182 protein-coding genes, 2 tRNA genes and 4 pseudogenes (1 of these 188 running past the window's edge) are annotated in these 179,278 nt (G+C 59.9%); 82 read left to right on the top strand and 106 right to left on the bottom strand.

Annotation, left to right across the window (positions count from 1 at the left end; genetic code table 11):
* Positions 1–16 precede the first annotated feature (16 nt).
* Positions 17–439: a hypothetical protein gene (locus tag AC193Q_RS27535; RefSeq protein ID WP_483879035.1), complete on the top strand. Its 423-nt coding sequence runs from the start codon at positions 17–19 to the stop codon at positions 437–439.
* A 260-nt stretch (positions 440–699) separates the two neighbouring features.
* Here AC193Q_RS27535 and AC193Q_RS27530 read toward each other — a convergent pair whose 3' ends face one another.
* Both AC193Q_RS27530 and cysK read right to left on the bottom strand, forming a co-directional pair.
* Positions 700–1,638, bottom strand: coding sequence for an aspartyl/asparaginyl beta-hydroxylase domain-containing protein (locus tag AC193Q_RS27530; RefSeq protein WP_047292347.1), 939 nt, complete (start codon positions 1,636–1,638; stop codon positions 700–702).
* Positions 1,639–1,822: 184 nt separating this feature from the next.
* Positions 1,823–2,797 carry a cysteine synthase A gene (cysK, locus tag AC193Q_RS27525; RefSeq protein WP_095667235.1) on the bottom strand — a complete coding sequence of 325 codons (975 nt, stop codon included), beginning with the start codon at positions 2,795–2,797 and terminating at the stop codon, positions 1,823–1,825.
* A 127-nt stretch (positions 2,798–2,924) separates the two neighbouring features.
* Between cysK and AC193Q_RS27520 the strand changes: the two genes are divergently transcribed.
* Positions 2,925–4,001 (top strand): DUF748 domain-containing protein, encoded by a 1,077-nt coding sequence (locus tag AC193Q_RS27520; protein WP_121184226.1) that lies wholly within the window; start codon positions 2,925–2,927, stop codon positions 3,999–4,001.
* Here AC193Q_RS27520 and AC193Q_RS27515 read toward each other — a convergent pair.
* Entirely contained in the window at positions 3,998–4,495 is a 498-nt protein-coding gene (locus AC193Q_RS27515; RefSeq protein WP_041070304.1) for a helix-turn-helix domain-containing protein, read from the bottom strand. The two genes, AC193Q_RS27520 and AC193Q_RS27515, sit on opposite strands and share 4 nt — an antisense overlap.
* Positions 4,483–4,711: pseudogene (locus AC193Q_RS27510) on the bottom strand (DUF4160 domain-containing protein). Before AC193Q_RS27510 ends, AC193Q_RS27515 begins: the two are co-directional and overlap by 13 nt.
* Before the next feature lie 202 nt (positions 4,712–4,913).
* On the opposite strand from AC193Q_RS27510, the gene AC193Q_RS27505 reads away from it, so the two are divergent.
* Positions 4,914–5,759, top strand: a complete 846-nt coding sequence (locus AC193Q_RS27505; protein ID WP_025110627.1) for an AAA family ATPase — start codon at positions 4,914–4,916, stop codon at positions 5,757–5,759.
* 12 nt (positions 5,760–5,771) lie between these two features.
* Complete coding sequence (locus AC193Q_RS27500) at positions 5,772–6,950, top strand: vWA domain-containing protein (RefSeq protein WP_047292337.1); 1,179 nt, start codon at positions 5,772–5,774, stop codon at positions 6,948–6,950.
* A gap of 87 nt (positions 6,951–7,037) precedes the next feature.
* Here AC193Q_RS27500 and AC193Q_RS27495 read toward each other — a convergent pair whose 3' ends face one another.
* From AC193Q_RS27495 to AC193Q_RS27480, 4 genes are all read right to left on the bottom strand, one after another.
* Positions 7,038–7,955 (bottom strand): 5-oxoprolinase subunit C family protein, encoded by a 918-nt coding sequence (locus tag AC193Q_RS27495; protein WP_121184224.1) that lies wholly within the window; start codon positions 7,953–7,955, stop codon positions 7,038–7,040.
* Positions 7,952–8,656: a 5-oxoprolinase subunit B family protein gene (locus tag AC193Q_RS27490; protein WP_121184222.1), complete on the bottom strand. Its 705-nt coding sequence runs from the start codon at positions 8,654–8,656 to the stop codon at positions 7,952–7,954. Before AC193Q_RS27490 ends, AC193Q_RS27495 begins: the two co-directional genes overlap by 4 nt.
* The gene (locus AC193Q_RS27485) at positions 8,653–9,405 is read right to left on the bottom strand and encodes a 5-oxoprolinase subunit PxpA (protein WP_121184220.1); all 753 of its coding nucleotides are present in this window, start codon (positions 9,403–9,405) and stop codon (positions 8,653–8,655) included. The genes AC193Q_RS27490 and AC193Q_RS27485 overlap by 4 nt, the downstream gene beginning before the upstream one ends.
* 63 nt (positions 9,406–9,468) lie before the next feature.
* Positions 9,469–10,755 carry an MFS transporter gene (locus AC193Q_RS27480; RefSeq protein WP_041070314.1) on the bottom strand — a complete coding sequence of 429 codons (1,287 nt, stop codon included), beginning with the start codon at positions 10,753–10,755 and terminating at the stop codon, positions 9,469–9,471.
* A gap of 157 nt (positions 10,756–10,912) precedes the next feature.
* Between AC193Q_RS27480 and AC193Q_RS27475 the strand changes: the two are divergent.
* Positions 10,913–11,828: pseudogene (locus AC193Q_RS27475) on the top strand (LysR family transcriptional regulator).
* A gap of 146 nt (positions 11,829–11,974) precedes the next feature.
* On the opposite strand, the gene AC193Q_RS27470 reads toward AC193Q_RS27475, so the two are convergent.
* From AC193Q_RS27470 to ltrA, 4 genes are all read right to left on the bottom strand, one after another.
* A complete protein-coding gene (locus tag AC193Q_RS27470) occupies positions 11,975–12,517 on the bottom strand; it encodes a DUF2937 family protein (RefSeq protein ID WP_007969600.1) in 543 nt (180 codons plus the stop codon).
* Positions 12,518–12,531: 14 nt separating this feature from the next.
* Positions 12,532–13,308: a class II glutamine amidotransferase gene (locus AC193Q_RS27465; protein ID WP_007969599.1), complete on the bottom strand. Its 777-nt coding sequence runs from the start codon at positions 13,306–13,308 to the stop codon at positions 12,532–12,534.
* A gap of 16 nt (positions 13,309–13,324) precedes the next feature.
* Positions 13,325–13,822 carry an MFS transporter gene (locus AC193Q_RS27460; protein ID WP_121184216.1) on the bottom strand — a complete coding sequence of 166 codons (498 nt, stop codon included), beginning with the start codon at positions 13,820–13,822 and terminating at the stop codon, positions 13,325–13,327.
* Between the two features lie 95 nt (positions 13,823–13,917).
* On the bottom strand, positions 13,918–15,615 hold the full coding sequence (gene ltrA / locus AC193Q_RS27455) for a group II intron reverse transcriptase/maturase (protein WP_483879034.1): 1,698 nt from the start codon (positions 15,613–15,615) through the stop codon (positions 13,918–13,920).
* 1,286 nt (positions 15,616–16,901) lie between these two features.
* Between ltrA and AC193Q_RS27450 the strand changes: the two genes are divergently transcribed.
* Together AC193Q_RS27450 and AC193Q_RS27445 are read left to right on the top strand one after the other, a co-directional pair.
* A complete protein-coding gene (locus AC193Q_RS27450) occupies positions 16,902–18,956 on the top strand; it encodes a S9 family peptidase (protein WP_047292321.1) in 2,055 nt (684 codons plus the stop codon).
* Between the two features lie 275 nt (positions 18,957–19,231).
* Complete coding sequence (locus tag AC193Q_RS27445; RefSeq protein WP_041070525.1) at positions 19,232–19,705, top strand: cyclic nucleotide-binding domain-containing protein; 474 nt, start codon at positions 19,232–19,234, stop codon at positions 19,703–19,705.
* Here AC193Q_RS27445 and AC193Q_RS27440 read toward each other — a convergent pair.
* On the bottom strand, positions 19,702–19,986 hold the full coding sequence (locus AC193Q_RS27440; protein ID WP_047292319.1) for a hypothetical protein: 285 nt from the start codon (positions 19,984–19,986) through the stop codon (positions 19,702–19,704). The genes AC193Q_RS27445 and AC193Q_RS27440 overlap by 4 nt on opposite strands.
* A gap of 81 nt (positions 19,987–20,067) precedes the next feature.
* Between AC193Q_RS27440 and AC193Q_RS27435 the strand changes: the two genes are divergently transcribed.
* The 4 genes from AC193Q_RS27435 (at position 20,068) to AC193Q_RS27420 (ending at position 22,310) form a co-directional block, all read left to right on the top strand.
* Positions 20,068–20,754 (top strand): spermidine synthase, encoded by a 687-nt coding sequence (locus AC193Q_RS27435; RefSeq protein WP_047292317.1) that lies wholly within the window; start codon positions 20,068–20,070, stop codon positions 20,752–20,754.
* Positions 20,755–20,802: 48 nt separating this feature from the next.
* Positions 20,803–21,174 carry a YajD family HNH nuclease gene (locus AC193Q_RS27430; RefSeq protein ID WP_003222612.1) on the top strand — a complete coding sequence of 124 codons (372 nt, stop codon included), beginning with the start codon at positions 20,803–20,805 and terminating at the stop codon, positions 21,172–21,174.
* Between the two features lie 205 nt (positions 21,175–21,379).
* Positions 21,380–21,850 (top strand): RNA methyltransferase, encoded by a 471-nt coding sequence (locus AC193Q_RS27425; protein ID WP_007911337.1) that lies wholly within the window; start codon positions 21,380–21,382, stop codon positions 21,848–21,850.
* An 82-nt stretch (positions 21,851–21,932) separates the two neighbouring features.
* Complete coding sequence (locus AC193Q_RS27420) at positions 21,933–22,310, top strand: YgaP family membrane protein (RefSeq protein ID WP_041070334.1); 378 nt, start codon at positions 21,933–21,935, stop codon at positions 22,308–22,310.
* A gap of 87 nt (positions 22,311–22,397) precedes the next feature.
* Here AC193Q_RS27420 and AC193Q_RS27415 read toward each other — a convergent pair whose 3' ends face one another.
* Both AC193Q_RS27415 and AC193Q_RS27410 read right to left on the bottom strand, forming a co-directional pair.
* Positions 22,398–23,627, bottom strand: coding sequence for a hypothetical protein (locus tag AC193Q_RS27415; protein WP_121184210.1), 1,230 nt, complete (start codon positions 23,625–23,627; stop codon positions 22,398–22,400).
* A gap of 36 nt (positions 23,628–23,663) precedes the next feature.
* On the bottom strand, positions 23,664–24,113 hold the full coding sequence (locus AC193Q_RS27410; protein ID WP_047292311.1) for a YcgN family cysteine cluster protein: 450 nt from the start codon (positions 24,111–24,113) through the stop codon (positions 23,664–23,666).
* 165 nt (positions 24,114–24,278) lie between these two features.
* Here AC193Q_RS27410 and AC193Q_RS27405 point away from each other — a divergent pair, with 165 nt between their 5' ends.
* Positions 24,279–24,872: a nitroreductase family protein gene (locus AC193Q_RS27405; protein WP_095667239.1), complete on the top strand. Its 594-nt coding sequence runs from the start codon at positions 24,279–24,281 to the stop codon at positions 24,870–24,872.
* An 81-nt stretch (positions 24,873–24,953) separates the two neighbouring features.
* On the opposite strand, the gene AC193Q_RS27400 is transcribed toward AC193Q_RS27405, so the two are convergent.
* From AC193Q_RS27400 to rnd, 3 genes are all read right to left on the bottom strand, one after another.
* Positions 24,954–25,886, bottom strand: a complete 933-nt coding sequence (locus AC193Q_RS27400) for a D-2-hydroxyacid dehydrogenase (RefSeq protein ID WP_041070342.1) — start codon at positions 25,884–25,886, stop codon at positions 24,954–24,956.
* Positions 25,887–26,004: 118 nt separating this feature from the next.
* Positions 26,005–26,298, bottom strand: coding sequence for a YcgL domain-containing protein (locus AC193Q_RS27395; protein WP_003222599.1), 294 nt, complete (start codon positions 26,296–26,298; stop codon positions 26,005–26,007).
* Positions 26,295–27,428 carry a ribonuclease D gene (gene rnd, locus AC193Q_RS27390; RefSeq protein ID WP_047292306.1) on the bottom strand — a complete coding sequence of 378 codons (1,134 nt, stop codon included), beginning with the start codon at positions 27,426–27,428 and terminating at the stop codon, positions 26,295–26,297. Before rnd ends, AC193Q_RS27395 begins: the two co-directional genes overlap by 4 nt.
* 338 nt (positions 27,429–27,766) lie before the next feature.
* Between rnd and AC193Q_RS27385 the strand changes: the two genes are divergently transcribed.
* Together AC193Q_RS27385 and AC193Q_RS27380 are read left to right on the top strand one after the other, a co-directional pair.
* Positions 27,767–28,948 (top strand): cyanate transporter, encoded by a 1,182-nt coding sequence (locus AC193Q_RS27385; protein WP_483879033.1) that lies wholly within the window; start codon positions 27,767–27,769, stop codon positions 28,946–28,948.
* A 200-nt stretch (positions 28,949–29,148) separates the two neighbouring features.
* Positions 29,149–30,084, top strand: a complete 936-nt coding sequence (locus AC193Q_RS27380; protein ID WP_483879032.1) for a LysR family transcriptional regulator — start codon at positions 29,149–29,151, stop codon at positions 30,082–30,084.
* A gap of 3 nt (positions 30,085–30,087) precedes the next feature.
* Here the strand turns inward: AC193Q_RS27380 and AC193Q_RS27375 are convergent, their stop codons facing one another.
* From AC193Q_RS27375 to AC193Q_RS27350, 6 genes are all read right to left on the bottom strand, one after another.
* Positions 30,088–30,453: a 5-carboxymethyl-2-hydroxymuconate Delta-isomerase gene (locus AC193Q_RS27375; protein WP_041070350.1), complete on the bottom strand. Its 366-nt coding sequence runs from the start codon at positions 30,451–30,453 to the stop codon at positions 30,088–30,090.
* Positions 30,454–30,623: 170 nt separating this feature from the next.
* On the bottom strand, positions 30,624–31,544 hold the full coding sequence (locus AC193Q_RS27370) for a LysR substrate-binding domain-containing protein (protein ID WP_041070352.1): 921 nt from the start codon (positions 31,542–31,544) through the stop codon (positions 30,624–30,626).
* 88 nt (positions 31,545–31,632) lie between these two features.
* Positions 31,633–33,717 carry a DUF6311 domain-containing protein gene (locus tag AC193Q_RS27365; RefSeq protein WP_483879031.1) on the bottom strand — a complete coding sequence of 695 codons (2,085 nt, stop codon included), beginning with the start codon at positions 33,715–33,717 and terminating at the stop codon, positions 31,633–31,635.
* A complete protein-coding gene (locus AC193Q_RS27360; protein WP_095667243.1) occupies positions 33,714–34,100 on the bottom strand; it encodes a GtrA family protein in 387 nt (128 codons plus the stop codon). Before AC193Q_RS27360 ends, AC193Q_RS27365 begins: the two co-directional genes overlap by 4 nt.
* The gene (locus AC193Q_RS27355; protein ID WP_047292295.1) at positions 34,097–34,807 is read right to left on the bottom strand and encodes a class I SAM-dependent methyltransferase; all 711 of its coding nucleotides are present in this window, start codon (positions 34,805–34,807) and stop codon (positions 34,097–34,099) included. Before AC193Q_RS27355 ends, AC193Q_RS27360 begins: the two co-directional genes overlap by 4 nt.
* Positions 34,808–34,810: 3 nt before the next feature.
* Positions 34,811–35,776, bottom strand: coding sequence for a glycosyltransferase family 2 protein (locus AC193Q_RS27350; protein ID WP_483879030.1), 966 nt, complete (start codon positions 35,774–35,776; stop codon positions 34,811–34,813).
* 276 nt (positions 35,777–36,052) lie between these two features.
* Between AC193Q_RS27350 and AC193Q_RS27345 the strand changes: the two genes are divergently transcribed.
* From AC193Q_RS27345 to AC193Q_RS27335, 3 genes are all read left to right on the top strand, one after another.
* Positions 36,053–36,244 carry a YegP family protein gene (locus AC193Q_RS27345; protein ID WP_041070360.1) on the top strand — a complete coding sequence of 64 codons (192 nt, stop codon included), beginning with the start codon at positions 36,053–36,055 and terminating at the stop codon, positions 36,242–36,244.
* Between the two features lie 153 nt (positions 36,245–36,397).
* Positions 36,398–36,604: a hypothetical protein gene (locus AC193Q_RS27340; protein WP_027614505.1), complete on the top strand. Its 207-nt coding sequence runs from the start codon at positions 36,398–36,400 to the stop codon at positions 36,602–36,604.
* Between the two features lie 198 nt (positions 36,605–36,802).
* A complete protein-coding gene (locus AC193Q_RS27335) occupies positions 36,803–38,269 on the top strand; it encodes a tyrosine-type recombinase/integrase (protein ID WP_483879029.1) in 1,467 nt (488 codons plus the stop codon).
* A 132-nt stretch (positions 38,270–38,401) separates the two neighbouring features.
* On the opposite strand, the gene AC193Q_RS27330 is transcribed toward AC193Q_RS27335, so the two are convergent.
* The 6 genes from AC193Q_RS27330 to AC193Q_RS27305 form a co-directional block, all read right to left on the bottom strand.
* Complete coding sequence (locus AC193Q_RS27330) at positions 38,402–39,106, bottom strand: hypothetical protein (RefSeq protein WP_459796411.1); 705 nt, start codon at positions 39,104–39,106, stop codon at positions 38,402–38,404.
* A gap of 1,284 nt (positions 39,107–40,390) precedes the next feature.
* Positions 40,391–40,933, bottom strand: a complete 543-nt coding sequence (locus AC193Q_RS27325) for a recombinase family protein (RefSeq protein ID WP_483879028.1) — start codon at positions 40,931–40,933, stop codon at positions 40,391–40,393.
* Between the two features lie 217 nt (positions 40,934–41,150).
* On the bottom strand, positions 41,151–41,945 hold the full coding sequence (locus tag AC193Q_RS27320; protein ID WP_483879027.1) for a short-chain dehydrogenase: 795 nt from the start codon (positions 41,943–41,945) through the stop codon (positions 41,151–41,153).
* Positions 41,946–42,259: 314 nt separating this feature from the next.
* Positions 42,260–42,475: a hypothetical protein gene (locus AC193Q_RS27315; RefSeq protein ID WP_483879026.1), complete on the bottom strand. Its 216-nt coding sequence runs from the start codon at positions 42,473–42,475 to the stop codon at positions 42,260–42,262.
* A 60-nt stretch (positions 42,476–42,535) separates the two neighbouring features.
* Positions 42,536–43,378, bottom strand: a complete 843-nt coding sequence (locus tag AC193Q_RS27310) for a DUF4393 domain-containing protein (RefSeq protein ID WP_483879025.1) — start codon at positions 43,376–43,378, stop codon at positions 42,536–42,538.
* Positions 43,379–43,433: 55 nt separating this feature from the next.
* The gene (locus AC193Q_RS27305) at positions 43,434–43,655 is read right to left on the bottom strand and encodes a helix-turn-helix domain-containing protein (RefSeq protein WP_483879024.1); all 222 of its coding nucleotides are present in this window, start codon (positions 43,653–43,655) and stop codon (positions 43,434–43,436) included.
* 115 nt (positions 43,656–43,770) lie between these two features.
* Here AC193Q_RS27305 and AC193Q_RS27300 point away from each other — a divergent pair, with 115 nt between their 5' ends.
* Entirely contained in the window at positions 43,771–44,079 is a 309-nt protein-coding gene (locus AC193Q_RS27300; protein ID WP_483879023.1) for a hypothetical protein, read from the top strand.
* Between the two features lie 480 nt (positions 44,080–44,559).
* On the opposite strand, the gene AC193Q_RS27295 is transcribed toward AC193Q_RS27300, so the two are convergent.
* From AC193Q_RS27295 to dapA, 7 genes and pseudogenes are all read right to left on the bottom strand, one after another.
* Positions 44,560–45,441, bottom strand: a complete 882-nt coding sequence (locus AC193Q_RS27295; protein ID WP_483879022.1) for a hypothetical protein — start codon at positions 45,439–45,441, stop codon at positions 44,560–44,562.
* 484 nt (positions 45,442–45,925) lie between these two features.
* Positions 45,926–46,315 (bottom strand): annotated as a pseudogene (locus AC193Q_RS27290) (tyrosine-type recombinase/integrase); the annotation flags it as partial.
* Between the two features lie 235 nt (positions 46,316–46,550).
* Positions 46,551–46,640: transfer RNA gene (locus AC193Q_RS27285), tRNA-Ser, on the bottom strand.
* A gap of 84 nt (positions 46,641–46,724) precedes the next feature.
* Positions 46,725–47,438, bottom strand: coding sequence for a phosphoribosylaminoimidazolesuccinocarboxamide synthase (gene purC, locus AC193Q_RS27280; protein ID WP_007963288.1), 714 nt, complete (start codon positions 47,436–47,438; stop codon positions 46,725–46,727).
* Positions 47,439–47,466: 28 nt separating this feature from the next.
* Positions 47,467–48,228 (bottom strand): MBL fold metallo-hydrolase, encoded by a 762-nt coding sequence (locus AC193Q_RS27275; RefSeq protein ID WP_102354439.1) that lies wholly within the window; start codon positions 48,226–48,228, stop codon positions 47,467–47,469.
* 4 nt (positions 48,229–48,232) lie between these two features.
* On the bottom strand, positions 48,233–49,348 hold the full coding sequence (gene bamC, locus AC193Q_RS27270; protein WP_041070366.1) for an outer membrane protein assembly factor BamC: 1,116 nt from the start codon (positions 49,346–49,348) through the stop codon (positions 48,233–48,235).
* Positions 49,349–49,365: 17 nt separating this feature from the next.
* The gene (gene dapA, locus AC193Q_RS27265) at positions 49,366–50,244 is read right to left on the bottom strand and encodes a 4-hydroxy-tetrahydrodipicolinate synthase (RefSeq protein ID WP_047292292.1); all 879 of its coding nucleotides are present in this window, start codon (positions 50,242–50,244) and stop codon (positions 49,366–49,368) included.
* A gap of 325 nt (positions 50,245–50,569) precedes the next feature.
* Between dapA and AC193Q_RS27260 the strand changes: the two genes are divergently transcribed.
* Together AC193Q_RS27260 and AC193Q_RS27255 are read left to right on the top strand one after the other, a co-directional pair.
* Positions 50,570–51,130, top strand: coding sequence for a glycine cleavage system transcriptional repressor (locus AC193Q_RS27260; RefSeq protein WP_047292291.1), 561 nt, complete (start codon positions 50,570–50,572; stop codon positions 51,128–51,130).
* Positions 51,131–51,140: 10 nt separating this feature from the next.
* Positions 51,141–51,614 carry a peroxiredoxin gene (locus tag AC193Q_RS27255; protein WP_047292290.1) on the top strand — a complete coding sequence of 158 codons (474 nt, stop codon included), beginning with the start codon at positions 51,141–51,143 and terminating at the stop codon, positions 51,612–51,614.
* Between the two features lie 86 nt (positions 51,615–51,700).
* Here the strand turns inward: AC193Q_RS27255 and AC193Q_RS27250 are convergent, their stop codons facing one another.
* Both AC193Q_RS27250 and AC193Q_RS27245 read right to left on the bottom strand, forming a co-directional pair.
* Positions 51,701–52,771 carry an AI-2E family transporter gene (locus AC193Q_RS27250; RefSeq protein ID WP_027614463.1) on the bottom strand — a complete coding sequence of 357 codons (1,071 nt, stop codon included), beginning with the start codon at positions 52,769–52,771 and terminating at the stop codon, positions 51,701–51,703.
* Positions 52,772–52,804: 33 nt separating this feature from the next.
* Positions 52,805–53,044 (bottom strand): sulfurtransferase TusA family protein, encoded by a 240-nt coding sequence (locus tag AC193Q_RS27245; protein ID WP_047292289.1) that lies wholly within the window; start codon positions 53,042–53,044, stop codon positions 52,805–52,807.
* Positions 53,045–53,142: 98 nt separating this feature from the next.
* Between AC193Q_RS27245 and AC193Q_RS27240 the strand changes: the two genes are divergently transcribed.
* Complete coding sequence (locus AC193Q_RS27240; protein ID WP_121184194.1) at positions 53,143–54,576, top strand: M48 family metalloprotease; 1,434 nt, start codon at positions 53,143–53,145, stop codon at positions 54,574–54,576.
* Between the two features lie 80 nt (positions 54,577–54,656).
* Here AC193Q_RS27240 and AC193Q_RS27235 read toward each other — a convergent pair whose 3' ends face one another.
* The 4 genes from AC193Q_RS27235 to rpoE form a co-directional block, all read right to left on the bottom strand.
* Positions 54,657–56,087 carry a DegQ family serine endoprotease gene (locus AC193Q_RS27235; protein ID WP_047292288.1) on the bottom strand — a complete coding sequence of 477 codons (1,431 nt, stop codon included), beginning with the start codon at positions 56,085–56,087 and terminating at the stop codon, positions 54,657–54,659.
* Positions 56,088–56,297: 210 nt separating this feature from the next.
* Positions 56,298–57,260 carry a MucB/RseB C-terminal domain-containing protein gene (locus AC193Q_RS27230; protein WP_047292287.1) on the bottom strand — a complete coding sequence of 321 codons (963 nt, stop codon included), beginning with the start codon at positions 57,258–57,260 and terminating at the stop codon, positions 56,298–56,300.
* 8 nt (positions 57,261–57,268) lie between these two features.
* The gene (locus AC193Q_RS27225; protein WP_041070379.1) at positions 57,269–57,856 is read right to left on the bottom strand and encodes a sigma-E factor negative regulatory protein; all 588 of its coding nucleotides are present in this window, start codon (positions 57,854–57,856) and stop codon (positions 57,269–57,271) included.
* Between the two features lie 30 nt (positions 57,857–57,886).
* Positions 57,887–58,468, bottom strand: coding sequence for an RNA polymerase sigma factor RpoE/AlgU (gene rpoE, locus AC193Q_RS27220; RefSeq protein ID WP_003172477.1), 582 nt, complete (start codon positions 58,466–58,468; stop codon positions 57,887–57,889).
* A 558-nt stretch (positions 58,469–59,026) separates the two neighbouring features.
* Here rpoE and nadB point away from each other — a divergent pair.
* Positions 59,027–60,643 (top strand): L-aspartate oxidase, encoded by a 1,617-nt coding sequence (gene nadB / locus AC193Q_RS27215; protein ID WP_086792017.1) that lies wholly within the window; start codon positions 59,027–59,029, stop codon positions 60,641–60,643.
* Here nadB and AC193Q_RS27210 read toward each other — a convergent pair.
* Positions 60,612–61,064 (bottom strand): protein YgfX, encoded by a 453-nt coding sequence (locus AC193Q_RS27210; protein WP_047292284.1) that lies wholly within the window; start codon positions 61,062–61,064, stop codon positions 60,612–60,614. The two genes, nadB and AC193Q_RS27210, sit on opposite strands and share 32 nt — an antisense overlap.
* Complete coding sequence (locus AC193Q_RS27205) at positions 61,048–61,302, bottom strand: FAD assembly factor SdhE (protein ID WP_007963266.1); 255 nt, start codon at positions 61,300–61,302, stop codon at positions 61,048–61,050. The genes AC193Q_RS27210 and AC193Q_RS27205 overlap by 17 nt, the downstream gene beginning before the upstream one ends.
* 149 nt (positions 61,303–61,451) lie before the next feature.
* Between AC193Q_RS27205 and ygfZ the strand changes: the two genes are divergently transcribed.
* A complete protein-coding gene (gene ygfZ / locus AC193Q_RS27200; protein ID WP_121184190.1) occupies positions 61,452–62,393 on the top strand; it encodes a CAF17-like 4Fe-4S cluster assembly/insertion protein YgfZ in 942 nt (313 codons plus the stop codon).
* A 35-nt stretch (positions 62,394–62,428) separates the two neighbouring features.
* Positions 62,429–63,250 (top strand): HDOD domain-containing protein, encoded by an 822-nt coding sequence (locus AC193Q_RS27195; protein ID WP_086792023.1) that lies wholly within the window; start codon positions 62,429–62,431, stop codon positions 63,248–63,250.
* A gap of 152 nt (positions 63,251–63,402) precedes the next feature.
* On the opposite strand, the gene AC193Q_RS27190 is transcribed toward AC193Q_RS27195, so the two are convergent.
* Entirely contained in the window at positions 63,403–64,788 is a 1,386-nt protein-coding gene (locus AC193Q_RS27190) for a sensor histidine kinase (protein WP_086792025.1), read from the bottom strand.
* The gene (locus tag AC193Q_RS27185; protein WP_041070394.1) at positions 64,781–65,452 is read right to left on the bottom strand and encodes a response regulator; all 672 of its coding nucleotides are present in this window, start codon (positions 65,450–65,452) and stop codon (positions 64,781–64,783) included. The genes AC193Q_RS27190 and AC193Q_RS27185 overlap by 8 nt, the downstream gene beginning before the upstream one ends.
* 237 nt (positions 65,453–65,689) lie before the next feature.
* On the opposite strand from AC193Q_RS27185, the gene AC193Q_RS27180 reads away from it, so the two are divergent.
* The 5 genes from AC193Q_RS27180 to AC193Q_RS27160 all read left to right on the top strand — a co-directional run bounded on the left by AC193Q_RS27180 (position 65,690) and on the right by AC193Q_RS27160 (position 71,114).
* Positions 65,690–66,982: an OprD family porin gene (locus AC193Q_RS27180; RefSeq protein ID WP_121184187.1), complete on the top strand. Its 1,293-nt coding sequence runs from the start codon at positions 65,690–65,692 to the stop codon at positions 66,980–66,982.
* 94 nt (positions 66,983–67,076) lie between these two features.
* Complete coding sequence (locus tag AC193Q_RS27175; protein WP_041070529.1) at positions 67,077–68,054, top strand: Bug family tripartite tricarboxylate transporter substrate binding protein; 978 nt, start codon at positions 67,077–67,079, stop codon at positions 68,052–68,054.
* Positions 68,055–68,112: 58 nt separating this feature from the next.
* Entirely contained in the window at positions 68,113–68,571 is a 459-nt protein-coding gene (locus tag AC193Q_RS27170) for a tripartite tricarboxylate transporter TctB family protein (RefSeq protein ID WP_041070398.1), read from the top strand.
* A 1-nt stretch (position 68,572) separates the two neighbouring features.
* Complete coding sequence (locus tag AC193Q_RS27165; RefSeq protein ID WP_047292269.1) at positions 68,573–70,087, top strand: tripartite tricarboxylate transporter permease; 1,515 nt, start codon at positions 68,573–68,575, stop codon at positions 70,085–70,087.
* A complete protein-coding gene (locus tag AC193Q_RS27160) occupies positions 70,080–71,114 on the top strand; it encodes an AbrB family transcriptional regulator (RefSeq protein WP_121184185.1) in 1,035 nt (344 codons plus the stop codon). The genes AC193Q_RS27165 and AC193Q_RS27160 overlap by 8 nt, the downstream gene beginning before the upstream one ends.
* Before the next feature lie 126 nt (positions 71,115–71,240).
* Here AC193Q_RS27160 and ung read toward each other — a convergent pair whose 3' ends face one another.
* Entirely contained in the window at positions 71,241–71,933 is a 693-nt protein-coding gene (gene ung, locus AC193Q_RS27155; RefSeq protein ID WP_086792240.1) for a uracil-DNA glycosylase, read from the bottom strand.
* A 132-nt stretch (positions 71,934–72,065) separates the two neighbouring features.
* Here ung and AC193Q_RS27150 point away from each other — a divergent pair, with 132 nt between their 5' ends.
* The gene (locus tag AC193Q_RS27150; protein ID WP_121184183.1) at positions 72,066–73,178 is read left to right on the top strand and encodes an enoyl-CoA hydratase/isomerase family protein; all 1,113 of its coding nucleotides are present in this window, start codon (positions 72,066–72,068) and stop codon (positions 73,176–73,178) included.
* 66 nt (positions 73,179–73,244) lie between these two features.
* Here the strand turns inward: AC193Q_RS27150 and AC193Q_RS27145 are convergent, their stop codons facing one another.
* Together AC193Q_RS27145 and AC193Q_RS27140 are read right to left on the bottom strand one after the other, a co-directional pair.
* Positions 73,245–73,643: a hypothetical protein gene (locus AC193Q_RS27145; RefSeq protein ID WP_007963255.1), complete on the bottom strand. Its 399-nt coding sequence runs from the start codon at positions 73,641–73,643 to the stop codon at positions 73,245–73,247.
* A gap of 179 nt (positions 73,644–73,822) precedes the next feature.
* A complete protein-coding gene (locus AC193Q_RS27140) occupies positions 73,823–74,086 on the bottom strand; it encodes a hypothetical protein (protein WP_121184182.1) in 264 nt (87 codons plus the stop codon).
* A 263-nt stretch (positions 74,087–74,349) separates the two neighbouring features.
* Here AC193Q_RS27140 and AC193Q_RS27135 point away from each other — a divergent pair, with 263 nt between their 5' ends.
* From AC193Q_RS27135 to AC193Q_RS27105, 7 genes are all read left to right on the top strand, one after another.
* The gene (locus tag AC193Q_RS27135; RefSeq protein ID WP_047292254.1) at positions 74,350–74,580 is read left to right on the top strand and encodes a cysteine-rich CWC family protein; all 231 of its coding nucleotides are present in this window, start codon (positions 74,350–74,352) and stop codon (positions 74,578–74,580) included.
* Positions 74,581–74,613: 33 nt separating this feature from the next.
* Complete coding sequence (locus AC193Q_RS27130; RefSeq protein ID WP_483879021.1) at positions 74,614–75,306, top strand: pseudouridine synthase; 693 nt, start codon at positions 74,614–74,616, stop codon at positions 75,304–75,306.
* A 316-nt stretch (positions 75,307–75,622) separates the two neighbouring features.
* Entirely contained in the window at positions 75,623–76,507 is an 885-nt protein-coding gene (locus tag AC193Q_RS27125) for an alpha/beta fold hydrolase (RefSeq protein WP_047292252.1), read from the top strand.
* A gap of 159 nt (positions 76,508–76,666) precedes the next feature.
* Positions 76,667–76,740: transfer RNA gene (locus tag AC193Q_RS27120), tRNA-Gly, on the top strand.
* 267 nt (positions 76,741–77,007) lie between these two features.
* Complete coding sequence (locus AC193Q_RS27115) at positions 77,008–77,187, top strand: type II toxin-antitoxin system HicA family toxin (protein ID WP_007963251.1); 180 nt, start codon at positions 77,008–77,010, stop codon at positions 77,185–77,187.
* Positions 77,188–77,223: 36 nt separating this feature from the next.
* On the top strand, positions 77,224–77,631 hold the full coding sequence (locus AC193Q_RS27110) for a type II toxin-antitoxin system HicB family antitoxin (protein WP_047292246.1): 408 nt from the start codon (positions 77,224–77,226) through the stop codon (positions 77,629–77,631).
* Positions 77,632–77,778: 147 nt separating this feature from the next.
* Positions 77,779–78,507: a class I SAM-dependent methyltransferase gene (locus tag AC193Q_RS27105; protein WP_121184178.1), complete on the top strand. Its 729-nt coding sequence runs from the start codon at positions 77,779–77,781 to the stop codon at positions 78,505–78,507.
* A 123-nt stretch (positions 78,508–78,630) separates the two neighbouring features.
* Here AC193Q_RS27105 and tam read toward each other — a convergent pair whose 3' ends face one another.
* Positions 78,631–79,401, bottom strand: a complete 771-nt coding sequence (gene tam, locus AC193Q_RS27100) for a trans-aconitate 2-methyltransferase (RefSeq protein ID WP_047292235.1) — start codon at positions 79,399–79,401, stop codon at positions 78,631–78,633.
* A 187-nt stretch (positions 79,402–79,588) separates the two neighbouring features.
* Between tam and AC193Q_RS27095 the strand changes: the two genes are divergently transcribed.
* Positions 79,589–79,999 (top strand): low affinity iron permease family protein, encoded by a 411-nt coding sequence (locus AC193Q_RS27095; protein ID WP_027614440.1) that lies wholly within the window; start codon positions 79,589–79,591, stop codon positions 79,997–79,999.
* A gap of 100 nt (positions 80,000–80,099) precedes the next feature.
* Here AC193Q_RS27095 and AC193Q_RS27090 read toward each other — a convergent pair whose 3' ends face one another.
* The 8 genes from AC193Q_RS27090 to AC193Q_RS27055 form a co-directional block, all read right to left on the bottom strand.
* Positions 80,100–80,603 (bottom strand): DUF4142 domain-containing protein, encoded by a 504-nt coding sequence (locus AC193Q_RS27090; RefSeq protein ID WP_047292232.1) that lies wholly within the window; start codon positions 80,601–80,603, stop codon positions 80,100–80,102.
* Between the two features lie 75 nt (positions 80,604–80,678).
* Positions 80,679–80,837 carry a KGG domain-containing protein gene (locus AC193Q_RS27085; protein ID WP_080963245.1) on the bottom strand — a complete coding sequence of 53 codons (159 nt, stop codon included), beginning with the start codon at positions 80,835–80,837 and terminating at the stop codon, positions 80,679–80,681.
* A 118-nt stretch (positions 80,838–80,955) separates the two neighbouring features.
* Positions 80,956–82,305, bottom strand: a complete 1,350-nt coding sequence (locus AC193Q_RS27080; protein WP_483879020.1) for a sensor domain-containing protein — start codon at positions 82,303–82,305, stop codon at positions 80,956–80,958.
* Positions 82,306–82,382: 77 nt separating this feature from the next.
* On the bottom strand, positions 82,383–83,021 hold the full coding sequence (locus tag AC193Q_RS27075) for a LysE family translocator (protein WP_047292229.1): 639 nt from the start codon (positions 83,019–83,021) through the stop codon (positions 82,383–82,385).
* A 60-nt stretch (positions 83,022–83,081) separates the two neighbouring features.
* Positions 83,082–83,498 carry a fosfomycin resistance glutathione transferase gene (gene fos, locus AC193Q_RS27070; protein ID WP_047292227.1) on the bottom strand — a complete coding sequence of 139 codons (417 nt, stop codon included), beginning with the start codon at positions 83,496–83,498 and terminating at the stop codon, positions 83,082–83,084.
* A gap of 5 nt (positions 83,499–83,503) precedes the next feature.
* Positions 83,504–84,220 carry a PA3715 family protein gene (locus AC193Q_RS27065; protein ID WP_121184174.1) on the bottom strand — a complete coding sequence of 239 codons (717 nt, stop codon included), beginning with the start codon at positions 84,218–84,220 and terminating at the stop codon, positions 83,504–83,506.
* A 37-nt stretch (positions 84,221–84,257) separates the two neighbouring features.
* Positions 84,258–84,992 (bottom strand): PA3715 family protein, encoded by a 735-nt coding sequence (locus tag AC193Q_RS27060; RefSeq protein WP_095667310.1) that lies wholly within the window; start codon positions 84,990–84,992, stop codon positions 84,258–84,260.
* 22 nt (positions 84,993–85,014) lie between these two features.
* Positions 85,015–85,926, bottom strand: coding sequence for a LysR family transcriptional regulator (locus tag AC193Q_RS27055; protein ID WP_483879019.1), 912 nt, complete (start codon positions 85,924–85,926; stop codon positions 85,015–85,017).
* Between the two features lie 77 nt (positions 85,927–86,003).
* Here AC193Q_RS27055 and AC193Q_RS27050 point away from each other — a divergent pair, with 77 nt between their 5' ends.
* Positions 86,004–86,492, top strand: a complete 489-nt coding sequence (locus tag AC193Q_RS27050) for a DMT family transporter (RefSeq protein WP_483879018.1) — start codon at positions 86,004–86,006, stop codon at positions 86,490–86,492.
* Between the two features lie 164 nt (positions 86,493–86,656).
* Here the strand turns inward: AC193Q_RS27050 and yiaY are convergent, their stop codons facing one another.
* On the bottom strand, positions 86,657–87,805 hold the full coding sequence (gene yiaY, locus AC193Q_RS27045; protein WP_483879017.1) for an L-threonine dehydrogenase: 1,149 nt from the start codon (positions 87,803–87,805) through the stop codon (positions 86,657–86,659).
* Between the two features lie 153 nt (positions 87,806–87,958).
* On the opposite strand from yiaY, the gene AC193Q_RS27040 reads away from it, so the two are divergent.
* Positions 87,959–88,978, top strand: a complete 1,020-nt coding sequence (locus AC193Q_RS27040; RefSeq protein WP_047292218.1) for a DUF4917 family protein — start codon at positions 87,959–87,961, stop codon at positions 88,976–88,978.
* Between the two features lie 97 nt (positions 88,979–89,075).
* Here AC193Q_RS27040 and AC193Q_RS27035 read toward each other — a convergent pair whose 3' ends face one another.
* Entirely contained in the window at positions 89,076–89,618 is a 543-nt protein-coding gene (locus AC193Q_RS27035) for a helix-turn-helix domain-containing protein (RefSeq protein ID WP_003222480.1), read from the bottom strand.
* Between the two features lie 106 nt (positions 89,619–89,724).
* On the opposite strand from AC193Q_RS27035, the gene AC193Q_RS27030 reads away from it, so the two are divergent.
* Both AC193Q_RS27030 and AC193Q_RS27025 read left to right on the top strand, forming a co-directional pair.
* Positions 89,725–90,507, top strand: coding sequence for an aldolase (locus AC193Q_RS27030; RefSeq protein WP_095667313.1), 783 nt, complete (start codon positions 89,725–89,727; stop codon positions 90,505–90,507).
* Between the two features lie 22 nt (positions 90,508–90,529).
* Positions 90,530–91,414, top strand: coding sequence for a dihydrodipicolinate synthase family protein (locus AC193Q_RS27025; RefSeq protein WP_483879651.1), 885 nt, complete (start codon positions 90,530–90,532; stop codon positions 91,412–91,414).
* A gap of 133 nt (positions 91,415–91,547) precedes the next feature.
* On the opposite strand, the gene AC193Q_RS27020 is transcribed toward AC193Q_RS27025, so the two are convergent.
* The 3 genes from AC193Q_RS27020 to AC193Q_RS27010 form a co-directional block, all read right to left on the bottom strand.
* Positions 91,548–91,892 carry a YegP family protein gene (locus tag AC193Q_RS27020; RefSeq protein ID WP_182403015.1) on the bottom strand — a complete coding sequence of 115 codons (345 nt, stop codon included), beginning with the start codon at positions 91,890–91,892 and terminating at the stop codon, positions 91,548–91,550.
* 186 nt (positions 91,893–92,078) lie between these two features.
* On the bottom strand, positions 92,079–92,390 hold the full coding sequence (locus AC193Q_RS27015) for a ribbon-helix-helix domain-containing protein (protein WP_047292209.1): 312 nt from the start codon (positions 92,388–92,390) through the stop codon (positions 92,079–92,081).
* Positions 92,391–92,403: 13 nt separating this feature from the next.
* On the bottom strand, positions 92,404–92,985 hold the full coding sequence (locus AC193Q_RS27010) for a DJ-1/PfpI family protein (RefSeq protein ID WP_182403013.1): 582 nt from the start codon (positions 92,983–92,985) through the stop codon (positions 92,404–92,406).
* A gap of 294 nt (positions 92,986–93,279) precedes the next feature.
* Here AC193Q_RS27010 and AC193Q_RS27005 point away from each other — a divergent pair, with 294 nt between their 5' ends.
* Positions 93,280–94,185 (top strand): DMT family transporter, encoded by a 906-nt coding sequence (locus AC193Q_RS27005; RefSeq protein WP_239778877.1) that lies wholly within the window; start codon positions 93,280–93,282, stop codon positions 94,183–94,185.
* A 59-nt stretch (positions 94,186–94,244) separates the two neighbouring features.
* On the opposite strand, the gene AC193Q_RS27000 is transcribed toward AC193Q_RS27005, so the two are convergent.
* From AC193Q_RS27000 to AC193Q_RS26985, 4 genes are all read right to left on the bottom strand, one after another.
* Positions 94,245–95,459 (bottom strand): class I SAM-dependent methyltransferase, encoded by a 1,215-nt coding sequence (locus AC193Q_RS27000; protein ID WP_483879015.1) that lies wholly within the window; start codon positions 95,457–95,459, stop codon positions 94,245–94,247.
* A 269-nt stretch (positions 95,460–95,728) separates the two neighbouring features.
* Positions 95,729–96,346, bottom strand: a complete 618-nt coding sequence (locus AC193Q_RS26995; RefSeq protein WP_095667319.1) for a TPM domain-containing protein — start codon at positions 96,344–96,346, stop codon at positions 95,729–95,731.
* Between the two features lie 33 nt (positions 96,347–96,379).
* A complete protein-coding gene (locus tag AC193Q_RS26990) occupies positions 96,380–97,129 on the bottom strand; it encodes a TPM domain-containing protein (RefSeq protein WP_047292197.1) in 750 nt (249 codons plus the stop codon).
* 13 nt (positions 97,130–97,142) lie between these two features.
* The gene (locus tag AC193Q_RS26985; protein ID WP_095667320.1) at positions 97,143–97,751 is read right to left on the bottom strand and encodes a LemA family protein; all 609 of its coding nucleotides are present in this window, start codon (positions 97,749–97,751) and stop codon (positions 97,143–97,145) included.
* Between the two features lie 258 nt (positions 97,752–98,009).
* Here AC193Q_RS26985 and bglX point away from each other — a divergent pair, with 258 nt between their 5' ends.
* Entirely contained in the window at positions 98,010–100,301 is a 2,292-nt protein-coding gene (gene bglX / locus AC193Q_RS26980) for a beta-glucosidase BglX (protein WP_476285334.1), read from the top strand.
* A 132-nt stretch (positions 100,302–100,433) separates the two neighbouring features.
* Here the strand turns inward: bglX and AC193Q_RS26975 are convergent, their stop codons facing one another.
* The 5 genes from AC193Q_RS26975 to AC193Q_RS26955 all read right to left on the bottom strand — a co-directional run bounded on the left by AC193Q_RS26975 (position 100,434) and on the right by AC193Q_RS26955 (position 104,786).
* Positions 100,434–101,591, bottom strand: coding sequence for a phospholipase D-like domain-containing protein (locus AC193Q_RS26975; protein WP_476285332.1), 1,158 nt, complete (start codon positions 101,589–101,591; stop codon positions 100,434–100,436).
* A gap of 1 nt (position 101,592) precedes the next feature.
* Entirely contained in the window at positions 101,593–102,183 is a 591-nt protein-coding gene (locus AC193Q_RS26970; protein ID WP_047292191.1) for a YceI family protein, read from the bottom strand.
* A 190-nt stretch (positions 102,184–102,373) separates the two neighbouring features.
* Entirely contained in the window at positions 102,374–102,691 is a 318-nt protein-coding gene (locus tag AC193Q_RS26965; protein WP_047292189.1) for a hypothetical protein, read from the bottom strand.
* Positions 102,688–103,767, bottom strand: coding sequence for a serine hydrolase domain-containing protein (locus AC193Q_RS26960; RefSeq protein WP_121184152.1), 1,080 nt, complete (start codon positions 103,765–103,767; stop codon positions 102,688–102,690). Before AC193Q_RS26960 ends, AC193Q_RS26965 begins: the two co-directional genes overlap by 4 nt.
* A gap of 137 nt (positions 103,768–103,904) precedes the next feature.
* Positions 103,905–104,786: an acyl-CoA dehydrogenase middle domain-containing protein gene (locus AC193Q_RS26955; RefSeq protein WP_095667324.1), complete on the bottom strand. Its 882-nt coding sequence runs from the start codon at positions 104,784–104,786 to the stop codon at positions 103,905–103,907.
* A gap of 153 nt (positions 104,787–104,939) precedes the next feature.
* On the opposite strand from AC193Q_RS26955, the gene olsB reads away from it, so the two are divergent.
* Together olsB and AC193Q_RS26945 are read left to right on the top strand one after the other, a co-directional pair.
* On the top strand, positions 104,940–105,695 hold the full coding sequence (olsB, locus tag AC193Q_RS26950) for an L-ornithine N(alpha)-acyltransferase (protein ID WP_121184150.1): 756 nt from the start codon (positions 104,940–104,942) through the stop codon (positions 105,693–105,695).
* A complete protein-coding gene (locus AC193Q_RS26945) occupies positions 105,695–106,486 on the top strand; it encodes a lysophospholipid acyltransferase family protein (RefSeq protein WP_121184148.1) in 792 nt (263 codons plus the stop codon). Before olsB ends, AC193Q_RS26945 begins: the two co-directional genes overlap by 1 nt.
* Before the next feature lie 125 nt (positions 106,487–106,611).
* Here the strand turns inward: AC193Q_RS26945 and AC193Q_RS26940 are convergent, their stop codons facing one another.
* Positions 106,612–107,190 carry an ACP phosphodiesterase gene (locus tag AC193Q_RS26940; RefSeq protein WP_121184146.1) on the bottom strand — a complete coding sequence of 193 codons (579 nt, stop codon included), beginning with the start codon at positions 107,188–107,190 and terminating at the stop codon, positions 106,612–106,614.
* A 169-nt stretch (positions 107,191–107,359) separates the two neighbouring features.
* On the opposite strand from AC193Q_RS26940, the gene AC193Q_RS26935 reads away from it, so the two are divergent.
* The 3 genes from AC193Q_RS26935 to AC193Q_RS26925 are packed head-to-tail and all read left to right on the top strand — an operon-like array spanning position 107,360 to position 109,932.
* A complete protein-coding gene (locus AC193Q_RS26935; RefSeq protein ID WP_003222436.1) occupies positions 107,360–107,680 on the top strand; it encodes an ArsR/SmtB family transcription factor in 321 nt (106 codons plus the stop codon).
* Between the two features lie 5 nt (positions 107,681–107,685).
* Complete coding sequence (locus AC193Q_RS26930; protein ID WP_047292176.1) at positions 107,686–108,852, top strand: MFS transporter; 1,167 nt, start codon at positions 107,686–107,688, stop codon at positions 108,850–108,852.
* Positions 108,853–108,882: 30 nt separating this feature from the next.
* A complete protein-coding gene (locus AC193Q_RS26925) occupies positions 108,883–109,932 on the top strand; it encodes an alkene reductase (protein ID WP_047292174.1) in 1,050 nt (349 codons plus the stop codon).
* 217 nt (positions 109,933–110,149) lie between these two features.
* Here the strand turns inward: AC193Q_RS26925 and emhR are convergent, their stop codons facing one another.
* Complete coding sequence (emhR, locus tag AC193Q_RS26920; RefSeq protein ID WP_008080104.1) at positions 110,150–110,782, bottom strand: efflux system transcriptional repressor EmhR; 633 nt, start codon at positions 110,780–110,782, stop codon at positions 110,150–110,152.
* A 267-nt stretch (positions 110,783–111,049) separates the two neighbouring features.
* Here emhR and emhA point away from each other — a divergent pair, with 267 nt between their 5' ends.
* The 7 genes from emhA (at position 111,050) to AC193Q_RS26885 (ending at position 121,115) form a co-directional block, all read left to right on the top strand.
* The gene (gene emhA / locus AC193Q_RS26915; RefSeq protein ID WP_041070493.1) at positions 111,050–112,204 is read left to right on the top strand and encodes an efflux RND transporter periplasmic adaptor subunit EmhA; all 1,155 of its coding nucleotides are present in this window, start codon (positions 111,050–111,052) and stop codon (positions 112,202–112,204) included.
* Positions 112,205–112,207: 3 nt separating this feature from the next.
* Entirely contained in the window at positions 112,208–115,357 is a 3,150-nt protein-coding gene (emhB, locus tag AC193Q_RS26910) for an efflux RND transporter permease subunit EmhB (protein WP_047292171.1), read from the top strand.
* The gene (gene emhC / locus AC193Q_RS26905) at positions 115,354–116,814 is read left to right on the top strand and encodes an efflux RND transporter outer membrane subunit EmhC (RefSeq protein ID WP_121184144.1); all 1,461 of its coding nucleotides are present in this window, start codon (positions 115,354–115,356) and stop codon (positions 116,812–116,814) included. Before emhB ends, emhC begins: the two co-directional genes overlap by 4 nt.
* A gap of 440 nt (positions 116,815–117,254) precedes the next feature.
* The gene (locus tag AC193Q_RS26900) at positions 117,255–118,514 is read left to right on the top strand and encodes an OprD family porin (RefSeq protein ID WP_121184142.1); all 1,260 of its coding nucleotides are present in this window, start codon (positions 117,255–117,257) and stop codon (positions 118,512–118,514) included.
* Between the two features lie 187 nt (positions 118,515–118,701).
* Positions 118,702–119,892, top strand: a complete 1,191-nt coding sequence (locus AC193Q_RS26895) for an NAD(P)/FAD-dependent oxidoreductase (protein ID WP_483879014.1) — start codon at positions 118,702–118,704, stop codon at positions 119,890–119,892.
* A gap of 26 nt (positions 119,893–119,918) precedes the next feature.
* Complete coding sequence (locus AC193Q_RS26890; RefSeq protein WP_095667329.1) at positions 119,919–120,275, top strand: DUF1641 domain-containing protein; 357 nt, start codon at positions 119,919–119,921, stop codon at positions 120,273–120,275.
* A gap of 21 nt (positions 120,276–120,296) precedes the next feature.
* Positions 120,297–121,115 carry a methyltransferase domain-containing protein gene (locus AC193Q_RS26885; RefSeq protein ID WP_121184138.1) on the top strand — a complete coding sequence of 273 codons (819 nt, stop codon included), beginning with the start codon at positions 120,297–120,299 and terminating at the stop codon, positions 121,113–121,115.
* A 92-nt stretch (positions 121,116–121,207) separates the two neighbouring features.
* On the opposite strand, the gene pcaC is transcribed toward AC193Q_RS26885, so the two are convergent.
* From pcaC to pcaR, 11 genes are all read right to left on the bottom strand, one after another.
* Positions 121,208–121,600, bottom strand: coding sequence for a 4-carboxymuconolactone decarboxylase (gene pcaC, locus AC193Q_RS26880; RefSeq protein ID WP_007917093.1), 393 nt, complete (start codon positions 121,598–121,600; stop codon positions 121,208–121,210).
* A gap of 10 nt (positions 121,601–121,610) precedes the next feature.
* Entirely contained in the window at positions 121,611–122,402 is a 792-nt protein-coding gene (gene pcaD / locus AC193Q_RS26875) for a 3-oxoadipate enol-lactonase (RefSeq protein ID WP_121184136.1), read from the bottom strand.
* 12 nt (positions 122,403–122,414) lie between these two features.
* Entirely contained in the window at positions 122,415–123,779 is a 1,365-nt protein-coding gene (locus tag AC193Q_RS26870; protein ID WP_121184134.1) for a 3-carboxy-cis,cis-muconate cycloisomerase, read from the bottom strand.
* Between the two features lie 46 nt (positions 123,780–123,825).
* A complete protein-coding gene (locus AC193Q_RS26865) occupies positions 123,826–125,121 on the bottom strand; it encodes an MFS family transporter (RefSeq protein WP_041070509.1) in 1,296 nt (431 codons plus the stop codon).
* Between the two features lie 271 nt (positions 125,122–125,392).
* The gene (gene pcaG / locus AC193Q_RS26860) at positions 125,393–125,959 is read right to left on the bottom strand and encodes a protocatechuate 3,4-dioxygenase subunit alpha (protein ID WP_047292153.1); all 567 of its coding nucleotides are present in this window, start codon (positions 125,957–125,959) and stop codon (positions 125,393–125,395) included.
* A 1-nt stretch (position 125,960) separates the two neighbouring features.
* Positions 125,961–126,665: a protocatechuate 3,4-dioxygenase subunit beta gene (gene pcaH / locus AC193Q_RS26855; protein WP_007963162.1), complete on the bottom strand. Its 705-nt coding sequence runs from the start codon at positions 126,663–126,665 to the stop codon at positions 125,961–125,963.
* A 37-nt stretch (positions 126,666–126,702) separates the two neighbouring features.
* The gene (gene pcaF / locus AC193Q_RS26850) at positions 126,703–127,908 is read right to left on the bottom strand and encodes a 3-oxoadipyl-CoA thiolase (RefSeq protein WP_183082836.1); all 1,206 of its coding nucleotides are present in this window, start codon (positions 127,906–127,908) and stop codon (positions 126,703–126,705) included.
* Positions 127,905–128,684: a CoA-transferase subunit beta gene (locus AC193Q_RS26845; RefSeq protein WP_007963157.1), complete on the bottom strand. Its 780-nt coding sequence runs from the start codon at positions 128,682–128,684 to the stop codon at positions 127,905–127,907. The genes pcaF and AC193Q_RS26845 overlap by 4 nt, the downstream gene beginning before the upstream one ends.
* Positions 128,684–129,541, bottom strand: coding sequence for a CoA transferase subunit A (locus tag AC193Q_RS26840; RefSeq protein WP_041070518.1), 858 nt, complete (start codon positions 129,539–129,541; stop codon positions 128,684–128,686). The genes AC193Q_RS26845 and AC193Q_RS26840 overlap by 1 nt, the downstream gene beginning before the upstream one ends.
* A gap of 262 nt (positions 129,542–129,803) precedes the next feature.
* On the bottom strand, positions 129,804–131,150 hold the full coding sequence (gene pcaK / locus AC193Q_RS26835; RefSeq protein ID WP_047292142.1) for a 4-hydroxybenzoate transporter PcaK: 1,347 nt from the start codon (positions 131,148–131,150) through the stop codon (positions 129,804–129,806).
* 294 nt (positions 131,151–131,444) lie between these two features.
* Positions 131,445–132,287, bottom strand: coding sequence for a pca regulon transcriptional regulator PcaR (gene pcaR / locus AC193Q_RS26830; RefSeq protein WP_041070522.1), 843 nt, complete (start codon positions 132,285–132,287; stop codon positions 131,445–131,447).
* 650 nt (positions 132,288–132,937) lie between these two features.
* Between pcaR and AC193Q_RS26825 the strand changes: the two genes are divergently transcribed.
* Positions 132,938–133,138 (top strand): hypothetical protein, encoded by a 201-nt coding sequence (locus AC193Q_RS26825; RefSeq protein ID WP_003222398.1) that lies wholly within the window; start codon positions 132,938–132,940, stop codon positions 133,136–133,138.
* Positions 133,139–133,513: 375 nt separating this feature from the next.
* On the top strand, positions 133,514–134,989 hold the full coding sequence (locus AC193Q_RS26820; RefSeq protein ID WP_007963152.1) for an inorganic phosphate transporter: 1,476 nt from the start codon (positions 133,514–133,516) through the stop codon (positions 134,987–134,989).
* A gap of 1,005 nt (positions 134,990–135,994) precedes the next feature.
* Here the strand turns inward: AC193Q_RS26820 and ccoM are convergent.
* The 3 genes from ccoM to AC193Q_RS26805 all read right to left on the bottom strand — a co-directional run bounded on the left by ccoM (position 135,995) and on the right by AC193Q_RS26805 (position 136,872).
* The gene (gene ccoM, locus AC193Q_RS26815) at positions 135,995–136,108 is read right to left on the bottom strand and encodes a cytochrome c oxidase subunit CcoM (protein WP_041070550.1); all 114 of its coding nucleotides are present in this window, start codon (positions 136,106–136,108) and stop codon (positions 135,995–135,997) included.
* Positions 136,109–136,256: 148 nt separating this feature from the next.
* Complete coding sequence (locus AC193Q_RS26810; protein ID WP_131669914.1) at positions 136,257–136,511, bottom strand: hypothetical protein; 255 nt, start codon at positions 136,509–136,511, stop codon at positions 136,257–136,259.
* 19 nt (positions 136,512–136,530) lie between these two features.
* On the bottom strand, positions 136,531–136,872 hold the full coding sequence (locus AC193Q_RS26805; protein ID WP_003222394.1) for a hypothetical protein: 342 nt from the start codon (positions 136,870–136,872) through the stop codon (positions 136,531–136,533).
* Between the two features lie 252 nt (positions 136,873–137,124).
* Between AC193Q_RS26805 and rapA the strand changes: the two genes are divergently transcribed.
* Positions 137,125–139,971 carry an RNA polymerase-associated protein RapA gene (gene rapA / locus AC193Q_RS26800; RefSeq protein ID WP_121184129.1) on the top strand — a complete coding sequence of 949 codons (2,847 nt, stop codon included), beginning with the start codon at positions 137,125–137,127 and terminating at the stop codon, positions 139,969–139,971.
* A 186-nt stretch (positions 139,972–140,157) separates the two neighbouring features.
* Here rapA and AC193Q_RS26795 read toward each other — a convergent pair whose 3' ends face one another.
* The gene (locus AC193Q_RS26795) at positions 140,158–141,507 is read right to left on the bottom strand and encodes a spinster family MFS transporter (RefSeq protein WP_121184127.1); all 1,350 of its coding nucleotides are present in this window, start codon (positions 141,505–141,507) and stop codon (positions 140,158–140,160) included.
* A 301-nt stretch (positions 141,508–141,808) separates the two neighbouring features.
* On the opposite strand from AC193Q_RS26795, the gene AC193Q_RS26790 reads away from it, so the two are divergent.
* Together AC193Q_RS26790 and AC193Q_RS26785 are read left to right on the top strand one after the other, a co-directional pair.
* Positions 141,809–142,177, top strand: coding sequence for a YkgJ family cysteine cluster protein (locus AC193Q_RS26790; RefSeq protein ID WP_041070557.1), 369 nt, complete (start codon positions 141,809–141,811; stop codon positions 142,175–142,177).
* Between the two features lie 147 nt (positions 142,178–142,324).
* Positions 142,325–144,607 (top strand): bifunctional diguanylate cyclase/phosphodiesterase, encoded by a 2,283-nt coding sequence (locus tag AC193Q_RS26785; RefSeq protein WP_121184125.1) that lies wholly within the window; start codon positions 142,325–142,327, stop codon positions 144,605–144,607.
* On the opposite strand, the gene AC193Q_RS26780 is transcribed toward AC193Q_RS26785, so the two are convergent.
* Positions 144,498–145,394 carry an NAD(P)-binding domain-containing protein gene (locus AC193Q_RS26780; RefSeq protein WP_183082835.1) on the bottom strand — a complete coding sequence of 299 codons (897 nt, stop codon included), beginning with the start codon at positions 145,392–145,394 and terminating at the stop codon, positions 144,498–144,500. The two genes, AC193Q_RS26785 and AC193Q_RS26780, sit on opposite strands and share 110 nt — an antisense overlap.
* A 197-nt stretch (positions 145,395–145,591) precedes the next feature.
* Between AC193Q_RS26780 and AC193Q_RS26775 the strand changes: the two genes are divergently transcribed.
* Positions 145,592–147,790 (top strand): hypothetical protein, encoded by a 2,199-nt coding sequence (locus AC193Q_RS26775; RefSeq protein WP_041070561.1) that lies wholly within the window; start codon positions 145,592–145,594, stop codon positions 147,788–147,790.
* Positions 147,791–148,105: 315 nt separating this feature from the next.
* Here AC193Q_RS26775 and AC193Q_RS26770 read toward each other — a convergent pair whose 3' ends face one another.
* Positions 148,106–148,411 carry a DUF2288 domain-containing protein gene (locus tag AC193Q_RS26770; protein WP_121184123.1) on the bottom strand — a complete coding sequence of 102 codons (306 nt, stop codon included), beginning with the start codon at positions 148,409–148,411 and terminating at the stop codon, positions 148,106–148,108.
* A gap of 353 nt (positions 148,412–148,764) precedes the next feature.
* Between AC193Q_RS26770 and AC193Q_RS26765 the strand changes: the two genes are divergently transcribed.
* The 9 genes from AC193Q_RS26765 (at position 148,765) to AC193Q_RS26725 (ending at position 156,489) form a co-directional block, all read left to right on the top strand.
* Complete coding sequence (locus AC193Q_RS26765; RefSeq protein WP_047292128.1) at positions 148,765–149,892, top strand: branched-chain amino acid ABC transporter substrate-binding protein; 1,128 nt, start codon at positions 148,765–148,767, stop codon at positions 149,890–149,892.
* A 230-nt stretch (positions 149,893–150,122) separates the two neighbouring features.
* Positions 150,123–151,046 carry a high-affinity branched-chain amino acid ABC transporter permease LivH gene (livH, locus tag AC193Q_RS26760; RefSeq protein WP_027614381.1) on the top strand — a complete coding sequence of 308 codons (924 nt, stop codon included), beginning with the start codon at positions 150,123–150,125 and terminating at the stop codon, positions 151,044–151,046.
* Entirely contained in the window at positions 151,043–152,299 is a 1,257-nt protein-coding gene (locus tag AC193Q_RS26755) for a high-affinity branched-chain amino acid ABC transporter permease LivM (RefSeq protein ID WP_047292126.1), read from the top strand. The genes livH and AC193Q_RS26755 overlap by 4 nt, the downstream gene beginning before the upstream one ends.
* Positions 152,296–153,063: a high-affinity branched-chain amino acid ABC transporter ATP-binding protein LivG gene (livG, locus tag AC193Q_RS26750; RefSeq protein WP_047292124.1), complete on the top strand. Its 768-nt coding sequence runs from the start codon at positions 152,296–152,298 to the stop codon at positions 153,061–153,063. Before AC193Q_RS26755 ends, livG begins: the two co-directional genes overlap by 4 nt.
* Complete coding sequence (locus AC193Q_RS26745) at positions 153,064–153,765, top strand: ABC transporter ATP-binding protein (protein ID WP_003222380.1); 702 nt, start codon at positions 153,064–153,066, stop codon at positions 153,763–153,765.
* Between the two features lie 274 nt (positions 153,766–154,039).
* The gene (locus AC193Q_RS26740; RefSeq protein ID WP_121184121.1) at positions 154,040–154,348 is read left to right on the top strand and encodes a BufA1 family periplasmic bufferin-type metallophore; all 309 of its coding nucleotides are present in this window, start codon (positions 154,040–154,042) and stop codon (positions 154,346–154,348) included.
* A 25-nt stretch (positions 154,349–154,373) separates the two neighbouring features.
* A complete protein-coding gene (bufB, locus tag AC193Q_RS26735) occupies positions 154,374–155,261 on the top strand; it encodes an MNIO family bufferin maturase (protein WP_483879013.1) in 888 nt (295 codons plus the stop codon).
* Positions 155,258–156,016: an HvfC/BufC N-terminal domain-containing protein gene (locus AC193Q_RS26730; protein WP_483879012.1), complete on the top strand. Its 759-nt coding sequence runs from the start codon at positions 155,258–155,260 to the stop codon at positions 156,014–156,016. The genes bufB and AC193Q_RS26730 overlap by 4 nt, the downstream gene beginning before the upstream one ends.
* Positions 156,013–156,489 carry a DoxX family protein gene (locus AC193Q_RS26725; protein WP_121184115.1) on the top strand — a complete coding sequence of 159 codons (477 nt, stop codon included), beginning with the start codon at positions 156,013–156,015 and terminating at the stop codon, positions 156,487–156,489. The genes AC193Q_RS26730 and AC193Q_RS26725 overlap by 4 nt, the downstream gene beginning before the upstream one ends.
* A 116-nt stretch (positions 156,490–156,605) precedes the next feature.
* On the opposite strand, the gene AC193Q_RS26720 is transcribed toward AC193Q_RS26725, so the two are convergent.
* A complete protein-coding gene (locus AC193Q_RS26720) occupies positions 156,606–157,520 on the bottom strand; it encodes a LysR family transcriptional regulator (protein ID WP_121184113.1) in 915 nt (304 codons plus the stop codon).
* A 104-nt stretch (positions 157,521–157,624) separates the two neighbouring features.
* On the opposite strand from AC193Q_RS26720, the gene AC193Q_RS26715 reads away from it, so the two are divergent.
* The gene (locus AC193Q_RS26715) at positions 157,625–158,224 is read left to right on the top strand and encodes a short chain dehydrogenase (RefSeq protein WP_121184111.1); all 600 of its coding nucleotides are present in this window, start codon (positions 157,625–157,627) and stop codon (positions 158,222–158,224) included.
* Between the two features lie 21 nt (positions 158,225–158,245).
* Here AC193Q_RS26715 and AC193Q_RS26710 read toward each other — a convergent pair whose 3' ends face one another.
* Positions 158,246–159,352: an acyltransferase family protein gene (locus tag AC193Q_RS26710; RefSeq protein ID WP_121184109.1), complete on the bottom strand. Its 1,107-nt coding sequence runs from the start codon at positions 159,350–159,352 to the stop codon at positions 158,246–158,248.
* Positions 159,353–159,496: 144 nt separating this feature from the next.
* Here AC193Q_RS26710 and AC193Q_RS26705 point away from each other — a divergent pair, with 144 nt between their 5' ends.
* Both AC193Q_RS26705 and AC193Q_RS26700 read left to right on the top strand, forming a co-directional pair.
* Positions 159,497–160,150 (top strand): COG3650 family protein, encoded by a 654-nt coding sequence (locus AC193Q_RS26705; RefSeq protein ID WP_121184107.1) that lies wholly within the window; start codon positions 159,497–159,499, stop codon positions 160,148–160,150.
* 97 nt (positions 160,151–160,247) lie between these two features.
* A complete protein-coding gene (locus AC193Q_RS26700) occupies positions 160,248–161,861 on the top strand; it encodes an NAD(P)/FAD-dependent oxidoreductase (RefSeq protein ID WP_041070589.1) in 1,614 nt (537 codons plus the stop codon).
* A gap of 133 nt (positions 161,862–161,994) precedes the next feature.
* Here the strand turns inward: AC193Q_RS26700 and AC193Q_RS26695 are convergent, their stop codons facing one another.
* A complete protein-coding gene (locus tag AC193Q_RS26695) occupies positions 161,995–163,089 on the bottom strand; it encodes a PLP-dependent cysteine synthase family protein (protein WP_047292103.1) in 1,095 nt (364 codons plus the stop codon).
* Between the two features lie 336 nt (positions 163,090–163,425).
* On the opposite strand from AC193Q_RS26695, the pseudogene AC193Q_RS26690 reads away from it, so the two are divergent.
* Together AC193Q_RS26690 and AC193Q_RS26685 are read left to right on the top strand one after the other, a co-directional pair.
* Positions 163,426–164,228, top strand: a pseudogene (locus AC193Q_RS26690) (colicin E3/pyocin S6 family cytotoxin).
* Positions 164,158–164,481: a pyocin S6 family toxin immunity protein gene (locus tag AC193Q_RS26685; RefSeq protein WP_476285276.1), complete on the top strand. Its 324-nt coding sequence runs from the start codon at positions 164,158–164,160 to the stop codon at positions 164,479–164,481. Before AC193Q_RS26690 ends, AC193Q_RS26685 begins: the two are co-directional and overlap by 71 nt.
* Positions 164,482–164,560: 79 nt before the next feature.
* On the opposite strand, the gene AC193Q_RS26680 is transcribed toward AC193Q_RS26685, so the two are convergent.
* Positions 164,561–165,025: an outer membrane lipoprotein gene (locus AC193Q_RS26680; RefSeq protein ID WP_007969461.1), complete on the bottom strand. Its 465-nt coding sequence runs from the start codon at positions 165,023–165,025 to the stop codon at positions 164,561–164,563.
* Positions 165,026–165,192: 167 nt separating this feature from the next.
* On the opposite strand from AC193Q_RS26680, the gene AC193Q_RS26675 reads away from it, so the two are divergent.
* Positions 165,193–165,429, top strand: a complete 237-nt coding sequence (locus tag AC193Q_RS26675; protein ID WP_047292092.1) for a hypothetical protein — start codon at positions 165,193–165,195, stop codon at positions 165,427–165,429.
* Positions 165,430–165,434: 5 nt separating this feature from the next.
* Here AC193Q_RS26675 and pdxH read toward each other — a convergent pair whose 3' ends face one another.
* The 5 genes from pdxH to dinG all read right to left on the bottom strand — a co-directional run bounded on the left by pdxH (position 165,435) and on the right by dinG (position 173,251).
* On the bottom strand, positions 165,435–166,082 hold the full coding sequence (gene pdxH, locus AC193Q_RS26670; RefSeq protein WP_041070601.1) for a pyridoxamine 5'-phosphate oxidase: 648 nt from the start codon (positions 166,080–166,082) through the stop codon (positions 165,435–165,437).
* Between the two features lie 24 nt (positions 166,083–166,106).
* Complete coding sequence (locus AC193Q_RS26665; RefSeq protein WP_121184103.1) at positions 166,107–167,225, bottom strand: OmpA family protein; 1,119 nt, start codon at positions 167,223–167,225, stop codon at positions 166,107–166,109.
* Positions 167,226–167,338: 113 nt separating this feature from the next.
* Positions 167,339–168,484: a serine hydrolase domain-containing protein gene (locus tag AC193Q_RS26660; RefSeq protein ID WP_121184101.1), complete on the bottom strand. Its 1,146-nt coding sequence runs from the start codon at positions 168,482–168,484 to the stop codon at positions 167,339–167,341.
* A 190-nt stretch (positions 168,485–168,674) separates the two neighbouring features.
* On the bottom strand, positions 168,675–171,014 hold the full coding sequence (locus AC193Q_RS26655; RefSeq protein WP_121184099.1) for a beta-galactosidase: 2,340 nt from the start codon (positions 171,012–171,014) through the stop codon (positions 168,675–168,677).
* Positions 171,015–171,106: 92 nt separating this feature from the next.
* The gene (gene dinG, locus AC193Q_RS26650; RefSeq protein ID WP_047292082.1) at positions 171,107–173,251 is read right to left on the bottom strand and encodes an ATP-dependent DNA helicase DinG; all 2,145 of its coding nucleotides are present in this window, start codon (positions 173,249–173,251) and stop codon (positions 171,107–171,109) included.
* 98 nt (positions 173,252–173,349) lie between these two features.
* On the opposite strand from dinG, the gene AC193Q_RS26645 reads away from it, so the two are divergent.
* Complete coding sequence (locus AC193Q_RS26645) at positions 173,350–173,814, top strand: CopD family protein (RefSeq protein ID WP_041070611.1); 465 nt, start codon at positions 173,350–173,352, stop codon at positions 173,812–173,814.
* A gap of 69 nt (positions 173,815–173,883) precedes the next feature.
* On the opposite strand, the gene AC193Q_RS26640 is transcribed toward AC193Q_RS26645, so the two are convergent.
* The 4 genes from AC193Q_RS26640 to AC193Q_RS26625 all read right to left on the bottom strand — a co-directional run bounded on the left by AC193Q_RS26640 (position 173,884) and on the right by AC193Q_RS26625 (position 176,581).
* Positions 173,884–174,642: a hypothetical protein gene (locus AC193Q_RS26640; RefSeq protein WP_047292080.1), complete on the bottom strand. Its 759-nt coding sequence runs from the start codon at positions 174,640–174,642 to the stop codon at positions 173,884–173,886.
* On the bottom strand, positions 174,635–174,910 hold the full coding sequence (locus AC193Q_RS26635) for a DUF1145 domain-containing protein (protein WP_121184097.1): 276 nt from the start codon (positions 174,908–174,910) through the stop codon (positions 174,635–174,637). Before AC193Q_RS26635 ends, AC193Q_RS26640 begins: the two co-directional genes overlap by 8 nt.
* 162 nt (positions 174,911–175,072) lie before the next feature.
* Positions 175,073–175,795, bottom strand: coding sequence for a PA1041 family peptidoglycan-binding anchor lipoprotein (locus tag AC193Q_RS26630; RefSeq protein ID WP_041070617.1), 723 nt, complete (start codon positions 175,793–175,795; stop codon positions 175,073–175,075).
* A 90-nt stretch (positions 175,796–175,885) separates the two neighbouring features.
* Positions 175,886–176,581, bottom strand: coding sequence for a PA1041 family peptidoglycan-binding anchor lipoprotein (locus tag AC193Q_RS26625; RefSeq protein ID WP_041070618.1), 696 nt, complete (start codon positions 176,579–176,581; stop codon positions 175,886–175,888).
* A 197-nt stretch (positions 176,582–176,778) separates the two neighbouring features.
* Here AC193Q_RS26625 and AC193Q_RS26620 point away from each other — a divergent pair, with 197 nt between their 5' ends.
* From AC193Q_RS26620 to AC193Q_RS26605, 4 genes are all read left to right on the top strand, one after another.
* Positions 176,779–177,276 carry a DUF6231 family protein gene (locus AC193Q_RS26620; RefSeq protein WP_041070621.1) on the top strand — a complete coding sequence of 166 codons (498 nt, stop codon included), beginning with the start codon at positions 176,779–176,781 and terminating at the stop codon, positions 177,274–177,276.
* Between the two features lie 4 nt (positions 177,277–177,280).
* Positions 177,281–177,757, top strand: coding sequence for a YchJ family protein (locus AC193Q_RS26615; protein WP_041070623.1), 477 nt, complete (start codon positions 177,281–177,283; stop codon positions 177,755–177,757).
* Between the two features lie 111 nt (positions 177,758–177,868).
* A complete protein-coding gene (locus AC193Q_RS26610; protein WP_041070625.1) occupies positions 177,869–178,363 on the top strand; it encodes an LEA/WHy family protein in 495 nt (164 codons plus the stop codon).
* The gene (locus AC193Q_RS26605; protein ID WP_003198420.1) at positions 178,360–178,563 is read left to right on the top strand and encodes an SEC-C metal-binding domain-containing protein; all 204 of its coding nucleotides are present in this window, start codon (positions 178,360–178,362) and stop codon (positions 178,561–178,563) included. The genes AC193Q_RS26610 and AC193Q_RS26605 overlap by 4 nt, the downstream gene beginning before the upstream one ends.
* Before the next feature lie 192 nt (positions 178,564–178,755).
* On the opposite strand, the gene AC193Q_RS26600 is transcribed toward AC193Q_RS26605, so the two are convergent.
* Positions 178,756–179,278: the 3' portion of a cysteine hydrolase family protein gene (locus tag AC193Q_RS26600; protein ID WP_483879650.1), read on the bottom strand. The gene runs 35 nt beyond the window's last position; only the last 523 of its 558 coding nucleotides appear in the window; the start codon falls outside the window, past its right edge — the gene reads right to left on this strand; its stop codon occupies positions 178,756–178,758.

Here is a 179,278-nt window from a genome sequence, read left to right as displayed (position 1 = left end):
TCCGACTGCCATCGATTTGTCGAAAGTACGTTTCGAACCTATCAACCAACAAGCACTTCAGGCATCAACTCTCTGGAGAGACCAGCACTTTTGCTGGAATGAGGTCATTGAGTGGAAAGGTCGAGAGCCTTTATCTCTGGACATCGCTATCTGGTTTGAAGAGGAACTGTGCGGGCTGTGTTTCGCAAATCCAAATGCCAGCAAAAACAGAATACGAATTGTGCGTCTGGAGGGACGCCCCTACGAATCCCATCCGTTAAAAAGACGTATCGGGGCACTGGCGATGATTGTGATTGAACAATACGCCCAACTCATAGGCAGCAAGGTTCTCGAGATCCAAGAACCTTTGAAGGGCGCGATTTCACACTATCAAGAGCTTGGCTTCGGCTTCGACGCTGGTGGCCGCCTTGTCAAAACCCTGGAGAACCTAGTATCGTGAAAACTGTTCAATTATCGATCAACACAGGAGGAGAAATGAGCAAATCAACAAAGAAGCCGTCCTCCAGAAACGAGATACCCCCTCTCGGCAAAAAATCCGATGAGATAACGCTCACTGCGAGTCAGAGGCGTCTGCTGCAGTTACTGATAAAGGGTACTGAAAGCGAAGAGCCGAATGTACTCGCCGCTGGCCGACTTTAGATTTATCAGCAGACAAAAAACCGCTCACCAGGAGCGGTTTTTTTATTTCAACATCCAGCCTCAACCAAACAGCCAATACCCCAGCAACGTCAGCACCAACACCGCCAGAACCGGACGCAGGATGCGGTAAGCCTTGGGGTTGCGGCGTTTCCACTGTTTGACCACGCCACTGAACTTGTCGCTGAAGCTCTTGCTCCAGGCATAAGCCTGGTTAATGCCGCCGACACGTTCGTCATCAAGGTTCTGCGGGGCGGTGGCGCGTCCCAGCCAGGCGCTGATGGCGCGGTTGATGCGGGTCATCAGACGGTTGCTCAATGGGCGTTCGACGTCGCAGAACAGGATGACGCGAGTCTGCTCGGTTTCGTTTTTGACCCAGTGCACGTAAGTCTCGTCGAACATCACGTCTTCCCCGTCGCGCCAGGCGTACACCTGACCGTCGACGAAGATCCGGCAATCGTCGGAGTTCGGCGTCGACAGGCCCAGGTGATAACGCAGCGAGCCGGCAAACGGGTCACGGTGCGGGTTCAGGTGACTGCCACCCGGCAACAGCGCGAACATCGCACCTTTGACGTTAGGGATCGCACTGACCAACGCCACGGTTTTCGGGCACAGGGTTTCGGCCGACGGCAGCGGTTTGTCGTACCACTTGAGGTAGAAACGCTTCCAGCCCTTCTTGAAGAACGAGCCGAAACCAGCGTCGTTGTTCTTCTCCGCGGCGCGGATATAGCCCTCGTCGAACAGGTGCATGGCTTCGTCGCGAATGGTTTCCCAGTTATCGCGCAACACATCCAGTTCCGGAAACTTGCTGCGATCCAGATACGGTTTGGACGGAACGCCGGAGAACAGGTACATCAGCGCATTGTACGGAGCGAACAGCGCCGAGTGGTTGACGAACTGACGCAGGACCGGCAGACGCGCCTTGCCGCGCAAATGCACATAGAGGATGCTGCCCACAAACAGCAGCAACACCAACACCTTGGCGGCTAACGAAAAGGTCATCAACGACTCCTTGAATAAAGACAACGCTGCGCAATGCCTTTTACCCGGCATGGCAGCCGGCCATGATAAACACTACCGGCCTCGGGAAAAACCCGCTGAACCCAAGATTCAGTGTTAAGAATTGCGCAACAAAGCATTTATTAGCATAACGATCCTGAACCCCGGCTGATCTGAGTCAATTCGACTATTGCTGATTCTCCTGCTCGGTGAACAGATCGCTGAACAACATGCTCGACAGATACCGCTCACCGGAGTCCGGCAAAATCACCACGATGGTCTTGCCCTGCATTTCCGGCTTCTCGGCCAGACGCACGGCCACGGCCATGGCCGCGCCGCAGGAAATACCGCACAGGATGCCTTCTTCCTGCATCAGACGCAGCGCCATGGCTTTGGATTCGTCGTCGGTGACCTGTTCCACCCGGTCGACCATCGACAAATCGAGGTTCTTTGGTACGAAACCGGCACCAATCCCCTGAATCTTGTGTGGGCTCGGCTTGATCTCTTCCCCCGCCAGGGCCTGGCTGATCACCGGCGAAGAGACGGGTTCTACGGCGACCGACAGAATCGGTTTGCCCTGGGTATTCTTGATATACCGGGAAACGCCGGTGATGGTTCCGCCGGTCCCGACACCTGCGACCAGTACATCGACAGCACCGTCAGTGTCGTTCCAGATTTCCGGACCGGTGGTTTTTTCGTGAATCGCCGGGTTGGCCGGATTATCGAACTGCGACGGCATGAAGAATGTGCCAGTGTCGCTGGCAACAATTTCGGCAGCCTTCTCGATTGCGCCTTTCATGCCTTTGGCCGGCTCGGTCAGGACCAGTTCTGCGCCGAGGGCCTTGAGCACCTTGCGCCGCTCGATGCTCATCGAGGCCGGCATGGTCAGCATCAATTTGTAACCACGGGCGGCGGCAACGAAGGCCAGACCGATGCCGGTATTGCCCGACGTCGGTTCGACGATGGTCATGCCCGGCTTGAGTTTGCCGCTGCTCTCGGCGTCCCAGATCATGTTCGCGCCGATTCGGCATTTGACCGAATAACCGGGGTTGCGTCCCTCGATCTTGGCCAGAATGGTCACGCCACGCGGCGCGATGCGGTTGATCTGCACCAGCGGCGTATTGCCGATGGAATGGGCGTTGTCAGCGAAAATACGGCTCATGGCTGGGTCCTTATGCAGCGTTGAATTCAGCCTTCCAAGGTATGCCTGTTGCCTGACGCAGTCCAGTCGGGTCGAACGTCTGCGACGCGCAACAGTCAATCGCTTACATCGTTCGGGAACTACCGCCATGAAGCGTCGCTACAGCTGGCCCATCGGAATTTTCGCCATCATCGTCGTGCTGCTGATCGCCCTGCACATCGCCCTGCCCTACGTGGTACGCGATTACTTGAACGGCAAGCTCGCCGACATGGGCGATTACAGTGGTCAGATCACCGATGTCGATCTGGCCCTTTGGCGCGGCGCTTATAAGATCAACGGCCTGAAAATCGTCAAGGTCGACGGCAAAGTACCGGTGCCGTTCGTCAACGCGCCGGTGATTGATCTGGCGGTCAGTTGGCACTCGCTGTGGTACGACCATGCCGTGGTGGCGCAGGTGCAGTTCTTCAATCCCGAGATCAACTTCGTCGATGGCGGGGCCGACAAGAAGAACTCGCAGACCGGTAAAGGCACCGACTGGCGCGCGCAGCTGGGCAAGTTGCTGCCAATCACCCTCGACGAAGTACAGATTCACGACGGCAAGATCAGTTTTCGTAATTTCAACTCCAGACCGCCGGTCAACATGAACGCCAGCAACGTTGAAGCGAGCATCTACAACCTGACCAACGTGGTCGACAAACAGGGCAAACGCGACGCCCGTTTCGAAGGCAAGGCCAAGCTGCTCGGCCATGCACCGCTGGAGACCAGCGCCACCTTCGATCCGCTGAGCAACTTCGAAGACTTCCAGTTCCGCCTGCGCGCCCGCGACATCGAACTCAAAAGCATGAACGACTTTGCCTCGGCCTACGGCAAGTTCGATTTCAACGCCGGCCATGGCGACGTCGTCATCGAAGCCCAGGCGAAAAAAGCCCAGGTCAGCGGCTACATCAAACCCTTGCTGCGCGACGTCGAAGTGTTCAACTGGCAGCAGGATGTGGAAAACAAGGACAAGAGCATCTTCCGCTCCGTCTGGGAGGCCATCGTCGGCGGCACGGAAACCGTGCTGAAGAACCAGGCCAAAAACCAGTTCGCCACCAAGGTCGAACTCAGTGGCAACGTGCATCAGCAAAACATCAGCGCGTTCGAAGCGTTCTTGCAGATTTTGCGTAATGGCTTCATTCAGGCTTTCAATGCGCGGTATGAGCGGCCGAAGCCGGATGCGGGCTAATTCTTACGATTAACGACATATCGACCAGACTCTTCAGCCGCCAGCGTGGACTTTTGCTGCAATGAGTCCCAACCAAGACAAGCCAAGGCTAATGACCTTGGCACCGCCTCCCGGCCATTACTGTATCGGCTGATGCTGCGGGCACTGACACCCAGCGCCTCGGCTGCCTGATTCAGTGAGAGTCCGGTACGTGCACGCCAATCGATGAAAATCCGAGTGTTTTCATCGACAGTGTTTTGGGCCAGTGCATCCATATAAAGCGTGTCTGCGCCAATCTGTATATCGGGCTCAAGCCATTCGACCGTCCAGCCATTGTCGTCAAGGGTCGCAGCCGCAAACACTTCGGGATCAAGCAATGGTTGCAGACCTGGATAAGCGTGGATATCTCGGCTCAGGTCAAGGGTCAGATCCTGACCATCAATAAAGGTCAGTTTCAATCGAAAACCTGACAGTGCCTGCACAGCCGTCAGACGAGGCCTTTTCATGGGTAACATCGTTTCCAGTCCTCCAGCAGTTGCACTTGATGAGCCGCAACCCAAGCCAGCGCTTCCTTGATAATCAGCGGCGGTGCCTTGCCCGTCATGACTTCGACGGTTTCAAGGCTCAGCATCACGTCCACACCGCCACCGATCAAGTGGACATGGGGTGGCGGGTGATCCTTCACGTAACTGAATGCGGTATTTGTCGCGAAATCGGTATTTAGTCGTCATGCCCGACAGGCTATCGCCAAATCGGCGATACCTGAATACTGGCCTCTGGCCGAAACCGAGTCAACATGTGACGCCCCATTCAGAGACTGAATAAGCCGTCTGCGTTCACAGTCGACCGGGCTGCGCGTTATAGTCGGGGCATCCGATTTTTTCGCCCCCGCCCTGCCCGTGCAGGTCGGCGTTACCGTTCGAGGATTAGCAGATGAAGTTCGAAGGCACCCAGGCCTACGTCGCCACCGATGACCTGAAGCTGGCGGTCAACGCCGCCATCACCCTGGAGCGGCCGCTGCTGGTCAAGGGCGAACCGGGCACCGGCAAGACCATGCTCGCCGAGCAACTGGCCGAATCGTTCGGCGCCAAGCTGATCACCTGGCACATCAAGTCCACCACCAAGGCCCATCAGGGCCTGTACGAGTACGATGCGGTCAGCCGTCTGCGCGACTCGCAACTGGGCAACGAAAAAGTCCACGACGTGCGCAACTACCTGAAGAAGGGCAAGTTGTGGGAGGCGTTCGAGTCCGAAGAGCGGGTGATCCTGCTGATCGACGAAATCGACAAGGCTGACATCGAGTTCCCCAACGACCTGCTGCAAGAACTCGACAAGATGGAGTTCTACGTTTACGAGATCGACGAGACCATCAAGGCAAAAAAACGCCCGATCATCATCATTACCTCCAACAACGAGAAAGAGCTGCCGGACGCCTTCCTGCGCCGCTGCTTCTTCCACTACATCGCCTTCCCCGATCGCACGACCCTGCAGAAAATTGTCGACGTGCACTACCCGGACATCAAGAAGGACCTGGTCAGCGAGGCGCTGGACGTGTTCTTCGACGTGCGCAAGGTGCCGGGCCTGAAGAAGAAGCCGTCGACCTCGGAACTGGTCGATTGGCTGAAGCTGCTGATGGCTGACAACATCGGCGAAGCGGTGCTGCGCGAGCGCGATCCGACCAAAGCCATTCCGCCACTGGCCGGTGCTCTGGTGAAGAACGAGCAGGACGTGCAGTTGCTTGAGCGCCTGGCGTTCATGAGCCGTCGCGGTTCTCGCTAAGAGGCTGATGCCATGTTGCTCAACCTGTTCAACGAAATGCGTGCCGCCAAGGTGCCAGTGTCGGTGCGCGAGCTGCTCGACCTGATCAACGCGCTGAAACAGCGCGTGACCTTCGCCGACATGGACGAGTTCTATTACTTGTCACGGGCGATTCTGGTCAAGGACGAACGGCATTTCGACAAGTTCGACCGTGCGTTCGGCGCCTACTTCAATGGCCTGGAAAAACTCGACGATCACCTGCAGGCATTGATTCCCGAAGACTGGCTGCGCAAGGAATTCGAGCGCTCGCTGACCGATGAGGAACGCGCGCAGATCCAGTCCCTCGGCGGCCTGGACAAGCTGATCGAAGAGTTCAAGAAACGTCTGGAAGAACAGAAGGAACGCCACGCCGGCGGCAACAAATGGATCGGCACCGGCGGCACCAGCCCGTTTGGCTCCGGCGGCTTCAACCCGGAAGGCATTCGGGTCGGCGATGCCGGCAAGCGCCAGGGCAAAGCGGTGAAAGTCTGGGATCAGCGCGAGTACAAGAACCTCGACGATTCGGTGGAACTGGGCACCCGCAACATCAAGGTCGCTTTGCGTCGCCTGCGTAAATTCGCCCGTCAGGGGGCAGCGGAAGAACTCGACATCGACGGCACCATCGACCACACCGCCAAGGATGCCGGCCTGCTGAACATCCAGATGCGCCCGGAGCGGCGCAACACGGTGAAGCTGTTGCTGCTGTTCGACATCGGCGGCTCGATGGACGCCCACGTGAAGATCTGCGAGGAGTTGTTCTCGGCGTGCAAGACCGAGTTCAAGCATCTGGAGTACTTCTACTTCCACAACTTCATTTATGAATCGGTGTGGAAGAACAACATGCGCCGCACTTCCGAGCGCTTCTCGACGCAGGACTTGCTGCACAAGTACGGCGCCGACTACAAAGTGATCTTCATCGGCGACGCCGCCATGGCGCCCTACGAAATCACCCAGGCCGGCGGCAGTGTCGAGCACTGGAACGAAGAGCCGGGTTACGTGTGGATGCAGCGCTTCATGGAAAAGTACAAGAAGCTCATCTGGATCAATCCGTATCCGAAGGACACTTGGGGCTATACCTCGTCGACCAATATCGTGCGCGATTTGATCGAGGACCAGATGTATCCGTTGACGTTGCGCGGGTTGGAAGAAGGGATGCGCTTCCTGTCCAAATAAAAGCAAAAGATCGCAGCCTGCGGCAGCTCCTACAGGGAAGTTCGCGTTTCCATGTAGGAGCTGCCGCAGGCTGGGATCTTTTGATCTTCAACCAAAGCGCTGCAAATACTCGACATGCTCCCGGTGCGCCACTTCCTGCACCACCGGCCTTAACCGCACCTGCGCCCCAGGCAGACACTGCGCCAGTCGCGCCAGCGCCAACGGCGTCAACGCTCCCAACCGTGGGTAGCCACCAATCGTCTGCCGATCATTGAGCAAGACAATCGGCTGCCCGTCCGGCGGCACCTGCACCGCGCCCAGCGGAATGCCCTCGGAAATCATCGGCCGCCCCTGGTACTGCAACGCCTTGCCCAACAGTCGAATGCCCATGCGGTCGGCACGACTGTCCAGTGCCCATGGACTGTTGAACACATCAAACAGACTTTGCCCGCTGAACTGGCCGATCTGTGCGCCGAGCACCAGATCCAGCGGCGCATTGAGGCGCAAATCAGGTCGATGCGCCAGCGGCACTTCACGCACCTGCAGAACCTCCCCGCGATAACTCAATGTCGCGCCCTTGGTCAGCGGCAACCCCATGCCATCCAGTCCACCCAGCTCTTCGCGCACCACCGTGGCGCTGCTGCCCAGCACCTGCGGCGCGTCGAAACCACCGGGCGCGGCCAGATAAGCCCGGGCGCCGACCAGCGGTTGGGTGAACCTCAATGTCTGGCCTTGGCCCAGCTTGAAACTGCGCCACGGCGCCAGCGCCTGACCATCGATCTGCGCACCGAGATCAGCGCCGGCCAGCGCCAGCAAGCAATCGTCCTGCGCCACTACGGCAAATCCGCCAAGGGTGATTTCGATTGCAGGCAGATCCAGCCGGTTACCCAGCAGCCAGTTGGCCCAGTTCATCGAACACCAATCTGCTGCGCCGCCCTGCGTCACGCCCAAATGGCGCACGCCAAAACGCCCGGCGTCCTGCAACAAACTCAGCGGCGTGCTGGCTTCAATCGTCAGTCGGCTCATGCCAGCGCCTCCAGCGGTGTGTCGTCGCCGCCCAGGTTGATGAACTCGGCGTGGCTCACTGCTTCGAAACGCACGGTGTCGCCGGGTTGCATCAGGCTGTAGCCGTCGCGATGACGGTCGAACAGTTTCGCCGGGGTACGGCCGATCAGGTTCCAGCCGCCGGGGGACACCACCGGATAAGCCGCGGTCTGCCGTTCGGCGATGCCGACACTGCCGGCCGCGACTTTTTTGCGCGGGGTATCCAGGCGTGGCGCCGCGAGGATTTCTTCCACCAGCCCCATGAAGGCGAATCCCGGTGCAAAGCCGAGGGCGAACACCTGATATTCGCGAGCGCTGTGCCGACGAATCACCTCCTCCACCGCCAACCCGCTGCGCTGCGCCAACAGGCCCAGTTCGGGGCCGACACTCAGGTCGTACCAGACCGGCAACACATGGCACTGGCCGCTGGTTCGTGTATTTGGCGACAGGTCGATCAACGCTTCAGCGATCAATTCACGGGCCTGACTCGGGCTCAGCGCGGTCAGGTCGTAATGCACCATCAACGTGGTGTAGGACGGCACCAAGTCGATCAACTGCGCGCCAAACACCGCCCGCAATCGCTCACTGGCGGCGAGCATCCACGGCATGTTGGCTTCGGCGATTTCATCGAACAGGCGCAGCATCAGGCAATCCACCGCCACCACTTCAATCCTTGGATTCATGGCGCACTCTGCTGATTCAGAGCCTCGCGAATGCGCCGCACGGCGGCCACCGAACTGGCGTTGTCGCCATGCACGCACAAGGTGTTGGCCTGCAGATGCAGCGCACTGCCGTCGCTGGCCACGAGGTCGCCGCCACGGGCGATGGTCAGGGCCTGTTCGATGATTTTTTCTGGCTCGTGATGCACCGCGCCCGCCAGTTGCCGCGACACCAGTCGACCTGCACTGTCGTAGGCACGGTCGGCGAAGGCTTCGAACCACAGGGTCACGCCGTATTCATCACCGAGCTGCTGCGCCGCCGCATTGTCGCGGGTGGCCATCAGCATCAGCGGCAACGAGCGATCGTAAGCGGCGACGGCCTGAATCACCGCCCGCAACTGTGCCGGGTTGGCCATCATGTCGTTGTACATCGCGCCGTGGGGTTTGACGTAGCTGACTCGCCCGCCCTGCGCGCGGCAAATGCCGTCGAGCGCGCCGATCTGGTAATGCAGGATGTCTTGCAGCTCTTGCGCGGAATAGGCCATGGAACGCCGGCCGAAACCGACCAGATCCTGATAGGCCGGGTGTGCGCCGATCTGCACGCCGTGGCTCAGGGCCAGACTGACGGTCTTGCGCATGATGCCAGGGTCGCCGGCGTGGAAGCCGCAGGCCACGTTGGCGCAGTCGATGAAGGGCATGACTTCGGCGTCCAGACCCATGGTCCAGCTGCCGAAACTCTCGCCGATGTCACAGTTCAATAGCAGGCGGCTCACGGTGAACACTCCTGTAGCTTCTGGTCTTTTTATCTGTAGGACACTTGCAAGGCAGGTTATCAGTTACTGCGCATCCAGTTGCTTGCCACGGGTTTCCGGCAGGCTCAAGGCGGCCAGAATCACCACGCCGTAGGACACCGCCGCAAACGCACCGATCCCCACGCTCAGCGGTACCTTCTGACTGAGCAGGCCAATCAGCAGCGGGAACAGAGCCGCCAGCGCCCGGCCGATGTTGTAGCAGAAGCCTTGCCCCGAGCCACGAATCCGCGTCGGAAACAACTCGGTGAGAAACGCGCCCATGCCGCTGAAAATCCCCGAGGCGAAGAAGCCCAGGGGAAAGCCCAACCACAGCATCACGCCATTGCTGACCGGCATCTGCGTGTACAGCAAGACGATGGTGAACGAACCGACCGCAAACAGGATGAAGTTCTTTTTGCGCCCGAGCAGATCAGTCAGATAAGCGCTGATCACATAGCCGACGTAGGAACCGACAATCACCATCGCCAGATAGCCGCCAGTGCCGAGCACACTCAGGCCGCGTTCGTTCTTGAGAAAAGTCGGCAGCCACGAGGTGATCGCGTAGTAACCGCCGAGCGCACCGGTAGTCAGCAAGGAGGCACGGAACGTGGTGAACAGCATGCCCGGGGCGAAGATCTCATAGAACTTCGCCGGATTTTCCGGGGTTTGCGCCGCCTTGGCTTCGCGGTAGATCTCCGGGTCTTTCACCAGCCGACGGACAAAAATCACGAAAATCGCCGGAACGATGCCGAGGATGAACAGCGCCCGCCAGGCCTCTTCCGGCGGCAACACCGAGAACAGCAGCGCATACAGAATCGCCGTCAGCCCCCAGCCCAAGGCCCAACCGCTCTGCACCATGCCCACCGCTTTGCCGCGATCCTTGGCGCGAATCACTTCACCGATCAGCACCGCGCCGGCGGTCCATTCGCCGCCAAAACCGAAGCCCATCAGGGTGCGGGCGATCAGCAACTGTTCGTAGTTCTGCGCGAAACCGCAGAGAAAGGTGAAGAAGGCGAACCACAGCACCGTCAGTTGCAAGGTGCGCACGCGGCCGATGCGGTCGGAAAGAATCCCCGCCACCCAGCCGCCAATGGCCGAGGCGATCAGCGTGCTGGTGTGAATCAGCCCGGCCTGCCCGGTGGTGATGCCCCACATGGCAATCAGGGTCGGCACCACGAAGCTGAGCATCTGCGTGTCCATGCCATCCAGGCCATAGCCGATCTTGCAGCTCCAGAAGGTGCGACGCTCTTGCTGATTGATGTTGCGATACCAGTCGAACGGTCCGGGGCGGGCCGTGCTCTTGGGGAGGTCGAGGGTGTCGGGCGCACGCATGGCAAGTCTCCGCAGGCTTTTATTGGTCTTGTTCGAAGTTCCGACGACGCCTATCGTGGGAACCGGATGCGCCGATTTTTCGTCGCCCGGCCCTGCTGCGTCCAACGAATAAAAACCCGCCTTAGGCATAAGAAAAATTTGTCACCGAGCCGTTGCCATGAACCTGAAGTTTCTCGAGACCTTTGTCTGGGTCGCCCGGCTGAAGAGTTTTCGCCTGACCGCCGACAAGCTGTTCACCACCCAGGCGTCGATTTCCAGCCGCATCGCGGTGCTCGAAGGCGAGCTGGGGGTAAAGCTGTTTCTGCGCGATTCACGCGGCGTCAGCCTGACGCCCGAAGGCCTGAAAGTGCTGGATTATGCCGAGCAGATGCTCGATACGATGTCGGCGCTCAAGCAATCAATCGAGACCCGCTCGAGCAAGGTCGGCCGGGTGCGCATCGGCGTGATGGACACGGTGATCCACACTTGGCTCAGCCCGTTGGTGGCGCAGATGACCGAACGGTACCCGAGGGTGGAAATCGAGCTGGTGGCCGATACCTCGCTGAATCTCTGCGATCAGCTGCAAAAAGGCTTTCTCGACATCGTTCTGCAAACCGATCTGGTGCGCCACGAAAGCGTGCGCAGCCTCGAGCTGGCCAGCCATCCGCTGGGCTGGATCGTCGCCAGCAACTCGATCTACAACCGCGAGTACGCCGACCTTGGTGAGCTGGCGCGGGAACGGATCATCACTTATTCGAAAAACTCCCGACCGCACCAGGACCTTGCTGGCGTTGATGCAGACCAACGGCGTGCTCGCGCCACGCCTGAACTGCGTGAACTCAGTGTCGGCGATTACCCGGTTGTTAGGTGATGGATTCGGCATTGGCGTATTGCCGCCGGTGCTGGTGGCCGAGGAACTGGCGCGGGGTGAACTGACTTTGCTCGACATCGACCAGCGCCCGCCGAATCTGCAGGTGGTGGTGTCGTGGCGGGTGGGCGTGGAGTGGGTCGAGGAGATGGTGACGTTGTGTCAGCAGGTGCTGGCGGGGTATGCGCGCAAGGTGGGTGAAAAGTACATCACCCTCACTCAGTAATCACACCTGTGGTGAGGGGATTTATCCCCGATGGACTGCGCAGCAGTCCTGAAACCTGAGCAATCAGGTTTATCTGACACACTGTTGAGGGCCGCTTCGCGCCCCATCGGGGATAAATCCCCTCGCCACAGAGAGCTTTGCAAGCTTTAGAGGCCGCGCACGTCGCGGTCTTCAATCGGGCGGCTCTGGCGCAAACGCCGGCCACCCAGCACCACCCAATCAATCAGACGAATCAGGCACTCGATGCCGAACGACAGCAGCAACGCGCCGCTCATGCCCCAGATCATCGCTTCCGGGGTCAGCAGGATCTGGTAGCTGTAGCCGTTCCAGGTTTCCTTGCGAATGTCCGGATCGGCGGCCAGCACCACTTGCAGGAAGCGGATGTACCACGGGCCCTGCATCGCCTGAAACTGTTTATCCAGCGCCGTCTGGCGGTTGAGCAAGGTGCTCAGGCTGTCGGCATCGCTGCGAAATACCGGGTCGTCACTGGCGCGGTAGTGCGCGACCAGCGCCTGCAAGTCGCCCTTGAAGAACTGCTCGGCGGTACCCTGAAAACCGCGCAGACCGGTCTGCGCTTCGATCAGATGGGCTTCGACGCGTTTGGCGTAATCGTTGATGAACCCCGGCACCTGGACACCGATCAATAGGCCCGCCGCAAACAACACCAGCCGTAGATAACTGAGCAACATCGAGGAGAGATCCTTTATTCGGTCGTGCCCTGGCTGACGCATTCGCCGCGTCGCCACAGGCTCCATTGGCCCGGTTGGTAACGGGTCCAGGTTTCGTTTTCGGTCAAAGGCTCGGTAGCGATCACCGTGACCACGTCGTTAGGCGTGGTTTCCGCCTGGAAATCGACGATCACATCGACATCCTTGAGCCGCGCCGGGCCGAACGGTGCGCGCCGGGTGATCTGTGCCAGTTTGGTCGAGCAATAGCAGAACAGCCAGTCGCCGTCGCTGAGCAGGCAGTTGAACACGCCTTTGCTGCGGTACTCGGCACACGCGGCGACCAGATCCGGCAGCAGCACTTCTATATCGACCGGTTCCGGGAAGGCTGCACGCACGCGGTTAAGCAAATCGCAGAACGCCGCTTCGCTGTCCGTGTCGCCCACCGGGCGGTAGAAACTCTTGATCGGGGTGAAATCGGCGAGCTGGCCGTTGTGCGCGAAACACCAGTTACGGCCCCACAGTTCGCGGACGAACGGGTGGGTGTTGGACAGGCAGACCTTGCCGACGTTGGCCTGACGAATGTGGCCGATGACCACTTCGCTCTTGATCGGATAGCGCTGCACCAGATTGGCGACTTCCGACTCGCTGCTGGCGGCCGGGTCCTGAAACAGGCGCAGACCGCGACCTTCATAGAAGGCGATGCCCCAGCCGTCGCGGTGCGGGCCAGTACGCCCGCCGCGCTGCATCAGGCCGGTGAAGCTGAACACGATATCGGTCGGCACGTTGGCACTCATGCCCAGTAGTTCACACATGTGCTGACTCTCGTGGTTACAGACGCGGCTCGACGCGCATGCGCTGCGGGTTGTTCGGCAATGGCGGGCGACCGTAACGGTCATCACCGGCACCGCCAAACGGCTGATCGTCGTCGCGATCATCGGCACGCGCCGCTGCCTTGGCCGCTTCGGCCTGCTCGCGACGGGCGCGCGAGGCGCGTTCGATCGGGAAGCGGATCAGCACGAAAATCAGGTAGATGCCGAACGCAATCATGCCGTACATGAACAGGTCGGAAACCGCCCGCCACGCGTTGTTGCCGACCTTGAAGGCCAGATCCAGCGCAGTGATGGCGATCGACGGTGCGACCTTGGCTTTCACCGGATCAATGATGGTCGGGCTGAACAGCAACACTGCCATCAGCACCCGCAGCGGCTCGCGCAGCCAGCGCCACATCCAGCGGGTCAGGCGCATCCCTACCAACAGGCAGCCCACAGCGGCGAAGGCGTAGAGGCCCCAGGCGATCAGATAGTCGTTCTCGGTCATGGTGTCCATGGCAAGGCAGGCAAGTCGGGTAGAGACAGACCATTACTGGTCTGCCTCCCCCTAAGAACCGTACGTGCGCCTTTCAACGCATACGGCTCAAGTCTTTAGAAAGCCCCGGTTGGAGCCGGCTTGTTTACTGTCAATCCACGGCTGTGTAGCTGCTGATGACAAACTGGATGCAATAGTACTCGGTTATCCAAGGTGTCTCCACCGCCTTGCGAGCGGTGGATTACGTGATGGTCGTGCCACCCGCTTTCCTTGGTAATCGGTTGCTTGCACAGCGGACATAGACCTTTTTGGCTTTGAAAGAGACTTACGATCTGTTTCCGATACTTCAGCTTTTTAAGCATACGCACCATTCGTAATTTCTCTCCCATTTCCTCCATGGAGGGATCGAAGGGATTGTATTCCCCGCTCACCTTCCTATGCCGCTCGATCGCAGTGCTCGCTATTGAGTACAGGGGAGCTATTGCTTTCGTCCCGTCCGTCCTCATCGCCATGGTGGCGAACACCCAACTTCTGCCTTCATGGGGTTGGAAATAATCTCTCCTGACCCATTCCAACGATTTATTAGGATGTCGCCTTTTCGCCCAACGCCAGAGAGCATGGAAAACAGAGTTATCCATTCTGCTAAACGCCTTCTTGGCAACTACTGGCTGGTGGTACATCGCCCAGCCACGCAGTATCGGATTCAGCCGTTGGATCAGATCCTCTTGCTTTGCCGTTTTGTTGGTACTGATGACGTCCTTCACCTTGCGATAGAACGCTTTCACGTTTTTCTTGCTTGGCTTGATCAGGAGCTTTCCCTCGTACTTGCGGAAATTCCATCCCAGAAAGTCAAAACCTTTGTCTATGTGAACCACACGGGTTTTCTCGAGTGACAGCTGTAATCCTCGCAAAGCGAGGAATTTCTCCACCCAAGGTCTGATTTCGCTCTCCAGCATCTCTTTCGAGTTTCCGGTAATCACAAAGTCATCCGCATAGCGCACCACATTGATTTTCAGCTTCTTGGCCTTTGTCACGCCCAGATGTTGCTTGAGCTGTGACTCCAATCCATCCAGCACCATATTTGCCAAGGTTGGCGAGATGATCCCGCCTTGTGGCGTACCGGCATCCGTTGCCTGAAGCTGACCTTTATGAATCACTCCAGCCTTTAGCCATTTCCGGAGGATCGTTTTGTCCGTAGGGACATTGACGATCAGCCAGTCATGGTTGATGTGGTCAAAGCAACCTTTGATGTCCGCCTCCAGTACCCATTCGGCCGAAACCTTCTTGGATAAGCAGATGAACAGCTGTCCCATTGCGTCTGCGGTAGAGCGCTCGATCCTGAAGCCGTAGCTGTTCGGATCTCCGGTGGTTTCTGCAATGGGCGCCAGAGCTAGAAGGTATAGAGCCTGCATGGCCCTGTCAGTCATGGTCGGAATGCCCAGTGGGCGCTCCTTTCCGTTTGACTTCGGAATGAACACACGCCTTAAAGGCCGTGGTTTGTATCCGTGGCGCTTCAACCCGTTTGCCGCTTTCCATTTGGCATCGGGTGTATCCCAGAGCACGCGGTCGACTCCCGCCGTGCGCTTGCCCTGGTTTTCAGTGACTCGCCGAACGGCCAAATATCTGGCCGAACTAGAGCGGGTCAGCATTCGTTGCAGGGAATTAACCCTGCGCCAATTGCCTTCCCGACAAGCCTTCGCAATCCGTAACTGCATCGCCCGGACATTCCGCTGAACACGCCACCAATCGATGTCATGCCATTGCTGCGGAGCGCCGGAAGGCGCAGACACGGCCGTAGGGCTGTGTACTTTCATGCTGCCTTCCTCTCAAATTGCCTGAGCTGAAGACGTACGCATTCCCTGACGGGAATGGACGTCCCGTCAGGGCTGGATAAATGGGAAACCTAAACTGCAGGTTTCTGAGATTATTGAGACAGGCTCAGTCAGAGTTCATGCGACGAAAGACCACGCAGAAGTCTGCCCGGTTTCCCGTGGGGTGATGTTCCAACCCCTATTCGATCCATTACAGATCGACTTTCGCTTTCTCTGCGATCCCATACCCGCACAGCCAACAGATCCCCTTGCGGTTCACCTGCCCGAAGGCAGCCATACGGGCTTACCACGTTCCCTGCCTGTCACACGATTGGGTTAGGGCCTGCCTTTTCGCCGGTGATTCTGATGACGACGTATCTCCAGCCTCTACAGAGATATCCGATCACTTTGCCTTTTGGCTCAAGCCTGACAGCTGTTTTGGCTTGTTTATAATTACGACGTTTATCAGCAGTTCACATATGTTGCCCATGCCAACCAGCCTGGCGCCTCAACCCGGTTCAGCTCCGAGCATCTCTACATCCCCTCACGGTGGCTGCAGACCTTTTCAGGGGCTACGTTGTTGGAAAAGCTTCACACCTCATCGTTGCCAATGACGCATGTCTTCCTAGGCTATCGTTGGTCGTACAACGAGTCCGCTGCCAACTTGCAAGCAAGCTGGATGGACAATGACAGACAGAGCTTTCGCTCGAGTCTTCAGAGGGATAAGCAGGAACTGACAGAGTCAGCATGCTCAGAAAAGTGTTTCCTCCTGTTTCGAAGCAGGAGAAAACCCTTGCGGGGATTCTATCCCGCAGGGGTGAGGTTCTGTGAGAACCGAAGATTGAAGATGCATTCTAGAAAGAAAAGATCCTTTCCCAGTCGATTGTGTCGAATGCTGATCGACTGTGGGCATGCCCCGCCGCAACGGTAAGTCCTTGAAGGCAGTGGACTTCTTTGATGGATTTTTATTCCGGAGATTGGGTACTCCAGCCTTGGCTGTAATCGAACAGCCCTTCAAGATGACCATCCACCTCGAAGTCTTGAAGACACGCTACGCGTGTCGCACAGAGGCGCTTATAGTAACGACTTTTCGCCCGTCAGGCTTGTCCCAATGCCAGACGGCCAACAGCAAACCCTGTGGGAGCGAGCTTGCTCGCGAAAGCGTCGGGTCAGTGAAACAAATGTCATCTGACAGGACGCCTTCGCGAGCAAGCTCGCTCCCACAGGAGAGTGCGATGGTTTCAAGAGCTGCGAAAACCATTATTACGAATACTGTCCGAGAGCCTTCCATGCCCGAATCCGCCCACGTCATCCGCGCCCCGATCGCCCACAAGGCTGCCGGTGCCGACCCGTATGCCTGGCTGCAGGAACGCGACACCGACGCGGTGCTCGACTACCTCAAGGCTGAAAACGCCTATCAGGAAGCACAGACCGCCGATCAGGCCGCCCTGCGCGAAAGCCTGTTCGAAGAGATCAAGGGCCGGATCCTCGAAACCGACCTGTCCCTGCCCTCGCCGTGGGGGCCGTATCTGTATTACACGCGCACCACGGCGGGTGACGAATACGCCCGGCATTACCGCTGCCCGCGTCCGGCCGACGACAGCCTGACCCTCGACGAGAGCCGCGAGCAGCTGCTGCTCGACCCCAACGAGCTGGCCAACGGCGGCTTCTTCTCGCTCGGCGCGTTCAGCATCAGCCCGGATCACCAGCGTCTGGCCTACAGCATCGACGCCTCGGGCGACGAGATCTACACGCTGTTCGTCAAGGAACTGGCCAGCGACAAGGTCAGCGAGCTGGAATTCCAGGACTGCGATGGCAGCATGACCTGGGCTAACGACAGCCTGACCTTGTTCTTCGGCGTGCTCGACGACACCCATCGCCCGCACAAGCTGTTTCGCTATCGCCTCGACGGCACCGCTGCCGAAGAGGTGTTCCATGAGCCGGACGGACGTTTCTTCCTGCATTGCTACCGCTCCAGTTCCGAGCAGCAATTGCTGCTGACCCTGGGCAGCAAGACCACCAGCGAAGTCTGGGCCCTGGACGCGCATCAGCCGCACCTGCCCTTCACCTGCCTGGCGCCCCGGGTCGAGGATCACGAATACGATGTCGACCACGGCGCGCTGGATGGCGCGTGGACCTGGTTCATCCGCACCAACCGTGACGGCATCAACTTCGCCCTGTATCAGGCACCGGACACCGGTGTCGTGCCGAGCGAGGCCGACTGGCAGAACCTGATTCCGCACAGCGACACGGTGATGCTCGACGGCGTAACGCTGAACACGGCGGCCATGACCCTGAGCCTGCGCGAAGGCGGTCTGCCAATCATCGAAGTTCACCCACAGGGCCAGACGCCGTATCGCGTGCAATTGCCGGACGCGGCCTACAGCCTCTATGTGCAGAACAGCCTGGAGTTCGAGAGCGACCGCATCCGTCTGCGTTACGAGGCGTTGAACCGTCCGGCGCAGGTGCGGCAGTTGCTGCTGGACAGCGGCGAGCAAACCGTCCTGAAAGAAACTCCGGTGCTCGGTCCGTTCGACGCCGACGCCTACGTCAGCCAACGCCTGTGGGCCACCGCGCCGGACGGCACGCAGGTGCCGATCAGCCTGGTGATGAAACGCGAGATGGTCGGCAAACCGGTGCCGCTGTACCTGTACGGTTATGGCGCCTACGGCTCCAGCCTCGACCCGTGGTTCTCCCACGCGCGCCTGAGCCTGCTGGACCGCGGCATGGCGTTCGCCATCGCCCACGTGCGTGGCGGCGGTGAGCTGGGCGAAGCGTGGTATCGCGCTGGCAAACAGGAGCACAAGCACAACACCTTCAGCGACTTCATTGCCTGCGCCGAATTTCTGATCCTCAACGGCATCACCACCGCCGAAAAACTGGCGATCAGCGGTGGCAGCGCTGGCGGCTTGTTGATTGGCGCAGTGCTGAACCAGCGTCCGGACCTGTTCGGCGTGGCGATTGCCGAAGTGCCGTTCGTCGACGTCCTCAACACCATGCTCGACCCCGATTTGCCGCTAACCGTCACCGAATATGACGAGTGGGGCAACCCCGCAGAGCCGGACGTCTACGAGCGGATCAAAGCGTACGCGCCGTACGAAAACGTCACCGCGCAGGCTTACCCGGCAATGCTGGTGATCGCCGGCTACAACGACAGCCGCGTGCAGTACTGGGAAGCCGCCAAGTGGGTGGCGAAACTGCGCGCGACCAAGACCGACGACAACCTGCTGCTGCTCAAGACCGAACTCGGCGCCGGGCATGGCGGAATGAGCGGGCGTTATCAGGGATTACGTGACGTAGCACTCGAATATGCATTTGTGTTCAAGGTTTTGGGCCTGGCCTGAGGAACTCCATCGGTCACTTGGGTCTTAACTCCAGACCCAAGAGGCCGATACACCACAGATCCCTGTAGGAACGAGCCTGTGTGGTGAGGGGATTTATCCCCGATGGGTGGCAAAGCCGCCCCAGATCTGCAATGCGATTCTTTCAGGCCGATCGCATTGGCGGATTTGCGACTGCTGCGCAGCCGATCGGGGATAAATCCCCTCACCACAGGCTCACTCCTACAAGGGTCCGTGTAGTGCCTGAAAACCGTGAAAACAATAAAGACCGCAACGACATGTCAGAACCGACCTTACTGAACAACGAAATCCGCGACTGGCTGATGGACTGTGGCCTGTTCGATCAATTGCAACTGGCGGACTTCGCCGCGGCCTCGGGCTACTTCAGCATCAGCACCGTGGCTGAAGGTGAAGCGATTTTCCGTGAGGGCGATGCCGGCAGCTTCATGTGCATCCTCCACACCGGTCAGGTCGCGGTGCAGAAGACTGGCCCTGACGGCCAGGTCATCACCATGGCCACCCTGCGCAGCGGTCGGGCGTTCGGGGAAATGGCCGTGCTCGATGGTGAGCGCCGTTCGGCGACCTGCGTCGCGGCGAGCAACTGCCAACTGCTCAACCTGGGCAAGGACTCACTGGAAAAGATGCTCAACGACGCGCCGAAGATCGCCGCCAAGATCATTCGCGCCCTCGCCGTGTCCCTTTCCAAACGCCTGCGCATGGCCGACGGCCAACTGGCGGCGCAACAGGTTTAACCGCCGGGGGATTTGGCCTTGGTGCTGCTCGGCTCGATGCCCGGCACCGGTTGATCCTTGCTCGGCGGGCTGGGCATTTCGATTGGCACCAGTGGCGGGCTGCCACTGCCGGCGCCGGCCTTCGGTGCGCTGATCGGGGTGATTTGCGGATACGGCGTTGGCGTGGCGGTACCCGGTGATCCGGGTTGCGGCGTCGGGCTGACCGGAATGGTCTGCTGCGCCTGCACTGCAGTAATCGCGAGCGCGGCCAGGGCAATGGCCGTTAGAATGATGCGCTTCATCAAGGGCTCCGTTTGGCCTCTAGTCTGCGTTCAGGCTACTCCCAACGGGCCTGCTTGCCTTCCCCCCTTGTAGAGATTTCCATGAAACGTTTCGTTCTGCTCGACACCACGCCGATCCCTGACAGCGGCGGCGCCCTGTGCCTGTTCGAGTATGGCGAGGATTTCGTCATCAAGATCCAGGGCGGCGACGGCGGGCAATTGATGAACACGCGCATGCACGGTTCGGAAGATGCGCTGGCCGAGATTCCTTGCCGCAAGGTGGCCGGACGGCCGAATTCACGGGTGCTGATTGGCGGTCTGGGCATGGGCTTCACCCTCGCCTCGGCGCTCAAGCATCTGGGCAAGAGCGCCGAAGTGGTGGTCGCCGAACTGGTGCCAGGGGTGGTCGAGTGGAACCGTGGGCCGCTTGGTGAAAAGTCCGGGCGACCGTTGCTCGATTCGCGCACGGTGATCCGCCAGGACGACGTGGCCAAGGTCCTGCAAAGCGAGCCGAACGGCTTCGACGCGATCATGCTCGACGTCGACAACGGTCCCGAAGGCCTGACCCAGAAGGCCAACAGCTGGCTGTATTCCGCCGCCGGTCTGAACGCCTGCGCCAAGGCCCTGCGGCCCAAAGGCGTGCTGGCGGTGTGGTCGGCCAGCGCTGACCGGCAGTTTTCCGACAAATTGAAGAAGGCCGGTTTCAAGGCCGAAGAAGTCCAGGTCTTCGCCCACGGCAACAAAGGCACCCGCCACACGATCTGGATTGCCGAGAAGCTCAAGGGCTGAGCTAAACTCTGCACATAACCGTCATCAGTCTTTTACAAAGGTGAACCCATGAGTTCGTCCACCCCGACCAACACGTCGAAGCTCGATCGCATCCTGGCCGACAACCAGCGCGACAAGGAAATGGGCTACCGCGACAAAGCCCTGAAGATGTACCCGCACGTCTGCGGCCGCTGCGCCCGTGAGTTTTCCGGCAAGCGCCTGAGCGAACTGACCGTGCACCACCGCGATCACAACCACGACAACAACCCGCAGGACGGCTCGAACTGGGAACTGTTGTGCCTGTATTGCCATGACAATGAGCACTCGCGCTACACCGACCAGCAGTATTTCGGCGACGGCTCGCTGAGCACGCCGAAAATCGCCAAGGCGACGCATAACCCGTTTGCCGCCCTCGCCGGCCTGATGAAAAAAGAAGACTGATCTTCATTGCCATTACTGGCCCCATCGCTGGCAAGCCAGCTCCCACAATGATTTTGGTCGCTCACAAATTTTGTGAACACCCGAGATACCTGTGGGAGCTGGCTTGCCAGCGATGAGGCCAGACCAGACACCACAGATCTCGAATCTGCCCGCCCTCCCCCAATCCCCGTATAATCGCCCTCTTTTTCCCGAAGGCACCCCGCTCGTGGCAGACAAACGTTACAGCTGCATTGGTTTGTACAACCCCAAGTCACCGGAGAACGTCGGTTCGGTGATGCGCGCCGCAGGCTGTTACGGCGTGGCGTCGGTGTTCTACACCGGCAAGCGTTATGAACGCGCCGCCGACTTCGTCACCGACACCAAGCGTGTGCACTACGACATCCCGCTGATCGGCATCGACGACCTGAAAAAGATCCTCCCGCTCAACTGCGTCCCGGTCGCCGTGGAACTGGTCGAGGGCGCCCGCCCGCTGCCGGAATACACCCATCCGGATCGCGCGCTATACATCTTTGGCCCGGAAGACGGCTCACTGGATAAAGAGATCCGCGACTGGTGCGAAGACGTCGTGTACATCCCGACCACCGGCTGCATGAATCTGGCAGCGACGGTCAACGTGGTGCTCTACGACCGCATGGCCAAAGGCCTGAATACCCGCTCCGGGCCGAAATTCCGCTGAAACGTCGCACATCCGATGGAACGAGCCGGGCGCTGTGGCAGTCAGCTTATCTATCTATTGCACATTGCCTGGGAGACAGATCATGACCGAACTCAAACGTGTCCAACGTATCGATTCCACCCCGTTCCAGAGCCCGACCGAGCAGAACGTCCAAGGCTGGGAGCGCATCGGCTCGCTGGCCGGTGGCGTGATCATGGTCGGCAAGGGCCTGCGCCGTGGCGGCGTGTTCGGTCTGATTCAAGTGGCGATTGGCGGTGTGGCGATGGCCCGTGGCATCACCGGGCACAGCTCGGTGAAGAGCCTGCTGGAGAAAAGCCGTCAGGACATGAACAACGTGCGGGCCAAAATCGAGCGCGCGGGTGAAGAGCTGAGCCAGCTCAAGGCCAATGCCGAGGCGGCGACCAGCACCGCGACGGTGACTGGCAATGATTCGGTGAAATCGCCGAAGGCCGGGGTTTAAAAGCAAAAGATCGCAGCCTGCGGCAGCTCCTACATGTGGAATGCGTTTCCCCTGCAGGAGCTGCCACAGGCTGCGATCTTTTGATCTTTACTGGAGTAACACGGTATCGAGGACTTTGGAAGACTCGCCCAGAACACTCTCGGCCAGTTGCACAAACTCCTTGGTACTCACCGCCCCCAGATGCATCGCCCCGCGCAACACATCATCCAGCGAGCGCTTGTTGCGCGTCTTCAGACGAATTTCGCGATCCAGTTCCTGCAACACCATCACCGCTTTTGCAAGCTGCGCCGGGCTGATCTGTTCGCCGCGTAACGTCGTCACCTTCTGACTGTCTCTGGTCAATTTCGCCTGCAGCGCCTGATAACGCTCATCGCTCATGCCACCGGCACGGCGCACCAGTTCGATCGCGTAATACTCGGCAAAGCCTTCACTGATCCAGTCGCTGCGATGTTCATCGTTGATGCGCCCGAACACCTGCGCCAGTTCACGCACCAGCGCACTGCTGCCGCTCTCGCTGACCAGCGGCAAGCGCGTATTCAGATAGATCGATTCATGCGCGCCGAGACTGCCGCGCCACATCGGGTCGTTGGCGCCGACAATCAGCAGTTTTTTCGGATGCCGGGGATAGACCGCTTGCACCTGCGGCCAGACAAACGTCAGCAAGGTCAGCACATCCATGCGGCGCATGCCCTGCCCTTGCGGCGAAGCCACGCTGACTTCGGTTTCGCCCAGGCGCGTGCGGCGGCTGCCGAGGTGACCGGCGAGCATCCAGCCCGTCGGACGGTCGAACAGGCGTGATGGGTTGTCGATGCGAAATGTGTTTTTGCCGATGCGCGGCCAGGCGGTTTCAACGCTTTGCCAGCCATTGGGCAGTTCGAATTGCAGACGTGACACCAGCTCGATGCCATCCTGCTGATCGAGCCGGGCCGGCGGCACCAGATCATCACCGCGCAGTAGCGCCCAGGTCGGGGTCATGCGCGTGTCGAAGCTGCCGCTCTTGCGGCCGTGGCTGATGCTGACGCGGTAAGTCAGGCTGGGCTTGTCGCCGCTCGGACGCCAGAGGCCCCGAGCATGCTTGCCCGGAGACAATTGCCACTGACCATCAGCCTTGAAGTCGCTGTAGTGGCTGCCATCGCCGAGGTCAAAATCGAGGCTGCGTACCGCTTCGCCCTTGGCCACGGTCAGGCGCACTTCGGCCTGATCGCTTTGCGGCAGCAGGCGCACGTGGTAATCCAGATCGACTTTCTTTGCCGCCCACACCGGTGCGCTTAGCGCCAGCAGGGCGATCAGCGATGCCCGCAGCAATCCCCCAGCCATACACACTCCTTGTTCAATCCTGGAAACCCTGGGTACTTATCCGGCGCGGAAAATCAGATGATCTTCCCAGTCATCCTCCGGCACGCTGCCTTCGGCGAGCATGCGTCCGGACTGGGAAATCCGTTCGTGGTGCACAGCGTCACGATCGCCACACACCAAGTGGTGCCACAGCGGCAGATCCTTGCCTTCGCTGACCAGCCGATAACCGCAGGTCGGCGGCAGCCATTTGAAAGCTTCGGCCTGGCCCGGAGTGAGCTGAATGCAGTCCGGGACAAACTTGATGCGGTTCGGGTAGTCGCTGCACTGGCAGGTTTTCAGGTCCAGCAGTTTGCAGGCGATGCGCGTGTAATAGACGCTGTTGTCTTCTTCATCTTCGAGTTTCTGCAGGCAGCACAGACCGCAACCGTCGCACAGCGATTCCCATTCCTCGTGATCCAGTTGATCGAGGGTTTTGCGTTTCCAGAACGGTTCGACTTTGGCGGCCATGGCTCAAGCATCAACATCAGGTGGTGAAAAGGCCGCCAGTCTAGTGCCCAAGGCCTTGCGGGCCAAGCGCTGGCGACTGTCGGTAAATCGCGCTTGTCAGCCGAATCGCCGCCCAGTAGGGTTTTGCCACGAATTCATGACGCAAACACAGCAAGGAATCTTTTGATGAGTGCCAACCCTCGCGTTGCCGATTACGCCATTCACCCGCAGTTCACCGAGCGCTGGTCGCCCCGCGCCTTCACCGGCGAAGCGATCCCGGAAGAAACCCTGCTGAGTTTTTTCGAAGCCGCACGCTGGGCGCCTTCGGCGTACAACTCGCAGCCGTGGCGTTTTCTGTATGCGCGTCGTGATACGCCGAACTGGGAGCGCTTCCTGGGGCTGCTGAATGAATTCAACCGCAGCTGGGCGCAACACGCGTCGGCGCTGGTGATCGTGATTTCGAAAACCACCTTCACCGCCCCCGGTGCCAGCGAAGAGACCCCGGCGCTGTGGCACACCTTCGACACCGGTTCGGCCTGGGGCCACCTGGCGCTGCAAGCGAGCATCAGCGGCTGGCACACCCACGGCATGGCCGGTTTCGATCAGGAGCTGACCCGCAAGGAGCTGAATATTCCGCAAGGTTATGCGCTGCACGCGGCGGTCGCTGTCGGCAAGCTGGGTGACAAGGCGACCTTGGCCGAGTACCTGCAGGCCCGTGAAGAGCCGAGCCCGCGTCGCCCGCTGAGCGAGCTGGCTGCAGAAGGCAACTTCACCCTTTAAACGCAAAAGATCGCAGCCTTCGGCAGCTCCTACAGGGATCAATGTAGGAGCTGCCGAAGGCTGCGATCTTTTGATTACACCTCAGTAACCGCGGTTGAAATCCACTTCCCCGCGCAACGCTTCTCCCGCCTGATACGCCTTCAGGTTCTCGACGAACAACTGCACCATCAACGCCGGCGACGTCGGCGCCGAGCTGTGTCCAGTCAGCAGCAGGCCCCAGGCAGTCCAGAACGGATGGCGCTGCGGCAACGGCTCCTGACGGCAAACGTCGATCACCGCACCGGCCAGATGCCCTTCCTTCAAGGCTTCGACCAGATCGGCATCCACCACCGCCACGCCGCGTCCGACGTTGATGAACAACCCGGTCGGCTTGAACTGCTTGAACAGCGCCGCATCGTAGATATCGTGGGTGTGCGCGGTGTTCGGCAGCAGGTTGACCACGTAATCGACCGCGCCCACCAGCCGTGGCAGATCGGCCATCGAACCGACTTCGATGAACGGCGCCTGCTCACGCGCACTGCTGGCAATGCCGTACAACTCGACGCCAAACGGCAGCAGGAACTGCGCCACGCTCTGACCGATATCGCCGGTCCCGACGATCAGCACCTTGCGCCCGACCAGACTCTGGCCGGTGCGGTTATCCCACTTGCGCTCGACCTGGCTCACGAGGCGCGCGAGCACTTCCCGTTCGTGACCGAGCATGTAGGTCAGTACGTACTCGGCCATGACCTGACCGAAGATTCCCACTGCGCGGGTCAGGCGGTAATCGCGGCGCAGACCATCAGCGAGCAGCGGCGTGATGCCGGCCCAGGTCGATTGCAGCCATTGCGGCTGGTGGCCCTGACGCAGCAGGGTCGCCAACAGGTCCGGCTGCCCCAGCCACACCGGGCAATCGGCAGCCTGACGCGCCAGTTCGGCAGAGTCGCCACTGGTCAGGACTTCAAGTTCGGGGGCCATCTGGCGCAGCAGCCGGGCGTACACCGCGTGGTCGTGTTCAGCAATCAGAACGCGCATCTTCAAACCTTTCGCAAACCGTGCAGGCAACCGCCGAAAGAGCGGTGCTCCTTCGTGGCGGTCGTCGCCGTAAAATCAGTTCCAGGGTGGCAAGAGGCCCAGAACAGGGCCTCGCAGATCAGACCGGGTCGTTGCGTCGCAGCAACTCTTCGGGCAGGTGTTCGATGTACTCGTCCTCGGCCGGTGGCATCTGCAGGTGATAGCCCTGCTTGTCGAGGTTTTCCAGAACCACGGTGATGTCCTCGCGCGCCAGTGTGCGCTCGGGGGTCAGTACCAGGTCAAAGGAATGCTTCGCCTTGCCGAAGGCCGCCATCAGCGCCTCGGGCACGCGCTCAAGCGCATCGCTCTTGAGCACATAAAGATACATCCCGGGTTTCTTCGAACTTTGGTAAATGGAGCAAATACGTTTCAAGGCTGTTCTCCGGCGGTGGCCAGGCTGTCGAGCAGCTTCTGGCCCATGAGTTCGCGGCGCCAGCCACGCAGCGACTCAGGCAATTGATAAGGGCCCTCGGGGAAGCCGCTTTTGACCAGCGCTTCGAGGGTTTTCTTGCGCAGCATCAGTTCCGGCGCGATGCCCAGACGCTCGGCTTCGACCTGGCCGAGGGCGCGCAGTTGCTTGATCAGCGCAGCGGCTTCGACCGGCAATGGCTCCGGCACCGCCGGCGGCCATTGATCAGGCCCCACACTGCCAGAGCGCTTGATCAGATCAAGCAGAAACTGGCCGTCCTGACGCACGGTACGCGGGTGCATGTCTTCGATCTTGCCCAGAGCGGCGAGGTTGTCCGGTTGCGTGCGGGCCAGCGGCCACAGCGAGTGTTCACGGACGATGCGGTTGCGCGGCAGATCACGGGCGCGGGCTTCTTTTTCACGCCAGGCGCACAACTCACGCAGCACCGCCAGTTGCGCACGAGACAGTTTCCACGCCAGCTTGGCTTCGCGATAGACCTCGTACGGGTCGGTTTCACGGCGCAGGTTAGCCACCAGTTCGGCGCCGTCCTCCAGCACCCAGGCGAATTTGTCGTCAGACAGTTTCGGCCGCAGCTGTACGAAAACTTCCGCCAGATGCACTGCATCTTCGGCGGCGTAGCTGATCTGCGTGTCGGACAGCGGACGCTGCAACCAGTCGGAACGGGTCTCGCCCTTCGGCAGCTCGATACCGAGTACCTCCTGCACCAGCCGCGAATAGCCCATCGAGAACCCGAGGTTCAGATAGGCCGCGGCCAATTGAGTGTCGAACAGCGGCGCCGGCAAGCTGCCAGTCAGACGCAACAGCACTTCGAGGTCTTCGCTGCAGGCGTGCAAGACTTTGAGCACCGCCGGGTTTTCCAGCAGAGCCGCCAGCGGTTGCCAGGCGTCGATGGTCAGCGGATCAATCAGGCAGGCGCGTTTGCCGTCACCGACCTGCAGCAAACCGGCAATCGGGTAGAAGGTGTCGACCCGCATGAATTCGGTGTCGAGGGCAACGAACGGCAGTTGCTGCCACTCGGCGCAAAGCTGCGCGAGGCTTTCGTTGTCGCGAATCCAGTGAATATCGATGGCCACACGGCTCTCCCTTGAAGAATGGCGCGCAGTATATATCGCCGCCGGCGTTTTACGCGCCTGCGCAGGACCAGAGCTGTAACGAAATATCCCGCCAGAGATAAAGAATAGTCTGACAGCGAGATCAACAAGATGAATCCGAACCTCACCCTGTAAGAGCTGCCGCCGGCTGCGATCTTTTGATTTTGTTTTTCAAGATCAAGATCAAAAGATCGCAGCCTGCGGCAGCTCCTACACGGGGAGAGTGATATTTAGTTTTTAAATAGTACCGAGGAAATCTGATTTGCCGGTAAGTGCGCCGCACCGCCTAATCAGCAGCCTCCGCAATCCAGAGTCTGCCGATGGAAAACCTCCACACCACCACCCGCCCCGCTGTCTGGCTGATGTTCGGGATCATCCTCGTCGCGCTGAATCTGCGCCCGTCCATGGCCGCCGTCGGTCCCTTGCTGTCGGCCATACGCGGCGACATTGCACTGAGTTTCAGCCTGGCTTCGCTGCTGACCATGCTGCCGGTGATGGCGATGGGACTGGCGATGTTTTTTGGTATTGGCATCAGTCGACGTTTGGGCGAGCAACGCGCGGTGATCCTGTCGCTGCTGATTATCGGACTGGCGACGCTGTCGCGGCTGTGGCTCGATTCGGCGCCGCCGTTGATTGGCAGCGCGGTGCTGGCGGGGATTGGCATTGCCTTGATTCAAGCCTTGATGCCGGTGCTGATCAAGTCACGCTTCCCCGACCATGTGGCGCTGTGCATGGGCCTGTATGTTACGTCGATCATGGGCGGCGCCGCCCTGGCCGCCTCGTTGTCGCCGCTGGTGCTGGTGCAGTCCGGCAGCTGGCGTACCGGGCTGGCGATCTGGGCGGCACTTTCTTTGCTCGCGTTGCTGGTCTGGTGGACGCAGTCGCCCTCGTCATCCATCCAGAACACAGCTGCAGGAAAAGAATCCTTCGCGCGTAATACCCGTGCCTGGCTGCTTGCCATCTTTTTCGGCCTCGGTACGGCGTCCTACACCTGCGTACTCGCCTGGCTGGCGCCGTACTACGTGGAACAAGGCTGGAGCGAACAGGATGCCGGGCTACTACTGGGTTTTCTGACCGCCATGGAGGTGATTTCCGGGCTGCTGACGCCGGCCATTGCCAACCGCAGCCGTGATCGCCGTACAGTCCTCGCAGCGTTGCTGCTGTTGATCATCGGCGGGTTCTGCGGACTGATCCTCAGCCCGCAACACCCCAGCCTGCTGTGGCCGTGCCTGTTGGGGCTGGGCATTGGCGGCTTGTTTCCGATGAGCCTGATCGTCTCGCTCGATCACCTCGACAACCCGCAGCGCGCCGGCGGCCTGACCGCATTCGTGCAAGGTATCGGCTACTTGATCGCCGGGCTTTCGCCGCTGCTGGCCGGAATGATCCGCGACCGGCTCGGCAGCTTCGAATGGGCCTGGTGGTCGCTGACTGCGGTAATGGTGGTGATGTTGCTGATCGTGCTGCGTTTCGACCCTCGGCAATACGCCCGACACATCCGCTGAAGCCAGATACCATCGCCGGGGTAGAGGCTTCTTGCCATCTTTTTGCGGTTTATCTGGCGACGTCGTGTTGCTAAAACTTTCTGTCCCACAACTGACATTGAATCGTCCTACAAGGCTTTGTCCTGGCACCATCGTTCCGTTACGATCATGCGCACACGTTTGCGCGGATTCAGCGCAAGGAGCACAGCGAGACGGAACGGATGCTGAACAGTAACTTGCTTCGAAAGCTCGACATGCAGGACCTCATGGTGTTTATCGCCGTGTATGAGCAAAGCAGCGTCACGGATGTCTCGGAGACGCTGTGCGTCAGCCAGTCCACTGTCAGCTACTGCCTGAAAAAATTGCGCACCAGTTTCGAAGACGATCTGTTCATCAACACCCGCACAGGCATGCGCCCCACCTACAAAGCCGGCACCATGTACGGCCATGTGCAGAAAATTCTCGAAAGCATCAACCTGTGCCACGCCGGTGCCCCGGCCTTCGACCCGACCCACCAAGCGAAAACCTTCAACATCTGCGCGCCGGAATACTTCGAGCAACTGGTGTTGCCGCGCCTGTTGAAGCGTTTCGACTTCGACGATTTGCCGGTGGTGGTCAACATGCACAAATTCGAGACCGACGTACCCGCCGACGAACTGCGCGAAGGCAGCCTCGATCTGGTCATCTGTTTCGGCCCCAACTTCCACCGCAGCCACACCGACCTCAAGTCGCGAATGCTGCTGGAAGACGATCTGGTCTGCGTCTTCGACAAACGCGCCACGCCGCCGGAACCGCGCCTGAGCCTGCAGGCCTTCACCGAGCGGCGTCATGTGTTCCCGACTCCTTGGACGTCCACCACCAACATGGTTGATGGCTGGCTGGCGCGCCAGGCGCAGAAACGGCAGATCGTTGCGCGCTCAAACAGCTACAGCGCGGCGCTGAAAATGATCACCGGCACCGACTTCATCCTCACCCTGCCCCGGCGCATCCAGCGTCTGCTGACCAACGACGCGGTGTTCAATCACTGCGAAGCGCCGAACGGCCTGCCAGGGTTCACCCTCGACATGCAGTGGAGCCAGAACGCCGATCAGGACAGCGCCAACGTCTGGCTGCGCGAGCAGGTCATCAAGGTCTGCAATGAGCTGGAAGCGGCCTGAGTCCTACACGCCGATGGCGGTCTTGGTGTAGGAATCGCGGTCGATATCGAGCAACTCCACACAGAGCTGCACTTCAACCCCGGCCGGCCACTCGCACAGATCCTGCAACACCGCCAACAGACTTTCCGAGAGCTGCTTCTTGATTTGCGGCGAACGACCGCTGAGCAGCGCCAGCTTCACGTGGACAAAGGCGCGTTCGCCCATGCCGGTGCCCACCTTGAAAGTCTCGACCTTCACCGCCCGGCTTTTGATATCGAACTCCGCCGCGAACTGACCGGAACCCACCAGCGTGTTGTTGAGCCGGATCAACGCCACATCCGCGTTCAATTGCGGCAGGTTGGCGGTGTATTCCATGTGCAGATGTGGCATGGGGTGCTCCAGTCAGTCGGCAGAAAGGTCGTACATATACCACAGCATTGCCCTGCTCCCGTGCGGGTTTTTGCCTGCTCGCGATGAGGACATCTCAGTCAAATCAATATTGTCTGATACTGCGCTTTCGCGAGCAGGCTCGCTCCCACAAGGGAGATTTGTGGTGGAATTCAGGGCGCGGTCAGTGGCCGTTCGCTCATGAATGCCTCAAGCCGCGAACGCAGCCAGCGTTCGGCCGGATCGCTGTCGACATGGCTGAGCCAGACCATCGACAGATCCAGCATCGGGGTCTTGAACGGGAACGGTTCTTTGAACAATCGACCAGAAGCCGCCATGGCTTCGGCGGTGTAGTCCGGCAGGCTGGCGATCAGGTCGGTACCGGCGAGCAACGCCGGCAGCGCACTGTATTGCGGCACCGACAACACCACATGCCGGGTGCGACCGATTTCCGCCAGCCACTCATCGGCATAGCCGCTGATGTTGGCCGTGTGCGACACCAGTACGTGTGGGCGTGAACAGTATTCGTCGAGGGTCAGCGGCGAATCCGAGGCGTCGGCACGCAGGATGCTCGGCTGGATATGCCGCAGCAGCTTGCGTTTGGCATTGGCCGGCAAGCCACGGGTCTGGCTGATGCCGACGGTAATGTCGCCGGCCGCCAGCAGATCGGGAATGCGCCAGTAGTCGACGTGTTGCACCACGAACACCACGCTCGGTGCCTCCTGGCGCAATGCCCGCAACAGCGGCGGCAACAGGCCGAACTCGACATCATCGGACAGGCCGATCCGGAACGTCATGTTGCTCACCGCGGGGTCGAAGTCGTGGGTCAGGCTCAGCGCCACCGACAGCGAGTCGAGCGCCGGCGACAGATACCTGAACAACTCTTCGGCGCGGGCGGTCGGTTCCATGCGATGGCCGACGCGGATGAACAGCGGGTCATTGAACATCGCGCGCAAGCGATTGAGGGCCGAGCTGATGGTCGGCTGGCCGAGAAACAGCTTCTCTGCCGCCCGGGTGACGTTGCGTTCGAGCATCAAGGTCTCGAACACCACCATCAGGTTGATGTCGGCCTTGCGTAATTCATTTCGATTCATCCATTGCCCCCGATCCCCAGACTGCTGGCAGTGTATGAAGTCCTTGGGATCGGCGTCTATCAGACGATTGGCGGTTTGTTCGACAATTTCACTGCACCGTCAGGGTTTGCAATCCCAGCCCCATGACTCGCGCATCGTCATTGAAACCGAGTTTTTTCGGGCTGACCGCATCTGGCAGATGCAGCTGGACATTCAGATACTCCTCGGCGACCTGCGCCGCGCTGAGCGGAATTTCCAGCCGATTGCCCTGCACCTGGGTCAGACGCGTCGACAGCGCCTCGACGCCATTGATGCTGACGATCACCCGCTGACTGAGGTTCGGCGGCATGGCAAACGCCAGCGCCTCAATCACCAGCGCATGCGACCCGGGGGCCACGCGCAGCAGCAGTTGCGCATCCTGTCCGTCACTCCAGGTGCCCCAGGCTTCCGGTGTGGACCAGCCTTTGACCAGTTGCCGAGTGCTGCGGTTGAACGTCTGCACCAGCCCCGGCTGGCTCAAGGGTATCGCCGACAGCGCACGCCCCTGATCGACCATCGCCAGACAGTCATTACAGTGTTTCCAGCCCGGGGCCAGCACGACAAAGTCGTCGACGCGGGTTAACAGATCGGTTTCGCTGTGGATGCTCTTGACCGCCAACTCCAGCGCGTCGTCATCGAGGATGTACAGCGAATCGCTGTCGTACTGGCCGCTGGCGAGTTGGCTTTGCGTCGTGAGCAACAGCTTGTCCAGCGCCTTGGGGCTCGTACGCCCTAGGTAAGCCGCGTCGGTTTCCAGCCCATGGGTGGCGGCGAAATCGGCAATCGCCTGCCATTGGTCCGGTTGATTTTTCGGCATCACGGCACGGATGCTCTTGTAGTGCGCCGCCGCACTGGCCCAGAACGGATCATGCATCGGGCTGGCCCAGGCCGACGCTTCGGGCAGCATTTTCGCTGCTCTCAAACCTGCCCAGGCAATCCGGGTGTCAGTGACTTGCACCATTAACGCCAGCGCCAGCAGCCCCATGGCGACTCGCGTTCGATAGCCGCGCACCACCAGATAAGTCAGCAATATCACGATGGCGTAAAACACCGGCCAGAACATCCGACCCGAGGCACGAAAAATACTCGCTGCACGCAGCACGAATTCTGGCAGCGGATAGCTGAACGTCTGCAGGCCGAATCCGATCTGGTTCGACAGCGCGAACAGCGTTAATCCGATCAACGCCAACAACAAGAACGGGCGACTGCACAACAAAGCCTTCAACGAGATACCACTTTTGTACCAGCCGATAGCGGCCAGCGGCAGCAGCAACAGGACACCCAGCCCCAGGTAGTTGAAACCTTCGTAATCGCCTGCGCCCTTGGGGATGCCCGGCAAGACAAATGACCAACCGTCTGGATCCACCAGCGACAACAAGTTCATTCGATAAAAGCCGAAACCGCCGCCCGCCGCGCCATCGGTAATACTGAAATAACCCGCCTGCCAGCAGCACACGCTCACCAGCGCGAACAAGCCGCCCAGCTCGATAAAGACCTGACGGCGCGTCAGCTTGCCAGCCCACAACTTGCCAAACAGATCCGCGACCCAGATCAGCGCCACCATGCCCAACAGGTAAGCGTGAACCAATGCCGTCACGGCGAGCAATGCTGCCCACGCCAAACGTCGGCGCTCGAGTGCCGGGTGGAGTGCCAGATACAACGCCGCGAGAATCAGGAAGTGCCCGACCAGCGAAAGATGTCCACCGGTACGCAGAAACATCGGCGGCGAAAACACCAGGAGCCCTGTGCCGAGCAGGCGCAACACGGGGTTGTCGGTGATCAGTCCGAGCAGCTTCCAGGCAAACCAGGCCTGCAGAACGAAACACAGCAACAACCACATGCCGAAGTACTGGAATGTTTCCGGCAGCCACGCATCGAACGGCTTGAACAGCAACGCCAGCAGCGGATTGGAATCGGAAAAAATGATCGCACTGCCCAACTCCATTCCATAGGACGGATTCAGCCCGAGCGGAAAGGACCATGGAGAATGGCGGAAGAACACCCAGCCCAGGTAATGCGTCGCCGGGTCGCCGTCCTTGAGCCAGGCAATGTTTTGCGGATCAAGGGCACGCGGGCCGATTACCAGAAAAAACGCCAGCGCTCCCAGCAGGAGCGGCAACAGCGCCAAGGCCGGATGCTTGTTCAAGCCTTTCATCGATACGTCCAGAAATTGTGCAGCACAAAGGTGAACGCCGGAATGATCAGCGCCACGGCACCGATGCCCAGCAAATAGTGCAGTCCAGCCAATTGCGCTGCCCACGCAACGAACATCGCCAGCAAGAACCCGCCGAAGGACACCAGCATGAACCGCACCAATGTTCTGCCATGCAGCCGCGCGGAGAAACTCCAGGTGGTGTTGATCACGTAGGACACCACCGTCGCCACAGCGAATGCCACACCGTTGGCCAACGGCGGTTGCGGGGCCACGAAGTTGATGAACAGCACCGCCACCAGCGCATGCAGCGCGGTGACGAACAGCCCGGTCACGGCAAAGCGCAAACCGCGCTGGATCAACGCCGATCGGTCGGCTGAAGTCACGGTTTGCACGCCAGCACAAACACGCTCAGACCAGCCAGACGGTTCATCCGCATCAGCGGCAGTTCAAGGCGGCAGAGGGTCTTGAGCACGCCGTTGACCAACGGATGATGACGCTTGAGTTGAGACTGCGGCGCGGCGGCCTGCGGGCCTTGGGGCAGCAAACGCAAGACCGCCGCGATCGGAAACACCGCGCCGAAATAGTAGGCACCGCGCTGCACAGTCAAGCCGGCGTCACGGGCCAGGGCTTCAAACTGCGCCAGGGTGTAGCGGCGTTTGTGTTCGAGAAAATCATCATGCCCGCTCCAGAGGAACTGGAACGCCGGCACCGTCATCAGAAAACGGCTGCCGGACGGCACTTTATCGACGTAAGCCTTGAGCAGGCCGAGGTCGTCGTCGACATGCTCCAGCACGTCCATCAGCAGCACCAGGTCCGCGTCGACGGCTTCGATATCGCGACGATAATGCACCGGTTTGCCGGCAGTGCTTGCATCAGAATCGGCGGGGTAGCTGATATCGACGCACCACGCCTCCTGCGCCGAGGTTTGGGTCAACAGATGATGCGAAAAAAAACCCGATCCGGCGCCCACGTCGAGAATCCGCGTGATCGGTGCCTCACCGAGCAGACGACGCGTTGCCGCCGCTTTGGAGCAGTAATACCAATGCTCGCCGATGCTGTCGCCGAGGATGTCGGTTTCCTTGAGATCCATGTATCAGTCCTTGGGGTCATAGACGCGACGCACCAGAAAAACCGGCCGGCGTTTGGATTCGATGTAAGTGCGCCCCAGGTACTCGCCGAGTACGCCGATGCCGATCAACTGCAGGCCACCGAGGAACGTCACGGCTACCATCAACGAGGCATAACCGGGCATGTCGATGCCGTGGATCAGTGTGCGCAGCACAATAAAAATGGCGAAGGCAAACGATACCAGCGACACGGCCGCGCCAATGTAAGTCCAGATTCGCAGCGGTTCGGTACTGAAACTGGTGATGCCCTCCAGGGCAAAATTCCACAGCCGCCAGCCGTTGAACTTGCTCTGCCCGGCCACGCGTTCGGGCCGCTCGTAATCCACATGGGTGGTGCGAAACCCCACCCAGGCAAACAGGCCCTTCATGAAGCGCCGGGACTCGGGCAAGGTCAGCAAGGCGTCGACCACGCAACGGTCCATCAGACGGAAATCACCGACGTTTTCCGGCAGCGGTTGCTCGGCAATCTTGTTGTGCAGGCGATAGAACCAGTGGGCGGAAGTCTGCTTGGCCCAGGTGTCGCTGCGGCGACTGATGCGATGGCCGAGCACGACTTCATAGCCTTCGCGCCAGCGCTCGATCATTTGCAGAATGACTTCGGGCGGGTCCTGCAGGTCGGCATCGATGGGGACAATGATCTGCCCGGTGGCGATCTGCAGGCCAGCGGACAAGGCGGCCTCCTTGCCGAAATTGCGGCTCAGGTCGACGATGCGCAAACGCGCGTCGTGCTGCTGACGTTCCAGCAGCCCCTCAAGCGTGGCATCGGTACTGCCGTCATTGACGAACAACAGTTCCAGAGCAATCGAGGTCTGGTGCCGGAAGACTTCATCAATGCGCCGAATGAACGCGTCGAGACTGTCCTCCTCGTTAAAAACCGGGACAACCAGCGATAACGTGACCCGTGTGGCCTGTGCTGTTCCATGCTCAGTCAAGGGAATGCTCTTTTTATAGTGTTTGTCGGTCGTCGAAACATTTTCAACGCCATGAGCCGTCCCGTATTAAGCAGTAGCGCCGTTAGCCTTGCAAGGCGCAATTGGCGACATTCCGGCCAATCCAGACGCCATTGCGCACGCTCTAGTCCGCACTCCTCAGAAACATCTGCCAACGATTGGAAACAAATGCCCGATAGCGAAAAAAACTCGCTCCGCTAGGCTTGCGTCGATGCGACACACAGGTTGTCGCAAACACCATCGCAAGGAGCGAACTGAATGTATTTCGAGATCTACAGGCAATCCCGAGGCACCCCGAGCACCGGCAAAGGCCAATGGCGCTGGCGGCTGCGGGCGGGAAACCACGAGACGGTTGCCAGTGGCGAGTCCTACGTGAACAAGGCTGACTGTTTACACGTGATCGAGTTGATCAAGGGTGTGCAGAGCGATACGCCGGTGAAGGAGATCTGACTCCGCGATTGGCAGAGCGCCACGTCCTACAGCCTCTTCCTTTTTTGCCTGAAGCGCTGGCGAAGCACTTCCGCGCCCCTACGCTCTCCAGCGTGGGGGGCGATCCAGCCCTGTTCCGCCATTTGACGTTCAACTCAAAAAAGGAGCCGCACCATGGCTAGAGACAAAGCGAAAGACGACAAGCACTTCAATTGCACCCAAACACACGAAGCCGACTACGTCGCCAGCCTCTATCCGCACGCCAAGGACGAAGTGAAGACCTTCCTGGCCTCGGCTTGCAAGGACAACACCCTGCGTAACTCGACACACAAGGAAGTGTATGACTTGATCAAGCAGAAGCTGGGGCATCCGCAGCCGTGAGGAGCTGAGGCGGGGTCTCTAAAACCTGCAGAAACAAAAAAGCCCCGTAGCTCTTCAGCTACGGGGCTTTTTCTGTGTAATGGCGGAGAGATAGGGACTCACCATTCGCAACCACGAGCCCCAACAAACGCCGTATTCACTGGCTTTCCCGGCGATTTTACGTAGACTCCTTACGTAGAATTAGTGGAGCAAGTCACGATGCCTAAGGCCAACAATCTCGAACTTCAGGGTGGCACCTACCACGTCAGAATGGATATCCCCAAGGACGTGCGAGAGGCTTTCGGTGGTCGTCGTATTCTGTCGCTGTCGCTGAAAACTGGCTCGCGAGAAGAGGCAATGTTCCGTCGCCTGCCCATCCTGCACGCTTGGAAGAGCCAGATAAAAGCCATACGCGAAGGCAGACTGCTTGGCGATGGCTGGCAAGAGAATGTGTCTCAGATTGTGGAGGATCTGGATACGCTAACACTCGGCCAGAAGCGAGCACTTGTGGGTGAGCCTGCTCCCCCTCTCCCCTACATTGATCCCGCTCTTCAAGCCAAACTGATGAATAGCCCCCGCTTTATGGCAGCAGTGAAAATGCTTGTGGGTGATCGGCTTCAGAGAGGCCTTGAGGGCCGTATAGAAATTCAGGATGAACTGAACGCAGGCATGAAGGAGCTGCTGAAAAAACGTCTTAGCAATGAATACAGACTCACCACTGAGCAGGGCCAAGAACTGGAAACACTGGTGAAAGATCCGGCTGCTCTCAAAGCTCGCTCCCCGATTACGAAAGCTCGACTTGCCTCATTCCGCACCTACAGGCTTGAGCATCACGTCGCACTCAAGACGGTGAATCAGCAGGAGTCGAAGCTGTTGAGTCTGTCGGAGCATCTGCAAACGATTGGCACCAAGCTCGACTTTGATTCGGTGAGTGCTTGGCTACAGGGCATGAAACTCAGTTCGAAGACCAAGCAACAGTACCTGCTCGCTGGTAGTCAGTTTTGGCAGTGGGCAATGACGCATGAGCCACAGTGGCGACAGACCTTCAAAGGGCATGTGAACCCATTCGAAAAACATTCCCTACCCTCCCTTAAGGGCAAGGCCAAGCTTGACGCGAAACGGAAGGCTTTCACCGTTGAGGAAGTCGGCACCCTGTACAAAGCAGCTAAGGAACAGAATCTCGGCGCGCTACCAGACTTGATCTTGCTGGGTGGGTATACCGGCGCTCGCATTGAGGAACTGTGCCAGCTTCGCAAGGAACATCTGATTACCGTAGACGGGGTGACGATGTTCGATATCGTGGATTCGAAAACCGTTGCAGGTATTCGACAAGTGCCAGTTCATCCCAAACTGATAACGCTGGTGGATCGACTCAGCGAATCATCTACGGATGGCTATCTGGTGCCTACCGGCAGCAATAACAAATACGGGACTCGGTCGGATGCGCTGAGCAAGGCGTTTGGTAGGCTGAAAACAACCTTGGGCTTTGATCGCACCCGCGTATTCCATTCGATCAGGGCGACGGTTATCACATCACTGGTGAGGGCAGACGTACCTGACAGGCTGATCAAGGAGCTAGTAGGTCACGAAACTGGAACGGTGACGTTCGATGTGTATTCGAATGGATCATCACCGAAACAGAAGTTCGACGCCGTCGCGAAGCTGCCCACCATCCCAACTTTTTAAACGTCAGCGTGCGCTGACAACGTGGGGGGGGGGGCAAAATCAAGGAATGGCTCCCCCCCTTATACAGCTACGCTATTGCAGCAAGGCCGGTAGCGAAAACACGTCAGGCCGTGCTCACATGTTCGCCGGGCATCAATCTAACTTTGGCGGCTCGGACTCATGGCCAAGCATGGGATTCTCGGCACCAGACTCTAACTGCTCGGCCCTTGCTTGTGATTTCCAAGCTAAGCCCGTCAATTCCTTGATCGCCTCTACAATCGGCTTTGCACCTTCGCCGAGCTTGCCCAATGCCACGCCAGCATCTCCCATCAAGGAGTAGAACACCGCTAGGTCGGACATTTTCTTGTGCAACTCCGCCTGCATCTTCTCTAGGCGTTTAAGGAGTCGTTGCTTGTGCCCCTGATCGAGTTCGGTGTTAGCTGACACCATCTCCCGCAGCTGATTTATCAACTGTTGAATACGTTTTAAATCACCATCAGTAAACTCGTAACCAAACCCGTTTGCCAGCGTAATGGAGAATCGACTTTTCATGCTTTCCAGCCTCTGGGCAGACGACTGGCCAACCATCTCACCCTGAACGTCGCTCAGGAAGGTTCGGAGCTTGTTGCAGATTTGGCCCATGTTCCCATCAAGGCTGGGCGCCATTACCAGATGAGAAATCAAATCTTGTTCTTCAAGACTCAGAATCAATGCAGCGGACTCCAACATCAATCCATGCAGCTCTTGCGTCCAGTCAGCAGTGTTCTCGACTTCTTCCAGTACATAGTGACAAACAGCCGCGACACCATCCAAAGGGTTATCGCGAACGGCTTGAATTAGATGATCAGGAATACTCATACACAATCCATGTCAGCAGAATAGGAGGCATCACTCTGCCACATCGCCCTAAGAAGGAGGTAGGACGTGTCGGCACATTATGGTTTCTTGGCCAAATGCTTGACGTGATGGCCCGCAAACCGAAAAGTAGTGAGCATTTCCGCCCACTGAAACGAGCACTGATCGCGTCCTCTATATAGAAGGATTTTTGTGAAAGGGTTCGCTTGCGCAAAAAAGACGTATGCCCAGAAATAAGTGACGAAGGCTCAACGCCAGCGGATTGACTGCTTTCTCACTTTCGTTACACAGGGTTATCCACAGGCAGTACGTTGCAACACCCGCCTAAAACGCACTATCTTGTGGTCGCCTCCCTACGAAACCCTACATGTTGGGGTTTAAGCCTCCTCGGACTCTCATCTCGTGAGAAAGCTCTTTTATCGGAGGGAAGGAGTTCGCCTCGAAATACCCTTTTGAGGGCCTCTTCAGGGCCTCTCAAGGGGCTATAGGAGCGTTTTTGACGTCAAAGGCGAATGACAAGGCGGTCAGGCACAGAAAATTGCTCTAAATGCACTAGAGGGGCTTGCAGGCTTTTTTTGAAATCGATTATGATGCAGCCAGACGCACAAAACCGCCCAACGGGGCGGTTCTGTTGAAAGATGTCTGCGAGTAGCCGCGTTTCAGTCCGCAAAAACGATACGTGACCACTCGCATCCCCTTTGACATGCGTTTGCACGGCTAAAGAGAAGGTCGCTATTTAATCTAATTGACGCCACTGCGTCAATTAGTGATTGATCAGTGGTCGCCTCTGGATACGTGCGCTGTACCTAACACCTCACGTAAATTAGAGGCTAATGCCATGCAAAATCCAAACAGCTACACCCGCAGTGTAACGCGTGAAAAGACCGTGCACGTCCGTCAATACCAACGCTTCCGCAATGGGGCGTGGGAAGATGTGTGCCAACACCTTCGTAGCCTACCTCGGTAAGCTCTAGCGACAAGCCACCAAGCTTGCGCTGATTTGGTGGTTCTCCCCGCAATATCTCCCAAACCTGGCCCCGCCAAAATTCACTGAGCACTCTCGCTCAGCTTCTGCGTTTCCGTCTGAAAAATAAGATTGGCTCGGTCTTGCCTGCGCTGTTAAACGACCTGCGACAGGGGCTTATCCAAACACTGGAAAAGTAGAAATAATCTAACGCCCTGTATCGCCCTCAGACGCTGTCGGAGGTGAGCAATATCAGAGACTATCCACGACTGGAGAATCAACGAAGCCCACTCAAGGCGGGCTGATAGGCTGTCTCAGCAAGGTTAGTTCTTCATGGCACGTTGCACGGTGCTCAGACTAACACCAAGAGCCTTTGCTACCTTACGGAACGATGCGCCCTCTTCTGCCATTGCCTTGCGAATGGCCTCGTCATCCACCGTCTTCACACGCCCTTTATAGACGCCTGCTGCCTTGGCCTTCTGGATGCCTTCTGCCTGACGTTCACGGATCAATGCACGCTCAAACTGCGCGACGCTGCCCAACAGGCCCAGCATGAGTTCCTGCATAGGGCTGGCTTCGCCAGTGAAGTGAAGACCTTCCTTGTGGAACTGCACCGCCACCCCCTTGGCAATCATTCCTTTCACCAGAGACAGCAAGTCTTCTAATGAGCGAGCCAGGCGGTCGATACTGTGGACGTGGAGAACATCACCCTTGCGGATGTGACGAAGCATTGCCTGTAGCTCAGGGCGGTCTGTTGTCGCTCCTGAAACCCTGTCGGTGAACACTTCATCTAGTGCAACCCCGTCCAACTGACGATCTGTATTCTGGTCAGCCGATGAAACCCGTACATAGCCAATGTTCGCCATATTCCCGCCCTCTGTATTCATTTGGCTCTAGAGGCTGGCATTATGAGTGTATTCGAAATTCGAAATAAACCCTATTGAATACAGATTCTGTATTCACCGATAGATGGTCACTAGGGTGTACCTATAGGAGTACGCCCTAATCGCAGCAGCGTAACGCCCCCAATGGATAGGGATTAAGTACGCTCGTTTAGGTTAGAAGCGTCTTTTTGGCGTCGAACTATTTTGATTTCATCTGATCAAATTTGCTCAAGAACTTACTTACGTCCTGAGTTTTCTTTTGCTTCTCAGACTCTAATATTTTCTGATCAAGAATGAGTTCAATGCTAATTTTCAGCAATGGGAAAAACTCTAGACAGTCAGCCTCTGAAAGTTCATGGACTCCACTGCTCATCACGCCGTAAATCTTGTGATGATCAACCAGAAAGCTTGGTAGATGATCTTTTAATAGCTTCACTCGGTCTTGCATTCGGCCGTTGCTGTAAGCGACCTCATCCCACCCGGGCTCTTTCGAAGCAATTACCTGTGCATCCTTTATCAATGACTCAAAGATACGCCTCAGATAAACTAAGGAGCCGGCACCTATTCCGTGAGCTGCAAGACCAATTGCTTTAGTGAATCCTTTAAATTCTTCAGCCCCTAAAACCTTAGAATATTTTTTGACATCGAACAAGTTAGACTCCGCAGTAGACGGGTACTGCCCAATCTTCTGTATGCCAGAGTGCTGGTTTGTCCTAAAGGTGTAAATGCTCACATGACTTTTATTTCTTGAGCAATTAGAATATATATTAAAAAAACGAGCTCCATACCAGTTTTCATCATGAATCCAAGGGGCTTTGATGCTGCTTTCGCAATTGGAAACTGTATGTGACTTGCACTGGGGGCAGTACGCATCCAAATGCCCGGCGTACAGCAGCAGAGCAGACACATTCTCAATATCATCCTTACTTACTTGAAACTCTTTGTACAAAGGAACCTTGAGACAAAACTCCTCGGGCGAGGGAAAACCAGCCATTTCGCTACTCCATGCACAATTAAACTAAAAATCACAATTGGCTTTCATTTTACTACATTAAAGTCATGTGAGCACAAGTGATATTTACTTAAAAAGACAACAGCCCCCCCCTTATCAAACAGCTTCAATAAATCGTGAGGTTTGGCTTTCTCGATAACGAATGCCTACTGGGACAGCCTTTCAGCTGACAGACGCCGCTCGGGGACACTCATCCTTCGCAGAGAGCGTCTTGTTCGCGATCTCCCTCAGGATGCACACCTTAGCAGTGATGATGATCGAGATGGCCGCTGCCGGAGCCTACTGCAGTGATCAGGCTATTGTCGGAGCTTGAAAATACCAGCGGTGATTGCTGATGCATTCACATCGAGAGTCTGCAAAGCGGTGACGGCGTTCTCATGGATTTCACTGGAACCATTGGCCCTAACCCAAAGGGCCACTTCTTCAATCGCTGCTGCAAGTGCGTGCTGGTTGTGCAGCAGGAGGGTTAGTACGTCTGCGGTTGCTACATGGGCTTCTGTATTGTCTGGCATGGCTCGCTCCTTGAAGGTGTGAGAGAGCCAAGCTCCCCCACGATGATACTATTTACTTGGTCAATTTCCGTCCATGCTTGCACCTAATACGCATACATCTCCGAACTGCCGACCTAGATTGGTTAGATGGACGGCGCGCCGCTCCAAAGAAAAAAACTTGCCCCATTCTTTTTCAATCAGCGTTTTGTATGCAGCTATCTTAGAGCTACTCTCCAGCTCCGAATAAATCGTCGCATCCGTATAAGCCCAATCCTCTCGTATTTCGATCAAGCCGAGCCGACATAGGTTGTCTATATAAGACGGTGTAAAATCAGGGAGATCAATGCAGGCATTTTCGCCAAGCAATGACACGTTTACTGCGATGTCCCAAGATCCATCACTTTTCTCTGTATCCGAAGCCTTCACCGTGACGATAGGAAATGCTTCATCGGGATCGAGAAATGATCGTATTAGTTTGGCTTCGTCTGATGTCAATTGCTTGATAAATTCAACAAAGGCTGGATGAGCGCCGCTGGCAACTTTTTGATTCATTGCCGTAGCTAAGAGATTTGCATACATATCAGCTAATGATGCTTCATGGCCCGAATACCGCAGAGCTTCAATAGCTGGGCCAGCGACGTTTGGCTTGGGCGTTATGATGTCTTCAGCAGGAATATCTTTGAGGCGGTCTGCAACCTTGGTATCGATGAACGTCTGAAACTGTTCGTAACCCCAAACCAGGCCGCTAACTGGTGCGAGAGCCAGGTTCACAGCCTTACAAACTGTTTCCAGTGTCTTTCCAATCTGCTTCGCGGCCGGCTGAAGCATGTCATCGTAAATGGGGATAGCCTTCACTAATCCCGTAGCGGCCTCTATGGCGCCCTTAACAGAGTTGCTGCCTTCACCACCCTTTTCCTCGCTCATGCACCGTTCCTTGAATATCGTCGAATGATTAAAGATGTGTGATATTTCGGTGGGATCAAAGCCCTTGTAATAGCTCCGATAGCGACATCCCCAACCCCTCAGCAAGCACCTTGGCCGCGTCTAGGCTGGGGTTAGCGGTGCCCGTCTCAATTCGTGACATGTACGTTCGAACGAACCCGCACCGATCAGCAAAAGCTTCCTGACTGAAGCCCTGACTGGTACGTAGTTCTCGAATTCGTTGGCCGAAGCCCTTTCTTAGATTCTGATTTGGCTGCATGCCCGAATGATGGTCGGAGGTGCACCAATCGTGAACACACCAACTGATGACACACCAATTGATACATTGGTATCCTCACCACTCGCCCACCTTGTACTTGACAGGGATGCCCCCCATGAACGAAAAACTGTTTGTACTGACTACCCAGAAGAAGAAAACGAATCACATTCTGCACGTGATCATGACAGTGCTGACCGGAGGTCTTTGGCTGATCGTGTGGCTCGTTGTTGCTTCGAGCAATCAAGGCCACAACAAGAAACTCGACAAACAAATCAATCAGATCATGCACTACAAGGCACAAGGTCTGAACGACACCGATACTTACAAGCAGATCAAGAGTGACCAATTAAACTCTGATGTGCTTCAAGGTCGGGTTATGTTCGTGATTCTGGTGGTGGTATTTCTGTACTTCTACCTTCGGTAGTTTTTGCATACGTACAGCGGAGCTTCGAGCATGATACTTTTCCAGCTCCGCTGAAGTGTATTCGCACCAAAGTCTTTGCACCGAAAACGTCAGTTTTCAACTGTACTCAGCTCCGGCGTGACCGCCGACAATTCCCTCGGATGTACTTCAGTAACAAATAAAGATCACACAAATCCAGCTCTTTTCTTGTGATTTTGATCTTGCTCTTCTCTGTTGGTGCAGAAATGAATACGAACGTATTCGTTAGTATCCCGTCAGCGGATGCTGACAACTCACCTTCGGTGCAGCAGAGCAAGAGCGTTGATGTGAGTTGATACTATATTTATTTATTGGTGTGTTGATCCAGAATCGGGACGATACGACATTTGTTATGGAACTGGTTATCCCACTCAGACGTTACCGTCTGGGGAGTATCGTGGGGGGCATCACCCGCCCACCCACTGTGTATATATGGTGGGCGTGAGTGGGTGATTCTTCCTATCAGTATCCTGCTGCTGAAATGGCGAGCTCAACTTCTGGATAATGATCAGGGTGCAACCAGCCTTGTCCTTCGCAGTAATCCAAAAATGCATCACTTCCTTTTGGCTCGGGATGATGGAGCTTGATCACTGAAAGGCTCACGCCGGGAACATCCGGAGTGCCTGCGAGTTGGTTAACCTGGTCCAACGCGCGCTCCTGTAGTCGTCCAACAGGCTCCTTAGAAAACCCTTTGACTGCCAGCTTGAGGATGTGCTGACGTGCTGCAAATCTTTGCTTTCTCCTGGCCATTGCAAGATCAACGCCTTCTTCGACATGCTGTATTCCTGACACCCTCATGAACTCATCTACAGCCTCTTGAATGGCATCTTGCAGATTCGAAGCGCATTGCGTGATTACCGTATTCGACTCGACTGGATTGTCTGCATTGATCCAGTCCATAACAAAAATGGCAGACTGTCCTTCTGCTTCTGCACGGTCACGAATCCGCTCCCTCACTCGTTTGAGTTGGTCGGCGGTGCATCGCCCTTTGTACTTACTTTTCTCAGCATCCCATTCACTACCGTAGCATTCGTGCATCACGGCTCGAAACTGGTAGTCCTTGATTCCGCTGCCACGGATCGCTATTGGATAGCACCGAGCGACTGCAAGCTCGAAGGGGGATGTTGGTAGCTTTTTGTCTACAGGCACGCCCTTGATGGCTTGGCGAACGTAATGCTCGGTTTCGCCTGTTGCTTCAATAATCTTCCGGCGGGACATTCCGGTTCTATGGAGTGCGATAACTTTTTCTTTGCGAGGATCAAGGACAGTCGGCGCCTTGGAGGAGGCGTCATCATTTGCAGCATGGGCGGCGAGGGTCAAATTTAGAACGAATGGGTGCTGCATTGTGGGGTTCTCCTGTTCAGTTCAATGTCATAGGCATTCCTCTCGGGTATTGCCGGTTGTTTTGGTTAAATACCGCCCACAAAAAAGCCCCATCTAAAACGCTGTAATAACAGTGTTCGCGTGAGGCTCTTCGAGGTGTCGGTCTGTCCATCGAGACAGTTGATGCACTCTACAGGATTTCGAAAAAATGTCCATCTTTTTTGATGATGGGCATTGACATATAGAAAATTGTAAGTTTGGAGATTTACACTGTCCTTCAATGTAACGCAGTCAACCGGGTTAGTAACTGAAACCATTTTCCGGTGTGACATATGGCCTTTGCTTGATTGGAACTCCCATTTGGCCCCGTAAACACGGGGTGAAGCTGATGGGGGTGATTAAAGTGTGACGAAAGTGGGGCGCGTTTCTTTGGGGTTTTCGAGGGTTTTGACGAGGTTTTCGAGGCAGCCAATACCGCGTGCATCATGGCTGCCCGTTCGCTCGATTAGTCGATCAGGTGCAACACATCTTTGACATTCAGATGGGAGTACCTGGCTACAGATCGAGTGTCCCTGTGGCCCGAGACGATCATGATCTGTGCGTTGTTGAATCCCTTTTTCGCCACGTTGGTGATTCGGGTGTGCCTGAGTTGGTGCAGCCTGACGCTGCTATCAAGTCCAGCCTTCACACGCGCGAGTCGCACGGCCTGCGACACGGCATGTGGGGTTACGGTGAAAATCATGCCATTTGGGTGGCGTCCCAAGGTGGCCATCAACTGGGCAAGTTCAAGAATCTCAACGGCTCGGCGGGTTAGGGGAACTGATCGTGTTCCGTTCTTTCCATCGATCACGTCGGCAATACGGTCTTTGAGGTGCAGGCAGTCTTTCGTCAGTTTGCACGCAAAGGATATGGCAGAGGCGATCCGATTTAGCGCTCTAGCGAGATAGAGCCTCACAACCTTACAGACGCGCTGAAGGCGATCAGGCTACACAGGCACAACAAGAAGTGAAAACGCGCCACAGGAGCGCTCAGAAGGGCTTTTAACAGCAGGTATTTTACGTAGAAACGTTACGTAGAATCCTAAAATGCAAAAAGCCCCGAGACTTTAATCTACGGGGCTTTTCAAATAATGGCGGAGAGATAGGGATTCGAACCCTAGGTACCGGTGAAGGTACAACGGATTTCGAATCCGTCCCATTCGGCCACTCTGGCATCTCTCCAACGGCGCGCATCATAACAACACTTCTGCCGAAAGCAAACCCTCTTTCGAAAATTTTCTCCGTGCTATCAGATGCTTGCGTCGATTAAAGCGGTACACCCAGACGATTGGCGACTTCTTCGTAAGCTTCGATGACGTCACCGAGGCCCTGGCGGAAGCGGTCTTTGTCCATCTTCTTCTTGGTGTCCTTGTCCCACAGACGGCAGCCGTCCGGGCTGAACTCGTCGCCCAGGACGATAGAACCGTCGCTGAACACGCCGAACTCAAGCTTGAAGTCCACCAGCAAGAGGCCTGCGTCGTCGAACAGTTTGCTCAGGACTTCGTTGACCTTCAGCGACAGTTCTTTCATGCGCGCCAGTTGCTCGGCGGTGCCCCAGCCGAATGCCACGACGTGGGATTCGTTGATGAACGGGTCGCCCTTGGCGTCGTCCTTCAGGAACAGTTCGAAGGTGTACGGGTTGAGCTTCATGCCCTCTTCGACGCCCAGACGTTTTACCAGGCTGCCGGCAGCGTAGTTACGCACGACGCACTCGACCGGGATCATGTCCAGCTTCTTCACCAGGCACTCGTTGTCGCCCAGCAGCTTGTCGAATTGGGTCGGGATGCCGGCCGCTTCGAGTTTTTGCATGATGAAGGCGTTGAACTTGTTGTTCACCATGCCTTTGCGGTCGAGCTGCTCGATGCGCTTGCCGTCGAACGCCGAGGTGTCGTTGCGAAACAGCAGGATCAAGCGGTCAGCGTCATCGGTCTTGTAAACCGATTTGGCTTTGCCGCGGTAGAGTTCTTCACGTTTTTCCATGATGGGCTCCGCTTGCTAAGTAGATGGGCTAGGCGATATGGCGCCAGTCGAGCCCTGAATCTTGATCGGCCAGTTGCAGCCAGTCCGGGTCGCACCCGAGGGTGTCGACAAAACATTGCCGGGCCAGCTGCGGCAGGTTGTTCTTGCTGCTCAGGTGGGCGAGAACCAGATGCTGCAAGCCCTGCCACCCCAACTCGGCCACCAGGAATGCCGCCTGATGGTTGTTCAAATGTCCCAGCTCGCCGCCCACCCGCTGCTTGAGAAAGTACGGGTAATGACCACGTGCCAGCATGTCGCGGCAATGGTTGGACTCGATCATCAATGCATCGAGATCCCGATAACCGTCCAGCACCCGCTCGCAGTAGGAACCCAGGTCGGTCAGCAGGCCGAAGCGCCGCTGCTCGTTGTCACTGAATACATACTGAGTCGGCTCTTGCGCATCATGGGCCACGGCAATGACCCCGATGTTCAGTGCGCCGATCTGCAACTGCTCGCCGCCGGCGAGAAAGCCTGCGGGTTCGATCGGTTTGCGCATCCCGCGCAATGTGCCGCGACTGAGGTAAACCGGCAGATTGTAGCGCCGAGACAGCAAACCCACGCCATGCACGTGGTCGGCATGTTCGTGGGTTACGAGTATCGCGCTCAGTTGCGCCGGATTCACACCCAGGCGCAACAGGCGTTTTTCGGTTTCCCGCAGGGAAAAACCACAATCCACCAGCACATACGTATCAGCGCTGGCGATCAGCGTGCCGTTCCCTTGGCTACCGCTGCCGAGAACGGCAAAGCGCATGTGATCAGCCCAGGTTGTCCTGAATCACACTCAACACTTTGCGGGCCACATCGGCCGGCGCAACGGTGTTGATGTTCTTCTCGACGGTTACCTGAACGTTTTCACCGACCTTGCTCAGGCGCACCTGATAACGCTCGGCGCGGGCTTCAACTTCTTCCTTGGTCGGCGCACTGCCGAACAGGCTGCTGAAGAAACCAGGCTTCTCGTCCTTCTTCTCGGCTTTTTCGGCCAGGTTGATGTAATACAGACCCAGGCTGCGGTTGATGTCCTCAACTCGCCATTGACCTTGCTCCAACGCACGACCGACGCTCGACCAGGCACGATCCAGATCCGGACCGACGTTCAACACCGGGTTGCCGCTGCCGTCTTCGCTGAGGCTGACACGGCTTGGGGTATCGAAATCACGCGAAGCCAGCATCGACACCGAACCACCCTTCTCGGATGTCCGGCTCATGCTCGCCAGCATGTCGTCGACCAGCGCTGCGTCCAGGCCAGTGTTGACCGAACGGTTGGTGAAATCGACGTCAGCGGTGCTGCCGGCAGGACGCTCGGCGCTGACCACGTAGATTTCACTGGTGTTGCGCTGCACGCCTGGCTCGATGCGCACCCGCACACGGGTTTCGCTGTCGGCGCCGACACCCGCTGCGCTCAGGCGCTTGGCCATGGCGGCGGACAGCTCGTCGGAATGCTGCCAGGTGGTGGTGAATTCACCGGTTTGCGGACGCTGTTCATCCAGACGGAAACCGTTGTCCTGGAAGAACTGCACCGCCACTGGCCAGACTTCGGCCGGTGGGTGCTGGGCCACGACCCAACGCGAGTCACCGCTCTTCTGCAGCGAGTAGTCGGTTGCATCGGCAATCGCCGTCAGCGGTTGTGGACGCGGTACCACGTATTCGCCCTTGGCAGTGTCATCGGCCACGTTGCGCGGGATCGGCAACAGTGGATCCAGACGCTTGGAGGTGCTGACATTCGGTGGCAATTGCATCGGTGCAGTCTGTTGCGCTTCCAGGTAATCGCTACCACGGTCACGGAAATAACCTTCCGGGCCCCAGACCCATCCGCAGCCACTGGTGCTGGAGATAATCAAGGCAAGTGCGGAAAGTCCGGCCATTCGCTTCATGCGTTGTACTTCCTCAATTAAACCAGGACGCTGCACTGGCGCAGGGCCGTGCGAAGCGTTTCATGACAAGGAGCGCTCAGCCAGGTCAGCGGCAGGCGGATGCCTTCGTGCATCAGGCCCATTTCAACCAAAGCCCACTTCACCGGAATCGGGTTGGCTTCGATGAACAGGTCCTTGTGCAGCGGCATCAGTTTTTCATTGATTGCCCGTGCGGTATCGGCGTCGCCTTTCAACGCGGCCTCGCACAGGTCAGCCATTTCGCGCGGGGCGACGTTGGCTGTTACGGAGATATTGCCTTTGCCACCCAGCAGGATCAGCTCGACCGCGGTCGGATCATCGCCGGACAGCACGATGAAGTCCTTGCTCACGCCGTCGATGATGGCTTTGGCGCGTTTCAGGTCACCGGTGGCTTCCTTGATGCCGATGATGTTCGGCACGGTGGACAGGCGAATCACCGTCTCGGCCTGCATGTCGCAGGAGGTGCGGCCGGGAACGTTGTAGAGAATCTGTGGAATGTCGACGGCTTCGGCAATGTGCTTGAAGTGCTGGTACAGGCCTTCCTGGGTCGGCTTGTTGTAGTACGGCACGACCAGCAGGCAGGCGTCGGCGCCGGCTTCCTTGGCATTGCGGGTCAGCTCGACGGCTTCGCGGGTCGAGTTGGCGCCGGTACCGGCGATCACCGGAATGCGCCCGGCTACCTGTTTGACCACGGCTTTGATGACGGCGATGTGTTCTTCTACATCAAGGGTCGCCGACTCGCCGGTAGTACCGACCGCGACGATGGCATGGGTGCCGTTCTTGAGATGGAAGTCCACGAGTTTGCTGAGGCTGTCCCAGTCAAGACGCCCTTGTGCATCCATGGGAGTGACCAGTGCCACCATACTGCCCGCAATCATGAAACCGCTCCTGCCGGAAAAAGAGAGCGGTAATGGTACTGGCGCCAAGATGCTTGCACAAGCGAAGTACTGCGCCGCCATTCCCCTTGGCGTCGGTTTTCGCTACCCTTCAGACTTTGATCGGTACAGATCAGCTTGTACGCCGGGTTCCAGCCTCCCCTTTCGGCCTCCCAGGCCCCGTTCCAGGGTCGCAGTTGCACGTTCCGCCTTTATTGGAGCGAATTGCGAGCCAGGGTCCGGGGCATTCTGAACGGGCACGCGCAGACGCATCCCGACGGCCAACGCCCATCGACCTACCGACCGCTCATCGCTTTAGGAATGCTGCATGTCCACCCCCACAGTTCGCGAACAATTCCTTGTCATCAGTGCCCTTGGCGCCAACCCCATGGAGCTGACTAACGTCCTGTGCCGCGCCAGCCATGAAAATCGCTGCGCCGTCGTCACGTCCCGCCTGACCCGCCACGGCGAGTGCAGTGCCCTGGTGCTGGAAGTTTCCGGTAGCTGGGACGCGCTGGCCCGCCTTGAAGGCAGCCTGCCGACCCTGGCCAAGCGCCACGCCTTCACCGTCAACGTGGTACGCAGTGCGGCGCTGGAAAATCGCCCGCAAGCACTGCCTTATGTAGCTTATGTCAGCTCTGCGTATCGCCCGGACATCATCAACGAGCTGTGCCAGTTCTTCATGGATCACAACGTCGAGCTGGAAAACCTGACCTGCGACACCTATCAGGCGCCGCAGACCGGCGGCACCATGCTCAACGCCACGTTCACCGTAACGCTGCCGGCCGGCACCCAGATCAGTTGGCTGCGCGACCAGTTCCTGGACTTCGCCGACGCAATGAACCTGGACGCGCTGATCGAACCTTGGCGCCCCCAAAACCCAATGTAAGGAAGCTTTCATGGCCGTTGTCATCGACCAACCCGTTGCGGATTTCGAAGCACCTGCCACCAGCGGGCAGACCATCAGCCTGTCTGCCTTGAAGGGCAAGCAAGTGGTGATCTACTTCTATCCGAAGGACAGCACCCCGGGCTGCACCACCGAAGGCCAGGGCTTTCGTGACCAGTACGCGGCGTTTCAGGCTGCCAACACGGAGATCTTCGGTATTTCCCGCGACAGCCTGAAGTCCCACGAGAACTTCAAGTGCAAGCAGGAATTTCCGTTCGAGCTGATCAGCGACAAGGACGAAGCGGTCTGCCAGCTGTTCGACGTGATCAAGTTGAAGAAGCTGTACGGCAAGGAATACCTGGGCGTCGATCGCAGCACGTTTCTGATCGACAAAAACGGTGTGCTACGTCAGGAATGGCGCGGCGTGAAAGTGCCGGGGCATGTGGATGCGGTGCTGGCTGCGGCTCAGGCGCTGAATAAAGCCTGAAGATCAAAAGATCGCAGCCTGCGGCAGCTCCTACATTGGAATGTGTTTCCCTGTAGGAGCTGCCGCAGGCTGCGATCTTTTGGCTTTTATAGTAACGGAGCCACCACAGGCTCCTTGCGCGGCCATGCATCCAGCACGGCCTTGAACAGCGTCGCCAGCGGAATCGCAAAGAACACGCCCCAGAAGCCCCACAACCCGCCAAACAACAGCACCGCGCAGATGATGGCCACGGGGTGCAGGTTGACCGCCTCGGAAAACAGCAAAGGCACCAGCACGTTGCCATCCAGCGTCTGAATGATTCCGTAGACCGCCATCAGATAAATGAACTGATCGCTCCAGCCCCATTGGAATAGCGCGATCAGCAGCACCGGTACGGTCACCACCACCGCACCGACGTACGGCACGACCACCGACACCCCGACCAGCAACGCCAGCAGCGCCGCATAGTTAAGGCCGAGGGCGACGAAGGCGATGTAGGTCACGCCGCCGCAGATCACGATTTCGATAACCTTGCCACGAATGTAGTTGGCAATCTGCCGGTTCATCTCCTGCGCGACCCGGGTGATCAGCGCCCGCTCGCGAGGCAGATAGCCGCGCACCCACTCGCCGATCATGGCCCGATCCTTGAGAAAGAAAAACACCAGGATCGGCACCAGCACCAGATAGATCATGATATTGACCAGCAGCGGCAGGCTCGACAGCGAAAAGGTCAGCGCCCACTGCCCGAATTTGCCGATTTCACCACGCGCGGCTTCGATGGCCTGCAGCACCTGCTCATCGGAGACCAGGTGCGGATAGCGCTCGGGCAGCAACAGCAGCAGCGACTGCCATTTGGCGAGCATGCCCGGCAGTTCGTTGAACAACGTGATCAACTGATGCCAGAGCAGCGGCAACACCACCACGATAAACACCAGCAACACGCCCATGAACAGCGCAAACACCAGGCCCACCGCCGCCGCACCGGGCACGCGCATACGCTCAAGAGCAAGCACCAGCCCCTGCATCAGGTACGCCAGCACCATCCCCGCCAGTACCGGCGCGAGCATGCCACCGAGCGTGAGCACTGCGGTGAAGGCGAGAAACAGCAGCACTGCCAGTACCACCGCTTCTTCGTCGGAAAAGTAGCGCTGAATCCAGTCGCGTAACACTTTGAACATCAATAATCCCTAGGTCTTTTACGCGGGGGGGGGTCAGGCTTTTTTCAACCAGTAACGATAAACGCCTGCTTCGTCTTCTTCGCGCAGCAGCGTATGACCGGCCAAACGGGCAAAGGTGCGGAAGTCGCGCTGCGAGCCCGCGTCCGTGGCGATTACCTTGAGTATGGCGCCGCTGGGCAGCTTGTTGAGCTCCATTTTGGCCTTGAGCAACGGCAACGGGCAATTCAGGCCACTGGCGTCCAGTTCACAATCATGGGCTACAGCGTCAGTCATTGCGTCACTCCGGTTCAGATGGTCGAGCGGCCTAGAATATCTGGTCGCGGGCCCGGTGTCCGGCTACAGTAAGGTCTTTGTCTTCTAAGGCTTTGTGCATGACATTTCTGCGCCCTACCCTGTTGACGCTCGCTTGCCTGCTCGCCTCACCGGGCTTTGCCGACGATCTGCCGTCACTTGGCGACGCCAGTTCTGCCATTGTCTCACCGCAACAGGAATACCAGCTGGGCCGCGCCTGGCTGGCGATGTTGCGCAGTCAGGTTGCACAACTCAACGATCCGCAACTCAAGGACTACGTCGAGTCCAGCGTCTACAAGCTGGTGGAAACCAGCCAGGTAACTGACCGCCGCCTGGAATTCATCCTGATCAACAGCCCGCAACTCAACGCCTTCGCGGCGCCAGGTGGCGTGGTCGGGGTCAACGGCGGGCTGTTCCTCAATGCGCAGACCGAAGGCGAATATGCCTCGGTACTGGCTCACGAACTGGCTCACTTGTCGCAACGTCACTTTGCTCGCGGCGTCGAAGCTTCGCAACGGATGCAGGTACCGATGATGGCGGCGCTGCTGGCTGGCATCGTGATTGCCGCTGCCGGTGGTGGTGATGCCGGGATCGCGACCATTGCCGGCAGTCAAGCAGCAGCCATTCAATCGCAACGTACCTTCTCGCGCCAGAACGAACAGGAAGCCGACCGTATTGGCATCCTCAACCTGGAAAAGGCCGGATACGACCCGCGCTCGATGCCGACCATGTTCGAACGCCTGATGCGCCAGTACCGCTTCGACGCCAAGCCGCCGGAATTTCTGCTGACTCACCCGGTAACCGAGTCGCGTATCGCTGACACCCGTAACCGCGCAGAACAAGCGCCAGCCGGCGGCATTGAAGACAGCATGCGCTATCAGTTGATCCGCGCCCGCGTTCAGCTGATCTACGAAGAAACACCGGGACTGGGGGCCAAGCGCTTCCGCGCACAACTGGACGAGAACCCGAAGAACGACGTGGCGCGCTATGGCCTGGCAATCGCCCAGGTCAAGGGTGGTCAGCTCAATGAAGCGCGGGAGAACCTCAAGCAATTGCTGGCCAAGTCGCCCAACGAGATCATCTACAACCTCGCGCAGATCGACCTGGACATCACCAACAACCGCCTGCCGGACGCGCAAACCCGGGTTGACCGGATGCTCACGCAATACCCGGGCAATTACCCGCTGAATCAGGTTCGTGTCGATCTGTTGCTGAAACAGAATCGCACCGCCGACGCGGAAAAAGCCCTCGACAGCTTGCTCAAATCTCGTCCGAACGATCCGGACGTGTGGTATCAGGTCGCTGAAACTCGTGGCCTGTCCGGCAATATCATCGGCCTGCATCAGGCTCGCGCCGAATACTTTGCGCTGGTGGGGGACTATCGTCAGGCGATCCAGCAGCTCGATTTTGCCAAACGCAAGGCGGGCAGCAACTTCCCGCTGTCCTCGCGAATCGATGCGCGCCAGCGTGAACTGATGGAGCAGGAACGCATGATCAAGGACATGATGGGCTAAGTGTTCATCAGCGACATAAAAGTTTCAGGCATAAAAAAACCGCCTCTTTCGAGGCGGTTTCTTATTTCACTGCAACCTGATTATTCAGCCAGTTTGAAGGTGATGAAACTCGCGCGACCTTCGCGCAGAACGCGCATCGACACTGAACGGTTCTTCGGCAGCGCCTTGGCGATCTCGCCGAACTCTTTGGTAGAGCCAATGGCCTGGTTGTTCAGGTGCGTGATCACGTCACCCGGCTGCAGACCGATCAGCGCCGCAGGACCATCCTGAACCTCCTTGATCACCACACCGCCCTTGAGGTCGTAGGTTTTCTTCTGCTCAGCGGTCAGTTCCGCCACCGAAACGCCGAGGCGATTGCTGCTGCTTTCCGCACCAGACTTCGGCAGTGCTGCCAGCTCTTTGTCCTCATCAGGAATCGCGCCGACAGTCAGCTCGACATTCTTGCGCTTGCCGTCACGAATCACTTCGAGGTTGGCCTTGGCGCCTGCCTTAAGTGCACCAACCAGATGTGGCAGGTCAGCGGACATGACGATCGGCTGACCGTTCATGCTCAGGATCACGTCACCCACTTGCAAGCCACCCTTGGCTGCCGGACCGTCATCCTGAATCTGCGCAACCAGCGCTCCGGCCGGCTTATCAAGACCGAACGATTCAGCCAGATCCTTGTTTACTTCCTGAATAACCACGCCCAGCCAGCCGCGGCTGACCTTGCCACCGCTTTTCAGCTGATTGGAAACGTCCATCGCCACGTCGATCGGGATGGCGAACGACACGCCCATGAAGCCACCGGAACGGGTGTAGATCTGCGAGTTGATCCCTACCACTTCACCGTTCAGGTTGAACAGCGGGCCACCGGAGTTACCCGGGTTGATCGGCACGTCGGTCTGGATGAATGGCACGTAGTTTTCGTTCGGCAGGCTACGGCCAACGGCGCTGACAATGCCTTGGGTCACGGTGTGGTCAAAGCCGAACGGCGACCCGATCGCCACCACCCACTGACCGGCTTTCAGGTCCTGAGACTTGCCGAGTTTGAGCACCGGCAGATCCTTGCCATCGATTTTCAGCAGGGCCACGTCGGAGCGCGGATCGGTGCCGATCAGCTTGGCTTTCATTTCACTGCGATCTGCCAGACGCACGAGGATTTCGTCGGCATCGGCAATCACATGGTTGTTGGTCAGGATGTAGCCATCCGAAGAAATGATGAAGCCCGAACCAAGCGATTGTGCTTCACGCTGACGGTCGCCGCGCGGCGAACGCTGCTGAGGCGGCATGCCACGCTCGAAGAACTCGCGCAACATCGGCGGCAAGCCTTCCAGGTCAGGCATCTGCTGGTTCACCTTGCGATCCGGCAGTTTCTGCGTGGTACTGATGTTCACCACCGCAGGCGAGGCCTGTTCAACCAGTTGGGTGAAGTCAGGCAAGTCGGCCGCCTGGACAGCGGGGACAGCCTGACCCAGCACCAGCACGGTGGCGAAAATGGAGAGATAAGACTTCAAGCTAAGTATCGACATACAGCTCCCGTTACGACGAGCAGGGTTAAGCGATATGGAGCAAGGAACACCGGGAACCGCGGGCCGGTATTTTTGTTCCGGGAACAACAGACAAGGCCAGAGCCGTGAGGCTCTGACCTATAAAAAACTTTCGGGTGATTTGCAAATGAAAATGCTGAGCAAACATTTCATCTACGTCTCGACGAAGAGGTGGAAATGACTGAAATCAGCTCACTGCTTGCTGGTTGCAGCGCCATCATTGCGCATCGACAAAGCAATGCGTTCAGCTGTGCCAATTGGAATTTCTCCGACCACCGTGACCATCATCTCACCCTCGGGCGTGGTGAGGCGGCGAGAAACGGCAACAGTCGGCCCCAACTGCGTGCGGGTGTCAGTCACTGTCGCACCGTTGAGTGGCTCCAGGAACACCGAGAAACGCGCCAGACCGTCGTCATACATCAGGCTGTTGACCTGAGTCTTGGTTTCCGGATCTTTGTGCGAAGTACTGCTGGTCAGCACGAACCCCGGAGGGAGCCAGTCCGAATGCCAGACCTGAGCCGTCTTCACCGCAGACGCTTTGTCACTGTCCAAGGTGATGGCCTTGCAATCGGTGCCCGCCTGCAAATCTTTATCCGACGGGACATCAGCGGTATCAAGGCTGGTGAACTGGAAACGCTCGAGCAACTGCCCCTTGTCATTGAGCAGCAGTGACTTAAGCGGCAGAGCGGTCTGTTTGTCCAGATGAAGTTCGAAACCATAGCGATGCTGGTCTCGCGGCGTCAGCGATACGATAACCGCATCCCGCCCGGCCACACGCGACTTGCCGATGACAGCAAGGTCATACCAGTTTTTCAGCTTTTGGGGATCAAACGCACGAGCGGTCGAGTTGGAAGAGTCTCCCAACCCCGCAATCAGAGTGCCACTGACACATTGAGTATGCCCATCAATGCGCACCACTTCCTGTGCCGAACCGTCCAGCTGAACCAGGCGCTCGCGAACCTGACCGTTCTGGACACGATGCCAGATGTTATGGGTAGAAAAACTACCGTTACGCTCGTAAACGAAGGTGCCTTGAAAGCTTTGCTGCTGTTCGGCCTGGCCCAGACGGTTCAACCAGTCCTGGGCCTCATCAGCGTGGGCTGGAACAACGAACCAGCCACTGAGCAGAAGCGAAAGTAAAGGTATGGCGCGCATGATCCTCCTTAACGGTTTTCCATGCTTGCTGCACGCGCATAAGGCAAGGCGCTTTCAGTACCTTTCAGTGCAGCCTGCTGGGCATGCTGGCGCAGATAACCTGGCAGACGCTGATCATGCCAGCCTGGCTGACCTTGCAGAACGCCATTGGCCATCGGACCGGTGGTTTCCGAGCTTTCCTTATAGCCTGCCAGCACTGCCGGGCCTTTGGCTTGCGGTGCTACCAGCGAAGGCTGATTGGACTGCTGAGCCAACTCGACACCCGCGATTTCGTCCTGGTTGTACAGACGAACACCCGCCAGTACGGCAACGGTCACCGAAGCGGCAACGGCCAGACGACCGAGGTTACGCCATGGACCACGGGATACTTTGGCTGGAGCCGTTTCGTCTTCCAGCGCAGCAGAGACTGCCGCAGCGATGTCCAGACGCGGAAGCAGCAGGTCCTTGTGCATGGCTGCCCGGGCGATCTGGTAACGAGCCCAGGTCTCACGGGTTTCAACATCGTCCAGTGCATTGATCACTCGACGCAATTCCAATTCGTCCGCTTCGTTATCCATCACTGCGGACAGCGATTCCTGCAGGGCTTCACGACTCATGGCGTTCCTCTCTTGGCTGTCGCCGCTGTCTCAGTTTTCCTGCAACAACGGCTGCAGGGCTTTATCGATGGCCTCCCGAGCGCGGAAAATCCGGGAGCGCACGGTACCCACCGGACACTGCATGACGCTCGCAATGTCCTCGTAACTCAGACCATCGAATTCACGTAAAGTTAACGCCGTACGCAAATCCTCTGGCAGTTGCTGAATGGTTCGATGGACGGTGCCTTCGATCTCATCCCGCAGCAAAGCGCGTTCCGGTGATTCGAGATCCTTGAGGCCATGATCGCCATCGTAGAACTCTGCGTCTTCAGAACTTACATCACTATCTGGCGGCCGGCGGCCGCGTGAAACCAGATAGTTTTTTGCCGTGTTGATGGCAATGCGGTAAAGCCACGTATAGAACGCGCTGTCTCCGCGAAAGTTTCCTAATGCTCGGTACGCCTTGATAAAGGCTTCCTGAGCCACATCCTGGGCTTCATGGGTGTCGTGCACAAAACGCACGATCAACCCGAGAATTTTGTGCTGATATTTCAGCACCAGCAGATCGAAAGCTCGCTTGTCGCCACGCTGAACGCGCTCGACCAGCTGCTGATCCTCTTCCTGGGTTAGCATGAACACTCCTCGATAAGCATGGAGGAGGCTTGCATAACTAAACGACCAGACTTGCAAACATAGACTCGGGCTTTTCGCAAAAGTTCTCCCCCTCCAGGCAAGTTTCCTGCGGGCTCTGATTTGGCACGCACGAAAAACGCAGCGCGGGATAAACCGGCTGCGCGAATAATCTTGTCATCGGTTCGCCGGCAAAAACCCAATCGCAGGTTCTGCATTGAAGCCGACACTGTCCCGTGTTTCTGGCAACTGTCTATTGATCTTGGGCCTCTGGCAAAAGTTCCAATTATTTATAGCCATGCTGGAGCGACATTGAGCGACCGTGCGCTGAAAAAGCCTGTTTCATCCTCGATACAGTTGCCTTTTTCCAAAACGATGAAAAAAAACCTCCGACGAAACGTCAGGCTTTTGTCGTCACAGTAGTTTCACAATGCCATACAAGCCCGGCTATTGTGCCGCTCCACCCCTCTATATACTAGTGGGCTGTGTGGCTGTCTTGACTCGCCGATCCAGCTGTCTTGCGCCAACCCCGATCCGGGTCGCTTTGAGCGGAATCCTGAAATGAGCCAACAGTTTCAACACGATGTTCTGGTGATTGGCAGCGGCGCTGCCGGTTTGAGTCTCGCGCTGACCCTGCCGGGTCATTTGCGCATTGCCGTATTGAGCAAGGGTGATCTGGCCAACGGTTCGACCTATTGGGCCCAGGGCGGCGTCGCTGCCGTGCTGGACGATACCGACACTGTCGAATCCCACGTCGATGACACCCTGAACGCCGGCGGCGGTCTGTGCCATGAAGACGCGGTGCGTTTCACTGTCGAGCACAGTCGGGAAGCCATCCAGTGGTTGATCGACCAAGGCGTGCCGTTCACCCGCGACGAACAGTCCGGCACCGAAGACGGCGGCTTCGAATTCCACCTGACCCGCGAGGGCGGTCACAGTCATCGGCGCATCATCCACGCCGCCGACGCAACCGGCGCAGCGATTTTCACCACCCTGCTCGCCCAAGCCAGAGAGCGCAGCAATATAGAGCTGCTGGAACAACGGGTCGCCGTTGATCTGATCACCGAACGGCGTCTGGGCCTGGACGGCGAGCGCTGCCTCGGTGCCTACGTGCTGAATCGCGCGACCGGCGAAGTCGACACCTACGGCGCACGTTTCGTGATCCTCGCGTCCGGCGGCGCGGCCAAGGTCTACCTCTATACCAGCAACCCCGATGGCGCCTGCGGTGATGGCATCGCCATGGCCTGGCGTTCGGGCTGCCGGGTGGCCAACCTGGAATTCAACCAGTTCCACCCCACTTGCCTGTATCACCCACAAGCCAAGAGTTTCCTGATCACTGAAGCCTTGCGCGGCGAAGGTGCGCACCTGAAGCTGCCCAATGGCGAACGGTTCATGCCGCGTTTCGACAAACGTGCCGAACTGGCACCACGCGATATCGTTGCCCGGGCCATCGACCATGAAATGAAGCGCCTGGGCGTCGACTGCGTCTATCTCGATATCAGCCACAAGCCGGAAGCCTTCATCAAAAGCCACTTCCCGACCGTTTATGAGCGCTGCCTGGGTTTTGGCATCGACATCACCAGGCAACCGATCCCGGTCGTACCGGCGGCGCACTACACCTGTGGTGGGGTGATGGTCGATCAACACGGTCGCACCGACGTGCCGGGGCTGTACGCCATCGGCGAAACCAGCTTCACCGGTTTGCACGGGGCCAACCGCATGGCCAGCAACTCGCTGCTCGAATGCTTTGTCTATGCGCGTTCGGCGGCGGCGGACATTCTTGCGCAACTGGATGCCGTCACCGCGCCAAACGCCCTGCCCGAGTGGGACGCCAGCCAGGTAACCGATTCCGACGAAGACGTGATCATCGCCCACAACTGGGATGAGCTGCGCCGCTTCATGTGGGACTACGTGGGGATCGTGCGCACCAACAAGCGCCTGCAACGGGCGCAGCACCGCGTGCGCCTGCTGCTGGACGAGATCGACGAGTTCTACAGCAACTATAAGGTCAGCCGCGACCTGATCGAGTTGCGTAATCTGGCGCAAGTCGCCGAGCTGATGATCTGCTCAGCCATGGAGCGCAAGGAAAGTCGCGGCCTGCATTACACGCTCGACTATCCGAACCTGCTGCCCGAGGCGCTCGACACTATTCTGGTGCCGCCCACCTACGCCGGCTGAATTTGAGCCGAACTCGCAGGCGTCGGTGCACATCCGCTGCCTGCGAGTCTCGCGGTACGCAGATCGAGCGCACTCGCCGCTCCCCACGCAGACGAAAGCGCAACACCACGATCAACGGCAACGCCAGGCTGTCCGGGCGCAACTGCACCGCTTGCCAGCCCCCCGCCTGATTCCACAACTGCCAGCCATCGGCGTCGCGGCGCAATCGGCAAAAGGCCTGCGGATGCTTCAGCAGTATCTGCCGTGGCAACACCCATGCGGCGTGCAGCACACAGGCGAAAGCTCCGAGCAGACTGGCCCAGAGTGGAATCGACAGGAGAAACAACACACCCACAGCGAACGCCTGGGCCAACAGATACGCCGCCAGCAACTGCCGTGAGGCATGCCAGCGGCATTCGAACGTGTTACTTGGGCTGAACACGGTCCAGGATCATCCGGACCATGCGCTGCAGTTCCGGATCTTCGGATTCGCTGCGCTCCATGAACCAGCCGAACATGTCCTGGTCTTCACAGGTCAGCAGTCGGACATACAAGTCGCGATCGACCTGGTTGAGGTGCGGATAGACCTCCTGCACGAACGGCACCAGCAGCACGTCAAGTTCCAGCATGCCGCGGCGGCTGTGCCAGAAGAGGCGATTGAGTTCAACTTGTTCGACCATGGAGCCCTCCTCAAATAGGCGCGCAGTATACAGCCCCGGCGCAGGTCGCACAGTCGGCTTTGGTCGGGCACCACCGATCCTTTATCAACTACCCATTTCAACAACGCGCCCTTATGATGTGCCCCAGACTTTTTTACCTGCGATGAACCATGGCCGATTCTGCTTTTTTCTGCACCCTGTCTCATGAAGGCGTACTCGCGGTTCGCGGCGCGGATGCCGGCAAATTCCTGCAAGGCCAGTTGACCTGCAACATTAATTACCTCAGCGACAGCCAGGCCAGCCTTGGCGCACGCTGCACGCAAAAAGGCCGGATGCAGTCGAGCTTCCGCATTCTGCTCGAAGGTGACGGTGTGCTGCTGGCGATGGCCAGCGAACTGCTGGAGCCGCAACTGGCAGATCTGAAAAAGTACGCCGTATTCTCCAAGTCCAAGTTGACCGACGAAAGCGCCGCCTGGGTGCGTTTCGGCCTGGAGCACGGCGACCCCGCATTGGCCAGCCTGGGGCTGGAACTGCCGCGCGAGACCGATGCCGTGGTGCGCAACGCAGGCCTGATCGCGATTCGCGTCTCGGCGGATCGCGCCGAGCTCTGGACACCGGCCGATCAAGCCAATGCCATCAAGGCCAAACTCGTCGCCGCCCTGCCGGAAGGCGAGTTGAACCAATGGCTGCTGGGGCAGATTCGCGCCGGTATCGGTCAGGTCATGCCGTCCACCCGCGAGCTGTTCATCCCGCAGATGCTCAACCTGCAGGCCGTCGGCGGCGTGAGTTTCAAGAAAGGTTGCTACACCGGACAGGAAATCGTCGCGCGCATGCAGTACCTGGGCAAGCTCAAGCGTCGCCTCTATCGCGTGCGACTGGACGCGAGCGAACTGCCTGAGCCGGGTACCCCGCTGTTCGCCCCAAGCCACAGCAGCGCCATCGGCGAAGTGGTGATTGCCGCCCGCGCCGCAGAAAAGATTGAACTGCTGGCGGTGTTGCAGGCCGAAGCTGCCGAAGCGGGTGATCTGCACCTGGGTGCCCTCGAAGGCCCAGCGCTGCATTTGCTCGACCTGCCCTACGAACTGGATCGCGACCGCGAAATCCAGCGCTGATCGCAGCTTTTGTTGCAACACCCTAGAGAATCTACATGAGCGAGCTGGCGGATAAGGTCCAACAGGATTTGGTTGAGGCCATCGATAACGATGACCTGGTTCTGCCAACGTTACCGGAAGTGGCCCTGCAAATTCGCAAGGCCGCCGAAGATCCGGAGATCAGCGTCAGCGATCTGAGCAAAGTCATTGGCCGCGACACGGCACTGTCGGCGCGCCTGATCAAAGTGGTCAACAGCCCGTTGCTGCGTGCGACCCAGGAAGTCACCGACCTGCACACCGCGATCACTCGGCTGGGGGTGAACTACAGCAGCAACCTGGCGATCGGGCTGGTGATGGAACAGATCTTCCACGCCCGCTCCGACGTGGTCGAACAGAAGATGCGCGAAGTCTGGCGCAAGAGCCTGGAAATCGCCGGCGTCAGCTACGCCCTGTGCCGCCGCCACACCCAACTCAAACCTGATCAGGCAGCGCTGGGCGGACTGGTGCATCAGATCGGCGTGCTGCCGATCCTGACTTACGCCGAAGATCACTACGAACTGCTGTCGGATCCGGTCAGCCTCAATCATGTGATCGACCACATTCACCCGCTGCTGGGCGACAAGCTGTTGCGGGTCTGGGAATTTCCCGAGCAATTGGTGGAGCTGCCTGGGCTGTATCTGGATTTCAAGCGCGACTCGGCACAGATCGATTACGTCGATCTGGTGCAGGTGGCGAGCCTGTATTGCCACAAGGACAGTGATCATCCGATTTCACGGATTGACCCACTCAGTGTGCCGGCATTCAGAAAGCTTGGGATCGATCCGGAGAACAAGCAATTGTGTGCAGATCTGGAAGAGTCGCGGACGATGTTTTACTGACCTGTGGCGAGGGAGCTTGCTCCCGCTGGGCTGCGAAGCAGCCCCAAAACCAGGCGGCCTCCCTTCATCAGGCAAACCTTGCACTCAGGGATCACGACTGCTGCGCAGCCGAGCGGGAGCAAGCGCCCTCGCCACAAAAGCCATCTCGGCTGCTATCCGGCAATAAAACTCACCCGAACCTTCAAACCGGCCTGCTCGCCATCATGCAAGGTGATCTGCGCCAGATGCGCCCGGCAGATCTCTCCGACAATCGCCAGCCCCAACCCTGAACCCGCCACCTGTTGATTGCGCCGGTAGAAGCGTTCAAACACCCGATCACGCTCCTCCAGCGGAATCCCCGGCCCGTCATCTTCAACCTCAAGCACCGCCGGTGCCGCGACCCGCAGAATCACGTTGCCGCCCGGTGGCGTATGCGCCAGGGCGTTGTCCACCAGATTGCTCAACAGTTCATTGAGCAACGTCGGCTCGCCGCGCAGCCATACCGGTTCATCCGCCTCCAGCGCCAGTGCGACGCCGCGCGCGTGGGCCAGAGGCGCCATGGCCATGCCCAGTTCGCGGGCCAACTGACTCAGATCCAATAATTGCGCGCCGCCCTCGGCAATCGCCCGGGCACCGTTTTCCACCCGTGCCAGCGACAGCAGTTGATTGGCCAGATGGGTCAGGCGGTCAGTGCTTTGCGCCGATGACTCCAGGGTCGTGCGCCAGGTTTCCGGCTCGCTGGAACGCAGCCCCAACTCCAGCCGCGCCTTCAATGCTGCCAGTGGCGTGCGTAGTTCGTGAGCGGCATCGGCAATGAACTGCGCCTGCCGCTCGAACTGCCCACGCAGGCGCTCGGTGAAGTGATTGAGCGCGCGCACCAGCGGCCACAATTCATGTTGCACCTCCACCAGCGGCAGCGGCCGCAAATCATCGGGCTGGCGCTCCTCCACCGCCGTGCGCAGACGTTCCAGCGGGCGCAGCGCAGCACTCACCGCGAACCACACCAGCAACAATGCACCGATCGCGAGCATGCCCAGACGCAACAGCGTATCGGCCGCCAGACTGCGCGCCATGGCGACGCGCGCCTCATCGGTTTCGGCGACGCGGATTTCCGCCATGCCGTTCATGTTCGGTTCGGTGACCGCTTTAAGCAGGCTGACCACGCGCACGTTCTGCCCGCGATAGGTCGCGTTGTAGAAGCGCGCGAGCGCCGGGTAATCGTCGGTTCTTGGCGTACCGGGTGGCGGCCCGGGCAGGTTTTCGTAGCCGGAAATCAGCTTCTGGTGGATGTCGTTGACCTGGTAATAGATCCGCCCGGCACTGTCGTAGGCGAAAGTATCGAGGGCCACGTAGGGCACATCGGCGCTGAGCGTACCGTCGCGTTGCGAGAGGCCGGCGGCGATGGTTCGCGCCGAGGCCAGCAGGGTTCGGTCGTAAGCCGTGTCGGCAGCTTCGCGTCCGTTCCAGTACGCGCTCAAACCACTGGCGAGCATCAATACCACCAGCAACAACGCGAGGTTCCACAGCAACCGCCAGCGCAGGCTGCTGGGCTTATGCATCGCGGCTTTCCAGCAGGTAACCGAGGCCACGGAAAGTCACGATCGCCACAGGCTGGCCGTCGAGTTTCTTGCGCAAGCGATGCACGTAGATTTCGATGGCGTCGGGGCTGGCTTCTTCGTCGAGCCCGAACACCTGCGCGGCGAGTTGCTCCTTGCTCATCACCCGTCCCGGGCGGGCGATCAATGCTTCGAGCACAGCCTGTTCGCGAGAGGTCAGGGTCAGCAATTCTTCGCCGAGGCTGAAACGTCGGGTGTCGAGATCGTAGGCCAGCACGCCGCAACGCTGCTGGCGTTCGCCACCGAGCACACTGCGTCGCAGCAGGGCTTTGACCCGCGCTTCGAGTTCGCTCAGTTCGAACGGTTTGGCGAGGTAATCGTCAGCGCCGAGATTCAAGCCGTGTACGCGGTCCTTCACATCGCTGCGCGCCGTCAGCATCAGCACCGGCAGGTTCTTGCCGCGTGCGCGCAGGCGCGCCAGCACCTCGAACCCGTCCATGCGCGGCAGGCCGACATCGAGGATCGCCATCGCGTATTCCTCGCTGCCCAGCGCCAGGTCGGCGGCCACGCCATCGTGCAGCACGTCCACGGTCAGACCGGTGCTCTTGAGCGCCTGGGCGACGCTTTCGGCCAGCTGCAAATGGTCTTCGACGAGCAGAACACGCATGGATCCTTACCTCATTCAGGGATGGCCGACGCCATTCTTTGCCGCGGAGTTTACAGCCGCAACCGCCACTGTGAAGCCCGAAAACCGCGAAATCCAGCTGAAAGGTTAGCGAAAGGTTAGGCCGTTAGAGTCCGGTCACGGACAGTTTCGACTGCCGTCGCTGCTGCCACACAGCGCTACGAAAAACGCCACGAAGCGTTTTCGACCAATAAGAACAATAAACGGAGTACACCGCGCATGCCGTCCTTGCAGACCAAGGCTTTCACGCCCGCTCGCCCTTTGCGTTTCAGCCACACCGCCCTCGCCAGTGCCGCCGCCCTCGCCGGTTTTTCACCGCTGAGCTACGCCGACTTCATCAAAGACAGTTCCGCCACCTTCGAAACCCGCAACATGTACTTCAACCGTGACTTTCGCGACGGCACCAGCGCCCAGCAAAGCAAGCGGGATGAATGGGCCCAGGGTTTCATGCTCAACCTGCAATCGGGTTACACCGACGGCACCGTGGGGTTCGGTGTCGATGCGCTGGGCATGTTGGGGGTCAAACTTGATTCGAGCCCGGATCGCACCGGCACCGGCCTGTTGCCGACCCACGATGACGGGCGCGCCGCTGACGAATACTCCAAAGTCGGCCTGACCGGCAAAGTGAAAATCTCCGCCACCGAACTGAAAATCGGCAGCCTGATGCCTGAATTGCCGATCCTCAAACCGAACGACGGGCGCATCCTGCCGCAGACCTTTGAAGGCGGTTTACTGACCTCCAAAGAGATCAAGAACCTGACCTTCACCGGCGGGCGTCTGGAGAAAGCCAAGGATCGCGACAGCACCGATTTCGAGGACATTGCCCTCAACAACAAGAACAGCCGTTTCGCTGGCACCGTGGCCGGCAAGCATTTCGATTTTGCGGGCGTGGACTACAAGTTCACCGACAAGATCACCGGCAGCTACCATTTCGCCCAACTTGACGAAGTCTACAACCAGCATTTCTTCGGGCTGGTCGCCTCGCGGCCGATGGGCCCGGGCACATTCGCCACCGACCTGCGTTTTGCGGTCAGTGACGATCAGGGCGCGGCCCGTGGTGGCGAGATCGACAACCGCTCGCTCAATGGCCTGGTCAGCTATGCCCTGAGCGGCCACAAGTTCACCGCCGGTTATCAGCACATGTCCGGCGACAGCGCCTTCCCGTATGTCGATGGCAGCGACCCGTATCTGGTCAACTTCGTGCAGATCAACGACTTCGCCGGCGCCGAAGAACGCTCGTGGCAGGCGCGTTACGACTTCGACTTTGCGCGCCTCGGCATCCCCGGCCTGTCGTTCATGAGCCGTTACCTGAGCGGTGACAACATCAAGCTCAAGAATGGCGATGAAGGCAAAGAGTGGGAGCGCAACACCGAGATCAAATATGTAGTACAAAGCGGCGCCTTGAAGGACGTTGCCGTCCGCCTGCGTAATGCCACCTACCGTTCCAACTACTCCGCTCGCGATGCCGATGAAGTGCGTCTGCTGGTGAGCTATAGCGTTGCCCTTTGGTAATTGATTGAAATGCTGCGGGTTGGAAGATCAAAAGATCGCAGCCTGCGGCAGCTCCTGCAAAAAGCCCTACAACAAGAAGACCGTGGAGAAACCAATGAACTTATCACTGCGTAAAGTTGCTCTGGCCGCTGGCGTCATGCTGTTCGCCGGCCAACTGATGGCCGAACCGAAGCGCCCGGAATGCATCGCCCCGGCCTCCCCCGGCGGCGGTTTCGACCTGACCTGCAAACTGGCGCAAAGCGCGCTGGTCAATGAAAAACTGCTGACCAAACCGATGCGTGTGACCTACATGCCCGGCGGTGTCGGCGCGGTGGCGTACAACGCGGTCGTCGCTCAGCGTCCGGCCGATGCGGGCACGCTGGTGGCGTGGTCCAGCGGTTCGCTGCTGAACCTGGCGCAAGGCAAGTTCGGCCGTTTCGATGAAACCAATGTGCGCTGGCTCGCGGCCGTCGGCACCAGCTACGGCGCCATCGCGGTGAAAAGCGACTCTCCCTACAAGACCCTCGACGATCTCGTCAAAGCCTTGAAGAAAGATCCGAGCTCGGTGGTCATCGGCTCCGGCGGCACCGTCGGCAGCCAGGACTGGATGCAAACCGCCCTGATCGCCAAGGCTGCCGGGATCAACCCGCGTGACCTGCGTTACGTCGCCCTCGAAGGTGGCGGCGAAATTGCTACCGCGCTGCTTGGCGGGCACATCCAGGTCGGCAGCACCGACATCTCTGACTCCATGCCGCACATCCAGAGCGGTGACATGCGCCTGTTGGCAGTATTTGCCGACAAACGCCTCGACGAGCCGGAAATGAAAGACATCCCGACCGCCCGCGAGCAGGGTTACGACATCGTCTGGCCAGTGGTTCGCGGTTTCTACCTCGGGCCAAAAGTCAGCGACGAAGACTACGCCTGGTGGAAAGACGCCTTCGACAAACTGCTGGCCTCGGACGATTTCGCCAAGCTGCGCGATCAGCGTGAACTGTTCCCGTTCGCCATGACCGGCCCGGAGCTGGACACCTACGTGAAGAAGCAGGTGGCGGACTACAAGGTGCTGGCCAAAGAGTTCGGCCTGATTCAGTGATCGTCTCTGTCTAGCGGCTGTGGCCTCGCGCATCGAGGCCTCGGCACAGGAGTTTCCCATGCTCTTACAACGCATTTTCGCCTCGGTGCTATTGCTGGCCTGCGTCGGCCTGGCGCTGATGGCGTGGCCGTATCAAGCGGCTTTTTCTTATGAACCGGTCGGCCCGCGTGCCTTTCCCCTGCTGATGCTCGGCCTGATGGGCCTGGCGCTACTGTACATGGTGTTCCGCCCGGCCCCCATCAAACACAGCGCGGACGAACCGCCGCTGGATCGCGAAACCCTGATCAAGATCGGCATCTGCGTCGTCCTGCTGTTGGTGTTCGCCGGCACATTTGAATCGCTGGGTTTCATCATCGCCAGCGTCATCACCGGCATCCCGATGGCACGCCTGTACGGCGGTCGCTGGTTGCCGAGCGTGGCGATCATCAGCCTGATGGCCATCGGTCTTTACCTGCTGTTCGACCGTTTGATGGACGTTCCGCTGCCCCTTGGCCTGCTCAGCGTTCTGGAGAACTGATATGGATACTCTTGGCTATTTGGGTCAGGGTTTTGGCGTTGCGCTGAGCCCCTACAACCTGGTGACCGCGCTGTGCGGCACACTGATCGGCACTGTTGTCGGCCTGTTGCCGGGCCTGGGTCCGATCAACGGTGTGGCACTGCTGATCCCGATCGCATTCGCCCTTGGCCTGCCGCCGGAGTCGGCGCTGATTCTGTTGGCGGCGGTGTATCTGGGCTGCGAATACGGCGGGCGGATCAGCTCGATCCTGCTGAACATTCCAGGCGAAGCCTCCACCGTGATGACCACCCTCGACGGTTACCCGATGGCCCGCAAAGGTCTGGCCGGTGTGGCGCTGTCGCTGTCGGCATGGAGTTCGTTCATCGGTGCATTCATTGCCACCTGCGGCATGGTGCTGTTCGCCCCGCTGTTGGCGAAATGGGCGATTGCTTTCGGCCCGGCGGAATACTTCGTACTGATGGTGTTCGCGATTGTCTGTCTTGGCGGCATGGCCGGTGATCGTCCGCTGAAGACGTTTATCGCGGCGCTGATCGGCCTGTTCCTGTCGACCGTGGGCATCGACGCCAACAGCGGTGTGTACCGTTTCACTGGCGACAACATTCACCTGACCGACGGCATTCAGTTCGTGGTGCTGGTGCTGGGCCTGTTTTCCATCAGCGAAATTCTCCTGCTGCTGGAAAAAACCCACCACGGCCAGGAAGCGGTGAAAGCCACCGGCCGGATGATGTTCAACTTCAAGGAAGCGGCTTCTGTATTCGTGGTCAACGTCCGCTGCGGCGTGCTGGGTTTCATCATGGGCGTGTTGCCCGGTGCCGGCGCGACCCTCGCCAGTGCCGTGGCCTACATGACCGAGAAACGCATCGCCGGCGCCAGCGGCAAGTTCGGTGAGGGTGATGCCCGTGGCCTCGCCGCGCCGGAAACCGCCATTGGCGGTGCCGCCTGCGGTGCACTGGTGCCGATGCTGACCCTCGGCGTTCCCGGTTCGGGCACCACGGCGGTGATGATCGGCGCCCTGTCGCTGTACAACATCACTCCGGGGCCGCTGCTGTTCCAACAGCAACCGGACATCGTCTGGGGCCTGATCGCTTCGTTGTTCATCGCCAACGTCATGCTGGTGATCCTCAACATCCCGATGATCCGCATCTTCACCCGCATCCTCGCCGTGCCGAACTGGGCGTTGGTGCCCGTCATCGCCATCATTACCGGGATTGGCGTGTATGCGGTGCATGCCACCACGTTCGACCTGTTCCTGATGATCGGTATCGGCATCTTCGGCTACATCCTGCGCAAGCTGGACTTCCCGCTGTCGCCGCTGTTGCTGGGCTTCATCCTTGGCGAACTGATGGAGCAGAACCTGCGTCGCGCCCTGTCGATCTCCAACGGTGCGCTGGAAATCCTCTGGTCGAGCCCGATCACGCTCGGCGTCTGGGTACTGACTGGGATCATGCTGCTGATGCCGATCATCCGCATCTGGCGCAAACGTGCGGCAGCGCAACGCACCATCGCCGATGTCTGATCGTTCGTCCCTCAGAAGCTGGTGGGCTACCCCGCTGGTCGGTCTGCTTGGCGGTTTTATCGCCAGCCAGATCGGCTGGCCGCTACCGTGGATGATCGGCTCGTTGCTGGCGATCATCCTGGTGCGCTGCCTGACCCCGTGGCAACTTACGGAAATCCCCGGCGGGCGCAAATGCGGGCAATGGATTGTCGGCATCGGCATCGGCCTGCACTTCACCCCGCTGGTGTTGGAGCAGGTGCTCAGTCACTTCGGTCTGATTTTCTTCGGTGCGCTGGTCACCAGTCTCTCGGCGGTGGTCGGCGTGTGGCTGATGCGCCGCACCGGCGAAGATCGCGCCACGGCGTTTTTCTCGAGCATGCCCGGCGGCTCCGGGGAGATGGTCAATCTCGGCGCGCGCAACGGTGCGCTGCTCAGCCATGTCGCGGCCGGGCAGAGTCTGCGGGTGCTGGCGGTGGTGTTGTGTGTACCGGCGGCGTTCAAATATCTGCTGGGCGACGGCACGCCGATTTCCCACGCCGGCAGCGTCGATTGGCGCTGGCTGGCGATTCTGTTTCCCACAGGCGCCCTGCTCGCCTGGCTCTGGCAGCGTTTGCGTCAACCCAATCCGTGGCTGTTCGGCCCGTTGCTGGTCAGTGCCACGGTGAGCATTACCTGGGATTTGCACATTGGCCTGCCGGACGGAGGCAGCCAGATCGGCCAGTGGCTGATCGGCAGCGGGCTGGGCTGTCACTTCAATCGACAGTTCTTCCGGCGCGCGCCGTCATTCATGGGGCGTACGTTGATCGGCACGGCGTTGACCATGTTGATCGCCACCCTGGCGGCACTGGGCTTGAGTGCACTGACCCATCTGGATCTGCGTTCGCTGACGTTGGGCATGATGCCCGGCGGCATTGCCGAAATGAGTCTGACGGCGGAAACCCTGCAACTGTCGGTGCCGCTGGTGACGGCGATGCAAGTGATGCGGCTGTTGTTTGTGCTGTTTCTGGCGGAGCCGTTGTTCAAGTATTGGAACCGTAATCCCGAGTGATACCGAGTCGACTTCATCGCTGGCGAGCCAGCTCCCACAGGATTGTGGTTGCCACAAATCGTGTGTACACCCCTGAAACCTTGTGGGAGCTGGCTTGCCAGCGATAGGGCCAGCCCGGTCAACCGATCAAACCGGCGGCAACCGCCACTCGATCGGCGCTTCACCATTCTGCTCAAGAAACTTGTTGGTCCGGCTGAAATGCCCGCAGCCCAGGAAGCCACGATATGCCGACAACGGCGACGGGTGCACCGAGGTCAGCACCAGGTGCTTGGTCGCATCAATCAGCTTCTGTTTGCTCTGCGCATGCGCGCCCCACAGCATGAACACCAGATGCGGCTGACGTTCGCTGACCACCTCAATGATCCGGTCGGTGAAGAACTGCCAGCCTTTATCCTTGTGCGCGTTGGCATTGGCGCGCTCGACGGTCATGGTGGTGTTGAGCATCAACACGCCCTGATCGGCCCAGCTCTGCAGGTAACCGTGATTGGGGATGTCGATGTTCAGGTCGCGTTTCAACTCCTTGTAGATGTTGACCAGCGATGGCGGCGCCGGCACGCCCGGTTGCACCGAGAAGCACAAGCCATGGGCCTGGCCCGGGCCGTGGTACGGGTCCTGGCCGAGGATCACCACTTTGACCTTATCCAGCGGCGTCGAATTCAGCGCGTTGAAAATCAGCGGCCCCGGCGGATAGATCTCCTTGCCGGCCGCCCGCTCCTGCTGCAGAAAATTGCGCAACTCTGCCATGTAAGGCTGGTCGAATTCAGCACGCAGTGCCTCCTTCCAGCTCGGTTCGAGTTTGATACGGTCGTCAGCAGTCATGGTCATACCCGGCAAAAACAATGGGGCGAACCCTAGGAAAGCCGACCACGCTTGTCAATTGATCTGACAGAGATCCGGCACTTTCCCGCACAGCGATCATACTGATCGTTCAAATTCCCGATCGAGGTCACGATGAATCTGCACTTCGAAGAACTCACCGGCACTGACGGCGCCCGCCTCGGTATCGCCAGCCTGGATGCTGAAAAGTCGCTCAACGCGCTGTCCTTGCCGATGATCAACGCCCTGAGCGACAAGCTGAACGCCTGGGCCAAGGATCCACAAATCGTCTGCGTGCTGCTGCGCGGTAACGGCGCCAAGGCATTCTGCGCCGGCGGCGAAGTGCGCAGCCTGGTGGAAGCCTGCCGCGCCCATCCCGGCGAAGTCCCGCCACTGGCCGCGCAGTTTTTCGCCGCCGAATATCGCCTGGACTACAGCCTGCATACCTACCCCAAACCGCTGATCTGCTGGGGCCACGGTTACGTGCTCGGCGGCGGCATGGGCCTGTTGCAAGGTGCCAGCACGCGGATCGTCACGCCGAGCAGTCGCCTGGCGATGCCGGAGATCACCATCGGATTGTATCCGGACGTCGGGGCCAGTTGGTTTCTCTCCCGGTTGCCGGGCAAGCTCGGCTTGTTCCTCGGTTTGACCGGTGCGCACATGAACGGGCGTGATGCGATCGATCTGGATCTGGCCGACCGCTTTCTGCTTGAAGAGCAGCAACCGCAACTGATCGAAGGCCTGCTGCAACTCAACTGGCAGGAACAGACCGACATGCAACTCAACAGTCTGCTCAAGGCCCTGCAACAGGAAGCCGTCGAGCAGATGCCCGAAGCGCAGTGGTTGCCGCGCCGCGAGCAGATCGACGAACTGCTCGACGTCAGCAACGTCATCTGCGCCTGGAAAGCCATCAGCCTGCAACGCGACAGCAACGACCCGCTGATCGCCCGCGCCGCGAAAACCCTGAGCGAAGGCTCGCCGCTGACCGCACATCTGGTCTGGGAACAGATCCTCCGCGCCCGCTACCTGTCACTGGCTGAAGTCTTTCAGATGGAATACACCCTGAGCCTCAATTGCTGCCGGCATCCGGAGTTCAGCGAAGGGGTGCGGGCGCGATTGATCGACAAGGATCAGAAGCCGCACTGGCATTGGCCGGATATCAACAATGTGCCGGAGGCGGTGGTCGAGGCGCATTTTCACAAGGTGTGGGAAGGTCGGCATCCGTTGGCGGATTTGACGGTTTACTGACGGCCCGGCAAATCGCAGGCAGAAAAAAAGCGGCGCTCAATGCGCCGCTTTTTTGTTTGCGGATGATTACCAGCGACCGCCTCGCCCGCCGTGGTCACCGCGGTTACCGTGATGATCACGGCCACCACGGTCCCGATCCCAACCCCCACCGCGGTGACCGTCCCAGCGCCCGCGATCATTGTCGTGCCAGCGACGACTTTCGTAGTAGCGCGGCGCTGGTTGGTAGTAGCGCGGCGCCGAGTAGTAACGTGGCGCTGGCTGGTAGTAACGCGGGGCCGCCTGGTAGTAGCGAGGGGCCGAGTAGTAGGTGCTGCCACCGCTGTAATAGGTGCCGCCAGTGTTGTAGTACGCCGGAGCGGGTGACGTGTAGACCTCCGAGCTGTAGTAACTGTCTGCGTAGGAGTAAGGAGCGCAACCGGCAACGGAAAACATCATCGCAGCAAGTAGAAGAATTCGTCGATACATGGCGGCCTCCTGGACCGCGGGTAGCCGCACCAGCGACGCTGGCAGGCATCAGTCGTTTATTCGGTGACTGACGCAATATCTGACAGCGTTTTCCGAATCTGGTGCGCTTTCGTAACAAGTTGAAACATGTGATTGATGAAATCCTGTTCATTTGGAAAACGCTTTCATTCAGCCACCGATCAGTGGTGCCCACCGTGATAGCCGCCGCCGTGGTAACCGCGTCCATAACCGCCGCGATAGCCGTAGCCGCCGTAGTAATAATGAGCACCGCCGTAGTAACGCGGTCCGTAATATCCGCCGTAGTAATACGGCGAATAATAGCCGGGGTAGTAGTAAGTGGCGGGATAAGTGTCGTAAGGCCCGGCGTAGTAATAACAACCGGACAGACCCAGGCCGAGCACCGCTCCCAGCAGCACCCGGCGCAACAGTTTTGAAGTACTCATGACGGCCTCCTGAAAGACCAGCGGCCGCAGCAAGACAGCGCAGCCGACACAGTTTTGACTGTCAGTTCCGGGGCAAGTGCCGGGCGTGGAAAGGCTTCAGATCAGCGGCGTCAGTCACACTGAAAATCCTCTGTGGTAGCAGGCTTGCACCCACAGCTGGCCTTCGAGCTTGCACAGGCTACCGTCCCGGGCCGATCATGCGATGTAACGGGCCAAGCAAACCGGCCGTAACCGCACCTGCGTGGAAATGCCTCATCCGACTTATGCCTGATTCCGACACCAAACCCGACCTCTGCCCGGCCTGCGGCGCGCGCAACGACTGCACCCTGGCCGACCCGCGCACCGCCGACCGCGCCTGCTGGTGCTACGGCGTATCCATCGATCCGGCAGTCCTTGAAGCGCTGCCGCCGGAGCTGCGTGACAAGTCCTGCCTGTGCCCGCGTTGCGCCCAGGTCGAGGCGCAACTGCAAGCGGCCAAGCCGTCGATCCCGTAAGATGCGTGCCCCGCTACCTGCCGATTTCTGACCATGCGCGTCGACCGTTTCCTCAGTAACCTGCCCCGCTATAACCGTCAGCAGGTTCGCCTGTTGCTGGTGGAAAAGCGCGTGCGCATTGACGGAAAAGTCGTCAGCGATCCCCACAGCGAAGTCCTGGAATTCAGCCGCGTCGAAGTCGACAACGAAGTGCTGCAAAGCGGTAAACCGGCGCGCTACTTCATGCTGCACAAACCGCCTGGCTGCGTCAGTGCGACCCGCGATCCGCAGCACCCGACCGTGCTCGATCTGATCCATGAACCGGACAAGGACGACCTGCATATCGCCGGGCGTCTGGACTTCAACACCACCGGGCTGATGCTGATCACCAACGATGGCAGCTGGTCACGGCGTCTGACCCAGCCACAGACCAAACTGCCAAAGGTCTATTACGTCGAGACCGAACAGGAAATCGGCCCGGGATATGCGATCAAGTTCGCCGAGGGGGTCTATTTCGCCTTCGAAGACTTGACCACCCAACCGGCGCAGCTGGAAGTGCTCGGCCCACGAGCTGCGCGGCTGAGCATCGTCGAAGGTCGCTACCATCAGGTGAAGCGCATGTTCGGTCACTTCAACAACAAAGTGCTGCGCCTGCACCGCGAATCCATGGGCCCGCTGGCGCTGGATCACGCGCTAAAACCGGGCGAATACCGCGCTTTGCGCACCGAAGAGATTCATTTGTTCTAAGCCGGCGACCGCTCAGCAGAAGTTGTCGAACAATTTACCAACGGCACTTGCGCGATCCCCATCCCACTGCTTGAATCAGGACGTCGGCCAAATTGTGACCGATGAGTCACAACATACATCCAAGAAACTTTTTGCCGGTCGTCAGCCCTCCGGGTTGCGCCTCAGCCGGCAGACTGCCCGCCAATAACAACACCCGTCGACCGCAGTCATGGATCGACATGGGCCAAGCAAATTCCAGGCGTATGCCTACCTGTCACAAAGCTCGTGCAATCTCTATTTGCGCGCATACCCGCTTGCTTGCCAGGAGTCTTATGACATGAGGCCAGAAATCGCTGTGCTGGATATACAGGGTCAGTATCGGGTTTACACGGAGTTCTATCGCGCAGACGCCGCAGAAAAGACCATCATCCTGGTCAACGGCTCGATGGCCACGACTGCGTCGTTTGCTCAAACCGTGAAAAATCTGCACCCGCAATTCAACGTGGTTTGCTATGACCAGCCCTACGCGGGCAGGTCGAAAATCCACAACCGTCACGAGAAACATCTGACCAAGGAAGTCGAAGGGGAGATCCTGCTGGAGCTGATCGATCATTTCGGTGCCGAACACGTGCTGTCGTTTTCCTGGGGCGGCGCCGCGACCATGGTCGCCCTCGCCCATCAGCCTCGGCGCATCGAAAAAGCCGTGATCAGCTCGTTCTCGCCAGTGATCAACGCACACATGCTTGATTACCTGGAGCGCGGTGTCGACTACCTCGGCCAGCGCGATGGTGATCGGGTCGGGCACCTGGTCAACAACACGATTGGCAAACACCTGCCGTCACTGTTCAAGCGCTTCAACTATCGCCACGTCAGCAGCCTGGCCGAGCACGAATACGGGCAGATGCACTTTCACATCAACGACGTGTTGCACAGTGATCGTCAGTGCTATCTGAACGCAGCGAAGAAAATCAACGTGCCGGTGCTGTTCCTCAACGGCGAATGGGATGAATACACCGCCGCCGAAGACGCCCGACTGTTCGGCAACCACGTGGCGCACAGCACCTTCACCACGCTGCAGGCTACTGGGCACTTCCTCGACATGGAGCACAAGGCTGCGTGCCGCGATAGCCAGAACGCCCTGCTTGGTTTCCTGAAACCGTCACAGCAAACGAGCCGAACGCGTTATGCGTTCGTTCAGGATCACCATGCACTGGCCATTTGAAAAAGTGTCGTCGCGAGCGGGTCTGTGGGGCTGAAAAACCAGTATCGATGGCCCTGCAGATTCGCCCGCGAATGACCGTTTTCAATGCTGTAACGCGCTGCGAGGAAAAGAAAACCTTCAAATTCGCGCCCGACTCTGGTACAAAGTCAGCCGCTCTGAGCGGGTATAGTTTAGTGGCAAAACGAAAGCTTCCCAAGCTTTAGTTGAGGGTTCGATTCCCTCTACCCGCTCCACTCAATCGGGTCTCACGTCGTGGTTATGACGCGGGATGCAGGAACAGAAAAAACCGGCCTACAGGGCCGGTTTTTTTTGTGTCCGGGATTTGTCCGCATTGCCCCGTAAAGGCCTGCAACACACCCATCATTCCAACGCGAAGCCCCAGCCTAGACTGGACCTTGCCAGCGAGCCAATTAAAAGACGATGACCGCTTGGTGGTTATAGTGTTGATCAAAAAAAATCAGTAGTTATAGTACCCACCAAGCACACCACAAGGAGGTGTTGTGAATAGCCGCTTTTTAATCGGTCAACTCGTCGCAGACGGTTGGTATCTGGTGCGGGTCAAGGGCAGTCATCATCACTTCAAACATCCCATCAAACCTGGTCTGGTGACGGTGCCGCATCCAAAGAAGGATCTGCTTAAAAAAACGGCCATCAGCATTTTGAAACAGGCGCTGCTTTGACTCACGCCACCGACAGCGTCCAGGAGGTCCACGAACATGCTTTACCCGATCGCAATTTCAATAGGTGATGAAGAACATGCCTGGGGAGTGGAAGTGCCGGATATTCCCGGCTGTTTTTCTGCCGGGGATGATCTGGATGATGCCGTCGCGATGGCTCGCGAAGCCATTGAGGGTCATTTCGAAATTCTGGCAGAGGACGGTGCGCCGATCCCGCCAGCCAGCAAGCTTGGCGTGCACGTAGCGAATCCGCAGTACGCCGGTTGTGCCTGGGCTGTGGTTGATATCGACGTTACCAAATACCTGGGCAAGGCGCAGAAACTCAACATCACACTGCCCGGCTATCTGCTCAACCGCATTGATGAATATGTGCTTCATCACCCGGAAGAAAAAAGTCGTTCGGGGTTTCTGGCCTCGGCAGCGTTGAAGGTCTTGCAGCAAGGTTGAATACAAATCCGGCCCTCCGCTAGCATTTCCCCATCACCCACCACCCTCCCCTGCGCGGCCATCGACGAATACGCGTTTTGACTTTCGAGGGACTCCATGGCGCGGCCCCTGTGCCGCTGATGACCGAACTCAAAAGAGTATTTCCCCATGACGCAAAATATTTACGACGATCCTGATTTTTTCCAGGGTTATAGCCAGATGAACCGCTCCATCGGCGGTCTCGATGCCGCGCCGGAATGGCCGGCGCTCAAAGCGTTGCTGCCATCGATGCACGACTTGAATGTGGTCGACCTCGGCTGCGGCTATGGCTGGTTCAGCCGCTGGGCCAGTGAGCACGGCGCCGCTCAGGTGCTGGGGCTGGATGTCTCGGAAAAGATGCTCGAGCGCGCGCGAGAGACCACTGCGGCGGCGAACATCCGCTATGAGCGCGCCGACCTTGAGCATCTCGACCTGCCGGTCTGCCGTTTCGATCTGGCCTACAGTTCGCTGGCACTGCACTACATCAAGGATCTGCCAGGGCTGTTCGCTCATCTGTACGCGGCGCTGAAACCGGGTTCGCATTTTGTGTTCTCCATCGAGCATCCGATCTTCATGGCGCCGCGCAATCCAGGCTGGCTGGTCGACAGCGATGGCCACAAGCGCTGGCCGCTGGACAGCTATCAGATGGAAGGCGAGCGGGTGACCCACTGGCTGGCCGAAGGGGTAATCAAGCAGCACCGCACGATGGGCACGCTGTTGAATGCGTTGATCGCGGCGGGCTTTGCCATTCGCCATGTCAACGAATGGGGACCAAGCGATGCAGAGGTGGCGGCGCAACCGGCGCTGGCGGAAGAACGGGAGCGGCCGATGATGATGTTGGTGGCGGTGCAGCGCTGATCTGAACAAACAATATGTGGCGAGGGGATTTATCCCCGATGGGTGCGCAGCACCCGCTTAAAGGGCCTGCTGCGCAGTCCATCGGGGATAAATCCCCTCACTACAGGCGGCTGAAGGCTGGCTTCAGCGAGTCGCGACGATAAACAACCGCGGAAACGGCAACAGTACCGAGCCATCCGGCAACGCCGGATAAGCCTTGGCCACCGCCGCCAGATACTGCTGCAGGTATTGCGCCCGCTCCTCTTCAGTCAGCGGGTTCAAGAACGGAATCAAACCACTGCCCTTGAACCACTCCACCACACCCGCCGCGCCGTCTGCGAGTTGATGGTGATAGGTGGTGCGCCACACATCTACCCGCGAACAGTGCGGACGCAACATCGAGAAGTAATCGCTGGCACTCGCCATGTCGGTGCGCTGCCCGGCGGCGCCAGCCAGTTTGGTGGCCCATGGGCCATTGGCGGCGACTTCGCGCATCAGTCGATGGGAAGGCTCGTTGAGGTTGTCCGGCATCTGGATCGCCAGACTGCCTCCGTCCGACAGCTTACCCGCCAACGCCGGCAGCAACGTCGCGTGATCCGGCACCCATTGCAGCACGGCATTGGCGAAGATCACATCGAACGGCCCTTGATCCGCCCAGCTATCGATTTCCGCGATTTCGAACTGCACGTCAGGCAAGCGCTTGCGCGCCGCGTCAATCATGTCCGGCGAGCTGTCCAGTCCCCGGACCTGCGCCTGCGCAAAACGCTGCACCAGCAGCTCGGTGGAGTTACCCGGGCCGCAACCGATGTCGACCACCGATCGCGCCTGAACCGTGGGAATCGCCGCCAGCAGATCTCGGGCCGGGCGGGTGCGTTCATCTTCAAAAGCGACGTATTGTCTGGCGGACCAACTCATTGCGTTCTCCTGTCGGGACATTCCAGCGGTTCGTCACCATACAGGCAGCGCTGCGGGCAGTTCCAGGGAGGCCTATTGCCAAGAGTGTCTGGTTGCTCGCAATGATTGGCAGGTTTCAATTGTAAGTAGAATTTTCATCGCATCCCGGGTGTCTGAATTTCATGCTCTCACAATAAGGAACATCGCAATGAAATTCGCCAAAATCTCCCAGACCCTGGCCCTTTGGGCCGGCAGCCCGAAAACGTTCATGGGCGCGTTGATCCTGATTTTTCTGTGGGGGTTGAGCGGGCCGATTTTTGATTTCAATGACACCTGGCAACTGATCATCAACACCTCGACCACGATCATCACCTTTCTGATGGTGTTCCTGATCCAGAACACGCAGAACCGTGATACCGACATCCTGCATCTGAAGCTTGATGAGTTATTGCGGGTGAACAAGGAGGCGCAGAACGCGATGCTCGGGCTGGAGTCGCTGGATCTCAAACAACTCGAGGCGTTGCGCAAGCATTACCGCAGCCTGGGGGAAAGCGAGGTGTTCGATCTTGAGGGTCTGGGGGAGAAGAGCAAGCCGAAGCAGGATTTGAATGACTGCTAAATACAGTTAAAAAAGCAAAAGATCGCAGCCTGCGGCAGCTCCCGCACCGTTCTATGCAGGAGCTGCCGCAGGCTGCGATCTTTTTGCTTTACAGGCGGTATCAGCGGCTGGCTTGCAGCGCCCGGGCCATTTGCAGATGGCTTTGCAGTTTTGGCAGTGTCTCGTCGGCAAAAGCCTTGATTTCCGGCACATCGGTCGACTGCGCTTCCTGCTGGATCTGCTGGATGGCCTCTTCGGTCGCTTTCACCTGACTGGCGGCGTAGGCCTGGTCAAAGGTTTCACCGTCCTTGACCTGCGGGATCATGCTCTTGGCCTTGTCGGCGATTTCTTCACGGGGTGCGACCGGCAAATCGAGTTTCTTGGCGATCTTCGCCAGATGCTGGTTGGCCGTGGTGCGGTCATTGATCACCACGATGGTGTAATCCTTGACCTCTTTGGATTCGGATTTCTGGTGCGCCAGGCGGCTGGCTTCAATGTCGGCCATGCCTTTGGCAGATGCATCGTTGATGAAGTCGGCAGGCGACTGGGCGAATGCCGTGCCAGCGAACAAACCCAACAGGGTGGCAACACTTAAATGACGTATCTGCGTGGCCATCCGGCTCATGGTCGCGCCCTCCTATCTTTGCAAATTCAAGCGGGGGCTTGCGCCCCCGCCTCTCAATCAAAACAACCTCGCCGACTACTTCGACTTCTGAGCTGGCTTGCGGCCCATTTCGGCTTTCGCAGGCTCTTTGTCGACTGTCGTGGTGGTGGTTTTCCCACCTTTGCGACCGGCTTCAGAGGCCTTCGTTCGATCGTTGGCGAAGTTTCCCGAGTTGGAGTTTCTTGAGTTAGGCATGATTCTCTTCCTCTTGGTGTTGATCGTTGGCGAGCAGGTGCCCGCCTAGATTGAGAATTGCCGGGCTGCCAAAGGTTTAGAAAAGTTGCCTGCGCCGCGACGAACGGCGCGCACCGGTTCAGATATCAACCAGCCGATGATTGAGGCGTTTGGCGGCGTACATCGCCTGGTCGGCATGCCGGAACAGTTGCTGCTCCTCGCTGCCATGTTCAGGATAACGGGCCACGCCGATGCTTGGCTCGATATGCAGGTTGTGACCGTCCAGACGCATGGGTTGCACGAGCACCTGGCGGATTTTCTCGGCCACGCTGTCGGCGTCTTCAGCGGCGTGGATACTGTGCAGCAGCACCACGAATTCGTCGCCACCAATGCGCGCCACGGTATCGGTATCGCGCACGCAGCCCTTGAGCCGACTCGCCACGGTTTGCAACAGCATGTCGCCGACCGCGTGGCCAAAGGTGTCGTTAACCTGTTTGAAGCGATCCAGATCGACGTACAGCAACGCCATGTTTCCCGACGCATCCCGGGCGCCGGCCAGTGCAGCCTTGAGACGGTCTTTGAGTAATCCGCGATTGGGCAACTGGGTCAATTGATCGTACTGCGCCATGCGCTTGAGCCGTGCGTACAGTTGCTGACGCTCAATGGCGGTGGCGACCTGGGCGCAGACGTATTGCAGCAGTTCCTTGTCCTGTTCGGTGTAACGTTCGCCGCCCGGCAGGCTTTTGACGATCAACGCACCGATGGTGCCGTTTTTCGAATTCAGCGGCACACCAAGCCAGCACGGTGAATCCTGCCCCGCCACCAGCGCCGCGAAATCGGATGAGGCGTCGGGGTTGTCGGGCGTCAGCAGAATCGGCTGACCGCTGCGGATGACTTGGGCACACAAACGCCCGGTGACGGTGCCCGGTTGCTCGGGCTGCGATTCGAGGTCATCAACGTGATAGGGAAAATTCAGCTGCGCACCGTGCTCGTCGTACAGCGCCACGGAAAAATTCAGCGCCGGCAGCCATTCACCGATGATCAAGTGAATGCGTTTGAACAGCGCCAGCAAGTCTTCGGCGACATGCGCCGCTTCGGAAATGGCATACAGCGCAGCCTGACGCGATTCCGCCTGCTTGCGCTCGGTGATGTCGCGGGCCACGGCGATGCGCAGCTGATCGACCTCCGACCAGCGCGCCGACCACAGTATGTTCGCGATGCGCCCGTCCTTGCGCACGTAACGGTTTTCAAAGTTATGTTTCGGTTCACCGCCCATGATGTCACTGGCCGCTGCCAACGTGCGCTGGCGATCCGCCGGATGCACCAGTTCGATCATCGGCCGGCCGATCAACTCGTCAGGCGTATAACCGAAAATGCGCTCGCAGGCGGCACTGACAAAAACGAAACGGCCCTGCCTGTCCACCGCACAAACGGCATCCAGCAACAGGTCCATATAACTCGCCAACGGCGCGGAGTTTCGGCTTTCCATGGTTCAGCGTGGGTGTCCGGACAATGCAGCACTGTTCAACCATCCTTGCCCTTGATCAAGCATCCCTGCACACAATTTCAAGCCTTGTTCGGCAGCAATCCCGGTAGTGCGTGCATCAGTGCGTTTATGGCAAAACCGATAAACATCACGCCACATAAACGCGTGATCATCAGCTCGTGGCGCTGATACAGCGTGCGTACGCGGCGGGCGCCAACCACGCCGATCAGAATAGCGTAGGCCAGCAAACCGCCAAGGAAGCTCAGGGCGATCAGCGCCGGCAGCATCGACCAGTTGAGCAGTTCGGCACGACTCGACAGCAACGCGGTAAACGTCGCCACCGCCACCGGGTAGGCCTTGGGATTGGTCAAACCAAACAGGATTCCGTGCCAGAACGGCTGACGCGCAGCGCCCTGCGGCTGATCATCGCTGCGCCGCTGGGCGCGCACTGCGCGCCAGCCAAGCCAGAACAGGTACAAGCCGCTGAGTACGCCGAGCACGTCAAAGGCCGTGCTGCCGATTTCCCGGGCGCCGACGATGGCGATCAGCGCGGTACTGCACCAGACCACATCACCAAGCAAATGCCCGCAAAGAAACCCCGCCCCGGCCCGACGCCCGTGTGCCGCGCCGATGCCGAACACCGCAAGAACGCCCGGCCCGGGTGTGATGCCGTAAATGAAACCAGAAGCCAGAACGGCCATTAGCAGCGATGGAGTCATGAAAAACCTGCTGTCGCCAGTGCAAATGATGGCCAGTCTATATCAGCCTGCGACGCCTGATCATGACTCGTCGTAAAAACGCATCCCCGAGTACGGTTTCAAGCGACAGGCTGCCAGTCGCGAGGCCAGATCGCCGACGTGCGCTTCGAGCTTGTGGCCATCAGGATCAAGGAAGTAGAACGAAGCACCTTCGCTGCGGTTGTCACGCCACTCCCGCACGTTCGCCGCTTTTAGCGTTTGCACGAACAACGCAAAATTCGCCTCAGCCAGGCTGAACGCGTAATGCGTGTAGTCGACGGACGGCTCGCCGCGGCGCTGCGCATCCAGCGACAGGCACAGCCACAGCCCGGGCAGCGACAGATAGGCCCCGGCGTCCCACGTGGCTTCTACACGCAGATTCAGCACGTCACGGTAGAACGCCAGACTGCGTGGCAAGTCGCTGACGGCAAGGGTCAGGTGATTGAGGCTGGTGAGCATCGGGATCAGTAACCTCTGAGGTCTTCGGGGACGGCGTACTGCTGGCCATCGTACGTCAGGGTGACCTGCTTTTTCTTCAACTCGGTGGTTTTCGATACGCACTGATTGCCAGATTGGGTGTTTTTCATTTTGCTGCCACTGGTGGTGACGATCAGATCGGCAAAACCATGGTGCATCGCAGGCCCGATCTCGACGGTGCGGCGGATTTTTCGGTTATAGCCCTCACACTTGCTGGTGAATTCACCGTGGTGCTTGTACACCACCAGCCCTTCGAGCACCGGACGCAGTTCGTCGCCCTCGCGCACATACAGCGCCAGATCGGTTTTTTCGTAGGGGATGGCGTGGGAACTGTGCGCGAATTTCGCCCGCAGCCCAAAAGCCCGGACGTCCGGGGTCAACCGGTAGCGCGCCGTATCGATGCGTACATCCTCCAGACGCACGGCATCGGAGTTGTACGCGCCCGGTTTATGGTAAGTGGCAATGGGTTTGGCGTTGCTCGCATTGAGGAGCGCCAGCTCCAGATCGAACGCCCCGGCATCGTCGCCACCGGAGTCGGCGAGGTAGGTGGATTTGACCGAAATCGCCTGACTCGGAAATGCCGGCCAGACGTTGCAACGCGACATGGATTTGCCGTCGAAACTCTGGGTAGTGCAGGCGGCGTGGGCCTGGGTGGTGATGGCCAGCAAACCGAGGGCGAGCAGGAGTCTGGTGGGGTTGAGCATGGTTCTTCCTTGATAGCTGTTGTGTATGGCTGGCGGGTTACAGGCCTTGGAAACCGTTTGGCAAAACGTAGGATTTTCCGTCGTAGTGCAATGTTGTCAAAACGGGTTGGTTGTCAGTGGTTTCAGTTTTACATGCGTCTCCCGTCCCCACACTTGTTGTGTCTTTCTCCAAGGTTTTGACAATCAGATCTGCAAAGCCGTGAGAGCTCGTTTTAGCGATTTCTACTGTTCTTGAAATCTCATATCGCTCGCCTTCGCAGTCACCATCCCACTCGCCGCCATACCGATAAACCACTAATTTATCCAATACCGGGCGCAATTTTTCGCCCTCTTTCACGTAGAGCGAAAGCAGGTTTTCCTCCATCGGATTGATCCGGGATCCGTTAGTGGATAACGCACGTACGCCAAAGGCACGAAGATCGGTAGTCAGTGTGTAGCGAGCCGTATCGAGCGTTATTTCTCGCAAACTGACGCCATCCAATACGAATGCAGCCGCTTTGTAGTACGTCGCAATGGGCTTCGATTGAGCAGTGTCCAGAACGGACAAGTCGAAATCGTAGGTACTCAGCGCCTCAGGGTCATCAGATGGGGATCCGCGCTTAAACTGTGCAGTGGCGTTGATGGTTAATCCTGGATATGCAGGCCACTCCTTGCAGACAGAAAGATCCAGATCTCCTGCCATCGGTGTTGGCACGCAATCAGCCAACACCTGCCCCGCCATCAACCACCCACTCAGGGCCACCCAGCCGATCCATCCAGACTTCACTGTCACCTCCCACTCCTTGATAACGTGTTCAGCCGCGCACTATCCCCTCCTCAATCCGGCGATTCAACCAGTTCAACGCCTGATCCCCACCCCGGCGCTTATGCCACGCCAGCACAAAGGTGAACGGTGCAATCTCGAACGGTGGTGGCAGCACAATCAATTGCTGTTGATCAATGTCGCGCACGCTGCGCGACGACACGGTGAGAATCAGATCCGTACCTTTGATCAACTGTGGCGCGACGTTCCAGTGCGGCAGGCTGATGGCGACGCGGCGGCGTTCGCGCAATGCGGTCAGGGCCCGTTCGATTTCCGGGGTGCCGCTGCCGCGCATTTCCAGCAACACGTGCGGGCGCGACAGATAGGTCGGCAAATCCAGTACGCCGTCGGCCGGCAAGCTGCGGCGATCCAGCAGGCAGACGTAGCGTTCTTCGAACAGCACGCTACTGCGCAATTCGTTGGGCATTTCCGGGAACACCCCGGCGGCCAAATCGATGTCGCCGTTGAGCACACCGTCGAGCATGCCTTCGCGGCTGGCGTGGCTGATCTGCAGATCGATGTCCGGTGCCTCGCGGCGCAAGGTGCGGATCAGTCCAGGCAGGATGATGGCCGCGCCGTAGTCGGACATCGCCACGCGAAAGGTCCGCCGCGCAGAGCCCGGAACGAACGTGTTCGGCGCCAGCAGCGATTGCACTTGGGCCAACGCTTCGGCGAGCGGCGCGACCAGTTCCAGCGCCCGCGCCGTGGGCACCAGCGTCGAACCGGCGCGCACCAGCAGCGGATCGCCGAGCACGTCGCGCAGACGCGCCAGCGCATGGCTGACCGCCGGTTGACTCAGGTGTAGCCGCTCGGCGGCGCGGGTGACGTGTTGCTCGCTGAGCAAGGCATCGAGAATCACCAGCAGGTTGAGATCGATACGGCGCAGATCATTCATCTTGTACATGTTCTGGATGACAAAACGGAATTTAAATCTGCGCGACGAATACTCTAGAGTCCAGCAAAACCTGTTGGAGTGTGATCATGAGTGCGTTGCAGTGGGCCGGCCTGTTGCTGCTGGCCGCGTTAGCCGGGGCGGTGGTGCCGTTTCAAAGTGCGATCAACAGCAATCTGGCGCGGAACCTCGGCCATCCGCTGTGGGCAACCCTGGCCTCGTTGCTGGTCAGTGTGTTGGTGTTGTTGCCGGTGATTCTGGCGTTGCGCCTGCCGCTGCCGTCGCCGGGGTTTATCAGCAAGGCACCGTTGTGGATGTGGGCTGGCGGTGCGTTCGGTGTGTGTTTCGTGGCGCTGGCAGTGATGTTGCTGCCGAAACTCGGCGCGTCGGGGTTTGTGGCGCTGGCGTTGGCCGGGCAAGTGATTGCGTCGATGCTGCTCGATCACTTCGGGTTGTTCGGGCTGGTGGAAAAACAGCTGACGGTGTCGCGGGTGTTGGGCGCGTTGTTGCTGATTGGCGGGGTGGTGTTGATTCAGTTTGGTGGGGTATTTGAGCGCAATGGGTTGCCTGTTGGCTGACGTTCTGAATCATGGTTCCCCAGTGCCTGGAATTCAGTTTTCGCGAGCAGGCTCGCTCCCACAGAGATCGCATTTCTTCAACTCAAAGGCGTTCAAAAATGTGGGAGCGAGCCTGCTCGCGAAGGGACCGGAGAGCTCGGCTAAAAATATCAGAACGACGCCTATCAAAACGCGTTGCGGAAAATCTCCTCGATCTGCCGTTGGTCCGCCGCCCGTGGGTTGGTCAGGCCGCAGGCATCTTTCAGCGCGTTGGTGGCGAGCACCGGAATGTCGGTGCACTTGGCGCCCAGATCCCGCAGACCACCAGGAATTTCGACGTCTCTGGCCAGGCAACGGATCGCATCAATCGCGGCTTTTGCACCCTCCTCCGCACTGAAACCACGAATGTCCGCGCCCATGGCGTGGGCGACGTCGGTCAGGCGCTCGGCACAGACCAGCGCGTTGAAGGTCTGCACATGCGGCAGCAGCACGGCGTTGCACACGCCGTGAGGCAGATCGTAGAAACCGCCCAACTGGTGCGCCATCGCATGCACATAACCGAGGGACGCATTGTTGAACGCCATGCCCGCGAGGAACTGCGCGTAAGCCATGTTCTCCCGCGCCGCGAGGTCGCTGCCGTCCCGCACGGCCAGGCGCAGGTTGTTGCTGATCAGGGTCATGGCCTTCAGCGCGCAGGCATCGGTGATCGGGTTGGCCGCCGTCGAAACGTAAGCTTCGATGGCGTGGGTCAGCGCGTCCATGCCGGTGGCGGCAGTCAGGCTTTTCGGCATGGCGACCATCAGCGCCGGGTCGTTGACCGACAGCAGCGGCGTGACGTTGCGATCGACAATGGCCATTTTCACGTGACGCGATTCGTCGGTGATGATGCAGAAACGGGTCATCTCGCTGGCGGTGCCGGCGGTGGTGTTGATGGCGATCAGCGGCAACTGCGGCTTGCTCGATTGATCAACGCCTTCGTAGTCGCGGATCTGCCCGCCGTTGGTCGCACACAGGGCGATGCCCTTGGCGCAGTCATGGGGCGAGCCGCCGCCCAGCGACACCACGAAATCGCAGCGGCTGTCCTTGAGCAGCGCCAGCCCGGATTCTACGTTGGCGATGCTCGGGTTCGGTCTGGCGCCATCGAAGATCACCGAGTCGATGTCCTGCATCGCCAGCTTCTCGGCGACCATGGTCGCCACGCCAGCCTTGGCCAGCCCCGCGTCGGTGACGATCAGCGCCTTGCGAAACCCATAGTTGCGGATCGCAACCATGGCCTCGTCGAGGCATCCATTGCCCATGATGTTTACGGCCGGAATGAAAAAGGTGCTGCTCATGCGCGTCTCCTGACTGGGGCCGAATCGACTGCTCCGATCCGGCGGATGTGCACAGGATCGACTGATCGGTCACGGCCGATGTTGATCTGGCTCAACGCCCGCTCGTGATAAAGTCGCCGTCCATCCGCCCTTTGTTTTGAGACTGCCCACGCAATGACCGATTTTCTGGATGTCGACGCCACCCTCGAAGACTGGAGCGCCCTGCGTGCCACCACTGACTTCAGCGGTCTGCTGGTGGGCAACGGCGCCAGCCGCGCGGTGTGGGACGACTTTGGCTACGACTCGCTGTTCGAAAACGCGCGCACGGTGGAAGAGAAACCGCTGAGCCCGTCGGAGCTGAGCGTGTTCGATGCGATGCAGACGCGCAGCTTCGAGCAGGTGCTCGGTGCACTGAAAACCACCAGTCGGGTCAACAAGGCGCTGGCCGTCAGCTCGGCGGCACCGCGCAATCGCTATTACGCGATCAAGGAAGCACTGATCAATACCGTGCACGCCGTACACATTCCGTGGCGGCTGGTGCAGGCCTCGACCCTGGCCACGCTCAACCAAGAGCTGGCGCGTTATCACACGGTGTTCACCACCAATTACGATCTGCTCAACTACTGGGCGATCCAGCACCGCAGCGAGGTCATCGACGACCTGTTCAACGGCCCCGACGCCAGTTTTGATCTGAGCGACAGCACCAGCGCCAAACCGCGTCTGCTGTACCTGCACGGCGGTCTGCACCTGGTGCGCAATCAGGACGGCACCGCGCGCAAACTGACCTCGACCGAGGGCACCCTGCTCGGCAGTTTTGCGATCAACAACACGATCAAGACGCTGGACGACGTGCCGCTGTTCGTCACCGAAGGGCCGAGCGCGGACAAGCTCAAGACCATCCGCAGTTCGGATTATCTGTCGTTCTGTTATGAACAGTTATTGGGGCACGCGGATAACCTGTGCATCTTCGGTCATGCCTTGGGCGAGCAGGATGCGCACATCGTGCGGGCGCTGCGCCTGGCGAAACCGGCGAGCGTGGCGATCTCGATCTATCCGCGCAGTGCGGCGTTCATTCAGCATCAGAAGCGCCATTACGCGAAGGTGTTCGAAGGGACCAGCGTTGCGTTGCGGTTCTTTGATGCGAAGACGCATGCGTTGGGCAATCCGAAGCTTTCAGTGCCGGTCGAGGTTTGATGTAACCGGACTGACGCCTTCGCGAGCAAGCTCGCTCCCACATTGGAACGCGAACTACTGTGGGAGCGAGCTTGCTCGCGAAGCTTTTGGGGGCACCTCATTCTTCGCTGCTGTGCACCACCACCAGCAACTGCGCCTGCACCTCGCCCACCGACCTGATCCGGTGCGGCTTCTGCGCGTTGAAATGCAGCGCATCGCCGCGTTCCAGCAGCACCCGCTCGTTCATGAAATCCACTTCCACCTGCCCTTCGTGGACGAACAGAAACTCCTCGCCCAAATGCTCCTTGAAGGTCTTGTCGGTGAATTCGCTCGGCGGGTAGATGATGAATGGCAGCAGGTTGCGTTCGCTCACCTGATGCGCCAGCACCGCGTACCCCGGGCTCTGATCGTTGGCCGCCAGTGACTGGCGTTCGTGGCTGCGCACCAGGCTGTAGCTGTCGAGGCTGACGTTGTCTTCGGAGAACAGTTCCTCGACCTTAACGTTCAGCGCCTTCGCCAATTTCAGCGCGGCCGCAATCGACGGAGTGTTCAACCCGCGTTCGACTTTCGACAGATAACTCTTGGTCATGCCGGATTTTTCGGCCAGTGCCTCAAGCGTTACCCCAAGTTTTTTTCTCAACAATTTCAAACGGATAGACATGCGCAGCGGTTATTCCATCAAGGAAGCGACGATTCATGCTTGCTTATGACACTTTGTGTCATATAGGCTCTTTCGTGTCATTTGCAATCACCCAAAGGACACAGACATGGCCAAGACATTAGCACTACCCAAAGAGCAACTGGTCAAGCAAGCGCTGACCCAAATGCAAAAAAGCCTGGCGGATAATACGTGGACTGACCGGCAAAAGCTGGCGCTGACCTGCCGGATCCTGTTCGAGAGCGGTCACGACTCCGGTCTGGCCGGACAAATCACCGCTCGCGGCCCACAACCGGGAACCTATTACACTCAGCAACTGGGCTTGGGTTTCGATGAAATCACCGCGAGCAATCTGCTGCTGGTCAACGAAGACCTGGAAGTGCTCGAAGGTCACGGCATGGCCAACCCGGCCAACCGTTTCCACAGCTGGGTCTACCGCGCCCGGCCGGACGTGAACTGCATCATCCACACCCACCCGACGCACATTGCCGCGTTGTCGATGCTCGAAGTGCCGTTGGAAATCTCCCACATGGACCTGTGCCCGCTGTACGACGACTGCGCGTTTCTCGAAGGCTGGCCGGGGGTGCCGGTGGGTAACGAAGAAGGCGAACTGATCGCCGGTGCGCTGGGCGACAAGCGCGCCATTCTGCTATCGCACCACGGCCAGCTGTCGACCGGCAGCACGATCGAAGAGGCCTGTGTCATCGCCCAACTGATCGAGCGCGCCGCCAAACTGCAGCTGCTGGCAATGGCCGCCGGTACGATCAAGCCGATCATTCCGGCGCTGGGGCGCGAAGCCCACGACTGGGTGTCGAAACCCAAGCGCCACGCCGCCGCTTTCAATTACTACGCTCGGCAGAACCTGCGCCAACACGCCGATTGCCTGAACTGATTTCAGCTTTTCCCGGAGACTCATCATGTCCAATATTCACGGCATCATCGGCTACACCATCACCCCGTTCAGCGCCAACGGCGAAGGCCTCGATCTGCCGGCCCTCGGCCAATCCATCGATCGCCTGATCGACAGCGGCGTCCACGCCATCGCCCCGCTGGGCAGCACCGGCGAAGGCGCCTATCTGAGCGACGCCGAATGGGATCAAGTCGCCGAGTTCAGCATCCAGCACGTCGCCAAACGGGTGCCAACCATCGTCAGCGTGTCCGACCTGACCACCGCCAAAGCCGTGCGCCGCGCACGCTTTGCCGAAGCCCACGGCGCTGACGTGGTGATGGTGCTGCCGGCCTCCTATTGGAAACTCAGCGAAGCGGAAATCCTTGCCCACTACCGCGCCATCGGCGACAGCATCGGCGTGCCGATCATGCTCTACAACAACCCGGCCACCAGCGGCACCGACATGTCGGTCGAGCTGATTCTGCGCATCGTCAATGGCGTGGAAAACGTGACCATGGTCAAGGAGAGCACTGGCGACATTCAGCGCATGCACAAGCTGCAATTGCTCAGTGAAGGCCAGGTGCCGTTCTACAACGGCTGCAACCCATTGGCGCTGGAGGCGTTTGCCGCCGGGGCCAAAGGCTGGTGCACCGCCGCGCCGAACCTGATCCCGCAGCTGAACCTGGATCTGTATGCGGCTGCGCTGGCCGGTGATCTGGAGCGCGCACGCGAGCTGTTCTATCGCCAGTTGCCGCTGCTGGATTTCATCCTCAAGGGCGGTTTGCCGGCGACGATCAAGGCTGGATTGCGCGAGACGGGGCTGGAGGTCGGTGATCCGCGGTTGCCGGTGTTTCCGTTGAGCGAAGCTGGGCAAGCTCAGCTAAAAGCAATCCTCAAGACCCTGCGTTGATCTCACACACAATTACCTGTGGGAGCTGGCTTGCCAGCGATAGCGGTGTATCAGTCAACATCAATGCTGAATATAGGCCCTCATCGCGGGCAAGCCCGCTCCCACAGGAGCTGTGTGAAATTTGAGAGGGAATTCAGAGTACCGGCAAGGTCTTGTCCTTGATCACTTTGCTCGGCCCGTTGGCCTTGACGCTGGCGATGCCTTTGGCACACGCGGCGTCGTTGGAGTAGGACTCGCTGCTGCCGATGATCTGGTGGTTGGCAGCCTTGAGGTTGAAGTAAGGATGACCATCCTTGGTGGTCTTTTTCTCGTAGCGTTCATCCAGCGGGCTGTTGGCCTGCACCGCTGCAATGCCATTTTCAGCAGCGCTGCGGGTGGTGTAGAGCTCGCTGGTGAGAATGGTTTCAGCGTTAGCGGCCTTCAACACAAACCTGAACTGGCCGTTGCTGCTTTTGCTCACTTCGTACCATCCGGACATGCTCGATTCTCCTTGGCGGTTGAGGGGTTTCGCGCTTCAGAGTAAAGACCAGCCCAACACTTCTGTCGCCTGTACCGGCCCCATCGCGGGCAAGCCCGCTCCCACCGAGTTCGTCAGCGATCACAAAATTTGTGAGCACCAGAGAAACCCGTGGGAGCGGGCTTGCCCGCGATGGGGTCAACTCGGTCAGGACTGTTTCACCACTGCTCGCACCACCGACAACTGCGGCTCCGTCCCTCGCCGCTGACTCAGATAGCGCGTACAACTCACCCGCAGAAACGAAGCAAAGTTCACCACCTCGCCGCGATAATCCATCACCTCTTCATACAGCTTGGCGATCAACTGGTTGGTGGTCATGCCATCGACTTCGGCGATTTCGCTGAGGATGTCCCAGAACTGATTTTCCAGGCGCAGCGTTGTCACCACGCCGCAGATGCGCAGTGAGCGCGAGCGGGATTCATAGAGAATCGGGTCGGCCTTGACGTAGAGCTCGCACATCGGCGAATCCTCGTTACAGGGTGATTTGGGTGCCGAGCAGGCCAAGGAAACCGGCCAGCCAGTTCGGATGCGCCGGCCAGGCCGGTGCCGTGGCCAGATTGCCTTGAACGTGGCCGTCGGTCACCGGGATATCGATGAACGTGCCGCCAGCCAGTCGCACTTCCGGGGCGCAGGCCGGATAAGCGCTGCATTCGCGACCTTCGAGAACCCCAGCCGCTGCCAGCAATTGCGCGCCGTGGCAGACCGCGGCAATCGGCTTGCCGGCCTTGTCGAAGGCGCGCACCAGTTCCAGGACTTTATCGTTCAGGCGCAGGTATTCCGGCGCACGGCCACCGGGGATCAGCAGCGCGTCGTAATCGGCCTCGGCGACCTTCGCGAAGTCGAAGTTGAGGGCGAACAGGTGCCCGGGTTTCTCGCTGTAGGTCTGATCGCCTTCGAAGTCATGGATCGCGGTGCGCACGGTCTTGCCGGCGGCCTTGTCCGGGCACACGGCGTGCACGGTGTGGCCGACCATCTGCAGGGCCTGGAACGGCACCATCACTTCGTAGTCTTCGACGTAATCGCCGACCAGCAACAGGATTTTTTTCGCGGCCATGGGGAGGACTCCTCTGGGAATGGGCTTGCAGGAGTCTTCAAGGTAGACCTTATCCGTTCGGGCGGGTAACAACCGGCTACTACCGAGTTGACTTCATCGCTGGCAAGCCAGCTCCCACAGGTTCTGAGGCGATCACCGATTTGGCGCTCAACACCATCACTGTGGGAGCTGGCTTGCCAGCGATGGCAATCTCGAACTGTACGGATAAGTCTTTGCCTAGCTGTAACAGCCAGAAGTCCACGGTTTATGGCTTGATGAAGGTCGTTCTCTGCCACCTTCGATTTCGGTGTTCCTATGTCCTCGCGCGAAAACACCGGCATGGCCCTCGGCCTGCTCGGGGTTGTGATTTTCAGCCTGACCCTGCCCTTCACCCGGATCGTGGTGCAGGAACTGCATCCGCTGCTCAATGGCTTGGGCCGGGCACTGTTCGCGGCGATTCCGGCGGCGGCGCTGTTGCTCTGGCGACGCGAGAAGTGGCCGAGCTGGCAGCAGGTCAAAGGCCTGAGCCTGGTGATCGCCGGGGTGATTCTCGGCTTCCCGGTGCTGTCGGCGTGGGCCATGCAAACCTTGCCGGCGTCCCACGGTGCGCTGGTCAACGGTTTGCAACCGCTGTGTGTGGCGCTGTATGCGGCGTGGCTGTCCCATGAACGCCCGTCGAAAGCCTTCTGGGCCTGCGCCGCGCTGGGCAGTGCGCTGGTGCTCGGTTACGCGTTGTACACCGGGGCCGGCAGCATTCAGGCCGGCGACTTGTTGATGCTCGGCGCGATTGCCGTGGGTGGCCTGGGCTATGCCGAGGGTGGCCGGTTGGCCAAGGAAATGGGCGGCTGGCAGGTTATCTGCTGGGCGCTGGTGCTGTCGACGCCGCTGCTGATCGGCCCGGTGTTGTACCTGGCGCTGCAGCATCATGGCGCGGTGTCAGCCAAGACCTGGTGGGCGTTCGGCTACGTGGCGCTGTTCTCGCAGTTTCTCGGCTTCTTCGCCTGGTACGCCGGGTTGGCGATGGGCGGGATTGCGCGGGTCAGTCAGATCCAGTTGCTGCAGATTTTCTTCACCATCGCGTTTTCGGCGTTGTTCTTTGGGGAACATGTGGAACCGATTACCTGGCTGTTTGCCTGCGGGGTCATCGCGACGGTGATGCTCGGGCGCAAGACCGCCATCAAACCCCATGTGGGAGCGAGCTTGCTCGCGAAGGGGCCCTAACAGTCGACATCATCGTTGACTGTCAGTCCGCTTTCGCGAGCGAGCTCGCTCCCACAGGATCAGAGGAAGCCGTCGGCGCGCAGCAGGGTTTCCAGACAGTGCTCGCTGATGTTGTAGAAGTCCTTGAGTTCCTGAATCTTCACCAGCAGCTGGGCCGGGTCCACCGGCTCGGCGCGCTTCACCGCGAGAATCATCTTGTTCTTGTTGGTATGTTCCAGTGAGATGAACTCGAACACTTTGGTCTCGTAACCACAGGCTTCGAGGAACAGCGCACGCAGGCTGTCAGTGACCATTTCCGCCTGTTGGCCCAGGTGCAGGCCGTATTGCAGCATCGGCTTGAGCAGTGCCGGGCTCTGGATCTGCAGGCGGATCTGTTTGTGGCAGCATGGCGAACACATGATGATCGACGCGCCGGAGCGGATACCGGTGTGGATCGCGTAGTCGGTGGCGATGTCGCACGCATGCAAGGCAATCATCACGTCCAGTTCGCTCGGCGCCACGCTGCGCACGTCACCGCACTTGAACACCAGGCCCGGGTGTTCCAGTTTCGCTGCGGCGGCGTTGCACAGGTTGACCATCTCCTCGCGCAGCTCGACGCCGGTGACTTCACCCTCGGCCTTCAGCGTGTTGCGCAGGTAATCGTGAATCGCGAACGTCAGGTAGCCCTTGCCCGAACCGAAATCCGCGACCCGCACCGGTTTGTCCAGCGCCAGCGGTGACGAGGTCAGCGCGTGGCTGAAGACTTCGATGAACTTGTTGATCTGCTTCCACTTGCGCGACATCGCCGGGATCAGCTCATGCTGCGCGTTGGTCACGCCCAGGTCCTTGAGGAACGGTCGGCTCAAGTCCAGAAAACGGTTTTTCTCGCGGTTGTGCTCGGCGGACGGCGCTTCTCGCAATTGTTGAGGTTTGCTCTTGAACAGCGAAGGCTTGCCCTTTTTGCTGTATTCGAGCTGCGCTTCGTCGGTCACAGTCAGCAAATGCGCATTCTTGAACGCCGCCGGCAACAGCTCGGCAATCACCGCCACGCCTTCGCTCAGCGGCAGGTTCTTGGTGATGTCGCGGGTCTTGTAGCGATAAACGAAGGACAGGTTGGGCTGCGCCTTGACCGTCACCGCTTTGATGATGATCCGCTGCAGCTCCGCCTCTTCGCCCACGTATTTGGCCAGCACCAGTTTGATGAAGCCGTTCTGTTCGAGGCTGGTTTGCAGCAGCTCGATGAACTGGGCGTGATGGTCGGGCGCGGGCTTGAGGGAGGGAGCGGTAACGGACATGGAAAAGCGGCCTCGGACGGGCGAAATCGGGAATGGCGGGTATTTTAGGGTGGACGGTGCTTGGGGACACGTTCTTATTTACCCAACGGCACCAGAACCTATTGCATTGGGTCTTTTGTGGCGAGGGAGCTTGCTCCCGCTCGGCTGCGCAGCAGTCGTTAAAACAGGCGATTACTTACTCCAGACAAACCGCGTTTACCGGGTTCAGGGCCGCTTCGCGCCCCAGCGGGAGCAAGCTCCCTCGCCACAGGGGAGGACTGCGCCCAGTTTCAGCCCAACACAATCAACCGATTGGGCAATTCATTCCTCACCTGCGTCACCGGCACATGCACCTTGAGCAATTCACCGCAGGCCTCGATGCAGGTGATGAACCCCTCAAGCGTGCGCCCCTGCCGCACCTGCTCGGTGAACGCGGCAACAATCGCGTCCCAGCTCTTGTTGTCCAGCCGCCGGGAAATCCCTTCGTCCACCAGAATCTCCACGTAACGTTCGGCCTCACAGACAAAGATCAGCATCCCCGTGCTGCCGACGGTGTGGTGCAGGTTCTGTTCGAGAAACTGTCGCCGCGCCAGATTCGACGCGCGCCAGTGCCGCACACGGCGCGGGATCAGGTGGGTGGTGACTTTCGGCAGACGAAACAGCAGGCACAGGACGATAAACAGCCCCCATTGCACCAGCAACAGGCTGCGCATGGTCAGCCAGCCAGTCAGGTAATGAACGATGCCCGGCACCAGCAGCGCCAGCAGGCTGGCCCACAGCAGCGGGATGTATGCGTAGTCATCGGCGCGCGCCGCCAGCACCGTTACCAGTTCGGCGTCGGTGTCGCGCTCGACCCGGGCGATCGCCTCGGCGACTTTGCGTTGTTCGTGTTCGGTCAGTAATGCCATGTCGAAAAGTGCCTGATCATTATTGTTGTGTGTTCACCAGCCGCCGGACGATCCGCCGCCGCCAAAACTGCCCCCGCCGCCGCTGAAGCCCCCGCCGCCACCGCCGCCGCCAAATCCACCCCCACCGAAACCGCCGCCACCGGAGCCGCCACGGCCGGCGGGAAGGATACCGAGCATCTGGCAGACAAACACCGTCAGGATGAACAACACCACCAGAAAAACGAACAACAACGGATGCCGCGAGACGAAATCGTTTTGCGGATCACCGCTCGACTCGTACACCGTCGACGGCTCGTCCAGCGGATTGCCGCCGAGCACCACCAGCATCGCCGCGACGCCGTCGCTGATGCCCTTGCTGAAATTGCCGGCCTTGAACGCGGGAGTGATCACTTGATGAATGATCACCGAACTCTGTGCATCGGTCAGTCGATCTTCCAGCCCGTAACCGACTTCGATGCGCAGCTTGCGCTCGTCCCGGGCGACGATCAGCAGCGCGCCGTTGTTCTTGTCCTTCTGGCCGATGCCCCAGTGCCGGCCCAATTGCACGCCGTAATCCTCGATGGTGGTGCCCTGCAGATCAGGCACCGTGACCACCACCAGTTGCTCGCCGGTCGCCTGTTCATGCGCCTGCAACTGCTGGCTCAACTGGGCGCGCACCGCGGGCTCGAGCATCTGCGCCTCGTCCACCACTCGCCCGCTCAGCGCCGGGAACGTCAACTCGGCCCGGGCGCTGACGGCGAACAGCCACAGCATCAGCACCAGGCCTATCTTCAACACACGCATGAATAACCTCGGGTCAGAACTTCACTTCCGGGGCCTTTTCCGCGCCGGGGGTGGTGGCTTCGAAGGTTTCGCGAATCGGCAGATCGCTGTACATCACGCTGTGCCAGAGGCGCCCGGGAAACGTGCGGATCTCGGTGTTGTACTTCTGCACCGCCAGAATGAAATCGCGCCGCGCCACGGCAATCCGGTTTTCCGTACCTTCGAGCTGCGACTGCAAGGCGAGGAAGTTCTGGTTGGCTTTCAGGTCCGGATAACGCTCGGACACAACCATCAGCCGACTCAGGGCACCGCTCAACTGATCCTGGGCCTCCTGGAACTGCTTGAGTTTTTCCGGATTGTCGAGGGTGCTGGCATCGACCTGGATCGACGTCGCCTTGGCCCGCGCCTCGACCACGGCAGTCAGGGTCGCTTCTTCATGCTTGGCGTAGCCACGGACGGTTTCCACCAGATTGGGGATCAGGTCGGCACGGCGCTGATACTGGTTCTGGACCTGGCCCCAGGCGGCTTTCGCCTGTTCGTCGAGGGTCGGGATATTGTTGATGCCGCACGCGGTCAACAAGGTGGCAAGCACCAGCAACGTGGCGACCTGCAGACGCGAGCGGTAGGTTGGACTGACATTCATCAAAGTGATGCTCCCTGGCGTATTTCATAAAAAACCGACCGTGAAACCTTCTGCATCGGCGGTTGGGGCATAATCGGCCGCGCCACTGGATTGCAACGGGCCGATGGGCTAAAAAGAGGCCCTGCGCAAACGCTGCCGACGGTCGGCGGGCGTTTTTGGCTCGGTCATTTTGAGCCTGCACCCGAACAACAATAGTCGCTCCCTAACTTTTGGCTGGCCGGCATTGCATTGCCGTTTGGGCCCTCGAGAAAAATATTCATGAAGAAGCTGTGTTTGCTGGGCCTGTTCGTCAGCCTGGCCAGTCATCAAGTATTGGCCGCCACGACCCCGGTACCCCTGGAAAACAAGGACGCGTTCATCAGCAACCTGATGAAGCAAATGACCCTCGATGAAAAGATCGGCCAGTTGCGCCTGATCAGCATCGGCCCGGAAATGCCTCGCGAACTGATCCGCAAAGAGATCGCCGCCGGCAATATCGGCGGTACGTTCAACTCGATCACCCGCCCGGAAAACCGTCCGATGCAGGACGCGGCAATGCGCAGCCGCCTGAAGATTCCGATGTTTTTTGCGTACGACGTGATCCACGGTCATCGTACGATTTTCCCGATTCCGCTGGCCCTGGCCTCGAGCTGGGACATGGGCGCCATCGGCCAGTCCGGGCGTATTGCCGCCAAAGAGGCTGCAGCCGACAGCCTCGACATCACCTTCGCACCGATGGTCGACATCTCCCGCGATCCGCGCTGGGGTCGCAGCTCCGAGGGTTTCGGTGAAGACACCTATCTGACTTCGCGCATCGCCAAAGTGATGGTCAAGGCCTATCAGGGCGATACCCCGAGCGCCGCCGACAGCATCATGGCCAGCGTCAAACACTTCGCCCTGTATGGCGCGGTCGAGGGCGGTCGTGACTACAACACCGTGGACATGAGCCCGGTGAAGATGTACCAGGACTACCTGCCGCCGTACCGCGCCGCGATTGATGCCGGCGCCGGTGGCGTGATGGTCGCGCTGAACTCGATCAACGGCATCCCGGCCACCGCCAACACCTGGCTGATGAACGACTTGCTGCGCAAGGACTGGGGCTTCAAGGGCTTGGCCGTCAGCGACCACGGCGCGATCTTCGAACTGATCAAGCACGGCGTGGCCGCCGACGGTCGTGAAGCGGCGAAGCTGGCGATCAAGGCCGGCATCGACATGAGCATGAACGACACCCTGTACGGCAAAGAGCTGCCGGGGCTGCTCAAGTCCGGCGAGATCGAACAGAAAGACATCGACAACGCGGTGCGCGAAGTGCTCGCCGCCAAGTACGACATGGGCCTGTTCAAGGACCCGTACCTGCGTATCGGCAGGGCCGAGGATGATCCGGCCGACACCTACGCCGAAAGCCGTCTGCACCGCGCCGAAGCCCGTGACGTGGCGCGACGCAGCCTGGTGCTGTTGAAGAACCAGAACGACACCCTGCCGCTGAAGAAAGACGCGAAAGTCATGCTGGTCGGTCCATTGGCCAAGGCGCCGATCGACATGATGGGCAGTTGGGCTGCCGCCGGTCGTCCGGCGCAATCGGTGACCCTGTTCGACGGCATGAGCAATGTCATCGGCGACAAGGCCAACCTGATCTACGCCCGTGGCGCCAACATCACCAGCGACAAGAAGGTCCTCGACTACCTGAACTTCCTCAACTTCGACGCCCCGGAAGTGGTCGATGACCCGCGCCCGGCCAATGTGCTGATCGACGAAGCGGTGAAAGCAGCCAAGGACGCAGACGTGATCGTCGCCGCCGTTGGCGAATCCCGTGGCATGTCCCACGAGTCCTCCAGCCGCACCGACCTGAACATCCCGGAAAACCAGCGCGAGTTGATCCGTGCCCTGAAAGCCACCGGCAAACCGCTGGTACTGGTGCTGATGAACGGCCGTCCGCTGACCATTCTCGAAGAGAACCAGTCGGCTGATGCGATTCTGGAAACCTGGTTCAGCGGCACCGAGGGCGGCAACGCCATCGCCGACGTGCTGTTTGGCGACTACAACCCGTCGGGCAAACTGCCGGTGACCTTCCCGCGCTCCGTGGGCCAGATCCCGACCTACTACAACCACCTGAGCATTGGCCGGCCGTTCACGCCGGGCAAACCGGGCAACTACACTTCGCAGTATTTCGATGACACCACGGGCCCGCTGTTCCCGTTCGGTTACGGCTTGAGCTACACCCAATTCGCCCTGAGCGACATGGCGCTGTCGTCAACCACGCTGAACGCCACCGGCAAGCTCGACGCCAGTGTCACCCTGAAAAACACCGGCAAACGTGACGGCGAAACCGTGGTGCAGCTGTACATTCAGGACGTCACCGGCTCGATGATTCGCCCGGTGAAAGAACTGAAGAACTTCCAGAAAGTCATGCTCAAGGCCGGCGAACAGAAAGTCGTGCACTTCACCATCACCGAGGATGACCTGAAGTTCTACAACGCCCAGCTCAAGTACGCGGCAGAGCCTGGCAAGTTCAACGTGCAGATCGGCCTGGATTCGCAGGATGTGACGCAGCAGAGCTTTGAGTTGCTGTAATCCCTGAAACCCTATGCAAAAACCTGTGGGAGCTGGCTTGCCAGCGATGAGGCCAGCACATTCAACATCTCAGTTGACTGTCAGGCCGCCATCGCTGGCAAGCCAGCTCCCACAGTGTTACGGGTGTGACTGCTAGCCGCGGCGATCGAGAATATTGACCACCAGCCGATCCACCCAGCCCCAGATCCGCTGCTTCACCCGCCGCCACAGCGGCCGGCGCTGCCACTCCTCCAGACTGACCTGCTGACTCAGGCCGAAATCCTTCTCGAAACTCTGCACCACCGCTGCCGTCAACGACGGATCCAGTGCCTCCAGATTCGCCTCCAGATTGAAGCGCAGATTCCAGTGATCGAAGTTGCACGATCCGATGCTCACCCACTCGTCCACCAGGACCATTTTCAGGTGCAGGAAACACGGCTGATACTCGAAGATCTGCACTCCGGCCTTGAGCAGGCGCGGGTAGTAGCGATGCCCGGCGTAACGTACCGACGGGTGATCGGTGCGCGGCCCGGTCAGCAGTAATCGGACGTCGACACCCCGGGCAGCGGCCTTGCGCAGCGAGCGGCGGATTTTCCAGGTCGGCAGGAAGTAAGGCGTGGCCATCCAAATGCGTTTCTGTCCGCTGTTCAAGGCGCGGAACAGCGACTGCAGAATGTCGCGATGCTGGCGGGCATCGGCGTAGGCCACGCGGCCCATGCCCTCGCCCATGTCCGGAACCTTGGGCAAGCGTGGCAGGCCGACATGCGCCGAAGGTTTCCAGGCCCGGCGATGGCGGTTGGCGATCCATTGGCGGTCGAACAGCACTTGCCAGTCGAGCACCAGCGGACCGCTGATTTCCACCATCACTTCATGCCATTCGCTGCTGTCCTGCCCCGGCGTCCAGAACTCATCGGTGACACCCGTGCCGCCGACCACCGCCAGACGCTGATCGACCAGCAACAGTTTGCGATGATCGCGATAAAAGTTGCCCACCCAACGCCGCCAGCTCAGTCGATTGTAAAAACGCAGTTCGACCCCGGCCTTAAACAGGCGCTGACGCAGGTGCAGGGTAAACGCGAGACTGCCGTAGTCATCGAACAGGCAGCGCACCCGCACCCCGCGCTCGGCGGCCTGCACCAGCGCCTGCACCACGGCTTCGGCGCAGGCGCCCGCCTCCACCAGATACAACTCGAGTTCGACCTGTTCTTCGGCGCGGGCAATTTCCACCAGCATGCGCGGGAAGAATTGCGGGCCGTCAATCAACAGTTCGAAGCGGTTGCCGTCCCGCCACGGGAACACCGCGCCGCGCATGTCAGCGCGCCGTGAAAATCAGCACCGCACCCACCGGCACCGACGGACTGATGGCCGACAGGCCAGCGAGGTTACGCAGGGTTTCCAGGCCCGGCACCAGATCGAAATCCTCGGCGTTGATCACCAGCGGTTCCAGGGTCACCACTTGAAAACGCCGGTCATCGAGACGGGTGGCCAGCAACTGCGCCGGGTATTCATGTTGCTTGCCGTGCAGGTTGACGGTCAGCGGCAGACGCAATTCCAGCTGCGCACCAGGGGCCAGATCGTTGATCGGGCGCAGGTCGATCCGGGTGCTGATGGTCGCTTCGGGGAATTGCTCGATCTGGAACAGCTCCTTGCGCATGCGCTCGTCGCGCAGCGGGATGCCGCTGTTGACCGAATCCAGCTCGACTTCGACTTCGGCGCGACCATCCGGATCGACCTTGCCGTGCAGCACCAGAAAGCGCTGTACTTCGGAAATGTGGGCGTTTTTCGTGCTGACGAACGACAGCCGCGACGACTCGCCATCCAGATACCAATTGGCCTGCGCCGGCAGCGCGGCGGCGGCCAGCAGCAGACTGGCGAAGGCTTTATAGAGGGAGCGGTTGAACATTGAATACTCGTGGGGGCGATAAACCTGCACGAACCTTAACCGCCCACGCCGTTATTGCAAACTGATCGGCGCAAATCTATCGATTGGTGAAACCTGCTGTGGGAGCTGGCTTGCCAGCGATAGCGTCGGGACAGGCTATCTCTCTGTTGACTGACACACCGTCATCGCTGGCAAGCCAGCTCCCACAGGGTTATCTATTGAATTGAGGATTGAGGCGGCAACCTTGCCGTTCACCCAGCCACTGCGCGCGATTGCTGCGGCCCATGCCACTGACGGTGACGGTTTTGCTCGCGCTGTCATCGGTAAAACCGCTGGTCGGCAGCCACTGTTTCACATAACCCCGGCAATATTCAGCCTCGTTGTTCATCACGTAGCGACACGAACAATATTCCTTGGCCGTGTACGCACTGATGATGTCGGGGAACGCCCACAGATTGTCGCGCTCGAGCCAGATCCAGCCGAGCAGCACGATCAGCGCCAGCAGCAACACCCGCTTCAACAGCTTCATGGCTGCACCGCCTTGAGCACGCGCTTGAGCAGTTCGTTGTGGCGGTAGCTGCCGTCGCGATCATCGGCGTAACGCACGATCAGCAGTTTCTCGCTGGGGATTACATACAGTGCCTGCCCCCAATGACCGAGGGCGGCGAAGGTGTCGGGCGGCGCGGCGGGCCATGGCGCGGCGGCGCCATCCGCCGGGCGATTGAGCCACCACTGGCCGCCGGGCACCGCTTCGTCCTGATGCGCCTTGAAGCCGGCAAATGGCTCACGGTTGAAGGCGATCCAGTCCTTGGGCAGTAATTGCCGGTCGCGCCAACGTCCGTCGCGCAGCATCAACAGGCCAACCCGCGCCAGATCACGGGCGGTGAGATACGCGTAAGAGGACGCGACAAACGTGCCGCCGGCATCGGTTTCCCACACGGCATGGCGGATGCCCAACGGCTCGTACAGCGCCGTCCACGGATAGTCGGGATAACGCTCGGGGCCGACCATGTTCTTCAGCGCCGCCGCCAGCAGATTGCTGTCACCACTGGAATAACGGAACGCCTGCCCCGGCGGCGCATAAGCGTCGTGATCGGCAGTGAACGCGGGCATGTCGCGCTGCCCACGGGTGTAGAGCATCGCCACCACCGAGGATTTCAGCGGGGCGTATTCGTAATCCTCCTGCCAGTCCAGACCGGAAGCCCAGTGCAGCAGGTCCGCCATGGTGATCGCCGGGTGTTTTTCCAACGCCGGATAAAATTTTGAAACGGGATCATCCAGTTTGAACAAGCCTTCGCCATACGCCACGCCAAGCACCGTGGCCATCAGACTCTTGCTGATCGACCAGGTCAGGTGTGGCGTTTCGGCACGGGTCGGACCGGCATAGCGTTCGTAGATAACCTGACCGTCGCGAATGACCAGCAAGGCGTCGGTGCGGATGCCCTGGCGGGTGTCGTCGTCGCGGGGCGGGAAGGCGTAGGTGTCTAATGCCTCGACTGCTGCGCCGCTGATTTTTGCGCCCGTCGGCCATTGTTCATCCGGCCATTGCTCGGCCTGGACCGTGAAGCTGATCAGCAGCAGGAACAGGGACAGGCCTTTGATCATGGAAAAATCTCAACGGACGGGTGCAAAGATCATGGCCCAGAAAAATGACAATCTCCCGATCACTGCAGGAGCTGCCACAGGCTGCGATCTTTTGATTGTGTTTTTAAAGATCAAAAGATCGCAGCCTGCGGCAGCTCCTACAGGGGAATGTGCAGGGCTTTGGCCAAGCGCTTGGCCCGCGCACCCGCCGCCAATTGCATCACCGACTGATCACGCTGCCACATCTGCGCCCACTCCGGATTGCCCTCGGCCAACGCCTGATCGATCTCGCTCTTCAGCGCATCAAACTGCGCAAACAACCCACCCAGCAACACATGTCCGGCCGGATTGTTCGGCGGCTGGCGACTCGCTTCCGCACAGCCGGCCAGCAGCGCCAGCAAACGCAACAGCAGCGGCTGCGACCAGCCACTGTCCTGACCGACGCCATACAGCCACGCGGTCATCGCGCTCAACACATAGACATCTTCCAGGGTGCGGAACGGCTTCACATAAGCATTCCAGCCATCCCCCGCGAGCAACTCGCACAACGCGCCGTCCAGGTGCAGCCGACCGTGACTGATGTCCGGCATCAGCGGCAGCGCCGGGAGTTTTTCCACACGCACGCCGGGCTCGCCGGGATAGACCACCGCCAGGCTCAGGCGCGGCGTTTCACCGGGCTCTTCACTGCGCGCGGCGACGAGCAGCCAGTCGGCGGCATCCCCAGCGGTGACGAAATCCTTGCGCCCGCTCAGGCGTAAATCACTGAGACGGGTCTGCATGTCCGCCGGGCGCAGGCTGCGCTGTTCGGTCGCACACAACGCGCCAAGACTCGGCGGTGCGCTCGGCCAAAGCATGCGCAACGCCGCCTGATACCCCACCAGAAACGCCAGCCCCGGCGTCGCCATGCGCCGCCCTCCGGCCACCGCCAGTTCGAACGGCGTCACGTTGCCCACTTGCTGCAACAAAGTGGCGAAACCTTCCGCCAGATCAGTCACGGCGGGCAGGCGTTCAGGGCTATCGAGCAGGCTGGGCCAGGGCATAAGAGGCTCCTTGAGGGCTGTCATACAAGCATCACCAAACGTTCATGGCGATGACACCGGGGCTACATAGCCTGACTTTGCACAACATGGCTGCATAAAGAAAGTCGATCGGCTGCAACCCACGACGGGTTCAAGGCCCGTACGGAGATTCAAATGACTCAGATCGCCCGCATCAGCGACACCGGCAATGAACGCCGCCTGCAAGCCGAACGCCTGATCGGCGCCGAGGCCTTGCAGCAAGCCCAGGCCTTGCGCTTCAGCGTCTTCAGCGGCGAATTCAACGCCAGGCTGAAAGGCGCGGAACTGGGTCTGGACATGGATGACTATGATGTTCACTGCAGCCACATCGGCGTGCGTGACCTGAACACCGGGCGTCTGGTCGCCACCACTCGTTTACTCGATCACACGGCTGCCAGCAGCCTGGGCAAATTCTACAGCGAAGAAGAATTCAGCCTGCATGGCCTGGCCCATCTGCAAGGACCGATCCTCGAAATCGGCCGCACCTGTGTCGACCCGGCCTACCGCAACGGCGGCACCATCGCTGTGCTTTGGGGGGAACTGGCCGAAGTGTTGAATCAGGGTGGCTACAGCTACCTGATGGGTTGCGCGAGCATTCCGATGCAGGACGGCGGCGTGCAGGCCCACGCGATCATGCAGCGTCTGCGCGAACGCTACCTGTGCACCGAACACCTGCGCGCCGAACCGAAGAATCCACTGCCATCGCTGGACATTCCATCGAACGTGATCGCCGAAATGCCGCCGCTGCTCAAGGCCTACATGCGCCTGGGCGCGAAGATCTGCGGCGAGCCGTGCTGGGACGAAGACTTCCAGGTCGCCGACGTATTCATCCTGCTCAAACGCGACGAACTCTGCCCGCGTTACGCCAGGCACTTCAAGGCGGCCGTGTGATGAGCCGGCTGCGCGTGTACGCGCGAATCGCGCGGGTGCTGCTGGTGGTGACGCTGGGCCTGACCATGGCCAGCGTGTTCGGCGTATTCGAACGTCTGGGCCTGGCGCACTCGATGCAACGTCGACAGCGCTGGTCGCGTTTCTTCATGGCACGTTTGAGCAATGCCCTGCCCTTTCGCGTAACGGTGCACGGCGAGTTGCCACAGCAGCCAATGCTGTGGGTCAGCAATCATGTGTCATGGACTGACATTCCACTGCTGGGCATGCTCACGCCGCTGTCGTTTCTGTCCAAGGCCGAAGTGCGCACCTGGCCGGTGGCTGGCTGGCTGGCGGCCAAGGCCGGCAGCCTGTTCATCCGTCGCGGCTCGGGTGACAGCCAGTTGATCCGCAAACAGATGACCCGTCATTTGCAGACGCAGCATCCGCTGCTGATGTTCCCGGAAGGCACCACCACCGATGGCCGTTCGCTGCGCACCTTTCATGGTCGCCTGCTGTCGGCGGCCATCGATTCCGAGGTGATGCTGCAACCGGTGGCGATTCGTTATCTGCGCAATGGCGAAATCGACGCGCTGGCGCCGTTCATTGGTGACGATGATTTGCTGTCGCACCTGATGCGTCTGTTCAGCCATGATTGCGCCGATGTTGAAGTGCATCTGCTCAAGCCGATCGCCTGTCAGGGCCGCGAGCGTGCGGCACTGGCGTTCGAAGCGCAGCAGGCGGTGCAAAAGGCGTTGTTTGGCGCGATTCCGGAAAAGCAAAAAACCCCGATGCGCCCGGCCATCGCCGCCTGAAATACAACCGCTAAAATCACCCTCGGCCCCTGTGGGAGCTGGCTTGCCAGCGATAGCGGTAGACCAGCCGACACGAATATTGAATGTGCCGACGCCATCGCTGGCAAGCCAGCTCCCACAGGGACTCAGGGTGTTGTTGAGGATTGTGCGAAGTCTTGCAATTGCGGGTAGAACAACGCGAAGTCCTCACTCAGCGGCTCATACAACCGCCGCAATTCCTGCATCGCCATCGCCAGTTCCTCCGGCCGGGTCAGGCGCCGGGAGATCCCGCGCAGCACCTGCTCCAGCACTTCGAACGCCTGATACGAACCCAGCCAGTCATTGGCAACCATGTGCGGTGCGATCTTCGCCAGGCGTTCGGGCAATTGCCGTTCATTCGACAGCACCCGGTACACGTCGCGGGTGAAGTGCTCCAGCGGCTGATCGGCGTACAGCGTCCAGTCCCGCGCCAGGCAATGGTCGAAAAACACATCGAGGACAATCCCCGCGTAGCGCCGCCGGGTCGCGGTGAAACGTCCGAGGGCGATGTCCACCACAGGGTGGCGATCGGTGAACACATCAATCCGCCGATGCAGCTGAATCGCCGCTTCAATCTGCGGCGCAAATTGCCCTTGCAGGCGTCCTTTGACGAAATCGCCATACAGACTGCCGAGTAATTGCTCGGGGAGCTGGCCTCCGAGGTGTAAATGTGCGAGATAGTTCATGGGCGCAGCTTAGCACTGCGCGCTTTCATCGTTACAACACACGTATCGTTATAACCCGATATACCGATTTATGCGGTCGTCAGATCAAATTCATATTGGTATATCGCGAAATACCGATTTAAAGTTCGCCTCATCGCGATATAGCGCTACACATCACGAGCACAAAGCCATGAACCTCGACCTCGACGAAATAATAAAAGCCCTGGCGCACCCAGTACGGCGAGACATCCTCATCTGGCTGAAAGACCCCAAAGCCCAGTTTCCTGAGCAGATTCACAACCACGAGTACGGCATCTGTGCCGGGCAGATCGATCAACGCTGCGGCCTGTCGCAGTCGACCGTCTCCGCCCACCTGGCGACCCTGCAACGTGCAGGTCTGATCAGCAGCCAGAAAGCCGGCCAGTGGCACTTTTTCAAACGCAACGAGGACGTGATCCAGGCGTTCCTCGACGCCATCGTCAAAGAGCTCAGCGCTCCCACAAGGAATTGATTCAAATGCCCCTCTCGCTACTCATCCTGGCCTTGAGTGCCTTCGCCATCGGCACCACTGAGTTCGTCATCATGGGCCTGCTGCCCGATGTGGCGACCGATCTCGGTGTGTCGATCCCGGGCGCCGGCTGGCTGGTGACCGGTTACGCCCTGGGCGTGGCCATCGGTGCGCCGTTCATGGCGCTGGCCACCGCCAGACTGCCGCGCAAGGCCGCACTGATAGCGCTGATGGGAATTTTCATCGTTGGTAACCTGCTGTGTGCCATCGCCAGTGATTACAACGTGCTGATGTTTGCCCGCGTCGTCACCGCGCTGTGCCACGGTGCGTTTTTCGGTATCGGTTCTGTGGTAGCTGCCGGGCTGGTCGCGCCAAACAAGCGCGCATCCGCCGTGGCACTGATGTTCACCGGCCTGACCCTGGCCAACGTGCTCGGCGTGCCACTGGGCACGGCGCTGGGTCAGGAAGCCGGCTGGCGTTCGACCTTCTGGGCGGTAACCGTAATTGGCGTCGTGGCGCTGATCGGTCTGATCCGCTTCCTGCCGGCCAAGCGTGACGAAGAAAAACTCGACATGCGCGCCGAACTCGCCGCCCTCAAGGGCGCCGGCATCTGGCTGTCGCTGAGCATGACCGCACTGTTCGCCGCGTCGATGTTCACCCTCTTCACCTACGTCGCGCCGCTGCTCGGTGATGTCACCGGTGTCTCGCCCAAAGGCGTGACCTGGACCCTGCTGCTGATCGGCCTCGGTCTGACGGTGGGCAACATCATTGGCGGCAAACTGGCGGACAAGCGTCTCGGCGCCACTCTGATCGGTGTGTTCGTGGCGATGGCGGTGGTTTCCACCGTGCTGAGCTGGACCAGCGTTGCGCTGATCCCGACGGAAATCACCCTGTTCCTCTGGGCCACCGCTTCGTTCGCCGCCGTTCCGGCGCTGCAAGTCAACGTGGTGACCTTCGGCAAGGCGGCCCCGAACCTGGTGTCGACCCTGAACATCGGTGCTTTCAACATCGGCAACGCCTTGGGCGCCTGGGTCGGCGGCAGCGTCATCGCCCACGGTTTCGGCCTGACCAGCGTGCCCCTGGCCGCCGCCGCGCTGGCCGTGCTCGCGCTGCTGGTGACCCTGATCACTTTCCGTCAGAACGGCGATGCCGGCCTGGCCCCTGCTACCCACTGATTAACCACTTCACTGACGAGGGTTGTACACATGGCAACTATTTTCGATCCGATCAAACTGGGCGACCTCGAGCTGTCCAACCGCATCATCATGGCCCCGCTGACCCGCTGCCGCGCCGACGAAGGCCGCGTGCCGAACGCGCTGATGGCTGAATACTACGTACAACGCGCGTCGGCTGGCCTGATCCTGTCCGAAGCCACCTCGGTCACCCCGATGGGCGTTGGCTACCCGGACACCCCGGGCATCTGGTCCAACGACCAGGTGCGCGGCTGGACCAACGTGACCAAAGCCGTGCACGCGGCCGGCGGCAAGATCGTTCTGCAACTGTGGCACGTCGGCCGCATCTCGCACCCGTCGTACCTCAATGGTGAAGCTCCGGTCGCGCCGAGCGCCATCCAGCCTAAAGGTCACGTCAGTCTGGTGCGACCACTGGCCGACTACCCGACCCCGCGCGCGCTGGAAACCGCTGAAATCGCCGAGATTGTCGAGGCCTACCGTACCGGCGCCGAGAACGCCAAAGCCGCCGGTTTCGATGGCGTGGAAATCCACGGCGCCAACGGCTACCTGCTCGACCAGTTCCTGCAAAGCAGCACCAACCAGCGCACCGACAACTACGGCGGCTCCCTGGAGAACCGTGCGCGTCTGCTGCTGGAAGTGACTGACGCGGCGATCGACGTCTGGGGCGCCGGCCGTGTCGGCGTGCACCTGGCACCCCGCGCCGACTCCCATGACATGGGCGACGACAATCTGGCCGAGACCTTCACTTATGTCGCTCGCGAGCTGGGCAAACGTGGCATCGCCTTCATCTGCTCCCGCGAGAAAGAAGGTGCCGACAGCCTCGGTCCACAGCTCAAAGAAGCCTTCGGCGGTGCGTACATCGCTAACGAGCGCTTCACCAAAGACAGCGCCAATGCGTGGCTGGCTGAAGGCAAGGCTGACGCCGTAGCGTTCGGCGTACCGTTCATTGCCAACCCGGACCTGCCGGCACGCCTGAAGGCCGATGCTCCGCTGAACGATCCGCGCCCAGAGCTGTTCTACGGCAAGGGCCCGGTCGGTTACATCGACTACCCGACGCTGTAAACGTTATTCAGTCCAAAGCAGCAGAAACGCAAAAGCCCCCGACTCGTGAGAGCCGGGGGCTTTTTCTTGGGCGTCCGGTACGGGGCAGCTAACATTCGTTCACAGGGACGACACAAAATCCCTACAAAATCCGTAGCTCGCTACGTTTAAACTCGCGGTTCGGGCGTCTATAAAAGCAGGCCAATTGACATAACCTGCGTCAATTACGCATTTTGTTTCATTTGCGCAGGCTGGGGCTCAGGCGCAGCATATCCAATCCTGTATCGACCCAACGCTCGGCCTCGGCATGCAGCTCAAAGCTGTCCGGCGCCAATAGCCATCCATACAGGAGGCCATCGATATACGCATGAATGCTGATGGCCGCGCGGGCAGTGTCGAGATCTTCCGGCAACTGGCCGCGATTGACCGCATTACGCAGGGTCAGTCCGATGCGCAGATTGCAATCGAGACTGGCCGTGCGGCGCTGCTGGCGCAGATCGCACATTTCATCGGTGAATTCGCACTTGTGAAACAGAATCTCGTTAATGCGACGGGTCTTCGGATCCAGGGCAACCTGATGGAACAGATGGATCAACAGCTTGCGCATGCACCCCAGCGGATCGAGTTCGTCCTCGCTCTCGCTGGCCTTGGCCAATTCATCCAGCGGTTCATGCAGGCTGTCGAGCATCGCCTGCACCAGATCGGCCTTGTTGCTGAAATGCCAATAAATGGCGCCGCGCGTAACGCCGGCCATTGTCGCGATATCCGCCAGGGTCGTGCGGGCCACGCCCCTTTCATAAAACGCTTTCTCGGCCGCTTCGAGAATCTGGCTGCGCGTTTCCTGAGCTTCCTCTTTGGTACGACGGACCATGGCAGTAAAACCTCAAACAGGATGTTTCAGGGATGGCTGAATATCCGCTGAATAAAGAGGGGGCCGATTTCTCACGAATCGGCTCCCCGGCCTACAATTTCAAACCTTGCGACGCATTTTGTAACAGGGTGGGTACGACGCCAAGCTATTTACAAACAACCATGAACGTAAGTATATTCCTTAGCAAGCTACTTATCCACTCGACCCGATTTTTTTACCCTTCCACACTTCTTGTGCGCATTTTGCGCGCCTGACCCGAGGATCTTCATGCAATTCAAGCCAGCTGTTACCGCTCTGGTCACTGCCGTCGCCCTGGCATCGCTGCTCAGCGGATGTAAAAAGGAAGAAGCGGCCCCGGCCGCTCCGCCTCCTCAGGTCGGCGTCGTCACCCTGCAACCACAAGCGTTCACCCTCACGTCGGAACTGCCGGGGCGCACCAGTGCGTACCGCATCGCTGAAGTCCGGCCACAGGTCAACGGCATCATTCTCAAGCGCCTGTTCAAGGAAGGCGCCGATGTCAAAGCCGGTCAGCAGCTGTACCAGATCGATCCGGCAGTCTATGAAGCGACCCTGAAAAGCGCCGAAGCCAATCTGCGTTCGACCAAGTCGATCTCCGACCGCTACAAGCAACTGGTCGACGAGCAAGCCGTGAGCCGCCAGGAATACGACACCGCCGTGGCCAACCGCATGGAATCGGAAGCGTCGCTGCAAAGCGCGCAGATCAATGTGAAATACACCAAGGTCTACGCGCCAATCTCCGGTCGTATCGGCCGTTCTGCGGTGACCGAAGGCGCGCTGGTCAGCAATGGTCAGGCCGACGCGATGGCGACGATCCAGCAACTGGACCCGATCTATGTCGACGTCACCCAGTCCTCGGTTGAACTGCTGGAACTGCGCCGCGAGCTGGAAAGCGGTCGTCTGCAGAAAGCCGGTGACAACTCGGCAGCGGTCAAGTTGACCCTGGAAGACGGCAGCCAGTACAAGCTCGACGGCAAACTGGAATTCTCCGAAGTATCGGTTGATCCGACGACCGGTTCCGTGACCCTGCGCGCCGTGTTCCCGAACCCGGATCACACCCTGCTGCCCGGCATGTTCGTCCGCGCCCAGTTGCAGGCCGGGGTCAACGCCGCCGCCATTCTGGCGCCGCAACAAGGCGTGACCCGTGACCTCAAGGGCACCCCGACCGCACTGGTTGTCGGCCCGGACAACAAGGTCGAGCTGCGTCAGCTCAAGGCCAGCCGCACCGTCGGCAGCCAGTGGCTGATCGAAGATGGCCTGAAAGCCGGCGATCGTCTGATCACCGAGGGCCTGCAATATGTTCGCCCAGGTGCTCAGGTCAACCCGACCGAAGCAACCAACGTAGCCAAGAACCCGGCCCCCGCTCAGGCAGCTGACAAAGCCGCTGGCGGCAAAGGGGAGTAACTCATGTCGAAATTTTTTATCGACCGTCCGATTTTCGCCTGGGTAATTGCCCTGGTGATCATGTTGGTCGGGGCACTCTCGATCCTCAAATTGCCGATCAACCAATACCCGAGCATTGCGCCTCCGGCCATCGCGATCTCCGTGACCTACCCGGGTGCTTCGGCACAAACCGTGCAGGACACCGTGGTCCAGGTGATCGAGCAACAGCTCAACGGTATCGACAACTTGCGTTATGTGTCTTCGGAAAGTAACTCCGACGGCAGCATGACCATCACCGCGACCTTCGAGCAAGGCACCAACTCCGACACCGCGCAGGTTCAGGTTCAGAACAAGCTGAACTTGGCGACCCCGCTGCTGCCGCAGGAAGTGCAGCAACAGGGTATCCGCGTGACCAAGGCAGTGAAGAACTTCCTGCTGGTGATCGGCGTGGTATCGCGTGACGGCAGCATGACCAAGGACGACCTGTCCAACTACATCGTGTCGAACATGCAGGACCCGATCTCGCGGACTGCCGGTGTCGGTGACTTCCAGGTCTTCGGTGCCCAGTACGCAATGCGCATCTGGCTCGATCCGGCCAAGTTGAACAAGTACAACCTGACCCCCGCTGATGTCAGCAGCGCGATTTCGGCGCAGAACGTTCAGGTGTCTTCCGGTCAGCTCGGCGGTTTGCCGGCGCTGCCAGGCCAGCAACTGAACGCCACGATCATCGGCAAGACCCGTCTGCAGACTGCCGAGCAGTTCAAGGCGATTCTGCTGAAGGTCAACCAGGACGGTTCGCAAGTGCACATCGGCGATGTCGCCGACGTCGGTCTGGGTGGTGAAAACTCGACCATCTCGGCGCAGTTCAACGGCAAGCCGTCGTCCGGTCTGGCGGTCAAACTGGCCAACGGCGCCAACGCCCTCGACACCGCCAAGGCGCTGCGCAAGACGATTGACGAACTCAAGCCGTTCTTCCCGCAAGGCATGGAAGTGGTGTTCCCGTACGACACCACGCCAGTGGTGACCGAATCGATCAAGGGTGTGGTTGAAACCCTGGTCGAGGCGATCGCGCTGGTGTTCCTGGTGATGTTCCTGTTCCTGCAGAACTTCCGCGCCACCGTCATCACCACGATGACCGTGCCGGTGGTATTGCTCGGCACGTTCGGCATCCTCGCGGCTGCCGGTTTCAGCATCAACACCCTGACCATGTTCGGTATGGTATTGGCCATCGGCCTGCTGGTGGACGACGCCATCGTCGTGGTGGAAAACGTCGAGCGGGTGATGGCCGAAGAAGGCTTGTCACCGAAGGAAGCGACGAAGAAGTCCATGGGGCAGATCCAGGGCGCTCTGGTCGGTATCGCCCTGGTGCTGTCGGCAGTATTGCTGCCGATGGCGTTCTTCAGCGGTTCCACCGGTGTGATCTACCGTCAGTTCTCGATCACTATCGTCTCGGCCATGGCCCTGTCGGTGCTGGTTGCGCTGATCTTCACCCCGGCGCTCTGCGCGACCATGCTCAAGGCCATTCCGAAAGGCGAGCACGGCACGCCGAAAAAAGGCTTCTTCGGCTGGTTCAACCGCAACTTCGACCGCAGCGTGCGCAGCTACGAGCGCGGCGTTGGCAACATCCTGCAGCGCAAGGCGCCGTATCTGTTGGCCTACCTGTTGATCGTGGTCGGCATGATCTGGCTGTTCACCCGCATTCCGACTGCGTTCCTGCCGGAAGAAGACCAGGGCGTATTGTTCGCCCAGGTACAGACTCCAGCGGGTTCCAGTGCCGAACGAACCCAGGTCGTGATCGACGAAATGCGTTCGTATCTGCTGGATAAAGAAGCGGGGGCGGTGTCTTCGGTGTTCACCGTGAACGGCTTCAACTTCGCCGGTCGTGGGCAGAGCTCGGGTCTGGCGTTCATCATGCTCAAGCCGTGGCACGAGCGTGATTCGAGCAACAGCGTGTTTGCCCTGGCCCAGCGCGCCCAGCAGCACTTCTTCAGCTTCCGCGACGCGATGGTGTTTGCCTTCGCCCCGCCAGCGGTACTGGAGTTGGGTAACGCCACCGGTTTCGACGTGTTCCTGCAGGACCGCGCCGGTATCGGTCACGAAAAACTGATGGAAGCGCGCAACCAGTTCCTCGGCATGGCCGCGCAGAGCAAGGTGCTCTACCAGGTGCGTCCGAACGGTCTGAACGATGAGCCGCAATACCACCTGGAAATCGACGATGCGAAGGCCCGCGCCCTGGGCGTGAGCATTTCCGACATCAACAGCACCCTGTCGATCTCCTTCGGTAGTAGCTACGTCAACGACTTCATCGACCGCGGTCGGGTGAAAAAGGTGTACGTGCAAGGTCAGGCTGGCGCTCGCATGAGCCCGGAAGACCTGAAGAAGTGGTACGTGCGCAACAGTGCCGGGACCATGGTGCCGTTCTCCGCATTCGCCAAGGGCGAGTGGATCTACGGTTCGCCGAAACTGGCGCGCTACAACGGTGTGGAAGCGATGGAGATCCTCGGTTCTCCGGCGCCGGGTTACTCCACCGGTGAAGCGATGGCCGAAGTCGAAGCGATTGCCAAGAAGCTGCCGGCCGGTGTCGGTATCTCCTGGACCGGTCTGTCCTACGAGGAACGGCTGTCCGGCTCGCAGGCGCCAGCGCTGTATGCCCTGTCGCTGCTGATGGTGTTCCTGTGTCTGGCGGCGCTGTACGAGAGCTGGTCGATTCCGATCGCCGTGATGCTCGTGGTACCGCTGGGGATCATCGGCGCGCTGATGGCCACCAGCCTGCGCGGGCTGTCCAACGACGTGTACTTCCAGGTGGGTCTGTTGACGACCATCGGTCTTGCGGCTAAAAACGCCATTCTGATCGTCGAATTCGCCAAGGAGCTGCATGAACAAGGGCGCAGTCTGCGCGATGCGGCGATCGAAGCGTGCCGCATGCGTCTGCGACCGATCATCATGACCTCGCTGGCGTTCGTTCTCGGTGTAGTACCGTTGGCGATCTCCACGGGCGCAGGTTCGGGTAGCCAGCATGCGATCGGTACCGGCGTGATTGGCGGTATGCTCACGGCCACGATCCTGGCGATCTTCTGGGTCCCACTGTTCTTCGTCACGGTTTCGTCCATGGGCCAGCGCAAAATCGCCGATCCGGACGAGACGACTGAAACTCCTAAAGAGGCTGGCCAATGAGCAAGTCGCTACTCTCCATCGCAGTCGCCGCCTTCGTGCTGAGCGGTTGCTCGCTGATCCCCGATTATCAGCAGCCTGAGGCTCCTGTCGCAGGTCAGTACCCGCAAGGGCCGGCCTATTCACCGGCCCAGGCGCCGGCGCAAGCCGCTGCCGAGCAGGGCTGGAAGCAGTTTTTCCATGACCCGGCCCTGCAGCAACTGATCCAGGTGGCACTGGAAAACAACCGCGACCTGCGTGTCGCGGCACTGAATATCGACGCTTACGCGGCTCAATACCGCATCCAGCGAGCGGATCTGTTCCCGGCCGTATCGGCCAATGCCAGCGGCAGCCGTCAGCGGGTTCCGGCACGAGCGTCGCAGACCGGTGATTCGACGATCACCAGTTCCTACACCGCGACCGTCGGCATCAGCGCCTACGAACTCGACCTGTTCGGACGGGTGCGCAGCCTGAGCGAACAAGCGCTGCAACAATACTTCGCCACCGAAGAAGCGCGTCGCAGCACCCAGATCAGTCTGGTGGCCAGTGTGGCCAACGCCTACATGACCTGGCAGGCCGACAAGGAACTGCTCAAGCTGACGCAAGACACCCTCGGTGCCTTCGAAGAAAGCTACAAGCTGACCAGCCGCAGCAACGAAGTCGGTGTGGCCTCGGCGCTGGACCTGGCGCAGTCGCGCACCTCGGTGGAAAACGCCCGGGCGCAACTGGCCAGGTACACCCGTCAGGTGGCTCAGGACGAGAACAGCCTGACCCTGCTGCTCGGCACCGGTATCCCGGCCAACCTGCAAGCGGCCAAACCGCTGTCGGATGATCTGCTCAGCGACGTACCCGCCGGTCTGCCTTCGGACTTGCTGCAACGTCGTCCTGACATCCTTCAGGCCGAGTACAACCTGAAAGCGGCCAACGCCAACATCGGCGCCGCCCGTGCAGCGTTCTTCCCGAGCATCAGCCTGACCGCCAACGCGGGCAGCCTGAGCCCGGACCTGTCCGGTCTGTTCAAGGGTGGCTCGGGTACCTGGCTGTTCCAGCCGCAGATCAACCTGCCGATCTTCAACGCCGGCAGCCTGCGCGCCAGCCTCGACTACGCCAAGATCCAGAAGGACATTGGCGTGGCGAACTACGAGAAGTCGATTCAGACCGCTTTCCAGGAAGTCGCCGACGGCCTGGCCGCACGCCAGACCTACACCGAGCAGCTGCAAGCGCAGCGTGACTTCGTCGCGGCCAACCAGGATTACTACCGCCTGGCCGAGCGTCGTTACCGCATCGGTGTCGACAGCAACTTGACCTTCCTCGACGCCCAGCGTCAGTTGTTCAGCGCGCAACAGGCACTGATCACCGACCGCCTCGCGCAGCTGACCAGTGCGGTCAACCTGTACAAGGCCTTGGGTGGTGGCTGGAACGCGCAGACCGCACAGAACGAACCGCTGAAAGAAGAAGCACCGAAGATGAAGCTGTTCTGATCATCATCAGGTGAAATCAGGATGCCCACCGATTGGTGGGCTTTTTGTTGCCTCAGGAAAAGTTTAGGTGCCTGCACTGACCCCATCGCTGGCGAGCCAGCTCCCACAGGTTTTCAGGGGTCCGCAAAATATGTGTTCACTGAAGATCCTTGTGGGAGCTGGCTTGCCAGCGATGAGGTCTTCACAGACACCCTGAAATCCAACTGAATCTTGCGTTCGATAATCGCCCAGAACCCGCTTTTACCAATTGAATCAACACATCCGCGCCCCGCACCATTCGCTCCACAAAACCAATAACAACAGGTTCGATACCATGCTCCCGCGCCCTGTCCCGCCCGGCTGATCGCCGCCGCTTCATTCCTGATCTGCATTGTTGTGCTCGCCCCAAAGTGGCGGCAGCGAACCCGTTCGTCCCCAAAAAAATAACAAGAGACCCTGCGATGACTCATCCCACTGCGCCGTACGCACTCCCCGGCCTGATCGCCCTGGCCCTGACCGGCGCCGCCCTGCCCGCCGCAGCCGAAGAAGCCGGTTTTATCGAGGGCGCCAGCGCCAACCTGAACCTGCGCAATTTCTACATCAACCGCAACTTCACCAACCCGACCAAGGCGCAGGGCAAGGCTGAAGAGTGGACGCAGAACTTCATCCTCGACGCCAAATCCGGTTTCACCCAGGGCACCGTCGGTTTCGGCATGGACGTGCTCGGCCTGTATTCGGTAAAGCTCGATGGCGGTAAAGGCACCGGCGGCACGCAACTGCTGCCGCTGGATCACGACGGGCGTCCGGCGGACAACTTCGGCCGCACCAACGTCGCGTTCAAGGCCAAGCTGTCGCAGACCGAAATCAAGGTCGGCGAATGGATGCCAGTGCTGCCGATCCTGCGTTCGGACGACGGTCGTTCGCTGCCGCAAACCTTCCGTGGTGGCCAGATCACCTCGAAGGAGATCAACGGCCTGACCCTCTACGGCGGCCAGTTCCGCGCCAACAGCCCGCGCGACGACAGCAGCATGAGCGACATGTCGATGTTCGGTAAAGCAGCGTTCACCTCTGATCGCTTCAACTTCCAGGGCGGTGAATACCAGTTCAACGAAAAACGCACGCAGATCGGTCTGTGGAACGCCGAACTCAAAGACATTTACAGCCAGCAATACGTCAATCTGACTCACAGCCAGCCACTCGGTGACTGGACGCTGGGCGCCAACCTCGGCTTTTTCTACGGCAAGGATGACGGCAGCGCCCGCGCCGGCGAACTCGACAACAAGACCTGGTCGGGGATGTTCTCGGCCCGCTACGGCGGCAACACCTTCTATGTCGGCCTGCAGAAACTCACTGGCGACAGCGCCTGGATGCGCGTCAACGGCACCAGCGGCGGCACCCTGGCCAACGACAGTTACAACTCCAGCTACGACAATGCCCAGGAACGTTCCTGGCAGGTGCGCCACGACTACAACTTCGCCGCCCTGGGCATTCCCGGCCTGACCCTGATGAACCGCTACATCAGCGGCGACAACGTGCACACCGGCACCATCACCGACGGCAAGGAATGGGGCCGCGAATCGGAACTGGGCTACACCGTACAAAGCGGTACCCTGCGCAACCTCAACGTGCGCTGGCGCAACTCGACCATGCGCCGCGACTTCAGCAACAACGAGTTCGACGAAAACCGCCTGATCATCAGCTATCCGATCAGCTTGCTCTGATCCCCACGCCGGCGCTGCATGAGTGGCGCCGGCCTCAACCACTGGTCAGCCCGGACTGGCGATTTGTCGAAGCACAGATACAGTGAAAGAGGTGTGTAAACTCTCCAGCCTGCTGTAGGAGCCCTTAGTTTTCTTCCGTTATCTCCGGATGCTGTACGCGAAGCTGCCTTGGCCACGGAGGTCAGGTATGAGCAAGCGAATAGTTATCGTCGGTGGCGGTGTAGGCGGAACCATGCTGGCCAATCTACTGGTCGGCAAGCTGTATCCGGAAGTTCTACGCGGCGACGTCTCGATCACATTACTGTCCAGTTCCCCCGATCATTACTACAAACCTGCGTTCATGTACGTGGCATTCAGCCAGTTCTTCGAAGAGGAACTCAAGCGTCCGGAACGCTCACTGTTGCGCCCGGAAATCAGTTTCCACGTTGAAGAAGTCACCCGTTTCGACTTTTCCGGGCAGCAATTGCGCAGCCGAACCGGCAAACGCTTCGACTATGATTTTCTGGTGATCGCCACCGGCTGCGTGCCGGCGCCGGAACGCATCGAGGGTCTGCAAGAAGCCGGCGACCACTTCTATCAATACCTTCCTGCCCGGCAACTGGCGCAACGCCTGAACGCCATCGAAAAAGGCCGGATTTTCATTACGGTGTCTTTCCCGCAGACACCGAACGTCCCGCACCAATGCGGCATCGCGCCCGTGGAAACGACATTGATGCTGGATGATTTGTTACGTCGCCGGGGCGTTCGAGAGCAAGTGGAAATCATCTACACCTACCCGACAGTTGCCCAGCTATTGCGCAATTGTCTGTTCTTGCAGCGTCCCACGGGTGAAATTCTGCCGAGCATCTTTGCCCGGAAAAACATTCACTTTCAGCGTGGCTTCACCCTGAGCCGTGTGGATCCCGATGCAAAAGTCGCCTACTCGGCCGAGGGCGATGCGCAACCCTTCGACATCCTGATGGCGACTCCGCCAATCCAGGCCGTCGAGGTGGTGCGCGAGTGCGGCATCTCGCAAGCAGCCAATGATGAAGGATGGCTGCCGACCAATCACGAAACGCTGCAAGTCTACGGTCTGGAGAATGTCTACGTGATCGGCGACACCGTCGACCTGCCGGTCAGCAAGGCCGGCGGCGCCTGTCATAACCAGGCACCGGTGATCGCCAACAACATCACGGCCCAGATCCGTCTTGGCGCACCCAACTCGGTATACGACGGTCGGGTACAAGCGGTAGCACAAATGGGCCTGAATGCCGGGATGCCCCTGTGGTACGACTACGCCCACGATGTATTGCCGACACCCCCGACCAAATTGGGCGGTCTGCTCAGAAGCGGTTTCAATCGCGGTCTTTACTGGGCGGTGGCCCGGGGAATGCTTTGACCCTGCACAGGGAGGAGTGATTGCTCATGCACATGCCCGAGGAAATATCAGCCACGCCCGGGTTCACGGCCCTGATGGCAAAACTGCAGCCGTTAATCGACGGCGGACGCCTGGAGAATATTGTCGACCTGCTTTCCCTGGTGTCCGATATCACCGATCTGCTCGACGCGGCCATGGTGGAAAAGCTCGCGCAATTGTTCGAGAACAGCACTGCCGCCACCTGGGCAGTCAGTAATGCAGTGCGCGTGGCCAAAGCCGAGATATCGGCACAGTCAGCGGCGCCGGGCACTCTGGCGTTGCTCAAACTGCTGAATGAAGAGGACACACGCAAAGGCGTGGCCGTTGTCCTGAAAACCCTCAACGTCATTGGACGACAACTGTAATCCGCCAGAGAGGACCTCCTCATGAGCGCCAAACTCGAAACGGCAGGGAACGCCTGCACCCACTGGGACGCCAAGGCGTACCAGCAGTTCTCCCGTCTCAGGCAACGCCCGGTCAACGAACTGCTCGACCGTGTCGATCTTCACGACCCCGAACGCATTTATGACCTGGGCTGCGGCACCGGCATTGCCACGCAGTTGCTGGCCGAGCGCTGGCCGCGAGCGCAGTTGCTGGGCGTCGACAGCTCACGGCAGATGCTGGATCAGGCCCGATGTCTGCCGATCGACGCCCGCTGGCAAGAGTGCGACTTGCTCGACTGGCACCCCGAGCAACCCGCCGACCTGCTGCTCGCGGCGGCGGTGCTGCATTTCATTGGCGATCATCAACAACTGCTGCCGCGCCTGCTCGGTCATCTCAAGCCCGGTGGCTGTCTGGCAGCACATATGCCGGACTGGCGCGATGCCTTGTGGTATCGACTGATGCTCGACACCCTCAACGATGCCGGCCCGGGACACACCCCCATCGGCACACCAGAACTGCGCCGGCGCATGGCCGCGCGGCCGTTGTTGGCATTGGAGGATTACTATCGCTTGCTGGCGCCGCTGACCACGTCGCTGGACATCTGGGAAACCGAGCAACTGCAAGTGGTTGACGGCAAGTCGCCGGTGTACGACTGGATCAAGGTCTCGGCGTTGCGGCCAGTGATGCAGGCGCTGACGTCACAGGAGCAGGCGCGGTTTATCTACCACTTCCTGATGCGCGTGCATGCGTATTATCCGCCGGAGAAAAACGGGCAGACGCTGTTTCCGTTCAAGCGGATTTTCATTGTCGCCAGCGTTTGAAGATCAACAGATCGCAGCCTGCGGCAGCTCCTACATTGGAATGCACTCCCCTGTAGGAGCTGCCGCAGGCTGCAATCTGTTGATTCAGATGTTCACTCCCGGGATTCGACCCCAAGCTCATCCCACACCGACTCCGCCAGATGGAACGTCGCATTGGCCGCCGGAATCCCGCAATAAATCGCGCTCTGCATGATCACTTCCTTGATCTCGCCCCGGCTTACGCCATTGTTCGCCGCTGCGCGCAAATGCAGTTTCAGTTCGCCTTCGCGGTTCATCCCGATCAGCATGGCGATGGTGATCAGGCTGCGGGTATGCCGCGGCAGGCCCGGGCGGGTCCAGATGTCGCCCCAGGCGTGACGGGTGATCATCTCCTGAAATTCCGAGTTGAACTCGGTCAGTGTGGTCAGGCTGCGATCGACATGCGCATCGCCCAGCACCGCACGGCGTACTTGCATGCCTTCGTCATAACGTTGTTTCTCGTCCACAAAAACTTCCTCACTGAGCGTTCAGAAACGCCAACACACGATCACTGAATGCGGCACCGGCCTGCACGTTGGACAGGTGCGCGGCAGGGAACTCGGCGTACTCGGCGCCGCGCACATGCTCTTGAATGAAATGCCCGCCAGACGGTGGCGTCACCGCATCTTCGGTGCCGGCAATCACCAGCAGCGGCAGATTGATCGAGGCCAGTTGCTCGCGGAAATCGGCGTCGCGCACCGCCGCGCAATTGGCCGCATAACCTTCAGGCGAAGTCGCCGCGAGCATGTCGGTGATCTTCTTCGCTGCAGCCGGATTGGCCGCGGAAAAATCAGGCGTGAACCAACGGGCAATCGACGCATCACGCAGGTCGACCATCGCCGCCGGGCCATCACGCAGCACGGTTTCGATGCGCGGGTTCCACACCGATGGATCACCGATCTTCGCGGCGGTGTTGCACACGATCAGTTTGTGCAGACGATGGCCGGCATTGATCCCCAGCCACTGACCGATCAACCCGCCCATCGACAAGCCGCAGAAATGTGCGCGTTCGATATGCAGCGCATCCAGCAGACCCAGCACGTCGCGGCCCAATTGCTCGATGCTGTATGGCCCCGGTGTCACCAACGACTGGCCGTGACCACGGGTGTCGAAACGCAGCACCCGGAAGTGCTCGGTGAACGCCGGCATCTGCGCGTCCCACATGTGCAGGTTGGTGCCCAGCGAATTGGACAGCACCAGCACCGGCGCATCGACCGGGCCTTCAATAACGTAATGCAGTTCGCCATCGGCGAGTTGAACGAAAGCCACAGCCCTCTCCTTTCAGACAGACAATGCGTTGTGTTCGGCCACCGCGCGCTCGACCCAGGTTTGCGCCTGGCCGAGGTAATGCGCGGGATCGAGCAGATGATCCAGTTCGGTGCTGCTCAGTTCGGCGGTCACTTGCGGCTCGTCGCCAAGTACCGCACGCAGGTGGCGCTGTTCGGCCACCGCGCGTTTGCAGCATTGTTCGAGCAAATGGTGCGCGGTGTCGCGGCCGACACGCTGGGCGAGGACGATACTCACCGCTTCGGCCAGCACCAGCCCTTGGGTCAATTGCAGATTGCGCGCCATGCGCTCGGCATCGACCTCCAGCCCATCGGCCAGCAAGCGCGCCTGTTGCAGCGCACCGGACACCAGGCAGCAGATCTCCGGCAGGGTTTCCCATTCGGCATGCCACAGACCGAGGCTGCGTTCGTGCTCCTGGGGCATGGCGCTGAACAGCGTCGAGACCAGCCCCGGCACTCGCGTCGCCGCACCAATCAACACTGCCGCGCCGACCGGATTGCGCTTGTGCGGCATGGTCGACGAACCGCCCTTGCCCGGCGCCGACGGCTCGAACACCTCCGCCGCTTCGGTCTGCATCAATAGACTGACGTCGCGCCCGAGCTTGCCGAGGCTGCCGGCGATCAAACCAAGCACCGCGCCGAACTCGACGATGCGATCACGCTGGGTGTGCCAAGGTTGTTCAGGCAAGGCCAATTGCAGCTCTTCGGCCAGCGCTTGCGCGATCGGCAGCGCTTGCTCGCCGAGCGCCGCAAGGGTGCCGGAAGCACCGCCGAATTGCAGCACCAGCAGCCGTGGCTTGAGTTCGCGCAGACGCTGACGGCTGCGGGTCACCGCGCCGAGCCATCCGGCGATTTTCATCCCGAGGGTGACCGGCGTGGCGTGTTGCAGCCAGGTGCGCCCGGCCAATGGCGTGGCCGCATGCCGTTGGGCCTGAGTGGCGAGCGATTCGGCGAGCGCTGCCAGGTCGCTTTCAACCAGTGCCAGCGCCTGACGCAATTGCAGGACCAGCCCGCAATCCATCACGTCCTGACTGGTGGCGCCCAGATGCACATAACGCTCGGCCTCGGCACTGCGCGCGGCGATCTGCTTGCCCAACGACTTGACCAGTGGAATCGCCGAGTTGCCGGCGGTGGCAATCGCCTCGCCCAGCGCCGCGAAGTCATACAGACCGGCGTGGCAAGCGGCGGCAATCGGCGCGACGGCGGACGCCGGAATCACCCCGACCCGCGCCTCGGCCCGGGCCAGCGCCGCTTCGAAATCGAGCATCGCCTGCACCCGGCCCTGATCGCAGAACACCTCGCGCATGTCGCGGGCCGTGAAGTAGGCATCGAACAATTGATTGCCCGGTCGCTGAGTCATAAACAGTCCTTGCCGGCGCGGGCCTAAGCGGCCCGCGCACATCGGTTTACAGATCGTGGTGCAAGTACGCCGCCTGTTTCGGCAGGCGCAGGCTGAACAGGAACGCCACTGCCATCATCACCGTGACGTACCAGTAGAAGGCGTTTTCCATGCCCCCGGCTTTCAGGCTCAGGGCCACGTATTCCGCCGAACCGCCGAAGATCGCGTTGGCCACCGCATAGGCCAGACCGACGCCGAGAGCGCGGACTTCCGGCGGGAACATTTCGGCTTTCACCAGGCCGCTGATCGAGGTGTAGAAACTGACGATCGCCAGCGCCACGGTGATCAGCACAAAGGCCAGAATCGGGCTGCTGATGCTTTTCAGGCTCAGCAGGATCGGCACGGTGAACAACGTACCGAGCGCGCCGAACCAGAGCATCGAATTACGTCGACCGATCTTGTCGGCGAGCATGCCGAACAGCGGCTGCATGCACATATACAGGAACAGCGCGCCGGTCATGATGTAGCTGGCAGTCTTGGCGTGCATGCCGGCGGTGTTCACCAGGTACTTCTGCATGTACGTGGTGAAGGTGTAGAAAATCAGCGAGCCACCGGCGGTGTATCCCAGCACGGTGATAAACGCGGCTTTGTGATCACGGAACAGTGCGCGGATGCTGCCGGCGTCTTTGTTCTCGCGCATTTCCTTGCTGGTGGTTTCTTTCAGGGAGCGACGCAGGAACAGTGAAATCACCGCCGCCACCGCACCGACCACAAACGGAATCCGCCAGCCGTAGGCACGCAGTTCATCTTCACTGAGGAACTGTTGCAGGATCACCACCAGCGACACCGCCAGCAGTTGGCCGCCGATCAGGGTCACGTACTGGAACGAGGCGAAAAAGCCGCGCTGGCCCTTGAGCGCAACTTCACTCATGTAGGTCGCGGTGGTGCCGTACTCGCCGCCCACCGACAGGCCTTGCAGCAGACGCGCGAACAGCAACAGCAGCGGTGCCCAGACGCCGATGCTGGCGTAAGTCGGCAGGCAGGCGATGAGCAATGAGCCGAAGCACATCATCAGCACCGAAATCATCATCGAGGTCTTGCGGCCCTTCTTGTCCGCCAGCCGCCCGAAGATCCAGCCGCCAATCGGGCGCATCAAGAACCCGGCAGCGAACACCCCGGCCGTATTGACCAGTTGCACTGTCGGGTTGTCGGAAGGGAAAAACGCTGGGGCGAAATAGATCGCGCAGAAGGCATAGACATAGAAGTCGAACCATTCGACCAGGTTGCCGGACGAGGCACCGACAATCGCAAAGATGCGCTTGCTGCGCTCCTCGCCGGTGTAATGAGCGGTGGTAGTTGTCATTGTTTTTTACTCTGAAGGGACAGGTGAGAGTCTAGACACACTTCGCAACAATCCCGTTCCACAGATATATCCACGAGGCATTACACAGCCCCTCTTCTGAAAGAGGGCTTTTGTGGCGAGGGGATTCATCCCCGATCGAGTGCGCAGCACTCGCAAATCCGGCAGACGCGGTGTGTCAGTTTCACCGTGAAATCCGGTCTTGGGGCTGCTTCACAGCCCATCGGGGATAAATCCCCTCACCACAAACTCACTCCAACGGAATGAGCTGCGATCAATAATCGAAAAACACCGTCTCCGCCTCAGTGCCCTGCAAAATCACATTCCACTGATAAACCCCTGCCGCATCCGGCTTCGCCAGCAACGTGGCGCGTCGCTCGGCCGGCACACATTCGAGCAGCGGATCATTGACGTTCGCCGGCTCACCTTCAAAGTAGATGCGTGTCAGCAAGTGCTTGACCAAGCCACGGGCAAACACCAGCACCACCAGATGCGGCGCCTGGGTCGTGCCCTTCAGGCCCTCGACCGTGCCCGGTTTGATCGTGGTGAAACGGAAGCGCCCTTCGGCGTCCACCGGCACCCGGCCGAAACCTTCGAAATGCGGGTCCAGCGGTTTGTCCTGCTCGTCTTCCGGGTGTGCGTACTTGCCGGCAGCGTTGGCCTGCCAGACTTCGAGCATCGCGTCGTTGACCACATCGCCGTTGCCGTCAACCACTTGGCCGGTGATCGCCACGCGCTCGCCGAGGGTTTGTTCGACCGCGAGGTTTTCGCGATTCAGCCAGGTCAGGCCGATGTGGTAGTACGGCCCGACGGTGTGGGACGTGGTGGCAGTCAGCGTCATCTTATTTCTCCATCGGCGTGGCGTCGCGGCCGCGCAAGACGATGTCCCAGCGATAGCCGAGGGCGTAGGACGGAATGGTTTTTTCCAGATCGAAAGCGGCGATCAGACGCTCCTTGGCGGAGGTGTCCGGCACGCAGTTGTAGATCGGGTCGTAGGCCAGCAGCGGGTCGCCGGGGAAATACATCTGCGTCACCAGACGGGTGAGGATGCTCGGCCCGAACAGCGAGAAATGGATGTGCGCCGGGCGCCACGCGTTGTGGTGGTTGCCCCACGGATAGGCGCCGGGCTTGATGGTCTGGAACTGATACCAGCCATCGGCGTCGGTTACGGTGCGGCCGGTGCCGGTGAAGTTCGGATCCAGCGGTGCGTCGTGCAGGTCGCGCTGGTGGTTGTAGCGGCCGGCGGCGTTGGCCTGCCAGATCTCCACCAGAATCCCCGGCACCGGCAAACCGTTTTCGTCGAGCACACGGCCGTGAATGATGATGCGCTCGCCCAACGGCTCGCCGTCGTGCTGGGCGGTCAGGTCGTTGTCCTTGTCGGCGACACGTTCGGCACCGATGGTCGGGCCGGTGATCTCCGACAACGAATGCGGCAGAAACACCAACGGCTTGGACGGCGAGCGCAGGTTGGTGGATTGATACGTCGGGTGCAGGTATTCAGGCTGGGTGCCTTCCTGCGGACGACGGTAGCCAGGCTTGTCAGTCATTTCGCTTTCCTCTGTTCTTATCAGTCGACGCGCTGCGTCAGACGCGTTCGATGGCCAGGGCCAGACCCTGCCCGACGCCGACGCACATGGTCGCCAGACCTTTCTTGCCGCCGGTCTTTTCCAGCTGATGCAGCGCGGTCAGCACCAGTCGCGCGCCGCTCATGCCCAACGGATGGCCCAAGGCAATCGCGCCACCGTTCGGGTTGACCTGCGGCGCATCATCCGCCAGACCCAATTCACGCAGCACCGCCAGACCTTGGCTGGCGAAGGCTTCATTGAGTTCGATCACATCGAAATCGCTGACCGCCACACCAAGACGCTCGATCAGTTTGCGCACCGCCGGCACCGGGCCGATGCCCATGACGCGCGGCGCAACGCCGGCGCTGGCCATCCCGAGCACTTTGGCGCGGGCGGTCAGGCCGTGTTTCTTCACCGCCTCAGCCGAAGCGAGAATCAGCGCAGCAGCACCGTCGTTGACGCCGGACGCGTTGCCGGCAGTAACCGTCTTGTCCGGGCCGTTGACCGGCTTCAATCTGGCCAACGCTTCAAGCGTGGTGTCGGCGCGTGGATGCTCGTCCTGGCTGACCACGGTTTCGCCCCTCTTGTGGGCGATCCGCACTTCGACGATTTCCTCGGCGAAGTAGCCCGCCGCTTGTGCAGCGGCGGTGCGTTGCTGGCTGAGCAGGGCGAACGCGTCCTGGTCGGCGCGCGACACCTTATAGTCGTCGGCGACGTTGTCGGCGGTCTGCGGCATCGCATCGACGCCGTACTGGGCCTTCATCAGCGGGTTGATGAAACGCCAGCCGATGGTGGTGTCTTCCAGCTTCATGTTGCGCGAAAACGCTGCGTCCGCCTTGCCCATCACGAACGGCGCGCGGGACATCGACTCGACGCCGCCGGCAATCGCCAGCTCCATCTCACCGCTGGCAATGGCGCGGAACGCAGTGCCAATCGCGTCCATGCCCGAAGCACACAGACGGTTGAGGGTCACGCCCGGCACGCTCTCCGGCAGACCGGCCAACAACAGCGCCATGCGCGCCACGTTACGGTTGTCTTCGCCGGCCTGGTTGGCGCAGCCGAGGAACACTTCATCGATTGCATTCCAGTCCACCGACGGATTGCGTTCCATCAGCGCCTTGATCGGCACAGCGGCCAGATCGTCGGCACGGACGGCGGCCAGTCCACCGCCGAAACGGCCGATGGGCGTACGAATCGCGTCGCAGATATACACGTCACGCATCATGCTTCTCCCGGTGCCTGGCCGTGGGCGGCGGCGGTGCGCGCTTCGAGATCGCGCAGCGCGGTCAGTTCGACCTCGGTCGGTGCCGCCGTGGTTTCCACGTTGTCGGCAAAACGAATGGCCCAACCGGTGGCGGCGACCACTTGTTCACGGGTCACGCCCGGATGCAGAGCGGTGACCACGAATTCGTGGGTGCCCGCTTCCGGCTCCATGATGCACAGGTCGGTGATGATCCCGACCGGACCGGCGCCCGGCAGGCCCAGACGCTTGCGCGAATCGCCGCCCTCGCCGTGACCGACCGAGGTAATGAAGTCGAGCTTGTCGACGAACGAACGCGCCGACTGCTTGAGGATGATCAGCACGCTCTTCGCCGAACCGGCGATTTCCGGCGCGCCACCGGCACCCGGCAGGCGTACTTTCGGTGCGTGGTAGTCGCCGACCACGGTGGTGTTGATGTTGCCGAAACGGTCGACCTGCGCCGCGCCGAGAAAACCGACGTCGATGCGCCCGCCCTGCAGCCAGTAGCGAAAAATCTCACCGGTCGGCACGACGGTGTCGGCGGTCTCCGCCAGCTCGCCGTCACCGATCGACAGCGGCAGCACGCTGGGCTTGGCGCCAATCGGGCCGGATTCGTAGATCAGCACCACGTCCGGCGACGACGTCAGGCGCGCGAGGTTGGCGGCTTTCGACGGCAGGCCGATGCCGACGAAGCACACCGAGCCGTTCTTCAGGCGACGGGCCGCCGCGACGGTCATCATTTCATTGGTGGTGTAAGTCATTACTTGGCCTCCGAAGCAGCGGCCAACTTGGCCTGGAACGCGCTGAAGTCAGCGCAGCCATGGATGTATTCGTTGATCCACGCGGTAAACGTCTCACGGTCGCGGGCGATCGGATCCCACGCCTGATAGAAACGATTGTCGCGTTCGGTGTAACCGTGGGCGTAGGACGGATGCGCGCCGCCGGGTACATGGCAGACCGCGCTCAAGGCCCAGGTTGGCAGCACGCAGGCGTTCATTGGCGCGTTGAGGTTGTCGACGATTTCTTCAACCGTGACGATGCAGCGCTTGGCTGCCAGCGCGGCTTCTTTCTGCACCCCGAGAATGCCCCACAACAGCACGTTGCCTTGGCGGTCGGCTTTCTGCGCGTGGATCACGGTCACGTCCGGACGCACCGACGGCACCGCGGCCAGCACTTCACCGGTGAACGGGCAGGTCACGGATTTGATCAGCGGGTTGACTTTCGGCAGGTCGGAACCGGCGTAGGCCCGCAGCACGGCGAACGGCAGGCCGGAAGCGCCGGCGACGTAGGCGTTGGCCAGGTCGGCGTGGCTGTGTTCTTCGATTTCCAGGGCATGCGGCCATTGCTTTTCGACCGCGTCGCGCAGACGGTGCAGCGAACCCACACCGGGGTTGCCGCCCCAGGAAAAGATCAGCTTGCGTGCACAACCGGCACCGATCAGTTGGTCGTAGATCAGGTCAGGCGTCATCCGCACCAGGGTCAGATCTTTCTTGCCCTGACGAATGATTTCATGACCCGCCGCCGTAGGGATCAGGTGAGTGAAGCCTTCGAGCGCGACGGTGTCGCCGTCGTTGACGAATTGCTTCACCGCGTCGTGCAGCGAAAGGATCTCAGCCATGGAGCAGGCTCCCGTTTTTGTAGTGAATCGCCAGTGAGAAAAAGGCGCGAGGTTCAGCGCCGGAGTCACTGCAGATTAAGCCGCAGAAAATCGCCAAACAATCCGATAATCGACTGAGTGTTCGTTTATCGAACGGATTGTTATCACCCTATCGTTCCGTGTTGATCGCCAAAAGATCGCAGCCTGCGGCAGCTCCTACAGGTTACGCGTTCACATGCAGGAGCTGCCAAAGGCTGCGATCTTTTCGCTTTACATCGAAATATCAGGTCGCATCCGCATGACTGACCACACCTTTGATCACCACCGCCGCCGTCGCCAACCCCGCCGGAATCACCAGCGCCGTCAGCACCTGTTCGAAGTTCCAGCCCAGCCCCAGCAACGTCGCGCCCATCCACGCCCCGAGAATCGCGCCGAACCGGCCAATCCCGAGCATCCACGACACCCCGGTCGCGCGTCCCTGCGTCGGATAAAACCGCGCCGCCAGCGAAGGCATCGCCGATTGCGCACCGTTGACGCACATCCCCGCCACCAGCACCAGGGTCGCCAGCAATGTGATATTGCCCAGGCTCTGCCCCACCGCGTAGGCAAACACCCCGGCCAGCAGGTAGAACGTGCCGATGACCTTGTGCGGATTGAAGCGGTCCATCGCCCAGCCGACAGCGACCGCGCTCAACACCCCGCCGAACTGGAATAACGCGCCGATAAACGCCGCCTGCTCCATGCTCGCGCCGCTGTCACGCATCAGGGTCGGCAGCCAACTGGTCAGCAGATAGACGATGACCAGGCCCATGAAGTAGGTCAGCCACAGCAACAAAGTGCCGACACTGTAAGTGCCGGAGAAAATCACCGCGAAGACGTTGCGCGCCTTGACGGTTTTCTGCTCCGGAACGCTGAAACTCGAAGCTTGCGCCACGGCGACCGGATCGATCGGCGACAGGGTCTTGCGCACTTTCTCGGTGCCGCGATTGCGCACCACCAGATAACGCGCCGACTCCGGCAGCCAGAACAGCAGCACCACCGCGAGGATCAGCGGCAGGATCCCGCCGATCAGCAGCAGGCTGTGCCAGCCGAACGCCGGGATCAGCTTCGCCGAAATGAAACCGCCGCCGGCCATGCCGAGGTTGAAGCCGCAGAACATGCTGGTCACCAGCAATGACTTTTTGCGCTCCGGGGTGTATTCCGAGAGCAGCGTGGTTGCGTTGGGCATGCCGGCGCCCAGGCCGAGACCGGTCAGAAAACGCAGCACCAGCAATTGCTCGACGTTGGTGCTGTACGCCGAGGCCAGGCTGAAAGCGCCGAACAGCAGCACCGCGCCGACCAGCACCACTTTGCGCCCGAAACGGTCAGCCAGAGGGCCCGAACCCAGAGCGCCAAAGACCATGCCGATCAACGCGGCACTCATTACCGGGCCGAGGCTGGCGCGGTCGATGCCCCAGTCCTGAGACAGCGCCGGGGCGATAAAGCCCATCGCCGCTGTGTCGAGGCCATCGAGAAACACAATCAGGAAACACAGGATCACCACCCGCCACTGATAGCGCGAGATCGGTTGGGCATTGATGAAGGTCTGCACGTCGAGGCAGTTACCTACAGCGGACTGAGGCTGGTTCATTATTTTTATTCCACGCAAAAAACGCAGTCGAACGGCGGCCGGCCAGAGAGCGGCACGGTCACAAGAATAGAAGGTCGGGATCAGGCGTTGCGGTGAATCCGGCAACAGGGAACGGAGCTGAGACAGTCGGGGAGCATGCGCATGGTGAGTTGCCTCTTGTCATTATTATGGGAGTCGACAATCCGGCAGGCTCATTCATATCGGCGCCGGATGACGCTGCCGCGACATTAATGATCCGAGGGTTTTAGCGTCAATTCGATAAACGCAACACTGTGCGTTTATCGAACAGCTTCATCAGGCGAACAGTTGCGCGCTGAGGTCGCGGCTGGCGCTGAGCAGGCCCGGCAGGAAGCGTTGCTCCAGCTCGGTGCGGCTGACGCGGCCGGCGTGGGTACTGACGTTGAGCGCCGCCACCACTTGGCCCGATGCATCGTAGACCGGCACCGCAATCGAGCGCAGGCCCTGCTCCAGCTCCTGATCGACGATGCACCAGCCCTGTTGCCGCACTTCCTGCAGGCATGCGAGCAGACTTTCCGGGGTATGCAGGGTGCGGCTGGTCTTGGCCACCAGTTCGGCATGGTCGAGGTATTCGCGCAGCGAAGTGTCGTCCAGCGCCGCCAGCAGGATACGGCCCATCGAGGTGCAATAGGCCGGCAGACGTCCGCCCACCGACAGATCCACCGAGATCAGCCGTTGCGTGGTCGCCGAACGGGCAATGTACAGAATGTCGTCACCTTCGAGCGTGGCCATGTTACAGGCTTCGTGCAGTTGCTCGCTCATGCGGTCGAGGTACGGCTGGGCCGAGACCGCCAGCGGCGTCGACGACAGATACGCGTGGCCGAGGGTCAGCACTTTGGGCAACAACGAGTACGTGCGGCCATCGGTGGTGGCGTAACCCAGCTTGATCAAGGTGTGCAGACAACGGCGCACGGCGGCGCGGGGAATTTCCGTGCGATGGCTGATCTGGGCGATGGTCAGGTGCCGCTTGCGCTCCTGAAACGCCTGCACCACCGCCAGGCCACGGGCCAGCGAGGTCATGAAATCCGGATCGCCCGTCAGCGCCTGGATACGCTTGGCTGGCGACGCGACGATCGGCGGCGCCACGGAGGTGAAGGAGTTGCGCATTTGATCGTTCATTTTTTGTCCTTTTTTCCGGCACGGATCAATGGCCATACAAGCGGCTCGCCGGCAAATGCACAAGGACCGGGACGCCAAGATTGGGCGATTATCGAACCATCGACCGATTATCGCAATCCGCGGCACAGGCTCTTCATGGTTTGCCGGGTCGACCATGGAACGGGTTAATCCAACTTTCCATCGTGCGTTAGTTGTTCGACTTAATGGCGTCAGAAACACAACACTGAGCGCGTAAAGGTTTCAGCGGATTTCAACTAGCGATAAAAATTGTCAGTCACAAAAACAATCACACATCTGGAACCGTTTTTAACTTGGCAAAGATAGTCAATCCCGAATCGACCGCTATAATGCCTCTCAGTGGGGCCGGTTTTATTCACCGAAGCCGCCACCTGCCGAAGCGATGCCAATCGCCGACAGCTCCGGCCAGCGCTGACGCGCATGACTCATGCAACGACAGCGCCCGCGGAAACAGGCAACTGATGCTGCGTCAGTTTTAATCTGGTGTCGCAGCCGCCTGCAACATGGAAGTCTTGACCGCCCTGCCGATAACTCCAATGCCTTTACGGGCATGACCTTTCGGTGGACGCGCTCAATCGACTCGTTGCCGTGCGTTTCACCAGACATTCATCTCAACTCAAACAGGTAGCACTGTGACGAAAGACGAACTGCGCGCGGAACTTGAGCGCCAGGAACAACGTTACAAGGAAGTTTACGGCGGGGAAGTCACCACCTACGCCGCTCAACCGGAACCGGAACGCAAAGCATGGCGTAAACGCCCCACTGTTCAGGATCAGGTTTTCCAGCAAGAACTGAAAAAGATGGAAGAAGAACTCAAAACCGAAGAGCCATGAACCGGCGATTGTGAGTTTTTCGAGGGTCTGCGTCGCCACCGGCTACGAGCGCGGTGACCCGACAATGCCTTGCGCGCCCGCTACCCGCGGGCAGCGGCCACCTCCCCCGTGTTGCGCGGGAAAGGAGCGTGTCTGGCTCGTTTCAGAGATATTTCACACAAGCGTTTGAGGCCCTCGCGCACTCGACGAAACGCCTGCTGCCTGAAGGTTTTCTCAAGAGAATCAAACACTTGAAAAACCCTGCAACACGCTCGGGCTTTGCACCTTGCAACAATTTAATTCGACATTGATTGCTACCGATGAGCAGGTAGGGGATCGATTTCCAGTCTTTTCTGGCATAATCGCGCCCCCTTATGACCGGGTCAGAAAACCTTCATGATCGATTTATTCAGCGGACTGGATGCTTGGGTGCTTGTGAGCCTCTTGCTCGCCCTGACGTTTGTCCTCGCCTTCGAGTTCATCAATGGATTTCATGACACCGCTAACGCGGTAGCCACTGTTATCTACACCAAAGCCATGCCGCCTCACCTGGCGGTGTTCTTCTCCGGTGTGTTCAACTTCCTCGGCGTGTTGCTGGGCGGCGTTGGCGTGGCGTATGCCATTGTTCACCTGCTGCCGGTAGAACTGCTGATCAATGTGAACACCGGCCATGGCCTGGCGATGGTGTTCTCGTTGCTCGCCGCGGCGATCACCTGGAACCTGGGCACCTGGTACTTCGGTATCCCGGCCTCCAGTTCTCACACCCTGATCGGCTCGATCCTTGGCGTCGGCCTGGCCAACGCCCTGATCAACAACATCCCGTTGGCCGACGGTGTGAACTGGCAGAAAGCGATCGACATCGGCGCTTCGCTGGTGTTCTCGCCAATGGCTGGCTTCCTGATCGCCGCGCTGATCCTGATCGGCCTGAAGTGGTGGCGCCCGCTGTCGAAGATGCACAAGACCCCGGAACAGCGCCGCAAGATCGACGACAAGAAACACCCGCCGTTCTGGAACCGCCTGGTCCTGGTGATCTCGGCCATGGCCGTGAGCTTCGTGCACGGCTCCAACGATGGCCAGAAAGGCATCGGCCTGATCATGCTGGTGTTGATCGGTATCGTGCCTGCGCAGTTCGTCCTCGACCTGAGCAGCACCACTTACCAGATCGAACGCACCCGCGACGCGACCCTGCACCTGAGCCAGTTCTACAAGCGCAATGCCGACTCCCTGGGCGAATTCCTGGCCCTGGGCAAAAGCGTTGAAGGCGACCTGCCGGAGAAATTCCGCTGCAACCCGCAGCAGACCGAACCGACCATCAACGCCCTGCTCGATACGCTTAAAGGTGTAGCGGACTACCATTCGCTGTCCTCGGAAAGCCGCATCGAAGTGCGTCGCTACCTGCTGTGCCTGGACGACACTGCGAAGAAAGTCGGCAAGCTGCCAGGCCTGGAAGCGCGTGAAAAGGCTGACCTGGACAAACTGCGCAAAGACCTGACCACCACCACCGAATACGCCCCGTTCTGGGTGATTCTGGCGGTCGCGCTGGCCTTGGGCCTGGGCACCATGGTTGGCTGGAAACGCGTGGTACTGACCATCGGCGAGAAGATCGGCAAGCAAGGCATGACCTATTCCCAGGGCATGTCGGCGCAGATCACCACCGCGAGTCTGATCGGCATGGCCAACATCTTCAGCCTGCCGGTATCCACCACCCACGTGCTGTCCTCGGGCGTGGCCGGCACCATGGTCGCCAACAAGAGCGGCCTGCAAGGCGGGACTGTTCGTACCATTTTGCTGGCGTGGGTGCTGACCTTGCCGGCGACGGTGGCGCTGTCGGCCGGGTTGTTCTGGCTGGCGTCGAAGGCGCTGGGTAGCTGATAGACAGCGGTGCATGAGAAAGGCGTGATTTGTGAGGATCGCGCCTTTTTTTTGGGTTTGGATTTGTGAGCATATCCGTTGCTGCGGTAACGGCTGCTGGCGGTTTCGCTCTTACAGCGAGTCACCTTTTCCAGACGCCGAAAAGGTAACCCAAAAGGCTTTGCCCCGGCGTACGGCACTTCGCTGAGGCTCAGTGTTCCCTCGCTACGGTGTCCATCCGGGGGCATCGCCTACGGTTTGCTTCGCTGCACCTCCTCTCGATGCATGCGGCTTCGCCGCACGGCGCTGCGCGCCTACCCCCGGATGAACACCTTCGCTCGGCCTGCCGAAGGGGCTGAAGATCAAAAGCCAGATCAAGAGCCAAAGCCAAAGCAGATCAAAAGATCGCAGCCTTCGGCAGCTCCTACATGGGATTGGGTGCTTTCAGTTGGAGTTTGGTCGGCTGTCAGGCCGCCATCGCTGGCAAGCCAGCTCCCACACTGGGATCGGGTGCCATCAGTTAAAAATTTGGTCGGCTGTCAGGCCGCCTTCGCGAGCAGGCTCGCTCCCACAACTTTATTCGTGCACACCCCATGCGGCGAAGCCGCCCCACTCAACACGATGAGCGTTAGCTCGAGTACCGCTCTTGATCTGAGGGCCCGTCGGCAGGCTGAGTGGAGGGATTTATCCGGGGTGGGAGCGTAGCGACCGTTTGGCGCAGCCAAACACAGCGAGAGGAGGTGCAGCGAAGCAAACCGTAGGCGCTGCCCCCGGATGAATCCCGTAGCGAAGGAACCCGAGCCTAAGCGAGGGCCGAACGTCAGGGTAAAGCCTTTTGGGTTACCTTTTCGGCGTTTGGAAAAGGTGACCCGCCGTAAGGGCGGAACCGTAATAAGCAACACCCGCAGAAACGGATCTACACCCAGAACCCCAAGAACATGGTCGGCCCAAAGGCCGCCAAGACAAAAAAAAAGGGCAACCGAAGTCGCCCAAAATGCCTTGCGTGCTCATCAAACCCGGAAAGACCTACTTCTTGCGCTTATGCGCGTCCTTCCAGATAAAAAATCCAAACCCTGCAAAAAACAGAACCATGAGACCTACGGTCAGAACCCCGGCAAACACCACGTTATCGAAAAACATGACTGTGGCCTCCTGGCCCCTGCTTTGCTGCGATGGAGCTAAGTTAACCAATCGCGCAGGCGCAGAAATTGACCAGGATCAAGTCCGGTCAACACAGAGGATAAAGGCGGGAAAATAACTGACCTGCATCAAAGGATGCAGGGGGAGATCAACGCTTTTTCGGTTTCTTTTTCGGCTTTTTCTGGGTTTTTCCCAACGGCATGGCCTGCTCGAAGGCCTTGCGCACTTCGTTCAGCCGCTTTTCGTTGAGATCATGCACACGCTTGGCGCGTTCAGTGCCGAGGTCGATCAGTTTTTCATCTTGGCTCATGGCGTTCAGCGCATCACTTGAAGAAAACACAACTGCCGCATCAGCGGCAGGGCTGCGCCAATCATGCAGCCTGACACCGGCACCCGACAACAATTCGTGTAAATCGGCGGGCTCAGATCTCGATATCGACCCACAAGCCCTGGCGCGGCTGATCTTCCATCAGCGGCACCACCGGCACAGTGTTGTCGGCATTGAGCTCGGTGCCCGGCACGGCGAGGTGTTCTTCCGGGTCTTCGTCGGCTTCGCGACGGCGCCGATCGCGTTCCTGTTGACGGCGCTGTTCTTCGCGCGCCAGCAGACGATCCTCTTCCGGATCGCGCTTTTGCAGGTCGATCGTGCTTTCGTTGGAGCTTTCCTGCACCGGCACCACCGGAGGAATGTCCGGCCGCTGGCGAATCGGATCCTGCTGGGAAGTGATCGGCACAGCGCTCAGGGGGAGCATCGGTGGCAGCATATAAAGGGTCTCCTGTCAGCAAGCTATCGGCTGCGGCAAAGGCGCCTTGAGCCACTGGTCGCAAACTTGTGACCGGGTTGGCACTGCAGGAGCTGCCGAAGGCTGCGATCTTTTAATGGGACAACGTAGAACTCAGGTGTTTCCGTAGATCAAAAGATCGCAGCCTGCGGCAGCTCCTACCCAGTAATCTTTGGCCCTGAAGCCTGCATTCCGTTAAGATAGCCCGCTTTTTCAAGGTGGGAGTCAGGCAGCATGGCGCAGCAGTATCAACCGGGGCAACGCTGGATCAGTGACAGCGAAGCAGAGCTTGGTTTAGGCACCGTTCTGGCACAGGACGGCCGCTTGTTGACCGTGCTCTACCCGGCCACTGGCGAAACCCGCCAGTACGCGCTACGGAATGCGCCCCTCACCCGCGTGCGGTTCTCGCCGGGTGACACGATTACTCACTTCGAAGGCTGGAAGATGACCGTGCGCGAAGTCGACGATGTCGACGGGCTGATGGTCTATCACGGTCTCAACGGGCAGAACGAAGCCGTCACCCTGCCGGAAACCCAGCTGTCGAACTTCATTCAGTTCCGTCTGGCCAGCGACCGTCTGTTCGCCGGACAGATCGACCCGCTGCCATGGTTCTCCCTGCGCTACAACACCCTGGAACACACCAGCCGCCAATTGCAGTCCTCGCTCTGGGGCCTGGGCGGCGTGCGTGCGCAACCGATCGCGCACCAGTTGCACATCGCCCGTGAAGTCGCCGACCGCATCGCGCCACGGGTTCTGCTGGCAGACGAAGTGGGTCTGGGGAAAACCATCGAAGCCGGCCTGGTGATCCATCGCCAACTGCTCTCGGGCCGCGCCAATCGCGTGCTGATTCTGGTGCCGGAAAACCTGCAGCATCAGTGGCTGGTGGAAATGCGCCGCCGCTTCAACCTGCAGGTCGCACTGTTCGACGAAGAACGCTTCATTGAAAGCGATGCCACCAACCCGTTCGAAGACACCCAGCTGGCACTGGTTGCCCTGGAATGGCTGGTCGAAGACGAGAAGGCGCAGGATGCCCTGTTCGCCGCCGGCTGGGACCTGATGGTGGTCGACGAAGCCCATCACCTGGTGTGGCACGAAGACAAGGTCAGCCCGGAATACGCGCTGGTCGAGCAACTGGCGGAAGTGATTCCCGGCGTACTGCTGCTCACCGCGACCCCGGAACAACTCGGCCAGGACAGCCACTTTGCCCGTCTGCGCCTGCTCGACCCGAACCGTTTCCACGACCTGGCCGCCTTCCGCGCCGAGAGCGAGAACTATCGCCCGGTGGCCGAAGCCGTGCAGGAGCTGCTCGACAAGGGACGCCTGTCGCCCGAAGCGCACAAGACCATCCACGGTTTCCTCGGCAACGAAGGCGAAGCCCTGCTGACCGCGGTCAACGATGGCGACAGCGAAGCCAGCGCCCGTCTGGTGCGTGAGCTGCTCGACCGCCACGGCACCGGCCGCGTACTGTTCCGTAACACCCGCGCCGCGGTGCAGGGTTTCCCCGAGCGTAAACTGCACCCTTACCCGCTGCCATGCCCGGACGAATACCTCGAACTGCCGCTGGGCGATCACGCCGAGCTGTACCCGGAAGTCAGCTTCCAGGCCCAGCCGGACGCCAGCGAAGAAGAGCGCTGGTGGAAATTCGACCCGCGCGTCGAGTGGCTGATCGATCAGCTGAAAATGCTCAAGCGCACCAAAGTGCTGGTGATCTGCGCCCACGCCGAAACCGCGATGGACCTGGAAGACGCCCTGCGCGTGCGTTCCGGCATCCCGGCCACGGTGTTCCATGAAGGCATGAACATCCTTGAGCGTGACCGCGCCGCCGCCTACTTCGCCGACGAAGAGTTCGGCGCGCAAGTACTGATCTGCTCGGAAATCGGCAGTGAGGGTCGCAACTTCCAGTTCGCTCATCACCTGGTGCTGTTCGATCTGCCATCGCACCCGGACCTGCTCGAGCAGCGCATCGGTCGTCTCGACCGGATCGGCCAGAAGCACATCATCGAACTGCACGTGCCGTACCTGGAAACCAGCCCGCAAGAGCGCCTGTTCCAGTGGTACCACGAAGCATTGAACGCGTTCCTCAACACCTGCCCGACCGGCAACGCCTTGCAGCATCAGTTCGGCCCGCGCCTGCTGCCGCTGCTCGAAGAAGCCGATGACGGCGAGTGGCAAGCACTGATCGACGAGGCCCGCACCGAGCGCGAGCGTCTGGAACAAGAGCTGCACACCGGTCGCGACCGTCTGCTGGAACTCAACTCCGGCGGTGCTGGCGAAGGGGATGCACTGGTCGAGGCGATCCTTGAACAGGACGACCAGTTCGCCCTGCCGATCTACATGGAAACCCTGTTCGACGCGTTCGGCATCGACAGCGAAGACCACTCGGAAAACGCCCTGATCCTCAAGCCGAGCGAGAAGATGCTCGACGCCAGCTTCCCGCTGGGCGACGACGAAGGTGTGACCATCACCTACGACCGCAACCAGGCGCTGTCGCGCGAAGACATGCAGTTCATCACCTGGGAACACCCGATGGTGCAGGGCGGCATGGACCTGGTGCTGTCCGGTTCGATGGGCAACACCGCCGTCGCGCTGATCAAGAACAAGGCACTGAAACCGGGCACCGTGCTGCTGGAACTGCTCTACGTCAGCGAAGTGGTTGCCCCGCGTTCGCTGCAACTGGGCCGTTACCTGCCGCCGGCCGCCTTGCGCTGCCTGCTCGACGCCAACGGTAACGACCTGTCGCCACGGGTCTCGTTCGCAACCCTCAACGATCAACTGGAAAGCGTACCTCGCGCCAGCGCCAACAAGTTCATCCAGGCCCAGCGCGATCAGCTGACGCCACGGATCAACGCGGGTGAAGACAAGATCACCCCGCGTCACGCCGAGCGCGTGGCCGAGGCCCGTCGTCGTCTGGCCGCCGATACCGACGAAGAACTGGCGCGCCTGACCGCATTGCAAGCGGTCAACCCGACCGTGCGCGACAGCGAACTGGATGCGTTGCGCCAGCAGCGTGAACAGGGTCTGGCGATGCTGGATAAAGCGGCGCTGCGTCTGGAAGCGATTCGGGTGTTGGTGGCGGGTTAAACCACCCTGCCCCACCGCTGTAAATGAAAAGGCCCGCAGTGATGCGGGCCTTTTTGTTTGTCTGTTATTTATCAGCTGATGCTGATGGCCCCATCGCTGGCAAGCCAGCTCCCACAGGGTTTGGAGTGTTTACAAATTATGCGTGTGACTCGGTCACTGTGGGAGCTGGCTTGCCAGCGATAGCAATCATGCAGTCGCCACAGAAACATCAGGCTCAACCACTGCCACCAACCCCTCCTTCATCCGCTGCGCATCCCGGACAAAACACCGCGCCGCCAGAAACAGAAACACCATGGTCAAGAACAGCGCCACCGGAATCAGGTACATCGCATCATGCAGGCCGACAGCCTTGAACGCCTCGGTCATCTGTTCGGCGCCTGCAGAGACCATGGCCGATTTCGCAAAGTGATCGGACAAGGCCCCCACCACCACCGGCCCCAATCCGCCGCCGAGCAAGTACAGACCGGCAAAGAACAACGCCATCGCCGTCGCACGCAGACGCGGCTCGACCACGTCCTGAATCGCCGTGTACACGCAGGTGTAGAAGTTATAGGCAAACAGCCAGCCGACGCTGAACACCGCGACGAACACGCCAATCTCGACCCGTCCGGCGTGCAACGCCCAGGCCGTGCACAGGGTCGAGATGATCAGGCTGACGCCGGCAAACAGCAGCCGGCCGTTGGCGACTCGTTGATGAATCTTGTCAGCGATCCAGCCGCCGAGTGTCAGACCGATCAACCCGGTGATCCCCACAATCACCCCGGTCGCCACCGCCGCGTCCTGCAACGGCATCAGGAAATACCGCTGCAGCATTGGCACCAGAAACGAGTTGCAGGCATAGGTGGCGAAGTTGAAGCACAAGCCTGCCATCACCAGCCACAGGAATGTCGGCACGGCGAGGACACGGCGGATCGGTCTGTCGACTTTATCCTGGGACACCTGCACGATTTCCGCCGCACCGCGCTTGGGTTCCTTGATGAAGAACATGAACACCGCGAGGATCAGCCCCGGCACCGCCGCGATAAAGAACGGCGCGCGCCAGCTGTCGAACGCCTTGACCATCGCACCGATGGTGAAGAACGCCAGCAACAATCCCAATGGCAACCCGAGCATGAAAATGCCCATGGCCCGCGCCCGGCGGTGCGCCGGGAACAGGTCGCCGATCAGCGAGTTGGCGGCCGGCGCGTAACTGGCTTCACCAATGCCGATCCCCATGCGCACCAGCAGAAAGCTCCAGAAGCTGCCAACCAGGCCGTTGACCGCCGTCAGTGCGCTCCAGGTCGCCAGGCCCCAGCCCATCAATTTGCTGCGCGAGCCAGTGTCGGCCATGCGGCCTAACGGCAGACCGGCAATCGCATAAACCAGGGTAAACGCGGTACCGACGATCCCCAGTTGAAAGTCACTCAGGTGCCACTCCATGCGGATCGGCTCGATGATGATCGCTGGAATGGTGCGGTCGAAGAAGTTGAACAGGTTGGCAAGGAACAACAGGAACAGAATGCGCCAGGCATTCGCCGCTTGGGTCGAGTTCTGCATGGGTCCGTCTCTTTATTGTTATGAGGGCTTCACTGCCGACGCATCCGAGCCCGGAACCTGCAATCTAGACAGGCGGTGCGTAGCTGTCTGTGATCATTCGTCAAGCTGATAATGAGCCATGGCACTGTAAAGAAACGTAAGCCCTTGATAACGCAGCAATCCCCCGTAAACCGGGGGTTTTGCGGCAAAACCCGGCTACAAAAAAATACTTTCGCGCCCCCCTTCCCAAGTTCATGGCGAAGCCTAGAATAGCCGCCGGATCCGTCCGGATTCGCCGATCAACCCCTTTGATGCCCTCCTAATGTCCGAAGTCAGTCCGTGTCTGAATTGCGGTGCCTGCTGTTCCCATTTTCGCGTGTCTTTTTTCTGGGGTGAATGCGCCTCCTCCGGTGGCACAGTGCCCGATGAGCTGGTGACGCAGATCAGCCCGAGCCGGGTGGCGATGAACGGCACCGATTGCAAATCACCGCGTTGTACGGCGCTGGTCGGCGAGGTGGGCAGTCAGGTCCAGTGCTCGATTTATGAGCAGCGCTCCAGCCCCTGCCGCGAATTCGAATCGTCCTGGGAGAACGGCGAACAGAATGTCGATTGCGACAAGGCCCGCGCCCGCTTCGGCTTGCCGCCGCTCGAGAAGGACTGGAATCAGATCCCCTACGACCAGAGCGCCTGACGCTTAGCGCCAATCGCTATGAGGCTCATGCCGAAATGGTTGGCGCCAATATGCCACTATCGCTTGCACGATAAAAACCGCCTCTATACTCCTCTCATTCGCCTGCGTTTCTGACGCAGAAGGGACGACTTCAGAGACGGGGATGCTATGGAGTGGCTTGGTTTGCAGTTTGTTACCGAGCTGCCGGACGGCGGGCAGGTCATTCTCGATTGCACACATAATCCCTTGCTGGTGCTGGTGGCTTATCTGGTCGCCTGCGCCGCGAGTTTTGCCACCCTCGACATGGCCGAGCGGGTCGGCCATGCCGAAGACCCGGGCTCGCAACGGGTCTGGCGCTGGATCGGCGCCACTTGCCTGGCCGGCGGTATCTGGGCCATGCACTTCATTGCCATGCTGGCGTTCCAGACCCCGATCGAAATCCATTACGAACTGGCCACCACCCTGTTTTCCCTGGTGATCGCCCTGCTCGCTTCGTGGCTGGCGATGCACACCCTGAGCGTGCCCCATCCCTCACGGGTGCATTACCTGAAAACCGCCATCGTCATTGGCTTGGGCATAGCCGGCATGCATTACGTCGGCATGGCGGCGATGCACTCGGTGGCCACCGCCTATTACGAGCCGCTGTCGTTCTGCCTGTCGATCGTGATTGCGATCAGCGCCAGTTTCGCCGCGCTGTGGGTCGCCGGTTACTTGCGTGAAGGCAGTGGGCGTTTTCATCAACTGTTCAAATACACCGCTGCGATCATTCTCGGCGCCGGCATCATCAGCATGCATTTCACCGGAATGGCCGCGTTGCATCTGGTGTTGCCCGAAGGCGCCACGCCCACCTTGAGTGCCGAAACCAATCACCTGCAACTGGGCCTGACCATCGCGCTGATCACACTGTTGATTCTCGGCAGCGCGATCAGCGCGGCACTGGCCGACAAGAAACTGCAGAGCAAGGAGCAGGATCTGCGCCGAGTCAATGCCCTGCTCAGCCAGCTCGATCAGGCTCGGATGTCGCTGCAACAAGTGGCCAATTACGACGCCCTGACCAACCTGATCAACCGTCGCGGTTTCAACCAGATCTTCGCCGAGAAACTCAGCCAGAAAACCAGCGAAGGCGGCATGCTCGCGGTGATGTTTCTCGATATCGACCACTTCAAGCGGATCAATGACAGCCTCGGCCATGACGCCGGCGACGCCCTGCTCAAAGTCATCGCCAACCACATCAAAGGCTCGGTGCGCAGCCATGACGACGTGGTCGCACGCTTTGGCGGTGACGAGTTCTGCATCCTGATCGGCCTGCACGACCGCGAGGAAGCGCGCAGCATGGCGCAACGGATCATGCAGAAAATGAAGGAGCCGATCGAACTGGCCGGACGTCGTATGGTGATGACCACCAGCATCGGCATCAGCCTGTTCCCCGACGACGGCACCACCTGCGAAGAACTGCTCAAGCACGCCGATCTGGCGTTGTATCAGTCCAAGGGTGCCGGGCGTAACGGCCTGCATTTTTTCAGTTCGAACATGAAGACCCGCGCCAGCCTCGAACTGCAACTGGAAGAAGAGCTGCGCCTGGCTTTGCGTGAAGACCACGGGCTGACGCTGTATTACCAACCCATCTTCGAACTGAAAACCGGCCGGGTGACCAAACTCGAAGCGTTGATTCGCTGGCAGCATCCGCTGCATGGCCTGCTGGCCCCGGACCGTTTCATCGCGATTGCCGAAACCAACGGCCTGATCGCCGAACTGGACAACTGGGTGTTGCGCCGGGCCTGCACCGACCTCGGCGAACTGACGCGCCACGGCTGCAACGAACTGAAAATCGCCTGGAACTGCTCACCGCTCAACCTGGCCCGGGAAGAACTGGCCAACGAAATCGAAAGTGCACTGCGCAGCGCTGGCGTCGCGCCGGAACGGCTGGAGCTGGAAGTCACCGAAAACGCGCTGATGGGCAACATCGCCAACACGCTGGTGCTGTTGCGGCAGATCCGGGCCCTCGGCGTATCGCTGTCGATCGACGACTTCGGCACCGGATACTCATCATTGGCCTACCTCAAACGCCTGCCGCTCAATACGCTGAAAATCGATCGTTCGTTCATCCTCGACATTCCTGCGGCGACTGCCGACATGGAGATCGTCCAGGCGATCATCGTCATGGCCCACACCCTGCACTTGCAGGTGGTGACCGAAGGCGTGGAAAGCCTGGAACAGTACGAGTTTCTCGAACGTTCGGGCTGCGACTTCATTCAGGGGTATCTGCTCAGCCGCCCGGTGCCGCTGGATGAACTCCGTCCGGTGCTCGAGGAAATCAATCAGCGCAAACACGCACATTCGGTCAATCCACTGAGTCTGGCGCGCGGTACATGTGTACCAGAGTCGCTGGATCCTTCTGCAAAAAACCCTGCGCCCCATGCAGGCGCATCAGTTGTGCGGCCAATCCGCTGATCGGCGTGGCCGAGCCTTGTTCGCGAGAGAATTTCACCGCCGTATCGAGATCCTTGAGCAGCGTGCGCACGTGCCATTTCACCGGTTCAAAACGGCTTTCGGCCATTTGCGGGGCGAGGATCTGCAGCGGTTTCGAATCGGCAAAGCCACCGGCCAGCGCTTCGGCAATCAAGCGCGCATCGACTCCAGCCTGTTCGGCCAGCGCCACCACTTCGGCAATCACCAACGCGTTGCAGGCGACGATCATCTGATTGCAAGCCTTGGTCACCTGCCCGGCGCCGATGCCGCCCATGTGCGTGACGCGCTGACCGAGGTTGAGCAACATCGGGCGCACCCGATCCAGATCCGTCACCGCACCACCGACCATGATCGCCAGGCTGCCCGCCTCGGCACCGACCACGCCGCCGGAGACCGGTGAATCAAGCCAGGCCATGCCGGTCCTGCCTGCCAAGTCGGCGGCCATCTCGCGAGTAGCCGTCGGTTCGAGGCTGGAGAAGTCCACCAGCAACTGGCCGTTTTTCGCACCTTCAACAACCCCGCCGGCGCCAAACACCACCTCGCGCACCACCGCCGTATCGGCCAGACACAGCATCACCACGTCCGCGTGTTCGCACAGCTCGGCTGGAGTCGCCACCTGCCGGGCGCCAGCTTCAACCAGGGGCGCGCACTTGGCCGGGTTGCGGTTCCACACGGTCAACGGGTAGCCCGCCGCCAGTAAACGCTGGCACATCGGCAAGCCCATCAGGCCGATTCCGGCAAAACCCAACGAAGGTAGCGTTGACATCATTTTGCCTCTTTTCAATTAAAGATCACCGAATAATGGCCGATTCATGAACGATCAGGAAAGGATTCCCCCGCGCGACGATCAGGCCAAGCCCCTGACGCCCGGGCCAAATACGCGCAGTCAAAGACGCGAGATCCTCTTTCCGTGAGGCTCGATGACAACGGTCGCCGAGCCAACCCTGTCCAGGTATATGGCGCACAATGACTTCTAAAAACAATCCGGCCACTGCGGTATCCGATCTGCCCCTGAGCCCTGCGGCGAACAGCCCGGCTCCGATGAAGCCATTGCCTCCTTCGCGCCCGCTGGGCACTCAGCAATATCTGTACTACACCGAAACCAACACCGACCGCATCCTCGACAACCTCGACGGTCTGCGTGACCTGGTGTTCCCGCGCCCGCCGCACCTGGAAGGCGACAACGAACAGCACAACGACCAGGAATTCCCGTCGGTGTGCCTGATCGGCCTCGGTCGCTGCGGCTCGAACATCGCCCTCGACGTCGCGGAGCTGGTGTACAACGCGCGCAAGTTCTACCTCAACGAATTCAACAACGAAGACCGCGCCGCTGACCGGCGTCTGGCCGACAAGGGCTACAGCCCGGCCCAGTGGATCAAGCAGAATCTGCGGATCGGCCCGAACAAGTCGAGCAAACCGGTGTTCCTGGTCGAACCGCTGGTGATGCTCGGCGACCTCGACAAGGACATTGCCGGGCGCATCCGATTCTCGCGCAAGGGCGAGAAAAGCGGCTTTCTGCGCGACTACAGCAAAATGAAGATCATGGATTTGTCCGAAGTCCATGCCGGTGGCGCCGGTAACGCGCCGATCCTCGGTCAGTACCTGGCCAAGATCATCCTCAACAAGGACACCCAGCGTTTCTCCAGCCCTGACTGGAAAATGATCCACTCGTACCTGATCGACAGCTGCGGCATCAAGGCCAACCAGTCGCGCCTGTACTTCTCGATCTTCAGTGCGGGCGGCGGTACCGGTTCGGGCATGGCTTCGGAATTCGGCCTGGCCCAGCAGCACTCGTACATGAACAAGACGTTCGACACCAAGCCGATGGACGAGCATGACGGCAAGAGCGGGCATTCGTTCGTGTTCGAGCCGATCTTCACCAGCGGCATCTGCGTGCTGCCGAACATTTCCGATCACCGCAGCGAAATGTCCGAGGCGCTGCACATCAACGCCGGACGCCTGTTGTGCAAATACCTGTCGGAAGAATGGGATTTCTCCTACAACTTCGCCAATGAAGACAGCAGCGAAGCCAGCGTCATGGGCCGTATTCGCCCGTGGAACGCGATGATGCTGATCTCCAACGACATCATGCGTTACGCCGAAGAGAGCGATGACGGCAACATCCAGAACATTGATGTCAATGCGATGGAGAAGCACGCCAACCAGTACATCTCGCAGCAGATCTTCAACATTCTGACGGCGCAGGCGGTGACCACCGACTACGACCAGAACTACTTCCGTCGCGCCGGCATCGACATCGGCGAAACCATTCGCCTCGACGCCAACGACCTGTTTATGAGCCTGGCCGGCCCGGTGGCGATTGCCTACGCCGAATCGGTGGTGCCGGAAACCCCGCCGCCGAGCAGCGACAAGTTCAAGGTGTTCGACAAAGAGCCGCAGCGCCTGAACATCGACGATCTGTTCTTCCGCTCGATCGACCTGCCGCACTTCAACAAGGTCACCCAGGCCATCGAAGGCATCAGCCTGCTGCCAATCGAATCCAAGCGCTATCGCGCGTCGCTGGAGCAGTACAAGAATTCCGGCTACGACGCCGCCGCGCTGCACGACTTGCACTTCTTCAAGAACTGCTCGTCGGTGGTGTCGATCGTTTCGTTGCCGAAAGACTACAAGCTGTCCTACATGGACCTGAACCGGTTGAAGACCCACCTCAACAGCCTGTTCCCCAACACCACGCTCAAGCGTTATGCGCTGGTGATCGGTGCGTCGGCCAACCTGTCGCTGACCACCCTGATCGCCAAGAGCCCGTGTCTGTCGGACGACTTCCTGACCCTGATCGTGGCGTTCATCAAGCGTTGCTTCGCCAAGACCCCGTACCGTTTCGACGAGACCCTGGACAACTCGATCCTCGACTTCATCATTAATGAAGACTTTGACGAAGACCGCATCGACGATCTGCTCAACGAATTCGAGAACCCGGCGAAGATCCTCGACACCAACTGGTACGCGATCAAACCGATGTACGAGAAGAAGTACCGCGAACTGATCAACGACAAGGACAAGTTTGTTTCGATCAACGACATTCGCCTGTCGCGCGATTGCGTGAAGAAATCGATCAAGTACCTGCGCGAGATCTACCGTCACCGGATCGGCAAGACCAAGGTTATTTCGCTGAATAACCATACGGGCAAGACTTACTCGGTCTGATTGACGACCGAGTCGCCCCAATCGCTGGCAAGCCAGCTCCCACCAGGTCCATGTGAACACAACCATTTGTGAACACCACACAACCTGTGGGAGCTGGCTTGCCAGCGATGGGGCCCGCAAACTCCCTATCTCAGCCCTTCCAACATCCAGAAACAATTAAGCAGCCCTCAGGCTGCTCAATAAACTGTTCCCGTTACGTTTACGTCACCGTTATGCCACCCGCGCTTGTGGTGTTTCTCTACGGCAACGTGCCATCACGCTACTCGGCTACACACTTTTCGCCGCTGGTCAGACGCACCACAAAGGTGCGCAGTCTCAGGCAGTCGCCCTTTCCTGGACCAGAATCCACGGACTCACCACCACCGCCCACAGCGCTGGATCACGCTCGAAAATATCCAGCGCCCGCGTTTCAGACAGCTTGGCGACCTTGTCTTCGGCCAGCCAGGCGGCGACTTTCTCGCCATTGTCCGAGGCCACGGCCTCGGCGGCGGCGATCAAATCCAGGGCCGGGTCGACCCACAATAGGGCACCCTTGGCGAAGAACGGCTCCAGCTCTTTCCAGGTAATAGATGCGGTTTCACCAAGCAGCTTGGCATAGAGGGTGCTAGGTTCTTGATTCATGGGACTGTCCGGAAAAGAAATCGACGCGAATGATAACGTCGGTGGTCCGGCAGGAAAAACCCGGTTGCAAATGGCTTCACCGAACGAAAAGAGCAGGAACGCCAAGGAATGCTGCTGTTTGGGGCATAAGCCCCCCGAAAGCCCCGCCGCAATTCTGTCTTTTTCATTCAAAAATGCGACACCCACAAGTTTTGCCCCCTGGCGCCAGCTTCCCAGGCCAACAACCGGCGCTCTACACTGTACCGGTACAGTTGCCGGGGGCATTTCCGGAGGGTATCGCCAAGATATCTGACCCGGTTCTGCTGCTACGGCGCCAGAACTCAAAAAAATTACAACAGTAAGAGTGGAGCACTATGACTAAGGCTACTAAGCAGATTTCCAAACTGTTTGCCGCTATGGTTCTGGCCGGGGTTGCCAGCCATTCGTTCGCCGCTGACACCATCAAGATCGGTATCGCCGGCCCTAAAACCGGTCCTGTAGCCCAATACGGCGACATGCAATTCAGTGGCGCGAAAATGGCCATCGAGCAGATCAACGCCAAGGGCGGCGTCGACGGCAAGAAACTCGAAGCCGTTGAATACGATGACGCGTGCGATCCGAAACAAGCCGTAGCGGTTGCGAACAAGGTCGTCAACGACGGCGTCAAGTTCGTGGTTGGTCACCTGTGCTCCAGCTCCACTCAGCCAGCTTCGGACATCTACGAAGACGAAGGCGTGGTGATGATTACCCCGGCTGCCACCAGCCCGGACATCACCGCCCGTGGTTACAAAATGGTCTTCCGCACCATCGGTCTGGACAGCGCCCAGGGCCCTGCCGCCGGTAACTACATTGCCGATCACGTGAAGCCGAAAATCGTTGCCGTCCTGCACGACAAGCAGCAATACGGTGAAGGCATCGCCACCGCCGTCAAGGCGACTCTTGAGAAGAAAGGCGTGAAAGTCGCCGTGTTCGAAGGCGTCAACGCCGGCGACAAAGACTTCTCCTCGATGATCGCCAAGCTCAAACAAGCCAACGTCGACTTCGTTTACTACGGCGGCTACCACCCGGAGCTGGGCCTGATCCTGCGTCAATCCCAGGAAAAAGGCCTGAAAGCCAAGTTCATGGGCCCGGAAGGCGTGGGTAACGACTCCATTTCGCAGATCGCCAAAGAGTCCTCCGAAGGCCTGCTGGTGACCCTGCCGAAATCCTTCGACCAGGATCCGGCCAACGTTGCCCTGGCAGATGCGTTCAAGGCGAAGAAAGAAGACCCGAGCGGCCCGTTCGTGTTCCCTTCCTACTCGGCGGTTGAAGTGATTGCCGAAGGCATCAAGGCAGCCAAGTCCGAAGACGCAGCCAAAGTGGCCGAAGCCATTCACGCCGGCACCTTCAAGACCCCTACCGGCGACCTGAGCTTCGACGCCAAGGGCGACCTGAAGGACTTCAAGTTTGTGGTTTACGAGTGGCACTTCGGCAAACCGAAAACTGAAGTTTCGCCTCAGTAAGGCGCGCCCTGACTGACTGCCAATAAAGCCCACGGCGTGCCGTGGGCTTTGTTTTACGAATGTATGGGCCGCGCTGGCGTGATCCGCCAGTCTCCCCACCTGAAAATCTCAAAACCGTCATCAGCGGTTCGCTGGCAAAACCCGGATTCGAAGTGGATAAAGATCCACGGGGCCGGGCGGGAAAATGACTCCACCAGTGAAATGCGTATCAGGTTTTTAGGAGCGTTGTAATGCCTGACATCTATCACTTCTTCCAACAGCTGGTTAATGGCCTGACCATTGGCAGCACGTATGCCCTGATCGCCATCGGCTATACGATGGTTTACGGCATCATTGGAATGATCAACTTCGCCCATGGCGAGGTGTACATGATCGGTTCCTACGTGGCGTTCATCGCCATCGCCGGGCTGGCCATGATGGGAATCGACAACGTCCCGCTGTTGATGACCGCCGCGTTCATCGCGAGCATCGTCGTCACCAGTTCCTACGGTTACAGCATCGAACGGATTGCCTACCGCCCCCTGCGCGGCAGCAACCGTCTGATCCCGCTGATTTCCGCGATCGGTATGTCGATCTTCCTGCAGAACACGGTTCTGCTCGCGCAAGACTCCAAGGACAAATCCATCCCCAACCTGATCCCCGGCAACTTCTCCATCGGGCCAGGTGGCGCACATGAAGTGCTGATTTCCTACATGCAAATCGTGGTGTTCGTGGTGACCCTGGTCGCCATGCTCGGCCTCACGCTGTTCATCTCCCGCTCTCGCCTGGGTCGCGCCTGCCGCGCCTGCGCCGAAGACATCAAGATGGCCAACCTGCTGGGCATCAACACCAACAACATCATCGCCCTGACCTTCGTCATCGGTGCCGCGCTGGCAGCCGTTGCGGCTGTGCTGCTGAGCATGCAGTACGGCGTGATCAACCCCAACGCCGGTTTCCTCGTCGGCCTCAAGGCTTTCACCGCTGCGGTACTGGGCGGCATCGGCAGCATCCCCGGCGCCATGCTCGGCGGGCTGGTGCTCGGGGTGGCGGAAGCCTTTGGCGCCGATATCTTCGGCGACCAGTACAAGGACGTCGTGGCTTTCGGCTTGTTGGTTCTGGTGCTGTTGTTCCGTCCGACCGGCATTCTGGGCCGTCCGGAGGTTGAGAAAGTATGACTAGGAATCTTAAACAGGCACTGTTCAGTGCCTTGCTGGTGTGGGCCGTGGCCTACCCGGTACTCGGTCTCAAACTGACCATCGTCGGCATCAACCTCGAAGTGCACGGCACCAGCCCGGCCATTCTGGCGACCATCGCCATCTGCTCGGTGCTGATGTTCCTGCGGGTGCTGTTCAACCAGCAGATCAGCAAGGCGTGGAAATCCTCGCCGGGCCTGCCGTTGATCCCGGCCAAGGCCAGCAACTTCCTGACCCTGCCGACCACGCAGCGCTACATCATCATTGCGCTGATTCTGGGTGCGCTGGTGTGGCCGTTCTTCGGCTCGCGTGGCGCGGTGGACATTGCCACGCTGATCCTGATCTACGTGATGCTCGGCCTCGGCCTGAACATCGTGGTGGGTCTGGCCGGTCTGCTCGATCTGGGTTACGTCGGCTTCTATGCCGTCGGCGCCTACAGCTACGCGCTGCTGTCGCACTACTACGGCCTGAGCTTCTGGATCTGCCTGCCGATTGCCGGCCTGATGGCGGCGACGTTCGGCTTCCTGCTGGGCTTCCCGGTGTTGCGTCTGCGCGGTGACTATCTGGCGATCGTGACCCTGGGTTTCGGCGAGATCATCCGGCTGTTCCTGCGTAACCTGACCGACATCACCGGTGGTCCGAACGGTATCAGCAACATCGAGAAACCGACGTTCTTCGGCCTGACCTTCGAACGCAAAGCGGCGGAAGGCCTGCAAACCTTCCACGAGTACTTCGGCCTCGAATACAACTCGATCAACAAGGTGATTTTCCTGTACCTGGTTGCCCTGTTGCTGGCACTGGCGGCGCTGTTCATCATCAACCGTCTGCTGCGCATGCCGATCGGCCGTGCGTGGGAAGCGCTGCGTGAAGACGAAATCGCCTGCCGTGCGCTTGGCCTCAACCCGACCGTGATCAAGCTGTCGGCGTTCACCCTGGGTGCGAGCTTCGCCGGTTTCGCCGGCAGCTTCTTCGCCGCTCGTCAGGGACTGGTGACGCCGGAATCGTTCACTTTCATCGAGTCGGCGATCATCCTCGCCATCGTTGTGCTGGGTGGCATGGGCTCGCAGCTGGGCGTGATTCTCGCGGCCGTGGTGATGATCCTGTTGCCGGAAATGATGCGTGAGTTCAGCGAATACCGGATGTTGATGTTCGGTGCGCTGATGGTGTTGATGATGATCTGGCGTCCACAAGGTCTGCTGCCGATGCAACGCCCACACATGGAGTTGCGAAAATGAGCCGTGAGATCCTGAAAGTCGAAAACCTGAGCATGCGCTTCGGCGGCTTGCTGGCGGTCAATGGCGTGGCCCTGACCGTCAAGGAGAAACAAGTGGTGGCGCTGATCGGGCCGAACGGCGCGGGCAAGACCACCGTGTTCAACTGCCTGACCGGTTTCTACCAGCCATCGGGCGGCAGCATCCTGCTCGACGGCGAGCCGATCCAGGGTCTGCCGGGGCACAAGATCGCCCTCAAGGGCGTGGTGCGCACCTTCCAGAACGTGCGGCTGTTCAAGGACATGACGGCGGTCGAGAACCTGTTGATCGCGCAGCACCGTCACCTGAACACCAACTTCCTGTCCGGCCTGTTCAAGACCCCGGCGTTCCGCAAGAGCGAGCGCGAGGCCATGGAATACGCCGAATACTGGCTGGAAAAGGTCAACCTGAAAGAGTTCGCCAACCGTACCGCCGGCACCCTGGCCTACGGTCAGCAACGGCGTCTGGAAATCGCCCGCTGCATGATGACCCGTCCGCGGATCCTCATGCTCGACGAACCGGCCGCCGGCCTGAACCCGAAGGAAACCGAAGACCTCAAGGCGCTGATCAGCGTGCTGCGTGAAGAGCACAACGTCACCGTGCTGCTGATCGAACACGACATGAAACTGGTCATGAGCATTTCCGACCACATCGTCGTGATCAACCAGGGCACGCCGCTGGCCAATGGCACGCCGGAACAGATCCGCGACAATCCTGAAGTGATCAAAGCCTACCTGGGGGAAGCGTAAATGCTGCAGTTCGAAAACGTTTCCACCTTCTACGGCAAGATCCAAGCCCTGCACAGCGTCAACGTCGAAGTCCGTCAGGGCGAGATCGTGACCCTGATCGGCGCCAACGGTGCCGGCAAGTCCACGCTGCTGATGACGCTGTGCGGTTCGCCGCAGGCGCACAGCGGCAGCATCCGCTACATGGGTGAGGAACTGGTCGGCCAGGACTCGTCGCAGATCATGCGCAAGAGCATCGCCGTGGTGCCGGAAGGTCGTCGGGTGTTTGCCCGTCTGACCGTTGAAGAGAACCTGTCGATGGGCGGTTTCTTCACCGACAAGGGCGACTATCAGGAGCAGATGGACAAGGTCCTCGGCCTGTTTCCGCGCCTGAAAGAACGCTTCAACCAGCGCGGCGGCACCATGTCCGGCGGCGAACAGCAGATGCTCGCCATCGGCCGTGCGCTGATGAGCAAGCCGAAACTGCTGCTGCTCGACGAGCCGTCGCTGGGCCTGGCACCGATCATCATCCAGCAGATCTTCGACATCATCGAACAACTGCGCAAGGACGGTGTAACGGTGTTCCTGGTCGAGCAGAACGCCAACCAGGCGCTGAAAATCGCTGACCGTGCGTACGTTCTGGAGAACGGCCGCGTGGTCATGCAAGGTACCGGTGAAGCACTGCTCACCGACCCGAAAGTACGCGAGGCGTACCTCGGCGGTTGAGGCTTTTCGCTGAACAAAAAAACGGCCTTCGGGCCGTTTTTTTATACCTCACACATCCTCCGTGTAGGAGCTGCCGCAGGCTGCGATCTTTTGATCTGGCTTCTGGTTTAAAAATCAAAGTCGAAAGATCGCAGCCTGCAGCAGCTCCTACAGGGTTTTGCATTTTTTCTGAAAAATTTCAGCTGCGCTGTAACGCATCGCCATGAGCGTTCTCTAGTGGGGTAAGCAAGCGCACTTCGCTTGTAAAACCCAAGCTCAAATCTGGAGAAACATCATGACTGCTACCACTCGCACCCTGTCCGCCGCTGCACTGGTTCTGGCTCTTGGTTCCGCCCTGAGCATGACTGCCGTTTCCAGCGCCAACGCCGCCGACAACAGCAACATGGAAAAATGCTTCGGTGTGGCCATGAAGGGTCACAACGATTGCGCCGCAGGCGCAGGCACCACATGTGCCGGCACCGCGAAAATGGATTACCAGACCAACTCCTGGAAGTTCGTGCCAAAAGGCACCTGCACCACCACCGAGAGCAAGACCTCGCCGACCGGCTTCGGTCAGATGGAAGCCTTCAAAGCCAAGTCCTGATCCACGACCTGCCCGAGTGACGCTCATGTTCACCCTCAACGAACCTGTCCCACCGCGCACTCGGGCAGCCCTCTGCGGGCTCCCGCCCCGCGCGGGGCTGGGACTCAAGACCGGGCACTTTCGTGAAGTGCTCGGCACCCGACCGGACATCGGTTTCTTCGAAGTCCACGCCGAAAACTACATGGTCGACGGCGGTCCGTTTCATCATTTTCTCGGGTTGATCCGCGAGCAGTATCCGCTGTCGCTGCACGGCGTCGGGCTGTCGATCGGGGCCGAGGGGCCACTGGATCTGCAACACCTGCAACGCCTGCAAACACTGATCGAGCGTTATCAACCGCAAGCCTTTTCCGAACACCTGGCCTGGTCGAGCCACGGCCCGGTGTTCCTCAATGACCTGCTGCCGCTGGCGTATGACACGCCGACGCTTGACCGCGTCTGCGCGCATATCGACCAGGTGCAGAACACCCTCAAGCGTCCGATGCTGCTGGAAAATCCAGCGACCTATCTTGGCTTCGAGCGCTCGACCATCGATGAGCCGGCGTTCATCACCGAGGTGATCCGCCGCAGCGGTTGCGGTCTGCTGCTTGACGCCAGCAACGTCTACGTCTCGTGCATCAATCATCAACGCGATCCACTGACCTACCTCGAGGCGCTGCCATTACACGCTGTCGGCGAGATTCACCTGGCCGGGTTCGCCGAAGACGCCGACAGCCTCGGCGATCGCTTGCTGATCGATGATCACGGCGCGCCGGTTGATGATGCCGTCTGGGCGTTATACCGACAGGCACTCGAACGTGTTGGCCCGGTGGCAACCTTGATCGAACGGGACAATCACCTCCCGGCGTTCAACGTGCTGCTGGCCGAGGCGCAGCAGGCCGAAGCGTTGCTGCGGCGCTCAAGGAATCAGCCATGAGCACTCAAGCCGACTTCAGCGCCGCCCTGCTCGACACTCACCTGCCCTGCCCCGCTGGCCTGTACAGTGCCAACGGCGCTGATCCTGCCAGCCGGTTTTCGGTGTATCGCAATAACGTGCAAGGCTCATTGATCAACGCGCTGGCCGACAGTTATCCGGTGGTGCAGCAGTTGGTCGGCGAAGAATTCTTTCGCGGCATGGCCAGCATTTTTATTCAGCAGCAGCCGCCGCACAGTCCGTTGATGAGCCGTTATGGTGACGGACTGGCGGACTTCATTGATGCATTCGAACCGGCGGCCGGGGTGCCGTATCTCGCCGATGTCGCACGGCTCGAACGCTTGCGCACCCGCGCTTATCACGCCGCCGATGCGGCGACAGTCAGTGCGCAACAGATCAGCGCTGCACTGGCCGATCCGCAAACACTGGCGGAACTGAACATCACCCTGCATCCCTCGCTGCACCTGCTCAACTCCGCCTACGCAGTGGTTTCGATCTGGGCCGCACATCAGCAGGACACCACACTGGCGGGTATCGATATCCATCAAGGGCAACACGCACTGGTGCTGCGCAACGGTCTGGAGGTCGAGGTCTTTGCCCTCGATCACGGCGCCAGCGTATTCATCCGCCATCTGCTCCATCACCGACCGCTGCTGCAAGCGGCGCAAGACAGCCCGCCCTTCGATCTGCCGCAGACCCTCGCCCTGCTGATCGGCCACCACGCCATCACCGACCTGAACAACAAGGTATCGCCATGAACAACCTCATCACTCGCGCCATCGGGCTAATGGAAAAGATTCCCCACAGCCTGATCGCCTTCATCGCCCGGTTCTCGATTGCCGCGGTGTTCTGGAAGTCCGGGCAGACTAAGGTCGAGGGCCTGGCCATCGATTTGATCGATGGCACCGTTCAACTCGGCTGGCCACACTTGGCGGACTCGACGATTCCGTTGTTCCAGAGCGAATACCACGTACCGCTGCTGGCACCGGAAATCGCCGCGCACATGGCAGCGTTCGCCGAACACTTTTTCCCGGTGCTGATATTGATCGGCTTCGCCACGAGATTTTCAGCGTTGGCGCTGCTGGGCATGACGCTGGTCATCGAGGTGTTCGTCTATCCCGATGCCTATCCGACCCATGGCACCTGGGCGGCGGTGTTGCTGTACCTGATGGCGACCGGGCCGGGGAAATTGTCGATCGATCACATGATCGCCAGGTACTACAAACGCTGATGTCTGATGTCTCTGTAGGAGCTGCCGAAGGCTGCGATCTTTTGATTTTCAAGGTCAAAAGATCGCAGCCTTCGGCAGCTCCTACAGAGGTATCACGGTTATCACGGGCATCGTAGTCAATGCGCCAGGCGATCCAGTGCCTCGCCGCTGCGTTTGAACCAGCCAATCAGATAATCCGCCAGCACCTGCGTGCGTTTGGGCAACCCGCCCTGATAGGGGTGGACCAGATACATCGGCATCCGGCGCGTCTGAAAATCGCGCAACAGCCAGCGCAACCGGCCGTCAGCCAGTTCCGTTTGCAGCAGATACGACGGCAACCGTGCGATACCGGCGCCGGCCAGGGCGGCTTTCTTCAGCAGGTTGTAATGGTTGCTGGCGAACGGCCCCGACACCCGCACCCGCAGCAATTCGTGCTGTTGGTGATACAGCCATTCTTCGCGGCCACTGTAATGGCTGTTGAGCAGGCAGCGGTGTTCGGCCAGCTCCTGCGGGGTCAGCGGTGCGCCGAATTGTTCAAGGTATATCGGGCTGGCGCAGGTCATTTCCTGCCACGCCAGCAGGGGTTTGGCCACCAACCGCTCGTCATTGGCCACCTCGGAGCGAATCGCCAGATCGAAGCCGTCCCGGGACAGGTCGCGATAGTGGTTGTTCAGCTCCAGCTCGATCTGCACCTCTGGATACTTCTGCGAGAACTCCAGCAGCAAGCCGTCGAAAAACGTTTCCCCCAGCGACACCGGCACTGTCATCCGCACCGGACCGGCCATGTCGTCTTTCAAACGCGCCAACGCCTGACGTGCCCGCTCCACTTGCACCACCAGCGCCTGGGCTTGCGGCAACAATGCCGCGCCCGCCGCCGTCAGGCTCAAGCGGCGCGTGGTGCGTTGCAGCAACACCACGGAAAACTGCGCCTCCAGCTGACTGATACGTTTGGACAACTGGCCCTTGCTGCAACCCAGCTGCTGCGCTGCCAAGGTAAAACTGCCGGCCTCGATCAACACCGCGAACGCCGCGAGATCATCCATTTCACTCATGGACTGTTTCCATTTGAAAACCAAAGGTTGCCTATTAGTGCGCTTATCCGCAGAAAAAACCACTCTAGACTGAAACCTCGTTCAACCCATTGAGGAACAGTCCCATGAAGATTCTGTTGATCGGTGCCGCCGGCACCATCGGTTCGGCCGTGGATAAAGAGCTGAGCCAGCGTCACGAAGTGATTCGTATCGGTCGCAGCAGCGGCGACTTCCGGGTCGACATCAGCGACAGCGACTCGATTCGCCGGCTGTTCGAGCAAACCGGCAAGTTCGACGCGCTGATCTGCGCAGCCGGCAACGTGACCTTCGCCCCACTCGGCGAGATGAACGCCGACAGCTTCGCCCTCGGCCTGAAAGACAAACTGATGGGCCAGGTCAACCTGCTGCTGATCGGCCGCGAATACGCCAACGACGGCGCCTCGTTCACCTTCACCAGCGGCGTGCTCAGCCACGACCCGATCCGTACCGGCGCCTCGGCGGCATTGGTCAACGGCGCACTGGACAGCTTCGTCAAAGCCGCCGCCATCGAACTGCCGCGCGGTCTGCGGGTGAACTCGATCAGCCCGACGGTGCTGCTGGAAGCCATGGGCAGCTACGCCCCGTACTTCCGTGGCTACAAGCCGGTGCCGGCGGCGGATGTGGCGCTGGCCTACGCGAAAAGTGTCGAAGGTCTGCAAACAGGGCAGACCTTTCACGTAGGCTGAATGCCTCGTAGGCAGGGGGCGTCAACGGGCCATCGCGGCAACCTTGTTGTGTCCCACTGTACGTCGGCGTATCCAACGTTGCACAGGGCGCTCGAACCCGTAGTGACACAACAGGCTGCTACCGATCAGCACCGCAAAAAACAACAGCAGGCTCCACGGCTGATAAAAAACGGCGCGTCCAGGCAGAAATTTATCGGCCAACAGCGCCGCGACAATTTGCAAGGGAAAGTGCAGCAGATAGGCGGCGAAACTGATGTCCCCCAGCCAGGACACACGGCGCGCCAGCGACTGCAACCATGGGTGGCAAGCGGCGACGGCAACAATGGTCAATGGAAACAGCACGGCAAACCTGACCAGCGGTGATTGCGCCGCATCGCCGCCGCACCACCACCAGCCAGCCCCGCAGGCCAGTACCAGGCCGGCAGCGACCCAGCGCACATCAAAGCGCCGCAACAGCCAGTCCGCAGCGATGTAACCCAGGCCGCCACAGAAAAACCCGAACACCCCGAGACTGATTTTGTACTGTGCCGGAAACACCCACAGGCTCACGGCAATCAACAACGCACTGAGCAGCAGCGGCGCCGGCGAGTAACGCCACAGCAGGAAAAACCCTGCGTACAGCAACACCTCCACCGATATCGACCATGCCGGGCCGTTGAACGACCAGCCTTGCTCCAACCCCCACGCGGGTGCCAGAAACACATTGAGCAGCGCGTGCCAGGCATCATTGAACGGATACACGAACGCATTCCCCGTGTGCGCACTATAGATTTTCTGCAACAGGGCGACCGCCAGGAACGTCAGCAGATGCAGTGGATAGATCCGGCTGAAACGCTCCATGAAAAACTGTTTGCCGCTGATCTCCCGTTGCGCCAGTCCTTTGGAAAACAGCCAGAAGAAGATAAACCCCGAAAGACTGAAAAACAGCGAGACCGCATCGCCGCCGTGGCGGTAGAACAGTGAAAACAGGCTATACAACGGTTGGTCTTCACGCTGCAAAGGGCCAGGCAGTGCGCCCTGGAAAAAGAAGTGCTGCCAATGCCAGAACACTACCGCCAATGCCGCGATGCCGCGCAGGGCGTCCAGCGCGTACAGCCGCTCAGGGAATACCGAAGGGTTTTGCTTCATGCACCATCAATCCATGCCCGCACAGGTACGCCACTATGCTGGCGGGTAACGGGCAACTCAATAGCCAGCCTGAACCGGCCACTCAAGTCTTGTGATCGACGGTCAGCCTGCGTAACGTGGCAGCACTTGTCTGGAGAGCCGAAGATGCGTGTTGCCCGTTCGTTGATCGTTGTTGCCTTGCTGCCATTGTTCGCCGCCTGCCAATTGTTTGATGGCCCGCGCGAAAGCGCATCCCATGTCGGGCAATCCCGGATGCAGGGGCAATTGACGGCGGCCGACGGCAAACTGGTGTTCCAGCCCTGTGGCGAACAACGTCAGTACGTGGTCAATGACATCGGCGGCACCAGCGTGCTGCAAGAGGCCGCGACCCTCGCCGATCAGCAGGGCAAGCTGTTTGCCGATGTACGCGGGAAGATCGCCGGCGACCGCCTCGACCTCGGCCAGTTGTATCGCGTCGAACGTTCCGGCACCGCCTGCGATGACCCGAATTTCAAGCTGTTGATCCTGCGTGCCGCCGGCCACGGTCCCGAGTGGAACGTCAAAGTCAGTGGCAAGGGCATGGTCATCGACCGTGAAGGCCAACCGGCGCTGGCCGTGCCGTATGTCGAAGAACAACTGGGCGACGGCCGCTTCAACCTCAGCAGCGAAGCCAACAACCAGCGCATCGAGTTATGGGTCGCGCCGCAACGCTGCGTCGACAGCAGCACCGGCAGCGTGCAGCACATGAGCGCCGAGCTGCGCATCGACGGCAAGGTCGAGCGTGGTTGCGGGTATTTCGGCGGATCGCGCAACGACTGAGCGTTTTAGCCTCACCGGATCCGGCCTTTGCGGCTTATAATCGCGGCCTTCAAACGCCCTGGCGCAGTTGTGCGCCCCGCGAATCCGGATCCTCGCCATGTTACGAATCACCGAACTCAAGCTGCCAATCGACCATCCCGAAGAAGACCTGCGTGCCGCCATCGTGCAGCGCCTGGGCATCGCCAGCGATGACCTGCTCGATTTCACCTTGTTCAAGCGCAGCTACGACGCGCGCAAAAAGTCCTCCGAACTGTGCTTCATCTACACCATCGACCTCACCGTGCGCGACGAGGCCAAGGTGCTGGGCAAGTTCGCCGACGACCGTAACGTCAATGTGGCGCCGGATGTCAGCTATAAATTCGTCGGTCAGGCGCCGAGCGACCTGAACCAGCGCCCGATCGTGGTCGGTTTCGGCCCGTGCGGGATCTTCGCCGGCCTGTTGCTGGCACAGATGGGCTTCAAGCCGATCATCCTCGAACGCGGCACCGAAGTCCGCCAGCGCACCAAGGACACCTGGGGTCTGTGGCGTAAAAGTGTGCTCAACCCCGAGTCCAACGTGCAGTTCGGCGAAGGCGGCGCGGGCACGTTCTCCGACGGCAAGCTGTACAGCCAGATCAAGGATCCGAAGTTCCTCGGCCGCAAAGTCCTGCACGAATTCGTCAAGGCCGGCGCGCCAGAAGAGATTCTCTATGTCAGCAAACCGCACATCGGGACCTTCCGTCTGACCGGCATGGTCGAGACCATGCGTGAAGAGATCCGCGCCCTGGGCGGCGAAGTACGCTTTCAGGAGCGCGTCACCGATGTGCTGATCGAAGACGGCCAACTGGTCGGCGTCGAACTGGCGAGCGGTGAAACCCTGCATTCGAAACACGTGATCCTGGCCCTCGGCCACAGTGCCCGCGACACCTTCCGCATGCTCCACAGCCGTGGCGTGTTCATGGAAGCCAAGCCGTTCTCGGTGGGTTTCCGCATCGAACACCCGCAGTCGCTGATTGACCGTGCGCGGCTGGGCAAGTACGCCGGCCACCCGAAGCTGGGCGCTGCCGATTACAAACTGGTGCACCACGCCAAGAACGGCCGTTCGGTCTACAGCTTCTGCATGTGCCCGGGCGGCACCGTGGTGGCGGCGACGTCCGAGCCGAATCGCGTGGTCACCAACGGCATGAGCCAGTACTCGCGTAACGAGCGCAACGCCAACTCCGGGATCGTCGTCGGCATCACTCCGGAAGTCGATTACCCGGGTGGCCCGCTGGCCGGTATCGAGTTGCAGGAGCGTCTGGAATCCCACGCGTTCATCCTCGGCGGCAGCGATTACAAGGCCCCCGCACAACTGGTCGGCGACTTCATCAACGGCACCCCGTCGACCGAACTGGGCGAAGTCGAGCCCTCGTACAAACCGGGCGTGGCCCTGGGCGACCTGGCCCTGGCGCTGCCGGACTTCGCCATCGAAGCGATCCGCGAAGCGTTGCCGGCGTTCGAGAAGCAGATTCGTGGCTACTCGCTGCACGATGCCGTACTGACCGGCATCGAAACCCGTACTTCGTCGCCGCTGCGCATCACGCGTAACGAGTCGCTGCAGAGCATGAACGTCAAAGGTCTGTTCCCGGCCGGTGAAGGCGCGGGGTATGCGGGCGGGATTCTGTCGGCGGGTGTCGACGGGATTCGGATTGCGGAAGCTGTGGCGCGGGATATTCTCGGCCTGGAAGCCTGATCAGCCAAATCTGCAAAACGCGCAATCCTGTGGGAGCTGGCTTGCCAGCGATGACGGACTCAGATTCGACATTGATGTTGACTGACAATCCGCTATCGCTGGCAAGCCAGCTCCCACAGTGGTTTTCGGTGTATCAGATATTCGCGCGCAACACCGAGGTCGGCAACGGCTCACCTTTCTCGGCACTCGCCGCCACCGCCGCAATCAACCCCTCCAGCTCATAGCCCTGCGCCTTCAGCCAGTCCTGATCGTAATAGGTATCGGCATAGCGCTCGCCGCCATCGCACAGAATCGCCACGATCGACCCCGACTCCCCCGCCGCTTTCATCTGCTGCGCCGCCATCAGCGCGCCGATCAGGTTGGTGCCGCTCGACCCGCCGACATGCCGTCCCAGACGCTGCGCCAGATAATGCATGGCCGCCAGCGACAAGGCGTCCGGCACCTTGACCATCGCATCGATCACCTGCGGCAGAAACGACGCCTCGACCCGGGGCCGACCGATGCCTTCGATCCGCGAACCGCAGTCCAGACGCAGGCTCGCGTCGCCCGTCTGGTAGTAATCGAAGAACACCGAGCGCTCGGCATCGGCGCACAACACCCGGGTGCAGTGCTGGCGATAACGCACGTAACGGCCGAGAGTCGCGGTGGTGCCGCCGGTGCCGGGGCTGGAAATCAGCCAGCTCGGTTCCGGATGTTTCTCGAACCGCATCTGCTGGAAGATCGACTCGGCGATGTTGTTGTTCGCCCGCCAGTCGGTGGCCCGCTCGGCGTAGGTGAACTGGTCGATGAAGTGGCCGCCATGCTCGCGGGCCAGACGTTCGGACTCGGCGTAAATCTGCGTCGGATCCTGAACCAGATGGCTCTGGCCACCGTAGAAGGCGATCTGCGCGATCTTCTCTTTCGAAGTGGTCGCCGGCATCACCGCAATAAACGGCAAGCCAAGCATGCGCGCGAAATACGCTTCGGAAATTGCCGTCGAACCGCTGGACGCCTCGATCACCGGCGCGCCGGGCTTGAGCCAGCCGTTACACAACGCATACAGGAACAGCGAGCGCGCCAGGCGATGCTTGAGGCTGCCGGTGGGATGGCTCGACTCGTCTTTGAAGTACAACTCGATGCCTGCGAAGCCCGGCAGCGGCAAGGGGATCAGATGGGTGTCGGCGCTGCGCTGGAAGTCCGCTTCGATGATGCGGATCGCTTCACGGGCCCACTGTCGGTTGTCGCTCATGGTCATGTTCTCGTTGATTCGGGCAGGAATTGCCTCGTCACAGGCTCAGCGCTCAAGCATAGGAAAAAACCTGCAAGCCTCACAGATACAGCTGAGGCTCAATTCATCCACCAACTGCCAGGTTCTGTGCAAATGGGTATCAGGCTTTTGCAGTCATTGCGCAGAACCTTTCTCCCCGTTCTTTGCGCTGAAGCAGCCTGCTCGAATTCCTGCCTGACAAATAGCGAATAATCCGCACTTAATCAAAGACCCGTCCTACAGCCAGCCATTATCCGCTTCGTTAACGTCTTGCAGCCCTTTCGAAGGGTTGTCGATGGATAAACGAAAGGACGCTCAGTGGCTCGCAACAAGGACATTCCCCGGGTCCCCAACCCGCCGGCGGGCGACGGTCATCACGTCACCTGGCGCTACATGACGGCCACTGAACTGGCCGAGCGCGAAGCCCGCCAAAATGCTTACGACGCCATGCTGGCGCGGCAGGAGGCCTTTGAGCGCAGCCGCGAGATAGCGGCCCAAAAGCCAGATCCGGTGCGTGCCGGATGCGTGTTCGCCAAGTCCTGCAAATTGCCGGACGCGATCATCGACTACGCAAATCCTTCGGGGATGGTGCCGACCGACAGCCTCAAGGATTACGGCGAGCTGATCCTGCTGGGTGCACGCGAAAGCGATGAAACGGGCGGCGTTGCCCTGAAGAAAATCGGCGCCACAGCCATTCCCGCCGGATTCGGCAGTTTCGCCCTGGCCGGCGCCGCCTTCGAGGCGCTACCCGCCATCGCCGCCGGAACGGCCAGCGCCACCCTGGCAGGACTGGTGGCGCTGCTCATGCCTTCCAGCCTCGGCGACAGCGCACTCTATAGCGACGAGCAACTGCGCAGCCTCAACCAGGCGCGCACCCACGTGCGCCTGCGCGTCGAACAACAGGCCGACGGCAGTCTGCGGGGCTACGGCTTCTCAGCGTACAAGGTGGCGGCGCTCGTCGTAAGCGCTGGAAAGATCTCAAAGGACGCATTTTTGAGTGGGATAGCCAACACGGAACGGTAGAAATGTACGACAAACTGGGGAAACACCTTGGAGAGTTCAATCCTCAAACTGGCGAACAGACAAAACCTGCCAAACCCGGGCGAACCACTCCCAAGTAATCAAGAGGTGCTTATGTACTTGTGCATCACAGGGTTCTTACCCGACAGTTTCGACGATAGCTCACTCAAGTATGAACTGGACGTTGATCCTGCTTTTAACGACCGGATCGTGAAGCTCCTAGGCCACAAGAGCCTCAACGCCATGGCAGAAGGAGAATGGCTGTTGACTGCAGAGCAGGCGCAACAGATTGCGATGCTGACTGATGAGTTCATTCCAACCAACCTGGAATTGTTTATTGGTATTGAGATGTAAGCATCGCACCGAGAAATCCAAAAACAAAAAAACCCGACCAGTCACCTGATCGGGGTTTTCTTTCACCGCTCGTTCGCGCTTAGTGCGAAACGCGGCTGGTGCCACCGACGGTGGAGATGCGTACGCGCTCACCGACACGGAACACTTCGTTTTCCTGAACCTGTTGCACGTAGGCGCGCATGCTGCCGTCGTCTTCGCGCACGGTGATTTCCACGCCCTGGGTGCGGGTCAGGCCCTCTTCAGTGGCCGAACCGATCAGGCCGCCGGCCACGGCGCCGATGACCGCCGCAACGATGCTGCCCTTGCCGCCACCGATGGCGCTGCCACCGACACCGCCGACCACTGCGCCTGCAGCGCCGCCGATCGGGGTCTTGGTGCCTTCGATTTTCACCGGACGCAGGGATTCGATGGTGCCCATGCGAATCGTCTGCACACGACGCGCTTCGTCACGGGAGTAGGAGTCACCGGTCAGGCTCGACTGGCAGCCGGTCAGCAACATCGCCATCGTGGAAAAAGAAGCAACCAGCAGAACAGACTTACGCATAGCATCAACTCCAAAAGAACAGGTGTTCATTAAACCCCGCTGCTTGACGCCTGTCACGACGCAGCCCGGATAAACTTGATTTTATTCAGGCCCGGTACAGGCACCTGCAGCCCCACCCAACAGTAGCGCCAAATCGCCCAATCCGCCCTGCCAACCCAAGGATTTTCATGGATTACCTGATCATTTTCGTCACCACCGTCGCCGGCCTGTACTTCCATGGGTGGCTGTACGTGCGGATCAAACGCTGGATGGATCGTGATCTGGCCCTGTCGCTGGCGGGCAAGGATGAAGACAAACGCGCCTTCATGCTGCAACGACTGGCCGATGCCCGCGTGCAGAAGATCAAGCGTCGGGACCTGCCGAAGTGGCTTGAGGCCGCTGCGGCAAGCTATCCCGCTCGGTAGACTGCTTAAGGCGCCAGACGTTCAAGAATCCAGTCGGCACCCTGCTGACGGTAGTTCAGGCGATCGTGCAGACGACTTGGACGGCCCTGCCAGAACTCGATGCGCTCAGGCAGCAGGCGATAACCGCCCCAGTGTTCCGGACAGTGCGGTTGCGTATCGCTGAAACGCTGCTCGGTGGCCTTGAGCAACTCTTCCAGTTCGCCGCGCCCGTTGATCACCCGGCTCTGCGGTGAAGCCCAGGCTCCGAGCCGACTGCCCAGCGGACGCACCTGATAATAAGCATCGGACTCAGCAGGCGTGACTTTCACCACACGCCCCTCGATGCGCACCTGGCGCTCCAGGGTCGGCCAGAAGAACGTCATGGCAGCCAACGGGTTGGCTGCCAGATGCTGGCCCTTGGCGCTGTCGTAATTGGTGAAAAAGGTGAAGCCCTGCTCGTCCAGGCCCTTGAGCAGCAGAATGCGGCAGTGCGGGCGACCGTCCGCATCGACCGTGGCCAGGGTCATGGCGTTGGCCTCCACCGGCGCCTGTTCGGTTTTCACCGCATCGGCGAACCACTGGTGGAACAACGCAAAGGGTTCAGCCGGTGCTTGCGCCTCGGTCAGACCATCCCGAGTGTAATCACGACGCATATCTGCCAGAGCCTGGGTCATGGCGCATTCCTTTTCGTTAGCGGATCACTGCTTGGAAGTATCGCTGGCGGCAACTTTCTTGTCAGTCGTCGCGGCTTTGGCCGGAGCGGTTTTCTTGGCTGGGGTTTTCGCCGGAGCCTTGGTCGCCGCCTTCTTCGCTGGTGCCTTGGCAGCGGCTTTCTTCGCCGGAGCCTTTTTGGTTGCAGGTACGGCGGCCTTCGAAGCGGCCGGCGCCGGGGTTACCGGTTTGGCTGCCGGTTTGACGTCCTGTGCGGCAAGCATCGTGGTCGGTGCGGGCGCCGGCATGTTGTATTTGCTCAGCAGGGCCACCATGGTGTTCTGCGGGGTCACCAGCAGTTCGACGCGACGGTTCAGGGCACGGCCTTCGGCGCTGTCGTTGGCCGCACGCGGGGCATCGCCACCCATGCCGCGCAGCATCAGGCGATCACGCTGCAAGCCGCTCAGGCGGAAGATTGCCGCCACGGACTGAGCGCGCTCCTGGCTGAGCTTGACGTTGGCCGGCGCGGCGCCAGTGTTGTCGCTGTGACCAAGCACCAGAACTGCAGTTTTCGGGTCGGCTTCGAGGATTTTCGCGACATTGGTGAACGGGCTGAGAGTCACCGGCAACAGCATCGCTGGACGTTTCGGGTTGAACGAGCCTTCAACCGGCGCGATCACCACCAGAACGTTGTCACGGCGCTCGAGTTGCAGATTGCTGTCCTTGATCGCTGCACGCAGGCGCGGCTCGTAGTCATCCAGCCAGGCCTGAGTGACTTTCGGGTCAGGCATCGGCACCACTTTCGCCGTGGACTGATCCTTGCCGCCGAACGGCCACCACCACTTTGTGCCGGTGTCAGCATCGGCCTTGGCCACTACCGCCGGTTTTGCTTCTGGTTTGACTTCAGGTTTCACCTCGGCCTTGGCCGCCGCGTCATCGGAGCTGCCGAACGGCCAGTACCAGTGGCTGCTGCTTTCAGTCTTGGCCACTGGAGCAGTAGCGGCAGGTTTGAGCGGGGCCGGAGCCGGGGCCGGCTCTTTGGCCGCCACTTTGTCGGAAGATCCGAACGGCCACCAGCTGCCGCCGTCCGCATCGTTTTTAGGAGTCTGTGCACAACCGGTCATTGCAACGCACAGGGCCAGGGCGAGAGTTTTTTTGGATGACATTGAAAATCCACAAAGTGAAGTAATGAAAGATCAGAGCTCTTTTGCCCGGATAAACAGACGCTTTGAATCAAAAATCCGAATCTGGTTCCAACCCTGGAACCTCATGTAACGCTTTACAGACAAGTGGCAAGTACCCGCGCCAGTTGCTGCGCGCGCGGATCCATCAAGACGTAAGGCCCAAGGGTATTTGTCACAAAACCGAACGCGACATCATGCTCGGGATCAGCAAAACCCACCGAACCGCCCGCCCCCGGATGACCAAACGCCCGCGGGCCGAGGCCATAGGTGGCATTGGCCATGTCCGGCTGATCGAGCATGCAGCCCAGGCCGAAACGGGTACGGGTCAGCAAGGTCTTGTCTTCGCCGTAACTGTGTTCGCGGGTCAGTTCTTCGAGCAATTCGCTTTCGAGCAGGCTGCCATCGAGCAAGCCAGCGTAGAAACCGGCCAGGCTGCGCGCGTTGCCATGACCATTGGCGGCCGGCTGCTGCATGCGCCGCCATTCCGGTTTGTTGGTGCTGGTCAGCACCGACGGCGGATTAGTAAAGGCGCGAGTGGTCATGGCGGTCGGTTCGCGCATAGTCACCTGCAGCAGACGCTGGGCCGCGGCATCGCCGACATTGCCCTTGCCGCGAGCAATATGCGCCACACGGTGGAACTCTGCGTCAGCCAGACCGACGTGGAAATCCAGCCCCAGCGGCTTGGCGACACGGGCGACGATGGCATCGCCCGGCCCACGACCGTCAGCACGGCGCAGCAACTCCCCGACCAGCCAGCCATAAGTGATGGCGGCATAGCCGTGACCGGTGCCCGGCGTCCACCACGGCGCTTCGGCTGCGAGGGCGTCGACCATGGTCTGCCATTCGTAGAGGGCGGCGGGCGCCAGCAACTCGCGCAGCGCTGGCAGACCGGCCTGATGGCAGAGCAATTGGCGCAGCGTGACGGTTTCTTTGCCAGCGGCGGCAAATTCCGGCCAGTAGCGGGCAACCGGTGCGTCCAGTTGCAGTTTGCCTTCGGCCACCAGTTGCAGCGCGGTGACCGCAGTGAACGTCTTGGTGCAGGAGAACAGGTTGGCGATGGTGTCGCTGTGCCAGGCTTCGGTACCGTCCTTGTCGGCCGTACCGGACCAGAGGTCGAGGACGGTTTCTCCGCCGACCTTGATGCACAGCGCTGCGCCGCGTTCCTGGGGATCGTCGAACAGTGCCGCGAAAGCCTCGCGCACCGCTTCGAATTGAAGCTCGTAATGGCCCTGAATCTGCACCCGCAACTCCCCCGCGAAAACGCTCTACAAAGTGGCCCGCATTGTTCCAGCCCTTGAGGGATTTGGGAACAGCTGCGGGCCGGGTGGTCATTTCAAAGCAAAATCAAAAGATCGCAGCCTGCGGCAGCTCCTACAAAATTCCATTCCCTGCAGGAGCTGCCGAAGGCTGCGATCTTTAAGCCATCAAACCTCAATGACCATTGCCCGAATGCCCACCCGCATGCCCGGCCCCCGGGCCTTTTCCAGCTTCAGCCTTGCGCCCGCCTTCGGCTTCATGACCGGCGACCGCAGCGGCCTTCTCAGCCTCTTTGCCCAATTGATCGATCGCCTGCAGATTGCTCTTGCGCACCGCTTCGACGAAACCCTGATACGGCAGATCGGTAATCCCCACCAGACCAAAGTGCCCGTTCTCGCCATCAAGCAGACGCCCGGTCACCGGTTGATCCAGATACTGGAACCAGTGCACGCCGACAATCGACGGTTCGCTTAACGCCTGTTTGAGGAAATTGGCATACGCCGGGCCGCGATCTTCTTCCTTCGCCAGTTGCGTCACGCCACCCCAGAACGGGCCGCGATCACTGGAGCCGAAGTTGAACTCGGTAATCAGCACCGGTTTGTCGAGGGCACGCAGAGCGGCGAAGTCATAGCCGTCCTGCGGTTTCAGCGTATACAGGTTGAAACTCAACACGTCGCAATACTGTGCACAGGACGCCACGGCTTCCGGGGTGCTGGTGGCGAAACGACCACCGAGCAGCAACTGATTCGGCGCGTGCCATTTCAGCGAATCGGAGATGGTTTTGAAGTAGGTGTCGGCGAACACCTTCTGGAAGTATTTGAAGTCGTTTTCGATTTCCGGGTGCTCCGGATTCGGCATCGGTGGCACGAAACCCGGGTCTTCCATCAACTCCCACGCCGGCAGATCAATGCCCCAGGCTTTCGACAGGCCCGCCTGGTTGCGGTACTTGTCGCGCAGCTGCTTGAGAAACGCGCGTTTGGCCGGCACGTCGGTAGTCATCTTCAACGTGCCATAGGCCAGGGCATAGCGCGACTGCGGATCATCGCCCGGACCGGCCCAGGCCAGTTCGTTGTCGGCGTAGTAGCCGATCAGCCACGGATCATCACGATGATCGCGGGCGGCGATGGCCACGGCGCGCTCGGTGGCCATGGCGAAACGCGGGTCGAACGGATCAGGCATGCCGCCCCACCAGTCGCTGCCGGTGCTGATGCTGGTGTAGTCGCCGACGATCGACAGCGGCAAGGTGTACGGCACCCGCTCGGCGTCGGCGAGCGCGTCGGCACTCCAGTTGCCGACCGTGTTGAAGCCCCAGGCCTGCAGGCGGTCGAGGGTGTGGGTGGCCCACTTCTGCTGATCGACAGTGGCCTTGCACGGCGCGGCTGGTGGTTCGGCTTGCGCCTGTGCTGCGCAAGGTTCGCCGTACAGGCGTTGCAGGTTGGCGCCGTAAAAATCGTACCAGCGCCCGTTGCCATAGCCTCGGCCCTGATCGGCACCATTGCCGCCACGGTTGTCGCCTTCGCCGAAATGACTGGCGAGTGGCTCGTCGGCCTTGGGCAGGGATTCGAACATCCACTCACGCCCGGCCACGTAGGTCTGGTTGACCTGCGGGCTGACGGTGTTGACCCCCAGCGAATAGAACGGATGCCCTTCAGGGGTCACCAGATACCAGCGACCGTCACGCTTTTCAGTGCGGAAAAAGCCGCTGGCCTTGAACGCCGGCCCCTTATTCCAGCCACCGAACTTGTCCAGCGAAGATTTTTCGCGCTCGGCCAGCCAGGTTTTCAGCTGTTGCTGTTCCTTGGCGGCGGCAGATTTCAGTTGTTCGTCGTTGCTGATTTTTTCCGGCCATTTGCTGCGGGTCGACTGCCCGTAGGCGTCCACCAGATTGCCGTAGACGGCCCGGGTCACGGTATCGCCGTCCTGCACACCGAAACGTTCGAGCAGCAGGCTTTGCGCGGCTTTCGGCTGATCCATCCACAGGCTGACCGACACCACCTGGCTGCGATCCAGTTCGCCGCTGCTGCTGGCCAGCAGAATGCGCTGGCCATCGACGGTCATCGGCATCGGCGGCCCGGCCTTCATGCCCTGGCTCAGCGGCGAAGTTGCCACCAGCGGCACCAGCAGGGTTTGCGCAGGGCCGGCCGGCAGGTCAACGCGGCTGGTCAGGGTCTGGCCGTTGTTGCTCTGGATTTGCACGTAAACCGTCACGGCCCAGTTCATTGCGCTTTGCAGACGCAGGCTCATCATGCCCGACTGCGACCAGTCCCAGGCGCCGGTCTGCGGGGTCAGGCGCAGGGTCGGGCGGGCTACCGGGTTGAACGTCACCCGGCGCAGCACTTCACCTTCCGGGGTTTGCTCGGCGTTGGCTTGTGGCAGATCAGTGTTTTCGGTGACAACTTTCACCACATCGGCAGGGCGAACGAAGTTGAACAGGGTCTGCTGACCCGCAGGCGCCGCCAGTAACGGGGCAGCGAAAATCAAGGCGAATACGGCAGGCAACGAACGGCGAATCATAAGAACAGAGTTCTCCCTAGCGACCAAAAGGCCAATGGAAAAGCATGGCAGAGAGATAGACAGCGCGGCGGGCAAAACTGCCCACCGTTGTCTCAGGATATTTCACGACGGAATGGCGGCAACGCATTGAGGATCGCCTTGCCGTAGCGCTGGGTGACCAGGCGCCGATCGAGCAAAGTGATGGTGCCGCGATCTTCTTCGGTGCGCAGCAGACGGCCGCAGGCCTGAACCAGTTTCAAGGATGCGTCGGGCACCGAGATTTCCATGAACGGATTGCCGCCCCGGGCCTCGATCCATTCCGACAGCGCCGCCTCGACCGGATCGTCCGGTACCGAGAACGGGATCTTGGCGATCACCACGTGCTCGCAGTAGGCGCCCGGCAAGTCCACCCCTTCGGCGAAACTGGCGAGGCCGAACAGCACGCTGGAATCGCCGCCATCGACCCGCGCCTTGTGCTTGTTCAGGGTTTCCTGTTTCGACAGGTTGCCTTGAATGAACACTTGTTTGCGCCAGTCGCGGTCGAGGCCGTCGAACACGTCCTGCATCTGTTTGCGCGAAGAGAACAGCACCAGACTGCCGCGCGAGCCTTCCACCAGTTCCGGCAGATCGCGGATGATCGCCGCCGTGTGGGCCGCCGCATCACGCGGATCAGCCTTGAGGTCCGGCACGCGCAACACGCCGGCGTCGGCGTGATGAAACGGGCTCGGCACCACAGCGGTGACGGCTTTCTTCGGCAGCCCGGCGCGCATGCGGAACCGGTCAAAGGTGCCCAGCGCGGTCAGCGTTGCCGACGTTACGAGGCAGCCGTAGGCGACGTTCCACAGGCTGCGGCGCAGGGTTTCTGCGGCGAGAATCGGGCTGGCGTTGACCTCGATGTCGAACAGCGAGCCGCTTTCGGCCAGCGTCAGCCAGCGAGCCATCGGCGGGCTGTCCTCCGGGTCTTCGGCGGTGAACGCGGTCCACAGTTCCCAGTTGCCCGAGGCACGGGACAACAGGCTGCCGAACAGCGGATACCACTCTTCGGCCTGATTGCTGGCGATGCCGATGTTGACCTCGCCGTCCATGCCTTCCTTGAGTAGGTCGGTCAGACGGGTGAACAGGTCGTTGAGACGTGAGTAGCCTTTCTTCAGCTCGATGCCCATTTCGCGCATGTGCTCGGGAATCACCCCGCCGACGAAACGATGGCGTGGCCGCTCGCGACCTTCGACGTCTTCGCCGGGTTTGAAATCGGCAATCTGCTCGCACGCGGTGAACATGAACTGCTGCTGGGTCTTGATCTCCCGCGCCAGCTCCGGCACCTGCTCGATCAGCTTGCCGAGGTCGCCCGGCAACGGATGCTGGGCCAACAGTTTGGTGAGGTTCTTCGCCGTGGTTTCCAGCCAGTCGGCGGTGGAACGCAGGCGCGTGTAATGAGCGAAGTGGCCGATGGCCTTGTCCGGCAGGTGATGGCCTTCGTCGAACACGTAAATGGTGTCACGCGGATCCGGCAGCACCGCACCGCCGCCGAGGGCCAGGTCAGCCAGCACCATGTCGTGGTTGGTGACGATCACATCGACCTTGCCCATGCCTTCGCGCGCCTTGTAAAAGGCGCACTGGCCAAAATTCGGGCAATGGCGGTTGGTGCATTGGCTGTGATCGGTGGTCAGCCGTGCCCAGTCGGCATCTTCGAGAGCGTTGGGCCAGCTGTCACGGTCGCCGTCCCATTTATTGCCGGCGAGCTTCTCGATCATGCTGGTGAACAGCTTCTGACTGGCCTCATCGACCTCGATCTTGAAGCCTTCTTCTTCAAACAGCTGCGCGGTGGCGGTTTGCGCGTGGCCTTCCTGCAGCAACATGTCGAGCTTGGACAGGCACATGTAGCGGCCACGGCCCTTGGCCAGCGCAAAGCTGAAGTTCAGCCCGCTGTTGCGCATCAGGTCGGGCAAGTCCTTGTAGACGATCTGCTCTTGCAGGGCCACGGTCGCGGTGGCGATCACCAGACGCTTGCCGGCCAGCTTCGCCGTGGGAATTGCCGCCAGGCTGTAGGCCACGGTCTTGCCGGTACCGGTGCCGGCTTCCACCGCGACAATCGCGGGGTCGCCACTGCGCCGGCCTTCGTCGTCGGTGTCGATATCCCCGAGGACTTTGGCGACTTCGGCGATCATCAGGCGCTGGCCGTAACGCGGTTTGAGGCTCTTGGCTTCAAGAAAACGCGAATAGGCGCCCTGGATCGTGGTTTTGAGTTCAGTGCTGATCATTGAATGTCGGGCGTAAAAACGCTGGATAAATTTTCAGTAGTTCGGATCGGCCGCTATCATACCCCGCTAATCAGTCCCGCGCAGAACGGAGTACCCCAATGACACCTTTTAGCCTCGTTTATCCACTGCATGTCCTGTCCGCCCTGGTCTGGGTCGGCGGTATGTTTTTCGCCTGGATGGTCCTGCGCCCCGCGGCGGTGAAGGCGCTCGACGGCCCTGCCCGCCTGACCTTGTGGGTAGAAGTGTTTCAAGGTTTTTTCCGCTGGGTCTGGGTCGCGGTGATCCTGTTGCCGATCAGCGGCGTGGGCATGTTGCACTTGCAGCAGGTCGGCTTCGAGACCGCGCCGAAATACGTGCAGGTGATGATCGGACTGTATGTGGTGATGACGGCGCTGTTTATCCGGATTCAGGGTTTGATGCTGCCAGAGTTGCGCAAAGCCGTTGAAGCCAAAGAATGGCCGGTGGGTGCGGCGGTGCTGGGGCGGATTCGCCGGGTGGTGGGGATCAATCTGATTGTGGGGTTGGTGCTGGTGGCGATTGCGGCGGCGCGGCCGATGTTCTGACCCGCTGACGACCTGCACTTTTTGTGATGAGGGGATAGATCCCCTCACCACAATCAAGAGTGCTGCGTTTTAGAGGCGCTGCACAGTCACCGCCCCCGCCGCACCCGTCGGTCCAGGCTGACCATCCGCCCCGGGCTTGCCGTTCTTGCCGCCATCGGCGCGATACACCAGGCAGCCCTTGGACTTGCCACCCTGGCCGGCCTTGCCGCCGACACCCGCCGGGCCGCCGGCGCCGCCCGCGACGTTGACCTTGATCAGCTCAGCCGGAAACTCACGCGGCACTTCCAGGCGCACCAGCGCTCCCGGCGCTCCCGGCTGGCCATCGCTACCGTTGCTGCCATCAAATCCGTGACCGGCCGCGCCCCAGGTGCAGCCCGGATCCTCACCGTTGCCGCCATCGAGGCCAACAAAACCCGGCGCGCCGGTACCGCCGCGAGCATCCACAAACAGTTTTGGCGCGCTCAAGGCCTTGAACTGCAAATTCAGATTGCGCCCGGCACGGGCGGCTTTCTCATACGTGCCCGGCGCACCGCGCGCGGTGATCAGGCTGCCTTCAGACAGTTCGGCACGAATGACTTTCATATCCAGCGCCTGTTCGCTCGGGACGATCGCGATGCGTGCTTCGTGACCCAGACGCAATTCGCCGACGGTCAGCTCGGTCACGTTGGCAGGAATCAGCAAGGTGCCGTAGTCCGCGACGTCCAGCCGCTCCAGCTGCAGGGTGCTGGCCGTGTTGGGCAAACGCATCAGGGAATTGGTTTCGACACTGACCACCTGGGCGCAGGCCAAGGGACTGATGAATGCGGCGAGCAGGCAAAGTTTACGCATGGGAAGAAGCCTCCGGAGCGGCCGGGGCCGGGATGGTTTGCAGGTGAAAAACGCCGAACAGCAGGATGCGCAGACGATCGCGCCACGGGTTGGCACGCCCCTCGAGGCGAGAGAACAGCAACTCCAGCCCATGCAGCGCCAGCAACAAGGCGCCGGCCAGATTGACCAGCAGATGCAGCGGATGCACAAACGGCAGCAGCAGATTGACCACCACCACGCACCAGAACAGCAGGGTCAGCAAACGCCCCAGCCCCCAGAAAACCTTCATACGCTCCCCCGTCTCGGAATTATTCTTTGGGCGCACAGTAACGGCTTACGCGGGGGATAAGCCAGAGGGGCAAAAGAAAAAACTTTTGTCAGTCGTCGGATCGCTGCCGGTTCGACGATGATCGTCGCCCGGCAGCTCTAGCCTGCGGACTACAGACAAGTCCTAGCGATTGATATGCAACTCCACCCGACGGTTTTTCGCCCGCCCTTCGTCCGTCGCGTTATCGGCCACCGGCTCGCTCTCGCCGCGCCCTTCGCTGGTCAGTTTGGCCGGTTCCAGGCCCTGGCTCAGCAGATACGCCGCCACACTGCTGGCACGCCGCTCCGACAACGCCTGGTTATAGGCGTCCGAACCCTTGCTGTCGGTATGGCCGATGACTTTGATGCTGACCACGTCAGCATTGCGCAACTTGTCCATCAGCGTATCGAGCTGGGCTTTCGCGGCCGGGGTCAGGTCCGACTTGTCGAAATCGAACAACACATTGCCGGCATCGCTGAGGGTGATGACTTCCGATTGCGGTGCAGGCTCGGGCGCTTTTTCCGTGACCGGGTATTGCGGCAGCGGACAACCACGATGATCGACCGGGGTATTGGCCGGAGTGTCCGGACAACGGTCGCGGCGATCGAACACGCCATCGCCATCTTCATCGCCATCCTGGGCATAACAGATCAGCCCGCCGGTAAGGATCCCCAGCGCGGCACCGCCACCGGCCCAGCCGCCACTTTCAATGGCGCCAAGGCCGCCACCTACCAGCCCGCCGATCAGGCTGCAAATCGGCCACGTACGTTGATTGAGGGGCGCGTCGCCGTCGCTGTGAGTGGCGCAACCGGTGAGCAAGCTGCCCAGCAGCAGCACCGGCAAGACGGACCTTGAGAAAACAGTCATTGTGAAAGCTCCTGTGTCACCGGCCCATACCGGTTACACAGGAGTAAAGACGCGCATCCGCGACTGCACAAGCCGCGGATGCGTGAGGGGCTAGCGGACGATTTTGATTTCGGTACGACGGTTCTGTGCGCGACCGTCAGCGGTTTTGTTATCCGCCACTGGCTGGCTTTCACCCATGCCCGAGACCGAGACGAAGCTGGCACGCGGCACACCTTGCTGGATCAGGTATTCCACCACCGAGTGCGCACGACGATCCGACAGTTTCTTGTTGTAGGCATCGCTGCCCACGCTGTCGGTGTGACCGGTCACGGTCAGTTGCGCCGTGGACGACTCTTGTTTCAGGCGCGTGGCAACTTTGTCCAGCACCTGTTTATCGGAGCCGGTCAGGGTGGCTTTGTCGAACTGGAAGTGCACATCGCGGATGACGATGGTTTCTTCCTTGACCACAACCGCCTCTTCTACCACAGGCGCCGGGGCTGGTGGAGGGCAGCCGTCAGCATCGACCTGCACGCCTTTAGGCGTGTGCGGGCACTTGTCGCGGCTGTCCGGCACACCGTCGCCGTCTTCGTCGCCATCACCGTGCACCCAGCAATAGGCCGCTGCCGTACCGCCGACCAACAGTGCGCCGTAGCCGGCCCACGCCGAACTTTCCGTCGCACCGAGGCCGGCACCGACTACACCGCCGACCGCCGCACAGGTCGGCCAATCGGTTTTCTGCAAACCTGCGCAACCAGTCAACACACTGGTTAGCAGAATCAAAGGTAATGCTGTCCGAACTATGCTCATCTGGTTTTCTCCTGAGGGATCGGCTTAGAACCGATTCACGGAGTAAAGACCGGAGTTTTAATCTCCGCCAGCAATAGGCCACTGGCATTTGGGACCGTGTTCACAGGGATTCGGCACTTTTGCCACGCGCGACAAATCGGGGTCTAGGCCGGATCCGTCTGGCGCGCTAGTCTTGGCGATCTGATTGAGGAGCTTCGATGAACGTCGCCATTTCTTCGCGCACGCCGCAACAGGCGCTGGCTGCTTTACTGGATCGCTATGCCCCGGCGCGTTTGCTGCTGATCGGCGCCAGCGAATTTCCGGCGCTCGCCGCTTTTAAACAGGCGCACCCGGATTGCTGCGTGGCCCACGCCGAACCCGGTGCGTTGCCCGCCGAACTCGCGGCGCGGCGCTTCGACCTGGCGCTGGTGGTCGATTGCCTGGAGCACTTGCCCAAGCGTGACGGCCTGAACCTGCTGGGCGGGATTCGCAACCTCAACGCCAGTCGCATTGCGGTGCTGGCGGATCTGCCAGCCAGCGGCTGGCAGGAAACCGATTTCTACTCGCTGGCGCTGCAAGCCAGTGAGCGCTTTCAGCGTGACGAGCAGGTACTGACCCTGTTCACTTACGATCTGCTTGACTACAAGCAAGTCCCCGACTGGCTCAATTCGCGGTTCTGGGCCAATCCGGAAAACTTCGGCAAATACTGGTGGTAATGCAATGAGTACAGCCATTTGCCCATGCGGCAGCGGCAACCTGCTGCTGGCCTGCTGCGGTCCCTACCACGAAGGCCACCCGGCGCCGTGCGCCGAAGCGCTGATGCGGTCGCGCTACAGCGCCTACGTTTTGGGGCTGATCGATTATCTGGTGGCCACTACCCTGCCGGCCCAGCAGGCCGGTCTGGATCGCCAGTCGATCAGTGCCTGGAGCGCGCAAAGCACCTGGCTCGGCCTTGAGGTCGAAAGCTCGGAAGTGTTCGGCGGCCAGCCCGAGCACGCCTTCGTCACCTTCACCGCGCGCTGGCACGACAGCCAGGGCGAACACAGCCACCGCGAGCGCTCTTCATTCGTGCAGAACGCCGGGCGCTGGTACTTCATCGACCCGACCGTGCAGTTGAAGCTGGGGCGCAATGACGCGTGTCCATGTGCCAGCGGGCAGAAGTTCAAGAAGTGCTGCGCAGGGTATTTCGGCGCATAAGATCAAAAGATCGCAGCCTGCGGCAGTTCCTACAGAGGACGCGACTCATGTAGGCGCTGCCGCAGGCTGCGATCTTTTAGCGTCTAGACTGCCAGCAAAGGGAGTTAACTCATGCTCGGACTATGGCGCACACTCAACATTCTTCCCCTGCTGCTGATCCTGAACCTCGGCGGTTGCGCCTCATGGTTCAGCGACGACAGCGTCGATCCCGCCGTCCACCTCGTGAAAGTCGAGGTGGTGCGGGCCAAATTGCTCGAACAGAAATTCATCCTGCATTTTCGCATCGACAATCCCAATGACAGCGACCTGACCGTGCGCGGCATGGAATACCGCATTCATCTGGCGGATATGTTGTTGGCCGAAGGCGAGCATGAACACTGGATCACCGTGGGGCCGAAAAGCAGCGCGTTCTATCGGATACCGATTCGCACCAACCTGTGGCCACGGGTCAAGGACGTGGTGAAAATGCTGAAAAGTCCGCACCAGCAGGTGCCTTACCGACTGCAAGGCGAGATGGAAACCGGTTTATTCATCGCCCACTACGTGCACCTGGAGCGCAATGGCGTGATAATCCCCGCCGATTTAATTCCGGAGCACAACCGATGACTCAGCAACCTCATGTCCATGGCCCTGACTGCAACCACGATCATGACCATCATCACGATCACGACCATGGCCATGTCCACGGCCCGAACTGCGGCCACGCTCACCAGGAACCGGTGCGCAACGCCCTGAAAGACGTCGGTCGCAACGACCCTTGCCCTTGCGGCAACGGCAAGAAATTCAAGAAGTGCCACGGCGCTTGATGCCTTGGGCGAAGTCGCTCTTCGCCTGAACCATCGCTATCGCGAGCAAGCTCACTCCTACATTCGAGCGCATTCCTCCAGCTGGAATGCAATCACTGTGGGAGCTGGCTTGCCAGCGATGAGGCCGGCACATCCAGCATTGATGCAGCCTGACGCTCCGCTATCGCTGGCAAGCCAGCTCCCACAGGTTTCTCAGGCGACGGCCAGGATCTGCTTCGCACTGATCACCGTCGCATACTCCCCGTGCAAATTCCCCAGCGACATCCCGTGCACCTCTTCGGCTGAACGCGGCGTACCGAAATAATCGGCCTTGTCGAAGGTAAAACACGCGTCCTCCGCCACCCAGGCGTCAAACCTCAGATTGCCCGCCGTACGCGCTGTGGATTCCACCGAGTTGTGGGTCGCCACACCGACAATGATCAATTGCCCGATCCCCGCCTCACGCAACCGTGCCTCCAGCCCCGTGGCGCAAAACGCGTCCGGCACCTGTTTCTGGATCAGCCATTCGCCGTCCCGCGGCATGAATCGCTGCTGAAATTCCACCCCGGACTGCCCGGGCCAGAACACCGAATCCGCTTCACGGGACAGATGCTGCACATGAATCACCGGCCGCCCGCTGCTGCGCCATGCCCTCAGCAAATCAAGCATGCGTTCTTCGGCCTGCGGATTATTCCGTCGGCCCAGGCGCGGCTGCAGAATGCCTTGTTGCTGGTCG

This window comes from Pseudomonas sp. F2 (genome assembly GCF_057174385.1).
This window is presented reverse-complemented; position numbering and strand designations above follow the sequence as displayed.

Coding starts and splice junctions, on each gene's coding strand:
- AC193Q_RS26865 (WP_041070509.1), bottom strand. CDS start 125,121: ATGACAACTACCACCGCTCATTACACCGGCGAGGAGCGCAGCAAGCGC.
- AC193Q_RS27450 (WP_047292321.1), top strand. CDS start 16,902: ATGCCCGAATCCGCCCACGTCATCCGCGCCCCGATCGCCCACAAGGCT.
- AC193Q_RS27440 (WP_047292319.1), bottom strand. CDS start 19,986: ATGAAGCGCATCATTCTAACGGCCATTGCCCTGGCCGCGCTCGCGATT.
- AC193Q_RS26720 (WP_121184113.1), bottom strand. CDS start 157,520: ATGAGTGAAATGGATGATCTCGCGGCGTTCGCGGTGTTGATCGAGGCC.
- AC193Q_RS27460 (WP_121184216.1), bottom strand. CDS start 13,822: ATGGACACCATGACCGAGAACGACTATCTGATCGCCTGGGGCCTCTAC.
- AC193Q_RS27160 (WP_121184185.1), top strand. CDS start 70,080: ATGTCTGATCGTTCGTCCCTCAGAAGCTGGTGGGCTACCCCGCTGGTC.
- AC193Q_RS27165 (WP_047292269.1), top strand. CDS start 68,573: ATGGATACTCTTGGCTATTTGGGTCAGGGTTTTGGCGTTGCGCTGAGC.
- ung (WP_086792240.1), bottom strand. CDS start 71,933: ATGACTGCTGACGACCGTATCAAACTCGAACCGAGCTGGAAGGAGGCA.
- AC193Q_RS26785 (WP_121184125.1), top strand. CDS start 142,325: ATGGAGTGGCTTGGTTTGCAGTTTGTTACCGAGCTGCCGGACGGCGGG.
- AC193Q_RS26820 (WP_007963152.1), top strand. CDS start 133,514: ATGATCGATTTATTCAGCGGACTGGATGCTTGGGTGCTTGTGAGCCTC.
- AC193Q_RS26745 (WP_003222380.1), top strand. CDS start 153,064: ATGCTGCAGTTCGAAAACGTTTCCACCTTCTACGGCAAGATCCAAGCC.
- AC193Q_RS26700 (WP_041070589.1), top strand. CDS start 160,248: ATGTTACGAATCACCGAACTCAAGCTGCCAATCGACCATCCCGAAGAA.
- cysK (WP_095667235.1), bottom strand. CDS start 2,797: ATGAGCCGTATTTTCGCTGACAACGCCCATTCCATCGGCAATACGCCG.
- AC193Q_RS26985 (WP_095667320.1), bottom strand. CDS start 97,751: ATGAATGTCAGTCCAACCTACCGCTCGCGTCTGCAGGTCGCCACGTTG.
- bufB (WP_483879013.1), top strand. CDS start 154,374: ATGTTCACCCTCAACGAACCTGTCCCACCGCGCACTCGGGCAGCCCTC.
- emhC (WP_121184144.1), top strand. CDS start 115,354: ATGAGCAAGTCGCTACTCTCCATCGCAGTCGCCGCCTTCGTGCTGAGC.
- AC193Q_RS27035 (WP_003222480.1), bottom strand. CDS start 89,618: ATGTCTATCCGTTTGAAATTGTTGAGAAAAAAACTTGGGGTAACGCTT.
- AC193Q_RS27195 (WP_086792023.1), top strand. CDS start 62,429: ATGAGCGAGCTGGCGGATAAGGTCCAACAGGATTTGGTTGAGGCCATC.
- AC193Q_RS27480 (WP_041070314.1), bottom strand. CDS start 10,755: ATGCGTGCGCCCGACACCCTCGACCTCCCCAAGAGCACGGCCCGCCCC.
- fos (WP_047292227.1), bottom strand. CDS start 83,498: ATGCTCACCAGCCTCAATCACCTGACCCTTGCCGTCAGCGACTTGCCA.
- AC193Q_RS26840 (WP_041070518.1), bottom strand. CDS start 129,541: ATGGCTGAGATCCTTTCGCTGCACGACGCGGTGAAGCAATTCGTCAAC.
- rapA (WP_121184129.1), top strand. CDS start 137,125: ATGGCGCAGCAGTATCAACCGGGGCAACGCTGGATCAGTGACAGCGAA.
- AC193Q_RS27330 (WP_459796411.1), bottom strand. CDS start 39,106: ATGAGTATTCCTGATCATCTAATTCAAGCCGTTCGCGATAACCCTTTG.
- AC193Q_RS27470 (WP_007969600.1), bottom strand. CDS start 12,517: ATGTTGCTCAGTTATCTACGGCTGGTGTTGTTTGCGGCGGGCCTATTG.
- AC193Q_RS27375 (WP_041070350.1), bottom strand. CDS start 30,453: ATGCCACATCTGCACATGGAATACACCGCCAACCTGCCGCAATTGAAC.
- AC193Q_RS27010 (WP_182403013.1), bottom strand. CDS start 92,985: ATGGCCGCGAAAAAAATCCTGTTGCTGGTCGGCGATTACGTCGAAGAC.
- AC193Q_RS27520 (WP_121184226.1), top strand. CDS start 2,925: ATGAAGCGTCGCTACAGCTGGCCCATCGGAATTTTCGCCATCATCGTC.
- AC193Q_RS26695 (WP_047292103.1), bottom strand. CDS start 163,089: ATGAGCGACAACCGACAGTGGGCCCGTGAAGCGATCCGCATCATCGAA.
- AC193Q_RS27335 (WP_483879029.1), top strand. CDS start 36,803: ATGCCTAAGGCCAACAATCTCGAACTTCAGGGTGGCACCTACCACGTC.
- AC193Q_RS27320 (WP_483879027.1), bottom strand. CDS start 41,945: ATGGCTGGTTTTCCCTCGCCCGAGGAGTTTTGTCTCAAGGTTCCTTTG.
- AC193Q_RS27380 (WP_483879032.1), top strand. CDS start 29,149: ATGCTGAACAGTAACTTGCTTCGAAAGCTCGACATGCAGGACCTCATG.
- AC193Q_RS26605 (WP_003198420.1), top strand. CDS start 178,360: ATGACTCAGCAACCTCATGTCCATGGCCCTGACTGCAACCACGATCAT.
- purC (WP_007963288.1), bottom strand. CDS start 47,438: ATGGAAAAACGTGAAGAACTCTACCGCGGCAAAGCCAAATCGGTTTAC.
- AC193Q_RS27515 (WP_041070304.1), bottom strand. CDS start 4,495: ATGTTACCCATGAAAAGGCCTCGTCTGACGGCTGTGCAGGCACTGTCA.
- AC193Q_RS26640 (WP_047292080.1), bottom strand. CDS start 174,642: ATGCGTAAACTTTGCCTGCTCGCCGCATTCATCAGTCCCTTGGCCTGC.
- pcaK (WP_047292142.1), bottom strand. CDS start 131,150: ATGAACCAGCCTCAGTCCGCTGTAGGTAACTGCCTCGACGTGCAGACC.
- AC193Q_RS27055 (WP_483879019.1), bottom strand. CDS start 85,926: ATGTACAAGATGAATGATCTGCGCCGTATCGATCTCAACCTGCTGGTG.
- AC193Q_RS27305 (WP_483879024.1), bottom strand. CDS start 43,655: ATGCAGCCAAATCAGAATCTAAGAAAGGGCTTCGGCCAACGAATTCGA.
- AC193Q_RS27505 (WP_025110627.1), top strand. CDS start 4,914: ATGAAGTTCGAAGGCACCCAGGCCTACGTCGCCACCGATGACCTGAAG.
- AC193Q_RS27110 (WP_047292246.1), top strand. CDS start 77,224: ATGCTTTACCCGATCGCAATTTCAATAGGTGATGAAGAACATGCCTGG.
- AC193Q_RS26615 (WP_041070623.1), top strand. CDS start 177,281: ATGAGTACAGCCATTTGCCCATGCGGCAGCGGCAACCTGCTGCTGGCC.
- AC193Q_RS27130 (WP_483879021.1), top strand. CDS start 74,614: ATGCGCGTCGACCGTTTCCTCAGTAACCTGCCCCGCTATAACCGTCAG.
- AC193Q_RS26740 (WP_121184121.1), top strand. CDS start 154,040: ATGACTGCTACCACTCGCACCCTGTCCGCCGCTGCACTGGTTCTGGCT.
- AC193Q_RS27230 (WP_047292287.1), bottom strand. CDS start 57,260: ATGCGCGCCATACCTTTACTTTCGCTTCTGCTCAGTGGCTGGTTCGTT.
- AC193Q_RS27370 (WP_041070352.1), bottom strand. CDS start 31,544: ATGAATCGAAATGAATTACGCAAGGCCGACATCAACCTGATGGTGGTG.
- AC193Q_RS27490 (WP_121184222.1), bottom strand. CDS start 8,656: ATGAATCCAAGGATTGAAGTGGTGGCGGTGGATTGCCTGATGCTGCGC.
- AC193Q_RS26845 (WP_007963157.1), bottom strand. CDS start 128,684: ATGACTTACACCACCAATGAAATGATGACCGTCGCGGCGGCCCGTCGC.
- AC193Q_RS27300 (WP_483879023.1), top strand. CDS start 43,771: ATGAACGAAAAACTGTTTGTACTGACTACCCAGAAGAAGAAAACGAAT.
- AC193Q_RS27435 (WP_047292317.1), top strand. CDS start 20,068: ATGAAACGTTTCGTTCTGCTCGACACCACGCCGATCCCTGACAGCGGC.
- AC193Q_RS27325 (WP_483879028.1), bottom strand. CDS start 40,933: ATGGCGAACATTGGCTATGTACGGGTTTCATCGGCTGACCAGAATACA.
- AC193Q_RS26925 (WP_047292174.1), top strand. CDS start 108,883: ATGGCAACTATTTTCGATCCGATCAAACTGGGCGACCTCGAGCTGTCC.
- AC193Q_RS27310 (WP_483879025.1), bottom strand. CDS start 43,378: ATGAGCGAGGAAAAGGGTGGTGAAGGCAGCAACTCTGTTAAGGGCGCC.
- AC193Q_RS26715 (WP_121184111.1), top strand. CDS start 157,625: ATGAAGATTCTGTTGATCGGTGCCGCCGGCACCATCGGTTCGGCCGTG.
- AC193Q_RS27065 (WP_121184174.1), bottom strand. CDS start 84,220: ATGCTCAACCCCACCAGACTCCTGCTCGCCCTCGGTTTGCTGGCCATC.
- AC193Q_RS27345 (WP_041070360.1), top strand. CDS start 36,053: ATGTATTTCGAGATCTACAGGCAATCCCGAGGCACCCCGAGCACCGGC.
- AC193Q_RS26935 (WP_003222436.1), top strand. CDS start 107,360: ATGAACCTCGACCTCGACGAAATAATAAAAGCCCTGGCGCACCCAGTA.
- AC193Q_RS27000 (WP_483879015.1), bottom strand. CDS start 95,459: ATGTCCGTTACCGCTCCCTCCCTCAAGCCCGCGCCCGACCATCACGCC.
- AC193Q_RS27295 (WP_483879022.1), bottom strand. CDS start 45,441: ATGCAGCACCCATTCGTTCTAAATTTGACCCTCGCCGCCCATGCTGCA.
- pcaF (WP_183082836.1), bottom strand. CDS start 127,908: ATGATGCGTGACGTGTATATCTGCGACGCGATTCGTACGCCCATCGGC.
- tam (WP_047292235.1), bottom strand. CDS start 79,401: ATGAGTTGGTCCGCCAGACAATACGTCGCTTTTGAAGATGAACGCACC.
- ccoM (WP_041070550.1), bottom strand. CDS start 136,108: ATGTTTTTCGATAACGTGGTGTTTGCCGGGGTTCTGACCGTAGGTCTC.
- AC193Q_RS27405 (WP_095667239.1), top strand. CDS start 24,279: ATGAGTGCCAACCCTCGCGTTGCCGATTACGCCATTCACCCGCAGTTC.
- AC193Q_RS27105 (WP_121184178.1), top strand. CDS start 77,779: ATGACGCAAAATATTTACGACGATCCTGATTTTTTCCAGGGTTATAGC.
- pcaH (WP_007963162.1), bottom strand. CDS start 126,665: ATGACTGACAAGCCTGGCTACCGTCGTCCGCAGGAAGGCACCCAGCCT.
- AC193Q_RS26890 (WP_095667329.1), top strand. CDS start 119,919: ATGCACATGCCCGAGGAAATATCAGCCACGCCCGGGTTCACGGCCCTG.
- AC193Q_RS27465 (WP_007969599.1), bottom strand. CDS start 13,308: ATGTGTGAACTACTGGGCATGAGTGCCAACGTGCCGACCGATATCGTG.
- AC193Q_RS27415 (WP_121184210.1), bottom strand. CDS start 23,627: ATGGCTGGGGGATTGCTGCGGGCATCGCTGATCGCCCTGCTGGCGCTA.
- AC193Q_RS26645 (WP_041070611.1), top strand. CDS start 173,350: ATGACACCTTTTAGCCTCGTTTATCCACTGCATGTCCTGTCCGCCCTG.
- AC193Q_RS27175 (WP_041070529.1), top strand. CDS start 67,077: ATGAACTTATCACTGCGTAAAGTTGCTCTGGCCGCTGGCGTCATGCTG.
- AC193Q_RS27225 (WP_041070379.1), bottom strand. CDS start 57,856: ATGAGTCGTGAAGCCCTGCAGGAATCGCTGTCCGCAGTGATGGATAAC.
- AC193Q_RS26940 (WP_121184146.1), bottom strand. CDS start 107,190: ATGAACTATCTCGCACATTTACACCTCGGAGGCCAGCTCCCCGAGCAA.
- emhB (WP_047292171.1), top strand. CDS start 112,208: ATGTCGAAATTTTTTATCGACCGTCCGATTTTCGCCTGGGTAATTGCC.
- AC193Q_RS27140 (WP_121184182.1), bottom strand. CDS start 74,086: ATGAGTACTTCAAAACTGTTGCGCCGGGTGCTGCTGGGAGCGGTGCTC.
- AC193Q_RS27005 (WP_239778877.1), top strand. CDS start 93,280: ATGTCCTCGCGCGAAAACACCGGCATGGCCCTCGGCCTGCTCGGGGTT.
- emhA (WP_041070493.1), top strand. CDS start 111,050: ATGCAATTCAAGCCAGCTGTTACCGCTCTGGTCACTGCCGTCGCCCTG.
- AC193Q_RS27135 (WP_047292254.1), top strand. CDS start 74,350: ATGCCTGATTCCGACACCAAACCCGACCTCTGCCCGGCCTGCGGCGCG.
- AC193Q_RS27430 (WP_003222612.1), top strand. CDS start 20,803: ATGAGTTCGTCCACCCCGACCAACACGTCGAAGCTCGATCGCATCCTG.
- bglX (WP_476285334.1), top strand. CDS start 98,010: ATGAAGAAGCTGTGTTTGCTGGGCCTGTTCGTCAGCCTGGCCAGTCAT.
- AC193Q_RS26975 (WP_476285332.1), bottom strand. CDS start 101,591: ATGCGCGGCGCGGTGTTCCCGTGGCGGGACGGCAACCGCTTCGAACTG.
- AC193Q_RS27095 (WP_027614440.1), top strand. CDS start 79,589: ATGAAATTCGCCAAAATCTCCCAGACCCTGGCCCTTTGGGCCGGCAGC.
- AC193Q_RS26945 (WP_121184148.1), top strand. CDS start 105,695: ATGAGCCGGCTGCGCGTGTACGCGCGAATCGCGCGGGTGCTGCTGGTG.
- AC193Q_RS26665 (WP_121184103.1), bottom strand. CDS start 167,225: ATGTCATCCAAAAAAACTCTCGCCCTGGCCCTGTGCGTTGCAATGACC.
- pcaG (WP_047292153.1), bottom strand. CDS start 125,959: ATGACGCTGACTGCCACCACGTCCCACACCGTCGGGCCGTACTACCAC.
- AC193Q_RS26755 (WP_047292126.1), top strand. CDS start 151,043: ATGACTAGGAATCTTAAACAGGCACTGTTCAGTGCCTTGCTGGTGTGG.
- AC193Q_RS27250 (WP_027614463.1), bottom strand. CDS start 52,771: ATGTTCAAAGTGTTACGCGACTGGATTCAGCGCTACTTTTCCGACGAA.
- AC193Q_RS26620 (WP_041070621.1), top strand. CDS start 176,779: ATGAACGTCGCCATTTCTTCGCGCACGCCGCAACAGGCGCTGGCTGCT.
- AC193Q_RS26885 (WP_121184138.1), top strand. CDS start 120,297: ATGAGCGCCAAACTCGAAACGGCAGGGAACGCCTGCACCCACTGGGAC.
- nadB (WP_086792017.1), top strand. CDS start 59,027: ATGAGCCAACAGTTTCAACACGATGTTCTGGTGATTGGCAGCGGCGCT.
- AC193Q_RS26635 (WP_121184097.1), bottom strand. CDS start 174,910: ATGAAGGTTTTCTGGGGGCTGGGGCGTTTGCTGACCCTGCTGTTCTGG.
- livH (WP_027614381.1), top strand. CDS start 150,123: ATGCCTGACATCTATCACTTCTTCCAACAGCTGGTTAATGGCCTGACC.
- AC193Q_RS27125 (WP_047292252.1), top strand. CDS start 75,623: ATGAGGCCAGAAATCGCTGTGCTGGATATACAGGGTCAGTATCGGGTT.
- AC193Q_RS27180 (WP_121184187.1), top strand. CDS start 65,690: ATGCCGTCCTTGCAGACCAAGGCTTTCACGCCCGCTCGCCCTTTGCGT.
- AC193Q_RS27015 (WP_047292209.1), bottom strand. CDS start 92,390: ATGTGCGAGCTCTACGTCAAGGCCGACCCGATTCTCTATGAATCCCGC.
- AC193Q_RS27275 (WP_102354439.1), bottom strand. CDS start 48,228: ATGCGCTTTGCCGTTCTCGGCAGCGGTAGCCAAGGGAACGGCACGCTG.
- pcaR (WP_041070522.1), bottom strand. CDS start 132,287: ATGAACGATCAAATGCGCAACTCCTTCACCTCCGTGGCGCCGCCGATC.
- AC193Q_RS26770 (WP_121184123.1), bottom strand. CDS start 148,411: ATGAATCAAGAACCTAGCACCCTCTATGCCAAGCTGCTTGGTGAAACC.
- AC193Q_RS26990 (WP_047292197.1), bottom strand. CDS start 97,129: ATGCGTGTGTTGAAGATAGGCCTGGTGCTGATGCTGTGGCTGTTCGCC.
- AC193Q_RS26730 (WP_483879012.1), top strand. CDS start 155,258: ATGAGCACTCAAGCCGACTTCAGCGCCGCCCTGCTCGACACTCACCTG.
- AC193Q_RS26675 (WP_047292092.1), top strand. CDS start 165,193: ATGGATTACCTGATCATTTTCGTCACCACCGTCGCCGGCCTGTACTTC.
- AC193Q_RS27075 (WP_047292229.1), bottom strand. CDS start 83,021: ATGACTCCATCGCTGCTAATGGCCGTTCTGGCTTCTGGTTTCATTTAC.
- AC193Q_RS27245 (WP_047292289.1), bottom strand. CDS start 53,044: ATGACTGACGCTGTAGCCCATGATTGTGAACTGGACGCCAGTGGCCTG.
- AC193Q_RS26710 (WP_121184109.1), bottom strand. CDS start 159,352: ATGAAGCAAAACCCTTCGGTATTCCCTGAGCGGCTGTACGCGCTGGAC.
- AC193Q_RS27255 (WP_047292290.1), top strand. CDS start 51,141: ATGGCCGTTGTCATCGACCAACCCGTTGCGGATTTCGAAGCACCTGCC.
- AC193Q_RS27445 (WP_041070525.1), top strand. CDS start 19,232: ATGTCAGAACCGACCTTACTGAACAACGAAATCCGCGACTGGCTGATG.
- livG (WP_047292124.1), top strand. CDS start 152,296: ATGAGCCGTGAGATCCTGAAAGTCGAAAACCTGAGCATGCGCTTCGGC.
- AC193Q_RS26780 (WP_183082835.1), bottom strand. CDS start 145,394: ATGATGTCAACGCTACCTTCGTTGGGTTTTGCCGGAATCGGCCTGATG.
- AC193Q_RS27495 (WP_121184224.1), bottom strand. CDS start 7,955: ATGAGCCGACTGACGATTGAAGCCAGCACGCCGCTGAGTTTGTTGCAG.
- AC193Q_RS26630 (WP_041070617.1), bottom strand. CDS start 175,795: ATGACTGTTTTCTCAAGGTCCGTCTTGCCGGTGCTGCTGCTGGGCAGC.
- AC193Q_RS26680 (WP_007969461.1), bottom strand. CDS start 165,025: ATGCGTAAGTCTGTTCTGCTGGTTGCTTCTTTTTCCACGATGGCGATG.
- AC193Q_RS27185 (WP_041070394.1), bottom strand. CDS start 65,452: ATGCGTGTTCTGCTCGTCGAAGACCATTTGCAGCTGGCCGAAAGCGTC.
- AC193Q_RS27020 (WP_182403015.1), bottom strand. CDS start 91,892: ATGTCCGGATGGTACGAAGTGAGCAAAAGCAGCAACGGCCAGTTCAGG.
- olsB (WP_121184150.1), top strand. CDS start 104,940: ATGACTCAGATCGCCCGCATCAGCGACACCGGCAATGAACGCCGCCTG.
- AC193Q_RS27400 (WP_041070342.1), bottom strand. CDS start 25,886: ATGCGCGTTCTGATTGCTGAACACGACCACGCGGTGTACGCCCGGCTG.
- AC193Q_RS26960 (WP_121184152.1), bottom strand. CDS start 103,767: ATGATCAAAGGCCTGTCCCTGTTCCTGCTGCTGATCAGCTTCACGGTC.
- AC193Q_RS26970 (WP_047292191.1), bottom strand. CDS start 102,183: ATGTTCAACCGCTCCCTCTATAAAGCCTTCGCCAGTCTGCTGCTGGCC.
- AC193Q_RS27500 (WP_047292337.1), top strand. CDS start 5,772: ATGTTGCTCAACCTGTTCAACGAAATGCGTGCCGCCAAGGTGCCAGTG.
- AC193Q_RS27355 (WP_047292295.1), bottom strand. CDS start 34,807: ATGGATCTCAAGGAAACCGACATCCTCGGCGACAGCATCGGCGAGCAT.
- AC193Q_RS27315 (WP_483879026.1), bottom strand. CDS start 42,475: ATGCCAGACAATACAGAAGCCCATGTAGCAACCGCAGACGTACTAACC.
- AC193Q_RS27365 (WP_483879031.1), bottom strand. CDS start 33,717: ATGAAAGGCTTGAACAAGCATCCGGCCTTGGCGCTGTTGCCGCTCCTG.
- AC193Q_RS26705 (WP_121184107.1), top strand. CDS start 159,497: ATGCGTGTTGCCCGTTCGTTGATCGTTGTTGCCTTGCTGCCATTGTTC.
- AC193Q_RS26805 (WP_003222394.1), bottom strand. CDS start 136,872: ATGCTGCCACCGATGCTCCCCCTGAGCGCTGTGCCGATCACTTCCCAG.
- AC193Q_RS27090 (WP_047292232.1), bottom strand. CDS start 80,603: ATGAGCCGGATGGCCACGCAGATACGTCATTTAAGTGTTGCCACCCTG.
- AC193Q_RS26725 (WP_121184115.1), top strand. CDS start 156,013: ATGAACAACCTCATCACTCGCGCCATCGGGCTAATGGAAAAGATTCCC.
- AC193Q_RS27190 (WP_086792025.1), bottom strand. CDS start 64,788: ATGCATAAGCCCAGCAGCCTGCGCTGGCGGTTGCTGTGGAACCTCGCG.
- yiaY (WP_483879017.1), bottom strand. CDS start 87,805: ATGAGCAGCACCTTTTTCATTCCGGCCGTAAACATCATGGGCAATGGA.
- AC193Q_RS27145 (WP_007963255.1), bottom strand. CDS start 73,643: ATGTATCGACGAATTCTTCTACTTGCTGCGATGATGTTTTCCGTTGCC.
- AC193Q_RS27420 (WP_041070334.1), top strand. CDS start 21,933: ATGACCGAACTCAAACGTGTCCAACGTATCGATTCCACCCCGTTCCAG.
- AC193Q_RS26965 (WP_047292189.1), bottom strand. CDS start 102,691: ATGAAGCTGTTGAAGCGGGTGTTGCTGCTGGCGCTGATCGTGCTGCTC.
- ygfZ (WP_121184190.1), top strand. CDS start 61,452: ATGGCCGATTCTGCTTTTTTCTGCACCCTGTCTCATGAAGGCGTACTC.
- AC193Q_RS27235 (WP_047292288.1), bottom strand. CDS start 56,087: ATGTCGATACTTAGCTTGAAGTCTTATCTCTCCATTTTCGCCACCGTG.
- AC193Q_RS27530 (WP_047292347.1), bottom strand. CDS start 1,638: ATGACCTTTTCGTTAGCCGCCAAGGTGTTGGTGTTGCTGCTGTTTGTG.
- AC193Q_RS26930 (WP_047292176.1), top strand. CDS start 107,686: ATGCCCCTCTCGCTACTCATCCTGGCCTTGAGTGCCTTCGCCATCGGC.
- AC193Q_RS27030 (WP_095667313.1), top strand. CDS start 89,725: ATGGCCAAGACATTAGCACTACCCAAAGAGCAACTGGTCAAGCAAGCG.
- AC193Q_RS27240 (WP_121184194.1), top strand. CDS start 53,143: ATGACATTTCTGCGCCCTACCCTGTTGACGCTCGCTTGCCTGCTCGCC.
- dapA (WP_047292292.1), bottom strand. CDS start 50,244: ATGATTGCGGGCAGTATGGTGGCACTGGTCACTCCCATGGATGCACAA.
- AC193Q_RS26955 (WP_095667324.1), bottom strand. CDS start 104,786: ATGCCCTGGCCCAGCCTGCTCGATAGCCCTGAACGCCTGCCCGCCGTG.
- AC193Q_RS26900 (WP_121184142.1), top strand. CDS start 117,255: ATGACTCATCCCACTGCGCCGTACGCACTCCCCGGCCTGATCGCCCTG.
- AC193Q_RS27080 (WP_483879020.1), bottom strand. CDS start 82,305: ATGGAAAGCCGAAACTCCGCGCCGTTGGCGAGTTATATGGACCTGTTG.
- AC193Q_RS26655 (WP_121184099.1), bottom strand. CDS start 171,014: ATGATTCGCCGTTCGTTGCCTGCCGTATTCGCCTTGATTTTCGCTGCC.
- rpoE (WP_003172477.1), bottom strand. CDS start 58,468: ATGCTAACCCAGGAAGAGGATCAGCAGCTGGTCGAGCGCGTTCAGCGT.
- AC193Q_RS26610 (WP_041070625.1), top strand. CDS start 177,869: ATGCTCGGACTATGGCGCACACTCAACATTCTTCCCCTGCTGCTGATC.
- AC193Q_RS27040 (WP_047292218.1), top strand. CDS start 87,959: ATGACCGATTTTCTGGATGTCGACGCCACCCTCGAAGACTGGAGCGCC.
- AC193Q_RS26995 (WP_095667319.1), bottom strand. CDS start 96,346: ATGGCATTACTGACCGAACACGAACAACGCAAAGTCGCCGAGGCGATC.
- AC193Q_RS27085 (WP_080963245.1), bottom strand. CDS start 80,837: ATGCCTAACTCAAGAAACTCCAACTCGGGAAACTTCGCCAACGATCGA.
- AC193Q_RS27410 (WP_047292311.1), bottom strand. CDS start 24,113: ATGGCCGCCAAAGTCGAACCGTTCTGGAAACGCAAAACCCTCGATCAA.
- AC193Q_RS26775 (WP_041070561.1), top strand. CDS start 145,592: ATGACTTCTAAAAACAATCCGGCCACTGCGGTATCCGATCTGCCCCTG.
- AC193Q_RS27260 (WP_047292291.1), top strand. CDS start 50,570: ATGTCCACCCCCACAGTTCGCGAACAATTCCTTGTCATCAGTGCCCTT.
- AC193Q_RS27340 (WP_027614505.1), top strand. CDS start 36,398: ATGGCTAGAGACAAAGCGAAAGACGACAAGCACTTCAATTGCACCCAA.
- AC193Q_RS27170 (WP_041070398.1), top strand. CDS start 68,113: ATGCTCTTACAACGCATTTTCGCCTCGGTGCTATTGCTGGCCTGCGTC.
- AC193Q_RS27385 (WP_483879033.1), top strand. CDS start 27,767: ATGGAAAACCTCCACACCACCACCCGCCCCGCTGTCTGGCTGATGTTC.
- emhR (WP_008080104.1), bottom strand. CDS start 110,782: ATGGTCCGTCGTACCAAAGAGGAAGCTCAGGAAACGCGCAGCCAGATT.
- bamC (WP_041070366.1), bottom strand. CDS start 49,348: ATGAAGCGAATGGCCGGACTTTCCGCACTTGCCTTGATTATCTCCAGC.
- AC193Q_RS26625 (WP_041070618.1), bottom strand. CDS start 176,581: ATGAGCATAGTTCGGACAGCATTACCTTTGATTCTGCTAACCAGTGTG.
- AC193Q_RS26765 (WP_047292128.1), top strand. CDS start 148,765: ATGACTAAGGCTACTAAGCAGATTTCCAAACTGTTTGCCGCTATGGTT.
- AC193Q_RS27150 (WP_121184183.1), top strand. CDS start 72,066: ATGAATCTGCACTTCGAAGAACTCACCGGCACTGACGGCGCCCGCCTC.
- AC193Q_RS26790 (WP_041070557.1), top strand. CDS start 141,809: ATGTCCGAAGTCAGTCCGTGTCTGAATTGCGGTGCCTGCTGTTCCCAT.
- AC193Q_RS26895 (WP_483879014.1), top strand. CDS start 118,702: ATGAGCAAGCGAATAGTTATCGTCGGTGGCGGTGTAGGCGGAACCATG.
- pdxH (WP_041070601.1), bottom strand. CDS start 166,082: ATGACCCAGGCTCTGGCAGATATGCGTCGTGATTACACTCGGGATGGT.
- AC193Q_RS27205 (WP_007963266.1), bottom strand. CDS start 61,302: ATGGTCGAACAAGTTGAACTCAATCGCCTCTTCTGGCACAGCCGCCGC.
- AC193Q_RS27050 (WP_483879018.1), top strand. CDS start 86,004: ATGAGTGCGTTGCAGTGGGCCGGCCTGTTGCTGCTGGCCGCGTTAGCC.
- dinG (WP_047292082.1), bottom strand. CDS start 173,251: ATGATCAGCACTGAACTCAAAACCACGATCCAGGGCGCCTATTCGCGT.
- ltrA (WP_483879034.1), bottom strand. CDS start 15,615: ATGAAAGTACACAGCCCTACGGCCGTGTCTGCGCCTTCCGGCGCTCCG.
- AC193Q_RS26870 (WP_121184134.1), bottom strand. CDS start 123,779: ATGACTCAGCGACCGGGCAATCAATTGTTCGATGCCTACTTCACGGCC.
- AC193Q_RS26795 (WP_121184127.1), bottom strand. CDS start 141,507: ATGCAGAACTCGACCCAAGCGGCGAATGCCTGGCGCATTCTGTTCCTG.